This window comes from Ferrimicrobium sp. (genome assembly GCF_027319265.1).
Lineage (GTDB): Bacteria > Actinomycetota > Acidimicrobiia > Acidimicrobiales > Acidimicrobiaceae > Ferrimicrobium.
Genome location: NZ_DAHVNP010000031.1, coordinates 57,672 through 288,357, shown reverse-complemented (window position 1 = coordinate 288,357; position 230,686 = coordinate 57,672). Strand labels below are relative to the sequence as shown.

The 230,686-nt window shown below is 57.5% G+C and carries 194 protein-coding genes, 3 tRNA genes and 1 pseudogene (1 of these 198 running past the window's edge); 110 read left to right on the top strand and 88 right to left on the bottom strand.

Features of this window, described 5'->3' with window-relative positions:
• Together thrS and M7439_RS05575 are read left to right on the top strand one after the other, a co-directional pair.
• Positions 1–486 carry the final stretch of a threonine--tRNA ligase gene (gene thrS / locus M7439_RS05580; RefSeq protein WP_298346486.1) on the top strand. Its footprint begins 1,443 nt before the window's first position, so only the last 486 of its 1,929 coding nucleotides appear in the window; its start codon lies off the left edge, out of view; it ends in the stop codon at positions 484–486.
• Positions 486–974: an HIT domain-containing protein gene (locus tag M7439_RS05575; RefSeq protein ID WP_298346484.1), complete on the top strand. Its 489-nt coding sequence runs from the start codon at positions 486–488 to the stop codon at positions 972–974. The genes thrS and M7439_RS05575 overlap by 1 nt, the downstream gene beginning before the upstream one ends.
• Positions 975–981: 7 nt before the next feature.
• On the opposite strand, the gene M7439_RS05570 is transcribed toward M7439_RS05575, so the two are convergent.
• Positions 982–2,985, bottom strand: a complete 2,004-nt coding sequence (locus M7439_RS05570) for an elongation factor G (protein WP_298346483.1) — start codon at positions 2,983–2,985, stop codon at positions 982–984.
• Positions 2,986–3,160: 175 nt separating this feature from the next.
• Here M7439_RS05570 and M7439_RS05565 point away from each other — a divergent pair, with 175 nt between their 5' ends.
• The 16 genes from M7439_RS05565 to M7439_RS05490 all read left to right on the top strand — a co-directional run bounded on the left by M7439_RS05565 (position 3,161) and on the right by M7439_RS05490 (position 16,251).
• Positions 3,161–3,901: a CDP-alcohol phosphatidyltransferase family protein gene (locus tag M7439_RS05565; protein ID WP_298346482.1), complete on the top strand. Its 741-nt coding sequence runs from the start codon at positions 3,161–3,163 to the stop codon at positions 3,899–3,901.
• A gap of 17 nt (positions 3,902–3,918) precedes the next feature.
• On the top strand, positions 3,919–4,794 hold the full coding sequence (locus tag M7439_RS05560) for a lysophospholipid acyltransferase family protein (protein WP_298442625.1): 876 nt from the start codon (positions 3,919–3,921) through the stop codon (positions 4,792–4,794).
• Complete coding sequence (locus M7439_RS05555) at positions 4,791–5,885, top strand: glycosyltransferase family 4 protein (RefSeq protein WP_298346479.1); 1,095 nt, start codon at positions 4,791–4,793, stop codon at positions 5,883–5,885. Before M7439_RS05560 ends, M7439_RS05555 begins: the two co-directional genes overlap by 4 nt.
• Before the next feature lie 154 nt (positions 5,886–6,039).
• The gene (locus tag M7439_RS05550; RefSeq protein WP_298346477.1) at positions 6,040–6,837 is read left to right on the top strand and encodes a hypothetical protein; all 798 of its coding nucleotides are present in this window, start codon (positions 6,040–6,042) and stop codon (positions 6,835–6,837) included.
• 57 nt (positions 6,838–6,894) lie between these two features.
• Positions 6,895–7,782 carry a pyridoxal 5'-phosphate synthase lyase subunit PdxS gene (pdxS, locus tag M7439_RS05545; RefSeq protein ID WP_366525180.1) on the top strand — a complete coding sequence of 296 codons (888 nt, stop codon included), beginning with the start codon at positions 6,895–6,897 and terminating at the stop codon, positions 7,780–7,782.
• Between the two features lie 12 nt (positions 7,783–7,794).
• Positions 7,795–8,388 carry a pyridoxal 5'-phosphate synthase glutaminase subunit PdxT gene (pdxT, locus tag M7439_RS05540; RefSeq protein ID WP_298346475.1) on the top strand — a complete coding sequence of 198 codons (594 nt, stop codon included), beginning with the start codon at positions 7,795–7,797 and terminating at the stop codon, positions 8,386–8,388.
• Between the two features lie 55 nt (positions 8,389–8,443).
• Positions 8,444–9,193, top strand: coding sequence for a YebC/PmpR family DNA-binding transcriptional regulator (locus tag M7439_RS05535; protein WP_298346473.1), 750 nt, complete (start codon positions 8,444–8,446; stop codon positions 9,191–9,193).
• Positions 9,194–9,652, top strand: coding sequence for a peroxiredoxin (locus tag M7439_RS05530; protein WP_298346471.1), 459 nt, complete (start codon positions 9,194–9,196; stop codon positions 9,650–9,652).
• A gap of 160 nt (positions 9,653–9,812) precedes the next feature.
• Positions 9,813–10,295, top strand: coding sequence for a crossover junction endodeoxyribonuclease RuvC (gene ruvC, locus M7439_RS05525; RefSeq protein WP_298346469.1), 483 nt, complete (start codon positions 9,813–9,815; stop codon positions 10,293–10,295).
• Entirely contained in the window at positions 10,292–10,855 is a 564-nt protein-coding gene (gene ruvA, locus M7439_RS05520) for a Holliday junction branch migration protein RuvA (RefSeq protein ID WP_298346467.1), read from the top strand. The genes ruvC and ruvA overlap by 4 nt, the downstream gene beginning before the upstream one ends.
• On the top strand, positions 10,828–11,898 hold the full coding sequence (ruvB, locus tag M7439_RS05515; protein WP_298346465.1) for a Holliday junction branch migration DNA helicase RuvB: 1,071 nt from the start codon (positions 10,828–10,830) through the stop codon (positions 11,896–11,898). The genes ruvA and ruvB overlap by 28 nt, the downstream gene beginning before the upstream one ends.
• A gap of 735 nt (positions 11,899–12,633) precedes the next feature.
• Positions 12,634–13,395 (top strand): FAD-binding oxidoreductase, encoded by a 762-nt coding sequence (locus M7439_RS05510; RefSeq protein WP_308464407.1) that lies wholly within the window; start codon positions 12,634–12,636, stop codon positions 13,393–13,395.
• Complete coding sequence (locus tag M7439_RS05505; protein ID WP_298335275.1) at positions 13,395–13,649, top strand: DUF4031 domain-containing protein; 255 nt, start codon at positions 13,395–13,397, stop codon at positions 13,647–13,649. Before M7439_RS05510 ends, M7439_RS05505 begins: the two co-directional genes overlap by 1 nt.
• 2 nt (positions 13,650–13,651) lie before the next feature.
• Complete coding sequence (locus M7439_RS05500; protein WP_298346459.1) at positions 13,652–14,644, top strand: epoxyqueuosine reductase; 993 nt, start codon at positions 13,652–13,654, stop codon at positions 14,642–14,644.
• Positions 14,629–15,756, top strand: coding sequence for a glycosyltransferase family 4 protein (locus M7439_RS05495; RefSeq protein WP_298442621.1), 1,128 nt, complete (start codon positions 14,629–14,631; stop codon positions 15,754–15,756). Before M7439_RS05500 ends, M7439_RS05495 begins: the two co-directional genes overlap by 16 nt.
• A gap of 24 nt (positions 15,757–15,780) precedes the next feature.
• On the top strand, positions 15,781–16,251 hold the full coding sequence (locus M7439_RS05490; RefSeq protein WP_298346455.1) for an SRPBCC family protein: 471 nt from the start codon (positions 15,781–15,783) through the stop codon (positions 16,249–16,251).
• A gap of 222 nt (positions 16,252–16,473) precedes the next feature.
• Here M7439_RS05490 and M7439_RS05485 read toward each other — a convergent pair whose 3' ends face one another.
• Positions 16,474–17,859: an aminotransferase class I/II-fold pyridoxal phosphate-dependent enzyme gene (locus M7439_RS05485; protein WP_298346453.1), complete on the bottom strand. Its 1,386-nt coding sequence runs from the start codon at positions 17,857–17,859 to the stop codon at positions 16,474–16,476.
• Positions 17,860–17,970: 111 nt separating this feature from the next.
• Here M7439_RS05485 and M7439_RS05480 point away from each other — a divergent pair, with 111 nt between their 5' ends.
• Together M7439_RS05480 and M7439_RS05475 are read left to right on the top strand one after the other, a co-directional pair.
• Positions 17,971–19,257 (top strand): aspartate aminotransferase family protein, encoded by a 1,287-nt coding sequence (locus tag M7439_RS05480; protein ID WP_298346451.1) that lies wholly within the window; start codon positions 17,971–17,973, stop codon positions 19,255–19,257.
• Positions 19,254–20,747, top strand: a complete 1,494-nt coding sequence (locus M7439_RS05475; protein WP_298346449.1) for a CoA-acylating methylmalonate-semialdehyde dehydrogenase — start codon at positions 19,254–19,256, stop codon at positions 20,745–20,747. Before M7439_RS05480 ends, M7439_RS05475 begins: the two co-directional genes overlap by 4 nt.
• 312 nt (positions 20,748–21,059) lie before the next feature.
• Here the strand turns inward: M7439_RS05475 and M7439_RS05470 are convergent, their stop codons facing one another.
• Both M7439_RS05470 and M7439_RS05465 read right to left on the bottom strand, forming a co-directional pair.
• The gene (locus M7439_RS05470) at positions 21,060–21,743 is read right to left on the bottom strand and encodes an HAD-IA family hydrolase (protein WP_298346447.1); all 684 of its coding nucleotides are present in this window, start codon (positions 21,741–21,743) and stop codon (positions 21,060–21,062) included.
• The gene (locus M7439_RS05465; protein ID WP_298346445.1) at positions 21,740–22,156 is read right to left on the bottom strand and encodes an FAD-dependent oxidoreductase; all 417 of its coding nucleotides are present in this window, start codon (positions 22,154–22,156) and stop codon (positions 21,740–21,742) included. Before M7439_RS05465 ends, M7439_RS05470 begins: the two co-directional genes overlap by 4 nt.
• 157 nt (positions 22,157–22,313) lie before the next feature.
• Here M7439_RS05465 and M7439_RS05460 point away from each other — a divergent pair, with 157 nt between their 5' ends.
• The 19 genes from M7439_RS05460 (at position 22,314) to M7439_RS05370 (ending at position 44,562) form a co-directional block, all read left to right on the top strand.
• Positions 22,314–23,444: an ABC transporter substrate-binding protein gene (locus tag M7439_RS05460; protein WP_298346604.1), complete on the top strand. Its 1,131-nt coding sequence runs from the start codon at positions 22,314–22,316 to the stop codon at positions 23,442–23,444.
• Complete coding sequence (locus tag M7439_RS05455) at positions 23,444–24,349, top strand: ABC transporter permease subunit (RefSeq protein ID WP_298346443.1); 906 nt, start codon at positions 23,444–23,446, stop codon at positions 24,347–24,349. Before M7439_RS05460 ends, M7439_RS05455 begins: the two co-directional genes overlap by 1 nt.
• Positions 24,337–25,167: an ABC transporter permease gene (locus M7439_RS05450; RefSeq protein WP_298346441.1), complete on the top strand. Its 831-nt coding sequence runs from the start codon at positions 24,337–24,339 to the stop codon at positions 25,165–25,167. The genes M7439_RS05455 and M7439_RS05450 overlap by 13 nt, the downstream gene beginning before the upstream one ends.
• Positions 25,154–26,239, top strand: coding sequence for an ABC transporter ATP-binding protein (locus M7439_RS05445; protein ID WP_298346439.1), 1,086 nt, complete (start codon positions 25,154–25,156; stop codon positions 26,237–26,239). Before M7439_RS05450 ends, M7439_RS05445 begins: the two co-directional genes overlap by 14 nt.
• Positions 26,240–26,245: 6 nt before the next feature.
• Positions 26,246–26,773 carry a hypothetical protein gene (locus tag M7439_RS05440; protein ID WP_298346437.1) on the top strand — a complete coding sequence of 176 codons (528 nt, stop codon included), beginning with the start codon at positions 26,246–26,248 and terminating at the stop codon, positions 26,771–26,773.
• Positions 26,774–26,884: 111 nt separating this feature from the next.
• Positions 26,885–27,946 (top strand): tRNA preQ1(34) S-adenosylmethionine ribosyltransferase-isomerase QueA, encoded by a 1,062-nt coding sequence (gene queA, locus M7439_RS05435; protein ID WP_298346436.1) that lies wholly within the window; start codon positions 26,885–26,887, stop codon positions 27,944–27,946.
• A complete protein-coding gene (gene tgt, locus M7439_RS05430; RefSeq protein ID WP_298346434.1) occupies positions 27,939–29,063 on the top strand; it encodes a tRNA guanosine(34) transglycosylase Tgt in 1,125 nt (374 codons plus the stop codon). Before queA ends, tgt begins: the two co-directional genes overlap by 8 nt.
• A 59-nt stretch (positions 29,064–29,122) precedes the next feature.
• Positions 29,123–30,622, top strand: coding sequence for a protein translocase subunit SecD (gene secD, locus M7439_RS05425; protein WP_298346432.1), 1,500 nt, complete (start codon positions 29,123–29,125; stop codon positions 30,620–30,622).
• Positions 30,623–30,627: 5 nt separating this feature from the next.
• Positions 30,628–31,713 carry a protein translocase subunit SecF gene (gene secF, locus M7439_RS05420; protein WP_298346431.1) on the top strand — a complete coding sequence of 362 codons (1,086 nt, stop codon included), beginning with the start codon at positions 30,628–30,630 and terminating at the stop codon, positions 31,711–31,713.
• 5 nt (positions 31,714–31,718) lie between these two features.
• Complete coding sequence (locus M7439_RS05415; protein ID WP_298346429.1) at positions 31,719–33,914, top strand: bifunctional (p)ppGpp synthetase/guanosine-3',5'-bis(diphosphate) 3'-pyrophosphohydrolase; 2,196 nt, start codon at positions 31,719–31,721, stop codon at positions 33,912–33,914.
• 107 nt (positions 33,915–34,021) lie between these two features.
• Positions 34,022–34,375: a DUF948 domain-containing protein gene (locus M7439_RS05410; RefSeq protein WP_298346427.1), complete on the top strand. Its 354-nt coding sequence runs from the start codon at positions 34,022–34,024 to the stop codon at positions 34,373–34,375.
• Complete coding sequence (locus M7439_RS05405) at positions 34,372–34,623, top strand: hypothetical protein (protein ID WP_308464406.1); 252 nt, start codon at positions 34,372–34,374, stop codon at positions 34,621–34,623. The genes M7439_RS05410 and M7439_RS05405 overlap by 4 nt, the downstream gene beginning before the upstream one ends.
• On the top strand, positions 34,613–37,180 hold the full coding sequence (gene alaS, locus M7439_RS05400) for an alanine--tRNA ligase (protein ID WP_298346425.1): 2,568 nt from the start codon (positions 34,613–34,615) through the stop codon (positions 37,178–37,180). The genes M7439_RS05405 and alaS overlap by 11 nt, the downstream gene beginning before the upstream one ends.
• A complete protein-coding gene (gene ruvX, locus M7439_RS05395) occupies positions 37,177–37,581 on the top strand; it encodes a Holliday junction resolvase RuvX (RefSeq protein WP_298346424.1) in 405 nt (134 codons plus the stop codon). Before alaS ends, ruvX begins: the two co-directional genes overlap by 4 nt.
• A 23-nt stretch (positions 37,582–37,604) precedes the next feature.
• Entirely contained in the window at positions 37,605–38,612 is a 1,008-nt protein-coding gene (gene mltG / locus M7439_RS05390; protein WP_298346423.1) for an endolytic transglycosylase MltG, read from the top strand.
• Positions 38,609–39,469, top strand: a complete 861-nt coding sequence (aroE, locus tag M7439_RS05385; protein ID WP_298346422.1) for a shikimate dehydrogenase — start codon at positions 38,609–38,611, stop codon at positions 39,467–39,469. The genes mltG and aroE overlap by 4 nt, the downstream gene beginning before the upstream one ends.
• A gap of 1,056 nt (positions 39,470–40,525) precedes the next feature.
• The gene (locus M7439_RS05380) at positions 40,526–42,232 is read left to right on the top strand and encodes a GspE/PulE family protein (protein WP_298346420.1); all 1,707 of its coding nucleotides are present in this window, start codon (positions 40,526–40,528) and stop codon (positions 42,230–42,232) included.
• Positions 42,233–42,263: 31 nt separating this feature from the next.
• Positions 42,264–43,361 carry a type IV pilus twitching motility protein PilT gene (locus M7439_RS05375; protein ID WP_298346418.1) on the top strand — a complete coding sequence of 366 codons (1,098 nt, stop codon included), beginning with the start codon at positions 42,264–42,266 and terminating at the stop codon, positions 43,359–43,361.
• Positions 43,345–44,562: a type II secretion system F family protein gene (locus M7439_RS05370; protein WP_298346416.1), complete on the top strand. Its 1,218-nt coding sequence runs from the start codon at positions 43,345–43,347 to the stop codon at positions 44,560–44,562. Before M7439_RS05375 ends, M7439_RS05370 begins: the two co-directional genes overlap by 17 nt.
• Before the next feature lie 31 nt (positions 44,563–44,593).
• Here M7439_RS05370 and M7439_RS05365 read toward each other — a convergent pair whose 3' ends face one another.
• Positions 44,594–45,865: an MFS transporter gene (locus tag M7439_RS05365; RefSeq protein WP_298346414.1), complete on the bottom strand. Its 1,272-nt coding sequence runs from the start codon at positions 45,863–45,865 to the stop codon at positions 44,594–44,596.
• A 197-nt stretch (positions 45,866–46,062) separates the two neighbouring features.
• Between M7439_RS05365 and M7439_RS05360 the strand changes: the two genes are divergently transcribed.
• Both M7439_RS05360 and M7439_RS05355 read left to right on the top strand, forming a co-directional pair.
• Complete coding sequence (locus tag M7439_RS05360) at positions 46,063–47,403, top strand: rhodanese-like domain-containing protein (protein ID WP_298346412.1); 1,341 nt, start codon at positions 46,063–46,065, stop codon at positions 47,401–47,403.
• 431 nt (positions 47,404–47,834) lie between these two features.
• Positions 47,835–48,728, top strand: a complete 894-nt coding sequence (locus tag M7439_RS05355) for a hypothetical protein (protein WP_298346410.1) — start codon at positions 47,835–47,837, stop codon at positions 48,726–48,728.
• 196 nt (positions 48,729–48,924) lie between these two features.
• Here the strand turns inward: M7439_RS05355 and M7439_RS05350 are convergent, their stop codons facing one another.
• Positions 48,925–49,437 carry a GtrA family protein gene (locus M7439_RS05350; protein ID WP_298346408.1) on the bottom strand — a complete coding sequence of 171 codons (513 nt, stop codon included), beginning with the start codon at positions 49,435–49,437 and terminating at the stop codon, positions 48,925–48,927.
• Positions 49,438–49,731: 294 nt separating this feature from the next.
• Here M7439_RS05350 and M7439_RS05345 point away from each other — a divergent pair, with 294 nt between their 5' ends.
• Positions 49,732–50,664, top strand: a complete 933-nt coding sequence (locus M7439_RS05345; protein WP_298346406.1) for an NAD(P)-dependent oxidoreductase — start codon at positions 49,732–49,734, stop codon at positions 50,662–50,664.
• Between the two features lie 218 nt (positions 50,665–50,882).
• Here the strand turns inward: M7439_RS05345 and M7439_RS05340 are convergent, their stop codons facing one another.
• The 6 genes and pseudogenes from M7439_RS05340 to M7439_RS05320 form a co-directional block, all read right to left on the bottom strand.
• Positions 50,883–51,722 (bottom strand): hypothetical protein, encoded by an 840-nt coding sequence (locus tag M7439_RS05340; protein WP_298346404.1) that lies wholly within the window; start codon positions 51,720–51,722, stop codon positions 50,883–50,885.
• Positions 51,723–51,739: 17 nt separating this feature from the next.
• A complete protein-coding gene (locus tag M7439_RS05335; protein ID WP_298346402.1) occupies positions 51,740–54,643 on the bottom strand; it encodes a molybdopterin-dependent oxidoreductase in 2,904 nt (967 codons plus the stop codon).
• A 60-nt stretch (positions 54,644–54,703) separates the two neighbouring features.
• Positions 54,704–56,104, bottom strand: coding sequence for a 4Fe-4S dicluster domain-containing protein (locus M7439_RS05330; RefSeq protein ID WP_366525182.1), 1,401 nt, complete (start codon positions 56,102–56,104; stop codon positions 54,704–54,706).
• A 42-nt stretch (positions 56,105–56,146) separates the two neighbouring features.
• A pseudogene (locus M7439_RS13030) lies at positions 56,147–56,239 on the bottom strand (4Fe-4S binding protein); the annotation flags it as partial.
• 235 nt (positions 56,240–56,474) lie between these two features.
• Complete coding sequence (locus M7439_RS05325; RefSeq protein WP_308464405.1) at positions 56,475–59,108, bottom strand: hypothetical protein; 2,634 nt, start codon at positions 59,106–59,108, stop codon at positions 56,475–56,477.
• Positions 59,105–59,908: a glycosyltransferase family 2 protein gene (locus tag M7439_RS05320; RefSeq protein WP_308464404.1), complete on the bottom strand. Its 804-nt coding sequence runs from the start codon at positions 59,906–59,908 to the stop codon at positions 59,105–59,107. The genes M7439_RS05325 and M7439_RS05320 overlap by 4 nt, the downstream gene beginning before the upstream one ends.
• A gap of 413 nt (positions 59,909–60,321) precedes the next feature.
• On the opposite strand from M7439_RS05320, the gene M7439_RS05315 reads away from it, so the two are divergent.
• From M7439_RS05315 to M7439_RS05305, 3 genes are all read left to right on the top strand, one after another.
• A complete protein-coding gene (locus M7439_RS05315) occupies positions 60,322–63,072 on the top strand; it encodes a vitamin B12-dependent ribonucleotide reductase (protein ID WP_298346395.1) in 2,751 nt (916 codons plus the stop codon).
• A 1,043-nt stretch (positions 63,073–64,115) separates the two neighbouring features.
• Positions 64,116–65,486, top strand: a complete 1,371-nt coding sequence (locus M7439_RS05310) for a dihydrolipoyl dehydrogenase (RefSeq protein WP_298346393.1) — start codon at positions 64,116–64,118, stop codon at positions 65,484–65,486.
• Between the two features lie 479 nt (positions 65,487–65,965).
• Complete coding sequence (locus tag M7439_RS05305; protein ID WP_298346391.1) at positions 65,966–67,297, top strand: hypothetical protein; 1,332 nt, start codon at positions 65,966–65,968, stop codon at positions 67,295–67,297.
• Positions 67,298–68,123: 826 nt separating this feature from the next.
• Here M7439_RS05305 and M7439_RS05300 read toward each other — a convergent pair.
• The 3 genes from M7439_RS05300 to M7439_RS05290 all read right to left on the bottom strand — a co-directional run bounded on the left by M7439_RS05300 (position 68,124) and on the right by M7439_RS05290 (position 72,162).
• Positions 68,124–68,654, bottom strand: a complete 531-nt coding sequence (locus tag M7439_RS05300; RefSeq protein ID WP_298346389.1) for a hypothetical protein — start codon at positions 68,652–68,654, stop codon at positions 68,124–68,126.
• A 455-nt stretch (positions 68,655–69,109) separates the two neighbouring features.
• Positions 69,110–70,042, bottom strand: a complete 933-nt coding sequence (locus M7439_RS05295; RefSeq protein WP_308464403.1) for a hypothetical protein — start codon at positions 70,040–70,042, stop codon at positions 69,110–69,112.
• Between the two features lie 1,481 nt (positions 70,043–71,523).
• Positions 71,524–72,162: a hypothetical protein gene (locus tag M7439_RS05290; RefSeq protein ID WP_298346386.1), complete on the bottom strand. Its 639-nt coding sequence runs from the start codon at positions 72,160–72,162 to the stop codon at positions 71,524–71,526.
• A 1,110-nt stretch (positions 72,163–73,272) separates the two neighbouring features.
• On the opposite strand from M7439_RS05290, the gene M7439_RS05285 reads away from it, so the two are divergent.
• The 5 genes from M7439_RS05285 (at position 73,273) to M7439_RS05265 (ending at position 80,087) form a co-directional block, all read left to right on the top strand.
• On the top strand, positions 73,273–75,114 hold the full coding sequence (locus M7439_RS05285) for a hypothetical protein (RefSeq protein WP_308464402.1): 1,842 nt from the start codon (positions 73,273–73,275) through the stop codon (positions 75,112–75,114).
• A gap of 776 nt (positions 75,115–75,890) precedes the next feature.
• Positions 75,891–76,121: a hypothetical protein gene (locus M7439_RS05280; protein WP_298346382.1), complete on the top strand. Its 231-nt coding sequence runs from the start codon at positions 75,891–75,893 to the stop codon at positions 76,119–76,121.
• A gap of 6 nt (positions 76,122–76,127) precedes the next feature.
• The gene (locus M7439_RS05275) at positions 76,128–76,742 is read left to right on the top strand and encodes a hypothetical protein (protein WP_308464401.1); all 615 of its coding nucleotides are present in this window, start codon (positions 76,128–76,130) and stop codon (positions 76,740–76,742) included.
• A 1,597-nt stretch (positions 76,743–78,339) separates the two neighbouring features.
• The gene (locus tag M7439_RS05270) at positions 78,340–79,086 is read left to right on the top strand and encodes a hypothetical protein (RefSeq protein WP_298346378.1); all 747 of its coding nucleotides are present in this window, start codon (positions 78,340–78,342) and stop codon (positions 79,084–79,086) included.
• A 224-nt stretch (positions 79,087–79,310) separates the two neighbouring features.
• On the top strand, positions 79,311–80,087 hold the full coding sequence (locus M7439_RS05265) for a hypothetical protein (protein ID WP_298346376.1): 777 nt from the start codon (positions 79,311–79,313) through the stop codon (positions 80,085–80,087).
• 67 nt (positions 80,088–80,154) lie between these two features.
• On the opposite strand, the gene M7439_RS05260 is transcribed toward M7439_RS05265, so the two are convergent.
• Both M7439_RS05260 and M7439_RS05255 read right to left on the bottom strand, forming a co-directional pair.
• Positions 80,155–80,331 carry a hypothetical protein gene (locus tag M7439_RS05260; RefSeq protein ID WP_298346374.1) on the bottom strand — a complete coding sequence of 59 codons (177 nt, stop codon included), beginning with the start codon at positions 80,329–80,331 and terminating at the stop codon, positions 80,155–80,157.
• 115 nt (positions 80,332–80,446) lie between these two features.
• A complete protein-coding gene (locus M7439_RS05255) occupies positions 80,447–81,184 on the bottom strand; it encodes a TIGR02206 family membrane protein (RefSeq protein WP_298346372.1) in 738 nt (245 codons plus the stop codon).
• A gap of 777 nt (positions 81,185–81,961) precedes the next feature.
• Here M7439_RS05255 and M7439_RS05250 point away from each other — a divergent pair.
• From M7439_RS05250 to M7439_RS05220, 7 genes are all read left to right on the top strand, one after another.
• The gene (locus tag M7439_RS05250; RefSeq protein WP_298346370.1) at positions 81,962–82,606 is read left to right on the top strand and encodes a DUF4232 domain-containing protein; all 645 of its coding nucleotides are present in this window, start codon (positions 81,962–81,964) and stop codon (positions 82,604–82,606) included.
• Between the two features lie 123 nt (positions 82,607–82,729).
• Positions 82,730–82,936 (top strand): hypothetical protein, encoded by a 207-nt coding sequence (locus tag M7439_RS05245; RefSeq protein ID WP_298346368.1) that lies wholly within the window; start codon positions 82,730–82,732, stop codon positions 82,934–82,936.
• Complete coding sequence (locus M7439_RS05240; RefSeq protein WP_298346366.1) at positions 82,933–83,832, top strand: DUF4129 domain-containing protein; 900 nt, start codon at positions 82,933–82,935, stop codon at positions 83,830–83,832. Before M7439_RS05245 ends, M7439_RS05240 begins: the two co-directional genes overlap by 4 nt.
• Entirely contained in the window at positions 83,825–84,280 is a 456-nt protein-coding gene (locus tag M7439_RS05235) for a hypothetical protein (RefSeq protein ID WP_298346364.1), read from the top strand. Before M7439_RS05240 ends, M7439_RS05235 begins: the two co-directional genes overlap by 8 nt.
• Positions 84,277–85,242, top strand: coding sequence for an AAA family ATPase (locus tag M7439_RS05230; protein ID WP_366525222.1), 966 nt, complete (start codon positions 84,277–84,279; stop codon positions 85,240–85,242). The genes M7439_RS05235 and M7439_RS05230 overlap by 4 nt, the downstream gene beginning before the upstream one ends.
• Entirely contained in the window at positions 85,242–86,420 is a 1,179-nt protein-coding gene (locus tag M7439_RS05225; RefSeq protein WP_298346358.1) for a DUF58 domain-containing protein, read from the top strand. Before M7439_RS05230 ends, M7439_RS05225 begins: the two co-directional genes overlap by 1 nt.
• A complete protein-coding gene (locus tag M7439_RS05220; RefSeq protein WP_298346356.1) occupies positions 86,410–86,913 on the top strand; it encodes a hypothetical protein in 504 nt (167 codons plus the stop codon). Before M7439_RS05225 ends, M7439_RS05220 begins: the two co-directional genes overlap by 11 nt.
• A 53-nt stretch (positions 86,914–86,966) precedes the next feature.
• Here the strand turns inward: M7439_RS05220 and pyk are convergent, their stop codons facing one another.
• The 3 genes from pyk to M7439_RS05205 form a co-directional block, all read right to left on the bottom strand.
• Entirely contained in the window at positions 86,967–88,442 is a 1,476-nt protein-coding gene (gene pyk / locus M7439_RS05215; protein WP_298346354.1) for a pyruvate kinase, read from the bottom strand.
• Between the two features lie 148 nt (positions 88,443–88,590).
• Complete coding sequence (locus M7439_RS05210) at positions 88,591–89,121, bottom strand: hypothetical protein (RefSeq protein WP_298346351.1); 531 nt, start codon at positions 89,119–89,121, stop codon at positions 88,591–88,593.
• Positions 89,122–89,200: 79 nt separating this feature from the next.
• Positions 89,201–90,109, bottom strand: coding sequence for a DMT family transporter (locus M7439_RS05205; RefSeq protein WP_298346349.1), 909 nt, complete (start codon positions 90,107–90,109; stop codon positions 89,201–89,203).
• A 44-nt stretch (positions 90,110–90,153) separates the two neighbouring features.
• Between M7439_RS05205 and M7439_RS05200 the strand changes: the two genes are divergently transcribed.
• Positions 90,154–90,648 (top strand): phosphate-starvation-inducible PsiE family protein, encoded by a 495-nt coding sequence (locus M7439_RS05200; RefSeq protein ID WP_298346347.1) that lies wholly within the window; start codon positions 90,154–90,156, stop codon positions 90,646–90,648.
• Here the strand turns inward: M7439_RS05200 and gcvPB are convergent.
• The 4 genes from gcvPB to M7439_RS05180 all read right to left on the bottom strand — a co-directional run bounded on the left by gcvPB (position 90,623) and on the right by M7439_RS05180 (position 95,100).
• A complete protein-coding gene (gene gcvPB / locus M7439_RS05195; RefSeq protein ID WP_298346346.1) occupies positions 90,623–92,140 on the bottom strand; it encodes an aminomethyl-transferring glycine dehydrogenase subunit GcvPB in 1,518 nt (505 codons plus the stop codon). The genes M7439_RS05200 and gcvPB overlap by 26 nt on opposite strands.
• The gene (gcvPA, locus tag M7439_RS05190; protein ID WP_298346344.1) at positions 92,137–93,474 is read right to left on the bottom strand and encodes an aminomethyl-transferring glycine dehydrogenase subunit GcvPA; all 1,338 of its coding nucleotides are present in this window, start codon (positions 93,472–93,474) and stop codon (positions 92,137–92,139) included. The genes gcvPB and gcvPA overlap by 4 nt, the downstream gene beginning before the upstream one ends.
• A 115-nt stretch (positions 93,475–93,589) precedes the next feature.
• Positions 93,590–94,633 (bottom strand): glycine cleavage system aminomethyltransferase GcvT, encoded by a 1,044-nt coding sequence (gcvT, locus tag M7439_RS05185; protein ID WP_298346342.1) that lies wholly within the window; start codon positions 94,631–94,633, stop codon positions 93,590–93,592.
• A gap of 29 nt (positions 94,634–94,662) precedes the next feature.
• Complete coding sequence (locus tag M7439_RS05180) at positions 94,663–95,100, bottom strand: hypothetical protein (protein WP_298346340.1); 438 nt, start codon at positions 95,098–95,100, stop codon at positions 94,663–94,665.
• A gap of 108 nt (positions 95,101–95,208) precedes the next feature.
• Between M7439_RS05180 and M7439_RS05175 the strand changes: the two genes are divergently transcribed.
• From M7439_RS05175 to M7439_RS05155, 5 genes are all read left to right on the top strand, one after another.
• Positions 95,209–95,769: a CDP-alcohol phosphatidyltransferase family protein gene (locus M7439_RS05175; RefSeq protein ID WP_298346338.1), complete on the top strand. Its 561-nt coding sequence runs from the start codon at positions 95,209–95,211 to the stop codon at positions 95,767–95,769.
• A 39-nt stretch (positions 95,770–95,808) separates the two neighbouring features.
• Positions 95,809–98,325: a sugar phosphate nucleotidyltransferase gene (locus M7439_RS05170; protein ID WP_298346336.1), complete on the top strand. Its 2,517-nt coding sequence runs from the start codon at positions 95,809–95,811 to the stop codon at positions 98,323–98,325.
• A 102-nt stretch (positions 98,326–98,427) separates the two neighbouring features.
• Complete coding sequence (gene gcvH, locus M7439_RS05165; protein ID WP_298346334.1) at positions 98,428–98,808, top strand: glycine cleavage system protein GcvH; 381 nt, start codon at positions 98,428–98,430, stop codon at positions 98,806–98,808.
• 3 nt (positions 98,809–98,811) lie between these two features.
• Positions 98,812–99,291: an FHA domain-containing protein gene (locus tag M7439_RS05160; protein ID WP_298346332.1), complete on the top strand. Its 480-nt coding sequence runs from the start codon at positions 98,812–98,814 to the stop codon at positions 99,289–99,291.
• A 20-nt stretch (positions 99,292–99,311) separates the two neighbouring features.
• Positions 99,312–100,046 carry a MerR family transcriptional regulator gene (locus tag M7439_RS05155; protein ID WP_298346330.1) on the top strand — a complete coding sequence of 245 codons (735 nt, stop codon included), beginning with the start codon at positions 99,312–99,314 and terminating at the stop codon, positions 100,044–100,046.
• Here M7439_RS05155 and M7439_RS05150 read toward each other — a convergent pair.
• From M7439_RS05150 to M7439_RS05140, 3 genes are all read right to left on the bottom strand, one after another.
• The gene (locus tag M7439_RS05150; protein WP_298346327.1) at positions 100,034–100,228 is read right to left on the bottom strand and encodes a hypothetical protein; all 195 of its coding nucleotides are present in this window, start codon (positions 100,226–100,228) and stop codon (positions 100,034–100,036) included. The two genes, M7439_RS05155 and M7439_RS05150, sit on opposite strands and share 13 nt — an antisense overlap.
• Before the next feature lie 152 nt (positions 100,229–100,380).
• Positions 100,381–100,887, bottom strand: a complete 507-nt coding sequence (locus M7439_RS05145; RefSeq protein WP_298346325.1) for a bifunctional nuclease family protein — start codon at positions 100,885–100,887, stop codon at positions 100,381–100,383.
• Positions 100,888–101,023: 136 nt separating this feature from the next.
• Positions 101,024–101,776, bottom strand: coding sequence for a cytochrome c biogenesis CcdA family protein (locus M7439_RS05140; protein ID WP_298346323.1), 753 nt, complete (start codon positions 101,774–101,776; stop codon positions 101,024–101,026).
• A 167-nt stretch (positions 101,777–101,943) separates the two neighbouring features.
• On the opposite strand from M7439_RS05140, the gene M7439_RS05135 reads away from it, so the two are divergent.
• Positions 101,944–103,014 (top strand): cytochrome c oxidase assembly protein, encoded by a 1,071-nt coding sequence (locus M7439_RS05135; protein ID WP_298346321.1) that lies wholly within the window; start codon positions 101,944–101,946, stop codon positions 103,012–103,014.
• A 65-nt stretch (positions 103,015–103,079) separates the two neighbouring features.
• Here M7439_RS05135 and M7439_RS05130 read toward each other — a convergent pair whose 3' ends face one another.
• From M7439_RS05130 to M7439_RS05105, 6 genes are read right to left on the bottom strand one after another with little or no spacing between them, the layout of a single operon-like run.
• A complete protein-coding gene (locus M7439_RS05130) occupies positions 103,080–104,012 on the bottom strand; it encodes a tyrosine recombinase (protein ID WP_374045746.1) in 933 nt (310 codons plus the stop codon).
• A complete protein-coding gene (locus tag M7439_RS05125; RefSeq protein ID WP_298346317.1) occupies positions 103,978–104,571 on the bottom strand; it encodes an NUDIX hydrolase in 594 nt (197 codons plus the stop codon). The genes M7439_RS05130 and M7439_RS05125 overlap by 35 nt, the downstream gene beginning before the upstream one ends.
• Position 104,572: 1 nt before the next feature.
• Positions 104,573–106,180, bottom strand: a complete 1,608-nt coding sequence (locus tag M7439_RS05120; protein ID WP_298346315.1) for a CTP synthase — start codon at positions 106,178–106,180, stop codon at positions 104,573–104,575.
• A 17-nt stretch (positions 106,181–106,197) separates the two neighbouring features.
• Positions 106,198–107,781 carry a DNA repair protein RecN gene (locus tag M7439_RS05115; protein ID WP_298346313.1) on the bottom strand — a complete coding sequence of 528 codons (1,584 nt, stop codon included), beginning with the start codon at positions 107,779–107,781 and terminating at the stop codon, positions 106,198–106,200.
• Positions 107,774–108,649 (bottom strand): NAD(+)/NADH kinase, encoded by an 876-nt coding sequence (locus M7439_RS05110; RefSeq protein ID WP_298346311.1) that lies wholly within the window; start codon positions 108,647–108,649, stop codon positions 107,774–107,776. Before M7439_RS05110 ends, M7439_RS05115 begins: the two co-directional genes overlap by 8 nt.
• A 12-nt stretch (positions 108,650–108,661) precedes the next feature.
• Positions 108,662–109,453, bottom strand: coding sequence for a TlyA family RNA methyltransferase (locus tag M7439_RS05105; protein ID WP_298346309.1), 792 nt, complete (start codon positions 109,451–109,453; stop codon positions 108,662–108,664).
• 137 nt (positions 109,454–109,590) lie between these two features.
• On the opposite strand from M7439_RS05105, the gene M7439_RS05100 reads away from it, so the two are divergent.
• Together M7439_RS05100 and M7439_RS05095 are read left to right on the top strand one after the other, a co-directional pair.
• Entirely contained in the window at positions 109,591–110,373 is a 783-nt protein-coding gene (locus M7439_RS05100; protein ID WP_298346307.1) for an enoyl-CoA hydratase-related protein, read from the top strand.
• Positions 110,374–110,822: 449 nt separating this feature from the next.
• Positions 110,823–111,440 carry a phosphatase PAP2 family protein gene (locus M7439_RS05095; RefSeq protein WP_298346305.1) on the top strand — a complete coding sequence of 206 codons (618 nt, stop codon included), beginning with the start codon at positions 110,823–110,825 and terminating at the stop codon, positions 111,438–111,440.
• A 29-nt stretch (positions 111,441–111,469) separates the two neighbouring features.
• Here M7439_RS05095 and M7439_RS05090 read toward each other — a convergent pair whose 3' ends face one another.
• Positions 111,470–112,648: an MFS transporter gene (locus M7439_RS05090; RefSeq protein ID WP_298346303.1), complete on the bottom strand. Its 1,179-nt coding sequence runs from the start codon at positions 112,646–112,648 to the stop codon at positions 111,470–111,472.
• 234 nt (positions 112,649–112,882) lie between these two features.
• Between M7439_RS05090 and M7439_RS05085 the strand changes: the two genes are divergently transcribed.
• The 4 genes from M7439_RS05085 (at position 112,883) to M7439_RS05070 (ending at position 118,428) form a co-directional block, all read left to right on the top strand.
• On the top strand, positions 112,883–114,760 hold the full coding sequence (locus tag M7439_RS05085) for an ABC transporter substrate-binding protein (protein ID WP_298349334.1): 1,878 nt from the start codon (positions 112,883–112,885) through the stop codon (positions 114,758–114,760).
• A 104-nt stretch (positions 114,761–114,864) separates the two neighbouring features.
• Positions 114,865–115,809, top strand: a complete 945-nt coding sequence (locus tag M7439_RS05080; RefSeq protein WP_298346298.1) for an ABC transporter permease — start codon at positions 114,865–114,867, stop codon at positions 115,807–115,809.
• 17 nt (positions 115,810–115,826) lie between these two features.
• A complete protein-coding gene (locus M7439_RS05075; protein ID WP_298346296.1) occupies positions 115,827–116,777 on the top strand; it encodes an ABC transporter permease in 951 nt (316 codons plus the stop codon).
• Positions 116,778–116,835: 58 nt separating this feature from the next.
• Positions 116,836–118,428 (top strand): LCP family protein, encoded by a 1,593-nt coding sequence (locus tag M7439_RS05070; protein ID WP_298346294.1) that lies wholly within the window; start codon positions 116,836–116,838, stop codon positions 118,426–118,428.
• A gap of 857 nt (positions 118,429–119,285) precedes the next feature.
• Here the strand turns inward: M7439_RS05070 and M7439_RS05065 are convergent.
• Positions 119,286–121,325 carry an ABC transporter ATP-binding protein gene (locus M7439_RS05065; RefSeq protein WP_298346292.1) on the bottom strand — a complete coding sequence of 680 codons (2,040 nt, stop codon included), beginning with the start codon at positions 121,323–121,325 and terminating at the stop codon, positions 119,286–119,288.
• A 133-nt stretch (positions 121,326–121,458) separates the two neighbouring features.
• On the opposite strand from M7439_RS05065, the gene M7439_RS05060 reads away from it, so the two are divergent.
• Positions 121,459–121,546, top strand: a tRNA-Leu gene (locus tag M7439_RS05060).
• A gap of 285 nt (positions 121,547–121,831) precedes the next feature.
• Here M7439_RS05060 and M7439_RS05055 read toward each other — a convergent pair.
• From M7439_RS05055 to M7439_RS05045, 3 genes are all read right to left on the bottom strand, one after another.
• Positions 121,832–122,761 carry a DUF4268 domain-containing protein gene (locus M7439_RS05055; RefSeq protein WP_298346289.1) on the bottom strand — a complete coding sequence of 310 codons (930 nt, stop codon included), beginning with the start codon at positions 122,759–122,761 and terminating at the stop codon, positions 121,832–121,834.
• A 366-nt stretch (positions 122,762–123,127) separates the two neighbouring features.
• Positions 123,128–124,645, bottom strand: coding sequence for a histidine ammonia-lyase (gene hutH, locus M7439_RS05050; RefSeq protein WP_298346288.1), 1,518 nt, complete (start codon positions 124,643–124,645; stop codon positions 123,128–123,130).
• Between the two features lie 169 nt (positions 124,646–124,814).
• Positions 124,815–125,345: a GNAT family N-acetyltransferase gene (locus tag M7439_RS05045; RefSeq protein ID WP_298346286.1), complete on the bottom strand. Its 531-nt coding sequence runs from the start codon at positions 125,343–125,345 to the stop codon at positions 124,815–124,817.
• A gap of 63 nt (positions 125,346–125,408) precedes the next feature.
• Here M7439_RS05045 and M7439_RS05040 point away from each other — a divergent pair, with 63 nt between their 5' ends.
• A complete protein-coding gene (locus M7439_RS05040) occupies positions 125,409–126,140 on the top strand; it encodes a peptidase E (protein WP_298346284.1) in 732 nt (243 codons plus the stop codon).
• A gap of 78 nt (positions 126,141–126,218) precedes the next feature.
• Here M7439_RS05040 and tal read toward each other — a convergent pair whose 3' ends face one another.
• The 6 genes from tal to ppk1 are packed head-to-tail and all read right to left on the bottom strand — an operon-like array spanning position 126,219 to position 135,339.
• Positions 126,219–127,295: a transaldolase gene (tal, locus tag M7439_RS05035; protein WP_298346282.1), complete on the bottom strand. Its 1,077-nt coding sequence runs from the start codon at positions 127,293–127,295 to the stop codon at positions 126,219–126,221.
• Positions 127,295–129,280, bottom strand: a complete 1,986-nt coding sequence (gene tkt, locus M7439_RS05030; protein WP_298346280.1) for a transketolase — start codon at positions 129,278–129,280, stop codon at positions 127,295–127,297. The genes tal and tkt overlap by 1 nt, the downstream gene beginning before the upstream one ends.
• Positions 129,277–130,932, bottom strand: coding sequence for a glucose-6-phosphate isomerase (gene pgi / locus M7439_RS05025; RefSeq protein ID WP_298346279.1), 1,656 nt, complete (start codon positions 130,930–130,932; stop codon positions 129,277–129,279). The genes tkt and pgi overlap by 4 nt, the downstream gene beginning before the upstream one ends.
• Before the next feature lie 30 nt (positions 130,933–130,962).
• On the bottom strand, positions 130,963–132,504 hold the full coding sequence (locus M7439_RS05020) for a Ppx/GppA phosphatase family protein (protein ID WP_298346277.1): 1,542 nt from the start codon (positions 132,502–132,504) through the stop codon (positions 130,963–130,965).
• A 14-nt stretch (positions 132,505–132,518) separates the two neighbouring features.
• Positions 132,519–133,250, bottom strand: coding sequence for a CYTH domain-containing protein (locus M7439_RS05015; RefSeq protein ID WP_298346275.1), 732 nt, complete (start codon positions 133,248–133,250; stop codon positions 132,519–132,521).
• A complete protein-coding gene (gene ppk1 / locus M7439_RS05010; protein WP_298346273.1) occupies positions 133,243–135,339 on the bottom strand; it encodes a polyphosphate kinase 1 in 2,097 nt (698 codons plus the stop codon). Before ppk1 ends, M7439_RS05015 begins: the two co-directional genes overlap by 8 nt.
• A gap of 44 nt (positions 135,340–135,383) precedes the next feature.
• On the opposite strand from ppk1, the gene M7439_RS05005 reads away from it, so the two are divergent.
• From M7439_RS05005 to nadC, 6 genes are all read left to right on the top strand, one after another.
• Positions 135,384–136,700 (top strand): FtsW/RodA/SpoVE family cell cycle protein, encoded by a 1,317-nt coding sequence (locus tag M7439_RS05005; protein ID WP_298346271.1) that lies wholly within the window; start codon positions 135,384–135,386, stop codon positions 136,698–136,700.
• Positions 136,701–136,921: 221 nt separating this feature from the next.
• The gene (locus M7439_RS05000; RefSeq protein WP_298346269.1) at positions 136,922–140,890 is read left to right on the top strand and encodes a diguanylate cyclase domain-containing protein; all 3,969 of its coding nucleotides are present in this window, start codon (positions 136,922–136,924) and stop codon (positions 140,888–140,890) included.
• 42 nt (positions 140,891–140,932) lie between these two features.
• On the top strand, positions 140,933–141,628 hold the full coding sequence (locus tag M7439_RS04995; RefSeq protein WP_298346267.1) for a hypothetical protein: 696 nt from the start codon (positions 140,933–140,935) through the stop codon (positions 141,626–141,628).
• A gap of 35 nt (positions 141,629–141,663) precedes the next feature.
• On the top strand, positions 141,664–142,653 hold the full coding sequence (nadA, locus tag M7439_RS04990; RefSeq protein ID WP_298346265.1) for a quinolinate synthase NadA: 990 nt from the start codon (positions 141,664–141,666) through the stop codon (positions 142,651–142,653).
• A complete protein-coding gene (locus M7439_RS04985; protein WP_308464400.1) occupies positions 142,653–144,173 on the top strand; it encodes an FAD-binding protein in 1,521 nt (506 codons plus the stop codon). Before nadA ends, M7439_RS04985 begins: the two co-directional genes overlap by 1 nt.
• Complete coding sequence (gene nadC / locus M7439_RS04980) at positions 144,167–145,108, top strand: carboxylating nicotinate-nucleotide diphosphorylase (RefSeq protein WP_298346261.1); 942 nt, start codon at positions 144,167–144,169, stop codon at positions 145,106–145,108. The genes M7439_RS04985 and nadC overlap by 7 nt, the downstream gene beginning before the upstream one ends.
• Here the strand turns inward: nadC and M7439_RS04975 are convergent.
• From M7439_RS04975 to M7439_RS04965, 3 genes are read right to left on the bottom strand one after another with little or no spacing between them, the layout of a single operon-like run.
• Positions 145,071–145,634: a bifunctional nuclease family protein gene (locus M7439_RS04975; protein WP_298346259.1), complete on the bottom strand. Its 564-nt coding sequence runs from the start codon at positions 145,632–145,634 to the stop codon at positions 145,071–145,073. The two genes, nadC and M7439_RS04975, sit on opposite strands and share 38 nt — an antisense overlap.
• A complete protein-coding gene (gene rodA / locus M7439_RS04970; protein ID WP_298346257.1) occupies positions 145,615–146,760 on the bottom strand; it encodes a rod shape-determining protein RodA in 1,146 nt (381 codons plus the stop codon). The genes M7439_RS04975 and rodA overlap by 20 nt, the downstream gene beginning before the upstream one ends.
• Positions 146,757–147,197: a hypothetical protein gene (locus M7439_RS04965; RefSeq protein WP_298346255.1), complete on the bottom strand. Its 441-nt coding sequence runs from the start codon at positions 147,195–147,197 to the stop codon at positions 146,757–146,759. Before M7439_RS04965 ends, rodA begins: the two co-directional genes overlap by 4 nt.
• 26 nt (positions 147,198–147,223) lie before the next feature.
• Here M7439_RS04965 and M7439_RS04960 point away from each other — a divergent pair, with 26 nt between their 5' ends.
• Positions 147,224–148,393, top strand: a complete 1,170-nt coding sequence (locus M7439_RS04960) for a PspA/IM30 family protein (RefSeq protein WP_298346253.1) — start codon at positions 147,224–147,226, stop codon at positions 148,391–148,393.
• 125 nt (positions 148,394–148,518) lie between these two features.
• Here M7439_RS04960 and uvrB read toward each other — a convergent pair whose 3' ends face one another.
• On the bottom strand, positions 148,519–150,501 hold the full coding sequence (gene uvrB, locus M7439_RS04955) for an excinuclease ABC subunit UvrB (RefSeq protein ID WP_298346250.1): 1,983 nt from the start codon (positions 150,499–150,501) through the stop codon (positions 148,519–148,521).
• A gap of 274 nt (positions 150,502–150,775) precedes the next feature.
• On the opposite strand from uvrB, the gene M7439_RS04950 reads away from it, so the two are divergent.
• From M7439_RS04950 to M7439_RS04935, 4 genes are all read left to right on the top strand, one after another.
• A complete protein-coding gene (locus M7439_RS04950; RefSeq protein ID WP_298346249.1) occupies positions 150,776–151,522 on the top strand; it encodes a dienelactone hydrolase family protein in 747 nt (248 codons plus the stop codon).
• 5 nt (positions 151,523–151,527) lie between these two features.
• Positions 151,528–151,797 (top strand): DUF6295 family protein, encoded by a 270-nt coding sequence (locus M7439_RS04945; protein ID WP_298346247.1) that lies wholly within the window; start codon positions 151,528–151,530, stop codon positions 151,795–151,797.
• A 159-nt stretch (positions 151,798–151,956) separates the two neighbouring features.
• Positions 151,957–152,817 carry a choice-of-anchor A family protein gene (locus M7439_RS04940; protein WP_298346245.1) on the top strand — a complete coding sequence of 287 codons (861 nt, stop codon included), beginning with the start codon at positions 151,957–151,959 and terminating at the stop codon, positions 152,815–152,817.
• 643 nt (positions 152,818–153,460) lie between these two features.
• Positions 153,461–155,428: a M13 family metallopeptidase gene (locus tag M7439_RS04935; RefSeq protein ID WP_298346243.1), complete on the top strand. Its 1,968-nt coding sequence runs from the start codon at positions 153,461–153,463 to the stop codon at positions 155,426–155,428.
• A 44-nt stretch (positions 155,429–155,472) separates the two neighbouring features.
• Here M7439_RS04935 and M7439_RS04930 read toward each other — a convergent pair whose 3' ends face one another.
• The 5 genes from M7439_RS04930 to M7439_RS04910 all read right to left on the bottom strand — a co-directional run bounded on the left by M7439_RS04930 (position 155,473) and on the right by M7439_RS04910 (position 161,607).
• Positions 155,473–156,297, bottom strand: coding sequence for an HDOD domain-containing protein (locus M7439_RS04930; RefSeq protein WP_298346241.1), 825 nt, complete (start codon positions 156,295–156,297; stop codon positions 155,473–155,475).
• Positions 156,298–156,335: 38 nt separating this feature from the next.
• Positions 156,336–156,956 (bottom strand): dephospho-CoA kinase, encoded by a 621-nt coding sequence (gene coaE / locus M7439_RS04925; protein WP_298346239.1) that lies wholly within the window; start codon positions 156,954–156,956, stop codon positions 156,336–156,338.
• Between the two features lie 16 nt (positions 156,957–156,972).
• The gene (gene rpsA / locus M7439_RS04920; protein ID WP_298346237.1) at positions 156,973–158,220 is read right to left on the bottom strand and encodes a 30S ribosomal protein S1; all 1,248 of its coding nucleotides are present in this window, start codon (positions 158,218–158,220) and stop codon (positions 156,973–156,975) included.
• 146 nt (positions 158,221–158,366) lie between these two features.
• The gene (polA, locus tag M7439_RS04915; protein WP_298346235.1) at positions 158,367–161,030 is read right to left on the bottom strand and encodes a DNA polymerase I; all 2,664 of its coding nucleotides are present in this window, start codon (positions 161,028–161,030) and stop codon (positions 158,367–158,369) included.
• A complete protein-coding gene (locus tag M7439_RS04910) occupies positions 161,005–161,607 on the bottom strand; it encodes an ANTAR domain-containing response regulator (RefSeq protein WP_298346233.1) in 603 nt (200 codons plus the stop codon). Before M7439_RS04910 ends, polA begins: the two co-directional genes overlap by 26 nt.
• 115 nt (positions 161,608–161,722) lie before the next feature.
• Here M7439_RS04910 and M7439_RS04905 point away from each other — a divergent pair, with 115 nt between their 5' ends.
• Positions 161,723–162,382 (top strand): MBL fold metallo-hydrolase, encoded by a 660-nt coding sequence (locus M7439_RS04905; RefSeq protein ID WP_298346231.1) that lies wholly within the window; start codon positions 161,723–161,725, stop codon positions 162,380–162,382.
• Between the two features lie 279 nt (positions 162,383–162,661).
• Here the strand turns inward: M7439_RS04905 and M7439_RS04900 are convergent.
• Positions 162,662–162,747 (bottom strand) — tRNA-Leu (locus M7439_RS04900).
• A gap of 124 nt (positions 162,748–162,871) precedes the next feature.
• On the opposite strand from M7439_RS04900, the gene fabD reads away from it, so the two are divergent.
• The 6 genes from fabD (at position 162,872) to M7439_RS04870 (ending at position 168,960) form a co-directional block, all read left to right on the top strand.
• Complete coding sequence (gene fabD, locus M7439_RS04895) at positions 162,872–164,077, top strand: ACP S-malonyltransferase (RefSeq protein ID WP_298346229.1); 1,206 nt, start codon at positions 162,872–162,874, stop codon at positions 164,075–164,077.
• A 48-nt stretch (positions 164,078–164,125) separates the two neighbouring features.
• On the top strand, positions 164,126–165,049 hold the full coding sequence (locus M7439_RS04890) for a beta-ketoacyl-ACP synthase III (RefSeq protein WP_298346227.1): 924 nt from the start codon (positions 164,126–164,128) through the stop codon (positions 165,047–165,049).
• Complete coding sequence (fabG, locus tag M7439_RS04885; RefSeq protein ID WP_298346225.1) at positions 165,046–165,756, top strand: 3-oxoacyl-ACP reductase FabG; 711 nt, start codon at positions 165,046–165,048, stop codon at positions 165,754–165,756. Before M7439_RS04890 ends, fabG begins: the two co-directional genes overlap by 4 nt.
• Positions 165,757–165,831: 75 nt before the next feature.
• A complete protein-coding gene (acpP, locus tag M7439_RS04880; RefSeq protein WP_298339511.1) occupies positions 165,832–166,074 on the top strand; it encodes an acyl carrier protein in 243 nt (80 codons plus the stop codon).
• On the top strand, positions 166,071–167,273 hold the full coding sequence (locus tag M7439_RS04875; protein WP_298346210.1) for a beta-ketoacyl synthase: 1,203 nt from the start codon (positions 166,071–166,073) through the stop codon (positions 167,271–167,273). Before acpP ends, M7439_RS04875 begins: the two co-directional genes overlap by 4 nt.
• Before the next feature lie 58 nt (positions 167,274–167,331).
• The gene (locus M7439_RS04870; protein ID WP_298346208.1) at positions 167,332–168,960 is read left to right on the top strand and encodes an AarF/ABC1/UbiB kinase family protein; all 1,629 of its coding nucleotides are present in this window, start codon (positions 167,332–167,334) and stop codon (positions 168,958–168,960) included.
• 87 nt (positions 168,961–169,047) lie between these two features.
• Here M7439_RS04870 and gnd read toward each other — a convergent pair whose 3' ends face one another.
• From gnd to M7439_RS04835, 7 genes are all read right to left on the bottom strand, one after another.
• Positions 169,048–170,061 (bottom strand): phosphogluconate dehydrogenase (NAD(+)-dependent, decarboxylating), encoded by a 1,014-nt coding sequence (gene gnd, locus M7439_RS04865; protein ID WP_298346206.1) that lies wholly within the window; start codon positions 170,059–170,061, stop codon positions 169,048–169,050.
• A 141-nt stretch (positions 170,062–170,202) separates the two neighbouring features.
• Positions 170,203–171,393: a CaiB/BaiF CoA transferase family protein gene (locus M7439_RS04860; protein ID WP_374045747.1), complete on the bottom strand. Its 1,191-nt coding sequence runs from the start codon at positions 171,391–171,393 to the stop codon at positions 170,203–170,205.
• A gap of 171 nt (positions 171,394–171,564) precedes the next feature.
• Positions 171,565–171,960 (bottom strand): lipopolysaccharide assembly LapA domain-containing protein, encoded by a 396-nt coding sequence (locus M7439_RS04855; protein ID WP_298346202.1) that lies wholly within the window; start codon positions 171,958–171,960, stop codon positions 171,565–171,567.
• A gap of 863 nt (positions 171,961–172,823) precedes the next feature.
• A complete protein-coding gene (trpA, locus tag M7439_RS04850) occupies positions 172,824–173,597 on the bottom strand; it encodes a tryptophan synthase subunit alpha (protein WP_298346198.1) in 774 nt (257 codons plus the stop codon).
• Positions 173,590–174,774 (bottom strand): tryptophan synthase subunit beta, encoded by a 1,185-nt coding sequence (gene trpB, locus M7439_RS04845; protein ID WP_298346196.1) that lies wholly within the window; start codon positions 174,772–174,774, stop codon positions 173,590–173,592. Before trpB ends, trpA begins: the two co-directional genes overlap by 8 nt.
• Positions 174,771–175,433, bottom strand: a complete 663-nt coding sequence (locus M7439_RS04840; protein ID WP_298346194.1) for a phosphoribosylanthranilate isomerase — start codon at positions 175,431–175,433, stop codon at positions 174,771–174,773. Before M7439_RS04840 ends, trpB begins: the two co-directional genes overlap by 4 nt.
• Complete coding sequence (locus M7439_RS04835) at positions 175,423–176,208, bottom strand: indole-3-glycerol phosphate synthase TrpC (protein ID WP_298346192.1); 786 nt, start codon at positions 176,206–176,208, stop codon at positions 175,423–175,425. The genes M7439_RS04840 and M7439_RS04835 overlap by 11 nt, the downstream gene beginning before the upstream one ends.
• Positions 176,209–176,547: 339 nt before the next feature.
• Between M7439_RS04835 and M7439_RS04830 the strand changes: the two genes are divergently transcribed.
• From M7439_RS04830 to M7439_RS04820, 3 genes are all read left to right on the top strand, one after another.
• The gene (locus tag M7439_RS04830) at positions 176,548–178,320 is read left to right on the top strand and encodes an MFS transporter (RefSeq protein WP_366525221.1); all 1,773 of its coding nucleotides are present in this window, start codon (positions 176,548–176,550) and stop codon (positions 178,318–178,320) included.
• Between the two features lie 102 nt (positions 178,321–178,422).
• Positions 178,423–179,094 (top strand): response regulator transcription factor, encoded by a 672-nt coding sequence (locus M7439_RS04825; RefSeq protein ID WP_298346188.1) that lies wholly within the window; start codon positions 178,423–178,425, stop codon positions 179,092–179,094.
• The gene (locus M7439_RS04820) at positions 179,045–180,547 is read left to right on the top strand and encodes a sensor histidine kinase KdpD (protein WP_298346186.1); all 1,503 of its coding nucleotides are present in this window, start codon (positions 179,045–179,047) and stop codon (positions 180,545–180,547) included. The genes M7439_RS04825 and M7439_RS04820 overlap by 50 nt, the downstream gene beginning before the upstream one ends.
• Here M7439_RS04820 and M7439_RS04815 read toward each other — a convergent pair.
• Entirely contained in the window at positions 180,475–184,737 is a 4,263-nt protein-coding gene (locus tag M7439_RS04815; protein ID WP_298349330.1) for an EAL domain-containing protein, read from the bottom strand. The genes M7439_RS04820 and M7439_RS04815 overlap by 73 nt on opposite strands.
• A gap of 216 nt (positions 184,738–184,953) precedes the next feature.
• Here M7439_RS04815 and M7439_RS04810 point away from each other — a divergent pair, with 216 nt between their 5' ends.
• Entirely contained in the window at positions 184,954–185,808 is an 855-nt protein-coding gene (locus M7439_RS04810) for a hypothetical protein (protein WP_298346182.1), read from the top strand.
• Positions 185,809–185,832: 24 nt separating this feature from the next.
• Here the strand turns inward: M7439_RS04810 and M7439_RS04805 are convergent, their stop codons facing one another.
• The 12 genes from M7439_RS04805 to M7439_RS04750 all read right to left on the bottom strand — a co-directional run bounded on the left by M7439_RS04805 (position 185,833) and on the right by M7439_RS04750 (position 197,135).
• A complete protein-coding gene (locus tag M7439_RS04805; protein WP_298346180.1) occupies positions 185,833–187,353 on the bottom strand; it encodes an anthranilate synthase component I family protein in 1,521 nt (506 codons plus the stop codon).
• A complete protein-coding gene (gene hisI / locus M7439_RS04800; RefSeq protein ID WP_298346178.1) occupies positions 187,350–187,715 on the bottom strand; it encodes a phosphoribosyl-AMP cyclohydrolase in 366 nt (121 codons plus the stop codon). Before hisI ends, M7439_RS04805 begins: the two co-directional genes overlap by 4 nt.
• Before the next feature lie 166 nt (positions 187,716–187,881).
• Positions 187,882–188,211, bottom strand: a complete 330-nt coding sequence (locus M7439_RS04795) for a co-chaperone GroES (protein ID WP_298338618.1) — start codon at positions 188,209–188,211, stop codon at positions 187,882–187,884.
• Entirely contained in the window at positions 188,208–188,978 is a 771-nt protein-coding gene (hisF, locus tag M7439_RS04790) for an imidazole glycerol phosphate synthase subunit HisF (protein WP_298346176.1), read from the bottom strand. Before hisF ends, M7439_RS04795 begins: the two co-directional genes overlap by 4 nt.
• Complete coding sequence (locus M7439_RS04785; protein ID WP_298346174.1) at positions 188,966–189,718, bottom strand: 1-(5-phosphoribosyl)-5-[(5-phosphoribosylamino)methylideneamino] imidazole-4-carboxamide isomerase; 753 nt, start codon at positions 189,716–189,718, stop codon at positions 188,966–188,968. Before M7439_RS04785 ends, hisF begins: the two co-directional genes overlap by 13 nt.
• Positions 189,719–189,720: 2 nt before the next feature.
• Positions 189,721–190,386 carry an imidazole glycerol phosphate synthase subunit HisH gene (gene hisH / locus M7439_RS04780; protein ID WP_298346172.1) on the bottom strand — a complete coding sequence of 222 codons (666 nt, stop codon included), beginning with the start codon at positions 190,384–190,386 and terminating at the stop codon, positions 189,721–189,723.
• 39 nt (positions 190,387–190,425) lie between these two features.
• Positions 190,426–191,016 (bottom strand): imidazoleglycerol-phosphate dehydratase, encoded by a 591-nt coding sequence (locus tag M7439_RS04775; RefSeq protein ID WP_298346170.1) that lies wholly within the window; start codon positions 191,014–191,016, stop codon positions 190,426–190,428.
• Positions 191,013–192,050, bottom strand: a complete 1,038-nt coding sequence (locus M7439_RS04770) for an aminotransferase class I/II-fold pyridoxal phosphate-dependent enzyme (protein ID WP_308464399.1) — start codon at positions 192,048–192,050, stop codon at positions 191,013–191,015. Before M7439_RS04770 ends, M7439_RS04775 begins: the two co-directional genes overlap by 4 nt.
• Complete coding sequence (hisD, locus tag M7439_RS04765) at positions 192,047–193,348, bottom strand: histidinol dehydrogenase (protein ID WP_298346166.1); 1,302 nt, start codon at positions 193,346–193,348, stop codon at positions 192,047–192,049. Before hisD ends, M7439_RS04770 begins: the two co-directional genes overlap by 4 nt.
• 197 nt (positions 193,349–193,545) lie before the next feature.
• A complete protein-coding gene (locus M7439_RS04760; RefSeq protein ID WP_298346164.1) occupies positions 193,546–194,205 on the bottom strand; it encodes a pyridoxamine 5'-phosphate oxidase family protein in 660 nt (219 codons plus the stop codon).
• A gap of 34 nt (positions 194,206–194,239) precedes the next feature.
• Positions 194,240–196,072: a hypothetical protein gene (locus M7439_RS04755; protein ID WP_298346162.1), complete on the bottom strand. Its 1,833-nt coding sequence runs from the start codon at positions 196,070–196,072 to the stop codon at positions 194,240–194,242.
• Between the two features lie 76 nt (positions 196,073–196,148).
• Entirely contained in the window at positions 196,149–197,135 is a 987-nt protein-coding gene (locus M7439_RS04750) for a phosphotransferase enzyme family protein (protein WP_298346160.1), read from the bottom strand.
• A gap of 411 nt (positions 197,136–197,546) precedes the next feature.
• Here M7439_RS04750 and M7439_RS04745 point away from each other — a divergent pair, with 411 nt between their 5' ends.
• Positions 197,547–198,818: an MFS transporter gene (locus tag M7439_RS04745; RefSeq protein ID WP_298346158.1), complete on the top strand. Its 1,272-nt coding sequence runs from the start codon at positions 197,547–197,549 to the stop codon at positions 198,816–198,818.
• Here the strand turns inward: M7439_RS04745 and M7439_RS04740 are convergent.
• Positions 198,805–200,013, bottom strand: a complete 1,209-nt coding sequence (locus M7439_RS04740; RefSeq protein ID WP_298346156.1) for an alpha-hydroxy acid oxidase — start codon at positions 200,011–200,013, stop codon at positions 198,805–198,807. The two genes, M7439_RS04745 and M7439_RS04740, sit on opposite strands and share 14 nt — an antisense overlap.
• A gap of 76 nt (positions 200,014–200,089) precedes the next feature.
• Positions 200,090–200,557 (bottom strand): DinB family protein, encoded by a 468-nt coding sequence (locus M7439_RS04735; RefSeq protein ID WP_298346154.1) that lies wholly within the window; start codon positions 200,555–200,557, stop codon positions 200,090–200,092.
• Between the two features lie 306 nt (positions 200,558–200,863).
• Between M7439_RS04735 and M7439_RS04730 the strand changes: the two genes are divergently transcribed.
• Positions 200,864–201,865: an MDR family oxidoreductase gene (locus tag M7439_RS04730; protein WP_298346152.1), complete on the top strand. Its 1,002-nt coding sequence runs from the start codon at positions 200,864–200,866 to the stop codon at positions 201,863–201,865.
• Here the strand turns inward: M7439_RS04730 and M7439_RS04725 are convergent.
• A complete protein-coding gene (locus M7439_RS04725; protein WP_298346150.1) occupies positions 201,848–202,852 on the bottom strand; it encodes a GGDEF domain-containing protein in 1,005 nt (334 codons plus the stop codon). The two genes, M7439_RS04730 and M7439_RS04725, sit on opposite strands and share 18 nt — an antisense overlap.
• A gap of 74 nt (positions 202,853–202,926) precedes the next feature.
• Between M7439_RS04725 and M7439_RS04720 the strand changes: the two genes are divergently transcribed.
• Together M7439_RS04720 and M7439_RS04715 are read left to right on the top strand one after the other, a co-directional pair.
• Positions 202,927–203,334 (top strand): EamA family transporter, encoded by a 408-nt coding sequence (locus M7439_RS04720; RefSeq protein WP_298346148.1) that lies wholly within the window; start codon positions 202,927–202,929, stop codon positions 203,332–203,334.
• A 29-nt stretch (positions 203,335–203,363) separates the two neighbouring features.
• Positions 203,364–204,137 (top strand): ABC transporter ATP-binding protein, encoded by a 774-nt coding sequence (locus M7439_RS04715; protein ID WP_298346146.1) that lies wholly within the window; start codon positions 203,364–203,366, stop codon positions 204,135–204,137.
• Between the two features lie 99 nt (positions 204,138–204,236).
• On the opposite strand, the gene M7439_RS04710 is transcribed toward M7439_RS04715, so the two are convergent.
• Positions 204,237–204,755 (bottom strand): gamma carbonic anhydrase family protein, encoded by a 519-nt coding sequence (locus M7439_RS04710; RefSeq protein WP_298338571.1) that lies wholly within the window; start codon positions 204,753–204,755, stop codon positions 204,237–204,239.
• Between the two features lie 114 nt (positions 204,756–204,869).
• On the opposite strand from M7439_RS04710, the gene M7439_RS04705 reads away from it, so the two are divergent.
• Complete coding sequence (locus M7439_RS04705) at positions 204,870–205,754, top strand: hypothetical protein (protein WP_298346144.1); 885 nt, start codon at positions 204,870–204,872, stop codon at positions 205,752–205,754.
• A gap of 544 nt (positions 205,755–206,298) precedes the next feature.
• Here the strand turns inward: M7439_RS04705 and M7439_RS04700 are convergent.
• The gene (locus M7439_RS04700) at positions 206,299–207,003 is read right to left on the bottom strand and encodes a response regulator (protein WP_298346142.1); all 705 of its coding nucleotides are present in this window, start codon (positions 207,001–207,003) and stop codon (positions 206,299–206,301) included.
• On the bottom strand, positions 206,981–208,540 hold the full coding sequence (locus M7439_RS04695; protein WP_298346140.1) for a sensor histidine kinase: 1,560 nt from the start codon (positions 208,538–208,540) through the stop codon (positions 206,981–206,983). Before M7439_RS04695 ends, M7439_RS04700 begins: the two co-directional genes overlap by 23 nt.
• A 443-nt stretch (positions 208,541–208,983) precedes the next feature.
• Here M7439_RS04695 and M7439_RS04690 point away from each other — a divergent pair, with 443 nt between their 5' ends.
• The 5 genes from M7439_RS04690 to M7439_RS04670 are packed head-to-tail and all read left to right on the top strand — an operon-like array spanning position 208,984 to position 213,833.
• Complete coding sequence (locus M7439_RS04690) at positions 208,984–209,934, top strand: branched-chain amino acid ABC transporter permease (protein ID WP_298346138.1); 951 nt, start codon at positions 208,984–208,986, stop codon at positions 209,932–209,934.
• Positions 209,935–209,942: 8 nt separating this feature from the next.
• Positions 209,943–210,959 carry a branched-chain amino acid ABC transporter permease gene (locus M7439_RS04685; RefSeq protein ID WP_298346136.1) on the top strand — a complete coding sequence of 339 codons (1,017 nt, stop codon included), beginning with the start codon at positions 209,943–209,945 and terminating at the stop codon, positions 210,957–210,959.
• Positions 210,956–211,762: an ABC transporter ATP-binding protein gene (locus tag M7439_RS04680; protein ID WP_298442405.1), complete on the top strand. Its 807-nt coding sequence runs from the start codon at positions 210,956–210,958 to the stop codon at positions 211,760–211,762. The genes M7439_RS04685 and M7439_RS04680 overlap by 4 nt, the downstream gene beginning before the upstream one ends.
• A complete protein-coding gene (locus tag M7439_RS04675) occupies positions 211,743–212,462 on the top strand; it encodes an ABC transporter ATP-binding protein (protein ID WP_298346132.1) in 720 nt (239 codons plus the stop codon). The genes M7439_RS04680 and M7439_RS04675 overlap by 20 nt, the downstream gene beginning before the upstream one ends.
• A gap of 54 nt (positions 212,463–212,516) precedes the next feature.
• Positions 212,517–213,833: an ABC transporter substrate-binding protein gene (locus tag M7439_RS04670; RefSeq protein WP_298346131.1), complete on the top strand. Its 1,317-nt coding sequence runs from the start codon at positions 212,517–212,519 to the stop codon at positions 213,831–213,833.
• A gap of 981 nt (positions 213,834–214,814) precedes the next feature.
• Here M7439_RS04670 and M7439_RS04665 read toward each other — a convergent pair.
• From M7439_RS04665 to M7439_RS04655, 3 genes are read right to left on the bottom strand one after another with little or no spacing between them, the layout of a single operon-like run.
• Positions 214,815–216,764: an acetoacetate--CoA ligase gene (locus M7439_RS04665; protein WP_298346129.1), complete on the bottom strand. Its 1,950-nt coding sequence runs from the start codon at positions 216,762–216,764 to the stop codon at positions 214,815–214,817.
• Positions 216,761–216,985 carry a hypothetical protein gene (locus M7439_RS04660; protein WP_298346127.1) on the bottom strand — a complete coding sequence of 75 codons (225 nt, stop codon included), beginning with the start codon at positions 216,983–216,985 and terminating at the stop codon, positions 216,761–216,763. The genes M7439_RS04665 and M7439_RS04660 overlap by 4 nt, the downstream gene beginning before the upstream one ends.
• Before the next feature lie 5 nt (positions 216,986–216,990).
• A complete protein-coding gene (locus tag M7439_RS04655) occupies positions 216,991–218,658 on the bottom strand; it encodes a long-chain fatty acid--CoA ligase (protein WP_298346125.1) in 1,668 nt (555 codons plus the stop codon).
• Between the two features lie 255 nt (positions 218,659–218,913).
• Here M7439_RS04655 and M7439_RS04650 point away from each other — a divergent pair, with 255 nt between their 5' ends.
• Entirely contained in the window at positions 218,914–220,860 is a 1,947-nt protein-coding gene (locus tag M7439_RS04650; protein ID WP_298346123.1) for a GGDEF domain-containing phosphodiesterase, read from the top strand.
• On the opposite strand, the gene M7439_RS04645 is transcribed toward M7439_RS04650, so the two are convergent.
• Both M7439_RS04645 and M7439_RS04640 read right to left on the bottom strand, forming a co-directional pair.
• Entirely contained in the window at positions 220,822–221,841 is a 1,020-nt protein-coding gene (locus tag M7439_RS04645) for a prephenate dehydrogenase/arogenate dehydrogenase family protein (RefSeq protein WP_298346121.1), read from the bottom strand. The two genes, M7439_RS04650 and M7439_RS04645, sit on opposite strands and share 39 nt — an antisense overlap.
• A 10-nt stretch (positions 221,842–221,851) precedes the next feature.
• Complete coding sequence (locus M7439_RS04640; protein ID WP_298346600.1) at positions 221,852–222,763, bottom strand: prephenate dehydratase domain-containing protein; 912 nt, start codon at positions 222,761–222,763, stop codon at positions 221,852–221,854.
• An 858-nt stretch (positions 222,764–223,621) separates the two neighbouring features.
• Here M7439_RS04640 and M7439_RS04635 point away from each other — a divergent pair.
• Positions 223,622–224,164 carry a pyridoxamine 5'-phosphate oxidase family protein gene (locus tag M7439_RS04635; protein WP_298346119.1) on the top strand — a complete coding sequence of 181 codons (543 nt, stop codon included), beginning with the start codon at positions 223,622–223,624 and terminating at the stop codon, positions 224,162–224,164.
• 111 nt (positions 224,165–224,275) lie between these two features.
• On the opposite strand, the gene M7439_RS04630 is transcribed toward M7439_RS04635, so the two are convergent.
• Positions 224,276–225,499: a geranylgeranyl reductase family protein gene (locus M7439_RS04630; protein ID WP_298346117.1), complete on the bottom strand. Its 1,224-nt coding sequence runs from the start codon at positions 225,497–225,499 to the stop codon at positions 224,276–224,278.
• The gene (locus tag M7439_RS04625; protein ID WP_298346115.1) at positions 225,496–226,005 is read right to left on the bottom strand and encodes a hypothetical protein; all 510 of its coding nucleotides are present in this window, start codon (positions 226,003–226,005) and stop codon (positions 225,496–225,498) included. The genes M7439_RS04630 and M7439_RS04625 overlap by 4 nt, the downstream gene beginning before the upstream one ends.
• Before the next feature lie 82 nt (positions 226,006–226,087).
• Between M7439_RS04625 and M7439_RS04620 the strand changes: the two genes are divergently transcribed.
• Positions 226,088–226,161: transfer RNA gene (locus M7439_RS04620), tRNA-Cys, on the top strand.
• Positions 226,162–226,250: 89 nt separating this feature from the next.
• Here the strand turns inward: M7439_RS04620 and M7439_RS04615 are convergent.
• Positions 226,251–227,447 (bottom strand): YbfB/YjiJ family MFS transporter, encoded by a 1,197-nt coding sequence (locus M7439_RS04615; protein ID WP_298346113.1) that lies wholly within the window; start codon positions 227,445–227,447, stop codon positions 226,251–226,253.
• 65 nt (positions 227,448–227,512) lie between these two features.
• Between M7439_RS04615 and M7439_RS04610 the strand changes: the two genes are divergently transcribed.
• The 3 genes from M7439_RS04610 (at position 227,513) to M7439_RS04600 (ending at position 230,408) form a co-directional block, all read left to right on the top strand.
• Complete coding sequence (locus tag M7439_RS04610) at positions 227,513–227,716, top strand: heavy-metal-associated domain-containing protein (RefSeq protein WP_298346111.1); 204 nt, start codon at positions 227,513–227,515, stop codon at positions 227,714–227,716.
• On the top strand, positions 227,697–229,862 hold the full coding sequence (locus tag M7439_RS04605; RefSeq protein WP_298346109.1) for a cation-translocating P-type ATPase: 2,166 nt from the start codon (positions 227,697–227,699) through the stop codon (positions 229,860–229,862). Before M7439_RS04610 ends, M7439_RS04605 begins: the two co-directional genes overlap by 20 nt.
• A 117-nt stretch (positions 229,863–229,979) precedes the next feature.
• Positions 229,980–230,408, top strand: a complete 429-nt coding sequence (locus tag M7439_RS04600; protein WP_298346107.1) for a PucC family protein — start codon at positions 229,980–229,982, stop codon at positions 230,406–230,408.
• The last annotated feature ends 278 nt before the right edge of the window (positions 230,409–230,686 follow it).

Below are 230,686 nucleotides of genomic sequence, written 5' to 3'. Positions count from 1 at the left end.
TCGACGCTCCAGATCGATCTCCAGGAGCCGCAACGGTTCGCGTTGGAGTTTCAAGATACCAGTAATCAGAAACTGCGTCCCTATATGATTCATCGGGCGCTGTTTGGATCGGTGGAGCGGTTCTTTGCCATCTTGACAGAACACTATGCAGGAGCATTGCCAGGCTGGCTGCTAGAGGAGCAGATTCGTATCCTGCCGGTCACCGAGGAGGCACAGGATTGGGCACACACTGTGGCCCAAACCTGTAAAACCAACGGGTTGCGGGTCGTTGTCGGTTCTGCAGGCGAGCCCTTGGGTGGTCGAATTCGCAAGGCGAAGATGGATAAGGTTCCCTATATCCTCGTCGTCGGCAACAACGATGTGAGCGCTGAGACCGTTGGCGTGAACCGCCGAGGGGATACCAAGGAGCAGCGTGGTATTGCACTCGACGTGTTCATCGCCGAGGCGGTGCAGGCCCTTCAGGAACCTACTCTCGACGCCTTCTGATGGAACATCTCTTTGCCGGTTGGCGCGCACAATTTGTCGCAGGAGAGGATCGCCCGGTCGGATGCGTGTTCTGCACGATCGGTGCCGAACCAGACCGTGATGATGTGCACTATGTGATTGCTCGCGGGGATAGCTGTTTTGTAGTGCTCAACCTCTATCCATACACTTCCGGACATCTCATGGTGGTACCCAATGCACATGTGGGGGATCTTGCAGGCCTCAATGGTGTGTTAGCCGAGGAGATGTTGGTCTTCATCCGGGCAGCCCATGATGCACTACGTGCGGCCTATCACCCGGAAGGTATCAATGTTGGCATGAACCTAGGCAGAGCCGCTGGGGCAGGAATTGCTGAGCACGTCCACGTACACCTTGTACCTCGCTGGTCGGGTGATGCGAATTTTATGTCGACTCTGGCGGAGACCCGAGTTCTGCCAGAGACGCTTTCGGACTCACTAATGAAACTGCGCACGCATTGGCCCGCGCGCTAACGGTTGGTTAGGTCGCTGAGACGGTGAGCTTGGTCGCGATATGGTCTGGCACGGCATCGTAGTGATGGGCTTGCCCCACGAATGAACCAAGGCCATTTGTCATCGCTCGCAGATCGGGGGCGAAGGAGACGAGCTCTGCGGCTGGTACGTCGGCTTCTATGCTCACCCAGGCGCTATCTGGTGTAGTGGTGTGGAGAATTTTGCCGCGTTTGGAACTGAGATAACCAAGGACATCGCCTTGATGTGTTACAGGCGTGGTGACGCAAAGGCGAGTGATCGGCTCAAGTAACTGTGATTGGGCTTGGTTAAGGGCCTCTCGTAGGGCGAGGGATCCGGCCATCTTAAAGCTCATCTCGGATGAGTCGACACTGTGATATTTGCCATCGATAAGGCGTACGCGTATGTCGGTGATCGGATATCCCATGAGCCCACCAGCCTCCATTGCCTCAAGAATACCTTTCTCGACCGCGGGAATGAAGTTACGTGGAATGGCACCACCGACAATCTCATCCACGAACTCAAAACCGCTATCACGAGACAGGGGTTCGACGATGATGGTCGCGACGCCAAATTGGCCATGGCCTCCAGTCTGTTTCTTGTAACGACCCTCCGCCTGCGCGGGTGCACGGAACGTTTCACGATACTGGGTGATCGGTTCGTGGGTCTCTATTTTGAACTGCCCACGTCGTTGGATACGTTCAACCGTGATGGCGAGATGGTTGGTCCCAAAACCCTGCACAAGAAGGCGATGGGTTCCCGGTTCACGGTCGATCGTGATACCTGGATCATCACCGGCAATTTTGAAAAGGTTAGCCGCCAGTCGTTCCTCGTCTTGTGGGGCCTCGGTCGTAATCGCGACCGTGAACCCTGGTACCGGTGCGGGATGGAGGGTCGGTTGATCGGAGGGCTGTACTCCTCGGGTCAAGAGTGTTCCGACAGGAGCGGCGAGCTTGGGAACGACGACAAGGTCGCCGGGATCGATCGTGGGTACTTGATGCAGTTCCGATGGGGTGGGCACGAGGAGTTGATGCAGCCGCTCTTCATGTCCATCAGCCGACGTGAGCACATCATCTGGGTGCAACGCGGCTCCGAGATTCTTTAGCACGCTCAAGCGCCCGAGATATTGATCCTGGATTGCCGAGACAACAAGCACCGACCATCCGGGGTGAGGATGCAACGTCGGTGGGGGCACAAGACTAACGAGTGCGTCCACGAGGTGATGCATACCCACATCCCCCGTTGCGGAGCCGCAGAGCAGGGGACTGAGGTGGAGGGCTCGCACACTCATCGAGAGGGCACGAGCGAGTTCATCGATCGGCAATTCTTCGCCGGAGAGATAGCGTTCCATAATTGCATCGTCCTCCTGGACGATTTCATCGAGCAAGGTATCGCGAGCCGTTCGCTCCTGGTCGACGAGGTCCGCAGGAATGCCGATCTCGGATTCGGTAGTTCCGTGTTCGAGAAAGCCACGATTGGCAATGAGATCGATGACTCCACCGAGGCCATTGCCCTCGGGCAACGGAAGCTCGATGGGGTCGATGTGTTCGCCGAGCGTCTCGTGTAAGAGGCTGACCGTCTTGGCAAAGGCCTCAGGATCGCGGTCACACTTGTTGATGAAGAGCAGACGTGGCAATTGACGGGTGTTCAGCAGGTTCCAGAGGAGGAGCAATTCAGGGTTGGTTACCGTCTGTGCATCGATCACCACGAGCGCGGCATCGGCAGCTTCCATGGCGAGTGCGGTGGTGGCGAAGAATTCGGAGCTGCCAGGGGTGTCGATAAGGTTGATCTTGACGTTCTCGTACTCGGTAGCGATCGTACTTGAGTCTATCGAGTAACCGTGGTTGATCTCCTCTGGCGTGCGATCGGAGACGGTAGTACCATCCTCGATCCGTCCCTTGTGAGATAATGATCCAGTTCGAAATAGTATCGCTTCTACCAAGCTCGTCTTGCCGGCACCTGGGGGGCCAACGCAGACGATGGTGCGGATTTGTTCAGTTGGGTAGGCCTTCACTGGCAGTGCCTCCTTTTGCGTTGGGACGACGCAAACGTCGTTGTACCCACAGTAGCAGAGCATATGATGGCGTGTGGGGAAGCCAAAAACATCCGTGTATTGCCCCACGGACGCTTATGGGCAGCTAGGATAGATAAAAAGCTCACTGGGCGTGGCCCACGGAGGTGTAGCTCAAGTGTTTGATGGTAATTTTAGAGCTTCGGTTGATCGCCGTACTGCTCCTGTTGGTCGTTCACTGTCGCGTCTCGGTGTCAGTCCTGACCTCCTTACGGTGATAGGCATCGTCTTCTCGATCGGAGCCGGAGTCGCGGTTGGATTTGGGGAGCTCTATCTAGGATTTGGGTTGCTCCTGCTCGGCGCGATACCGGATTTGCTTGACGGGCCGGTGGCCAAGGCCGCGCAGACCTCCTCGAGCCGCGGTGCCTTTTTCGATTCCTTTGCTGATCGCATCAGTGATCTCGCCATTCTTGGTGGATTGAGTATCTATTTTCTCGGCGTGCACGATGAACTCTTCGCGGTGCTCTCCTTCTTTGGTTATGGGTTTGCCTCGTTGATCTCGTATCAACGGGCCAAGGCCGAGTCGCTGGGTTTGAGCGGCAAGGGCGGGATTATGGAACGTGCAGAGCGCGTTGTCCTTCTGCTCTTCGCCCTGTTGATCCATCCCTTGTTGCGTATTGCACTCCTCGTCCTCCTCGTCGGGTCGGTGGTCACCGTGGTGCAGCGTTTCGTCTCGATTTGGCGCCAGGCTTCGCGTCGACCTGATCGTGTTGCGGCACTGGCACGGATAACAAATCTTCGGCGCGTCAATCGACGTCGGCGTATCCGGTCTCGAGCGAGCCTCCAACGCTTTTTGCCTGGCGCTACTGGGCGTGCCAGCTTCTCTCGGCGACACTCCGCAGGTCGCAAGCGGGCTTGATTTCGCGAGTACGCCTTATGCGCACGGCGGTCGTGGTGCTCAATCGCGTTCCACGGGTCCTTGATCCAGTCGTTTGGACGATCGCTGGAGCGACAAGTTATGTGAGCAACCGCCAGCGGCGCGCGATCGTTCGAGGCAATCAGCGTCTTGCGTTGAGCGCCCGCACTGGGTCGCAGGTAATCGCTCGATCGCGACTCGAGCTGTCTACCTATCGTGCCTACTATTTTTATGCTCGCTACTGGGTCGAGGTCTTGCGCGTACAATCCCTCGCCCCAGAGGACATCGTGTTAGCGGTCGATCCGGTGCGGGCAGAGGACTTCGTGGCACGGCGCATGGCGTCACAGCCCACGATAGCGGTGCTTGCCCATGTTGGTAACTGGGAGTGGGGCGGTGCTTGGGTGTCGTTGGCTTGCAATGGCGTCACCGCCGTCGCTGAGGCGCTCGATGATGCTGAAATGACCGATTGGTTCCTCACTGCACGGAGGCGACTTGGCATGGAGATCGTGCTGACCGGTGGCGACGTTGTCCGTACGCTTTTGAAGGCGTTACGGCAGGGAAAGCTGGTGGCACTGGTCGTCGATCGTGATGTCAGTGGCACGGGTGAGATGGTTGACTTTCTCGGCACACGTGTGCCCCTCTCGAGCGGTCCTGGAGTCCTAAGTGTCATGAGTGGCGCGCCGATCTACCCAGTAGGAACCTATCAGCGGCGTGGCCGGCAAGAGGTGCGGTTCTACCCACCGATTGTTCCACCACAGGAGGGGACGAGAGCTGAACGTGTCAGCGCAGTGATGCATCAGGTGGCCAAGGCTCTGGAGGTCATCGTGACCGAAGAGCCCGGTCAGTGGCACAACTTTCAAAAATACGAGCTTCCAGCCACTCGGGAGTTTGATTGAAGGTCGTTGAGATCTCTCCTTACGATCTTGGTTCGGTGGGTGGTGTGCAGGCACAGGTGAGCGGCCTCGCGCAAGCCCTTCGGTCACTCCAGTGTGAGGTGGAGATCATCGCACCGGGAGATGCGGAAGGCGTCAGGGCTTCGCTGGGGCCGGTGTCGCGTTGGCGCGCCAACGGTTCTGTTGCGCCGATTACTCTCTTCCCGCGTATGAGCCAGATCTCTGGGGTTCTGGAGTGGGCCGACGTGATCCATCTTCATGAACCCTTCGCACCAATGGGTGGGGTCGCCGTCCTTCGCTGGGCCTACACCCATGATGCCCTCGATCGTCTCTGGGTGACCTTCCATCGAGATGGAGTCTCTCAGGGTTACCGCCGCTGGGCGCAGTGGTGGGCCTACCTCTTACCACGATCGGATCATCAGATTGCGGTTTCGCCGTTTGCTGCGCGCACCGCCGAGATCGTTGCCGGTGTTGACCCATACCAGATCCCCAATGGTGTCACACTCGATAACAGCCTCACTCGCACCCAAGAGGAGCGCAAGCCAAGTGACGGGAGCGCCGTTCGGTGCGCTGAGGCGGGATACCGCGTACTGTTTGTAGGACGCCATGAGGAACGAAAGGGTCTCGAAGTCGCTCTCCAAGCACTCACCTCGCTCGACTTGACGGTGCGCCTGATCGTGGTCGGTAGTGGTCCGCTCACGGAGGCCTTACAGGCGCGGTATCCCGACAGGAGAGTTGATTGGTTGGGCAGGGTCGACCAGACCACACTCATGACGCTTTATCGGAGTGTCGATGTGGTGGTGGCGCCCTCTTTAGCGGGTGAATCCTTTGGAGTCGTGCTGTTAGAGGCGATGGCAAACGGTGCTGTGGTGGTCGCGAGCGATATTCCGGCTTACCGATGGCTCAGTTGCCAGGGATCCTCAGCGGTGCTTGTTCCTCCCCGGGATGCTGATGCACTCGCCATGGCACTACGTAACGTGTTGACGGACCCCGCACTCAGGGGCAATTTGCGCGAGCGCGCGTTCGAACAGGTACGCTCCTTCTCATTCGATACCCTCGCTGAGCGGTACCTGCAGTTGTTTGTCGCTCCATGATCGATGCGATCAAGGTGATGGAGAACCGAACGCGGGCGCGGCGCTACGGCTGGACACTTTTGGGGCATCACCATTGGTGAGCTGGTAGATTGATAGAGGAACGTACAACTGCGACGTAACGATAACGAGTTGAGATCGTGAGGTAGAAGTGGCAATGAGTTCGGATTCTATGAGCATTTGGGGCTATGACACGCCAAATGTTCGTTCGGCGCGGGTGAGACAGGTGATTGTCCGACTTGTCGCGGCCTGGTTAGTGGCGGGTGGGATCGCTGTCATTGTACTGACGCTCGCGTTTGGGCTGACGGGGATCCTCCCCGTAGCGGTGACGATTGTGGCCGGTGTGATCATCGGACTCCTGATCACGGCCGTAGCTACGGTCATTGGGCCGGCTCGTCTTGGTCGACGATTACCGTGGGTTGAGCCGGAGGCAGCGGATCGCAGGCGGATCGACACCCTCCTCTCAGGCCTGGGGTTCCAGCTTGGGATTCCGGTCTGCCGTGTTGCAGTCGTTGCCTATCCAATGGTCAATGCCGCGGTGCTTGGGCGTAAGGAACCAGTCGTCGTCATCACGACTGGTGCACTTCGTGAACTGGAGACCATCGAGTTGGAGGCGTTGCTCGCCCGCCAACTTGGAGAGCTCCGACTTGGATTGGTTGGCCTGAATTCGCTAGTGGCCTACTGGGATCAGGTGTTTCATCGCGCTGGGCGCCAACTCAGCGATTGGCAACGGGCCGAGGCGGTGCTACTGGATCGACTTGGCGTTTCAGTTACACGCTATCCACCTGCCATGGCAGCGGTGCTGGAGAAAGCACTCGCGAGTCGGTCGGTGCCAGCGACGAGCCTCCCGGCATGGCTGTGGCTCTGTCCGGTTGGCGTCGAGGACCTTGAGTCGGACCTCGCACTTCGTGAGCAACTGCTGCTCGATGAGGTCTGGACGATAGGTGCATCTTAGCGGTTTTGTAATGGAACGTACTAGGCTGTGTACTAGGACGTAATTGAGGAGGCGACGGTGGCTGAGTTGACAGAGGGTACTGCCAGGGTGAAGCGTGGGCTCGCGGAGATGTTGCGCGGTGGCGTCATCATGGACGTCGTCAACGCCGAACAGGCGAAGATTGCTGAGGATGCCGGCGCGGTTGCAGTAATGGCACTCGAACGGGTTCCCGCTGACATTCGTCGTGATGGTGGTGTTGCGCGTATGAGCGATCCAGCATTAATTCGCGAGATCCAAGATACCGTCACGATTCCTGTGATGGCAAAGGTGCGGATCGGCCACTTTGCTGAAGCACAGATGCTAGAGGCGATGGAGGTCGACTATATCGACGAGAGTGAGGTACTCACCCCCGCAGATGAAAGCTATCATGTCGATAAGTGGGCCTTTCAAGTGCCGTTTGTTTGTGGTGCGACAAACCTCGGTGAGGCGTTACGGCGTATCGCAGAGGGGGCGGCTCTTATCCGCTCAAAGGGTGAGGCTGGTACCGGCAACGTGGTGGAGGCCGTCCGCCATCTGCGCTCGATCACCTCGGATCTTCGTGCCATCGCGACAGCATCGGAGCAGGAACTCTTTGGTTGGGCGAAGAAGCTCTCCGCACCCTATGAGCTTGTCGCCGAGATTCATGCCAACGGCGGTCACCTCCCCGTACCCCTGTTTTGTGCTGGAGGAATCGCAACACCAGCCGATGCGAGTTTGGTGATGCAACTAGGGGCTGAGGCGAATTTCGTTGGATCGGGTATCTTCAAGAGCGGTGACCCGGCAAAGCGGGCACGAGCGATCGTTGAGGCAACCACGCATTTCCAAGATCCAAAGGTGTTGATTCGCGTCTCCGAGCATCTTGGTGAGGCGATGGTTGGTATCGAGATGGACGCTCTTGACCAGCACATGGCTGACCGAGGTTGGTAGGAGGGTCGGTCTTTGCTGCGGATCGGAGTGATTGCCCTCCAGGGTGATTTCCGCGAGCACCTTGCTATGGTCGCCATGCTGGGTTGGCAAGGTGTAGCCGTCAAGGAACCGAGTCAGTTGCTCGGGCTCGATGGATTGGTATTTCCCGGTGGCGAGTCCACCACGCAGTGCATCCTGAGTGAAGCGAGTGGTCTGCGTCAGCCGCTCACAGCAGAGGTGCAGTCTGGGCTTCCGGTCTTGGGCACCTGCGCAGGTTTGATCATGTTGGCCCGAACCATCATCGGTGGGCGCCAAGATCAGTGGAGCTATGGAGCCCTCGACGTGACGGTGCTTCGTAACGGTTTTGGTCGGCAGGTACGTTCGTTCGAGGCCGATCTCGCCGTTTCTGGGCTTGACACTCCCATGCGTGCAATCTTTATCCGAGCGCCAGTCATCACCGAGATGGGTGAAAAGGTTGAGACCCTCGCCGCAGTGGAGTATCGATTCGTCGACGGTACGAGTCGGGAGGTCCCGGTTGTGGTCGCTAGCGGATCCATCGTTGCAACCTCGTTTCATCCAGAGGTATCGCAGGATCCACGTTTACACGAGTTGGCCTTCACCCGTTAGGCCCAGCGACGGTTGGGTGGTATCGTGAGTACGTTGGAACGAAGAGAGGTAATACATGTCGGGTCACTCCAAGTGGGCGACGATCAAGCACAAAAAGGGCGCACAGGATAAGGCGCGCGGAAAACTCTTTGCTAAGTTGATTCGTCAAATTGAGGTAGCCGCACGAGAGGGTGGTGGCGATCTGAGCGCGAACGCCAATCTCCGCGGCATGGTCCAAAAGGCTCGTGACAACTCTGTCCCCGCAGCGACCATCGATCGCGCCATTAAACGAGGGACGGGCGAGCTCGAAGGGGTCCGATATGAGGCGATTACCTACGAGGGCTACGGTCCAGGTGGTATCGCAGTGATGGTGGAGTGTCTCAGCGACAACCGTAATCGTACCGGTGCCGACGTTCGATCAGCCTTCTCGAAGTCCGGTGGTTCCTTGGCGGAACCGGGAGCGGTCAATTGGCAGTTTTCGCGTAAAGCGGTGATGCACGTCGATGGTGCTGCCCCGGAGGAAGAGTTGATGCTCGCTGTCCTCGCTGGCGGTGGTGAGGATCTGACCCGTATCGAAGATGAATGGCAGATTACCGGGCCCCCGGCGTCACTGGTTGAGTTGAAGGCGGCGATCGAGGAGGCGGGATGTACGATCCATTCGGCCGAAGTAGAGTTGGTGCCGCAGTCGACGATTGCCATCGATGACGCTGGTGACGCGAGGAAGGTGCTCCGGCTCATCGATGCCCTTGAGGATCTCGATGATGTGCAGAATGTGATTGCAAACTTCGATATCCCAGATGAATTTTTTGAGGAGCTTGAGGACTAAGTGCCCGAGTTGCAGCTGGGCGATCTTGCTCCAGAGTTCAATCTGATCGGTACGGGTGACCGATGGTATGCACTGGAAGGGTTCTTAGGTCATCCGGTGGTGCTCGCGTTTTATCCTGATGACTTTTCGCCTGTCTGTACCACGCAGCTACGTGCCTACTCGGCTAATATCGACGATTTTACCCAACTTGGTGCGGTGATGCTGGGTATCTCCCCACAGACGTTGAGCTCGCATGAATCCTTCAAGGACCGGCTCGGAATCCGTTTCCCACTCCTGTCCGACCGTGAGCGCACGGTGGCCAAGGCGTATGGGGTGTTGGGTCCGCTTGGGTTCTATCGTCGTTCTGTCTTTGTCCTCGATCGCGAGCTCCACATTGTCTATCGTCATGTTTCACGAGCGGGTCTCACGTTCCGGAGCTCTGACGAGCTGCTACAGGCGGTGCAAAAGGCGGTTGCCTAGCGGGGTTGGCGCTATTTCGGGCCGCCAGGGAACGGATGGGCGATCATATGTATTAGTTTGGAGGAATGCACAGTGGAATCGCCGCACGGAGGGCTTTGGGCATTGCCTTGGCCGCTCTGCCAGTAGGGTCCATGCCGCATGCCTCCGCGGGATGGTTCTGGTGACGGTGGTGCTCGGTATCGACCCAGGGCTCAAACGGGTTGGGTACTCCGTTCTCGAACAGACGCAAACGGGGATCGGTCTTCGTTGCGCTGGCTTAATTACCACTGACCCAGAGGTCGCTCTTGGGGATCGGCTATCGGATATCTTTGGTTCGGTGGATGAGTTGATCCGCGAGTACCAACCGAATCAACTGGTGCTCGAGCGAATTCTTTTTGCCAAGAACGTGACTTCGGCATTACTCGTTGCACAGGCGGTTGGGGTGATCAAGCTAGCCGGTGCCCAGCATGGCCTTGAAGCGAGTGAGATCGGTGCGAACCAGGTGAAGCTCTCGCTCTCCGGCGATGGACACGCCTCTAAGGCGCAGATGAAGAAGATGGTGGTGCTGTTGTTAGGTCTGCAGCGAGCACCGGAACCAGCCGATGTCTCGGATGCGATCGCGATCGCCTATGCTCATCTCTCTGGCAATTGGAGTCGCGGTTGATTGGTTTTTTAGCCGGTACAGTACAGGGAATAGAACCACCGATGGCGGTGGTACGGGTTGGTGGTATCGGTTACGAAGTGGCGCTCTCTTCGGCACAACTCGCCCGGCTTGCGCTTGGCAGTGAGGTCGAGCTCTCCATCCGGACGATTGTACGCGCGGATGCCATCATGCTCTACGGGTTCGCAGATGTGCTTGAACGATCGCTCTTTGATGAGCTCCTCAAGGTGCAAGGAGTTGGTCCGAGTGTGGCACTCGGACTCCTTTCGGCGCTAGGCGTGCAGGGATGTTATGAGGCGGTTGCCGCCGAGGACCTCGCTCGTTTGAAGAGCGCACCAGGAGTAGGGGAGAAGACAGCGCGCCGCATCATCGTTGATCTAGGGGCTGCGGCACGACGATCAGGAGTACCTTTGTCGGCGCTTGCTGCTCGCTCTGAGGTACGCGAAGCCTTGCTCAGTTTGGGTTTTCGTGCGAGTGAATGCGAGCCCGTCCTCGTCCGGATTCCCGCTACCTTTGGTCTTGAGGATGCATTGAAATGGGCACTGAAGGAGCTACAACGTTGAGCCCGCGCAGAGAGGTACTTGGAGATGACTTGCGTAGTGAGGTCAGTGTCGAGAAGAATCTCATCGATACCTATGATGCTCATGTCGACTCTGCGCTCCGACCCTCGCTGCTTGAGGAGTTCATCGGTCAGAGCGAACTAAAGTCGCAATTGCGAGTCGTCCTCCAGGCTGCTGATTCACGGGGTGAACCACCGGACCATCTCCTCTTTGCAGGCCCCCCTGGCCTCGGGAAGACGTCACTGGCTTTCATTGTGGCTGAGGAGCTCGGTCGTGGCATTAGAGTGACCTCCGGGCCAGCGCTTGGACGCGTTGGCGATCTAGCCGCGCTGCTATCCGATCTCAAAGCCGGTGACGTGCTCTTCATCGACGAGATTCATCGCTTGCCGCGACCGGTGGAAGAGCTTCTCTATATCGCCATGGAGGACTTTCGATTGGATGTAGTCATTGGGAAAGGGCCAGGTGCGCGTACTCTACGCTTGGAGATTCCGAGGTTTACGCTTGTGGGGGCGACCACCCGATCTGGGATGGTGTCGGGACCGCTGCGCGATCGTTTCGGTTACTCCTACCGGCTTGACTATTACTCTGACCCAGAATTGCGTCAGATCGTACAGCGTTCCGCCAAGCTGATGCACATGCAACTCGCCACCAGTGCAGCGGATGAGATCGCGTCACGTTCTCGAGGTACGCCGCGACTGGCGAACCGACATCTGCGACGGGTACGCGACTATGCCGAAGTAGAAGGCGCCGAAGTGGTGACTCATGAGTTGGCCGCCGATGCTCTTGAACTCTTTGGCGTCGATAGGCTCGGGCTTGATAAGGTGGACCTTGAGATTCTCCGTGTACTCTGTGAACGCTTCGAAGGCCGGCCGGTTGGTGTGAGCTCTATCGCCGTGAGTGTCCATGAGGATGCCGGAACCTTGGAAGAGGTCTATGAGCCGTTTCTGATCCAGAGAGGACTGCTGCTACGCACGCAACGGGGGAGGTTGGCCACCGAACGCGCCTATCGCCACCTTGGATTGACCGTCCCAACCGAACAACCATGAAGATTCAAGTCGTGAGCTACGGTTGGGAAAACGACTCCCGATACCGGACATGGGCGTATCGAGTGATTGAGAGTTGCGACGTCGTATTGCCCGCTAGCGTGTCCTTGAGAGGGAACGGCTCTCGAGAGGGCAAAGCGCAGGGTGCACAGGGTTTGGTTTCGTGATGGACGAAGCGAAATGTGGCCCAAAGCGATGCGACCCGCAGGCTCACGTGAGCAGTCGTGGATGCGATTCATGGGGCGATAGGTTGACCTGGGGTGCCCGCCGCACCCCATGGCCCCGTGCGCTGCACTGCGTATACGAGTTCGACGGCACCAATCCTAGGGAGCGGGCGCAGCTGGTTGCGTTCCCCTGATCCTGGGCTCCAGCAGCATTCCTCTGCGTGGGTGGAATCAGCATCATGTGCGTGATGTTGACGATAGGCGGAATAGCAAACCGATCTAGGGTACTGGAATTCGGGTTCGCGCCTTTGGCTGGTAGCCTGAAGTAGAAGTTTGCATGAGGAGAAGGCATGAGAAGGTATCGGTGCACAAATTGCGGCAATGTGACGCGGTTTGATGTGACCTCAATGGTTCGTAGTCGATGTTTTTATCATTACAGCGTTGCGGGTGACCTGGAGATTGAGGAACCTGAAGAGATCTCCCGAGTGGTCGAGGAGGTGTCATGTCGATGGTGTGCGACCCCAAAATTTGTCGAGATCATCACTGAGGGGGCTGAGCACAGCGTTAGCGAGGCATGATGAGTGAGTTGAGTCAGCCAGGCCGCCCACGCCGCCCGGCCCCGATTTGGCAGGCTGGTGAGGTCGTTGAGGTGGTCGTTGAGACACCAGAGACCAGCAGCTTGCGTATCCAGTTGCCGCAACCAGAGCCTTTTCTTCCAGGACAGTACTATAACATCCGCATTCCCGTCGTTGGACGACCGCGTCCTATCCAGCGCGCTTACTCCGTTGGATCCAGCCCACATCCGCGTTTTGATGTGATCGAGGTCGGTGTCAAGGAGATGGAAGGGGGCTTGGTCTCGCCGGTCCTTGTCCGGGAGTGTCCAGTGGGTTCCATTCTTGAGGTGCGCGGGCCGTATGGTGCCTTCACCTGGACCGAAGAGGAGGGTGGCCCCGTTCTCTTGATCGGCGCTGGCTCCGGTGTGGTACCCCTCATGGCCATGATCCGTTATCAAGTCTCCAAGGGGACGACCGTTCCAATGCATCTCGTCTTTAGCTCCAAATCGGCTGAGTATGTCATCTATCGCGATGAACTCTCCACCTTGGCGCATCAGTATGACTGGCTCCAGGTAACGCACACGTTCACTCGTGAAACGGACAACCCATTGGCTCGCTACCATCGACGTATCGACAAAGAGATGGTGGAGGAGGTCTTTGTGGAGACGGCTCCCAAGCTCGCGTATCTGTGTGGCCCGCCGGAGATGGTCGATGACTGTGAACGCTCGCTCCTGGAGTTAGGTCTTGAACCGGATGTGATCAAGACAGAGAAGTACGATTAATGCTGCTGATCGATCGACCAATCTTTCATCGAGATGGGCGTCGATTTGCTCATCTGATCAGTGACCTGTCCTTAGACGAGCTTCATCGGGGCGCTCGTCGGTTGGGTCTCGATCGTAGTTTCCATCGCGACCATTATGACATTCCCGAGGAGTATGTGGCGGCCGTGTTGGCGGCAGGAGTCCGCCAGGTCGACCCACGTGAGATTGTGCGGGCGCTACGTCGGGCCGGGCTGCGTGTGCCTCGCACCCGGTAACCATGCCAACAGAGATCGAGCGTCAACTTGAGGAGTTGTTGACGGAGCGGGGGGTTGTGGCGGCCGGATCTGGCCCGACGACTATCCTGCATTTTGATGCACATCAGGCCCGCCTCCGCATCGCCGCGGGCGAGGCCGACCAGGACCATTTCACCTTCCGGAACCCCCAACGGGCGGCGACGTTACAGAGCACCTTCCCATGGAGTCGGGGATATGTGTCTGTTGCGATTCCTTACCGCACGACCCTTGAGGACGAGGCGGTGGTCGCTGGTTACGCCCAGCAACACAGTTATCGTCACCTACATGCGACGTTGGCAGCTGCGGTGAGCAGCCTGCGAGCGTCAGGACTGCGCGCAACATCGTTGTACGATGCAAACCAAGCCTTCGATAAGGCGCTGGCCCGTCGGGCCGGCATCGGACTGGTGGGACGCCATTCCCTCGTGATGGTGCCCAAGGTGGGAGCGCGCGTGGTCCTCGGATCGATCTTCACCGAGGAGGTGCTCAAGGTCCAGATCGGACGCCGTTTTGGAGTCGACCCCTGCCGCGGGTGTCGCCGCTGCGTGGATGCCTGCCCAACGGGTGCGATTCGCTTGCCCGGGGTCGTAGTGGCTTCTCGTTGTATCGCCAATATTCTCCAACAAGAGACCTGGTCCTTTGATGATCGTCGGGAGGTCGGGACGCGCGTCTACGGGTGTGATAGCTGCATCGATGCGTGCCCAATCGGCTGGCGCCGTCGCGAGCCAGCCGATCTTGCACCCCTTGTCCGCTGGCTACGCGAGGGAGACCATGAACTCCTCGCCGAACTAGGGCATTGGTACATCCCTCGACGTGATGCATTTTATGTCCGTCGCAATGTCGCCAACGCGTTGAGGAACCGAGGATCCCTCACCTATGACGAGCGACGTGCCCTTGCCCGGCTCTGCACCGCACGCGATCAACGACACCGGACAGAGGGGTTGCGTTCCTTGCTTGGAGTACGGTGGGTACGACGATGACCCGTCACGTGTTGATTACCAATGATTTCTTGCCCAAGGTAGGTGGGATCCAGGCGTATCTTGGCGAGATCTATCGAAGGCTTGACCCGGAGTCGTTCTTGGTGATCACCACGACGGTTCCGGGAGCTTCGGAGTTCGATCGGAACTTTGGTGCACCCGTGGTGCGCCTCGGGAAGCGTCTTTTGCCGATACCATCGACGATTCTCGCGCTGCGACAGCTGCTAGCGAGCTTTCATCCTGAGTTGGTGGTCTACGATCCAATCTTCCCAATTGGCGCCGTTGGCGAGGCGCTCGGGCATCCGTACGCACTCATTGCGCATGGTGCCGAGGTTCGCGTTCCCGCCTATCTGCCGCTCGTACGTGCACAGCTCCAGCGCACCATACGTGGCGCCCGTGGAGTGATCGCGGCGGGAGGTTATCCTGCGGATGAGGTGCGCCAACTTGTTCCCGGCACCAACGTCTTCGTCGTCCCCCCTGGCATTGATGCGAGTCGTTACTGTCCTCCAGAGGAAGATGACCGTTCCAGACTGCGCCGTCAGTGGATGGCTAACCCTGAGCATCGACTTATTCTTTTCGTCTCACGCCTGGTTCCTCGCAAAGGTGCCGATACCCTCCTGCGCGCCGCGGCCGAGCTCGATTCGAGGACCGGCACGGAGATCCATATCGTTGGCGATGGGCGTGATCGGGCCCGTCTCATGCGGCTCGCCGCCGCGGTCTCCAGCTCGGTGGTCTTCCATGGTCGCCTCACAGAGGAGGCCAAAATTGAGCTGTATCAGGCGGCCGATCTTTTCGTCTTCCCGGCCCGAGACCGATGGTTTGGCATCGAGCGAGAGGGGTTTGGCATCGTCATCCTTGAGGCGCAGGCGTGCGGAACGCCCGCCATCGTCGGTGCCTCTGGCGGAACCGGTGAGGCGCTCGCTCCGATGAGTGGGCATCTCTTGGGGGCGGCAGGGCCGGATGAGTTGGCTCGGTTGCTGCGTGAGCTGCTCGAGGATCCGGCGCATCTCAAGTCGTACCGCCGCGAGACAAGCGCATACATTCGAACGCATTTTGACTATGATCAGCTAAGTAAGGCATATGCGGTGTCACTGCAGGCCTTGGCCAGTGGGTAGAGTCAATGGGTAGAGGAGGAAGCGATGGATATCACATCGGACTCAAAGGAGATCCCTGCGAGCGTTGACGCCTGTTTTCAGGCCGTTGTTGAGGTTGAAAGCTATCCAACTTGGGCCTCTGATGTACGGAGCGTGCAGGTCGTTGAACATGATGCCGTTGGACGGCCACTGAGGGTTGCCTTCCGTACTGGTGCCTTCGGACGCAGTGCCTCCTATACCCTGCTCTATGACTACAGCGATGCACCGCACTCCATCAGTTGGAGTCAGGTGGCGGGGGATATCACCTCAAAGATGGACGGTCGCTACACTTTTGATCGCGGCGCGAACGAGACGACGCAGGTTACCTACGAACTCTCCGCGGAGCTCATCGTCCCGCTTCCGTCTTTTGTGAAGCGCAGGGCTGAGGTGAAGATCATTCGAACCGCCCTTGATGATCTTGCAGAGCGAGTGCAGTCACACGCGAACGACGAACTCGCTGACGGGACCCATAGCTAAAGCATCCCACCGCGGAGCTATCTCCGGGTGATCCTTTGGAGCCGGCCCGTCGGTGAAATTTCCTGACTGGATGACTGGATCGACGTGGGGACGCCGTCGGCGTTACACTCTTGAGTCACGTCGTTTGGGGTCCTCTGACCGATTGTGGCCATGATCGAAGACGGTGGGCCGACTCGCTCATTTGACGATAGCGTTACTGTGTGGTGAGGGATGGTTCCTTTACTATCGGTAGGAACTTGTCCGGGGCATCTGGGCGATGGCGGAGGCAACTGTTTTGAGTGCGAGGTTGAACTCCGTGGTTGGTTCGCTCAAGGTGAAGCGGAACTGGTGGGCGGTGGTTGGGGTGGTGGCGTAGAAGTTCGTTCCCGGTGCCACCCGGATGTGCTCATGGGTGAGTTGGAGCAGTGCATGTAGGGAATCGGCGGTGTCTACCCAGACATTGATGCCGGATCCGGTCGCCTTCATTTGGAAAAGGTCTGCTACCGCTGCTCGCCGCTCGCTATAGGCGAACTGGGCCGCCAACGTGAGGTCTTGAATTTGGGGATCAGTGAGCATTTGGTTCAAGGTCGCCTGCAGCAGCTTGGAGGACCAGGACGGCCCGAGGGTGCGTCTGCGGTTGAGGTCGGTGATCAGATCTGGGTTGGCGAACACAGCGGCAAGGCGGAGGTCTGGACCATGAGATTTCGAGAAACTCAAGATGTAGACGATTCGGCTGCCGAGCACTTCAGCCATCGTCCAGAGCGGCTCGCCACTCACTAGACCAGAGTGATCGTCCTCGAGCACCATCACCTCAGGGTATTGACCAAGAATCTCTGCGATCTCGGCGGCCCGTTGTTTGGAGAGCGAGGAGCCCGTTGGATTCTGCGATCGGGGCTGGAGCAAAACCGCACCGACACCACCCTTAGCCAGTTCTGCGCGCAGACCAGCGGCAGTGATGCCTTGATCATCGATAGCAACCGGCCGGATCTCAAGGCCATGGCTCTCCACGAGATCGTAGAGGGCGGGGAAGTTGGGTTCCTCGAGAATAACGGCCCGATGGCAGGAGGGGCCGATCGCCAAGACGCGATCGATGGCATCGAGAGCACCGTCGACGATGGTGAGGTCGAAGTCGGACTCAGTGAGGCGACTGGGGACCAATTGGGCGAGGGTCTCGACCAACGGTGGATAGACCGGTGGGTCGAGGTAGGAGGATATCGCAGAGCTACCCAGGTGGACGAGGGATGCAACTGGACTTGGGAGCAGGCGCGGATCGGGGACACCTGAGGCAAAGTCCAGAGCATAGCTCTGGGAGTCCTCATAGAAGTGCCACCGAGCGGCTGCGGGTGTGAATCGCGTTGTCTCGGTCACAAAGCTGCCTCGACGTCCATGGGAACTCAAGAGACCGAGCTGTGCAAGGTGTGACCAGGATGCGGCCACGGTCGTTGGCGAGACGCCGAGATGGTCAGCAAGCTGTCGTATTGACGGTAAACGATCTCCCGACCGGAGCCTTCCGTCACGTGTGAGCTGGATAAACGCCTCGGTGAGACCTCGCATACCATTGCGACTAATGGAAGCGCCGAGCATCTGGCAGATCTCTTCGGTGGTATGGAAGTTGGACCTCTCAATCATCGAACGCTAGTTTAGCAGATCACAAAGAATGTTTGGTACATTAAACCCTCTATGGGTCATACAATGTTCGCTAATATAGGAGATGTTAGCCGTAATCGTAGGAGGGATAACGTGGCCGATAGTCTTTTGCAACGCCATCGAGCGGTGCTACCAACATGGATTTCACTCTATTATGACGAACCGATCCAACTTGTACATGGCGAGGGTCGCTATGTCTTCGACGCGGATGGGCGTCGCTATCTCGATTTCTTTGGCGGAATTCTGACCACCATGGTAGGTCACGCAGTCCCCGAAGTCGTTGATGCGATTGCCGAGCAAGCGGGCCGGATCATTCATAGTTCAACGCTGTACCTGATCGAACCAATGGTCGAGCTCGCTGAGCGCCTGGCGGGTCAGTCAGGGATCCCCGATGCCAAAGTGTTCTTCACTACGTCGGGGACCGAGGCCAATGATGCGGCGTTGTTGCTCGCCTCTTCCTATCGTCGGTCGAACCAAGTGATTGCGATCAAGAATAGCTATCACGGGAGATCTTTTACGCAGATCTCGGTGACCGGCAACCGCAACTGGTCGCCGTCTTCGTTCTCGCCATTGGCGGTGAGCTGGTTGCAGGGTGGGTCACGCTTGCGCGGTCCGCTAGCAGGCCTCACCGATGCCGAATACCTTGCGCGTGGTAAGGCGGATCTCGAGGATGTTTTGATGACAACAACCAGTGGGGATGTTGCGGCCATTATCGCCGAGCCGATCCAGGGGGTTGGTGGCTTCTGTCTGCCTCCTGATGGCTATTTCGGTGAACTCCAAAAGATCCTGGCTCCGCATGGCATTCTCTACATCTCCGATGAGGTTCAGACTGGCTTCGGTCGTACGGGTGAGCATTTCTGGGGTTATGAAGCACAGGGTGTGCAACCAGATATGATCACCTTCGCGAAGGGTGTCGGCAACGGTATGGCACTGGCAGGCGTCATCGCTCGCGGGGAGATTATGGACTCGCTCGGTGCGAGTTCGATCTCGACTTTTGGCGGTTCACCGGTGGCTGCGAGTGCGGGAGTGGCGACCTTTGACTATTTGATGCGCCATCAGCTACAACAGAATGCGCTGCAACGAGGCGCCGAACTCCGGCAAGGACTTGAGGAAGCAGCAGCCGGTAACCCCTCCATCGGGGAGATTCGGGGCAAGGGTTTGATGCTTGGTGTCGAATTCGTTGAAGGACCCAACTTGGATCCGGCACCGAAGTTGGCCAATGAGGCGCTTGAGCATGCCAAACGGCGTGGACTCTTGATCGGCAAGGGCGGTCTCTTTGGCAACGTCTTGCGCATCGCTCCTCCACTGTCGGTAACCCAGGAGGAGATGAACGAAGCCATTGCGATCTTCAAAGAGGTGCTAGGGGGTACGCAGGTATGACGCGGGAATTGATTGGTCACTTTATCGATGGCAAGGAGATCTTCGAGGGCGATGGGCGTGGTCCGGTCTATAACCCGGCCCTCGGACGACCGGTTCGCGAAGTACTCTTCGCCGATGAGGCTGTCGTCGATCGAGCAGTTGCAGCAGCAAAAGCCGCTCAGGTCGCTTGGGGTGAGGAGTCGCTGGCGCGTCGCCAGCGGGTCATGTTCGACTACCGGAGTCTTCTGCTGGCGCATCGTAACGAAATCGTTGCGTTGATCAGCGAGGAACATGGCAAGGTCCTTGGTGACGCTGGCGGGGAGTTCGCCCGCGGCGTGGAGGTGGTCGAGTTTGTCACCGGTCTACCCCAGTTACTCAAGGGACAGTACAACGATTCGGTCTCGCGTGGGGTCGATGCCATGTCAGTGAGATATCCCATCGGTGTGGCTGCAGGGATTACCCCGTTCAATTTTCCAGCGATGGTTCCGATGTGGATGTTTCCGGTAGCACTCGCCGCTGGCAATGGCTTTGTATTAAAACCTTCAGAGAAGGACCCTTCTACCGCCCTGCGCCTCGCCGAACTCTTCGTCGAGGCTGGTGGACCCCCGGGGCTCTTTAATGTTGTCAATGGGGATCAGCGTGCCGTCGGTCGTCTTCTTGAGCACCCCGACGTCAAGGCGATCTCGTTTGTCGGGTCGACCCCTATTGCGCGTTCGATCTATGAGCGTGCTGCTCACGCGGGCAAACGAGTACAGGCTCTTGGCGGGGCGAAGAACCACATGGTGGTGTTGCCCGATGCCGATATTGATACGGTCGCTGAGGCGGCGGTCTCGGCGGCCTATGGCAGCGCGGGCGAGCGATGCATGGCCATTTCGGTGATGGTGCTCGTCGGAGACGATGGTGAGGCGCATCTATCGGCGATCAAGGACCGGATGCAACGCCTCACGGTTGGTTCCTACCTTGACCCCAAATCCGAGATGGGTCCACTCATCACCGGTATCCACCGTGATCGGGTTGCACGCCTTGTCGGCGAGGCAGAGGCAAAGGGTGCCAAGATTCTGGTCGACGGTCGCCAGCATCCCCTTATCAAGGAGGCAGGATTCTTTTTTGGTCCAACGCTTATCGATGGTGTGCGCGTAGACATGGAGGCGTATCAAGAGGAGATCTTTGGTCCCGTCCTTCTCGTATTGCGCGCCCCAAACCTCGAGGCAGCGATTGCGTTGGTCAACGAGAACCCGTACGCGAACGGGGCCGCCATCTTCACTGGCAGCGGTGGTGCCGCTCGAACCTTCATCCGTCATATCGACGCCGGCATGGTTGGTGTCAATGTGCCGATACCGGTTCCGGTGGCCTATCACTCCTTCGGCGGCTCGAAGTTTTCACTCTTTGGAGACACCCATGTGCATGGGGAGGAGGGGATCCGGTTCTACACGCGCGCGAAAGCTGTCACTATGCGATGGCCGGGAGAGGACAGGATTGCCACAGGCATGCATTTCGTGACGAACTCCTGAGGGAGAGGGTTGTAGGCGGGAGCATCGCTTCGCTGTCGTTGCCTCGTCTCCATCGAGGTGGCGATACTCCCGGTTGGTGCTGGCAAGTAGGTCGATGGATGGGCGCGTGCACCATCAACGGACGGCGCCAAGTCGTCCGGCGAGGGTGCTGTTGCACGCGGGAGACGAGTGGTGAGGGATGCAGACGTGTGGTGCACGTTGGGTTAACTGGTCTAGTCGCCATCTCCTGAAGGAGCAAGCGTCAACATCTGTCGCACGGTTGAGCGATGTCTCCCACATGGCTGAACGATGGGTGAGACATCGTCAACGTCGTTAGGCGAGGACAACGGCGAGTTCGGTGATGCTCGATAGTACCCTGTCTGCGCCAGCGTGAAGAAGTGCTTGTTCGGAAAAGCCTCCGGTTAAGACGCCGATGACGCCACCGAGTCCCGCGTTCTTGCCAGACTGAACATCCATGATAGTGTCACCGACGTACACGACATTGGTCATACTTGTCACCCGGGCAGCCAGCGAGGCCGCCAATAGCTTGTCCGGGTGTGGCCGACCACGTAGCTGTTCGGTAGGACATAGGGCACCATCGATCAGCGAATACCAATCGAGTTTGTGGATCAAGAGCTCCTGGGTACTGGCGGAGAACCCAGTGGTCAAGAAGACGTGTACGCCTCGGTCGCGGAGCCGTTGGAAGAGCTCGGTTGCGCCGGGCATCTCCTCGACTCCAAGGACCTCAACTGCCTCTTGGTAGTAACGTTCAAATGCTCGCGTCGCTTGGAGTGCCTTGGCCTCATCGTGAAGCAGCGCGGTGAAGACTTCGATCTTGGACTGTCCCATCGTCTTGACGACGAAGTCGCGTTCCTGGTCGGTAGGCTGACGTTGGGCGATCTCTACGATAGCACGATCGAACACCTCGAGTACACGGCCAGCGTCCCTCACGGTAGTGCCGGCCATGTCGAGACAAACGAGTTCCACGTCGGCTAGTTCAAACCCTACAGCGTTCATTGGAGAACCTCCTCCACCACCTCATAGGCGGCCTGTGGTGCTATCGTCATGCCACGACCTCCAAGGCCGGTCACCCATGTTGCATTCGCTCTTGGTCTCTCGGCGAAGAAGATCGCCTCGTCCGCTGGTCGTAATCGTGAGTAGACACCTTGCCAACGTTGGCTGGTGGGTGCGAGTTCCTGACCGGGCAGAACCTTGGCCCGTTGTAAAAGGTGGGTTTCGATGGCGGCTTCGAGAAAGGGAGAACCGTACTCTTCGTGGGTGTCGCCAATCGTCAGTGAACCATCATCACGTTGTGCGAGGAGGAGTTGGGCACCATGAACGGCGGCGATGGGCTCCTGTGGGGCTAGGAGAGGTTGCAATGATGCAAAGGCTGGATAGTAGCGAAAGGAGTCGGTCTCCTCGCTCTCCATCGAGGCCCAAGGTGGGTGGTAAGAAAGGTTTGGTTGTCGTTCACCAAGTGTTGGTACAACCGAGACTCGGTGTTCTCTTCGCTCTCGTAGGTTGTGAGGCAATGAGCAATCATATGCAGAGCAATCATATGCAAAAAAGGAGTCAGCGTTGAAGGCAATGAAGGTTGGAGTAGCGATGGTAGGCGCGGCAGCGGTGCTGCTTGGCGCTTGTGGGAGCGCATCGAGTGCGAGCACCAGCGCAACCACGTCAAGCAAGGCAGTGGATTATGCGACCTGTTCCTCGCTCGCTGCTTGCGGTGGGATGGCGAATCTTGTCAAGGCGGCTAAGGCCGAGGGTGCGCTGACCGTTACGGCACTGCCAAGCGATTGGGCCAACTATGGCCAGATCATGACGGATTTCCAGAAGAAGTATGGCATCAAAATTACTGACGTGAGCCCAGAAGCCTCGTCTGCTACCGAGATCGATGGTTTGTCTACGTTGAAGGGTTCCTCGCGGTCTGCCGACGTGGTTGATGTGGGAATTCCCTTTGCCGTCACAGGTGCAAAGAAAGGCCTCTTCGCCAACTACGAGGTCCAAGACTGGAGTCAGATCCCCGCTGGCTGCAAGTCAGACTCTGGCCAGTGGTACTGCGACTATGGCGGCTATATCTCCATTGGTTACAATGCTGCCCTCACCAAGACACCGGTGACGAGCTTTGCCAGTCTGACCAATCCTGCCTTCCATGGTGGGGTCGCACTCGATGGAGATCCAGAGGATGCCGGAGCTGCTTTCTCGGGCGTGATTGCAGCAGCCCTTGGCAATGGCGGGTCCTACAGCAACATCATGCCAGGTATCAAGTACTTCGAGCATCTCAAGGCGATCGGCAACTTCATTCCCGTCCAATCTTCGGCAGCCACAATTGGTTCCGGAGAGGTCAAGGTCAACATCGATTGGGACTATCTGAACGTCGCCTACGAGAATGCGCTCAAAGGTAAGATCGACTGGAAGGTCGTCATTCCCAAGGGTGTGCACTACGCCTCCTACTATGCCCAGGCGATCGCTAAGTATGCTCCGCATCCTGCAGCCGCTCGCCTCTGGGAGGAGTACCTGTACTCGAACACGGGCCAGAACCTCTGGTTGAAGGGTTACACCGATCCAATCCGACTGAGTTCGATGATCAAGGACGGGACCGTTAACAAGACCTACCTTGCCGCCGTGCCTCCGGTGAGCGGCACGCCTGTCTTCCCGAGCCAAGCACAGCTCAATGCTGCACAGACCGTCATCCTTGCTAATTGGCCAAAGGTCTGATGGTCTCCACGCTTACCCGCAATCGGGAGGAGAGTTCCCCCAGCTCTCCTCCCGCGACCCGACCGCGGCGTCAATTGCGACGCTACGGCGGTGTCGTTCCGTATCTCTTGTTTCTAGCCATCTTCTTGATTATCCCAGCGGTGTCAGTGTTGGTGGGTGCCTTTGAGTCGGATGGTGGCAAGCCGACACTGGCAAATCTGCGCCTGGCATTTTCGGGTCCTTACCTGCACTCCTATGTCGCCTCCTTCGAACTCTCCATCGGCAGCACCGTGATCGCGGTCGTTATTGGGTTCGTAGCGGCGTTGGCGGTTGCTGCGACACGGGGACGACCGCGTGCGTTGGTCCAGTCGAGTTCCAGTGTGCTTGCGAATACCGGGGGCGTCCCCCTCGCCTTCGCCTTCATCGCCACGCTTGGCAATTTTGGGATCGTTACCAAGATCCTTTCTGGCATGGGTATCAATCTGTACGCCCATGGTTTCTCACTGTATTCGGTTGTTGGCCTCATTATTGTCTATCAATACTTCCTGATTCCGGTCATGATCCTGGTGATGCTGGGGCCGATCCAAAACATCAGATCAGCCTGGGTCGAGGCGGCGCGTTCGTTGGGGGCCTCCAAGGTGCGCTTCTGGTGGTCGGTTGGTCTGCCGATTCTCCTACCAGCCATTCTGTCGGGTACTGTGGTGATCTTCGCTGATGCCTTTGCAGCCTACGCGACCGCTGAGGCGTTGACATCGGGAACGTTACCGCTCGTGCCTATTCAGATCGGTAGTCTCATCTCGGGAAATGTGGCCGCCGGCCAAGGGAACCTCGGCAATGCACTTGGGCTCGGCATGATCATCGTGGTCGCACTCGCCGCTACCGTCTACGTTCTCAGCCAGAGGAGGGCTTCACGTTGGTTACGGTAACACCCGGAGGCGATGGGCTTCATCTTCGACAAGCCGGTATCGGACGTGTCTTCCGTGCCGCTGTGTTGATCTTCGTCGGTGCGTTCTTCTTGATTCCGATTCTCGCGTCGGCACGGTACTCGGTCCTCGGGGTCCACAACCACCTCACCCTTTCGGCGTACCGGTCACTTTTTGATGATCCGAACTTCCGCTCATCGCTCTGGTTGTCCTTCCAAGTGGCCATTGCGACCGTGATCCTCACGGGACTGTTGGTCATTCCCACCTCCATCTGGGTGACCGTGCGTATACCCAAGCTGCGAGGCCTACTCGATGCGCTCAGCATTGTCCCACTCGGCGTACCTTCTGTCGTCGTCGTTCTGGGGCTGTTGGGAGCGTATCACAGTATCTTGAACCTGATTCTCACCTCTCCGTTTATTTTGGCACCGATCTATGTGATGCTTGCGCTCCCCTATAGCTATCGGACCTTCGATACAGCTGTGCGTTCGCTTGATGTCAACACCCTTGTTGAGGCTTCGCAGTCGTTGGGTGCAAGCTGGACTCGCACTCTGGTGGGGGTGTTGTTGCCGAACCTTCGCGCGGGGATGGTAGGCGCGCTAATCCTGGCTGGCGCCTACGCATTGGGTGAATTCGTAGTGGCTTCTCTCCTCAGTTTCAACACCTTTCCCGTCTATATCGTCCAGATCGGTCTCACGGCTGCAGCTGAGGCGGTTGCGGTCTCTCTGGTCGCGCTATTGGTGGCATTTGTACCACTCTCACTGGTCACTATCTTCGGTGGTGGCCGTACCAAGAAAACAAGGAGGATGCGTGTCACAAGGTGAACTTCGGCTTGAGGGGTTAGAGAAGTACTACGGTACGATGCATGCGCTCGATGGCTTCTCTCTGCGGATACAAGCTGGTGAGCTGGTCGTCCTGTTGGGGCCCTCGGGATGCGGCAAGACGACAGCGCTTCGATCGGTGGCCGGACTCGAACGCTTGGATGGAGGCCGGGTGTTCGTGGATGATCAGGATATCACCCTTCAGCCGACCGCAAAACGCAACATGGGCATCGTCTTTCAGCAGTACAGCCTCTTCCCACATCTGACGGCGGCGCAGAACATCGAATTCGGCCTCAAGATTCGCCATGTGGGCGCGGCCAAACGCCGTGAGCGCTCTCGTGAACTGCTCGATCTGGTGGGTCTTGGGGATCTTGGTGACCGCTTTGCCCACCAGCTCTCTGGCGGACAACAGCAGCGGGTTGCCCTTGCCCGTGCGCTCGCGATCGAGCCCGCCGTCCTTTTGCTCGATGAGCCACTATCGGCACTCGATGCCAAGGTGCGGGTCAGTCTACGTGAGGAGATCCGTAGAGTGCAAAAGGAGGTGGGAATCGCCACCATCTTCGTGACCCACGATCAAGAGGAGGCACTCGCCATCGCGGATCGGATCGGGGTAATGAACCGTGGCATTCTGGAGCAATTAGGGACGCCAGCGGAGATCTATGCCGCGCCGGCTACAGAGTTCGTCGCCGAGTTCGTCGGGAAGGTGAATCGGATCCACGGCACCGTCACACGTGAATCGACGGTGCTTACCCCAGGGTTTGGCGCCTTCTCGATTGGCGGTCCGCTCACAGTCGGTGGGGAAGTCGCCGTCCTGGTTCGGCCTGAGCAATTGGGGATTCGAGTGACCGGGGATGGTGAGTGTCGCTTAGTGGAGATGTCGTTTTTGGGTTCGAGTTTCGCCGCCCATGTCCAGGGGATCGACGGAACCAAGGTGGTGGTGGCCGTCTCGCCAGAGGAATCGATCGCCCTGAGTGTCGGCGATCGCGTCGAGATCTTCCAGCGTGGCCCAACCCTGTTGGTGCTACCAGAGGACAGGGTAGGCGGACCGGTTCCCGAGTTCGCTGAGTCGGACTAGGTTCCGATGGGAAGCGCGCGTTCGGTGCTCGAGCTCCTCGGCGAACCAAGACTGCTAGGTACTTTTGGTGAGGAGCTTCCCCTCATCGATCATCTCTGCCAGACAGCAGAGGTGCTCTGGCATGACAGCGACGACTCCGAGCTGGCGGTTGCAGGCCTTCTCCACGATCTTGGTTGGTCATCTGGATCGACGGAGGCAGAGCACGCAAGCGATGGTTTGCGGCTGGCACTTGCATTGGGCTTTTCAGAACGTGTTGGTCAACTCATCGGACTGCACGTGACGGCGAAACGTTATCTGGTGAGGACGGATTCGCGTTATTGGGGACGCCTCTCCAGGGAGTCACGCGCCACCCTCGTCGAGCAGGGAGGCGAGTTGGGCGTTGATGAAGTAGGACCCTTTGAGGCGAGCCCCTACTTCGATGACGCGATCCGACTTCGGTTGGCTGACGACATGGCCAAAGATCCCTCGCGACCCAGGGCGCAACTGGAGAGCTTCTATCCGATCATCGCGGAGGCGCTCGAAAGCGCCCAATGACGCTTGGCGCTGATCGTAAGCTTTCGTTTGCTAAGCTACTTAGGGTCGGCGCGCGGGATTCTTCGGAGCGTACGAGTTCAGATTGGTGGGTTGAGAGAGGTCGTTGCGCGCATGACAGGCGAGGATTGGTCGATTATCGATGCCTACGATTACGACCTCCCTCCAGAACGGATCGCGAGGGTACCGGCAGAGCCGCGAAGCTCTGCCAAGTTGCTGGTGGGTCTTGGAGTGCCACCACAGGTAGCAACGGTCGCTGACCTGGGGTCCTACCTCTCAGCGGGCGATGTAGTAGTCGTTAATGACTCCAAAGTCATTCCTGCACGGTTCCATGTGCAACGTGCGACCGGCGGTGCTGTGGAGGTGTTATTGCTATCTCCGCAGGGGGCGACCTTTGAGGCGCTGATACGACCCAACGCACGAGTCCATGATGGTGAACTTCTCTACTATGAAGCCAGTCCCGTCTTTAGAGTTCTTGAGGGTACGACGGAGGAGTCTGGCCTGCGAACACGACGGCTTGAGGTCCTTGGCGATGCGATCTTGGCCCATGGGGAGATTCCCCTTCCCCCCTACCTTGCGGGTGTAGAGATTGACCCTGAGCGATATCAGACGGTCTATGCGAATCGGCCAGGTTCGGTGGCGGCCCCGACTGCAGGACTGCACTTTGATCTGCAACTGCTTGAGGATCTCACAAGACGCGGCATTGAAGTGGTGAGGGTGGAGCTCGAGGTGGGACTTGGCACCTTTGCGCCGGTGAAGGACCGTGAGCTTGCCAAGCACACGATGCATGCCGAGCGCTATCGTGTCACAGCGGATGCCTATGACCGGATTCGTTCTGCACGAAGAGTCGTCGCGGTTGGAACCACAGTGGTACGAACGTTGGAGACTATCGCCCATGGGGGAGCGTTGTGCGGCTCCTCTCAGCTGTTTATTGTCCCTGGCTTTGAGTTCCAAAGCGTTGATCTTATCCTCACGAACTTTCATGTTCCGAGGTCGACCTTGGTGGCACTGGTGGCGGCAGCCGTAGGTTCTTCCTGGCGAACGCTCTACGAATACGCGCTTGCCAATGATTTCCGGTTTCTCTCCCTCGGGGATGCCATGTTGATTCCCACTGGTCGTGGAGCCAGTACTCGTCCCCCGGGAACCGGTACCCCCGCTCAGGAGATTGATGAGTAACCTCTTGGTAACCCACACTGATGGGTCTGCACGGAGCGGGCAGTTGCACCTCCGATCTGCTACTGTTGAGACCCCCTTGTTCATACCCGTCGCGACGCGTGGGATCGTGCGTTACGTCCCGAGTGAACTCGTCGCCGACCTCGGCTTTCAGGTGCTGCTCTCTAATACCTATCATCTCATGCTGCGACCAGGAGCGGAGCTTATCGCAACGATGGGTGGGTTGAATGCCTTCACCGGGTTTCGTGGCGCATCGCTGACGGACTCTGGAGGTTTTCAGATCATGTCACTCGGAGCGAAGATCACCGACGAAGGGGCACGCTTCCGCAACGTCTATGACGGCTCCTGGGTGACGCTGACGCCCGAGGATGCCATGACCACCCAGGAGCAGATCGGGGCCGACATCGCGATGGCGCTCGACGTGTGCACGCAACTCCCTAGTCCCGAAGCGGTGCTCAGGCAGAATCTTATGCTCACCGGTCAGTGGGCGGAGCGCTCCCGCGCGGCCCACACCGACGACACGCAGCAGCTCTTTGGCATCGTGCAAGGCGGTGTCGATAGTGAACTGCGCAAGCAAAGTACGGCGACGATCACGGCTATCGGTTTTGATGGCTACGCGATTGGCGGTCTTGCCGTTGGAGAGTCCAGAGAGAATACGCTAGAGGCGGTCCGCACGGTGGTGGAGGGGTTACCGGCGGAACGACCGCGCTACCTTATGGGCGTCGGCGATCCGTACCTGCTGGCACACGCGACGGCGCTCGGTGTCGATATGTTCGATTGTGTGGCTCCGACGCGGATCGCACGACACGGAACGGCACTCACCAACCAGGGTCCCTTGCGCGTGAAGGGACTCGCAAACCGTGGGGTTGATGAACCGCTTGAACTAGACTGCAATTGTCGGGTGTGCCAAAGAGTATCCCGTGGCCTGTTGCATCACTTGGCCCATGTGGACACGGAGAGTGCGGGCACGCTGTTATCCCTACACAACCTGGCCTTCCAGTTTCGGTTGATCACGAGGCTCAGACGATCCATCAGGGAGGGCACGATCAAAGCACTGCTCGTCGATATCGATAAGGTTTGGGGCACCCCAGTCATAAGAAGTGGTAGCCATGCCGACTAACTTTATAGAGCCAGAGGTGGCTATGATCATGTGTTTGGTTGCAGAGATAAAGGTGGCGAATGCGTAAAGGGCGTTGGATCCGTTCGGTCCTCATTAGCACGGTGGTGGCGCTCGCCGCTTTTGCGGCGGTGATCTCTGCCCACTATCATCCTGTCCTTGGCCTTGACCTCCAGGGTGGCGCGTCAGTCGTCTATAAGCCTGCGAGGAAAGTCAACACAGCGACGCTCAATGAGACGATCTCCATTATCCAGGATCGAGTGAATGCACTCGGAGTGGGGGAGCCATCCATTGGTCAGCAAGGTAGCGACATCGTCGTGGACCTGCCTGGAATCAAGGATCCAAAGACAGCACTCAGTTACATCGGTCAGACAGCGATTCTGCAGTTTCGTCCGGTTTTGTGCACCGCACCGCTCTACACTAAGCCCCCAACGAGCCTTCATCTCAAAAAGTCACAGCTGACTCCCACGTGCCCAACGGCTACCTCTAAAACGGCTTCGACTCTGCAATACGTTCCCTCCACGAGTCCATTGAAGGCAACCAGTGCCTCGACAGCGCTGCTGCCGGAGTATCAGGGCAACACGAAGACGGTGATTGCGCGCTATGTCGTTGGACCAACGCTCATGACTGGCAACGCGATCAAGAGTGTCTTTGCGGCGCCGGTAGCCCAGAGTGCCTCCAACCAGTGGGCGATTAATTTCACCTTGACATCCAAGGGAGCGCCCCTCTTCAACCAGATTGCCAAGACCTACTACCATCAGCTCCTCGCCGTGGTGTTGGACGGAACCGTGCAGTCGGCTCCGCAGATCAACTCCACCAACTTCAATGGGCAGGGACAGATCACCGGCAATTATACCCAGGCCTCTGCAACCGATCTCGCCACTATCTTGCACTATGGAGCCCTTCCGGTGCAGCTTGTGCAGCAGACAGTCCAGACGATCTCACCGACGTTGGGCGCCGCCTCGTTACGCGCAGGGTTAATTGCTGGCATCGCTGGTCTCGTCCTGGTCATGCTCTACACGATCTTTTACTACCGACTCCTCGGCTTGGTAGTCGTTGGTGGGCTCGCTACCACTTTCGCCGCACTCTGGGCGATTATCGGCTACCTGGGGCACAGCGTACAGCTGACGCTCAATCTGGCTGGAGTGACAGGTATTATCGTCTCGATTGGCGTCATCGTGGACTCCTACATCGTCTTCTTTGAGCGACTCAAGGATGAGGCTCGCAACGGCCGGAGTTTGCGGGCGTCGGTGGATACCGGCTTTACCAAAGCGTTCCGCACGATCATCGCTGCCGACCTCGTCTCTTTTATCGGAGCAGCGCTACTCTATTACTTTAGCATCGGCGATGTGCGGGGATTTGCCTTCTTCCTGGGGCTATCGACGATCCTCGATGTGGCTTCAGCGTGGTTCTTCACCCGGCCGTTGGTGCTATGGATTGGGAATTCGATCTCGCCGAAGCACTATCGATGGCTTGGCGTCCCGGTGGTCCAGGTAACTCGAGAATCGACCGTCGGCAGCGGAGTGATTAAGCCGAGCCGTGTCGCGGCGAAGGGAGTATGAGCGAGATGGTAAGGGAAGGATCGGATACCTCGGACTCGATTGAGAGTGAGGGTTTTAAAGCCAAGACGATTGACGCGAGTGAGGCGTCGTGGTGGCGGCGTCTGGGCGCCGGCGCCACCCATTACCCATTTGTGCAACGGTCCCGCTATTACTTTGTGATCTCCTTTCTTGTGATCGTCGCTGGGGCGGCAGCGCTGTCGGCCAGGGGTCTCAACTTCGGGATCAGTTTCAAGGGAGGCGTGAGTTGGCAGGTGCCTTCAGCGACCCTCACGGTAGCCCAAGCCAGCAAGATCGTGGCACGAGCTGGTGTCACCCAGGCGACCGTGGTAACCCTTGGTTCGCATTCCGCCCGTACCGTCGAGGTACAGGCTGGTCTCACCAAACTCTCGGGTGCTGCGAGGACAGCAAAGGAGAACCAGGTCGCCGCCCTCCTGGCGGCCAAGGCCCATCTCCCCTCCTCGGCGGTCGCGATCGAGTTTGTGGGTCCAACCTGGGGAGGACAGATCACCAACGCTGCGGTCAAGGCCTTGATCGCGTTCTTCGTCGGCATTATCCTCTACATCTCCATTCGGTTTGAGTGGAAGATGGCTGCCGCCGCCTTTGTTGCGGTGGTGCATGACCTTTTGGTGACGATTGGGATCTATGCGTTGAGTGGTTTCCAGGTCACTCCTTCGACGGTGATCGCCGTACTCACGATCCTTGGCTATTCGCTCTACGATACCATTGTGGTCTTTGATCGTATTAAGGAAAACGTGGGTGGACTCGTCGACCCGGGGAAGATGAATTACTCGAATGCGGTCGATCTTTCGGTGAATCAGACGTTGGCCCGATCGTTGAACACGTCGTTGGTTGCCGTCATCCCTATCCTGTCCGTGTTGGTCTTGGGAGCGTACGTGCTTGGGGCCACCACACTGAAGAATTTCGGTCTCGCACTGGTGGTGGGTCTCACGAGTGGGGCCTACTCTTCACTGTTCATCGCCGCACCGTTGTTGGCACGTTTCAAGGAGCGTGAGCGGCGCTATCGCCAGATCAGAGCTCGTCTTGAGCGTCGTAACGCTCCCGTCGAGGCTGAAGGCTTACCGGCATCGTAGCGAAGATGTTGGCCGATCGTGATCTGCAATCACTCATCGATGCAATGGCACTTGACCCATCGAGTGAGGCGGGTGCGACCATCGAACGGGCGTTGGAGTTTGCGCGTGTGGCGCATGGCTCCCAGCGGCGGCGATCCGGCGAACCCTATGTGACCCATCCCATCGGGGTGGCGACGATCACGGCTGCACTTGGAGGCGACATGACCGCAGTGGTGGCCGCGTTGCTCCACGATACGGTCGAGGATACCTCGGTGACGTTGGCTCAGATCAGTGCAGAGTTCTCACCCACGGTTGCTGAGGTCGTCGATGGTCTCACCAAACTTGATCGTATCAGCTTTGACTCGCGTGAGGCCCAGCAGGCGGCGACGATGCGCAAAATGCTGATCGCGATGGCGAAAGATGCACGGGTCCTGGTCATCAAACTCGCTGATCGGCTCCACAATATGCGCACCATTGCTGCACTGCCAGTGGAGAAGCAACGCCGTATCGCGCAAGAGACGATGGATATCTATGCACCCCTCGCGAATCGACTCGGTATCGAGGATATGAAGTGGCAGCTCGAGGATCTTGCGTTCGCCACCTTGCATCCACGACGCTACGCCGAGATCGATCACATGATCGAGACGAGGGCGCCTGAACGAGAGCGTTACCTCGCCCAGGTTATCGAGGAGTTGGGGAAGCGACTTCAGGTGGTTGGCATCGATGCAGAGGTGACGGGTCGACCAAAACACCTCTGGTCGATCTATGAAAAGATGATCATCAAGGATAAGGACTTCGACTCGATCTACGACATCATCGGGGTCAGAATTGTCACGGACAACGATCGGGACTGTTGGGCTGCCCTCGGTGTCGTGCATTCATTGTGGGCACCCATCCCTGGCCGCTTCAAGGACTACATCAACGCGCCGAAGTTCAACCTCTACCAATCCCTCCATACCACCGTGCTGCTCGACAAGGGGAATCCGCTTGAGGTTCAGGTCAGGACGCGCGAGATGCACCGGCGGGCCGAGTTCGGCATCGCTGCGCACTGGGGTTACAAGGAGGGTTCGAACTCCACGAATGCTGCCTGGGTTGATCGCATTATGGAGCTGCAGGAGGAGCTACCTGACCCGCTGGAGTTTCTTGAACACCTCAAGTCGGATCTTGAGATGGATGAGGTCTATGTGTTTACCCCCAAGGGCAAGGTTGTCACCCTCCCGGTCGGCGCAACCCCTCTTGACTTTGCCTACTCGATTCATACTGAGGTTGGGCATCGTTGCATCGGTGCGAAGGTAAACGGTCGACTGGTCCCGCTGGAGTCGACGTTGCGCTCTGGGGATACAGTAGAGATCGTTAGCTCTCGGTCGAGTTCCGCTGCGCCTTCGCGTGACTGGCTCTCCATTGTGGTTACCCCGAGGGCGAAGGCGAAGATTCGTCAGTGGTTTTCCAGAGAACGGCGCGAAGAGTCCGTTGAGATCGGTCGTGACGAACTGACCAAGGCCTTTCGTCGGGAGAATCTGGCGGTCAATACCCATCTTTCGCAGGCTGGGCTCGCCAAGTTGGCCAAGATGAACGGCCTCCATGATGGTGAGGGACTACTGGTAGCCATTGGAGAAGGACACGTCTCGGCACGAGCGGTAGCGCAGCGCGTCCAACGCAATGAGCTTGAGACTGACGGCTACGCTCCCACCGTGTCGCACCAGCGCCCTCGGCATCTGTCAAAGGGTCCCATGGTCTTCGTCGAGGGCATGGAGGATGTGCTTGTTCGCATATCGCGTTGCTGCAACCCGATTCCCGGTGACGAGATTGTAGGTTTCATCACGCAGGGACGTGGGGTGGGGATTCACCGTGCCGACTGTCCAAACGTTCTTGACCTTCTGAAGCGAGCTGGTGAGCGTCGTGTCGACGTTGAGTGGGCCCATGACAGCGGTGCGAGTTATCAGATGGCCATTGAAGTATTGGCCTTGGATCGAGCACGATTGCTCGCTGACGTTTCGAAGGTGTTAAGTGAGCACCACGTCAATATCACCATGAGCTCATCGCGGACGGGTGGCGACCACGTCTCTCGCATGCGCTTCGAATTTGAGTTGGTTGACCCAGGCCATCTCTCATCGGTGCTTGGGGCCATCCGCCAACTCGATGGGGTTTTCAATGCGTATCGAATGCTGCCCGGTGGCTCACGCCGGGCAACCGATGCTGTTCAGGATGGTTCGCGTTCATGAGTAGGTTCCAGTACCTCGACGATAGCCCTTCTGGAGGCATCCGCATGGTTCCCCTGGTTCATGATGGTCGATAGACTGAGCGCAAACCCAGCCCTGGAGGTCGCGCGTTGGTTTCTTTGATAGCATCGATCGCCTCAATCGTCTTGCTGGTCATCTGTCTGATTCTCGTGGCACAGGTCCGTACCTTGCGCTCCCAGATGGACGCCTTTGCCAGCGAATGGCGCCAGGAGATGATTGACCTTATTCGTTACGCCAGTACGCTGGCTCACGACGCCACGACAACAGCGAGTGAAACGAAGGAACTCCTTGAGGAACGTGCGAGTGATGTGCAAGCGATCGATCGCATGACGAAAACCGTCGTGCATACCATCGGTTACCCGTTTATCTCGATGGGGCGACTCCGTCTTGCCATTCGGCGTGGTCGCAAAGTGTTTCGAGACCGAAGGGAGGGCTACAGTTGATGCGACGTGGTCGATGGTTCTTACTAGGGATTGGTGTGGGAGTGATGGGTACGCGCCGCTTGCGGGCACTGGCGCGACCGATGTTGGAGCGTTCCCTCGAGCGGACGACACGTCATGCGGTGGCGCGTATGCGGGGTGACCTGCGTACGGCGCTTCGCGAAGCGGCTGCGGCCTACCGCGGTGAGCCCAGTCGCGATGGCAAGACTCGTGTGCTCGAAGGAGAGGTAAGGGAGATTCATGGACTCTAATGAGCTACGACGCGCGTTTCGAGACTTTTTTGTCGAACGTGGCCACACTCCGGTACCATCAGCCAGCCTGATCCCCTTTGATCGGACGGTGTTGTTTACGGTGGCGGGGATGGTCCCGTTTAAGCGGTACTTCTTGGGCGAGGAGCCAGCTCCGTATCCGCGAGCGACAAGTATCCAAAAGTGTATGCGCGCTGGCGGAAAGCACAACGATCTCGATCAGATCGGCCAGACACTGCGCCACCTCACCTTCTTTGAGATGTTGGGAAACTTCTCCTTTGGGGACTACTTCAAAGAACAGGCGATTCCCTACGCCTGGGAGCTCGTGACCAATGTCCTTGGTTTGGAACCCGATCGGCTATGGGTTACGGTGCATACCAGTGATGATGAGGCCGCAGCGATCTGGCGTGACGCCATCGGGGTTGATCCGGCTCGCATCCAGAGGCTGGAGGAGGATAACTGGTGGCAGATGGGGGACACGGGTCCCTGTGGCCCGTGCTCGGAGATTTACTACGACAAAGGAAGCGAGTATGGCGCCGACGGTGGGCCAGCGTATGGATCGGATGAGCGGTTCCTAGAGATCTGGAATCTCGTTTTTATGCAGTTTGACCAGCAGTCTGATGGTGACCTTGTGCCACTGCCTAAGCCGTGCATCGATACGGGAGCTGGCCTCGAGCGCATTGTCCCGATTCTCCAAGGTCGACCTTCGGTCTTTGAGACCGACCTTGTCTATCCCATTCTCCAAGAGGCAGAGTCGCTCACCGGTAGGACCTATGGTGTTGAGCACCGACAGGATGTTGGACTGCGCATCATTGCAGACCACTCCCGTGCGATGACCTTTCTCCTCGCTGATGGGGTGGTTCCCACCAATGAGGGTAGAGGGTATGTACTGCGAAGAATTATTCGCCGGTTGGTTCTGCGTTCGCAGCTACTTGGTGCACGCCATGAGGTAGTTGAGCGTTTGGTCAACGGAGTGATTGCGACCATGGGGGAGGCCTACCCGGAGCTGATTGACCGGCGAGAGCGGATTCTCGAACTAGGCATTCGGGAGGAGGCGAGGTTCGAACAGACGCTCACGATTGGTGCGCCTATTTTGGAGACGGCGATCACCAGTGGCAAGGTCACTGGTGACGTCGCTTTTCGTCTCCATGATACCTTTGGAGTTCCGATCGAACTGACGACCGAGATAGCGGCCGACCGCGGTGTCGATGTTGATCTTGATGGGTTCCACAATGCCATGGCCCAACAGCGCCATCGCTCGCGTCAGGCCGGCCTTGGTGATGAGGCGACGAGCGAACAGGCGACGGGTGCGCTATGGGTACTCGAAACACTCGGCAAAACTGAGTTCCTTGGCTACGAGGTCGAAGAGGCGGTTGGCGAGATCCAGTTTGTGGAGCAAGAGCCAGCGGGTCTCGCGCTATATTTGGATCGAACCCCCTTCTACCCTGAGGGTGGTGGGCAGGTGGGCGACACGGGTTGGATCAGCGCCGAGGGTTTCCGGGCCAAGGTTGTCAATACCGATCAGCCAGTACAGGGCGTGGTTCGTCACTGGATTGAGGTCGTGGAGGGCGAGCCCGTGGTGGGTACCTCGCTCGAACTCGTGGTCGATCGAGGGAGGCGTGCGCGAATCCGAGCAAACCATACCGCTACCCATCTGTTGCAGTGGGCGCTCCGCGAGGTACTTGGCGAGCACGTGGCGCAACAGGGGTCATTGGTTGCACCAGAGCGGTTGCGCTTTGACTTCACCCATTGGTCAGCGCTCACGGTCGAGGAGATTGAGCGAGTTGAGCAGCTCATTATGGAGCAGGTGGTGACTGCCGCTACGGTGGTTACGGAGATCAAAGACAAAGAAGCAGCCGTCAACGAAGGCGCCATCGCCTTTTTTGGTGATCAATATCAAGACGTGGTTCGCGTGGTCCACGCAGGCACGCACTCGGTGGAACTTTGTGGTGGCACGCACGTCGGTTCGCTGGGTGAGATTGGACTCTTCAAGGTTGTATCGGAGGGCTCCATCGGTGCGAATACGCGAAGGATCGAGGCGGTCACCCAGCTGGCGGCGCTCGATGCAGTGCATAGGCTTGAACGCCAACTCGATACGATCGAGAAGATTCTGCCTGGAGGTCGTGAGGCACTCGCAGAGCGAGTCGAGAACTTAGCCATGCGGCATAGAGAGCTTGAGACCCAGCTTGCAACGATGCGCCAAGAGGAGTTGCGCTCGCTCGTTCGCAACATCTGGGCGCAACACCCTTCTCGAGCGCTGATAGAACGACTTGATGGCCTCTCCGCCCAGGAGTTGCGTTTTGTCGCCCTTGAACTGCGCAATCGCACCGAGGCCGAGGTGGTCGTCTTAGCCAGTGTGCTCGACGCCAAGGTGGCGTTGGTGGCGACGGTGGCCGACCCGACGGTGCTCAATGCGAGCGAGGTACTTGCGCCGCTTGCTCAGGCCGTCGGTGGCCGCGTCGGTCCTCAGCGTGAACTTGCGCTCTCAGGTGGTCGTCAGGTCGATCAGCTGGATCAAGCCCTTGAGGAGCTCCGCAAAGGGTTCGATTCCCAACGATGAGAGTTGCCGGTTTTGATCCTGGTCTTCGGCGGATCGGGGTTGCATTGAGTGTCGATGGAGCTGGTTTTCCATTGGCGGTGATTTCGCGCGTCGCTGGTTGGCAAGATCATATCCGCAATATTGTTGCCGAGTATAATGTCGAGATGGCTGTCGTCGGTGTGCCACTCTCCCTCGCAGGTGCAGAGACCGAAAGCACCCGAATGGCCCGGCGTTTCATCGAGGAACTGCAGCCATTGTTCGGAACTCCTATTGTCGAGGTAGACGAACGCTTCTCGAGCCGCGGTGTGGAACGAGCATTAGGAGAGGCTGGGGTCTCTACCCGCGACCAACGTGGTCGCGTCGACGATCTCGCTGCCGCTGACATTCTCCAGCGCTATCTTGATGGGCTCCGTGATGCTTAGGGTAGCCATGCAGGGAGTGCGTCATGTCTAGGCTCCGGCAGTTACTCCTGGCGGGCATCATCGTCGTCGTGATCGCGATCAGTGTGGTGGGGATTAGCTACTACCTCGAATCACGACCCGGCCCGCAGGGACATTCAGTGGCAGTGGTGGTTGCTCCAGGTGAGTCTGTGAACGCGATCTTTGATCAGCTCGGGGATGCAAGGGTGGTGCGTTCGCCGCTGCTCTTCAAGACCTATGCAGAGATCAAAGGAGTAGGCGTGATCGACGCTGGTGTCTACTTTTTGCGCACGAATGAGGGGTACGCCAAAACGTTAGACCTCCTGACCGGCGGTCCTTCCTCGCTAAAGATTACCGTATTGCCAGGCATGACCGTGAACGCTATAGCGGCGGAGTTACGAGGCCTACCGGGGGAAGGCCTCTCGGGCGCGAGTTTCCTGCGCCAGGCCAGCGATCTGCATGCGTTCCATTCGCCATTTCTTGCGACAGCCACAAGCTTGGAGGGGTTACTCTATCCGGATACCTACTTTGTCGATCCGCTTGGGACGCCGAAGGAGCTTATCCAGCAGATGTTGGATCGGTCGACCCAGGAGTACGAGGCGGCTGGACTCTCATCTACAGGAAGATACCATTCGCTCACGGCGAATCAGGTGATCGTGGCGGCCTCGATTGCAGAGCGGGAGGCTAACACACCGGCCGGGTACGCCAAGGTAGCTCGGGTTATCCTCAATCGTCTTGCCGCTGGCATGCCGCTCGAGATGGACTCGACGGTTCGCTTTGCGACCGCCAACTATTCGAACCCTATCACCGGCGCACAGCTACAAGATGCGTCGGCCTATAACACCTACACCCATGTAGGTCTGCCTCCTGGACCGATTGGAGCAGTCGATGCTGCTGGCATCTCCAGCGTTCTGCATCCAGCGCGGGGGTCGTGGCTGTACTTCGTCGCCCTTCGGGGGCACCGACATCTGTCGTTTTATGATACCTTTGCACAACAGCAGGCGGCGATCGCGCGTTACGGAGAGCAGTCGTGAGTACAGCGCTCAGCCAGCCGAGTGTGCCATTGGCCTGCGTGCTCGGTGATCCGATCGCCCAGAGTCTGTCGCCTCGACTTCACCTCGCTGCTCTTGCCCGGAGCGGACTCGCTGGTAACTACCTTGCCTTTCGGACCCCATCTTCTCAACTCGAGGATACCCTGCGAGCGCTGCAGGTGCTTGGGTTCCAAGGTGCAAACCTTACAGCACCACTCAAGGTAGAGGTGCTGCCGCTCCTCGATCGGATGACCGATGAGGTACGCACGATCGGCGCAGCCAATACCGTCCTGTTTTCCCAGGGCTCTGTGATCGGTTACAATACCGATGCACCTGGGCTCTTGGAGGCGTTGCGGACGATTGTGGGTTTCGAGCCATCGGGGCAACGAGTGCTGATCTTGGGGGCTGGCGGTGCTGCGCGAGCCGCCGTCTTCGCGATGCTCACCGCCGGAGCCGTCGAGGTTTGGGTCGCGAATCGTAACCCCGTTCGGGCACGGCTGTTGGTGGAATCCTTTACGGGTCCGGTAGGTATCTGCGAGGATACGCGAGAGCTGTCGGTCGACCTCGTTATCAATGGAACGATCGTCGGTATGAAGGGTGCGGGAGCGGAGGGACAGGCTCCGATCGACCTTACTGAGCTCAAAGGGTGCCAATTCGTCTATGACATGGTCTATGAGCCAACGACGACACCTCTCATGCAAGCGGCTCGACGCCTGGGAATCAGCGCTTTTGATGGACGGTCAATGCTAGCTGCCCAGGCGAGGATTGCTTTTGCACTCTTCTATGGTGGTCGACCCGACCTTCAGGTGTTCATGGACGCCCTGGGTCACCACAATAGCGATCGAGACCCACATGGCTGATCAGCGGAGATCAACTGGACACCATGGCTGATAACTAGCCATCGAAGTAGCGCAGTTGTGGAGTACCAGAGGATTGGAGCACCTTCCCACGAAACTTCGATCCGATAGGCCAGCGAACGGATAGACGATCGATCGATTCGTAGGCACGACTGTGAAGATTCGCCACTCAAGTTCGAAGTTCCAGTAAAGGTTCGCGTCAAGGCTTCTTTCAATGGAAAGGGTGTTAACGGTCACAAAAGCCTGCATACTCAGCTGGAACTTCTTCAACTAGCACAAGAGAGATCGCCCAGACACGTCAGCGTAGCGCCGGCTAGCACCACCGAGGCAACCCAGCTGAAGTGGTGTTCGGGAGGACGGGAAGCATCTGGTGACGCTCGCGATTGGCTCCTTGTCAACGCGCCTGCGTTCGAGCTTGGCAAGGATTGTCCAATTTATGGGGATCCGCATCAGTGATCTCAACCAGGATGGCAATACGACGTATGCTTCCACACGCGTGACGATACCGATGATGAGGTTATCTGCCGGGTCCGGTGTGGTGACGAGGCCAACGCCTGTCCACTCGACCCCGGCTACCGCGACGGGCAAGACCGGTCCTCCCGTCCCCCCGGCATCATCAACACGACTGCTATCAAGCGGAGGCGGCATAGCAGGGAGCGCTGTGTCGAGTCTCGCTGTCGATGGTTGGCGGAGACGTCGGGCCAGCTCAGCCAGTTCGAGCATCCCGGGGGTTTCGTTGTGATCGATGGCCATAGTACACAGTTGTCGAAGCCAAGAATGGAGTTCGGCGCGGTTGGGGATGTATGCGGTACCCGCTGCGGATGGGTGAAACCTTGAGTGGGGTCCACGATGGTGGAGGGCACGATCAAGTACTGATGCGAGGCATGATGGTCGTGTGAGTGAGAACATGCTCATGGTGGCTTCCAACGTGTAAGGGTGCCAAGCCATGGGATGGAGCCCCGCTTGGGCCGAGACAGCCAAGTGCAGGTACTGTGGGAAGGGTACTGGTCGGAGTAGCCCAGACTTGGGTTGCGCTGGTTTTCGGCCGATGCCATGGATATGAGCGAGCCCGAGGCACAGCGTACCTTCACGATCCCTGAACTCTCTTCGCTTGCTCGCGGTCTCGTGAATGCAGGGCTTGTAGCCGAGGATACACTTCGACAGCTCTTGGGAACCAAAGACGAGCAGCGATCGTTGATCAGAGCCTTGGTGGAAGGTCGACTGGTCGATGAGGTTGCGCTATGCCATTTTCTCTCTGAACGCTATGGTGTCGAGGAGCTCGATCTAAACGGTCTCACCTTCGATCCAGATGTCGTCGCACTGTTGCCTTCTCGAGCGGCGCGCCGCTATCTTGCTCTCCCCATTCGTGAGGAGTCTAGCTCGATCATGGTCGCCATGGTTGATCCGACCGACGTAGTCGCCAAGGATGATCTCAAGACCGTCTTGCGGCGGGATCTTCATCTGGTGGTGGTGACCTATTCGCAGCTGCTCGCCACCATTGAGCGTTCCCAACTGAATCTAAAAGAGCAGTTCGATCTCTCCGAGCAGGCTGAAGAGAGGAAGGAGGCTGTCAAGTCTGATGTTGCGGACGTCGTAGAAGATGGTCCCATCGTCTCGCTCGTGAATCAGATGGTCTCTCAAGCAGTCCTCGACCGCGCATCAGACATCCACGTTGAACCGATCAATGGGGCCATCCGGATCCGATTCCGTATCGATGGGGTACTGCACGAAGTAGGCCGGCTGAACGTCAACGTTCATGCCAAACTCATGACGCGAATCAAGATTCTCGCGGGTCTTGACATCTCCGAGCGGCGCCGACCACAGGATGGACGTTTTAGCGTAGGCATTGAGGGCCAGAAGGTTGATCTTCGGGTGGCGACCCTTCCGACCTATCTCGGCGAGAAGGTCGTCATCCGTGTACTTGACACCGGTACTGCTCGGCTCGACCTCGAAGATCTTGGATTCCTCCCTGATGTTCGACGGCTCTATGATCGGCTGACCGACCAGCCTTGGGGCACGATCCTGATCACTGGTCCCACTGGTTCAGGCAAGTCGACCACGTTGTACGCAACGCTCAACCGACTGAACCGGGTGGAGACCAATATCATCACAGTCGAGGATCCGGTAGAGTACCAGTTGAGCGGCATCGCACAAATGCAGGTCAACCCTGCTGCAGGCGTCACCTTTTCGTCGGCTCTTCGGTCCATTCTCCGGGCCGACCCCGACATCATCTTGGTGGGGGAGGTGCGTGACCGTGAGACGGCAGAGATTGCGATCGAGTCGGCGCTCACTGGCCACCTTGTCCTCACCTCACTGCACACCAACGATGCACTCTCCACGCCAACCAGGCTTTTTGAGATGGGGGTGGAACCCTATCTCGTCGCATCTGCGCTCACCGCGGTGGTAGGGCAGCGTCTCGCAAGACGGCTCTGTCTCAACTGTCGTATCCCCTCCTCGATCACACGTGAAGGCTTACGAGAACTTGGCTTCATCGTCCCAGCGAAGGACGAGGCCTTCACGCTCTATCGGGCCGATACCAAAGGATGCGTACGTTGTTCTCGAACCGGTTACTACGGGCGAGTCGCTTTGCATGAGTTGTTGGAGATTACGGAGCCACTTGGGCGAGCGATCGCTGCACGTGCACCGATGGAGGAGCTGCACCGGATCGCTGCGGCCCAGGGGTTCATCACCCTGCGCCAAGCCGGTTTGGTTCAAGTATTGCAAGGAGTTACTTCGATAGAAGAGATATTGAGAGTATTGATTTGATGAATACCAATGCAAGAAAGGGCGCCTCCAGGTGTTAGAGACCCAAGACAAGTTATCGATCGATGCCCTGCTCAGGGAGCTGGTCGCGGCCCGAGGAAGTGACCTTCACCTCTCGGTCGGGGCGCACCCCCTTATCCGCGTCTACGGCGCTTTACGTGAGGTTGAGGGTACACCTGAACTTGACCCTGAGACGATCCGTGATGGTGTCTATGCAATCCTGACCCAAGCACAGCGTGAGCGCTTTGAAGAATCATGGGAGCTCGATCTCGCTTACTCGTTACGGGGTCTGGGTCGATTTCGCCTGAACCTCTTCCGACAACGCTCGAGTATCGGTGCGGTGTTCCGGGTGATCCCACACCAGATACCGCCCCTCGAGACGCTTGAGCTGCCACCCGTCGTCAAAACGTTCGCCGAGATCCCTAAGGGTTTAGTGTTAGTTACCGGACCTACTGGTTCGGGTAAGTCGACGACACTTGCTGCCATCGTTGACCTCATCAACCGGACCCAGCGACGGCACATCGTCACGATTGAGGATCCCATTGAATTCCTCCACACCCACCGGAGTTCCATCGTCAATCAACGCGAGGTTGGTACTGATACCAAAGCCTTCGCCACGGCCCTCCGTCAGGTCTTGCGACAGGATCCCGATGTCATCATGGTGGGTGAGATGCGGGACTTTGAGACTATTGCTGCGGCGATCACCGCAGCTGAGACGGGCCACCTTGTCTTTGCCACGCTGCACACCCAGGATGCTCCCCAGGCGATCGATCGTATGATCGACGTCTTTCCCTCCTTCCAACAGGCGCAAATTCGGGTCCAGCTCGCTTCCTCACTGCAGGCGATCCTCACCCAACAGCTCATACCCCGCTGTGACCAGCCTGGTCGTGCGGTCGCAGTAGAGGTACTTGTTGCAACCTCAGCGGTACGCAACGTCGTACGCGAAGCCAAGAGCCATCAGCTCTATTCGATCATGCAGTCGAGCGCACAGATGGGGATGCAGACGATGGACTCTGCGCTCCTTCGGTTGGTTAAGCTTGGTCAGATTTCACGAGAGGCAGCACTGCTCGCGACCACGAATCAGCGGGAACTCTATGAAGCGATGGGGGGAATCGGTGCTCGAAACCTATGAATATCGTGCCCGCGACACACAGGGCAACGTCAAGCAGGGGGCCATCGACGCCGATAGTCGTGAGGCGGTGCTCCGTCATCTTCGCGATCTAGGGTTGTTGCCGGTCTCGGTCAACGCGAAACGGGTGCCAGTGCTCAAGCGCGATGTCAATCTCGGCTTCTCACGTCGCGTCAAGCTCGCAGAGGTGGCGGTCTTCGCGCGCCAGTTCGCCACCATGATTGAGTCAGGTATCACGATCGTTCGCGCCCTGTCGATTCTCCAAGCGCAGACGGATAATCCCACGTTGCGAGATGCGGTAACGTCGATTCGTCAGGAGATCACGGCTGGGAAGTCGTTCTCTGAGGCGGTTGAAGGGTTCCCGAAGGTGTTTGACACCCTGTTTGTGGCGATGATCCGTGCTGGTGAGGTCTCTGGAACCCTTGATCAGGTCCTCTCAAGGGCCGCCGAGACGCTCGAGACTCGAGTGGAACTCCAGCGCAAAATCAAATCCGCGCTGACCTATCCCGCAGCCGTCGTGGTGCTGGTCGTAGTGATCCTTACCGCGATGCTGGTGTATGTGGTACCAACCTTCCAGAGTATCTTCACGTCCCTTGGGAGTCAATTACCCTTACCCACCCGGATCTTGATGTTCGTTTCGCATCTGGCCGTCACCTTTTTCCCGCTGCTGATCATCTTTTATGTCGGAGTTGTCGTCGGTTTTGTTCGATTGCGTCGGACCAAGCGTGGCAAGGCCATGATGGACAGGTTGGTGCTTAAACTTCCGGTCTTTGGTGTGTTGATTCAAAAATATGCCGTCGCACGGTTCGCCTCGACGCTGTCAACGCTGATACGCAGTGGGGTGACGCTCGTTCCTTCGCTAGAGATTGCGAGTGGGGTCGCGAACAACTCTCTCGTGTCTGCTGCGGCGCTTGACACGAAGCGTGGGGTCTCCCAGGGAGAAGGAATCGCGGAACGACTCGGGACCCACCCGATCTTCCCTCCCATGGTGGCACAGATGATTGCGGTGGGGGAGGAGTCGGGTTCGCTCGACACCATGCTCGAAAAGATCGCTCGATTCTATTCCCAAGAGGTATCGGCGATGACCGAATCCCTCTCATCGCTGCTCGAACCCCTTCTTATCGTGGTGCTTGGAACCGTGGTCGGGGGAATGGTCATCGCCCTCTATCTGCCGATGCTTGATATCATCAAATTGCTCAAGTAGTCTGCTTTCGCTAGCGCCCTTCCAAAGCACCTCATGTGACGTTGTCTCCGTTGTCAGGGAGTACTTGTTCCAACGGGGCACGCCCTAGTTGGCGCACTGATGGGACGCAGAGGACCAAGATGGCGGAGAGCACAAGGTAACCAGCACCAAGGAGAAACACACCCTCGACGGTGATGAGTCGGGAGAGTGGAACGACGATAGCGAGTCCGAGCGGCAGGAATGCCACTGAGGCGAGAAAATCGAAGCTGGCAACCTTCGAGATCACGTCCGCTGGCACATGTGTCTGGAAGCTATATGACCAGAGTGCGCCAAAGAGTTCGAGACCAGCACCCCCGAGGATAGCAGCCGCGCTTGTCAACCAAACATTCGCGTGGAGCGCTAACAGCACCATCACCGGCGTCAGTCCAACCATGGCAATGGTACCTGTTCGAACGGGAAATCGTGGATGGTATCGGAATGCAACCAGCCCACCGATCACGCCACCCACGCCCACGCCAGCCCAGATCAGCGCCCAACTGGTCGCGCCGTGGTAGTAATGCTCTGCCAACACCGGACCAAGAACCATCAAGGGGGCCCAAATCACCACATGCCAGAGAGCAAACTGTAAATCCACTGACCAGATCCAGCTCCGAGAGCGAAAAGCCCCCCAGCCACTGCGCAACTCGCTGAGCAATGAAGCCGGGGCCTCGCCCGTGCTTGCCCCTGCGGGCAGCTTGATAAAGATGGCACCACCGATGAGTGGGAGGATACCGGCCACGACCAAGGCCCAAGGAGCAGAGATCGCTGCTACCAAGACCGCGGCGAGGAAGGGGCCAGCAATCGCACCGATGTTCCGGTAGATGCTGCGCACTGCGCTCGCCTGTTGTCGCTGTTGGACCGGGATGACCTGTTGTGCCCAGCCCTCAAAAGCAGGGACAAAGAGGGCGTCGGCGAAGCCAATCAACACAGCGGCAAGAAGGTAGTAGGGTAGCTGGCGGACGGAGAGGACCGCGAGGATTCCCGAGGCAAGCATGCTGAGGCCAAAAAAGACATCGGAGAGCACCAAGAGCGATTTGCGAGGTACGCGGTCGGCGAGTACGCCAGCAAAGAGAATCGCAATGACCATGGTCAGTGTCTCCGCGCCGAGGATCAGGCCGAGGTCAGTTGCCGAGTGGAGGAGTTGAAGAATCGTAAAACTCAAGGCGACCGGCAGCATGCCATTGGCCATCGACACGAAGCTGCGCGCAGCGGTCAGTCGTTGGATGACTGGGTCGCGTAGAATCTCGCCCGTTGTGGAGCGCTGGTGGTCATGGGGATCTGGCATCGCCTAACCATTCTAGGTCTGCATAGCGGTATCATCCTCGTACTATCCCTATAAGAACGAGCATGTCCTTCGGCATCGAACCAAGCATGTCGTGAATCAGATTTCATACGTACTGCACGGAGTTTCGAATCGTGATAGAATGAATGATACCGTGTAGGGTATTTATGCGGGTGTGTGTTGAGAGGGGAAGCGTTCCTATGGACATTACGGTCGTTGCTACACCTGAACTTGGTGATCGGTCATACGTGGTCTCGGAGGGGACAACTGCGTTTGTCGTTGATCCACAACGCGATATCGATCGCATTATCAGCTCGTGTGCGCAAAGAGGACTTATCATCGCAGGAATCGGTGACACCCACATGCACAACGACTACGTAAGTGGTGGTTTTGCGCTCGCGAGCGAACTGGGGGTTCCGTATCTTGTTCACGCGGATGACCCAGTTGCCTTTGATCGCGTACCAGTGCGGGATGGGGATATTTTCGAGTTCGGCCCATTGACGGTTAGCGTTCTTCATACCCCTGGCCATACCCCCACCCATATCTCTTTCCGCATCACCTCGACGCAAGATCCAGTCGGCGCGGTGATGAGTGGTGGGTCCATGCTCTATGGCAGCGTTGGTCGAACCGATTTGATCTCAGAGGAGCTGACGGAGCCTTTGACACATGCACAGTATCAAAGCGTGCACCGGCTTGCTGACGAGTTGCCGAGTGCGACACAGTTAATGCCCACCCATGGTTTCGGGTCCTTCTGCTCAGCCGTCTCTGTCCAGGAGGTCTCCGATGGCACTGTCGGTGGGGAGCGGCGTGTCAATATCGTCTTCCAGTATCCATCCGAAGACGACTTTGTTGCCATGTTGGTTGGGAGTTATGACCCCTATCCCGCCTACTACCGACATATGGGGCCAGCAAATCTTGCTGGCGCATCAGCGCTTCGTCCGAAGACGCCCCGCATGCTGACAGGCGCCGAGGCGGCGAAGTTACGTGATGAGGGCGCCATTGCGGTCGATATTCGTCCTCGACGTGATCATTTCGACAACCATCCCATTGGAGCGCAGCTCATGGAGTATGGCACGCTATTTTCTACCTACCTCGGGTGGACGATCCCCAGCGATTCCAAGATCATCCTGGTCACCGATGGGTCATCTGATCCACTCGCCGCCGTTACCTCCTTAGGTTTCATCGGAATTGAGAACATTCTTGGACAGGTGGAGGCGAAGGAGTTCAGTGCGGTAGTAGGGGAGCGCTCGATCCCGGCGATCGATTTTGCCGAGTATTTTTCGACTACGATCTCCACGCCTCATCAGCTACTCGATGTTCGTAATCCATCGGAGCATCGGCAGAATCGTCTGCCAGGTGCGAAACAGATTCCGATCTACGAAGTGGCGGATCGGCTTCATGAGATCGATCCCACTACCACGGTCGTCGTCCACTGTGCTGCTGGTTATCGTGCCTCCGCTGCAGGTTCCATGTTGGCAGCAAGGGGTTTCGAGGTTGTCGTCATCGACGATGACTTAGCAAATGGCCTGTCGCTCATCTAAGCAGTTGACCAGGGGCGCTTGACCGCATCGCTGATCACCGTGACACGGTGGTACAGGGAGTAGCAGTGTCATTGACACTGAATTGGGAGTTGCCGCTGGGGCCATATCCTTCGGCCTAGCTTGGTAGTCGTGTTGCAAAACTGTGCACATGGCTGGATGGGCTCGTAGAGCTCCTCGCAACAGGACTTTGGCTGCGCGTATCGAAGCGATCGTTTGAGCTTCGCGTCCCTAGAGGAGCTTCAGGGCGAGCGTCTCCGGAAGCAATGATAGGGAGAGAGAAGCACTGGTGTGCACACTAGCGTCGTGCGCAGGGGTGAGGCTAACTCGCTGTGACGGATGCGTGAACAACAGGAATTCTCGTTGGCCCGTTGTGTAGAGGATCCAGAGAGAACGGAGATGGTTCGCCCTTTAACAGAGCTAAGGTCATACGAATGGCATCAGCGAACCCTGTTCGGCATCCTTATATCGTCGAGGCGTGTGACCTCTATCAGCTTCCGCTTCGTTCCGGTGACCCAACCCTGAGATTACGGCGGCCATCGAGTCCCCAGGAGTGGAGGCTGTTCTTTGACGCACACCCTGATGCGGTAGTAGCCATCGCCCTTGACGCAACCCCTGGCGGACCACTTCGAGATCCTGGCCGGGCGCTTCAGTCAATAATGGGTGGCCCTGCCATCGGCCTCACATTGGCCGCCCCCGACCTGTATCACTTTTGGCACGAAGGGAATCAAGGCTATGTCATTGACATGCCGTCGATGCTTGCAGCACAGTATCCACGTAATGTAGGGGTTGTCATCGGCGAGGGCACCTTGGTGGTGGGTGGGCCTAACACGGATGCAACGCCGGCAAGGGGTGTGGTCCATGGTTGGGGGAGTTCAACTCTTTGGACATTGGAGTCACTGTTGGGATCGGTGACCGAGATCGTCGGGGCCTCGGTGCACCCACTCGACGGATGTTTGAGTGCGGTCTCGGCGGGACGGCGAGTGTTGGTGGGGGTATCGGCGACTACCGATGCTCAGGTGCTCCTTGCAGCAGCCATCTTTGACTGCGCAGCCACTATTTTTCGTGCCGACAATGCGACAAGGTATGTGGTGACGGGTTGGACGTCCGCTACGCGCGCTATTGCTGCCGATCTCGCGGTTCTTTGCGGCGATTCGGTACTCTTTGTCGATCCCGTTTCTGTTCTTTCCCGTGGAGGATTGCCACTGGATTTGGGGTTGGGCGAGGAGGTGATGAGCCCAGCGGGGCCACAGCGCCTATTGCGGAGGACCTATGCGGACTGGGTGAAACTGGGCGCACGGATTCGCGCCGCGACGGAATCGAGATAGAACCGTAAGTAGCGAGCAGATGAATCCTCAAACAGAGGGTCGAGGTGATCGGCCGCGATCAGACCAAGAGGGGTAAGACAGGGCGGTAGGTGTGTTGTGATTGGCCGTTCGTGACACCGCGTCCAGCCGCACAAGGTGTACCCGAGCGGCTGACTGGTCGTAGCAGACGACACACTTGTGGAACCGAGGAGTTTACCTACGGCGTGGACTCGGCAAGGGGTGCACTACGGAAAAGCCACTTGTGCATGAAGGTGAACTTGCCAAACCATAAGAGCACGAAGGAGAGGAGATAGGACCCTTGCACGACGATGTCAGTGGCAAGTCGTGAAGTCCCTAGAAAGCCGGCATGTGAGTGAGAAAAGTCTACGAACCATGTAGAAAAGATCAGTCCCGTTACGGCCATGAGAATATAGGGAAGAACCTCTCGCCGAAAGGAGGTTGGACTCTTTTTCCCCCACGCCCAGTAGCGATTGATGAAATACGATGGTATCGCACCGATAAGCGTCGCCGTGATCGCTGAGTCACGTGCGTTCTCAAGACGCAGTACCGAAAAGACGAAAAACAGTACCAGCTGTGAAAAGACTGCAGTGATGACGGAGCCAGTCGCATAGCGCCAAAAACGAGACCACAGAGCCCGTATCCTACGGTACTGTTCCTCGCTGATGACGAGAGTAGCGAGCCGTTGTGCAACGATTTCTATGGTATCCACTTACCCCCAGCATAGCACCACTGGCAACACGATGCGTGCATGACTGAGACGGGTAGCGACCCGAAAACCCTGGTCAAATGTTACCATTTGGTTAGGGGAGAGCTGGGGCATGGTCCGTGCGCTGCTCGCGGCCGGGTAAGCTTGATATATTGATTAACGAATATGTAGTTGGTTGTCGTGAGCGGGTGTTGGGTCTGAATGACCGCCGGGAACTCGCCAAAAAGCGAGTCGTCGTGGCGACTTCTGCCTCAGCCCCTGCCGTGTGGTGTCGTCGGAAATAGGATAGGTGTATCGTTGGAACAGAGTAGCGCTAGGCGTCGCGTAGTGGTCACCGGGGGTTCCGGATTTATCGGTACACATCTCGTGAAGACCTTGCAGCGCGAGAACTCCCAGGTCGCTATCGTCGATCGGAATCAGCCGCGCGTAGATGGGGTCGACCATTTTGTTCGCGGTGCCATCGAAGATCCGTCGACATGGGACGCATTGGGGCGAGTGCTGCCGGATGGCGCTGATACGTTGGTGCACTTGGCAGCGAGGACCTCGGTCCTCGAATCGATCAAGGACCCAGCCGATGTGTTTGCCTCGAACCTCGTTGGCTTTCACCATGCGCTCGAGTTTTGCCGACTGCACGGGATACCGCGTGTAATCCTCGCCTCAACCAATGCGGTGGTTGGGATGAGTGGCGGAACGGATCTGATCACCGAGCTCTCACCACTTGCACCGCTCACCCCTTATGGTGCGAGCAAGGCAGCCGACGAGATGCTTGGTTCCGCCTACAGCGAATGTTATGGTGTTCGAGTGGTGGCTGTCCGCTTGACAAACGTTTACGGACCAGATATGTGGCGCAAGGATAGCATCGTACCTCGGCTCTTTCGCTATGCCCAGGGTATGGGTGACTTCGCCATCTATGGCGATGGCACACAGTTTCGAGATTTTGTCTACGTAGAAGACGTGGTCCGGGCCTTCCTGTCGTTAGCTGAGAGTGCGTTCGCTGGGCCAGTCTCCTTCGGATCTGGGGAGAGTGTCTCGGTCAATGAACTCGTCGCGCTCGTCGGTGAAGTGGTAGGCAAAGAACTACACCCTGATCGTGTGCCAGCAAAAGCAGGCGAGATGCCAGGAGTGAGCGTCTCACTTGAGCGTGCGCGTACCGCAGGACTCAAGGCCGATGTCAATCTTCAAGAGGGTTTAGGACGAGCATGGCGTGATTTTCTTACGAGTATTGACTAACAGAACATCGTCTGCAACCAAACGATAGCCGTGACCTCAGAATCGCAACGGTGTACCGAAATGACGAACAGTTGGTCATGTTCGCTCCTGGGGCAAGCATGGTGGCCAACACCATAGTTTCAGCGCTAGCGAGTGCTACCCTTTGTGTCGAAGAATGAACGCTCCAGACCGAAGAGCCGCACTGCTTGCCGATTGGCAGCCAATTGAGTGGGATCGGGTCAGTGGGGAGTCCCAGCATCAACGGCCTGCTTGAGCAAGGCGTTCACCACCACATGAGTCTGAGTAAGGCGCTCGCCCCACCACTGATCAATGGGGGAACTCCGATGTCGATACCATAGCAACTGAGCCTCAACGGTCTCCAGCACCGCCGCCAACGTCGTCTCAGGGGAGGCATCGAGCAATGACTCAAAGCTAAAGCGTCTTCCGCCAGGACGCATTCCTAGTTCACGTTGATGGGTGATCCTAATGAGTTGCGATCTCGGGAGGATCAGTCCAGAGGCTACTGGTGACAATAAGAAATCTACCAAATCCTTACGTTCATCAGTCGCCGGCGGCGGTGGGGCATGCCGCAAAAGATACGGTAGGGCGCTAGCGGGCGGAGCCTCTTCCTGCCACGTTTGGTGAACCTCACCGAGTAAGGAACCAATTCGACGGAGGCCAGGAGGTGCGAAGGTCGCTGCGGCTCGCGCATAGGTACTGAGCCAGGGACCCATCGCCTCGTAGAAGATCGCGTTAGCACGCTCCCAGCTCTCTTCATGAACCAGGAGTGCGAGTAAGCGTAAGAGAAATGCGAGCGAGTCGGGCTGGGCAGGCTGCAGTTCGGGCCGTAGATAGGCCGCAAGAAGGCCGCGTAAGAAATCGACAGGCGCTCCACCAAGGACAGGGCCAATCGTTAGGTAGTAGCTAGCAAAGGGAGGTAGATCGAAGTCAAAGAGCTCAGTGAAGCCGTCCCTCGTCCACTCTAGGTCAAGGATCTCCAGGATCGCTGGGTGAGGGTCAGGATTCTCGATCACCTCAGCGAGAGCCTCAAGAATTTCGCCACTTCTCCGTAGTGTCATGGTCATACTAGTGGTGGTCAGACCGGTGTGGGAAGCTCGAAGGCTTCCACGCTTGGCTTCAGTGGGCGTAGAAGCCAACGAGGTCGCCGAGTCCCATCTGGCGACACGTCCCGCGCCGACTGCGTGAGCTGCATCCAGCGTTCAAAGATCGCTCGTGAACGCGAAGTATCAACATGCACTTCACCATGAAGGTCATTTGGTTCAGCTTTCGTGACCGTTACCACCTGATGCCAGCAGTGCATGCCAGATATCGGATCAGGATGCACGCCGAAGGTGAGGTTCTGGTGGACCCCGATATCGGTCCACCAAATCCGAGCCGTGTCAGGATCGCTCGACTCATAGGGCTCAGCACCTCCGTGCGGGTGCATTCCCCACTGGGTCCCTTCCTTGGAGAGACTCACCGAGCGCATCATGGCGGATGAACCGAGATCGCCGATTCGCCAACGCCCCATGTGGTGTGAACAGGCAACCACGCCAGGTCGGATGCCTTCGGTGACCCAGGCTTTTGCAACAAAGTAGCCGAGGTCGGTATTCACCCGGACCAGGTCGCCGTCGTGGAGCGAGAGGTGCGAGGCATCGATTGGATTGATCCAAACTGGATTGGTGTGCGCAATCTCATCGAGCCACTTTGAGTTTGCAGAGCGCGTATGAATCTGCACTGGCAACCTGAACGTCGAGATCAGAGGGAACTGGTCTTGCGTGAGGCGATCCGGATGGACATGACTCTTGATGTAGGTGGGAGTCGCATACTCTCGCCAACCCCAATCCGCCAACGTAGTCGAGTAGAACTCAAGGCGACCCGAAGGGGTCGGAAAGCCGCGGCGCACGACTCCATCGACGATGACCCCAACGGGGCGCCGACCATCGTCATCAGGGGCGGGGTCTCCTGTTGGGACGACGTTTGCGCTCATCGGTTTGGGAGTCTTTGTGTAGACGCGACCAAGCGACGTCACCGCTAGATCTTCAAGCTCCTTCGCGGGTACCTCCTCGGCAAAGACTTGACCCACTCCGTTACGGATCTCGAACGCACCGTAGCGCTGCATATAGCCCAATGGACTCAACTCCTCGGCTGCTGCCTTCTCGGGTAGGCCGGGCACAGAGTTCTCGAACATCCAGCTGTAGTACTCCTCGACACTGAGTTTTGCTCCTGGATGGCGCCGTGACTCAAAGTATTGACGTATTCCAAGCGATCCATCGGGGTCGATGCGCCACGAGAGTTCGATGTAGAACTCGTTCTCCTCCCAAACCTCGCCTGGATTCACTTCGCGGGTATCATAGACGCGTCCACCGAGGCGCTCTCGCGCGACTTTGAGCACCGGTTGCCGGAACCCGATCCACTGTCCATCGTATTGTTCATAGGAAAAGGTGTCGTGCCGTTCCGATGCATGCCCCATCGGCAGGATGTAGTCAGCAAAGAACGAGGTCTCATTCCATGTCGGCGTCAGTGCCACATAGCAACCGATTTTGCGCTCGTCAAGGAGCATCTCAATCCAAGAGAAGCCATCGGGATTAGTCCACACGGGGTTGTAGACGCGGGTCATATATACCTCAAGTCGTCGCCCCGTTCGCTCCATGAGGTGTGGCAAAAGGTAGGAGAGTTCATTCATCGCCAGGGGGAAGTCCAATGGCCATGAGAGCTCATTCCAGACGTTGGGATGGCCGGGCGTATGGATGGGCCGAGGGACGTACTTGTTCCAGGCATTTAGATTGGTGCCTCCTGGAGTTGCCACCGCCCCGAGCAGCGCATTGAGCAGAAAGGTGGTACGTGAAACTTGCCAACCGCCGAGGTTCCCTGCCGCGGCGGAACGCCAGTTGTGACTCGAGAGCGCCGTTCCGGAGGTGCCAATGATCTCGGCCGCTTCCCGAAGGGTTTCGATGTCGACACGCGTCTCGGCAGCGGCGAACTCCAGTGTGTAGTCGGCGTAGAGTGACTTGAGGTGCGCCTCAAAGTTCTCAAAAGTCTGTGGTTCGTCCGGTGCTTCAATTGAGAGGTACTCTTGCCAGTTCCACCATGACCGCACGAAGTCCCGGTTATAGAGATCGTGCTGAATGAGATAGTTGGCAAACGCGAGATTCATCGCCGCCTCCGTGCCTGGCCAGGGAGAGATCCAGAGGTCAGCATGGGTAGCGGTATTGGAGAGTCGGGTGTCCACCACGATCAGCTTTGCACCACGTTGGCGAGCCTCGGTGATGCGCTGGGCGTGTGGGTTGAAGTAATGGCCTGTCTCAAGGTGGGAGCTGATCAGATAGATGACCTTTGCGTTGGCAAAGTCCGCACTGGGGCGATCGATTCCGCTCCAATAGTGGTAACCGGCACGCCCTCCCGAGGAACAGACGTTCGTGTGCGAGTTGTGACCATCGACCCCCCAGGCAGCCAGAACGCGCTCGGTGTAGCCGTCCTCACCTGGACGTCCAAGATGGATCATGATCTCGTTTTGGCGCTCCTCGAGGATGGCCGTACGCAAGCGATTGGCGATATCGCGTAGCGCTTCATCCCAAGGAACGCGCTCGAATCGCCCCTGACCTCGAGGTCCAACTCGCTTCAACGGATAGAGAATCCGATCAGGGTCAGTCACTTGATTGATGGTGGCCGGGCCCTTGGCACAGTTACGGCCTCGTGATCCTGGGTGCTCAGGATTGCCTTCAAACTTGCGAACCTGCAAAGTGCTCCGGTCGACATACGCAAGCAGCCCACAGGCAGACTCACAATTGAAACAGGTCGTGGGGATCAACATCGAATGGCGCTCGACGCGCTTTGGCCATTGGCGGGAATCTAATTCGACCCAATCATCCCAGCGCTCTTTAGGCGGGAAGCTCGCGAGGTCGGTCCGCGAGGGTCCTTGATAGAACGTCTCGCCAGCGGCATCGATCGCCTCGCGTTTGGCTCGAAGACGATCGCTTAGCTTGTTGAGTTCACTCATTGCTACTCCTTAGATTCATGAAGGGGATGGTCATCGGTACCGTAGAGCTGTTTTGTCGCATCACGCGAGCGGAACGGCTTGCCCAGCCTGCACGAAAGCGTGTTCGAGTGGCAAGATGCACAGGAGCGCAGCAACACCGAGATCCATGCCTACAACCGGGGTGGCGATCGCAAGCAGATTTAGGAGGATGCCGACAAGAAAAAACCATCGGAACCGGCCGCGGGTCATCTCGTAGGAGGCGAGGTGAGCTTTGGCCGTTGGATGGGTGATGGTGGCCTCACCGATCACCATCGCAAGGTTGATGACCGCGAGGGCGCTCACAATGCGATCGAGATAGGCGACGTGCAAAGGATTGGCCGCCGCTACCCCAAACAGCGCGATGACAGCACCGACCAGAAGGGCTTGTACCACCAAGTGGGGCGGCAGGAGTGGATTCTGCCAGAGATCACGCGCTTTTGCCTGCGCGAAGAGGAAGGCGGTATAAAGGGCGGCGAGGCAGGCGAGGGGAATTCCTGGGATTGCCAGCAGCTCCTCGAAGGTCCTCGCGCGGAAGATGGCGGCGACGAGGTCGAGCGTGACGATACCACCAAACAACATGAGCCCCCAAGCCCCCCGCACAAGCCAACTCTGGAGTCGGCCCTTCAGGAAGATCAGATGAAAGCGCTCGGGATGCTTGAGGTCGATGATGAGGAGCACGCCGGTAATACCGAGGAACACCAGTGAGGTGATCGGTCCTACAAATCGTACCACTGGTGAAGACCAGGGTAGACGGTGGAGGAGCGCCAGCAGAATCGGAACGAGATAGGCGCCGGCCGAGATTCCCTTCGTCCAGGTGTACAGGCTCACCTTCCATCCCCAAGGTGCCGAGTGAGCCACGTCATAGGCGAGCTTAGCCTCGGCAGAGAGGTTGGAGTCATGAAATTCAGCTGGGTGGCCAGATACGGTCGTGTTTGGTCCGCGCTGTATCTCGGACCACATAAAGGTATCCCCGCCAGGACGGGTGGCAGCGATCGGGTCGAGCGTTGCTTGGTGTGCTCCTTTGTAATAGACCTTGGGACGTGTGCCCTTGTCCGGAGAGCGAACCGCCACGCTTTGGCGATGAATGATTTTCGTCACCGGGGAGCTGGGATCATCGAGACGCCCGATCAGAATCGCCTCTGTGGGACAGACGACGACGCAGGCTGGTTCGAGACCCACCTCGAGTCGATGAGCGCAGAAGTTGCATTTCTCAGCGGAATGATCTTCAGGATTAATGAAGATGGCATCATAGGGGCACGCGGCCATGCACGCTTTACAGCCGATGCAGATTGACTTATCGAAATCGACGATACCATCGGGGCGCTGATACATGGCGCCGGTTGGACAGGCGGTTACGCAGGGTGGATTGTCGCACTGGTTGCACCGCGTGACCTGAAAGTTGCGGCGAACATGAGGGAACACCCCGACTTCAACGGCTTTCACATAGGTTCTCGTAACCCCAAGCGGTACCTCATTCTCCGCTTTGCACGCGGTGGTACACGCATGACAACCGATGCATTTGCTCTGATCGAGCACCTTGACCCATGTCTCGGTTCGTTTTGTAGCGTCTGTTAGCAACTGCTCCCCTTTGCACAGTGATGCCCAACTGGCATGTTGCTATCCTATTCCCGTCGTGACGTGGTACCGGGTCATTGTCTTTGGCGGGTCTTAGGCGTTAGCGAGGTTGCGGTTGGTTGCCCTAGCAGCTTGTGAACTGGTGAAATGTCAGATAATGGATACGCCGCAGCTATTGCCCGTTGGTAGGCCGCTCTTTGGCTCACGTCAGTATTGGCAATTCAGGGTATTTGCAAACTTATATCGTTCGCCGCCGATCGAACCAAGCAAAGCTCAAGAGCCCCGCGATCCCCAACGCAGAGAGCGCACCGAGCACGAGTGCGTCAACGATTCTCGGCGCTCGATAGCGCAACGTCAACCGTGATGTCCCCGCCGGTACGTCGAGGACGATCAGACCATGGTCGTCATGAACAGCGACCCTGGCGCCAGTGCTTGTGCGTGCTTGCCAGCCAGGCGCATAGGCCAGTGTTGAGCGAACGACACTTGGTATTCGCGCCGCAAGGTGCGCAGTAAGCGTACCATCGATGTGTTGCGCTTGAGAAAGTATTGTCACCGAAGCATTCGATCGAAGGTAGCCACTAGTGGGGTGTCTACTGACAAAGTCGATTGAGCTGTATTTGCCTTGGAAGGTGCGCCATCGAGACGGATCAAGATGATTAACCAGTGGTCCGGCCACCTCAAGGTCCGTCGAGGCCGTTGTGATGACGACGTCGAAGGGTTGCGTTCGTGTCAGATGAGGGTGAGGCGTGACCACAAGGGAGGCGAGTAGACCAGAGGAGAAGGAAGCTGGTAGGTTGATGGTAGCCCACCCATTAGAGCCGACCATCGCGTTGGGATCGACATAGGTTTGACCGTTGACGGTGGTTGCTCTTACCGCTAGCGAGGATACACCGGGTCCCGGCCGAAGCAGGACAGAGCGAGCTGTCCGAATATTCCCAACAAAGAAGGCGCTCGATTTGCCGGCCTGGAGCAAGGGGCGGGCACCATGTTTGCGAAGTGTGCTAGCAGCTAGCGTGCGAATCGGTACATGAAAATAGCGCCGAGCGGTGATCAGTAGATCCATATTGAGGTCCTGGCGGTAGAGGGATAGCAAGGCCGGGTCGAGGGTGGACTGGGTCTTGGTGTGGGTGAGATTGTTGTAGGTAGCGAGCGAGAGTGAGGCGTAACCCTGAATCGAGTTTGTGTGGGTAAAGACATTACGGTCGAGTTGCTCGTCGGCCACGATCGTCCGATCGTAAAGGTAAAGATTTGGATCGTAGAGTCCATAACGTTCTGATCCATGAAGTAGTTGGCTTGCCGCAGGAGCGGCGGGGTTCCCCAAGGGCTCATAGAAGGCTGGCAGCACCACGAATTGGATCGACATCCCGAGCATCTCGAAGGTGAGTGCGCCGATAAGGATCTGTCGGATCCGGCGAGTCGAGCGGGGAGTGGTGTTGCCATCGGGAGGTGAGGGTTGCCGAGGTGGCCTTCGTACGAGGAGTGCCCCGAGAATCGCCAGCATGATGGCGACCTCGATGAGGACATAGATCCGAATCTCCAAGAGGGCAACGTGCGTTGGCGCAGCGTTGGCAGCAACCATTTTGTAGAAGGAAGAGGGCGCCAGTACGATATCGCCGCCGACGACCACGGTGATCAGGCCGAGCAACGATAGAAGATAGGTAACTGACCGTGACAACGGCCGCAGCTTGCCGTTGTTCCAGTAGAACTGAGCACCAGCAGCGGCGATGAGAACAGCCGCGAGGTCGACATCGATGATGTAACGGGATGCAAGGCGCTGGAGATTGAAGAGCGGTAGATGATAGATAATGGTCGCAACGGGTGTCTCAGAGCCAAGGGCGAGCAACGCTGCGACGATCATCAGTGTGACCAGGAAGGATTTCGCCCAGGGTTTGATGGTGGGTAGATGTCGGGTAGCGATACCGATAATGGTAAAGACCAGGCCGACCGCAGTGATCGCAATGGTGATCTCAGAGGGGTTGTAGTTGCCGAAGTAGTTAGGAAGGTAGCCGCCGCTATAGCCGCCATAGGCAAAGGGAAAGAGGATAAGCGGCAGAAAGCGATAGGCAAAAGGACCAAAGCCAGCGTATTCGGCTGGGAGATGTGCCCGATTCGAGATGGCGGTGTAGGCCAATCCGGTGTACCACTGTGGCGCCGATAGTCCGAGTGCGAGTACTGCAGCAGCGGCCGTCAACCCGATGGCACTGACCCTCAGGGTGCGATAGGCGAGTCGCACCACAAACAGAACGCCGAGGGCCACGACACTCGCGAGCATCGCCTCGGGCGCGCCCGCAAAGACAGCACACGCGAAGGCAACGGCGAGGCCAGCGGCGTTGGCGATCTGCCCGGGACGCGTTGGCGCATCGAGTAGGCGCACGAGAAACAGGAGGGCGACAAGAGAGGCAAGGTCACCCTCGATCATGTCGATGTGAACCACCTGCGCCGTGAACGCACCTGTGCCGACAAAGACGATTCCGGCGGCGACTGCAAACCAGCGACTGATCCCGATGGTTTCGGCGATCTTGACGGTGACGATTTCGGCGAGGAACCAGCACAACATCAGGGTCAAGGTCATGGCGACGGTGGCAGGAAGCAGCACGAACAAGATCATCAATGGGTAGAGGGCGCCTGCATTGAAGCCAGCGAGTAGCGGGGTGCCATCCCAATTGAATGGATCCCAAGTTGGAAGGTGCCCAGCGCGGTAGTCCTGACCGACTAGCCATCGAAAGGAGATGTTCTGGGTGGCATTATCGCCGAGGATGGGGGGGTGGCCGAGCAGGGCTGGAATCACAATCACCAGAATGGGGAGGAGTGCAAGCGCCATCCAATTCCGGTAAGTGAGGCGGTTCCTTCGGCTCGCCTCTGATGATGTCACGATGGCGCTATCCAGCGCTCACGAAGGTAGGTGCGCAGTGCTGCTCGGCCGTAATACCAACCATAGAGCAGATTTGTCGCCTTCTTGGACTGACCTGCCAGCCTTTTCACCATGTCGACTGGAAATTCCTGGATACGAGCTCCAGCAAAGGCTGCCGAGATGAGAAGCTCCGATGATTGATACTGTGGTTGATCCAGGCGGAGTTTGCCGGCCAGGGTTGCGGTGAAGAGGCGCAGGCCGGAGGAGGTGTCGGTCACCGACACGCGGGCCATGCGCGATATCAGCGTAGCGAAGACCTTGACCCCCAGGTCTCGCACGGGATCCCCGACGATGGTGGAGCCGAGGACACGTGATCCTTGGACGAAATCGGCCCGACCGGATGTGAGGTAGTCGAGGCCAGACACGAGCCCCTCGGGTGACCACTGCCCGTCAGCATCGATCACACCGATGTAGGTCGCACCGAGGCGGAGTGCGGCAAGGTACCCAAGACGGAGTGCGGCTCCTTGGCCTCTATTGATGGGGGTCTCACAACAAAGCGCCCCATTGGCGAGCGCCACAGCACGGGTTTGATCGGTCGAGCCGTCGGAAACGACGATGACAGTTGGGGCGACGCCATCGAGCCGATCTGGCATCGCTGCAAGGACTGCGGGGAGGGCCTCTGCCTCGTTATAGGCGGGGATCACCACCACCACATGAACGTCGTCAATGTCAACATCCGACAGGAATGCCGTCAGTGTGCGGCGGTCGATCGGGTCAAGGGGATCGCGAGCGTCGATCGCGAGCGGTCGAGTCACGCGCATCGTGGTTTCGAACTCCTTACCTCATCGTAGGGCCATCGTAGTGTACAGCCATAGTACCGTATAGCCATCGTACCGTACACCGATACTCGCGTAGGTCGATCGTGTTGGCCGTAGCATAACGATCACTGTTGCTGGCACACCCATGCTACCAATGGTGACCGGGTCACCAAACCCCCCACTGTAGTGGCGATAGGAGAGATTACTCCTCTGTCACAGCCTCGGCCTAGCGTCAACGTTGGAGTTCCTGTGACCGAGAAGCAATTCCTTCCTTGAAATTCGAGAATTTCGTGATTTCTCTCACAGTGACCAAGCCAACTGGTATAGTGGGTGGTGCGCTAGATGTAGTGTTGTTGGTTTGTTGAAGACGCTACTTGTGGGGGCTGCAGAGTGTTTCTGCGCTGGAAGGAGAAAATATGAAGAGGCAGTTAAAGGGCTTGGAACGGCATTTCACAACCCAGGGGATGAGTCCGTTTGACTCGGTCGTGTGGGATCGACGAGACGCCAAAATCTCGAATTACCGCACGGGTGAGGTGGCCTTCGAGCAGCGAGGGGTCGAAGTGCCGAGCACATGGAGCATGAATGCCACCAATATTCTCTCCCAGAAGTATTTTCGCGGAGCCCTCGATTCAGCTGATCGAGAAGGGTCCTTGAAGACGGTGGCCAATCGGATCGTGGATACCTTGGCACGGTGGGGAGAGAAGGACGGCTACTTCGCTGATGCTGAAGAGGCATCGACGTTCGCCGATGAACTCAAGTACCTTCTGATCCATCAGAGGGCAGCCTTCAATTCGCCGGTGTGGTTCAACATTGGCGTTCAAGGGGTACCACAGCAAGGGTCAGCTTGTTTCATCCTCTCGGTAGATGACACGATGGATGCCATCTTGAATTGGTACCGCGAAGAGGGTGTGATCTTTAAGGGCGGGTCTGGCTCAGGCGTGAACCTCTCACGGATTCGTTCCTCACTCGAGCACCTCAATGGTGGCGGAACCGCGTCAGGACCGGTATCGTTCATGCGTGGCGCAGATGCCTCCGCTGGAACCATCAAGTCTGGCGGCAAGACGCGTCGTGCGGCCAAGATGGTCATTTTAGATGTTGACCACCCGGATGTCGAGGAGTTCATCTGGACAAAGGCGATCGAGGAACGCAAGGCCCGCACCCTTGAGGCTGCCGGCTTCGACATGGGGGTCGATGGGAAAGATGCCTTCTCGGTGCAGTACCAGAACGCCAACAACTCAGTCCGAGTGAGTGACGAATTCATGCAGGCCGTGCTCGAGGGTCGTGACTGGGAGTTGCGAGCGGTGACCACCGGAGAAGTACTCAAGCGCTTGCCGGCACGGGACTTAATGCGCCAAATCGCTCAGGCCGCATGGGAGTGTGCCGATCCCGGTGTTCAGTACGACTCCACCATTAACCGTTGGCATACGACGCCGAATGCTGGCCCTATTAACGGATCCAATCCGTGCAGCGAGTACATGCATCTTGATAACTCATCATGTAATCTCGCCTCGATCAATCTTTTGAAGTATCTCAACGAGGATGGAACCTTCGATGTCGATGGGTTTAGCCATGCCGTCTCGCTGTTGATTGTTGCTCAGGACATTCTTGTGGGCAACGCAGATTATCCGACCGAGAAGATTGCCCAAACATCGAGGGCCTATCGACAGCTTGGCATCGGTTACGCCAACCTCGGAGCGTTGTTGATGGCGCTTGGATTGCCCTACGACTCGGAGCCAGGGCGCGCCTACGGCGCGGCCATCACCGCCATCATGACCGGTGTGGCCTATGACACTTCAGCACGTCTTGCCGCAAGAGTCGGTGCTTTTGATGGTTACGCTGCTGACCGCGAGGGCATGCTCAGGGTTATCGCGATGCATCACGAGCATGTGTCAAAGATCAACTCCTACTTTGTCCCACCGGAGTTGTTCTCGGCGGCTCAGGAGATATGGCAGGAGACTGAAACCCTCGCCCAAGAGCAGGGGGTACGGAACGCGCAGGTCTCCTTGCTCGCACCAACTGGCACCATCGGTCTGCTAATGGACTGCGATACCACTGGTATCGAGCCGGATCTCGGTCTTGTGAAATTTAAGACATTGGTCGGGGGTGGAACGATGACCTTTGTCAACCAAACCGTCCCTCGGGCCTTGCGATCGCTCGGCTACGACCAGGTAGCGATCGACTCGATCGTCGCCTACATCGATGAACACAAGACGATTCTCGGAGCACCACAACTCCGCCAGGAACATCTGCCGGTCTTCGCCTGTGCGATGGGGGATAATGTCATCAGTTACCGTGGTCACATCGCGATGATGTCCGCCGTCCAGCCCTTCTTGTCCGGAGCGATCTCGAAGACCGTCAACCTGCCAGAATCGGCGACGGTTGAGGATATTGAAGAGGCGTATATCGAAAGCTGGAGGTTGGGTCTGAAGGCCGTTGCGATCTATCGCGATAACTGCAAGGTTGGTCAACCTCTCCAGACAATGCGTAAAGAAGAGAAACCCATCGTAACGGCTGAGGTTGACGAACTGCGGCGTGAACTGGCTGCGTTGGGGTCACAGTCCAAACGCGAGAGATTGCCACGACATCGACAGTCGAGGACGTACGCATTTCAGGTAGCCGATGCAGAGGGTTACGCTACGGTTGGTGAATATCCGGACGGACGACCTGGTGAGGTGTTTATCAAGGTCTCCAAACAGGGATCGACGCTTGCTGGCGTCATGGACGCGTTTTCGATTGCGGTGAGCTTGGGCCTCCAGCATGGGGTCCCTATGGAGACGTTTGTCCGCAAATACGTCAATATGCGATTCGAGCCGGCCGGTATCACTGATGATCAGGACATCCGTATCGCCTCGAGCCTTGTCGATTACATCTTCCGTCGCCTTGCTATCGACTATCTTGACACCGAGACTCGCGAAGACTTGGGGATCCATACGACTGGAGAGCGGGCACACAACTTGTTATTCCCCGCCGATGAGCAGGAGATAGCCTCAACAAGGGAGATCGACGAAAGCTATGAAGCCTCCGAGAAGCCGCTGCCTCCCCTTGACGATGCGGTGTCGTTCACGCAGTCGGATGCTCCCTACTGTTACTCATGCGGTAACGTGATGCAGCGTTCTGGTTCCTGTTTCGTCTGCTCAAGCTGTGGGACAACCTCGGGTTGTAGCTGATTTTTAGGGCTCTTGGAGTGTCTCCTTGGTACCGTTAGTTTGTTGGTGCCAAGGAGACTGAGTACAGCGGTGGAAAGACTGGGAATCAAGGATATCTCCCTCGAAGGCTAGCCAAGAGGGGGTCCTTCCTCTCAGCGCAACCCTCGTCCACAGGGATCGAGGAATGAGATGGCTGCTGCGGATCTGTAAAGGTTGTCGCGCTTGACGCAAGCTTGTCGGTGTGAGATGATTCGTTGAGCTGTCGATCATTGGTGATCAAGTTACTTTACCGTTGATCCTCGGTGAGGGAGCGTTCCATGAAGCAGCGCTAGGGCAGTTGGTAAGGCGTACTCTCCTCTCCTTCTCCGAAGCGCTGCAGGTAGATTGACCTAGTTTTCGTGCAAGATGCCAGGGCTAAGGAACTGAGGGCAGGTAGGAGTCTCCACTGGAGCCGAGGTGTATCACTCCATCTGAGAAGTAGTGGACCGGGCACGAGGAGGCCTTCCGGTCGCCTCGGCGTGCTGTTGAACCTCATGACCAGACGAGTGATCCCCTGCAAATGTTTTTTGTTGGCTTTGGGATTGCTCTCATGAGGTCAGCCGGGGTCAATAGGTGGCGCACAGCCGGGGATGTTATTGATCATGTGCCAATTGTTCTCGAAGAGGAATCGCTGTTTGTGTAGGTTAAGCAGAGTTTCGTGAACTCATTGTTGCGATGGCTCGTCGTCGCAAACGTTCCACGAGCAGCCTACCTTGCTTGCAGACGTCCACCGGTGCCCTTCATCGGGGGCAACGTCAGTGGCAGCGATACTTAGGGAGCCAAATGCAAACTCTACCATTGGAGGTGCTGGACTCGTGACGGTCCCAAACCATGGGGTAGGCACACGCGGCAACGTAGGAGATGACGTACTCGGCATAGCAGTCCGCGTGATCTTTTCGACAAGCCTTGATGGTCTCCTTACCCTTTCACCTAGTCAAAGGTCCCAATTAGGTGCCTAGATGGGGGCCGGATGGTCGCCCTCGTCTACCTTTGTTCCTAGACCTATCGGATTGGAGTCAAACAAGATGACTGACTATGACTATGACCTTGTCACCATTGGAGCCGGAGGCGGTGCCTATCCTGCGGCATTCCAGCTTGCTCGCACGGGCCAGCGTGTCCTCATGATCGACCCCAAAGGTGTCATGAGCGGCAATTGTCTGGCTGAAGGCTGCGTTCCTTCAAAGACCATTCGTGAGGCTGCAGAGTTGTATCGCGGTATGCGTGCGATGCCATATTTCCCATCAGAAGTTCCTCCTGACTATCGGTCACTGATCACTTTCAAGGACGCTGTGCAACAACTTCGCTACCAACAGCATGATCAAGAACTTGCACGGTTTGGAGACCGTCTTCGTTTGATCGACGGTATCGCGACCGTCCTGGACCCTCATAGCGTGGCGTATGAGACCAAATCTGAGGTCAAGACCGTGACGGCCAAGTATCTTCTCCTTGCTTCCGGATCAGACATCTCGATACCGCCGATCCGAGGAATCGAGCACTGTGTCACGAGCCGAGACCTGTTCGCCGTCTCGCCCACCGTTGCCACATTACCCAGAACGCTTGCCGTCATAGGAGGCGGGTATATCGGCTTAGAGGTCGCCACAATGTGGCATGCCCTTGGCGTCGATGTGACCGTGTTCGAGGCTGCCGATCAACTTTTACCAGGTATGGATCCCGACTTCGCCAAGCTGGTCGCTGACGGGTTAGCCAAGGGTATTGGGGTGGAACTCGGCGCTGAGGTCATCGAGGTCGATGATCATCATCGAGTAACCTACTCCCAGCAGTCAACATCGGCGTTCTTTGATGCAGATATGGTCTTGCTGGCCACGGGACGGCATCCAGTGTACCCACCTGGCGTCCAGGAACTTGGGTTGCTTGATGAACGGGGGCGGCTGGTCGTTGGGCCTGGTGGCACGACCAAGATGCCATCAATCTTTGCTGCTGGAGATGTGACCGGAACCCAGATGCTATTTCACGCCGCTACACGCGAGTCGTTGGCTGTGGCACACAACATCCTCGCAGGACGAGTTGTAGATCGGGCCGATCCCCAAACGATTCCTGCCACCATCTTCACCTTCCCTGAAGCGGCCCGGGTAGGAATGACACGAGCTGAACTAACCACCCGCAATATCGACACAGTAGAGGTGGCTGCGCCCTTTGATCATGAGGCACGCACCCAGATCCTGAATGAACCCTACGGCGAAGTCAGACTCTTTGGGGACGCTCGCTCGGGTCGCTTGCTCGGCGCCTGGGTAGTGGGGAAGGAGGCAGGTCAGCTCATCGGTGAACTCGCAATGGCGATTAGGCTCGGGGCGACAATCGCGGACATCGCTTCAGTTGCGGATCAACATCCCTTAGCCCACGAAGCGATCTCACGAGCAGCTCGTACTCTTGTCTAAGTTCCTCTGTTGGCCTCGCTAATCCTCGGGAGCTATTAATCGTGCTACATAGTGATGTTAAGCTCGGAGGAGGAATTGGCAAATGCGCATTCCGTAGTGCCACTGAGGTTGTCAAGTGTTCGTCGACGGCTGCTCTGGTGCAAATGTCGAGCAAGGTCCATGCAGCAGGGCATTCGCTCATACGGTCCCGAGTTCGTTTTGCCGTCGGCCTGCGTATCGGTGTGCACGAGCTGGTCTGCGCCTACCCCGACGCCACTCCTTCTTTGTTGGCAGTGGGCGAGGGTGTATGGTGAACGTACGCTCTATCGTGAACGACCTGAACCTTCAAGTAGAGCTTCACTGCTGGTTGAGTATGGGTTACTTTATGCCGATGATCACAAAAAGGGTTGCGGCTTGTGCGTTGCTGTGTTAGTCTGTGCAAAGGCTATTTCGGTCTTGTCCCACCGTGGACCATTGCCGAGTAACTGGAGGGTTTGTAGATGAGAAACCGGCTTAGGCGTAGTGCCTGGCAGGCGATTGGTGGAGCGGCAGTGGCCGTTGTACTGATCTCGGCGTCGAGCTCCTCGGAGGTGCATCCCCAGCTCACGAGCTCTGTTCAGTCAATGAAGCAAGAAGCAAACTCATTGACGCAGAGAATCGCCGCATTGAATGCACAGGTTCAGTCGATCAGCTCGCACTATGCGGCAGTTGAGGGCCAGATCCGACAGCTACAGGCGAAGGAGAGCACTGTCGAGACAGCGATCGTACAAAAGCAGCTTGAGCTAAAGAAACTTCATGGTGAAATCGTCACCGAGGCGGTTTCGTTGTTTGCTCAGGCTGGTACCGACTCTCAGGTCTTAAGCGTCCTACAGGATAACCCCAACGCTTCTGCAGTCGCACAAGAGGACATCTCGACAGCATCATCTACTCAGGAGCAGGCGGTCAATGCCTACGAAGCCGTACAACAACAACTGTCGAATCAGCAGTCGCAACTAAAGGCCGATCAATCGCAACAGGCATCCTTGCTTAATCTTCTCAGTGCGCAGGAGGCTAAGGCCCAATCAGCACAGCAACAGGCCTCGACAGAGTTATCGAGTGTGAACTCCCAGATTCAGCAGATGGTGGCGGCGCAACTCGCCGCAGAGGAGCAGGCCCGCCAGGCACAGATCGAGCAACAGCAGATCGCCGCTGAGCAGGCTGCGGCGGCCCAAGCGGCTGCGGCGGCTCAAGCGGCTGCGGCGGCTCAAGCGGCACAACAGGCAGCAGCTGGTCAGGCACAGGGTGCGGGTTCCCAGCAACAGAGTCAGCCCCCGGTGAGTCAAGCTCCTTCTCCGGCTGCGGTTGCACCGAGCGGCTATGCTAATCCGATACGATCCATCAGCGATCTCCAAGTCTGGCGGATCGATCAAGGCGTCGACTTTAACGGTTATGGGCCGATCTATGCTCTCGGCGATGGGGTAGTGCTTTCAACCTTCAACGGAGGTTGGCCGGGAGGTACGTTCATTACGTACCGACTGACCAATGGACCAGCTGCAGGACTGGTGGTCTACGCAGCTGAAGATATCAACCCTGATGTCAGTGTTGGCCAAGCGGTCACGCCCAACACCGTGATCGGAACGCTCTACAACGGTCCTGATGGTATTGAGACTGGATGGGCTGATGGGGGAGCGCTCGGGGAGACGATGGCGATGAGCTACGGTCAGTTCTACGGTTCAAACTCGACCGCATTTGGCGCCAATTTCTCGCAACTCTTGTCGTCACTGGGTGCCCCCGGCGGAGTTCTGCAAAACAGTCCGACGGGATCGGTTCCAGGCAATTGGCCGCAATGGTAGCTGTGTTGCGACACGCTAGTGTATCCTCGCATCTTTCATCGTAGCGCAAGTCCTAAAGAGCAGCTTCTCCGTCAAGGTTGAGGGATAATCCGACTCTGCAATCACCCCTCCCTTGCTTCCTGATGGGATCTTCGGAAGTAAGCGGTGATTCTGGTCCAAAGTCGCCTGGAAGTCGGTAAGTTGTTGATCGTTCCGGAGGTGGTTGACTGGAGTGGAGCCAGTTCGGTCAACCGTCTGCAAGCGTCATCCCAAGAGGCCTAGGATCCACAACCGACGATCACCAGCAGTGGCCAAGGAATCCGGCTGCTGCTACCAACAGGCATCTCGTACTCGGCTGAGGACCTCCGCCGTTGAGGCCGGTCCCGCCGGGTCGACCTCGGGCACGTTACCAACCATTAGGTGCGCAATCGTGCAGGACAAATGTCCAGTCTCAATACAGTTGGCACTTTCACAACGTTCCTACTAGGGATAATGCCATCTCCAGTGAGATCTCTGGAAGCGAATTCTCATTATAGTTGGCGCTATGAGAACAATAATCGTGCATATTATCGTTCATTCTGGCCATTTCGGGCAGGACTAACGGGAATACGTGTCTTCCTGCCGGAAGCCCTTCGGTGCCCGCAGTGAGCAACTGTTTTCTGACAGCCTTGTTGGAGCGCTGGCATCCACGTCTGAGGACTTGGCTACACAACTTTGATCCGACCATCTTCGCGTTCTGATCATCAGACCAGTGTCCGTCATTGCGAAGTCGCAAAGCTCGCGCCGTGTTCAGGCAAAGTTACCAACTCACGCTGAGCGTTCAGCTTGGAGCTTGCGCTTTCCATAATCAGGCGTTCCGTCTGGCTCGTTCAGCTTCGGCGGAGAGCATGAGTGATAAATGCGAAAGAGTTGTTCGCATAAGATCAATCGCGAAGGCAGCGTCAAGATGATCGACTGGGAATGAGCCTATAGCAGGGCCGGACTCAGAAACGTGTCGGCCTAGATGGAGGTAACTTCCAAGTTGCTTAAGGAGATCATCTACCGCCCTTCTCTTTCCGACATCCGCGATACTGTCGCAAATTGCTTGCTTCGCACCAGGTAGCGCGTCAAGGGCACCTCGCAGGTGACTGAAGGTCGCCGCGTCATCCCCGCTGGCATAGGAGCCCTCTGCGTTCTGTAAGTGATAGACGGCCTTATCCCATTCTTGGGCCAGTTCACGATCTGAACGGGGAAGCGCAAGTTCTAGGAATCGATACTCCTCGCTTCGTGTCGCTGACAGCACTCGCTGATACCACTCGGTGCGTTCGATGGTAATGGTCCCATTTCCGTGATCGAACAGAAATTCCCTTACTTCACCCGGTTGTGGATCGTCTCCCATTCGAAGATCGTTCTGCCTATCGGTAACGGGCTTCAACTGGTATTGCCCCACGCCCCGGAGGCGTGCGCTTATCTGCACCGTTGACTGACTGGAGGACAGTCCTTGTGTGATGTGTCGGAGTAGCTGCTGGGACGTGACAATCTCGAAGGATACTTGACAACAGGACAGCAATGAAGGGATCTAAGAAGGTCTAGAATGCGCCGAGAATGGATATTATGTCAAGTAGGACGTGTGGTGAGCCGGATATATGCTCGCGGAGGGTCTTGACATCTCGCCTGCAATCTAACAACAGACCTCATTCCCAACGCCCTCGTGTCAATAATCCACCTTCGAACAGGTCGAGTCAGAGGTGTCGGGGTGGTATCTGGTAAAGGCAGTTGACGCTCTGATCACAAGGTGCCACTGTTCTGCCTCCGTTAACTGTCACCACCAGAATGAACTGCTTGCTCACGTTGCTACCATGACTCCTCGTACAGCGTCGCTATGTGAACCAGCCCATGACCTGCCTTCCAAAAGTATGACCGCCTACCAATGCTCAACACTGCTTCGTTGCCGGATGGTGAGACGGCCAGATAGGTCTGGAGACTCGGAGCGACGACAGAGGCGACCTGGATCGCCTTGTGCTGATGCATACGCACGAGTATGAACCTCTGTGTTGCACATCCACCATAAAAACAGTTTGCGTCATGGGGTCCGATAGATGCGATATAGAAGAGCTCGCCATTCTGGGTAAAGGCAGGTGATGTCTGAGCGCATTCTGAGTCGCCCTTGGGACACGGCAAGACGTTCGCTGGACTCGCCTCCGGTGTGGCGCTCGCCCATTCATAGAGGTAGATCTTCTCACGTGATTGACTCAAAGGGACTGCTATCGCACCCTGTTGGAGCGCAAGTTCCGATCCGTTGGCCGTTACGGCCATGGATTCGACGAAAGTATGGTAGTTCTTCACTTGCGTCTGGCCGGTCTTCACATTCATCTTGTGCAGCGCATACGGAGGTCTGCCGTCACAACCCACGCTTGAAGAGAGCCAGAGTGCCCAGTGTCGGTTCCGGGTCATGGTAAAAGAGTTGATGTTGATCAGTTGGCCCTGGACAATCGGATGGCTCTTGCCATCGATCAGCTTTTTCTCAATGTCAGATTCGCAGGTCTCGTTACCTGGTGTTGAAGTGGTGAAGTATACTGAACTTCCGTTGGGGCTGAGAAAAGGGAAATGTCCAAACGGGGGTGCGGTAAGTTTCTTTAGCGGTCGCCCTGATTGGGGACTGTAGATAGATATTCCACCTAGTGATGGTCCAACCCCGACCAGTAATCCACCACCTGCGGCATTCGGGGCTGTTGCGCCAGGTCTGGTCGTGTGAGCATTGATCCTACCGAAGATAACTACTCCCATGACGAGAACAACTACTAGTACAGCAGCTGATATTACCGACACTTTAGCCTTTCTCATCATCCCCAGGAGACCTCCACAACCATAATTCTGACCAAAACATGCTCCATACTGACCTCCATGGTGAGACTACAAACAAATCTATAAGGCAGCGTGAAGCACCAGAACCTCACTATTTTGCAACTTGGGCCAGTTACCGTTCCGCTTTAATACAGCACAGTTCACGGTTCCCTTCCGGCTTCCCTGTTGAGCATCAAGCACGAACTGCGTCCTACTCGGACAACACCACCATCCAGTCGACATATTGCGTCACAAGCCATCCACCCAGCCTAGGCAGTCCAGGTCTTCGCCGCGCATCGCGCACCTAGTCAGGGAACTGTGCGAGCACGTCTCAATTAAAACCCAGTGCTCAACTTCCGCCATCTGAGGCATGCTCGACCTGTTCATCGCCGCCAGCAGCTCGCACTAACGAGGCAGCACCTCATTTCGCCAGGATAGCAGGTCCTATGAACCTACCCATGTCGAACTAGTTACAAGTATCGCTTTCGCCGCTTACGATTTGAGAACCATAGACTTGGTCATAGTCAGCTGATCCCGAAATCCACTGCCACGCCACAGCACATGGATAACTCTGGCTGCAACCTGCGAAGAAGTCCGCCGTATAGCCAAGGGGTGAACCCCAGCCACACGCACAATTGCCTGAAGAGTATGATCCATAGGTTGTCTCCGCAGTCCACTCATATGTCGCTCCAAGACTGCCCGACATGAAGGTAGACCAGAAGTAAGGGGAAGAATACACACCAGCATAGATTTCCCGTTGAGTACCCTTGATGGAGATGAGCTTCTGATGCACCTCGTTCCAGAATCCGTTGAAGACGTCTCGATTTAGTGAAGTAGCCTCCGAATTCCAGGTGTACTGCGAGTTCTCAAGATCTGCATAAATTATCGGGTTGGACGGTAAGTTGATTCCACTTTGACCATAAAATGAACCCCAGTTTTCTACCGCAGCATTACCTTGAGACTCACCCCAGAATGTTGCTTCAGTAGCCGTACCGTTGTATGAAGGACCTGACTGAGGTTGTGCAATAAAATAAGAGTTCTGGCTTCCGACGCCGTGTCCTGATATCTAATTCGTATTAGCCGCATTCTAATCTGAAGCAACGTTGAAAGCGCTACTCACTTGGTTGAGCTGGCCTATATACGAGCCATACGCCCCACCACAGTTCGGCATCGTGTACTCGACTCCCGTCCCCTGAGGGGGTGGCCCGGAGCCGTCTGAGCCATACCAATATCCTGTTGGCATATCACCAGCATACGCCACAGTGCCGGTAAGCGCGATGACCATCGTAACGGCCGACACTAAGAGAGCTACTGTCCCGCCTATCCGTCGGGGAAATCGTTCAATCACTGGAGCCTACTTTCATTGATCTCTTGCCGCTGAACCACACTGTAGAAACCTGGGGTCCGGATGGTATATGGGGCACCTACGGCGCGTTAATAAAGGCCGCGGTGTACTTGAGCGGGAGATCTCCTTGACTAGTGCGGGTATATGGAGCACCGACGAGATTACTCGCCTCACTCCAGGTGAGGAACGGGGAGAACGCCATTGCAGTGCATGACGAAAAGGGAGCTCCAGTTGGATCAATTAGCGGCTTTGACGTCCCTGCTTTAGCAGGCATGTGAACCTGTACCGGGGACCCATTTCCCAGTGAGACGGCGATGCTACCTCCGACGGGTGTAGAAATACAAGCGGGATCTCCTGGTTGCTGATTGACACCGACGGTACCGAAAAGGATGTCTACTGCCGTACCACCTGGTGCGAGGGTGATGGGAGCAGGGCTGAGAGGGATCCCAAATGACGATGTCGCGGGAGCTAAAGAGGACCCATAGGCCAAGAAGTCGCTCGATCCCTTTGTCCCCGCCGGACCGGGTAGCAGCGGCATCGTCGCTGGGGTGCCGTCCGCATTTGCCAGATTCAGAGACGAAGGATACACCGGCAGCGAACATGCCTGCCCTGACCTATTGATGAGATTGAAGCCACTCATCTGGTTGTCAAATCCCGGCAAACTTGTCCAGTACTGCGTCTCAAGCTGGCTCGACGTACAAAGTGGAGAGCTTACCATCGCACTTCTGGTCGCGCCTCCACGCTGCGATGGCTCCCACGGTGGACCCCCCGTGTTCTTGGAGGTCGGTATTGACTTGAGTGGAACAAGGTGCGGTGCAGATCTCCTCGTCAATGTGAAGCTCCCGGTTGCAGCAAAGATCAAGGCAAGAGACGCAACTACCATGATGAGTTTCTTGTGCGTTATGCGCGTCACGCCCTCCCACGTCGGGGTTGTGAGTTATCATTGATAATGACCCCGCTAACACCGACATCTTAATCATCATCACGACACGTGTCAGGTGGTTCGAGATGTGTTTTGAATGATTTCAGTGAATCAGTTACTTCTTTGGCCGGTTCCATGATCCAAAGAACCCATCTGTCTTGCTTCACAATACCCGTTGCAGTTACCACTGAAGCTCCCTGACAAACAGACTCTGCTTTCCTCCCGAGTTGCTGGACCTTGACTCACCACAAGCGTGCGATGGCGGGCGAAGGTACTACGATGATGAACTCACATCAGCCGCCTTCCGGACTCTCTTCAGCTCTAAATCAGCAGGACAGGGCGTCCCGAGAAGATCATATTGATTGAGACAGGCCAGAGTGTGCCACGAGCAACGGCGATAATGCAATCGTCATCGATCGGCGCACTGTGGAAGCGGATCGACGATGGATCGTGAAAAGGGTCCGGCGTTGTAAAGGACCACCGAATCACAAACGCATCGGAATAAGAGCACAGAGGATCACAGCACGCGCATGAAGCCGTCAAACTGTCCATCATAGCGAACGACTCACTAGCTGAGAATCCTGAGAGTAATCACGACAACCAACTGATGAACTTACCAGTATTTTGTTAGGGTTACTCTGATCAGTCTCAACTGGCGGAAGGGGTGTCGGCTTGGCTTTGTGGATGCAGGGACGGCGGTGGGTGATCGTACTTACCGCTCTTGGGTTGGTACTCGCTGCTTGTGGTTCGACGACGTCACCGCACGCGGCTACGACTCATCAGCACTCCGCCGCGCGTCAGCAATCGACGAGTACGACCACTCCAACACGTTCTGGGCGGGAGCCTACTGCTGTTCCCACCAGCGCGTCGCAAGCAGGATGTACTCTCGGTACGCTGACGGCGACGATGAGTGGGCGCCTTGCAAAGTCCTGCTACCGCATCCCCAACCTCCCCTCGGGGACTTACTATCTCGGTATCGAGGCAGTCCCTATGCCGCGAGGAACGGCGGCGGAAAAAGGGGGCTTCACGGTGCCCTCCGGTCATAGCGAGCCAGCGGTAGATCTCACGGTATCGCCTCCATCAGTTAAACCTGGGGCGACAGTAACTGTTTCTGGTCGTGTCAGCACGCCACTTTCCCCAGAGCCAGGCCATGCCAATCTATGTTTCGATGGTTGTGTGGATGGGTTGCACTACGATGGCGTTCCAGTGCATTGGCTCTCCTCAACCGAGTTTCAAACCTCCTTCGTTACGCCAGGCGCTCCTTGGCTTGAACACTATCCGCTGCGGGTCGTTTCGCCGAAGGCTGGTAACTATCGTGTGGGGATTCAATGTCTCAAGATATTGCAAGCCTGTGGGCTGGGCCACGCTGAGGGATCGACGACCCTCACCTTCGCACACTCCGTCAAGACGGTTCTGCCGCAGATCGTCCTCCCGGCCGACAAGGTTCTCCCCGGCGAAATGATTCCGGTGGAGGGCACCTCGGTACTCACCACCATCATCGGCAACAACCAACCCTTTGTCGATCAGTTTGACATCGTCGATCGACTTCCCAGCAAGACACTTGGCGCAGGGGTGTATGAGCTGCCTCGCACGCGGTCTGGCACCGGCACCGCGTTACTCCTTAGCCCCGTGAAGTTGCGGATGATCACCCCGTTGACGTACCAGTCCATCAGTCTCAAAGGTCCTACAGCTATCCAGACGAGCGCTGATCCCCCAATTGTTACCGAACGAGGAACTAACGGGGTCGCGCTCACCTGTAGCTATAACCCGCAAAGTCAGGCGAACGCGATCAGGATGCTGTCCAATGGAAAGGTCAGTACCGTGGACACCAAGGGTGTTGTTGTGCTTTTGGAGAACAAGGGAGTGCCGACCTCCGTCGCGAGCAATGAGTCCTGTGCTGGTCTTGCAGCTTTGCGCACCTCCAGCGGAGAAACCGTGATAGCGGCCTCCTACGCTATCGATATCCCCAGCCAGTCTCCCGCCTTCTCCTATCTTCCCGTCATCTCGACCAATGAGGGCACGACGTGGACCATCATTCCCTCGCCTACTGGAATCAGCGATACGAGCTTCGCCGGCCTTCGAGCCACACAATCCGGCATCCGCGCCTACTTCAGCGTTCCACATCATGGCGTGATCGCCGAACGTACCCTGAACGGAACTAGCTGGCAACAGGGTGGATTGCGCTGTCCGCGGTCTGGACCTTGCGTTCGCTTCTCCCCCATTACAAACTTGACGAACTGCGCAATGAACGGATCGCAAGAAGCGATCCTCGTCTCGGGGGATCAGGGGAAGAGCTTCAAGGAACCAGGTTGGCCAAGCGTGGTGAATGCTTGTGGACTCAACGAACTTTTCTCAGTTCATGGAGCGGAGTACCTGCTCGATGATTCCAGTTATTACCCACTGCGTCGCAGCACTGATGGTGGTGCCAATTGGCAGGTGGTGAGTAGCGTTCCGCCCCCACCAGGAGTGGAGTCTTCAAGCGTCTCTCCGCTTGAGCAAACCAGTTGGGGTGCGACTGCGCTCATCCTCCCGGGGTCAGGGGATCTCTTAAGTCTGGGACAGGGCACCAAGAGCGCCCTGCTCGCCCCTCATGCGCACCAGTGGTGCACAATACCTACCAGCATCATTCCAAAGAATATGGGTGGGGCGATCACGGGAAAGCACAGTCTCTATTTTGTCACATACTCCAGCTCCGAGACCTCTACCTTCAAAGACATCCCTTTGACGGCATTACGTTGCAGCAGCTAAAGCCTAGATCTGGAGTCCATTGTCGCGTTAGTGTGGTTCCACTGGCGCGCGGTTTCGTCTTCCAGGACTAATGACCTGGCGACAGAGGGCTCTGATGGCTATGGATTGCGTAGAGAAAGTCCTGCCTGAGAAGATTTCCGGTGTGCACCAAGTGTCCGCTCATGGAGCATGAACCAGAATTGATCTGGGCTTGATGGACCGCCTGATAGCAGGGACCACCTCAACTACCCCGTTGCTCCGAAGTGCGCTTCGGTGGTAGCCTGTCTGACTCCGAGCATTGGGCTCGCAACGTAGCTACGCCGCGGTCTCGGCCCTGGCCCGCGCGTCAGATCACTGAGCGATACGAGGTCAATGGAGCGGCAGATGGCGATCGCACGATCGCTGTGGGTTCGGGAATGATGGCTGGCCGCTGCCATCCGACCTTGGACTCATAACGACGGGTGCGCACGATGACAATGCTCTGGCTAAAGAGTTTGAATGGCCTGTACACGACGGAAGTCGTCCGAGCGATTGGTCTCCCGACGAGATCGCTGTTGAATGGGAGACCCGCAAGTGGGTGGATTAGCCCGATGATAAAAAGGCTACACTTGTCGATTGCCAATCATGGCCGCCAGTTGAATACGACGCTCGTGGAAGGGCTGAGTGTCCAGCCTCACTTGGTGGATGGGCCTTGAATTCGGTGCAGTTCGCGACTACTATTGAGTTATTGAAGATGAAGCAATTCACGGTCAACGGTAATACCTAAAGCAGACAGCATGATTTTTGGGTGGTGACAAATGGGCAAGAACGCAGGTCGCGATGCACGTCGGTTGCGCTCGCGCGTAGTGATGCTGACTGTCGGCGCCTGCATAGGTGTTGGGGCGCTGGCTGCTTATGTCAGTATCGAAGGCGGGGCTCGACAACAAGCAGTTGCCCATAGTCACCGGGTATCGAGCGACGTTTCGCCATCACAGCCAACCTCACCGGTTCCGGGCGGTGCGGTCGCAGCGGTAGTCCAGCAGGCCTAGGCGAAGTTGCCATCACAATCAGCCGATGCCGCCCTAATAGCCGCCCAGGGCATCGCCGTCAGCGACGGGAGATATACAGAATCTGCATCAGGTATCGGTCAAATGATGCATGGCTTCGAAGTGAACGATCTGGTTAGTCGTGTATCGCCGTCGATGAGCATGTCGACGATTGAGACGACTGTCGTTACGTCAATCGAACAGTCTTCAAGGTCCTACTCATTGCAGGCCGTTGCTAGTGCAACGCTGGATGTGATGCTCTTACAATACGCGGCGAAGACGAATCAAATGGTACCGTATTCCACTGCGCTCCAACAGGCGCAGAAAAACTACCATGGGTACTTGGTAGCGGGTTCACCACCGCCGTCGCTGCCCAGTGGTCAAACTGCGAAACAGAGTTTTATCTCTCCGGAAGCCGTCCATCTTCTCCGCGATGCGCTTACAACCACAGAGATGAGAAAGAAGATTGCCGGAGACCAGTACGCACCTGGGGGTTCTATCCATAATCAACGTGCTGCTCTGGCTGCTTGGATGACAAAACATCTTGACAGCCTGCACCCGGTTGTAGTAAACAGTCCCGTTCCCATTGTACAACTACCGAATGACCTCCCTTCGCCGATGTAGAGGGTTCGCAGGACAATCAATGATTGCCTGTGGCATCAGGTTCTCACGGCGCAAGGCTGCCGTCGTGGAGTACCGAAGTAGCCCTAATTCCAGCTCTCCCTCCTCGAAGTGCACATCCATTGGTCCCAGGTAGCTCATCGACGTCGTTCACTGGCGACGACAATCGTTACTCGTGTTCACGGCGTACCGAATACGACAGGCCTTCCAAGAAGTAGGCGAATTCTATCCCTAGCACCATCTGGAGTGATCCACATCCCCTACCGCTGCGTCACGCTACCGAGAATAAAGACCCTGCAAGGTGGAGCTACTGCTTCGATGTGTAGGCGTGGAAATTACTCACGATACGGGACACGGTTCTGCCTTTGGATAGATCGCGATGATCCGGCCAAACCGACCCCTCGTGCTGGTCGATCACCACAACAATGACGAGGGTTTGACCTCCCACCAGGCCTCTGTTCTATCGGGAAGGCACGACGGGCAAAGGAGGTCTCCCCTAACGCACTATGCAGACCCTCTCCACCTTATCCATGCTAGAAGGGTTGGGATTAGCGAACCGGAAGACTACAATTACGTAGCAATTGTCTTGATATACTTCATGGCCTCCTACATCCACAAGCAGAGAATTCCCAGCTATGAGCACGCCTGACGCACACTTTCACTCGTCAACGAGCACTCTCAGACTGAGCCTCCCCAAGCGCCTGCTAGAAACTAAATTTTTGGAACTACCGGATGATGGTGTGCAAGCGTCGCGATGATCTAGTACGTTCGTAGTTGGACGTGGAGGCATTGCCAACAAGGTCGGCTGCCATAACCAGAGATGGGTGGCAGAGGATACGAAGGGTAGAAAAGAACGTGTACCAGGAGCACTCACCAAGTATCGTGAAGGGTCAGGCAGTCCAACATCGCTCCATACTCGTTTCGGTATCCATCACCATATTGGCACTTGTACTGTGTTCCTGTGGGACAAAGCCGGTAGCCACCAAGAACACCGTGAATTTACCGTTGCTGCCGGCCGTACCTAGTAGTGCGATGCGAACAGTAAGAGATGCTGGGCACGGAGATGCCTCGGAGATGTGGAACCGTCTAGGAGCAATCCGAAAGCCAGTCGTCATTGAATGGGAATGCGAGGGCCCAGGGGGAATCCGATTTGAGACTGCTGGAAAGATGCTAACCTCTCAGCCTGAGTGCGGTAAACGGGCCAAAACATTCTTCTCGACGGAGGTACCAGTGGATCTGCTCAGTGGACAAAAGCTGGAATGGACGGCTAGCAAGAAAACTGAATGGCGGGTTGTGATCTATGAAACGTGAAGAGGATCCACGAACTGTACACAAGATATCATCGAGGTTGTCCTTGGCTGATCAAACTCGGATGCCAACTGATTATCTTCGTTCCCACATCGGGTCTCTAGGCAACAATGGGCCTCAAATACTCTTGCACCGAGCAGGTCCTGCGTCTTGTGAAAATATGGTGACATCTACACCATTCCTTAGGCAATCTATACCGGTACTGAGGATGGTATGTAGCATCGACTTCATAGCCGCAACCGGTGCGCGGAGGAAGCGGACCTTGCCAGTCTAGCGCAGAAAATGAGGAACAATGGTCGAGCACTACCAGAGGGGGGAACCGCGAGTCCCAGACGATATCCGTCACGAACTCATGGAGATGTCACTCGTTGGACGAGAACTCACGCTCTCGTATGATCTCGAGATCGACCGTCTGGCCCTCGATTCGATGCTGGTGGAGTTCATGGCCTGGCGAGCTCGGCAGCGCGCGTCGCAGCCGCTCACCAAGGAGCAAGTTATCCTAGGTGTTCTTGCACCAGTACGCCTGGGCATAGCCTCCGCCCACTGGCTGTTGACTCGACAAAAGCAGAAGCCTCTCACTCGTGCCCAGCAGTTCGACGCTTTCCATTCAATCCAGATCCGTACCTCGTGGGAAGGAATCGTTCGCGCCGAGGATAGTGATGGGGACATGGTTCAGTTTCCCATTCACGGTCAACGTCCAAGTGATACGATTGGGGGACTTCTATACGATTTGGCGAGTTTCGTCGTGCTACCAAAGGCGAGGAAGTTAGGGCTCGGGTTGCCATTCTCGTGCGCAATGAGATCCGACGAGGATGTAACGTTGGCCCTCATCTTCGAGGCCGACGCCTTCGATCTGGATACGGTGGCCCAACAGCCCCCGGTGCCCTACTGTCGCTGGGCCGATATAGCCATGGTTCCGTACGCAACACGAGTGCAAGCCGATTTCGATACCGGAAGGAGGGTACTCAGACGGCACCGCGTTTTCGATGCTTCGGGAGGGCAACTGATCGACCTTCGGCTCTGTCGTGACCAAACGTGATCGGTTATCGCCTGCTAGGAGCGCTACAGTGACCCAACAAGCCGGTGTAACGGCTCCACCGTTGAAGAACCGGAAGCCACCAGGGAGCATATCGTCAGCCCCAATTGGATGGAGGTAGCTACTGCCGCAGACCCACCACCGCGTCCTGGGGCATCAATGGCCTATGATCACAGGAGTTAGCCTGTGATTCTCATAGAGTCTCATGGACCACAAAGGAGCGCACCATGACCAACAGCCAGTCCCGAGCCGCAGGCAGGGGCGTGTCGGTTCGCGCACAGGAAATCCTCGAATTCGCTGCATCATTATCGGACGGCGGAGGATATCAAAACACTACTGTCATCCACGTGCTGCAGGCGATGCTCGCCGTTGGAAGATCGCCGATTCGCGACACCCTCAACCGTGTTGGGATAACCGGCGAGCTTCTCGATCGTTTCCTCACCGAAGATCGAGGCCTGCTAGAAACCTTGTTGGCGAACGAGCACGATTTCTATCCCGGGTGGGACGAGATCGTGACCTATTCCTTTGGTGCCAGTGCGTCGCATCGCTTTGCGATGGCGCAGCTAGTCGATGACGTAGACCTACTCTACGGGTTCGCTCTTATGTCACGGATGGCAGGACTTGCTGATCTTATCCGTCAGGCTCATGGACACCCCTGTATGTTCACTATCCGCGTGATCCACGACTGCAAGAGGATGAGTAAGGATGGAAACATTGCAGCGACAGTTGATCCTACTTCTAAGATTCATCTTCTTCTCACCGATGTTCGTGATCGCTCAGCCCTTTTCGCGGCCCGGAATGCTCCTGGCCCCTACTTGTACACCCTAGCGTTGTGGATAGCGTTTGCTGGAACACTACGTTATTATTACCACAATCCATGGGTGTTCGCCTCGATTATTAGCCTGCCAGTCGCTTATATACTAGGTGCGAGTATCGCCAAGGTTCTCCTCTTTGTGAGGAAACATATCTCCCTCCGGAGCGATGAGCCCTATGTATTTCAGTAACAACATTGCCAGAGGGACGGCCGCCCTTTTCCCCGTCTGAGGAACGAGCAATCGGCCCATGTCCATCCTAGAACTGTCGACCGACGATACTGATACTTTGTTGGGCTATCGACCCACCAGAATGGACCGGCTTGGCGGTAACGACAAGAATGATAATGGGCAACGTCACCACAAGGATGGCAACCACCAACGCAATTGCAATTGCGCGACCACTCCAGGTTCTTGTAGGCTCACTTGGCTGCACCCCACCTCCGTAACACCCCCAGTGTAGCGCGTGCTCCAACTCATGACTAACCAAATCGATCAGCACAACCTGATTATCACGATATAGCTTCGGGGCTCCGTTTTGCGAGGCGCGGCTATCTCGGGCCCTCTCGGACAGAGGCTGGGCTGACCGTCATTTTCTGCGTTGGAACACCGGCCTCTTCTCTGCGCATCCACCAGAAGGGGAGATTGAGAACGAGGAAGAAGACAACAGCAACGAGCCCTGCAACGACGATGTACCAAGGCCACGGTCCGAAGAGGTTGAGAATACTCCAAGAGTGTGGCGTCCTTCGCAGGAACATGTAGTTGCCACCGGTGAGCCAATCGATCAATCCGGTACCAGCGGTGAAGAGTAGCGTAACCCCATAGACCTTGACGATAGCGAAGCGTCGAGGGTAGATCTTGAGTCCAACGACTAGGTAGATAGCAGCTGCAACCACGGCGAGATGACCAAAGGTGTACTGAAAGACCAGTAAGTGAGAGAGGGTGCGTGGTAGATCGGGCGTGATCAATGCCTGGACCACACCCGCTAGTGCCCAGAAATAGGTGACCTCAACCAGGAGCGGAGTGCGCCACCAGCAGGCAGCTGCCGCAACAAAGACCGCAAAATCACAGAGGTAGAGGGGAAGCCCGTAGCTCGCATGCCAAGGTCCATCGGTGAAGATTGTATAAAACCACAACGCACCTTTTGCCAGGAGAAGGATGGCGAGTACTCGGGAGATTATGATTCCTTTGCCGCCAGGATCGGTGCGCGCAACACGACAGGTGGCGACGGTCACAATGATGGCAAGGCCAATTCCACCAAGGTAGCAATCCAACGTGTCTGGCGTCATCTCCACCCAACTTCACGGTGCTCTAGTAGCAATTCTATCCGTGAACAAACGGTGGTACGGTGCGCCAGGACCGGGCTCGCTTCAGATGGGTAATATCGCGGCTAGGATTGCATGGCTGTTACCGCCCTTTCGGTGTGATCGAGGTGGTGCTCATGGGAGCCATAAGCAAGAACGACGGTATCGCACGCTCGCCATCGCCTGCAAGCGATAGCCAGCGCCTATGCACCTTATCCGATCTTGGCAATGCGATGGATCACAACAACTTTGCGTGCAGTGCAACGGTTGCGAGACCGGTCAAGTCGCGGCCATCCGCGACAGTAGCCAGTGGCCAGTGCTCGGACAGGCCCACTGGACCCGGACCCACGCATCCGATAACAGCGATCCTTAAGACCCGCCCGACCGTTACTGGTGCAACGGTCACTGGTACGGCAAGACTCCCAGGCGATCGCTTTGACTGGCCTTTCCCGCCCATGCCGTGGCCGTAGCCTTCACCAACGCACCGTGACACCACCGCTTGCCCGACGACGTTGCCTTCCAGGTCTGCTCTCAGCTGGGTACAACACGTGATGACGATAGATCTTCGTAGAAGTTTCCATTCCCACTAGTCTGGTAGATGCCGGAGACAAGCAGCTAGGTGTCGGCGGAAGTGGCGGGAAATGCCTAGCATGGAGTTAGGTTTTAGGCGGCGCGATCCGATCCAATGACAAGAAACCCTAGGGTGGTTCGGATGTCAAGAAACCTCGGACGTGCCCTGTTGGCCAAGCGAGAGGAGTCGATATGAAGAGAACCTGGGGATTAAGGACCGGCCTACGACGCCCAACGCTTATCGGTGCCACTGTTGTCTTGACCGCTGGCCTCACGCTATCAGCCTGCGGCTCCTCATCGAAGCCGACATCGACTTCACAAAGTGCAACGAGTAAAACGAACTCCTCAAAGGCCAGCAACAAAACGACGAAGTCAACCGATACCTCGACCGCGGATCGAGGAGGACGTTGTCGGTCAGCCAATCTGGTGGCGCATATGGTATCCGTAGAGGGTGCTGCGGGCAGCACCATTCGTACCTATACCCTGGTGAATACGGGCAACAACACCTGCACCTTGTACGGCTATCCTGGGCTTCAGCTTCTCGGTACAGGCGGCGCCAAGTTGACGACCCGAGTGGTTCGAACTCCAGCGAGCGAAAAGACGGTGAAGCTTGCCCATGATGCAAAGGTCGCATTCATGATGCAGTTCGCCAATGCAACTGGGTACGGTAACGAGTCTTGTCCGACCTCATCCGCGCTAGAGATCACCCCACCCAATGATTATCACTACCTCACGCTTACCGGTCCGGCAGGGACCATACAAGCCTTTGGCGGCACCGTACAGGCTCTCAAATGTGGCACCATTCAAGTACAACCAGTGGCGGCAGAACCTTCGTAGGATCGATGACGGCCGACCTATGCTGGGATATGCGGTCGTGCCTTCGATCGGTCATCAATGGATCGTCGCTGGGTAACGTGATATCGTTACCATAGGTCGTTTCGTGCTTACGAGGGAGAATCAATGTCTGACGCGAATGAGTTGCGGTCCTTAACCTCGACCTATCAGGAACTAGCCGCGCGGGTGGAGAAGATCGAGCGCCAGCTGCTTGCCCACAAGCAGGAGTCTCCCGCGCAACCATTGCGCCAGGTTGGGGCGCACTCGCGAGCCATCCTCCGAGAGCTCGAAGAGGCAGTACGACGTCTCGAGCGCCATGAGGGAGGCCAATGACCTCATCCAAAGCACTTGGAAGGCGATGGGTCGCACTTGTTGTCGCCGCGATACTCATTGTTGGTACGGGCGTCGAGGGCCTCACTGCTGGCAAGGCTGTGCACACAGGAGTCGATCACCGCGTCCTGCTGACCGCTCTCGTGCGTGCACTCATCAGTGCACTGATGGTTCTCTTCGTCGTCGGTGTGGGTCTGCTGGTCTTCGCGGCCTTGCGCCGAAACGCAGGACAAGGCACCCGCTGGTTCACCAGTCAACAGAGTCCCTTCACCTTCCCGCTGTGGTTGCGGATACTCATCGCCACTGGCGCAATCTTCTTCTTAGCCTTTCTCGGGTTCCTGTTCTATGCGCTCGCCCCGCGACGCAAGCATCGACAAGCATCGATCGAACGGCCCAGGGTGAGTGCAGGTCTCCATGCGAAGGGACCCGTACCGGTGCCCACTCACTTCAACTACCTGCTTCCCATCGTTATCGGTCTCCTCATCTTGGTCGTGTTGAGTGCTGCTGGACTCCTGCGACAACGCGCACGACGCCGTAGCTATGCTGGTCGTGAACACGCATTGACCCGCCAACCCGGTACCGGTGGACAACTTCGCCCAATCCAAGAGCTCGAAACCATCGAAGATCCCCGTGATCAGATCCTTGCCTGCTGGGGGTATGCGGAGTCTCGCCTCGCACAGATCGGCTTTACGCGCTTGCGCTATGAAACATCCATCGAATTTGTACGCAGGCTAGCGCCAAGCCTCCCATTTCCTCCGCTAGAGCTGCAAACACTGGCCAACCTGTTTGTGGAGGCGCGTTACTCGAATCATCGCGTCAGCCAGCGGGATGGACAACTCGCTTACACGCTCATCACGCTTTTCGACGCCGCTTGTACGAGATCCACGACCTATGCGTAATCCAACCATCCTTGGTGTACTCGCTATCATCACCCTGGGGGCCGCTCTTGCCTTTTTCCATATCATCTCCACCCTGGTGGCGATCCAGGCCGTGCTCATCACGAGCAGCGTACTGCTTATTCTTGCCTCGCTGCCCCTCGAGGCCCGTGCCTGGTGGAGCTTGGGAAGCAGTCGGTCGCGGAACTTTGATCGCGCACTTGACCCTGACCCCATCGACATTTTGCTCGCCACCTATACCGTTGACACAGCCGCGGCACAGAACTTGATCGCGATCTTGAATGACCTTCTCTTCGCAGCCGAACGTAGGTCAACCAGTAGCGAAATCACTAACCTGAGAACATCTCTCTCGGCGACAGGGAGTTCACAGGTCGACCGATCCCGTGCGCTCGATGACGATCTGCTACAGCGTGCGCTTTCACTACTGGAGGATAGTTGGAACCAGCAATAACGAGATATCACGCTACCATACGAGACATTATCAATGAGATGAATCATGCTATTCATGGAAAAGATAGTGTAGTGGAGCTGGTCGTTGCATCGGTGTTTGCCGGGGGCCATGTACTTTTAGAGGACGTGCCAGGCGTGGCGAAGACACTACTTGCGCGTAGCCTGGCGGGGACATTGGGTCTTGGTTTCGCACGCATTCAATTCACCCCAGATCTCCTGCCAAGTGATATCATTGGTCTGACTATTTGGGATGCTAAGAACCAGGAAATGCAGTTTCGGAAGGGACCAATATTTACCAATATATTGCTTGCTGACGAACTCAATCGTGCCTCGCCAAAGACCCAGTCAGCACTGCTCGAGGCGATGGCAGAGTCGCAAGTCACCGTCGATGGCGTCACCTACCCGCTACCGGACCCTTTTATCGTGATCGCGACTCAGAACCCAATCGAGTTCGAAGGAACATACCCACTGCCAGAGGCCCAGGTCGATCGCTTCCTCGCCGCTACCACAATCGGCTATCCCAGCCAGACCGATGAGGAGCAGATCGTGAACGATCACCTGCTAACCGGGCTGGCAAACACGTCGGTGCGACAGATCTTCGATAGCGAACAGCTGCAAGAGGTTCGAGGAACACTGCCTAAGGTTTTTGTCTCGAACGCGATCGTCGCCTACATCGTCGCGCTCACGCGCTACACGCGTGATCGTTCGTCAGTCTCGTTAGGCGCGAGCCCACGAGGGGCCATCGCACTCGCCTTGCTCGCTCGAGCATCGGCTGCGGTAGCTGGTCGAGATTTTGTCACTCCAGAGGATGTGAAGGCCATGGCGCTGCCCGCACTGGGCCATCGCATTCGACTAAGTCCCGAGGCGTGGATACGTGGCGTACGCCGAGAGAGCATCGTCAACGAAGCGGTGCAGGCGGTGCCGGCACCTGTCGCCCTCAACGAGGGTAGCAACCCACATTAATGCAGCGTCGCTACACAGCTCGATTTGCACTGTTGTTGCTCGCTACGTGGGTAACCCTTATCTTCGCAGTGATTGATGGCCCTGCCATCATCGTCATCGGTGCACCCCTCATGCTCCTGGTTGCCATCGGTTTATTGTGGCCGAGGACACCCTTCGGTGCTGTCAAACTCGAGGCTGGTGACTCTGCGATGTGTTTCGAGGGAGATGCGATGACGTTCCGGATCAACCTCGAGGCGCTTCGATCACAGCGCTATCGGATCGAGCTGCGCAGCGGAGATCTTCTTTTGGGCGACGCTGAAGTCGCGTCTGAGTCGGCGATGATCACCGTCATCTTCCCCTGTTTTGGAAGCCATCACCTCGAGGCGAGTACCCTCGTGAGGGAGGGACCATTCGGACTCTTTGAGGATGTGGTGCACCCCGAGGTACCTGGTCCTATCAAAGTCTTTCCCGCTATCGAGGAGATCAGTCCGCTCTCTCGAGCCGTGGATGCACAGTTCGCCGTTGGCCGTCATCGCTCGAACAAGAAGACGCACGCCGGTCTCGAGTTTGTCGATGTTCGCCAGGCAGGTCCTGGCGACGTTCTGGCCGACGTCAACTGGAAGGCAACAGCCCGGACCGGCACGGTGTGGCTAAACCAGCGCAGCAGCGAGCTCCCGCTTGATCTCGTTATTTTCCTCGACACGTTTTCACCCGTGCAGTTAGCCAACCTCACCAAAGTAGCGTCCAACCTGGCCCGGGTGCATCTACGTAACTACGATCGCGTGGGTCTTGTCGTCTTTGGTGGAACCATCGGTTGGATTCCTCCGGCCTCCGGTCGTTATCAGGAACGGTTGATCGCTGAGCGGCTCTTGCAGGTTCGTCCGTACGCGACTGCTGCTGACAAACGCATCGATCTCCTGCCACAAAACGCAATCCCTCGGTCAGCGGCGGTCGTAGTCCTCAGCACGCTCCAAGATCGTCGAATGGTACAGGCAGTACGCGACCTGCGTTTTGCAGGGCATCCGCTGACGCTCGTCGGGCCCGTAGGATCGCAGACCACCGATGGCGACGACGCCGAACGACTAGGTGGCTTGATTCGCCGCCAGCTCCTCGAGGATATCACGCGGCTTGGTGTCAGCGTGGTGGACTTGGAGAACCCAACCCTCTCCCCCACTCCAGGACCCTCGCATGTCGACTAGTTCGACGAGATACAGTGGTCTAGCCCTCATCGTCCTTGGGGTTGCGTTAGCCCTTGTCGTCGTGGCTCAGCGATCCACCGCGACGTGGTTCATCGGTGCAGTGACCATCCTGACAGCGGTGATCGGCACGACCCGGGGGAAGGAGGGTACCTCGCTCTTGGTCGCCACCGGCCTAGTTGGCCCAATTGCGATGGTAGCCATCAGTCCGCCTCGCACGACAGCACACCTCCTCCTCCTGGTGCCCCTCGGCGTCTTCGACCTCATTGGCTTTCTTCTGGCTAGCTCACCGGAGCCCTTGCGTTCCACGTTGGGTCCCCTTGAGTGGAGCTTCCTTCTCGGCGCCAGCATCGTCTCCGCTCTCGTCGTGGTCGTCGCCTTGGTCACCCCGCTTACGAATCTTGTGGGTCACCTGATCTCAGGTATTCTCATCCTGGCAGTCCTTGTCATCCTGTACCGACTGGTTCCGGAGGCGAGACAGCACCCACCGCGCTGAGGTGCGCCTGACAAGTTCTCAGTGGCGACGTTCACTCAATCGGGGACGGTTGATTAGTCATCTTGATAGCGATCGGTAATCGAGAGGAAACCCTCACCTACGATCTGGACCTTGATCAAGTTGGTCGTGCCGCGAACACCAAAGGGAATGCCGGCGACCAGCGCGCAGAGATCTCCGGATACGCACAGGTGGAGGTCGATGGCATTCTCAATCGCCTCCTGGATCATGACCTCCGTGCTTGGGGAACGGGGAATCACGACAGGAATCACACCGTAGCTGAGCGTCAAGGATCGCGCAGCGAAGCTATCCGGAGTTGCCCCCAGGATCGGTACGCTTGGGCGATACCGGGAGATCGTCCGAGCGGAGTGGCCAGACTCCGTCACCGCGATCACCACCTTGAGCAGCAGATGCCGGCTCAGATCAGCGGCAGCGGAGCCAATCGCGTCGGCGGTTGAGTGGATCGTCCTGGTGGGATGCGTGAGCAGCGTGAGGCTTTGGTCCGATACAATCCCCTCGGTGGCGCGGGCAATCCGGTCCATCTGCCCTACCGCATCGACAGGATAGGATCCAACCGCCGTCTCGGCGGAGAGCATGATCGCATCGGTTCCGTCGAGGATCGCATTGGCCACATCAGAGGCCTCAGCCCTCGTCGGGGTTGGAGCGCTAATCATCGACTCAAGCATCTGTGTGGCGGTGATCACCATCTTGCCGCGAGCGTTGGCCATGTGGATGATGCGCTTCTGCTCGATCGGCACCTCCTCGACCGGGATCTCAACGCCTAGATCACCTCTCGCCACCATGACCGCGTCGGCAACATCGATAATATCGCCGATATGTCCAAGGGCATCACGACGTTCGATCTTGGCGACCAGTCGTGGCGTGTTTTGGGTCGTAGCGTGTGATCGGATAAATTCACGAGCCAGCGTGAGATCTTGGGGGCCTCCCACAAATGATAACGCAAGAAAGTCGATAGCATGCTCGAGGAGAAAACTGGCATCGGCAAAGTCCTTGTCGGTCATCGCAGGTATTGAGAGGTGCGAGTCGGGCAGGTTTACGCCTTTACGCATCGCGAGTGAGCCACCCTGGGTCACGAGTACGGAGACCCCTTCGTCGGAGATACCCTCGATGACACCACGAACTGCCCCGTCCGCAAAGGCGATGCTTTCGCCCACTGCGACCTCGCCCAAGACCCCGAGCGACGTAATGGTAAGTTTTTGGGGGACCTCCTCGGGTTCCCCCTCCGAAAGGATAAATTGATCCCCAGGCTTTACGAGATGAAGACGCGCTGGCAACCCAGTGATCCGCAACTTCGGTCCGCAGAGGTCGCCGAGAATCCCGATGATCTGGCCAGTTCGTTTGGCCGCCTCGCGAACGTTCTCGATGGTAATGGTATGCTCGGCGTAGGTCCCATGGGACATGTTGACGCGGGCCACATTCATCCCGGCTTCGATAAGTGCTACAAGACTCTCAACATCTTGAGAGGCGGGTCCGATACTGCAGACGATCTTCGTCCGCCGAGGTGCGTTCATCAAGGCTCCAGTCGCATTTGCCTATCACCCTACTGCGCCTCTGGTCATAACGCGATGGGATACGCGTTCAATTCCTTGAATGAGCCTCAACAACCAGCCGCCGGTTTGCGACCCAGACCAGCCATGGCGCCAGAGAAGCTCTCCCCGATCACGGAATCTCGTCGTCGGGGACCTGATTCTTGAGTGAACGAGCCAGCCGCAACAAAAAGCCACGAATGCTCGAGTCTGCCAGTCGATGAAAGACCGCTTGATCCATGAGCTGGCCAGGTCTCCCGAGCGGCGCGCGATAGGTGCCCTCGAGCCAGAGCTGGCTCATCTCAGCCTCCATGCGTGAGATCCCTAGCATACCCTCAAAGGTCGGGAGCAGACGCGATCCCGAGACGGGTGCCCACGTGATGGGGAAGATCACGCTGTCTCTCGAACGTGACGGTGCGGCAAGGGTCACCACCACGGAGGCACCAAAAATCCTCGCAGCTCGCAGCCCCATACGGGCCTGCACGGGGCTCTGGCTGAGGCGTGTTCCAGTGATCAACTCTCCAAGCCAGCTGTTGGGGTGTTGGGTCAGCTGCAGCGCTGCCATCTCCCAGTTCATATCGAGATCAACAAAATCTCGAACAAAACGGACTGGAGACTCGTCACCACTGAACGCAGCGTCGCGATCTGCATACTCAACCATCATGGACCTTCATCTTGTCCTTTATCGTAGGGAGAAGCACCGTCAAAGACCAACACCCACGCGCAGGTGTGACTTAAGTCCCTTAGGTAGAGGACTCTTGGGGGTACGTCGCCCCGCCTGGAGGAGTGATAGAGACAAGAACCATGGCCACTACGACGATTATACCGCCGATCCAGACGGCCAAACCCTCCCGTTGATGGAGTGCGATGAGGGCAACGAGGGCGGCGAAGACGGGCTCAAGGGAGTAGATCACCGATATCTCAATCGAGTTGAGCCAGCGCAAGGACCAGGTTTGGGCCATAAATCCGAGCGCTGAGGCACCAACACCGTTGATCGCGACGGTTGCCCAAGCCTCCTGGGACGCGTGCAGCGGCAACAGCCCCCCTCCTCCAGGTGCCATCGCCACCAAGGCGGCTAAGGCGGTGACGGTCGCCATCTGGAAAAGGGTAAAGCGGATGACAGCCGCTGTGGTGATACGGTAGTATTCAACGGCGACGAGTTGGAGGGCGAAGAAGAGCGCACAGGCCAGGAGGAGCGCAATGCCAAGGAGGCCCTCGTGTCCTTGGGGTCTTGCGAGTAGGTAGAGGCCGACCGCCGCGATCAGTGTTGCACCGAACTGGCGGCGGGTAAGACCCCGATGCAATACCAGCAGGATCAGCGGCACCAGTACAACCGAGAGACCAGTCAGAAAGCCCGCTAACGATGCTGAAAGAAAGCGTTGCCCCTCCGTCTGTGTTAGGTAGCCACCAAACAGCAGAGACCCGGTGAGCAGCCCGCCCAAGAGTTCAGCGCGGTTCACGCCTTGCCAAAACGACCGACGGAGGCCAAAGCCCAACAGCAGGAAGAGGGAGGCTACCAAAAAGCGGAGGAACGTCAGCGTCGCCGCCCCCATCGAGTGGAGCGCGACTTGGTTGAGCGAGAAGGTCACACCCCACAGCGCGGTGACCGATACGAGGCCGAGGCGAGCTCGTCGGTGACGGGAATCGATCATCGCCGACCTAGGATCGCCAGTGGAGCAGATATGCTACCCTGCACATGAGTAACTCCCCCCTCAAATCATCGAAGCTGGCGAACTATATCTCTGGAACCGAGACGGTGTTTTATCTCATCGTAGCGTTGTTCCTAGCCCTCATGGCCGCGGCTGTTCTCTACCAAGCGGCCCATAGCTTCATTGACATCAATCTCGACGCCGACGTCACACGATCGCTCGTTGCCACGCTTAATGAGATCCTGTTTGTCATCATCCTACTAGAACTCATGAGTACCGTCTACAACCACCTCAAGCACGGTGGCTTTCAACTCCGACCCTTCCTCATCATCGGGATCGTCTCCTCTGTGCGGCGCATCCTGGTGCTCGGCGCCGAACTCTCGACGATCAATCACGCGTTAAATGCGCCAGAGTTTCACTCGGCCGTGACCGAACTCCTCGTCGAGACACTCGTCGTGTTGGCACTCACGGTGGCCCTCTATCTTCACGCACTCACCAAGCGTAAGCAGGCAGCTCCTACAGACGCCGCTGATCCTCAGTAAGGATGGGCTTTCTCGCCGCAAGCGCCTCATCGAGACGGCGAACCGGGGTGTTGCGCGGCATCGCGAAGATCGCCTCTGCATCCTTGTAGGAGGTCGCGACGATCTCTTCCAAGGCCAACGCCAACGCCTCAAGCGTCTGCGGGGACTCGGTCTCGGTTGGCTCGATCATCAGTGCTTCGTGCACCACAAGGGGGAAATACACGGTGGGCGAATGGAAACCACTGTCGAGAAGCGCCTTGGCCACATCCAGCGCGCGTACACCCGTCTTGGCCTTGAGGGCCTCCGCCGACACGACGAACTCATGCATGCAGGGTTGCTCGTAGGCAACTGCAAAAGAATCGGCTATCCGGGCACGCAGCCAGTTCGCGTTCAGAACTGCCAGCTCTGACATGGTCCGCATACCATCGCTGCCGAGGTACTTCATGAAGGCCAGAGCACGCGCGAGCACCACCGCGTTCCCGTAGAAGGCATGCACCCGTCCAATCGAGCGCTCCGGGGTCACCCACGAGTACGAGGAACCACCATCGAGCGAGCGCGGGAGCGGACCAGGGAGAAATTGTGCAAGATGCTCGACAACCGCGACCGGCCCAGCTCCTGGGCCCCCACCTCCGTGGGGTGTTGCAAAGGTTTTGTGGAGATTGGAGTGGACGATGTCAAACCCCATATCACCGGGACGTGCGACACCGACAATCGCATTGAGGTTCGCTCCGTCGTAGTAGGCAAGGCCATCCACCGAGTGGATCACCGCGAGTATCTCGCGGATCTCCTCCTCAAAAAGACCGAGGGTATTGGGATTCGTGAGCATGATGCCGGCGGTATCAGCATCGACAAGATCGCGCAGCTTCGCCAAGTCCACCAGTCCATTGGCGCCACTTGGAACGGTGACAGCTTCAAATCCGGCGAGCGATACCGAGGCAGGATTAGTTCCGTGTGCAGAGTCCGGAATAACCACCTTCCGCGGTGAGCGGCCGCGTGACGCGTGGTAGGCACGCATGATCAACAGTCCAGTCAGTTCACCGCTAGCTCCCGCCGGCGGTTGCAGCGTTGCTTGAGCCATACCGGTAATTTCACACACATAGCGTTCGAGCTCATGAAAGAGTCGCAGCCAACCCTGAATGGCCTCTGGTGGTGTGGCTGGGTGGACGTTAGCAAGTCCGTCGATGCTAGCTACCTGATCTGCAAACTTTGGGTTGTACTTCATCGTGCACGAACCCAAAGGATACGCACCAAGGTCGACCGAGTAGTTTCTGCTCGCAAGGCGTGTGTAGTGAGCAACGAGGTCTCGCTCAGACACCTCCGGCAGCTCGACTGGCTCATCGCGAATCCATGCCGCAATCGGCGCAAGATCCATCGCTGGGACCTCAGTGTCACGGAGGGAGAAGGCGCGGCGTGTCGGAACCGAAAGTTCAAAGATCGTTGGCTCCTCAGCATCGCCAACGAGTGGCGCTGAACGAGCCCGTCCACCTGGGGCACTGGTCGAAGCGAATCTCATCGCAGCTCCTTCGCAATCGTATCAACAAAACTATCGATCTCTACCCGTCGGCGTGCCTCAGTGACGGCAATGACCAGTCGATCATCAAACCCTGGAGGTACGACCCCAGCGAGAAAACCATGGGTAAGGAGTCGATGCTGCAACTCGGTAGCACTGATCGGGGTACGCACCGTGAACTCACGAACAAAATGGGTGGTGCTCGGCGCCAGACCGATCTCTTCGAGCCGCTCCGCAAGGTAGTGGGCGCCATCGTAGTTCCGGCGAGCGAGGAGTCCAAACCCTTGTTTGCCAAGCCACGCCATGTGGATGGCGGCTTGGATAGCCATGAGTGTTTGATTGGTGCAGACATTCGATGTCGCCTTCTCACGACGAATATCCTGCTCACGGGTTCGAAGTGTCGTCACAAATGCCCGTCGTCCCTCCTGATCGAGGGTCTCGCCAACGAGCCGCCCTGGCATCAATCGGACATATTCGCTCTTCGCAGCGAAGAGGCCTAGATACGGACCACCAAAGGACAGCGGTATGCCAAGCGATTGGCCCTCCCCCACCACGATGTCCGCACCAAACTCCCCAGGAGAGCGAAGGAGTCCGAGCGCAATGGGGTCAGCGACCACGATCAGCAGCGCCCCGCGTCGATCGGCCAATGCCCGCGCGGCCTTGAGGTCTTCGATGGCGCCGAAGTAGTTAGGGTAGCCAACGATCACCGCTCCAGCCTTGGAGCCATCTGCCCCATCTTCTGTGAACGGAAACGACGTGGCGTCACCGGCGCCGAGTTCGATCGTCTCGAGTGACAGACGGGTACCGGCGCCAAAGGTGGCGAGCGCCTCGCGATAGGCGGGGTTCACGCCGGCCGAGACAAGGATGCGTCGCTCCTTGGTGAAGCCGACTGCCATATTCACCGCCTCAACCAGACTGGCTGCCCCGTCATAGAGGGATGCATTGGCGATCGGCAAACCAAAAAGACGCGCGATGATCGTCTGAAACTCAAAAAGAGCCTGGAGAACACCCTGAGCCACCTCCGGTTGATACGGAGTGTAGGCAGTGACAAAGGCGGATTGGGTGCCGAGGTGGCGTGCGGCGGCGGAGAGATCATGGTCGTAGGCACCACCTCCCGCAAAGTTCACTAGGACGGTGCGCACGGCGGCGTTCTCGGCACCATACTGGGCGAATTGTTCAAGGACTTCGATCTCCGACTGATCCTTGGCAAGTGCAAGGGGCTCGGTCCGCAACAGTGCAGCAGGTATCGAGGAGTAGAGTTCTTGGAGGGAGCTCATCCCCAGATCTGCCAACATCTGTTGGATCTCTTCATCGGTGTGCGGCGCGAAAGATGGCAACCGATCCTCCTTCTCCATTCAATCAGTATGGCCTATAGGACCCTGACAACCGGTGACCCACAACGCCGCTATCCACTCTAGTGCGCCCGTCTGGATGCTGCTTGCGCCCTGCTTCTTACCGAGGGAGGTCAACGAAGGGGTAGGTGCATCGCTGGAGTGCAATGGTGGAGGCACCACGCCGCAGGTGCAGCGCGTCTGGGGCATCAGCGTCGAGGAAGGCCAGTCCGATGCCTTCCTTGAGCAGCGGTGAAAATCCACCACTTGAGACCCATCCGACCTCGACATCGCCAGCGTAGACACGCTCCCCGGTGCGCAACGGAGCGCGCGAACCCGAACGCAATCCAGCGAGGAGGGGGGAGACTCCTCGACGTCGCTGTTCGAGCAAGGCTCCTTTGCCAGGGAAATCACCTTTATCGAACTTCACCACCCAATCGAGCCGCGCATTCAAGGGGGTGAGACCATTGCCGAGCTCGTGACCATGGAGTGGTAACCCTGCTTCAAGTCGAAGGGTATCGCGTGACCCAAGCCCACACGGGGAGACGCCCGCCTCGACGAGTGCGAGAAAACACTCCTCGGCAACGGCGTTAGGGAGGAATAGCTCTACCCCATCGCCTCCGGTATACCCCGTTCCCGCGATGAGAACCGAAGCACCCCGGTAGGTCCCAGCGACGATACGGTTCTTGGCCGGCAGCTCTTCGACGGCTAACACACCGCGGACATACCCGCGTGCCAAAGGTCCTTGGACGGCGAGAATCGTCCTGTCGTGGGTGATGTCATCTCCACCGATACTGGCTAGCACATTCGCCGTGTTGGCCGCATTGGGCATCACCTGAAAGCGATCATCGTCGAGCCACCAGACGATGATATCATCCAAGACAGAGCCATCGTCATCGAGCAGGTGGGTATATTGTGCGCGGCGAGGCCCTATCCGACTGAGGTCATTGGTCAGCGCGGCTTGAAGGCGCCCAAAGGCGTCAGTACCGACGACCTCGACGGTGCCTAGATGGCTGACATCAAAGACCCCAGCGTCCTCACGCACCGCGAGGTGTTCCGCCAATGTGCCCCCTGGATAGGCTAGCGGCATTTCGTAGCCACCAAATTGCGTCATTTTTGCGCCAAGCCCGAGGTGGGTGGCGTGGAGAGCAGTGGTCTTCGTCACTTCTCACATGCTAACCGTCAGACCCGCCATCACCCCACATTCTTCTTTGGCACCATCGAGAGTTCGACTTCTTCAGTGGTATAGGAGCGAGACAGGCGGAGTCGGTTGCCCAGGTGATCGAGTTCAACGCGAATGCAGGCCTGCTGCGTGCACCAGTTCTCTAGCCGTTCGAAGACCCCAGCGTCCGAGCCAAACGCGACAAAGGTGCCTTGTGCCTTAGCTACGTCCTGGGCGGCATGCAGATACGGTTGGTACCCGATGAGGACTGATTCCTCCGCACGCATCACGTTGGTGATGAGCACCTCGGGCTCATAGGCCATCGTCTGCGAGAGATGATTCGCGTTAAACTCTGCCGCACGCCTTGCTCGTATCGAATTCATGAATCGAGTATGTCGCCGCCAACCGACTAGAAACGCCACGATTCCCATCAAAACGATGGTCGATGGGAAGACAACGAGTGAAAGCATGGATCCCTGTGGCACACCTCTATTGTACTGTAGGCTGTTTGACTAAACGGAGAATTCCCACAATCGACGGCGAGGTCTATGCTAAGAGCCGTGAACAAGCATCGGCTATTGGCCATCACACGCACGGCGATCCCTTCGCTCATCACGGCACTTCGCGTACTCCTCCTGCTTCCTGTGTGGATTCTGCTCTCACACGGGCGACACGACATCGCCGCCGCAATCCTGCTCGCGGTGATGGGCATCACTGACTTTCTCGATGGCTACGTCGCGCGTCGTACTGGTGCGGTGACGACCTTTGGCAAGATCTTTGATCCACTTTCGGACCGCGTCGTCCTCATCGTGGTGGCCATCGCTGCGCTCTTGGACCACCTCGTTCCGACCTGGCTTCTCGTCATTGTGCTTCTACGGGAGATACTTGTTGGGATCACAGTCCTTGCTGACCTGCTCATCCACCGTCATCGCAACGACGTGGTCTGGATCGGCAAGGCGGGCACCTTTGGCTTGCTGCTAGGATTTCCTTTGGTAGTTCTTGGTGACGGCCTGCACCAGCCGATCGTGAAGGAGACAGCAGTCGCCCTGATGACCTTGGCAGTGGTGCTGCTCTACGTTGCACTGGTGTTCTACGCCCTAAACTTTGCGAGAACAGCTCATCCGGAGGAACTGCCCTAGCAAGACCGTACAGGATCGTCGGTCACATAGGAGGTTTGCATGCAGGCAGTCATTATCGCGGGAGGAGAAGGGACCCGACTACGGCCGCTCACGAGCACGACACCAAAGCCGATGTTGCCAATCGCCAACAAACCAATGATCGGGCATGTCGTGGAGCTACTGGCAGCGCATGGCGTTACCGATATCATTGTGACGGTCGCATATCTTGGCAACGCCATCCGTAACTACCTTGGTGATGGCGCCGAATTTGGTGTGTCAGTGCGCTACCTACAAGAGGAGACACCCCTTGGTACCGCAGGCGCGGTAGCCCACGCCAGGCATCTTGTGCGTGGCACTTTTCTCGTCCTCAGCGGGGATGTTCTCACCGATATCAATCTGAGCGAGGCGATCGCGTTTCACCAACACCGCAACGCCAAGGCGACTATGGTGCTCACCTCCGTAGACGCACCAACCGAGTTTGGTATCGTGGCGACCGATACCACCGGAAAGGTCGAACAACTGATTGAAAAGCCGACCTGGGGTGAGGTCTTCACCGATACCGTCAACACCGGCATCTATGTGCTAGAGCCCGAGGTTTTAGACACTATCCCGACAGATCGACCCGTTGACTTCTCGAGCGAGGTGTTCCCTGGCCTCCTCGCTGACGGTGAGGCTCTCTACGGCTACGTGTCCGAAGGGTATTGGGCCGACGTTGGCACCTTCGGAGGGTTTTTCCAGACAGGACGCGACGTCCTCGACGGTCGTAGCCAGACGCACTTGGAGGGTTTTAGCTTTCAGGGCGGCGTCATGATCGGCAAGGATTGCGAAGTGCATCCGACTGCCAAGATTGAAGGGCCCGCACTGATCGGCAACTACGTCTATCTCGGGCCTGGCGTTGAGGTTCGTCCCTACACGATCCTCGGGGACAATGCGCGCATTGAGACGGGCTCCGTGCTCTCTGGAAGTGTGGTTTTTGACCATGTCTTTGTCGGCGAGGCGTCTCGCATCAGGGCCGCCATTCTCGGTCGAGGCGCGGAGATCCGTTCCCGCTCCGTCGTCAACGATGGAGTGATCATCGCCGATGGGGTCTACGTCGGCCGCGAAGCTGTCTTAGCCCCCGACATCAAGATCTACCCAGCCAAGAAGATTGAACCGCTCTCTACCGTCACCAACTCGATCGTTTGGGAAGCGGGTTCACCCCGCACTGTCTTTGGCCCACTAGGCATCGCCGGGCTGGCCAACATCGACATTACCCCAGAGCTCGCGTGCCGTATCGCGATGGCCTATGGTTCCATGCTGCCCTTGCACTCCGTCGTGATGGCCGCACGGGATACCTCGCGATCCGCCCGCGCGATCAAACGCGCCATGATGGTCGGCTTTAACTCGGTGGGGATGGATGTTGAGGACTTAGAGGTCTCGACGCTCCCGGTTCTGCGGCACCTGGTTGCTCGCTCCGACAGCCGGGCCGGCGTTCGCGTCGCCCTCGACCCCCAGGACCCACAGGCGATCCTCATCCATCTGGTCAATGAAGTTGGGTGTGACCTTCCCTCGGGTGATCGTCGCAAGATCGAGCGTGCGCTGGAGCGGGAGGACTTCCGACGTGTCTCAGGTTCAGAGGTCGGTGACCTGCGTGCCTACCCGCGCTCCTTTGAGAGCTGGAAGGCTGAGCTCAACGCGCAGCTCCCCATGACGCGCATCCGTAACCTGGGTGCAAAAGTCGTGATCGATTTCTCCTTTGGAAGCGGCAATCTCTCGCTTCCTCAGGTGCTCAGTTCACTGGGCATGGATGTCCTCGCCGTCAACTCCTATCCATCGACGATTCGATCAATCACCCATGATGCCCACGCTCAACTCCAGTCCCTCGCCCGCCTCGTCGTCGCATCCTCGGCACAGCTGGGCCTCCTAGTCGACGCTGGGGCGGAGCGTATCACCGTCATCGATGACGAAGGGGTCACGCTCAGCGATGCTGAACTCGCGGCACTCTTGACCAAACTGGTCATCCAAAGTGATGGGATCCAGGAGGTGGTGGCGCCTGTCAACATGCCAAGCACGTTGGAGAAGTTAGCCAATGATGCAGCTATCACCTTTACCTGGGCCGGACTGGACTTAAACGATATCAGTCGTCGCGTGCGCGCAAGCGGAGTCCCAGCGCTCGGCGTGGGCGGGCAAGGACTTTTCCTGTTCTCCAATCTCACCTCGGTTCCCGATGCGGCCGTGAGCCTCGCCTATTTGCTCTCAGGGCTCGAGCATGTCCGCCAGCCGCTGTCGAGGCTGCGCAGGGGCATCCAGGTGCCAAAGGTCCACGTGGATGAGATTTCAGTGAGCTATGCGCAGATGGGCTACACCATGCGGGAGTTGCGAACGCGGGCTGAGTCTGACTCCAACGAACAACTGATCGTGATTGACGGAATACGCGTCGGTGACGGTGATCGGTTTTGGCTCATCGCGCCAGACCAACAAGAGCCCCTCTTGAAGGTCTGGGTCTCTGACGACGACGATGCTGCTGCGAATGCCATGATCGCCAAGCTTCATGAACAGGTGCGCACCATCCGTGATAGTGCTCCTCACCTGTCATAGATCTCATCGTGCCCCTACGTGAAGGCGCACAATGATGATGATTCTCAGTTTTTTTCGCTGCGAGTCAGCACCGACGCCGATTAGCCGTTAGCCTTGGCAACTATGAACTTTCCAGAACATCTTCAATACACCGCCGAGCACGAGTGGGTCCTGAGTGATGGCGGTACCGCAACGATGGGGATCACCGACTACGCCCAGGATGCCCTCGGTGATGTCGTCTTCGTAGGACTTCCGGAACTAGGAAGATCCGTCGCCGTCGGCGATTCGATCGCTGAAGTCGAGTCAACAAAGTCCGTCTCCGATATCTTTGCACCGGTCGCAGGTGTCATCGCCGAGGTTAACGAAGAACTCAACACCCGCCCTGAGCTACTCAACAGCGACCCCTATGGGGAGGGTTGGATCTGCCGGATCACCGTCACTGCCGGCACAACCGAACAACTGCTCGATCTCGAGGCCTACCGCAAACTGCTCCACAGCGAGTAGAACATGTCAACCTGCCCGCAGTGCCTTGAAGTGAATCCACCATCAGCTCATTTTTGTGCTGCCTGCGGTGCGCGGCTGCTTGAGCGCCCCGAGGAGACTACTGGGTCACTCGATGTCATCGATCCATCCGTGCTCGTTCAAGAGGAGGGGACGGAGAGCATGGAGCCTGCCCCTACGGGCGGCTACGGGTATCTGATGATCCAGATTGGACAGGAGGCAGGTTCATGGTTTCAGTTGGATCGCAAGATCATGAGTATCGGCCGACATCCTGATAGTGATATCTTCTTGAACGATGTGACCGTCTCCCGACGCCACGCGGAGGTGGAACTGCGTGATGAGGGGTACTACATCAAAGATGCTGGTTCGCTCAACGGGACCTATGTGGACCGAGAGCGGGTGGAGGAGGAGAAATTGTGCCCGGGCAACGAGATACAGATCGGCAAGTTCCGCCTGTTATTCCTGCAGCAGGGTCAGGGAAGCTGACAACGCCGCGCTGGGAGGTTTTGCGAGGGGAATCAGCAAAAGAATTTTCCATCAAAGAGGTGCTCACGCTCCTCCAACAGGAGTTCCCCGAGGTGACGATCTCCAAGATTCGTTTTCTCGAGAGCCAAGGGTTGATCGCACCCGAGCGCAATGCCGCCGGGTACCGAAAGTTTTACCAGCCAGACATAGAACGGCTCTGCGAGGTCCTGCGGCTCCAAAAATCGACCTACATGCCGCTTCGCAAAATCAAGGAACATCTCGATGCGGACACGCGCGTCGACCTATTTTCCCAGGAGACCGAAGAACCGTCGACCCCGGAGGTCGCTCACAGCGACGATGCCCCGCTCTCCACTAGTCGACCAGAGCTGTTTCCCATCGATGAACTCGCCCGCCTTACTGGGGCTCCAGCCACTGCCATCGATGAGATGATTCGTAACGGGCTCATCGCCGGCGTTACCGTCGCTGGTCAACGTCACTTCGCCCCTATCGAGATAGAGATCGCCCGAACTATTCACTCCTTTGCCAAGTTCGGACTTGAACCGCGACACCTACGACACTATCGCACCTCTACCGATCGCGAGGTGGGGCTCATCGAACAGCTCCTCATGCCGCTCGTTCGTCAACGGAGCCCAGAGGGTCGACGGCGAGCTGGTGAGGAGCTAGAAGAGCTTGTTGAACTCAGCTCGGGTCTACGTGGCCTGCTGCTCGAGAATGCGCTGGTCAGCCTCAAAAGGTTGACGGATCAATCGTCATGAGTCGTGCCTTCATCATAGAGCTCATCCTCGTCACGGAGTGGGCGACGAAAGAGGGCTAAGCCAAAGACAATCATGAAGAAAGTACCCCCAATGGTTGCCGCCACGCCGAGCGAAGTGGATACGAAGTAGGCACCGACGATGCAAACAATGAGCACGCCAACGACGATGAGCGCCACCTTCACTGGATAGGACCTCCTTGTTTTCCTCTGTAGCGTAGTTAAAAAAGCGACAAGGAGAGGTGAATCCCTCGATTTGCAATCGCAGCAAGGCGACATTATACGGATGAACGTTGGCCGGTATCGTGGCCTGCTAACGTACCGACGTAGCGGGTTACCTACTCGGAAAAATCCTCCGGTCGTATCGACTTGAGGAAGTCACGAAATTCGCCGACGATCTCCTCCTGTACGACTTCGGGTCCGGAGTCGGCTTGCTGGGTATCATCAAAAACCGTCCCCTCGGAGTTCATGACCGCATCATCCACAAAGATGGCGGCCCCACTACGTATCGCCAGCGCCACCGAATCTGAGGGACGAGCACTCACACGGTGTTCGATGCCGTTGGCAATGAGCGTGATCTCGGCGTAGTAGGTCCCGTTACGAACCTCGGTGACCACAACCTGGGAGATTCTGGCATCGAGCACGTCAAGTAAGGTGCACGCGAGATCGTGGGTCAATGGACGGGGCGGATCAACGTTGGCGATGGCGAGATCTATCGCATTTGCCTCAGGGACACCAATGAAGATTGGCACTACACGGTACGGGGCAGTCAGCTCTTGCAACAACAGCACCGGCGAGTTCGAGCGAAGATCCACCTTGACACCTGCAACCTCGACCTCTACCATGTTGGCTATTCTAGTCGTGACCGTCATCATGCCGTGGTTCCTCCCCCTGGCATGTCGGCGCTTTATAGATCAACTCCAAGTATCTGCTCCAGGGCTTGGCCATGACTGCGTCATCCAGCCGTACACCCACTGGTGCCTAGCCAAGACGGTTGAGCGACGAGAGCCCAACGGCTGAAGCGAGCGACTGGAGGTGACTGGTGATCCACGAGAACTCATTGAGCGCCATAACGACGCCAAACACCAACAGCACGACGGCAGAGCCAATCGTGAGAATGCGAGTGTGTTGTTTGAGAAACTTGAGCGCCCCGACAGCTCTGGAGAAGACAAGCCCAGTCACTAGAAACGGAACCGCCAATCCCGCCGAATACGCGAGCAGCAAGATAGCACCCTTGATCAGTAATGCTTGGGTCGCTGCGATCGCCAAGACTGAGCCAAGGATGGGCCCGATACAGGGTGTCCAACCAAAGGCAAACGCCATTCCTGCCACCGGTGCAGCGAACTTGCCGTAGCGCTGCAATGAGGGATGAAAACGGCGTTCCATAGCGAGTTGCGGGGCCGACAGAAACTGGGTTACCAACAAGAAGAGCGCCATGACGATAAGGACGACCCCTCCGATGCGTTCGATGGCGACATGATCGCGAGCGAGTTCCTGACCGAGCGCCGATGCGGTGAGTCCAAGGGCGGTGAAGACGACGGTGAAGCCGGCCGCGAACAAGAGCGTCGAGGTGGTGACCTTACGGAGCTGTAAGACGCTGCCTGAGGCGATCTCTTGTGCATCGAGTCCCGACACCACGGACAGGTAGGCAGGGACAAGGGGGAGCACGCATGGAGACAGGAACGAGATCACTCCGCCGCCGAAGGCGATCACGTAGCTCCCATCAATTCCCACATCCACAGTATAGGGGAAGAGGCGTACCCGCTGGGAACGCCTCTCTCAGGTCGCAAACGGGTGCGTCATCATTCCGCCGCCACCTCCGATCTCTAGCATGACAATTCGGGGGGCAACGTGTTGGAGTACGAGGGGTGAATGCTCTAGCATAAGAACGAGGAGGTGTGGTGGATACTTTTCACTATCTAGGGTTGTTGACCGCGTGGTCGCTCAGCCCGTTCTCGATCGCCGTGTTATTTTTCCTCATTGCGCTAACGTCGTGGTATCTCGATAGCGTCATCAAAGTGCGGGCAAAGGGTCGAAAGTGGTCGAATGCTCGTGTGGGAGCCTTCGTCGGCGGCGCCTTTGCCATCGAGTACGCCCTTGGCGGACCGGTTTCGGTCTACGTGATGCATTATTTTACTGCCCACATCGCCCAGCACCTTCTCTTGATGATCGTGGCACCGGGTCTGCTCTCACTCGCCGCTCCCGTCACGTTGGCACTACAGACCTCAAAGAAGCATACCCGTCGACTCATCGACGGGTTCTTGCACTCGCGCTTTCTCCAGTTCCTCACCTTCCCTCTCGTGGTTTTTGTCCTGTATTACGGGGTCATGTGGTGGTTCTTCACCTCAACCGCCGTCGGCTTCGCAATGGCTCACATGTGGCTAATGGACATCTTGAACATCATGTTTTTTGCTGGTGGAGTCCTCTTCTGGTGGCCAATCATCGGCAAGGACACCATTTTGCACTGGCGCCTTGGCTTTGGTGGGAGAATCTTCTCGCTTGCGATTGGGATACCATTTGAGACGTTTCTTGGCATCACCATCAGTTCAAACAAGGTCTCCCTCGCGCCGACGATCTACTCCCTCGGCAACTGGCACGCCGGAGGGCAGGTTCTCTGGGGGGCGGGTGAAGCCATGACCACGATAGGTCTTGCGATCGTGATTGGAAGCTGGATCGCCTCCGAGGATCGCGCGCACCGAAGGATGGATGCGAGCAGCGACGCGTTCCCTCTGTCGACACGGGGCGAAGGCATGCCCAAAGAGTACTACTGGGCACAACAGACCCTTTCGCGTACTCCGGTCGATTCCCCCATGCATCAAGAGGCGCTAACGGTCCTCAAACAGATTGAACGTGAACAACTCAAGCAACGACAGAAGACCACGGCCCCTGCAGACCAGGACGTGTCCCTGGAAAACGTACAGGGTATGCAGGCGAACCAGGCAATCGCGCCGACCAATAGCTCCTTGGACTGAGTACGAACGCCTCGTTGATCGGTGGCATCATGTGGCAAAGCCAGCCTTTCGCTATCACGTGTTCCCTATAACGTGGCCCGGGGATGATACGCGTGGTAAACCTTGGTGAGATGGGCAATGGAGACTTTGGTATAGATCTCTGTCGTCGCAACAGAGGCGTGCCCCAGCAGCTCCTGCACCACCCGTAGATCAGCGCCAGCCTCGACGAGGTGCGTCGCACACGAATGGCGCAGGGTGTGTGGCGAGAACTTGTAATCGAGGCCTACCGCTTGCGCACGTTGCTTGAGTGCAAACCAAGCACCTTGGCGAGTGAGGCGAGCCCCGCGACGATTGACAAACACCGCTGCTTCATCGCGATGAGGCCCGAGGAGTTGGCGCCGATATAGCTCAAGATAACGGGTGAGCTGGCGCGCGGCAATCGGTGGTATCGGCACCAGCCTCTCCTTGGCACCCTTTCCGGAGACCGTGAGCCAAAAGGACTCCTCTCGCAGGTCCCCAATGTTGAGTCCGATGAGTTCCGAGATGCGCATGCCAGAGGCGTACAACACCTCGAGCATAGCCCGATCCCTCGATCCAAGCGCGTCCTCAACCCCAACGCTCTCGAGCAGCATCTCGGTCTCAGCGATCGAGAGCGCCTTTGGCAACGATGGTATCGTGTTGTGGAGGCGAATACCCTCCGTTGGATCCCGAGTGAGGTACTCGGAGGTGATCAGATGGCTATAGAGCCCTCGAATGGCCGAAGCAGCCCTCGCAGCGCTGCGAGCGGATGTCGCCTGTTGGTAGGCGGCCAGAAAATCGTCAATATCTCGTTGGGTCGCCTCCAGCAGCGATGTATTGGTCGCGGCGAGATGACGGAGTAACCGCGCCAGATCAGCGCGATATGCCACCACCGTGAGTTCACTGCGTTCCCCCATGACGGCGAGAAATACCAAAAACTCATCGACGAGTGGAGCACCTAGTAGCTCAGTGAAGGCGTCCACGAACCTCGGGCGAGTCAATATACGACGACAGCTCCTCCCGGTGCGACATGAGATGCAACTTAGCCAAGGCAATACCGACGATCGACTTACCATCGGTGAATCCGCTGAGAGCTGAGAAGTCCTCAATGGCGCCGATGGGAACTACGCGCACCTCCATGTCTTCCTCCTCCACCGATTGCGGTGCTTGCGGTGCCTCCGACAGCCCAACGGCCAGCACCACATGGGTCATCTCATCCGTAAATCCGGGAGAGTTGAGAAAGGAACCAATCATCGACAGGTGCTGCGCCTTTAGTCCACACTCTTCCTGGAGTTCTCGCTCGGCCGTGACCAGAATGCCCTCATCGGGAACGTCGCGCTTGCCAGCAGGCAACTCGATAAGATACTCCTCGACAGATGGGCGAAACTGGCGAACCACGACGACGTGCGTGCCATCGACGATTGGGACGATGACGACGGCTCCTGGATGTGCAATGATCGTGCGCCGATACTCAGCACCACCACTGAGAAATGATTTTTCCACCATGGTGAGAAAGCCGTTGGTTGCTACGGTCTGCTCGCCGGTCTTGGCAAACGCCATCTCAATGATCCTTAGCGAACTCGAGTGCAGCACCAATCAGGCCGACGAAGAGTGGGTGTGGACGATTCGGACGTGATTGAAATTCAGGATGCGCTTGGGTCCCAACCCAAAATGGATGACCCGGCATCTCAATAAATTCGACCAGACGTCCATCCGGAGAAAAGCCAGAGAGATTAATCCCCGCACTCAATAGTCGACCATGAAATCGCTGATTCACCTCGAAGCGGTGTCGATGCCGCTCGTAGACCACCTCGGAGTTGTACAGTTCATGCACTAACGTACCAGGCTCAAGGCGAGCTGGATACGTACCCAATCGCATGGTGCCACCGAGATCGGTGAGCTCCCGTTGGTCGTCCATGAGATCAATCACCGGATACGTGGTACCACTATCAAACTCAGTCGAGTGAGCATCAGGCATTGCACCAAGATGTCGCGCCACCTCCACTACCATCACTTGGAGACCCAGGCAGATCCCGAGACACGGAATCCTACGCTCCCTGGTGACCATAGCGGCGGTGATTTTTCCTTCGATTCCTCGTGGGCCAAAGCCACCAGGGATCACCACGCCATCCACCCCATCAAAGAACGAATCTGCCATCATTGGAGTCACCTCTTCCGCTGAGATCCACTCCACAAGCACTTTGGCATCGTGACGAAGACCACCGTGTCGAAGCGCTTCAACGACGGAGAGGTAGGCATCTGCGTGATCGACATATTTCCCAATAATGCCGATCCGCACATCCCGAAGCGGCGCAGATGATCGGTGCGCAAGATCTGACCACTCCGAAAGCTCCGGTTCCGCTAACCCATCAAGGTGAAGCAGTTCCACGATATAGTCATCGAGCTCCTGGTCATGAAGGACCAGCGGAACCGCCAGCAGGTTATCGGTATCGATCGCCGTGACGACCCCCCGGACCGGCACATCGCAAAACATCGAGATTTTCTGCCGCACGCCTGCCGACATCGGACGGTCCGACCGACACACGATGATATCTGGTTGAATTCCTCGGGAACGGAGTTCTGCCACCGAGTGCTGCGTCGGTTTCGTCTTCTCCTCTTGAGAGGGGCCGATGTGGGGAACCAACGTAAGATGGACAAAGCATGCGTGATCGCGTCCGATCTCGTTGCGTAGCTGACGGATCGCCTCAAGAAAGGGAAGAATCTCGATATCCCCAACGGTACCGCCGATCTCGGTGATCACCACATCGACATCGTCGGTTGCAAGGGCTTGGATCCGCGTCTTGATCTCATCGGTGATGTGGGGAATCACCTGGACGGTCTTGCCTAAATAATCGCCATGGCGTTCTCGTTCGATGACTGTCTTATAGATCGCTCCCGTCGTCACCGACGATCCACGACGGAGTTGAATATCGACAAAGCGTTCATAGTGTCCGAGATCTAAGTCTGTCTCTGCACCATCAGCGGTCACAAACACCTCGCCGTGCTCGAAGGGGTTCATGGTGCCGGGATCAACGTTGATGTAAGGATCAAGCTTTTGCATCGTGACACGAAGGCCGCGAGCCTTGAGTAGACGACCGATCGACGATGCCGTAATGCCCTTACCCAGCGAACTCGCAACACCGCCAGTGACAAAAATATGCTTAGTCAACCCCGCTCCCTTCCGGTTCAGTATACGTGAGATTCTCCCGAAAAGCGTGCGATCAGGTCGGTTGCGTGGTCGAGCGCCTGCGGTGAACTGGCATGACCAGAGAGCATGCGGGCGATCTCCTCTACCCGTTGTGGGCCACGTACAACGTGGAGTGAGGTCATCACTCGATCGGCGGTGGTCGACTTTGTGACCACGATATGTTGGCTCGCCGCCGCCGCGATCTGGGCAAGATGGGTCACCACCAGCACCTGGTGGTCCTCAGCCATCGATCGCAGTACCTGGGCGATACGTAGACCGGTCGCACCACCGATGCCAGCGTCAATCTCATCAAAGACCAGTGTTGGCGTTGATGCCCCCGCTATCTGCGCGATAGCAAGCATCAGACGCGAGAGTTCTCCACCCGAGGCGACTTTGCCAAGTGGCATCAGGGGAATGCCAGGGTTAGCGGTGAACAGAAAGGTCGGAAGGATTCCATCGGGATCGTCAAAGTGGATCGCAAATTGGGCACTCCCGAGCGCGACCTCAGTAAGTAGCTCCTCTACCTGGCGCGTTAACTCCCTTGCAGCCTGTTGACGTAGGGTCCGTAGCTGCGTGAGCGCCTCATCGATCTGTGGTGTGAGAGCTGCCAGCTCGGCAACGATTGCCGCCTCAGACTGCGTGGAATCTTCGAGGTGAGCATACTCCGTCGTGAGCTCCGATTCGACTCGAAGGACCTCCGTCAGCGTTGAACCAAAGCGGCGTTTCATAGCCACGAGGACACCAAGACGTTCCTCAAGCTCCGCGAGCGTGATCGGATCCTCTATCTCCCCCTCCAGGGCGTTGCGACTTTCGTGAGCAAGGTCGTCGATCTCGTCCAAGAACGCATCGAGGCGGCTGCCGATCGTTGGCATCAGCTCCTTGGCCTGACCATGCAAAGCCGCAAGCTGGTCGCTCAAACCCCCATCCCCAACGAGGAGATCATGCAGGGCCGAGAGCAGCTGCTGTCGGTCACGCGTTGAAGCAAGACGCGCAATCTCTGCCTCAACTTTGGCGTCCTCCTCGGGATCCTCAAGCTTGGCATCGCGTAGGAGACCCAGTTCAAACGCAAGAAATTCGAGGCGGCGCAGACGCTCACCACCACGCTCCCGGACCTCCGCAAGCTCGGCTTCGAGTCTGGATGAGCGAGCTCGAAGCTCTCGTAGTTTCGTGTCATCGATGGCACCAAAACGATCAAGGATACGAAGTTGGGCCAGTGGTTGGGTTAAGGTTGCTGCGAGATGTTGTCCGAAGATCTCGACTTCGTGTGCTGTGCGCTCGCTCAACTCCCCAAGCGTCACCGCCTCGCGATCGATACGGACTCGATTTCTCCCCGCCATTGTCAGCTCACGCCGCAACAGAACCTGTCCCTCATGCTCGGTCAGCTGAGCAGCAATACGCGCGCTTTCACCATAGGGGCCGATCAGCTCGGGAGAGCCACGCGCCCCCAACAAGAGTCCAAGTGCGGTGGTGAGCAAGGTTTTGCCCGCTCCGGTCTCGCCAGTGATGACGACGAGTCCCGCTTCGAACTCAAGTTCCGCGTACTCAATCACCCCCAGATTCTCGACCACCAGGGAGTCAAGCATCTGAGATACTTTCGGAGTGATTTAATCGAAACTTCCGCTTCACAATGTCGTAGAAGGGTACATCAACGACGCGAATGAGTTGTACCGGCGCAGGATGGGCATAGATCGAAACAGCACCGAGCGGCGCAAGCGAGTGTACGACCTGGCCATCGACCATCACCGATGCATTGGGGCCTCGCGCGAGATGGAAATCAATACGCTGATCACTATCGAGTACGAGCGAACGATCAAAGAGCATGTGGGGCGAGAGCGGTGTAAGAATGATGGCGCGCAGGCTCGGTGCGATGATGGGTCCTCGGGCGGATAAGTTATAGGCGGTCGAACCAGTGGGCGTCGCAATGATGAGACCATCCGCCTCGTAGCGTAAGAACAGTTTGCCGCCAAGAAGGACATCCCCGCGGATGACGTGACCGGAGACCTCCCGCTCAACGACCACCTCGTTGAAGGAGATGACTTGACGAAGCTGCTCATCAACTTTAAATTCAGCACAGAGTGCTAGGCGTTCCTCGACCGTGAACTCTCCCGAGATGATCGACGCCAACGCGTCAATCATCTCGCTCGGCTCAACCTCGGTAAGGTAGCCGAGCTGGCCAAGGTTGATTCCGAGCGCGGGCACACCTTGCCGATGTGCACAGGCCATGGCACGCAACATGGTGCCATCCCCACCGATGCTGACCACCGCATCAACACGCGGTTCGGATGTTGTCCACGGCTCTGGCTCCGTTCGGTCGACCTCGAGGTGTGCAGTATCGGTCGCCAAGAGTTGGATGCTCTCGCAACCATGGGTCGCTAGATAGCTCTTGGCCTCAAGAAAAAGGCTGCTACTTTGAGCATGGGCGGGGTGGAGCACAAATCCCAGAGTCATCATCTCCACGAGAGCCTAGTTCCTCGCCAGTGCATCAGCGATAAGGTCTTCGACCGCCGGCATCGACGACGGGGCGGGAGTCGCTACGTACGCGAAGTACTCCTGGTTGCCCTTCGACCCCTTTCTCCTGGACCGTACTAACTGGGTGACGACCAAGCCGTGCTCGCCAAGATCCACTAGCATCCCCCGCAATACCTCAGCGTGAATCGCAAGGTCAGTGACCACACCCTTGGCCTTAGAGGCGATCCGTCGGTCTACCTCGAACTGTGGTTTGATCAGGATAAGCAGTTCGGTACCGGGACTCGACAGGGAGCAAAGCGCATCGATGATGTGACGGATGGATATGAAGGACACATCGACCGTGATGAGCTCAGGAGCGGTCGCCAGCGGCCAAGCAAAACTGCGAATATCCGTCTGTTCATAACTCGCAACCCTCGTATCCCGCTGCAGCTGTGCATCGAGTTGTGCAGTACCCACATCGACAGCCACCACCGACGCCGCACCGGTGTCGAGTAGTGCCTTCACAAAGCCCCCAGTCGACGAACCCACATCAAGACACACCTTGTTGGCCGTGACTACCCCACAATCCTCCAGGGCTCCAGCGAGCTTGTCGTACCCACGAGGATGCCAGTCGGTCGATCCAAGGACCTCAATGGCGTCGGAGGTGGCTACAAGTCGTGAAGCCTTGGTCGCCAAGGAGCCATTCACGAGGATCTGCCCATCACCGATCAGGAGGTCGGCCTGTGCGCGCGAACGCACGAGGCCCCGACGCTGCAGGACGATATCAAGGCGTTGTCGGATTACCACCAGCACCTCTCATCACGTATTCCCACCCGTCGTCTTAGCGTCATCTCTCTTCACCTGGAGTGTATCGGACCACACCATGGTCGCAATCCTTGCCCCACACGAATCGACCGTATAGAATGCGTCCCAAAGGGGGTCCGATGACAAACAAACCACGTCAACATGTTACCGTCCAACCTGAGGGTGATTTTCTGGTCATCACGATGAATCGACCATCAAAGCGCAACGCTCTCTCGCTTGCTCACATGGAAGAGCTCACGGAGGCTTTTGAGGAGGCACAGGCCTCCGACGTTCGCGGCGTGGTGTTGGCTGGGAATGGACCAGTCTTCTCTGCCGGTCATGACTTCTCTGAGATGGCGGGTCAAGATTATGCCTACATGCACCGGTTGTTAGAGGCCTGTACTCGGTTGATGCTCACCATTATCGGCACACCACAGCCGGTGGTGGCACGCGTCCACGGACTTGCCACGGCGGCGGGTGCGCAACTGGTGGCTACCTGTGACCTTGCGGTTGCATCGTCGAATGCAGGCTTTGCAGCACCTGGCGGCAAGGGTGGCTGGTTCTGTCACACCCCTATGGTGGCAATCGGTCACACCATTGGCCGTAAACGGGCAACCGAGATGGCCTTAACGGGTGACACAATCGATGCCCCTACCGCTCTATCGTGGGGTCTGATCAACCGTGTCGTGGAACCTGATGAGCTCGACCAGGCCACCTTTGACCTACTCGATCGTGCGAGCAGAGGCTCTCGGTACTCGAAGGCTCTTGGGAAAAGTACCCTCTATCGACAGCTGGACCTTCCTGTCGTCGATGCGTATTCAGTCGCCATCGCCGCGATGGCAGGTGCGTCCCAGACGCACGATGCGCAGGAGGGTATGACGGCTTTTCTTGAAAAGCGTCCCCCAAAATGGACCGACGCGTAGTCCAACCGGTGAAACACTCGCAATGGTTGCACCATCGCATGGCCAATGCACGAAGCAGCATCCCTTCCAGCTCTTGCCTTGCCAACCTCGCAATGGTTGCACCATCGCATGGCCAATGCACGCCTCTCTATCGATGGTGCAGGGCAGGCGAACCACGCTGGCGAGTGAAGCGCTGACCGATACACCATCGCTGGCGAGCGCTCGCCAATGACAACTGGTGGGCCAGTGCACTGCGGCATCAATGACTGGTTGCAGTCGAGGAGGATGCCGGTTGCTCTGGATTTCACCATCGCCGAGATCCGTGGCTGCGCTCGAGCCATTTTGTGTCATCAAACGTGATTAGTGTGGCCGGCCATGGGTTCGCCGACATCGGAGGTTCCTCATCCAAGGTGTGTCACCGTCAGAGCCGGTAGGCGAGATCGGAGTCCCACGCTGATTATCGTGTTAGCGTGATCGCATCCACTCCCAACTCGCACGACCCCTATCGGGCCTTCGTCAACACCGATCAACATGTTATCGACACCTTCGCGCGGCTCCATGGAAGGTGGCCACGTCTCGATCGGATGGCTACGTATTTAGCGGCCAATGCTCCCGAGATCTACGCCCTTGGCTTCATCGCCGCCTGGTATGGGCTCAAACCTGCCAATATCGAGACGCGAACGATGATCATCCGCTCGGTCCTCACCGGTGCCGCGAGCGTCATGGGTACGCGCCTCATCGCACAACTAGCCCCAAGAACTCGTCCCTTTGCATCGCCCAACCCGGCGATCTCAAGCCTGGTTGACCATCGTCCCTCTCACTCGTTCCCTTCGACTCACTCAGCAGGATCGGTAGGTTTTGTCGCGGGGCTCGGAGCTCATCCAACTGCATTAGCATGCCTGTTTCGCCCACTCACGCTTGGTGTGCTGGGCTCACGAATCTACTCCGGGCTCCACTGGCCGAGCGATGTCGCTGCTGGTGCACTTGTGGGCGCTGGTTGCGCAGCAGCGCTGCGGGCCCCGACCCATCGACGCTGGCAGCGGTGGCTCACCCAAGAGATCGCCAATCTCACACCATGGCTCGGCTGACTGGCCATAGTTCAAGGGATCGGCTACCATCACTCTTCGCGGGTCGCAATCTCTTGGATGAGGAGAGAGCGCCCTACCATGACGGCGACGGCCGCAACGATCACCATACCGGCAGCGAATCGCCAAGCAACCGCATAACCAAAGTGGTCAACGATAATGCCAAAGACCAGCGGGCCAAAGACTGAACCCGCGAAGGCGCCGGCTTGCGTGATGCCGGTCGCATGGCCGGTTGCATGGGGGTGTGTGCGTGCGACGGCATAGTTGAAGACCCCATTCCAACCCCATCCAGCAGCGTAGGCCAGGACGGCGGCAAAGACCACCAATGGCCGCAATCCAAAGGAGAGGAGAAGATAACCGAGGGCACCAAGTGAGAGCATGGCTGCCACTACCACAAAATGATTACCACTACGGCGATCAGCCAAGTAGCCGGATACGATACGGGTAAAGAGTGATGCCAGGCTACCCAAAGAAGCTAGATAGCCTGCCGTACCCACCGCCACTCCGATTCGAGCCGTCGAGCTGATGAAGAAGGCACCCAGTCCATTCGCCGCACCTGCACCAAGTCCGATACCGACGGCCAAGAAGATCAACGGCTTCAGCACCACGGTCGTCTTAGCAGCCCTTCCATGAAGTTGGGTGCGTATCCCTTGCGTTCTCGGGAGTAACGCTGTCACCGTCAAGGCGACGATCGCGGCCCCAAGGTAGGCGTACCTCCAACCATAGGTGAGCGCGACGAGGGGTACCGAGATGCCAGCGAGCAGCGTTGAGACGGGGATCGCCGCTTGTTTGACTCCAAAGGCGAAGCCTTGTCTCGTTAGATGCACGCGACTGGTGAGATAGAGGTTGACCGCAGGCTGCATCGCTCCATTGGCGATACCAGCCAGGACGAGAGCGACAAGGATCACGGCGAATGAATTCCCCACGCCAGCGATCACTGCCAAGGCGGCCGTAGCGGCGATCCCAGTCACCCGCATGATACGCTCTGCCCCGATCGCTGCGACTCGAGGGGCTATCAGTAGTGAGCTCGGAACGGCCGCTGCAAAGAAAGCTGCTACCAGCAACCCCAGGTCAGTCGAACTCAACCCCAGATGCTGTCGAATCACCACCGCTAACGCCCCCGTTAAGAAGACAGGTAGCGTGGTGATGGTGGTTGCAGCGATGCAGAGGACCAGTATGAGCGCACTCGAACGATCCTCATCGGTACCCAAACTTCATCCAATCTGATAATAACCTTAAGATTTCCTTAAGGCTATGTTCTTCTAGATTATACAGTGCTGCGCAAAGTCCCTGGCCGCCTGCATATTCATCGATCAACAACCCTCGAACTCGAAAAGTTTTGTGTGAAATGTCAAAGAACTCCCCAAAGGGGTGGCGCATTCCATGCAGAAATAGCGTAACATAACTTCGACCCCTGCGCGTAGGAGTGCAAGGGAGCGAGATATATGGGAGGAATTGGGGAACCAATGAAGAAAACGTCAAGGCGGAAGACCGCCGCAATCATCGGAACCACCGCTGCAGCTGCAATGCTGCTTGCGGCTTGTGGTTCGAGTTCAACGAGTACAAAGTCCACCTCGAGCACCACGTCTACCGCGACAAAGGTCAAGGGTGGAGTTGCCTACTTCGCGGAGGGTCCAGGGGCAAATCCGAACTATATCTTCCCGCTCACCCCGAGCACTGACTTCTCTGTCGATAACCTTTCACAGTTCCAGGCGCTCATGTACCGCCCGCTGTACTTCTTTGGAGTTGGGAACAAGGCCGAGCTCAACACCAGTCTGTCATTGGCCAACACTCCGGTCTATTCGAACAATGACAAAACGGTCACCATCACCCTGAAGAAGTACAAGTGGTCAGACGGTGAGTCCGTGACCTCGCGCGATGTGATCTTCTGGATGAACCTCCTAAAGGCAAACAAGACCGATTGGGCGGCCTACGTACCTGGCGACTTCCCTGATAACGTCGTATCCTACTCAGCTCCAAATGCCTCGACAGTGGTGTTTCAGCTGAATAAGTCCTATAGCCCAACGTGGTTTACCTACAACGAGCTCTCGCAGATCACTCCGTTGCCAATGGCATGGGATCGTACCTCGCTCAACCAACCGGCGCCGAGCCCGACGGCGGCCAACTTGCCCGATACCACCACAAGTGGTGCCCAGGCGGTCTACAAGTTCTTGAGCGGCCAAGCCGGTGACCTCTCCACGTATGCCACGAGCCCCATCTGGTCCGTCGTTGACGGCCCATGGAAGCTCCAGAGCTTTACCACTGCTGGCAAGGCTGTCTTTGTGCCAAACACCGACTACTCGGGTCCGGTCAAGCCGAGCCTGTCAGAGTTCGTTGAGCTGCCATTCATCTCTAGTTCATCGGAGTTCAACGTCCTTCGTGCCGGTAACAACGCCATCACCTATGGTTATCTGCCGGTCACCGACCTCTCGCAGAAGTCCTACGTTGAGTCTCTCGGCTACAAGGTGGAGCCATGGATTGATCTTGGCTTTGACTACTGGGTAGAGAACTACAACAACCCGACCTATGGACCACTCTTCAAGCAGCTCTATTTCCGCCAGGCGCTCCAGCATTTGGTTGATCAGCCTGCGTGGATTTCGACCTTCCTGAAGGGCTATGCGGTTCCGAGCTATTCGCCAGTCCCGCTCGCACCTGCCAACCCCTTCGCAGATGCGAACTCGAAGTCGAATCCATACCCCTACTCGGTCTCTGCCGCCAAGAACCTCTTGACCTCCCATGGTTTTAAGATGGTCAATGGCGTGATGACCTGTGAGAGTCCTGGCTCAGCGGCTACCGACTGTGGTGCTGGTGTCTCGAAGGGCTTGGCCCTGAACCTCAACCTGCAGTACGCCTCTGGCAACACTGCGACTGAGCAGGAGATGGCTGCCTATGCGTCTGCCGCAAAGCAGGCGGGAATCACCATCAACCTGACATCGGCGACCTTCGATACGGTGATCACCAACGCCGCTCCTTGTACTTCTTCTCAGGCCTCGTGTAAGTGGGAGATGGAGAACTGGGCCGGCGGCTGGGAGTACAGCCCGGATAACTATCCATCCGGTGGCGAGCTCTTCGGCAGTGGGTCAGGCTCGAACTTCGGCAGTTATTCCAGCAATACTGCGAACACGTTGATCGCCGCTACCCACACGTCCTCTGATCCACAGGCCGCCCTTGATGCATATCAAAACTATATGGTCAAGCAGCTTCCTGTTATCTACCAGCCATCGCCCGACTACTCCATCTCACTGGTGTCGAGCAAGCTCGGTGGCGTGACCCAGAACCCGTACCTGAATCTCACACCTGAGAACTGGTACTTTACTAAGTAATAATCGCGCCATGCCAATGACGGCCCTGTCCAATAGCTGCTACGCTACAGGTCAGGGTCGTCATTGTGCTGGACACATCTACTGCTGCTGCTAGAGGGGAAGCCATGGTTGGTTACACCATTCGCCGAATTATTCAGTCGCTCATTGTAGTGCTCGGCGTCTTAGTTATTATGTTCATCCTGCAGACACTACTTCCAGACCCTGCCCGCGCGATCGTCGGTTTCCATGCATCGCAGGCGCAGGTTCATGCCTTCATCATCCAGAACTACCTGAACAAACCCTTCTACTTTCAGCTCTGGCACTACCTCTATCAAGTGGTGTGGCAACACACCTTGGGTCAGTCCTACAAGCTCAACGAGTCCGTCGGCTCGATCCTCAACCGCGACGCACCAAAATCCCTACTCCTGGTTGGAGTCGCACTGTTGATCTCGATCGTGGTCGCGGTACCGATTGGCATCTTTCAGGCAGTTCGCCGCAACAAGTTCGCGGACCAAGGCATTACTGGTATCTCCTTTGTCCTCTATGCAATGCCAACCTTCTTTCTTGGTGAGCTACTGATTTTCGGCTTTTCCGAGTACCTCCACCTGCTCCCCGCCGAGGCGCCGCAGGGATCAACAGTTGGGCAGATCTTAAGTCAACCAATGGCCCTAATCCTTCCAATAGCCACCTTGGCGCTGGTCAACTTCGCTGGCTACTCGCGTTTCATGCGCTCCTCCGCCATTGAGTCACTTGCCCAAGACTTCATCAGGACCGCACGCGCCAAGGGCCTCTCCGAACGGGTAGTGCTCTTCAAGCACATGTTACGCAATTCACTCATCCCTATCGTGACGTTGATTGGCCTGACGCTCCCCGCCGTCTTGACTGCTGGTCTGGTGACCGAGATCACCTTCAACTATCCGGGAATCGGCTCTGATTACATCAACGCTCTCACCAGTCAGGACTACCCCACTGCCCTCGGCATCACACTGGTAGTGGCGATCGCTACCGTAGTTGGAAACCTACTCGCCGACATCGCCTACGCGGCGCTCGATCCCCGCGTACGCTACTAGGAAGGAAGCTTCGCATCATGTCGATCACCGAAGATCTCAATCCCGAAGTTGAACGAGAGTTTGCCGCTCCCTTCGCTGGCACCAATCTCCCCTCGACACCCGATGGTGGGGAAGTCTCGGGCTCGGGCTCGGCGTGGCGCCTCCTGGTACGTTCGTTTTTCGACAACAAACTCGGCATACTGGGAGTAGGACTGCTCGTTCTCCTCATCCTCTTCAGTTTCGCAGGGCCTATCTTCTATCACTCCGACACAACGGTTGCGACCTACAGTATCAACCTTCCACCAGGTCCCGGTCACCCACTTGGCACCGATCCGAGCGGACGCGACGTCCTTGGGCGATTGATGACGGGTGGTCAAGATAGCCTGATTATCGGTATTATCTCGGCCCTTATTGCAACGGTCATCGGGACCCTGTGGGGAGCCATCTCGGGTTTCCTCGGTGGCTTTGTCGACACGATCATGATGCGCATCGTTGATGTCCTCCTCGCCGTACCAACGATCTTCATCCTCCTCTACCTCGAGACGATCTATCACCCGACGGTTTTGCTGTTGATCATCACCATCTCGATCGTCTCGTGGCTTACCGCAGCACGGTTGGTGCGCGGTGAGACGCTAAGCCTTCGCACACGTGAGTACGTACGTGCCGTGCGGATCATGGGTGGGGGCCGCCTCCGCACGATCACCCGCCATATCATCCCGAACACCATCGGTGTCGTCGTCGTGCAGGCTACCTTCACCGTGGCAAACTCGATTCTTATCTTGGCGACCCTCGGGTTTCTCGGCTTTGGTCTCGCACCGCCAGCAGCTGACTGGGGTTCGATGCTCTCCGGTGGTGTCAGTTACATCTATGACGGCTACTGGTGGCTCATCTATCCTGCCGGCCTTTTGATCGTCCTCACCGTCCTCGCCTTCAACTTCATTGGTGACGCATTACGCGACGCGCTTGAGGTTCGCCTGCAGCGCCGTTAAGGGGAGCTGAGATTCTGACTGCGCCGAAGGCACTGACGCCAACTAACCTATTCGAATCGTGACTCATCAACACCAAAAAAAGATCGTCAAGTCCTCCAAACTACGTCGCAGGCGTCGCCTGGTCACAGGACTAGTCGGTTTTCTCGTCTTGATCCTGATCCTAGGGGTGAGTGGCTACGTCTATGTGCACTACCGCTACGATCAGATAGGCCGCGTCCACGTCGATGGACTCACCACCCAAGCCCCGAGCGGCAAGCCCGAGAATATTCTCCTGGTGGGAGACAATAGCCGCTGCACGTTGAAGAAGTATTCGAGTTTCTATCAGAAACAGAACAACCATTTCGGCACGTGTTCCCAGGTCGGTGGCGGACGCAGCGACGTCACCATGGTACTACACCTCGACCCAGCGAAGCATTCAGCCTATCTACTCTCCATACCGCGGGACCTTTGGATGCCCATGCCCGGTGGCACTGGGTTGCAGCTACGGGTCGATGATTCGCTGAACTCCGCCGAGGACACCTACCTCAACCGGAAGTTTGGCCCAACGATGCTCGTCAAAGCGATCCAACAGGATCTCGGCATTCCTATCAGCCACTACGTAGAACTCAACTTCTATACCTTTGAAAAGGTGGTGAACACCCTCGGCGGCATCACTATTGACTTCCCGACCAAGTTGAAGGACTACTATTCGGGACTCAACATCACGCAACCCGGATGTCAGCACCTCAACGGCACCCAGGCGTTAGCGCTTGTTCGCGCGAGGCATCTGTACTACTACGACCCGACGACGGGAACGTGGAAGTACGATGGAACCGGTGATCTTGGTCGCATTCAACGGACGCATATCTTTCTGAGAGTTCTCGCCTCTCAAATTAAGACATCGGCGTTATCCAATCCCTTGAACGCTAACGCGTTGTTGGGCTCCATTCTCCCAGCACTGAAGCTCGACCAAGGCTTCACCCTCAGCGACCTCGTCTCACTAGCCTTGACCTACTCACACGTAAATCCCGGCGCTATTCCTACGGTCACCCTGCCGGTGATCATTCCCAATGGCACCTTCCATGATCTTGCCAACCCCAGTAACTATCAGGCTCCTGGATCGATCGTCCTGCCCTACCAACCCAATGATCTCACGCAAATCTCCAAGTTCCTAGGCACAAGTGCGGTGGACTACCAGGCGGTATCCCCAGGTTCCGTGACGGTTTCGGTCCTGAACGGGTCTGGCGTTACGAATGAGGCCGCGCAAACGGCCTCCGGCTTACGAGCTCTTGGCTACAAGATCGATTCTATCGGTAACGCCACCTACGCCGGAACCGACTCCGAAGCGGTGGTGCGGTATCGACCTGGTGACCTGGCGATGGGAGAGAAGGTCCTCTCTTCATTGACCGGTCAAGCGATTATGGCCGAAGGGCCAAGTTCACAGTCCGCTGATGTCGTCCTCACCACAGGCTCCACCGTTGCCGTCGACCCACCACCAAGTACAGCGAGCTCTTCCTCCTCTAGCACCGGTAACAGCTCATCATCGTCGAGTGCAACCAGCAGCGGGTCCTCCAGCAATGTTCAAAGCGTGACCCAGCTCGCTAACACCAATCTTTGGAGCGCCTCTGAACCGATCAGTTGGTGGGATCCGAAGGCGTGCCCTTCGAAGTAACGAGTTGAACTTGCTACTGTCTTGACACAGTATTTGCCACAGTTGGTTGCTCCAAATGACGACATCCCACCGCCATCCACGACGGGATAATCGGACGTACTATCGCGGCTAAGATTAACAGACGATGAAGGTCGACCCAAGCTACTTGAATACTTTTTCCGCGCCGTAGCACGAATAGCTGCTTGCCATCGCAGTACGGCCCGAGTAGCAAGAAAGTACGATGCTATTGCCCCACCGCTGCAATCCGCTGCATTCCAACTCCCACACAGCATTACCCCACCAACATAGACATTTATTGTTGGTACTATGAGGTTCTTCTACCCAGCCCGCTTCCATCACGTTGCGACCATGATGTTGCCCACATCACAACGAGAAGCTACGCCTGGCCTGCAAACATTTGCCACCATCGGCTAGCCTTTGCCAATTCGGTCACTGGACAGTAGCAGCAATGAGCTGGCTTCCCCCGGACGCATAGAAGCTCATTCCCGTGTGCTACCACGGGTAGTCGTGCATAGCAGCGCACTCTCCCGCAGCCATCAGGCCGCCCTGCCTACGTCGGGGCGTGGCTTACAGCGAAGAGGGTCTTGCCTTCCTCATAGGACAACACCTACCGACCCGGTGCACGCCCGGCGCACCAACGACCATCCATCATTGATAACGCTAGCCACGCTAATCCAGCGAAATGGCTCATTATCCCCTGTAGGCGACCCACCAAGCTCGGGCACATAACTGACCGGGCTCGGCTTACGCGATCTATCAATCTCGGTAGCGCCATCTCCCTCAGAATCAGTGGTAGCGAATGCGTTCACCAACCAATCGAGACGTTCACCTCATGGCGCTGCAATCATGACTAATGCCTAGCCAGCAGCCTCAGTTTCGGCAAATCGCGGCGGGCGTGCCATCGGATAGAAGCAGGCCGCGTAGTGCTCTTGTCCATATTGGGTGTAATCCGGCTGCTCCTCTGCGCATCGATCCTGGGCAAAAGCACAGCGGGTGCGGAAGCGACACCCGGAGGGTGGAGTAATTGCGGAGGGGATTTCGCCACGGACGGTGCCATGTTCCTTAGCTAGCTCAACCTCCGGGTTCGCCTCTGGCACGGCGTCGAGGAGCATATGAGTATAGGGATGTTTGGCCCGCTGAAAGATGTCCGCCTCTGTTCCAAGCTCCACAAGCTTGCCAAGGTACATCACGGCGATTCGGTCGGCCATGAATCGAACAACGGAGAGATCGTGAGAGATAATGATGTAGGTAAGATCATGCTCTGCCTGGAGATCCTTCATGAGGTTCAGCACCTGCGAACGAATCGAGACGTCCAGTGCCGATACTGGCTCATCTGCCACGATGACCTCTGGCTGCAGCGCCAAGGCCCGAGCAAGACCGATACGTTGTCGCTGACCACCGGAGAACTCATGTGGATATCGGTCAGCGGCCGACGGCGAGAGTCCGACCTCGCGGAGCAGCCGTGCGACCGTCGCATCGCGCTCACGTTGGCTACCAAGACGATGGATGGTTAGCGGCTCAGAGAGGATATCCTTTACCCGCATTCGCGGGTCGAGCGAGGCGTAAGGATCTTGGAACATAAGCTGAAGATCCCGACGGACCGACTTCAAATAGCGACCGTGATCCTTGATAATCGAGCGACCTTTGAAGCGAATATCTCCAGCAGTGACATCCTCTAGGCCGACGATCATCGAACCCGTCGTCGTCTTGCCGCAACCGGACTCACCGACGATTCCAAATGTCTCGCCGCGATAGACCGAGAATGTCACATCGGTCACCGCCTTGACGGTACCAATATGGCGCTGGACAAGGGCACCCTTTGTCACAGGGTACTCCTTCACGACGTGATCGAGTTCGATAATGGCCTCGCGATCCGTCTTTGAGCTCGCCTGATCGCGTTTGATCACATTCACCGGAATACGATCGGGTGCAGAGACCGGGTAAAAGCAGCTGAACGGGTGTGAGTAACCATCCGGAGTCTCGAAGGGTGGCTCCTCAACTCGGCATCGATCTTGGACATAGCGACAGCGTGGCGCAAATCTACAACCAACTAAATCAGTACTGAGATCTGGCGGTAACCCTGGGATCGAGTAGAGACGCTCGGGGATCGAACCCTCTAGGGGTGGGATTGACGCCAAAAGAGCCTCAGTATAGGGGTGATAAGGGTTCTGAAACAGATCCTTGGAGGAAGCGAACTCGGCGACCTCGCCCGCATACATCACCACCACATCATCAGCACGTCCAGCGATCACACCCATATCGTGGGTGACGAGTATCATCGCCATCGAAAGACGTTCCTTCAGATCCTCAAGAAGTTCAAGAATCTGGGCCTGAATGGTGACATCAAGTGCCGTCGTTGGTTCGTCAAGGATAAGCAACTTTGGATCACAGGTGAGGGCCATCGCGATCATCACACGCTGACGGAGTCCTCCCGAGAGTTGGTGAGGAAAGTAGGTGAGCCGCTCCTTTGGGTTTGGCATACCGACCATGTTGAGCACCTCAATCGCCCTCGCCTCAGCGTCGGTCTTGTTCATGCCGAGATGAAGTCGCGCCGTCTCGCCGATCTGGTCACCAATCGTCAGTACCGGATTTAAGGACGTCATTGGGTCCTGGAAGACCATCGCGATCTCGTTGCCACGATATTTGCGCATCTGGCTTTGCGAGAGCTTCGTGAGATCGACACCATTAAACAGGATCTCGCCATGAGGAATGTAACCACCAGTTGGCAGCAGTCCCAAAATTGACATTCCAGTCATCGTTTTGCCTGAGCCGGACTCCCCTACCAGCCCGACCGTCTCACCGACATTGACATCGAAGCTTACGCCATCGACCGCCCGGACTTCACCCTTGCGCAGCCGAATGTGCGTATGTAGATCTTTGATTTCCAAGAGTGGCACGTGCGTTCCCCTTACCTCGGTGGCCCTCTAGTATGTTATCCGGTCCCCGCATAGTAGCACTACCTTCTCTAACAGAAAACTTCAGCGATGCGTGGGTCCGCAGGTGCGATGGTTGGTAGTATGAATCTCTCACGTCGGAGTGGCGGAATAGGTAGACGCGCTAGGTTGAGGGCCTAGTGACCGATAAGGTCGTGCGGGTTCAAGTCCCGCCTCCGACACCAGCGCTTGTCATTGGTGTCTCATCGCGAGCAGGTCCGTTTCGCGCGGGGTCGACAGCGTCACAACACCGATCCGGCTCTACCGTGGGTGTGGCTCTCCTGTGGGTGTGGCGTTCCTAGAGTGCCAAGCCGTCAGAGCGCTCATTAGCGCGCTGAACAGAGACCTCTTCAGCCGATGTGTCCAAAGATGTGCGCAAGCAAAGGCCCAACCTGCGAGTTCCCGGCCAGACCAACAAGCGACTCGGGACCAGGATCGTCGCCGCCATGGCGATCGAGCAGCAAGACCGGCTATAAGTTATGCAGGTACTTCTTGAAGACGCCACGAAGCCGTCCCATCACATCCATAAGCTGGATTTGGATCTCATCCCAATCGCTCTCCGGGGCGTCATAGCCTCCCGTGATCATCGAGGCGATCCGATAGTGTCCCGAACCGAGCGACTCCCAAACGAGCGCATCAGGATACAGGGCGGCTTCGATCGCGTCACGCTGCTTGAGCAGAACCTGATAGATCACGAGCGCCTCGCGTTGCCGCTCCCCTACCCCTACAATTCGTACCTCCGCACCGCATTCAGTCGCATCGGCCACAAAATTGTAGGTCACCCCGGCGAGCCTGGTCAACCGATGCGTCACCGAGGTCATGCCCCGCATCGGGGACACCATCACTGGAGCATTTGCTTGAGCGCTCAAACGATCAAAGAACGATAATCGCAAGTCACTGCGCTCCGTCATACGGCGCCGTTCGGACTCCGCTGAACGCACCAAAGGTGACGGACCAACCACACGGGTAACCAGATAGGTAATCGTCCCTTCAACACCCTTAAAACAGTGCATCTGCAACAGAAAGAACTTTGCGACACCGCTGCGGTTTAACCAATTCACGGCAGCCACGTGTTCAGCTGCGATCTCTTCGACGATCCATACGGCCATCTGGGCCTGCAGGGCACTGACGTAGGTGACCAATCGTCCAAGTCCTGTGCTGCCAGCACGGCCAAGTGCCACCTCGAGAACGCAAAGACCTCCACCTGGATCCTCTGCGAGCAAGTCAGGGGTAATGGCCGCACCCCTACGGCCTCGAGTAACCGTAGATAACTCCAGATCGAGCGCATCATTGATCACACTAGGGTGTTCGAGTAACCAAGTGACCAGCTCCTGGGAGCCACCAGTCCATACCTCGCGTGTGGGTACTCGTACTGGTCTTCCTATGACCTGCTGAGCCATTGCCACCCTCCTTGGTAAGGTTGCTCCAGTTCCATGCTGGCACCCCAATTAACTCCCCCATTCTATCGGGTGCAACAGTCCCAAACGGGTTTTCTTTGATCTTTCTACACGGTTTAGTGATCCTACCGACAACAGCCGCGCCCACGCTATCGACAGGTCATCTCCCACCATTTTCTACGCGGCGTTACAATCACATACAGTGCTTCTAGTACTACTTATTGCGTTATTTCCACTTGTTTTACTGTACATAATGGCAGCACGCACCTCTGCTGACTCGTACGCGGATCCGTCTGAGCAAGGTCGCGCGCCAACGAACTCACACAACTAATGCGGCCCTACGCCATGTGTGAGGCGTTCATCTAGGGTCTACAGATTCAGTAGGGTAACAGGGCAGAATGTAGCGATCTCCCCGCTCTCAACGAGTTCGAGTGCCGCCTGGATGTCGGGTGCCATGAAGTGATCAACATCGTAGTGTGGCACGACTTGGCGTAGGCAGTCCATGACGTTGCGAAGTGTGGGGCTGGTGGTCACTGGTGCCCGCAGCTCGATACCCTGGACAGCCGCCAACAGTTCAATCCCAATAATGGTGGCTACATTATGCGCTAACGGCGTTAACCGACGCGCTGCGAAGGTCGCCATAGAGACGTGATCCTCCTGGTTTGCTGAGGTAGGTAGTGAGTCTACCGATGCTGGATGGGCGATGCTTTTGTTCTCAGAAGCCAGTGAAGCCGCCGTCACATGGGCAATCATAAAGCCAGAGTTGACACCACCGTTGCGGACAAGAAACGGTGGCAGGCCACTCAAGGTTGCATCGATCAAAAGGGCGATTCTCCGCTCTGCGAGGCCCCCGACTTCGCTCGCCGCGACGGCCAAGAAGTCGCAAGCCATCGCTACCGGTTCGGCATGGAAGTTTCCCCCCGAGAGCACCTCATTCGTCTCAGTGAAGACGAGAGGGTTGTCAGAGACTCCATTTGCCTCGACCATGAGTCGTTCGCCTGTCCATTGCAGGACGTCAAAGACACTTCCCATCACCTGGGGTTGGCATCGTAAACTATAGGGATCTTGGACCTTTTCGCAGTCCTGATGCCACTGCGTGATTCCTGATCCTGCCAGTAGCCTACGATAGGCCCCAGCCGCTATCTTCTGTCCCGTATGGCCACGGACCTCCTGGATCCTCGGATCAAACGGTACGACCGAACCCGCAGCTGCATCAACGCTGAGCGCTCCGGTCACCACGGCAGCCTTGGTTACTCGGTCGATGGCGAAGAGTCCCTCAAGTGCCAAGGCGGTAGATACCTGGGTACCGTTGAGCAAGGCAAGGCCTTCCTTCGGACGGAGCACCACTGGCTCCCGGCCAAGCGTCGCTAATCCCTCCCGGGCCAGCATCGTCTGGCCGTGACAACGCACCTCTCCGACCCCGATAAGAGCGGTAGCGAGATGGGCTAACGGAGCTAGATCGCCCGATGCGCCCACCGATCCCTGCGATGGAATCACCGGGAGGATATCGTTGACCAGAAAATCAATCAGCGCCTCCATGAGTTCACGTGAGACGCCTGAGTACCCCTGTGCGAGGCTTGCAATCTTGAGCAGGAGGACCATGCGTACAACCGTGGCCGGGAGAGGATCTCCAACACCAACCGCATGCGAGAGCACCAGATTACGTTGCAACAGTTCTAGCTCAGCAGGGGGGATCTGTGTATTTGCCAAACGTCCAAAGCCAGTATTGATGCCGTAGGCTGGGGCACTCGCCGAAGCGATCTCGGTTACCGTGGTGGCAGCAGCAGCGATACGCTCCCACGTAGGCGCCGCCAGCTCAAGGCTGTCAATGCCCTCCCGGACAGTTTGCAGCTGAACTAAGGTCAACGCTCCAGGCTCGATTCTCATGGCACTCCTTCGTGGTCAGTGGGTCTCAGGGGCGATGATCACCACCCCATCAAACTATCGCAGGTTGATCAGACCACGCCACTCGTGGGCCCATGGAGGCTCTATCACCGATGGTCACTCCCTACCCCAAAAAGGAGTCAGGTGCAGGCGATCACACCACGGGCCACTGTCATGTGGCCCAAGAAGAGAGTCCTGACGGGTCATCGAGTAACGCTCGACGGTAACAGATCAGCTCGACCCCGGGAAAGTTCACGTCGCGCTCTGGTAGCCGAAGAAACCCCTGGCGCTCATAGAGAAGCTGCGCGGCGTGCATTCGCGTATCCGTATGAAGCACTGCAGCGACCTTATGCGCAGCTCGTGCACGCCTAAGACACTCCTCGACTAGGGCTCGACCAACTCCTTGCCGATGGACTTCGGGCGTCACACCAAGCATGCGGATACCCGCCTCGCCAGCGCGCAATCCTTCCGCCAACGGAGAGCTCTCCTCGAGCACTAGCGAGACACAACCTACCACCTGCCCATCCAAGAGGGCGACGAGTACCACAGCGTTATCCATGCGCCCCTTGACGTGAGCTACTTCATCGATGTACTCGCCCGCAATGCCGGGCGGATAGATCTGCTGATATGCGTGCCGTAACACGAGACCTGCTCGATCAACCTCGGCTTCCCCGATGGGCCGAACCTCAAGTATCTCTGCCATGGCACCACCTTAGGGCCTTTAGGTGGCGAAGACACTGCCTACCACACTGCCTACAATGGAGCGATGACCCAAGAACGCACGCCCACGATACTCGCGACCTCAGGCGGATTGATCCGCGGACAACGCACTGAGGTAGCCTTTGGACCCCTCCTCCATCATGCGATCGAATTGAGTGGGGCGACCCGACCAAGCCTTGTCTATGTTGGCACCGCTATGGGGGATGGGAGTGCACAAGGACTCCGCATGATCGAAGCAGGACAGGCGGCTGGGATTCCGGTTCGTCTGCTCAAACTCTTCCCGATGCCCAATGTCGATGATTTTGACGACTACCTTCTCAGTCACGATGTCGTCTGGGTTGGCGGTGGCAGTGTCGCTAATCTTCTCGCTCTCTGGCGCCTTCATGGGCTCGATAGCGCCCTCACGCGGGCTTGGCAGGCCGGAGTCGTGCTTGGCGGGGTCTCTGCCGGCTCTCTCTGCTGGCACCAGGGAGGAACGACCGACTCCTTCTCCCCGGAACTCACCCCGGTGACCAATGGTCTGGCACTCCTCCCGTACTCGAACGGTGTCCACTACGACTCCGAACCGCGACGGCGGCCACTCTTCCAAGAGCTCATTGCAGCCGGAACACTCGCTGACGGCTATGCGACCGAGGACGGCACCGGTCTTGTCTTCAGGGGGACGACCTTAGTCGAAGCGGTAACCGAGATCAAGGACAAGAGAGCCTACTCGGTCCGACGTAGCGGCGAGGGAGTCCAGGAGGAATCGCTACCAACTCGTCTGCTCGCGAACGGGTGAACGGGAGGTGGAACGCGCTTGCAACGCACCCCGAACAAACGTTGACCACCAAACCCGGAAAGCACTTTAGTGTTTGACCTAATGTTTGAGTTTGCGCCCGACTGAGTCCAACAGTGCATTCCAGTCGTCGGTAAAGCTCTTAGCCCCCTGGACCTGCAACTCCCTCGCCAACTCCTCTAAATCCAAGCCTGCACTTGTGAGACGGCCAAACAGCTCCTGTGATTGTGCCAGGGCGTTGTCTCCTAAGACTGAGGCAACTTTGCCATGATCGTCGAATGCAAGCAGCGTCGCCTCCGGGATGGTGTTGATCGTCCCCGGAGCCGCAAGTGCCGAGACATAGAAGGTATCAGGATACGCAGGATCCTTCGTCGAGGTGGATGCCCAGAGTACCTTTTGCATGCGATCCGCGCCATTGCAAAGCTTTTGGCAACGCTCTGTCGCCAGTATCTGGAGATGAGCAGCCCAGATACCCTGCATGACCGCCAGCCCCGTCTGCTGGACAAGCTCAGGCGGCAGCTTTGGATTGGCTGCCGAGTCCCACCGAGAGACAAAAACTGATGCGACCGAGGGCACATCAAGGCTGAGGCCCGCTCGCTGCCGCAGCTCAAGGCCATCAAGAAAGGCAGTCGCGGCTGCAACATAGTGCTCTACCCCAAAGAGGAGGGTAACGTTCACTCCGATGCCATCGGCGATCAGATCACGAATGGCCTGCGCACCCGCCTCCGTTCCTGGAACCTTGATCAACACGTTCTCGGTGTCAAAACGACTCCGGAGACGCCGTGCCCACGAGATCGTCTCTGGCATGGAGTTGGCATACTCAGGGGGGACTTCAATCGATACGAAACCATCCCGACCCCCACTGCGTTCCCAGACCCCGTGGAGAAGTTTCGCAGCATCGGTGAGGTCGACGATAGCAAGCTCGTAGACCATCTCTTCTGCATCGAGGACGCCCTCCGACTCAAAGTGATGGAGCGCCTTGTCATAGTCGTCGGAGTGGCCGATCGCATGCGCAAGAATCGATGGGTTTGATGTGAGGCCCGTCACCCCAATATCCGTGATGTAATGGGCTAAGGTCCCAGAATCGAGCAACTTCCTCGATATCGAGTCGAGCCAGACGCTCTGACCCAGAGCCGCTAACGAACGTACACCTTGCATTATTTACCTCCAAGTATTTCCTGGACCGAATCGGACACCTGACTCGGGGTGAAGCCAAAGGCTTCCAAGACCTCATCTTTGGGTCCAGAGCCTCCGAAGCGATTCATACCAATGACTGCGTCAACAAACTCGTACCAACCGAAAGCCGATGCCGCCTCGACGGCGATCCGTGGAGCAGCACCGAGCAGCGCGTCACGGTCCGCTACGGTACGCTCTCGCAACAACTCAAGGGAGGGCACTGATACGACCCCTGCATCAACACCGCTCTCATGGAGTAACTCGGCTGCGCTCAGTGCAAGACTTACCTCCGAACCAGTGGCTACCAATGTCACGTCCGCACCCCCTCGTAACCGATGGCCCGCCAAGGATGTCGTGTCAATCGTCTTGGTTCCAGAGAGCACTGGCAGGCCCTGCCGGGAGAGGACAAGCGCGGTTGGGCCGTCATCCCTGCCGAGCGCAAACGCGACACTCGCCGCCGTCTCCCGAGCATCGGCAGGCCGGAGCACAACAATGCCGGGCATGGCGCGAAGCCCTGCCAACTGCTCGACCGGCTGATGCGTTGTCCCATCCTCACCAAGAGCGATGGAGTCATGGGTAAAGATGAAGAGGGTGTGGAGCTCCATGATTGAGGAGAGGCGTAGGGCTGGCTTCAGGTAGTCGGAGAAGACAAAGAAGGTACTCGCAAAGGGAAGGAATCCACCATGAGCGGCAATCCCATTGGTGATGGCAGCCATCGCATGTTCGCGAACACCGAAATAGATATCCCTCCCCTCATAGGTTGGCCAAGTGACTTGGGTATCGAGTCGAGTCTCAGTGGAACTCTCGACGTCCGCAGCCCCACCGACAATCTCAGGGGTAACCGATGCGGCAGAACGCAGTGCCTGCCCGAGCGCGACGCGAGTGGAGATTGCGGCCCCGTCATCAAACGAGGGCCACTCGAATGGGACTTTACCCAGTTCGCCATTAAGAACACGACGCTCGAACTCTGACCACCGATGTGGGTCGAGAGCTGCGGCGTCTTCACACAGCTGAGTCCAGGCGCTATATCCAGAGTCTCGATCCGGTCGCCATCGCGCATAGGCCTCATCAGGAACCACGAAGGGGGGGTGTACCCACTGCAGTTGTTCGCGTGTCGACAACAACGCTTCGGCGCCGAGGGCGGCACCATGGGAGCGATGATCATCATGGAAAGGACTTCCTATCCCGATATGGGAGTTCATGATCACCAAGGTGGGCTGACCACGGGTTTGCATCGCCATCCGCAGCGTCGCATCCACTTGCGCAAAATTATCAACGTCAGTGATACGCAGAATCCGGAACCCATAGGCCAAATAACGCGCAGCCACCTCCTCGTTGAAGGAGAGCTCGCTTGGTCCATCGAGTGTGACGGCGTTGGAGTCATAGAGGATCGTCAGCTTCTCAAGGCGCAGATGGCCAGCGAGTGAAGAGGCCTCCGACACGATACCCTCCATCATATCGCCATCGCCGCAGAGCACCCAGGTCCGGTGATTCACCACCGGGGCTTGAGCCACGTTGAACTGCTCGGCCGCCATGCGCTCGGCGAGGGCCAGCCCCACCGCGTTGGCAACACCCTGGCCGAGTGGACCAGTGGTGACCTCTACGCCTGGGGTCATCCCCCGCTCGGGATGGCCTGGGCAACGCGAAGGGTAGCGGCGAAACTGCTGTAAATCCTCCAGGGTGAGATCATAACCATTGAGATGCAACGCGCCATAGAGCAGCATCGAGGCATGGCCACCGGACAAGACAAACCGATCCCGGTCCGCCCAATCCGGCTGTGCTGGATCGTGACGGAGAAATTGCGTAAAGAGTCGATAGATGACAGGTGCCATTGCGAGCGGAGTACCTGGGTGGCCGGAGTTCGCGCGTTCCACCGCGTCAACGGCGAGGAAGCGCAATGCGTTCGATGCAACGTCGAAGATATCCGGCGAACGCAATCCTCCAAAATCCTGCTTGTGATCGGTCATGTAGGTCGTCCTCTCATATGTCGGTAGCGTGCAACTAAATCGGCCGTCGATACGTCCAAGGTGTCGAGCGCTGGCGCGCTAGCGGAGGTGAGGATTGGAGCGAGCTCCGAAGCGAGCTCCTTACCGAGCTCGACACCCCACTGGTCGAAGGAGTCGATTCCCCAGATCACTCCCTGCGTAAAAACACTGTGTTCGTAGAGGGCGATCAGCGCACCGAGAACCTCTGGCGTCAGCCGTTGTGCCAATATCGTGGTGGTTGGGCGATTTCCAGGCATGCGCTTCGGGGGGCGTAGTTGCGCTGGCACTCCTCGTTTCTCCAGCTCAGCATCGTCGCGTCCGAATGCGAGCGCCCTTGTCTGCGCAATGCCATTCGCAAAAAGCAGATCCTGCTGGGCATCAGGACCGCCAAGTGGTTCTGCAAAGAGAATAAAATCTGCAGGAATCAGCACCGTTCCCTGGTGGAGAAGCTGATAAAAGGCATGTTGTCCGTCGGTACCTGGTTCGCCCCAGTACACCGCACCCGTGTCATAATCAACCGTTGCCCCGTCGATGCGAACCGACTTGCCATTGGACTCCATCGTGAGCTGCTGAAGATAGGCTGGGAACCTCGATAGTCGTTGGCTATACGGGAGGATCGCCTGCGATTGCGCACCCAGGAAGTTTCGATACCAAACCGCTAACAACCCAAGCAACACTGGACCGTTTTCTGACAACGGAGTCTCTCTGAGATGTCGATCGATACTCGCGAATCCACGAAGAAACGACCGAAAACGTTCTGGACCAATCGCGAGCATGATGGTTAACCCCACCGCCGAATCGACAGAGTAGCGTCCACCGATAAAGTCCCAGAATCCGAACATATTCTCGGTGTCGATACCAAACTCGGTAACGAGTTCATCGTTCGTGGAGACCGCCACAAAATGCTTGGCAACGGCATCCTCATGATCACCCAGCGCTTGTAGGATCCACTGACGTGCAGCCTTTGCGTTCGTCAAGGTCTCAAGGGTTCCAAAGGTCTTCGAAACGACGACAAACAACGTCGTCGCAGGGTCACAACGCTGGAAGACCTCTTCAATGGCGATTGGATCGATGTTGGAGACGAAGTACATCTCGCGACTCTTATCGCTGAAGTCATAGAGTGCCTTCGTGACCATCGCGGGACCCAAATCCGAGCCACCGATGCCAATGTTTACGATGGCCGAGAAGGGTTTTCCCGTGCAACCCACCCGTTGGTTGGCGCGTACGCTTCGCGCAAACTGCTCCATCCGCGTGAGCACCTTCTCGACCTCAACCTCGACCTCGATACCATCGATGGGCCCCGACAATGTCGCCCCGTTGCGCAAGGCGGTGTGGAGTACGGCACGATCCTCGGAGACGTTGATATGCTCACCGGTGAGCATGGCGGTAATCGCCTCAGGCAAGAATCTCGCCTTTGCCAGGTTCTCAAGAAGGGAGAGTGTCTCCCGTTGGATGAGGTGTTTTGAGAGATCGATATGTAACGGCCTCACCTCGAATGTGCTCCATCCGAGCCGGTCGGAATCCTCGGCGAAGAGGCGCCCGAGATTGGTCTGCTGCAGCTGTTTGGCATGTGCTGCTAGGGCTTTCCACTCGGGAAGTTGATTAGGCGAAACTCCTACTACCGGATACGGCACAGTCTCCTCCGATCCATTCTCTCTACCATCCTAGACATGATGGGTGGATCCGTCGACCTCAGAGATGGTCACGAGAAGTTGACGTGCGAACTTTCCTTCAAAGAGTCGACACTTCCGGCGTAGTGCATACCGCTCCGCGCTGAGATCACTATCGGCATGCAGATCGAGCTCGACAGCGGTCGTACTGATATTGCACTCGAGATCTGTGACCAACTGTTGATGTGATCGGTCGAGCGCATCAGCGAGGCGCAGGAGTGCAGCACTGAACTGGATCTCGTCCAAGTCCGAGGGATCAAGATCCGAAGGCGCCTCGACCTCCCCTTTGGTGTGCGAACCGATAATCGCTCCAATTACTGCGATCTCTCGCCGGCTAAATCCCCGGGGAGGTGACGCCTTGACGAGATATTGTCCATGTCGGTCGTGTTGATCACGATTGATAAAGGCGCCGATGTCGTGGAGTTGGGACGCGACCCCAAGGCGTTCGCGTGCCTCAAGGGTCAGGCCATGTAGTGGTGAGAGCTCATCGAACAATTGAAGCGCAAACCTGGCTACGAAAGCGGCGTGCCGACCATCCACTCGATAGCGCAGCATGAGCTCTCGTACCGAATCAGCCCTCAGTTCTGCAGAATTGATCGCAAAAGCAAAGTGCTCTTGGCTCTGAGCTTCGTGCAATACGATACCTTCGCGTAATGCCCAGGAGCAGAGCCACACTTCATCGAGTGCCGTGACACGGAGCACCTGAGCTAGGATGATCGCGCCATAGCCCACCGTCGCCGCTCGACGCTCGTCCACTCCTTTTAACGTCGATCGTTCACTCTCGGGCGTGGACAAAATCAACTCTACCGCGTGTTCAAGAGCAGAGCGAGTAACGGCTCTCGCTAACAGTCCATCGTCGCGGTCGTCGTGGTCGTGATCGAGTGACAACGCCAGTCGTCCGATAGCGTTCATCGTTCCACTGGTCAAGATGAGACGTGTGGGGAGATAACCGATCATGGTCGCCAGTGGTTCCCCGAGCTCTCGCGCCACGTAGTCCTCAATCGCATCACTACGCTCATCTGGAAACTTTGCGCGAAGGCGACCAACGCCAAGTCGCAAGCTCCTCGCAGCGATCAGCTGGCGTTGATCTCCAAGCATGAGCTCGAGACTACCCCCACCAAGATCCGCGCCAAGAACTGGCCGCGAACCGAGATGACACGCAGCGCGAATCGCATCAAAGATGAGTGTCGCCTCCTCATGGCCACTGATGACCTGCACCTTGACTCCAGTGCGCGCCCAGATAGCATCGTTCAACTGCTGGGCATTTTCGGCATCCCGAAAGGAGGCTGTCGCCTTTGCGACGATCACTTGAGCACCAAAACTCTCGCTGATAGCGTGGAACTGTGCAACGGTTCGAACCGCTGCGCTGATCGCTTCATCACTGAAACTACCGTCACGATAGACATGCTCACCCAGTCGAAGCATCTCACGCTCCTTGGCAACGGACTCGAGGGTTAGATCTGGACGGACACGGAAAACGGCCAGATGGAAGGAGTTGGATCCCAAATCCATGGCAGCGACGATCACTCCATTCATCTCCCTATGAGGGCTCAGCATTCGTCGTGCTCCGCACTGCGTGCTGCCCATGGTGCAAGCTGGGTATCGACCGCATCGAGCAACCGTACCAATCGACCCCCAAGATCTGGCCCTTGTGGCTTGGGGGAGGTGCTCCCCAAAGGCCGTTGGTTCTCACCCATCAGTGCGGTGGCAAGTTTCGATTGAGAGCTCGGAGGTACTGCTGGGAACCGGCCTGCAAACTCGTCTGCCAGCCAGTCAAGCACACTGCGCTCTTGCGCCTCTACCTCGAGTTCGATAAATGCATACGGTTGTGGAGCCTCGACCATCACTTCGTCAAGGCAGACCTCAAGTTCAACCCCCGACAGGTCCATCACCCATCGTTCACGGAGTGTCCTGAATCGAGCGGTCTCAACCAGATCGCCAACGACCCCAATACAACGGAGTGCCACCACAAGTGCCGGCGGGATCACATCCCAGGCCCCATCCATCTCATACTCCGCTGCCTCGCTGACTCCACGTCGGTCAGGCAATGCACCAACCTTGATGGTCCATCGTGCTTGGGTGTGCCCTTGACTCCCCCGAGCACGCAGACCGATCTGGCTGAGCGCCAACGCATGATCAACGCTGTCGAGATACCGCGATGTAAGCTCCTGGGGATCGCCATGGGAGAGTTCTTGACCTCCAAGAGCGACGATCGCCCTCACCATCTCCAAACCCACCTCGTGATCTTGGGGGCGGCGCTTGAGCTCGCGTTCGCTAGCCATGGATCACCGTCTCCTCGGCACGAGTGCCGTTGAGGATCAGCTGGGAGGAGATCCCATGAACGGGGGGTAGTCGTCGCCAACCCCCTTGTGCATCGAGGGTCCAGGCATTGGTATCATCCTGCCACTCGAGGGAGAGCATCGATATGACGCGCCGACGCAGTGCGGAGTCCTCCAACGGGAACAGGAGTTCGACACGTCGATCAAGGTTGCGCTGCATGAGGTCGCTCGAACCCACCAGCACCTCAGAACGCACATCCTCAGGGTCTCCAAAGACGAAGACGCGCGAATGTTCCAAAAATTCGCCCACGATGGAGCGGATGACGATATTGTCGGATAGCCCTGGCTCCCCCGGCTTCAGCGCGCAGATGCCCCGCACGAGCCCCCGGATCTCCACGCCGGCCTGCGAAGCTCGGTAGAGGGCCTCAATCACACCCGGATCGACGAGTCCGTTGACCTTAAAACTGATGAAGCCCTTATCTCCTCGGGCCGTCTCTCGCTCGATCAATTCAGTGATGCGCGCCCGCAAGGCCATCGGGGCTAAAACAAGCTTCTCGAGATGTGAAGGCCGTGAGAACCCAGTGAGATAGTTGAAGACCTCCCCGAGGTCGTGCCCTATCTCCTCATCAACGGTGAAGAGCCCGAGATCCTCGTAACTTCTCGCCGTCTTGGCGTTGTAGTTTCCCGTGCCAAGATGGCAATAGCGCATCAAGGCACCATTCTCCCGTCGGATGACCATGATCGCTTTGCAGTGCGTCTTGAGCCCGACGACCCCATAGACGACGTGAACACCAGCGTCCTCGAGCTTGCGTGCCCAGCCGATGTTGGCTAATTCGTCAAAGCGTGCCTTGACCTCCACGATCACTACGACCTGTTTGCCACTCTCGGCTGCATCGATCAACGATCCCACGATCGCCGAATCTCCGGAGGTTCGGTACAAGGTCTGCTTGATCGCCAAAACATCTGGATCCATGGCGGCCGCGGCTACGAAGGCTTCGACCGTAGACGAGAAACTATCGTAAGGATGATGCACGAGTACGTCATTACCTTTGAGCGCTGCAAAAAGGTCCGTCGGCTCCCCGTCAAGATGGGAGAAGGGTGGCGGGGTACGACCCGCGGCCCTAGGCCCACGCTCTCCTTCGAGACCGAGGTCATAGATCTCGAAGAGGCAACGCATATCGAGGGGCAATCTGGTGGAGTAGACATCGTCGCGGTGTAGCTCCAGTTCGTCGATGAGGAGTGACTGGATTGCCGGCGATGCATCGGCTGCCACCTCAAGACGAACAGCGCGTCCAAACCGTCGACGACGCAACTCGGTCTCGACAAGGGCCAGCAGATCGTCAGCTTCACCCTCCTCAAGGACAAGGTCAGTGTTGCGAGTCACGCGAAACAGCGCACTCTCACCTATCTCCATCCCCGGAAACAGCAGTCCTGCAAAGGTCTGGATCAGGTCTTCGATGAGGACGAAGGATCCACTACCTACCGGATAGAGTCGTGGAAAGTTCGTCGGCACCTTGATCCGTGCAAACCTCTCCTCACGGTCGGCGGAGTCGCGGACTGCAACCGCCAAGTTAAGCGAGAGGTTCGAGATGTAGGGGAAGGGATGGGAGGGGTCAACCGAAAGCGGGGTCAGCACTGGGTAAAGCTCTGCCTCAAAGTTTCGGCGCAGACGTTCTTTGGTTGATCCAGGGAGCGACCGCACCCGTTCGATCTGCACCCCTAGCTCGGCCAGGCGAGGTACGAGCCGCTCCTCATAGCTCTGTTCGGCGCCCTCAAGGAGCGGAATGAGCCGGGTCCGGATGGCACGCAACTGTTCGCGGGCCGTTAAACCATCGGTCGAACGGATCGTAAAGGGGGAGACGAGCTGATCCTTCAGCCCAGCCACACGAACCTGGAAAAACTCATCGAGGCCAGATCCAAAGATAGCGAAAAACTTCGCCCGTGCCAAGGCACCAAGATGTTCATCCGCTGCGAGCTCAAGTACCCTTGCGCCAAACTCGAGCCAGGAAAGTTCTCGATTGAAGTACCGCGCTGCCACCTGACCAGTACGACCTGACTCAGGTTCATAGGGGACCTCAAAGGATTGGGACATCTTACTCCTCACGTTCGCGCAGCCGCCAGGCTATAGTCTAAAGCGTGAAAACAAATGAGCAGGTGGGGGTCCGTACACGCGGTTATGAGCGGCGCCGCCGCGAGCTCGAACTCGTTATTGTCGCTGACCTGATCACCATCTTTGCTTGGGTGCTTGGCTACTTCGGCCTCCATCCCAATGGGCATATCACCCTCGCCCAGCCCTGGCTCGCGATCGTCGTCTTAGCACCTCTTGGCGCCCACGTCACTAATCGCTACTTCGCCTCCAACGCTGATACCATCCTCTTGCCAATCGCAGCGCTCCTCAATGGTCTTGGGTTTGTAATGATCGGGGTACTCGATACCCAGGAAGCCCACCTGCAGGCCATCTGGACCTTGTTATCAGTATTGGCCTACGTGGGTACCATCGTGTTGGTTCGCAACCCTGACTCGCTCGACCGCTACCGCTATCTGCTCGCTATCGCGGGTATTGGTCTTCTGTTTAGTCCCATCATTCCCGGGATTGGTGAAGACATCGGAGGTGAACGGCTTTGGGTTCACTTCGGTAGCCTCAGTTTTCAGCCAGTCGAGATCGGCAAGCTCCTCCTCGCCATCTTCCTCTCATCACTCATCGTCGAGAAGAAAGACCTTCTCGCTCGGCTCCGCGGGGGTGGTCTCCGCCGTTTTGGACCCCTCGCACTCACCTTCGGTATTGCACTCGCGATCATGGCGGCGGAGAAGGATGTCGGCTTCGCGCTGCTCATCTTCGTCACCTTCGTCCTGGTCATGTGGATCGGCACGGGTAACCGAATCTACCTCCTTTTTGGGGCCATCACCTTCGTCTTTGGACTCGTCGTGGGCGGTGCACTCTTGCCACAGGTGCACCAGCGGATCACGGTTTGGCTCGATCCCTGGAAATACGCCGCAACGACCGGCTATCAGCTGATTCAGGCTCAATACGCCTTTGGGATCGGCGGACTCAGCGGGACCGGTCTCGGATTAAGCCACCCTACCGTACCAGTAGCCACCTCTGACTTCATCTTTGCCGCCTTTGGCCAGGAACTCGGCCTCCTTGGCACCAGCGCGATCATCATCTCGTTCCTCCTTCTGACCGGCGCTGGAATCCGCATAGCCCTACGAGCAAACGGCGAATTCAGCTCCCTTCTGGCGATGACGTTGACGGTGATACTCGCCCTCCAGACCTTCTTCATCCTGGCTGGCGTGATCCGCGTACTACCGCTCACCGGCATGACCCTTCCTTTCCTAGCCTACGGAGGATCATCGCTCTTGGCGAATTATATCCTTCTTGGAGTGTTGATGCGGATATCCCATCGCTCCAACCAACACGCCGATCCACGAGAGGCACAGTCGAGCCACCCATGAACCTCAACCGTAGATCTCAGGGCGACCACCGATTCTCGTCTCCCGCTGGCGCGCTCAACGACCGAGCCTGACTCGTGCGCAAGATGAAACCGAAGATTACCTCTCGCCTCGATCAAGTATCTCAATGGTAGTACGATAAGAAAACATGCGAACCTGCTGCCAGGGTGACGAGTGGAGCGTCCCGCTCCGCCGAACCCGCCACCATAGGCTCCTCTAAACCGATGGACACCGAACTTGTGATCGTCACTGTGTTAGCGATCATGCTCGTCACAGGCATTGGCTATCGTCTGCAACACAGCGCCAATGGGCACCATCTCCAACGCAACAACCAGCTCCAACAGCTCCTGGCGCAGGCGAGCCAGCTGATCAATGACAGCCCTGATGAGGCCCAATTTCTCCAAAAGGTCTGTGAGCTCATCTGCCAGATGCCTCCCGTACGCCTCGCATGGATCGGGCGTCCAGACGGTGACGGCACGGTTCGTCCGGTCGCCAGCTGTGGTGATGTCGCCTATCTCAGTGAGGTTCAGGTCTCTGTCCGTCAGGATTGCCCAGCAGGCCAAGGACCCGTAGGCCGTGCTTGGAGAAGTGGCACCGCTACCTATGACGATCATGCACTACGGAATCCGGACTATGAACCATGGCGTCGCGCGGCAAACACCCACCAACTCGTTGGCGTCCACGCACTCCCCATCCGGTGCCAAGGCGAACTTGACGCCATCCTGGTCGTCTATTTTGGACGCAAACCTATCCTCAATCACGAGGAACGACTGCTCCTCGAACGTCTCGCCACTGACCTCGCCACCGGCATCACCAAGATTCGCGAGCACCAATATAACCATCGATTGGCGGCCGCGCTCGCGCAGATCTCAGAAGCTGTCTTTATCGTCGACCTGGACGGCCGCATTCAGTGGTTCAACGACGGGTTGGCGGATTTATTTGTCATGAGCCGTGAGGAGATCGATGGCTCACATCCAACAATTCTCCTCGGGGATCCGCACTTTGATCAACTGCTTGAGCAATCCAGGCATCTCGCAGAGGATGAGGAGCTGCCGGACTGGGAGATTCTCCAAAAGACCGCCGCAGGTGTCAGTCGTTGGGTGCATGTCTCGGCCACACCCCTAGTCGACGATCTGCACACGATCTCTGGGGTTGTGGTAGTCGAGATCGACCTCACCGACGAGCGAGCGGCGATCGACGCAGAGCGTCGTCTGCTCGCCATCCTCGACGACACCTCCGACGGCGTCGGCATTACCGACCGCAACGGAAGACTCATCTATCTCAACAACGGCGGTCGACAATTGGTCGGGTTGAGCGCTGACACACCAGCGGAGGGGCGGCATTTCTTCGAACTGATCGGTGACGCCGTCGGACAGGAGCACTTTAGCACCGCCGTGCAACGGGCTGCAGAGCTTGGACGTTGGGAGGGTGAGCTCAGCATCAAACGACCTGACGGAGTACAAGTCCCCCTCTCGATGGTGCTGATGGTCCATCGAAACACGGCAGGTCACGTTCAGTACATCTCGGCCATCGCGAGAAATATGGTTGACCAGAAGTTGCGTGAGAGTGAGTTGAGCTATCTCGCCGATCATGATGCCCTCACCGGTCTCCCCAATCGTCGCGTACTCAATGCGAGCCTTGATGCCGCGATTGTGCTAGCGCAACAGACGGGGCGCCATTTCGCGGTTGGCGTGATCGACCTCGATGACTTCAAGCCAGTCAATGACCGTCTCGGACATCATGCTGGTGATGAACTGCTCGTCGGAATCGCAAAACGTCTCCGGCACCTCCTCCGCGAAGGCGACACCATCATCAGGTTGGGAGGAGACGAGTTTCTCGTGATTCTGAACGCACTCGACCCCTCCCAGGGTAGGAACGATCTCGAAATCGTCCTAGAACGCATACACGAAGCCGTCGTCACCCCTTTTGTGCTTGGCCAAGACCATCACGTCACGGTGGACATGAGCATTGGTATCGCCACTTTTCCTGACACCTCAACCGAACCTGATGCGCTGATGCGCGAAGCCGATGCCGCACTGTATATCGCCAAACAACGCAAACGTCATCGCAGCCGCTGGTGGAGGCTCGCGTCCGATCCTGAGATTGAAGCTGAAGGCCCCCAACCAGTCGCACTAGCCCCCTCTGCCTATGGAGTTGAGGCAGAAGTCATGCTCGCAGAACTCATCTCCAAGACTCCGGAGTTGGTGACCAATGCCGTCGCGGCCTTCTATGGAGCGGTGGAGGCATCGCCCCTGGGTGCGAGCATCCTCGCTCACTTGAGCGAGAGTGAGTACCGCGCACTCAAGCGCCACCAGGCCGCTCATCTCGAATCGCTGCTCGACGGTACGCTCGAGAAACGCGCTCTCGAGCACCAGGCAGAACAGGTTGGTACTGCCCACGCCCTCGCTGGACTACTCGCTGCGGACCTGGTCGACTCCGTCAATAGCTATCGATGCGCACTCACCGAACAGATCAGCCGTTTGCCCATCAATCCTCGTGTGATCAAGGACATTGTTGGGGTCATCAATCGCAGAGTCGACGATGACATTGCTGCGCAGTTACGCGCGTTGTCCGCCACAACCGATACCTACTTTAGTATTTTTGCCCACCCACTCCCAGGAGTCGACGGACTATGGATCGACAGCATCCAATCAGAGCTCGACATGATCGGACAGCTGCCCGGGATCGCCGCCATCGGTCTCGCTCGCCAGGGCGGTGGCGATAGCCTCTTGATCGAGGCGTACGCAGGTCGTGGAGGACAACGACTCGCCGAGCAGATGAACAGCCCTGGAGCACGGGTCGCTATCGACCCTCACCATCGCAATGGTCAGATGCTGTGCTCACGGGCCTGGCGTGACGCGCGCATCCTGGTAACCGATCGTATCGCCGACGACACCATCTACGGTTCCTGGCCTTTGGACGAGGGTATCGCACTCCGTTCCGCAGTTGCGATCCCCATTCAGAATGTCGAAGGTCGACCCGTTGCGCTCCTGCTGTTGACCGGTCAGTATCCAGGGCAGTTTTCATCGGCGTGGATGGAACGCTTCAACAAGAATGTCAAGCAGCGATGGGAGAACCTGTTATATCGAATCGCAACCCCGGACAATGTGCTAGCAAGACAACAGGCTGTCGGCTATCGAGGCTTGTTGCTGTCTGGCGGTTTGCGGATGTTCGTTCAGCCCATCGTCGATCTCAAAACAGACCAGCTTGCCAAGGTCGAAGGACTCGCTCGTCTGGTAGAACCCGATGGCAACGTCATAGAGCCCGACAGATTTCTCAGTATTCTCGGTGCGGGTGAACGCTATCACCTGTTCCGGATGGGCCTCGAGCTCCTCTTGGCGGCTGATCGAGAGTGGAGAGCCTCTGGATTACTGATCGATCTCACGATCAATGTTGATGCCACCACACTGAACTACCCCGAACTCCCCTCGTGGCTCGCTACGACGCTCATGAAGTGGGATTTCCCTCCTCATCGACTCGTCCTTGAACTCCTCGAAACCGACCGCCAGCACCTCATGCCTGACTCTGTGCGTCTCGGTGAGCTCCTAGAGCTTGGCGTCCAACTCGCGATCGACGACATGGGATCTGGTTACTCCAACTGGCTACGGCTCGTGGAGATTCCGGCCACCCTGATCAAAATCGATCATCACTTCACGGCAAGGATGGAGACACACCCCACACGTGTACTCAACCTCCTTGGAACCCTCATCCTCACCGCCACCGACGCTTGCCAAAACGTCGTCGTTGAGGGTATCGAAAGCCCCGTCCTTGCCGAAGTCGCGGCCCGCCTTGGGGCTGGGTTTGGCCAGGGATATGGTATCGCCAAACCGATGCCCACCGACCAGCTCATCTCCTGGTCCCGCTCCTACCACCACGAACATTCCAACCACGAACTACGCTCCCTGCTCGGAGCTATGGCCTACCACTGGTCATTTGTCCATAGTCCAATGCACTACAACAGAGGGCCGCTTGCTAACTGCCTACTCACGAGCTACTTTGTAGCTCACGATCTCGACACCAGTGAAGGCGCTGATCTGCACCGGGCGTTGCATGCTCATTCGACACCCCCAGCCGATCTGGTCAATGCCTTGACCCGCTGGTTTGAAAGGGTATGCACCCCCAATAGCAGCGACTACAACATCGCACCCCGGTCCACGTCATCACAGAGCGATGACTGGGCTTGGATTATCTAATGGAACCTGACCCCAACAACGCGATCGAGTAACGTTTGTGCCATGAACCCATGTCATGTTCACCCGCCGATCTCGATCGCCGTGGTGCCCTTCTTGCTCTCTCACGAACAACCATACGTACTGCTCAACCGATCCTGCGCAAGGCTCTCACTGCTACGCGTTGGCGTTGGCGAGCTCGATGTAACACTCACGCACTACGCCGAGCGGTTTCTTCGGCGAACACTGGGCCTGACCATCTCACCCCTCACCCAATGCGGCGCGGACCAAGATCTCAGCCAACACCCTCCGGCGATCGACATCTGCTATTACGGCTTTACCACTAGTCAATTCATCAACGGGGACGACCTGATCTGGACACCCTTATATCACCTCCTACCTCAAGAGGACCATCGCAACGGCCAGGCGGACCTGGACGAACCCTCCCGCGGAATCAACGACCAACACGATGCCGCCAACGGGCAGCTCTCGCAATACGATCTAGGCCTCCTCGCCACGGCCCTGGCGACGATTCGTCACTCCCTGGATCGACGACCCGTGATCGAGGAGATTGAACCGGCCGCCTTCACCCTCTCCTATCTGCAACATCGCACGGAGATGCTGCTCGGTGTGCGACTCCACACCCAAAATTTTCGTCGAAAACTACTCGACTCCGGATACCTCGAATCGATCGACATCGCGGTCAACCAGACACTGGGAAGACCCGCTCTACTCTATCGGGTTCGCAAGTCCCAAAGGTAGCGATCCGTACGACAGTCGATAGACTAATACTCATCATGAGCATAATTGCACCGCCAGTGGATATGACAGGATACCGGGAGCAGCTTGCTCGGCTGGTCGAGGAACAAAACGCCGTCATTCTCGCACACAACTACCAGCCCGCATGGGTCAAGGAACTCGCGGACTTCACCGGCGACTCCCTCTACCTTTCGCAGCGAGCGCGTGATACTGATGCCACCACCATCATCTTCGCTGGGGTGCGCTTCATGGCCGAGACTGCCAAAATCCTCTCACCAGAGAGACGTGTCTTCTTGCCTGCCGAGGATGCCGAATGTTCCCTCGCTGACTCGATCACCACCGCAGAACTCATCGAGTGGAAGAGCCGCTACCCAGAGGCCATCGTCGTGGCCTACGTCAATACTTCGGCTGCCGTCAAGGCCCTCGCCGACGTCTGCTGCACCTCTGCCAACGCCGTTGAGATAGTTGAGTCCATCCCTCCGGATCGCGAGGTACTCTTCTTGCCGGATCAGTTTCTTGGTGCCTACGTACAACGGATCACTGGCCACCCGGGAATGCATATCTGGATGGGAGAATGCCATGTCCACGCAGACATCTCCCCTCAACATTTGGCCGACAAGATGGCGCAGAATCCTCTCGCCACCCTGATGATCCATCCGGAGTGTGGCTGCACCACGCCCGCGCTCTACCAACTCGCCGACGCCAGTGGCGGACCCACTTCCCAGCGGATACGTATCCTCTCTACCAACCAGATGATCGAGGAGGCCAAGCGTTCGACGGCGGCCCATGTCCTTGTCGCTACCGAGATCGGCATCATGTCCGACCTCATCAGCGCCAACCCCGCGGTGCGCTTTGAGGCCGTGAATCCTCGTGCACGGTGCCCGTACATGAACCGTGTCACCCCCGAACGCCTGGTCGAGACGCTGCGCGATCACGTCGGCGAGGTCCACGTCGACCAAGAGATCGCCGCCAAGGCACGATTAGCCGTTGAACGCATGGTCGATCCGGAGTTACGCGCATGGGGTTGATGATGCAGATGACGCCGAGTCACGACCTCTCCTTCGACGTCGTGGTGGTCGGTGCCGGTATCGCTGGCCTCACCGTGGCGCTATCGTTACCATCAACGTTGCGCATCGCCATCGTCAGCCGAAGCTTTACCATGACCTCCAGTCACTGGGCAAAGGGGGGCATGGCCGCAGCCCGTGGAGCCGACGACGAACCCGCCGAACATCTTCGCGATACCATCGTGGCGGGCGGAGAGTTGAATGACCCCGAACGCGTTGCCCTACTCGTCGGCGAGGCGCCGAACGCTATCGAGTTTCTTCAGCATCAAGGTGTCGTCTTTGAGGCACTGCCTGAACGCGAAGCCGGCCACGGACGGCCAAGAATCTGGCACGCCGATGGTGATGCGACCGGTGCCGCCATCATGAGCGCCCTCGGGGCACGCCAACGGGCCGCTGATAACGTGACACCGATCGATGGCACGATGGTCGAACTCCTCAATGATGATAGCGGCGTGATCGGTATCATGATCAGCCACCGGAACGCCTTGACACTCCTCCGTGCACCTCGCATCGTGTTAGCCTCTGGCGGCGCTACCGGCCTTTGGGGGGATCACACCTCTCCCAACGCCAACCTTGGTACCGGAATTGTGAGTGCCTATCGTGTGGGGGCGATCGCCACAGATCTCGAATTCACCCAGTTCCATCCGACCGCCATCGCGCTATCGGAATCTCCACTCTCGCTAGCGACAGAGGCGCTCCGCGGAGCGGGGGCCTGGATCGTCGATGAGGAGGGTAAGCGTTTTCTCTTTGCGAGCGATCCCGCCGGAGAGCTCGCCACCAGAGACAAGGTTGCTCGTGCCATGTATCGCCATGGCGGTCAGGCCTACCTCGATGCCCGGCCAATCGGAGGGGAGATATTAGAGAAGCGGTTCCCGACTTTTGTGCGTGAGGCCCGACAACGGGGCCACGATCCGATCGTCACAGGCCCAGTGCCGATACGGCCAGCGGCACATTACACCATTGGTGGGGTGGTGACTGACACATGGGGTGAGACCAGTATTCCCGGGTTATATGCGATCGGTGAATGCGCCAGCAGCGGGATCCATGGCGCGAATCGCCTCGCATCGAACTCTTTGCTCGAGGGGGTGGTTTTTGGTCGACGCGCGGCTCGCCACCTTGTCGACGCTCCCAACTCCGCAGCTCCAACCCACTTCCCACGCTCCACCAACCTACCAACCACGGCGCCATCACGCATTGCTCTGGCTCGCATCGTCGACGACGCCCTCGGCATCGAACGCGACGCGGTGGCGCTCGAGACTGCCCTCGAGGCGCTCACCGACGTGGCGACTTGTGAGATGGATCCCTTCAGTGCCCATGAACTCACTCTGGCATCGCACCTCGTCTCGATGATGCTCATCGCCGCCAAAGAGCGCCACGGCACCGTCGGTGCACACACACGTGCCGATGAACAAGCTGAGGATCCTCATTACCGCCTCACCTTCGCCATCGGGTCCACTCCTCGTCGAGAGGCTCGGGTATGGTGATGTTATCCCCGGGCCCTATCGTCGATCTGGCCCTCATCGATCTAGCCCTCGACGAGGATCTCGTTGAGCCCGTCACCGCCGCCGAGGAGACCCACCCTCTCCCCGGGGCCGATGGTGTCGCACCGACGCGGCAACTACGCCCGTGTTCAACCGCAGGAGATCTCACCGGCTCACTCGTAGCTCATCAGGTAGTAGCGCTGACACTGCGCGCCCGGGCCCATGGGGTTTTTGTTGGTCAAACGGTGGCCCCGGTGGTACTAGGCCGGGTGGCAGAACGCTTAGGCACCGCAGCACCGACCTATGATCCAATCGTCACCGATGGGACAATGGTGGAACCCGGTGCGACACTCGCCTGGCTGCGTGGTGATCTTCGGACGGTCTTGGCAGCAGAACGGACGATGCTCAACCTCCTCTGCCATCTTTCGGGGGTGGCGAGCACCACGCGGAGCTACGTCGAAGCCGTCGTGGGGACGAAGGCGGTCATACGTGACACCCGTAAGACGACTCCGGGATTACGGAGCTTGGAGAAGTATGCGGTTCGTTGCGGGGGTGGCAGCAACCATCGCCTCGGTCTCTGGGACGGTATTCTCATCAAAGACAACCATCTCGCCTTCGCGCCCATGGAGGAGCTCGTGACCCGCGCCCGGCTATCGCACCCGGATCGACCACTCGAAGTCGAGGTCGATAACCTCACCCAACTGCACCAGGCCCTCGACCTTGCCGTCGATCTCATTCTTCTCGACAATATGGAACTTGGAATGATCGCCGAGGCGGTACAGATCAGTCGAGGCCGTTGTCGACTCGAGGTCTCCGGTGGCGTGGGACTGGATCGCCTACGAGCGATCGCCGAAACCGGGGTGGATTATATTGCGGTCGGTGCACTCACCCACTCCACACCTATTCTTGATCTTGGTCTCGACTATCCCGACGCGTAGGTGCAGAGGCATCAGACAACGGGGTTGCATCCAGCGCGTCCCTCCCCTCCCCTGGTGCGGTGCCATCTGCGTCCCCAGCCTCTACCTCGGATCTCTCTCCAACGAGCGCGGGTGACACAAGGATGGGTGCTGGCACCGGTTGGAGGAGCGCCAACATGATCGCATCGGATGGCCGAGCACTGAACAGGCGCGTGCGTCCGTCCTGGCTTGAGAGTGCCAAGATCGCATGCACATTGCCATCGATGACGGATTCAAGCGCTACGTAACTGACACCCATCCCATACGAGGCCAGGATGTCCTGCATGAGCTCGGTCGTCATCGGTCTCGGTGCTCGTTCCTTGGCGACAATCAGGGAAAGCTGACGAGCCTGTTCGATCGAGATAGGGATCTCAAACGCCACGAGCGAGGTATCATCCGGGAGTAGTGTGATACGCGCAAAAGGCTCTGGAAGGTCGACGCCCACACGCACCATCCGGCAGGGCACGAAGCCGGCGAGATTGAAGCTGTCAGGATTTAGTACGGGCACGCTGGGCCCCTACATTCAGTGCCAGACCCACCATCGCGAGAAAGGCGAGCATCGCCGAACCGCCGTAGCTGATCAACGGCAATGGAATACCTGTAATGGGCATGATCCCTATGGTCATACCCACGTTTTGGAAGACCGAGTAACCGATCCAAGCCAACCCACCGGCCACGATCAACGTCCCCGTGATGTCCTTTGCCCAGCGCATTGCGCTCCACATTCGCCATATCAGTATCGCGTACCCTGCCAAGAGAGCGGCGCATCCAACGAAACCAAGTTGTTCTCCAATTGCGGTAAAAATGAAATCGGTCTGCTGTTCAGGCACAAAGGCCAGAGTGGTCTGCGACCCCTTAAACAAGCCAACTCCAAAGATATGTCCGGAGCCAATGGCAATCTTGGATTGGGCGAGGTTATATCCGAAGGTCGATGCGTCTGCCTTCGGGTTAAGAAAGGATAACAAGCGGTGCAGCTGATAACTCTTGAGGAAACCCACATGAAGGACTGCAATCACTCCAACGACACCCACCACCACGAGCGCGAGCAGATAACGCGCTGGGACACCCGCCATCACCAGCATCAGCGCCGTGATGATGCCGATGACGATCCCCGTTCCAAGATCAGGCTGTTTGATCACCAACACCATCGGGATACCTCCCATCAGGAGGATAGTGATCACCGCCCGGAGATCGATGGGATCATCTCGATTGGCGACGTAGGCGGCGACTCCGAATATGACTCCGATCGGCGCGAACTCTGAGGGCTGTATCTGAATCGGACCGAGTTGGAACCATCGCTGCGATCCGAGTTGTGAGGTGCCGATCGGCGATAGCACAGCAAGCAGCCCGAGAAGACTAGCGCCGTAAATGAGATAGGCCAGATGCGCAATCCGTTGATAGTCGATCAACGCGAGGACCACCATCACCACCGCACCGAGCAGAAAGTAAATCGCCTGGCGTTCAAAGTAGTAATGGCCGGAGATGCCCGCATGCACGAGTTGTTCCTTGGTGGCGGAGTAGATCATGATGACGCCAAAGGCTCCAATCCCTAGCGCCACGATCGCTAACAACAGATCGATCCGGCTCAATTCGCGCCAGAGACTCGTCTTGCGACGGACAGCCATCTGGGTCATGACAGACCCAGAAGCCTTTCGAGGGCAGATCGGGCCATGACGCTCTGTCCTGCCTCTGCTTGAAAGCGCACCAGCGCGGTGGCGATCCAGTCGGATAGCTTGAGTGTCTCAGTGCGGATTCGCACGCCGCCCACCACATGATCTACTCGACTCGATTGGACCTTGCCGTCCTTGTCACGTTCTATGATAAATCGTTCAGCACCAACATCGAAGTAGTCGGTACGTTGCTTACGCTTCGTCTCGGTGTGAAGCCGATCCTTGAACAGCTCTAATACCCGCTCTAGACCCACCGTCTCTAACGCCTGTGCCTCCGCAGCCAGCTTGAACAAGTCTGAGGAATCTACCAGACCGTCAGCCGCATCGCCAAAGGCGTCACCTGATTCTTGACCATTCTCTGCTACCATGATAGGTAATAGAGTAATAGCTCTAACCATCATCACTTTAGGGTTAAGGAGATCCTTTCATGAGCATGTTCAAGCGCGTCTCTCAGGTCTTCCAACAGAAGTCAAATGCACTCCTTGATAAGGTTGAGGACCCAACGCAGGCCATCGACCTCAGCTACGAGAAGATGCAGGAGAATCTCCAGCAAGTTCGCAGGTCGATCGCCGATGTTCTCACCTCGCAAAAGCGCCTCGAGGCACAACGAGCACAACTGCAGGCCCAATACGACAAACTGCAGGGTCAAGCACGGCAGGCTCTTCAGCAAGGACAGGAGGATGTCGCGAAGATGGCCCTGCAACGAGCTACCGCCATCCAACCCCAGATCGACTCTCTCACCCCGCAGATCAACCAACTCGCCCAGCAAGAGAGTGCGCTAGAGGAGACCGGTCGAACGCTGAACTCCAAGATCGAGGCCTTTCGCGCACAGCGTGACACCATGAAGGCCCAATACACCGCCGCCAAGGCATCTTCCTCGGCGTTGGAGAACCTTACCGGACTCTCAGATCAGATGACAGACGTCAACATGATGATGGATCGCGCCCAAGATAAGATCTCACAGATGCAATCACGGGCTGCAGCCGTCGGCGAACTAGCGAACTCCGGCGTGCTCGACTCCCCGTCACTCGGCGGCCACGGCGATGATATCGAAGCAGCGCTCGCTCAGAAGTCCTCGGCAAACGACGTGGATCTACAACTTGCCGCAATGAAGGCAGAGCTCAACGGTCCAGCCCAGCCAGCGAGTCTTGCAGCGCCGACGAATTCGAACGATACTAAGGAGCTCCATGCATCGGACACAACTACCACCGACGCAGCAGCTAGCCCAGCACCGGTGGCCGGTGACTCGTTTGTGGTTCGGGTACTGGGCCAGAACCGTTTCCGCATTCCCAACTCCATTCGACCAGCCCTCGATGGGCTCGACGCAGCGCTAGAGATGGCGGTTGACAAGAACGACGCTGAATCATTTGCACAACTGGTCAAGCAGCTTGGGCTTCTCGTCTCAACCAACGGCATAGCTCTGGATGAGACGGACGCCACCAAGGCCGACATCGTCTTGCCAAGTCCAGATATGACTCTCGACGAAGCGAAGAAACTCTTCTTTGATGCGCCAGCTGCAACACAAGACGCAACGGCTCCGACTACCGGCACTGCCACCAATGAGGTGGGTGCCGCTGCTGAGACGACGGAGAGCTAACCCCGCCCTTTGTACTCCGCGACTCGTCGAACCGCGCCAGATTGGTGAGGCAATCGGCGGATCAGGACCGCCCTTGGGTGCCTATCTGCCTGCTCCGCCCTGTTCTCGATGAGCACTGTCCCCTATCAGAGCAGTCGGCTGAGTTCCTTGATGTCATCGCGCAGTTTTGCAGCCTCCTCAAAACGGAGCTCAGTGGCGCATGCCTCCATCTCAACGCTCAGCGCGCTGATGACCTCCTGGAGCTGTTCAGGGGCCAAGTGAGCGTAGCGTTCGCCCACCTTTGACCGTCGCAGTTTGGGGACCCGTGATGGGGAGTTTTCGTCACCCATGAGGTCTCCGAGGCGCGCTGTTACCGTTGTTGGAGTAATCCCACGAATCTCGTTGTAGTGCTCCTGTACTGCTCGCCTTCGCGCGGTCTCGGAGATGGCATACTCCATAGACCGCGTCACCTTGTCCCCGTAGAGCAAGACCGTACCATGACTATTACGTGCAGCACGCCCGATCGTCTGTACCAGCGAGGTTTCGGAGCGCAGAAACCCTTCCTTGTCCGCATCAAGGATGGCCACCAGTGAGACCTCCGGGAGATCGAGACCCTCCCGCAATAAGTTGATGCCTACAAGCACGTCAAACTCCCCAAGGCGAAGATCACGGATTAGCTCAATACGATCCAGCGTCTCAACATTAGAGTGCAAGTAACGTACGCGCACCCCGAGTCCCTCGAAATAATCCGTCAGGTCCTCGGCCATCTTCTTTGTCAACGTCGTCACCAAGACACGCTCGTTCACCTCAACCCTACGATGGATCTCTCTGAGGAGATCGTCAATCTGCCCTTTGGTAGGACGCACCTCTACAACGGGATCGAGCAGTCCTGTTGGTCGTACAATCTGTTCGACCACCGAAGACGATTGGGAGATCTCATAGGGCGCGGGTGTCGCAGAAAGGAAGATGGCCTGGTTGATGCGCTCATAGAACTCGTCAAAACGTAGTGGACGATTGTCCATCGCCGATGGTAGGCGAAATCCATGTTCCACGAGGGTCTCCTTGCGCGAGCGATCACCGGCGTACTGACCACGGAGTTGGGGCACGGTGACATGGCTCTCATCGATGATAAGCAGATAGTCCTGGGGGAAGTAATCTAACAGCGTGTAGGGAGGCTGTCCAGCTTTGCGACCATCGAGATGGCGAGAATAGTTCTCGATTCCCGAGCAGAATCCGACTTCACCGAGCATCTCGAGATCGAACTCGGTTCGCATCTTGAGACGCTGTGCCTCAAGGAGTTTGCCTTGGTTTTCAAAGTATCCAAGCTGGTCACGGAGCTCATCCTCAATGCCGTTCATGGCCACTTTGAGACGTTCTGGACTCGCGAGGTAGTGGGTGGCAGGGAAAATCACGAACTCGTCCAGATCCTTGACTAATTCGCCGGTCAGGAGGTCAACCTTTGAGATCCTCTCAATCTCGTCGCCAAAGAACTCGATCCTCATGGCGTACTCCTCGTACGCTGGATGCACCTCAACCGTATCCCCGCGTAATCGAAACTTACCTCGCGATACCTCGACGTCATTGCGCTCATACTGCATCGCCACCAGTGATCGCGCCATCGTCTGTAGAGAGATAGTCTTGCCACACTGGAGCGGAAGAATCTGGCCCTGGTACTCCTCCGGCGACCCGAGGCCGTAGATACACGAGACCGATGCGACAACGACGACGTCCCGTCTCGTCAGCAAAGCCGACGTGGCGGCGTGACGCAGACGATCGATCTCATCGTTAATTGACGAATCCTTCTCGATGTAGGTATCTGTCGTTGGGAGATACGCTTCCGGCTGGTAGTAGTCATAGTACGAGACGAAGTACTCCACCCGATTATGGGGGAAAAAGCCACGAAACTCATTGGCGAGCTGCGCTGCAAGCGACTTGTTGGGCGCGATGATCAGTGTTGGACGTTGAACTGCTTCAATGGTCCACGCGATGGTCGCACTCTTGCCCGAGCCAGTGATGCCAAGGAGAGTCTGGAACCGCTCGCCATCGGCAACTCCCTTGGCAAGCTCTGCGATAGCCTTCGGTTGATCCCCAGCCGGTTCATAGTTTGAGACCACCTGAAATTCTGGCACACACCCAGCCTAGGCGCGTCATAGCTCAAACGTTCACACACAACTATGTGCCATCCATCTCCTTCTCTGACTCGACCCACGTCGCCATCTGGTCCAGCGTGCCGCAAGTAGCCAGCCCTACCACACCCTTTCCAAGGACCGGCACTACTGGTGGATCCTGCGTTATCTGACGCCTTGGGCACCACCAGCGGTTAAGGTAATCGGTAGTTGCACATCGCAACTACCGACCCACAACGCTCATCCGAATGAGCATGCGACCCGACTTGGAGGTTCCATGACAGATCATGCCGTACTTGGAGAAGAGATCGCCTTCCAGGGTGCCAATGGTGACTGGATTGAAGGATTCTACGCTCGTCCACTCGGACGGACCGCGAGAGGTTCCGTGGTGGTCATCCACCATATGCCTGGCTACGATGAGGCGACGAAGGAGATCGCGCTGCGTTTTGCTCGTCACGGTTATGGGGCACTGATGCCAAATCTCTACTTTCGCGAGGCACCCACGGCCGCACCAGATGATGCCGCTGCCATCGCACGTGCACAGGGCGGGGTGCCCGATGCACGTCTCCTTGGGGATGTAGGAGGTGCACGAGAGTACCTTCTCCATCAACCCGCCGCCAATGGCAAGAGTGCCGTCATCGGCTACTGTTCCGGAGGCCGTCAAGCATTTCTGGCTGGTTGCGAACTCCCCTTCGATGCCGTGGTGGACTGTTACGGTGCGTTCGTCGTCAATCAACCTCCAAGCGAATCACCTATGAAGGTCAGTGCTGTCATCGATCGTGCAAGCAAGCTTTCAGGTCCTGTGCTCGGACTCTTTGGCAACGATGACTCCTATCCTGGCCCCGAGGAGGTCAACGCGCTGGATGCGGAGCTGACCAAGCTCAACAAGCCACACGAATTCCATCGTTACGACGGTGCAGGTCATGCGTTTTTCAACACCGCAGCACCCTCTTACCGACCCGAGGCGGCCAAGGACGCATGGGGGCATATCTTCCGCTTCTTCGACACCTACCTGGGGGCGTAACAGCTATGTGCACGTACACCACAGCCACGCTCGACCTCGTCGGAAACGCAAAAAGTGGCTCCGCATGGGAACGGGTCAAGACCGTCTCGGTCTATCTCGACCATCCCGTTGCCTTCCCTGCAACCCACTCACTCAACATCGATCTCTTTGCCGACCAGGATAGCCCCAAACGCAGTGCTGCCCTCGAACTCTCTCCGCGCTCAGCGAAAGAACTCGCCGAGGCTATTCTCACGATGCTTGCACAAGCGCCAGAGGGTCTGCTTGGCGAGGGTTGAACCACCACTGTGAGTGTCGACAGTGCCCGAGCGTGGCTGTTATCGGCTGTTGCGTAGAATTTCTTAACGTTTCCGCGTGAATACCTTATGTTTCGTCTAAACTTCCTTGAGTCGTTATAGTAGATGCACCGGTGGTGCTTGGATCCAAGGATGGTATAGATGATTCGATCGTTGCTCGCCGTGCCACTCATTGCCATGGCGGGCCTCGCCACGAGCCAGGCCCCAGGTGCGGCGCGGCCCACGAGTTCCGCACAACTAACCGCAGCCAGCGCCCCTAGCTTTGGTACCCGACAGCCCTTCGCCTGGGGCACCTTCGTCGCCTCTACGGCCTCCATTGATGGTACGGTCACCGGCACAGTCGCATTTTCGCACACCACTCAGAGGGCAACGTCACGCCCCTTGGAGGCCAAAATGGTGTGCACTAGCGACTCCTGCGGTGCCACACCTCTGGCTTTCGGGCTCGTGGAACAAATCCTGCGCTTGGATGCAAATCGGTGGGCGCAGCTCACACCGAATACCACGATCCACTCAGTGCCCAATGGTATACGGATCGCAGGCACCAATGGCACCCTCGATATCGTGGATCTCTCTACCCTCCCCGCGAAGCCATTTACGGTCTTCATCGACGCCCCTCGCACCGCGACCGTGTTGCTCAACCTCTCTCAACGTGCCGCGCAGACCATCGATGAACTGCACACAACGGTGCTCGCAGGTCCGTCAATCGCAAAGGTCCTCTGGAATTTTGCCCAAGCGAGCGTTGTCCGACTACCCAAAACGTCCTTTCTTGGAAGTGTGCTGGCACCAGTGGCGACGACAATCGGACCAACTGTCATGCGCGGAGACATCCTGACCCAGAACCTCACCATGGGCACACCGACCCCCATGACCATCCATGATTCCCAAGCAGGGTTTGATGGTCTCTTGCCACAGTACCCTGTCACCGACCTCCAGAAAGTCCCCTCAGCGAGGTATGATAGCCACTCTGTCGCCCAGGGCCCACTTCGCATCACTGCACCGTAGGTCTGGAGTGATCCACCTCAGATGAACCACCGCGAACGTTACGGTCGCCATCAAATATCCTCTGTGACCTCAACGCCGAAGAGGACGTTCGGCTCCGAGGGTCTCGTAGATGTTCTGATCGGTCTTGGCCGCAGATTCTGAACCTCTCTAGGCCCACCAGCCCCGAAGTGGGACGCAGCGGCTCATTTGTTACCTGCAGTTCGCTCCCCCTCCCCACCTGCATGTTCCCGGTCCCGGATACAGTTGCGCGAAGCCAGCGGAGCTGGGGCGCGTAGCCGATCACCATGCGTCCCAAGTCAAGGGTCGATATCAACATATCGGTGCCGTTATCACCTTACCATCAACCCACGACGTCCCACAGAGGCGACATCGCGGCGCGCCATGACCTACATTCGGCCCTCACGCACCGTTACGTCAGTGCGTCGATCCCAAGTGTGTCACCCCAATGACACCAAGCGGCTACTTCGGTCGTGAGCATCTCAGCGGTCGCTACAGCAAGAATAGCCCACACCAGGCGCTTCAAGAACACCCACCACAACCAACACGTAACGAAGGAACATCATCTACCGGTGTTTGCCCCGTCGGCATCACTGCCATCGCACAGCCAGCTCGATCGCCATAAGTCCGTCTCTAGGATGAGTATATGAATCACTATGCAGGCATACCCTTTGCGGACCTCAGTTCGGCTATACGACCACAAGAGGATCTCTTCCGCCATGTCAATGAGCACTGGCTTGAGACGACCCCAATCCCACCCGACAAGGCAACCTATGGCACCTTCGTCATGCTCGCTGAACAGGCAGAACTTAGTGTCCGCTCCATCCTTGAGGAGGCGTCCGCCGCCTCGACGGAAACGGAGGCACGCAAGCTGGGCGATCTCTATGCCAGCTTTATGGACGTTGAGGCTATCGAACGCAATGGCAGAGAACCGATCGAGCCCCTGTTAGCGCAGATCGATGCCGTCAATGACCTCAAGGGCTTTCTGGAGCTCCTCGGACGGACTCAGCGCGAAGGGCTCGCGAGTGCCTTCCATCTCTTCGTCGATAGCGACCCTGGCGATCCCAGTCGTTATCTCGTCTTCATCGAACAGGGCGGGTTATCACTCCCTGATGAGCGCTACTATCGAGAACCACACTTTGGGCCAATCCACGATGAACTCGTAGCCCACATCGCCCGCATGTTCGACCTCGCCAACCGAACCGATGCGACCGCCCGGGCTCAGCGCATTGTGGCCCTAGAGGACGCACTCGCCGAACACCACTGGGACAACGTCGCCTGCCGTGACTCCGTCAAGACCTACAATCTTGTGCACTTCGACGACCTCAAGGCCACTATCGCCGCTATCTCTCCCACCTTCAACCTCGACACCTGGGCCGTTGGTCTTGACGCCCCCCAGAAGGCACTCGAGGAGGTCGTCCTACGCCAGCCCAGCTTTCTCGAGGGACTGGCAGGCCTCTTGAAGGAGGATCATCTCGAAGCATGGAAGGACTGGCTCGCTTGGCGCGTGATCCACGCCTCAGCACCGTACCTTCCCGAGGCATTTGTCCAGGAAAACTTCTCGTTCTATGGGAAAATGCTCACCGGTGCTGACCAACTGCGGGATCGTTGGAAGAGAGGGGTGGCCTTTGTAGAGGGTGGTATGGGAGAGGCGGTTGGCAAGATCTATGTCGAACGTCACTTTGACCTACGGGCCAAAGAGCAGATGGATCAGCTCGTCGCCAACCTTCTCGCTGCGTACCGGGATCGGATCACCAATCTCGATTGGATGACTCCCGAGACCAAGCGTCGCGCGCTTGATAAACTCGACGCCTTTCGGCCCAAGATTGGCTATCCCACCAAGTGGAAGGATTACTCATCTCTCACCGTCGGAGCCACCAACCTCTGGGATAATATCCGTAGCATCGCGCAGTGGCACTTCGATCGCGAGCTCCGCAAAATTGGCCAACCCGTTGATCGAGACGAATGGTTTATGACACCACAAACCGTGAATGCCTACTATAACCCCGGCTTCAACGAGATCGTCTTCCCTGCAGCGATCTTACAGTACCCCTTCTTCGACGCCGACCGTGATGCCGCAGCAAACTACGGAGCGATCGGAGCGGTGATCGGGCACGAAATCGGGCATGGGTTCGACGATGAAGGTTCTCGCTACGATGGGGATGGCCGCCTTCAGGATTGGTGGACCACACAGGATCGCGAAGCCTTCGAACAACGAACCCGCTCGCTTATTGCCCAGTACGACGCCCTAACCCCGCAACAGTTACCAGGGCATTCGGTCAACGGATCGCTCACCATTGGCGAGAACATCGGAGACCTCGGAGGACTCGGCATCGCCTGGGTTGCCTATCAACTCTCCTTGGCTGGCCAAGAACCCGCGGTCATCGAGGGGCTGACTGGAGCACAGCGCTTCTTCTACGCGTGGGCGCTCGGTTGGCGTGATAAGCGCAGGGATGAGGAGATGCTGCGACGTTTGGCAACTGACCCCCATTCACCAAACGAATTTCGTTGCAATCAAGTCGTGCGCAATATCGATGCATTCCACGAGGCCTTTGCAACAAAACCCTCCGATCCGATGTGGCTTGCACCGACCGAGCGAGTGCGTATCTGGTAGCGCAGCAGCTCGACAGCTACCGTCGTACTCAAGGCCTCTAACTGCTAGAACAGGTCCGCAATCATGGCGGCCGATCGTGCCTGTATGTTGGCTATGACGCCCGCTAGCCGCGCATCGTCGACGTAGTGTGGTAAGAGCACCATTGGAGTCTCACGGATCTGGTCTAGGCTCAACCCGCAGGTGATGAGGTGTGCGATCCGGTCCCCATCGACCAGCGCAGCATGGGTTCGCGAGAGAGAACCCTTCGGGGTGTGGTGTTGTGCAACCGCCTGGACCAGATCAGGATGAAAGTTCCAACTCTCTAGCATGTCGGCGCCGATCGCTGCGTGATGGAGGCCATAGCGCTTACGTTCAACTGCCAGCATCGTCAACTCACCATCGGCCGTCAACGGCATCGCTCTCCTATTCGCTAGCAACTCATGAAAGGTCGAATCAAGACTTGCGATGACCGCCTCGCCGATATCATGTAAGAGCGCGAGTGAGAATGCCTGCTGCTGATCAGCACCGATCATCCGGGCGACCTCCGCTGCTCCGACGGCTGAGGTGATCGAATGCTCCCAGTCTTGAGGTGTGATCGTCCCTGTGCCCTCTACGAAGGAGGTGAGCGCCAACGACTTCACGGCGTCAAAGCCGAGAATCGCGATGGCTGCATGGAGCTCCCTGACCCGACCTCCCGTCCCGTAGTAGGCGGAGTTCGCCATCCGCATGATGCGCTGGACGAGCACGGGGTCAGCGCTAAGAACCGTAGCAACCTCTCGTGCTCCAACATCATCACGCTCAACAAGCGCCAGGAGCCGCGTCGCCACCGCATGGGACGCCTCAAGAACTTCAATCCTTTGATTGATATCCTCCGCAGAAATAAGATCCAACCCGCACCTCCTGGATGAGTTCCAGTATCGGCGCGCCGCTAGGAGTTCTTGACTTCTTCGATAATCTTGGCAACCTGGGAGGCAAGGCCATCGAAGGAGCCATCATTGACCACCCTCCAACGCGCAAACCTCTCACGATCCTCATCGCTTGCCTGGACCTCCAGACGAGCGACGGCATCGTGTGGGTCCATCCCTCGCTGGTTCACGAGTCGCTCCAAGGCGAGCTCCTTGGGTATCACGACTACCAGCACATCATCGATTTCGTACTCTTTGATCGTGCGCTCCTCAAGCAGGGGAATCTCAAGGACAACCACATCGGCACCTTGCTCTCGATAGTGCTTGACCAGTTCGCCCATCCGGGAACGGATGAGCGGATGCGTGAGCCCATTTAACCGCCGCCGCTCCAGGTCATCGCCGAATACGCGTTCCGCAAGTCTCTGCCGATCGAGCGCCCCATCTTCCGTGAGAATGTCAGAGCCAAAGGCCTCGACCAGCGAACGTAAACCCGGAGTACCAGGGGCTACCACCTCGCGCGCGACTACATCAGCACTGATGGTAGGAATACCGGCACGCGCAAAAAACCCGAGCACCGCAGTCTTGCCAGAACCGATCGTTCCGGTGACCGCGATGACTCGGGTTCGATGGGTCTGACCCGCCACGTTGCGAGCCGGTCGATTACTCGGTGTCTTCGTTGGTCTCGACGGCCCCGTCGTCGCCTTCGGCTGGGCCGATGAAGTTACCCTCTTCGTCGTATCCATATTCTGCAAACGCATCACGATACTCCGGAGCGAGTTCACCCCCCTCAAGCGCTTGGCGAATCGAGAGACTGATGCGACGGCGCTGTGGATCCAAATCGATGATCTTCACCCACAACTCTTCACCAACGGTGACTACCTGCTCAGGCAGATCCACATGGTGGAGTGCCATCTCTGAGATATGCACCAGGCCCTCAATGCCGGTGGCAACTTGCACGAAGCAGCCAAACGGAACCAGCTTCGTCACACGACCGTAGACGAGTTCGCCGACCTTATGAGCGGCCGCAAACTCCTGCCAGGGATCGCGCTGTGTTGCCTTCAACGAGAGTGAGATCCGCTCGGTGTCTTGATCGACCTCAAGGACCAGGACCTGGACCTCGTCGCCGACGGATACCACTGATGAGGGATGATCCACATGATTCCATGAGAGTTCGGAGACATGGACCAAGCCGTCCATCCCACCAAGATCAACAAATACGCCAAAGTGAACGATAGAAGAGACGACGCCCTTCTTCACCTCTCCAGGCCGAATGCTGGTAAGGAATTCCTCTCGCTGCTCGCGTTGATTCTCCTCAAGGAAGGCGCGGCGCGACAGCACGACGTTGTTCCGATTGCGGTCGAGCTCGATAATCTTTGCCTCGATGTCCTGCCCAATCATGGGAGTGAGATCGCGGACGCGCCGCAGATCCACCAATGAGGCGGGAAGAAAACCACGAAGACCGATGTCCACGATCAGCCCGCCCTTGACGAGTTCGATGATCTCACCTCGGACTACCCCATCGCGAGCCTTGATCGCCTCGATCTCCTTCCACGCCTTCTCGAACTGTGCGCGCTTCTTGGAGAGAACGAGGCGTCCCTCCTTATCCTCTTTTTGCAGGACCAGCGCCTCGATCTTATCGCCGGGGCTCACGACCTCGCTTGGGGCGACATCCTTACGGATCGACAGCTCACGAAGCGGAATAACCCCCTCCGACTTGTACCCGATGTCCAAAAGGACCTCGTCCTTGTCGACTTTGACGACGGTGCCGATGACCACATCCCCCTCGTCGAAGTCGACAACACTCTTTGCGATGGCATCCTCAAGACCCATCTCGCCAAGATCGTCTACCACAATGGTATCTGCGGCCGCATCGGCTACGCCTTCTGCTGCCACGTCCGCTTCGCTCATGAACTTCCTTACCCGAATATTTCAAAAATTGAACCAATACAATTAGAGTCTTCACGACTCTCAGATAATGATAGCCCAATTCTGTTCGTCCCGGCTCCGACGGAATAAATTCCTCCCGCTGTTCTCCAAGAGTTAACCCAAGCGGTCTACCGCCTGGCCTCCGCCCAATTCGCACCGATGCCAACGTTTACGACCAACGGTACCGCAAGGTCCATCACACCGGTGAGTGTCGACTCAACCACATCAGCGACACCTTTGGCATCCGCACTCGGTGCCTCAACAACAACTTCGTCATGGATTTGGAGCACCAATCGGGCCTCAGTCCCTGCAAGTCGCTGGTCGAGTGCCACCAATGCCATCTTGAAAATATCCGCTGCAAGACCCTGGGTCGGTGCATTCATCGCCTGACGCTCTGCACCTTGACGAAGTGCTCGATTACCAGAGCGCAACTCTGGTAAGTACCTGCGGCGGCCGAGCAGCGTCGTCGTGTATCCCCGTTCCCGAGCCTCTTGGATGACACGCTCCCGGTACTCCTTCAACCCTGGAAAGGCACTAAAGAACGCCGAAAGAATCGCCTCCGCCTCCTCATTCGCGATCCCGAGTCGCGTGGCCAACCCATAGGTCTCCATCCCATAGGAGAGGCCATAGGCCACCATTTTGGCGACCGCACGTTGTTCATAACTGACCTGGTCTGGCTGGACTCCATAGATCGAGGCTGCAACCATCGCATGCACATCGCCGCTGCCGCGCAATGCCTCGATAAGGCGCGGATCACCGCTGAGATGCGCGAGAATTCGTAGCTCAATTTGCGAGTAATCTGCGGCGACCAGAAGCGAACCGGTAGGAGCAACAAAGACCCTACGGAACTGACGTCCCTCCTCAGAACGAACCGGGATATTCTGGAGGTTCGGATGCTCCGAAGAGATCCGACCGGTCCTCGCCACCGTTTGGTTGAAGGTCGCGTGAATCCTGCCATCCTTGGCGACCTCAGCTTTGAGCCCCTCATAAAACGTGGAATGAAGCTTATCCAACTCCCGGAATCGCAGCACCAGGCCAACCAGTGGGTGTTGATCCCGGAGGCCCTCCAAAACTCGCGCATCGGTCGAGTAGCCCGTCTTGGTCTTTTTGCCCGTCGGCAAACCCAACTGATCGAAGAGCATCGTCCCAAGCTGCTTCGGAGAATTGGGATTAAAGGACGGACCCGTGAGTGCATGGATAGCGGTGAGGGTCGATTCCGCGTCAGAGGCAAGAGCTGCGCCGATCTCTTCGAGCACTCCTCGATCAACTGCAACGCCCGCAATCTCCATGCGCGTCAACACCTTGACCAGCGGTAGCTCGATCTCTTTCGCCAAACGAACGACGTCCTCGGCCTCGATACGTGCGAGCATGAGGGAGAGTAGTTGCGGGATAGCTCCGAGTTCTTGGCGCAACCTACCCTCCAACAGATTGCCGTCAAAGAGACCCTGTGGTTCCTCTTCTGTCCAGCTCACCTGGAGCAGCTCGGCCACTGCGTGTAGATCGGTGCGTCGCTCTGAGGCATCGAGAACGTAGGCGAGCACTCCTAGATCATAAAGTTCACCAGGATCGAGCTCCTTTTGGCAGGTGAGACTCAATGACCGCAGCAGCTCCTTGAGGCCGATGCCGGCTAAGGAGACGCCGGCGAGCCCAACGGCCTCAAGTGAGCCTCCAGGTCGACATGGCGTCGAAGTAAGCCAGACAGCGGTCGTCCCATCCTCAACACTGGCACCAACGCCAAGGATCGTCGGTGACGACCTCCCGGTTTCACCATCGAATCGTGCCGTTACGGCGAGTAGTTCTGGCTCCTTGGCCAAGAGTGCCCCCAACGAGGCGGCAGCCTCCGTCGTGGTTACCAGATCCCGATGATCGTCCTCGCTCACTCGATGTCCGACGAGTTCGCTCAGCTTCTCGTACGCGGAACGCAACCCAAACGAGCCAACAAAGAGTCGCTCTGCGCCAGCATGATCGATCTGCGTAGGCATGCGCAACTCATCGAGCGATACCTCAATCGGCACTCTTCGGTCAAGTGCCGCCAGTTGCCGAAACAGGGGTAGCTCCGGGGCCGACTCCTCCAAAGCCAACCGTTGACGGGCCGGCAACTCCGCTGCGTTGGCAAGGATGCCATCAAGATTGTCATATTGATGAAGAAGAAGGGCAGCCGTCTTGGGACCGATACCACGAACCCCTGGAAGATTATCGGATTTGTCGCCTCGCAAAACCGCGAAGTCGCAGTACTGCCGGGCAGTGACCCCATACTTCTCTATCATGGCGGCCTCATCCATCGTTCCCAGGTTCGAAACCCCTTGCTTCGTTAGATGGACGCGTACGAGGGGATCTGCAACCAGCTGGAGAATATCTCGATCTCCAGTAACGATATCTACCCGGAACTGTTGCTCCTCGGCGACGCGGGTCAGCGTTGCAATCACATCATCCGCCTCATACCCCGGCATCTCGATCGTCCGAATCTCCAGTGCCCGTAAAAGACCCCGAACCGCATCCAACTGGAATCGGAGTTCATCTGGAGTGGTTGCTCTTCCCCCTTTATAGTCAGCAAACAGCTCATCGCGGAAGGTTGGCGAGGGATGATCAAGTGCCACCGCTATGTGGGTCGGTTGAAATTGACTCACTGCCGAGATAACCATGCGAAAAAAACCAAAGAGTGCGTTGGTGGGGCCGCTCGGCCCCTGCATCGGAGGAATCGCAAAGAACGCTCGAAACATCAAGGAATAGCCATCGATCGCAAGAAGCCTTCGAGGGCTATTGCTATCACTGTCCAGGTTTAAGGTCTCCATCGATCACCCTCTCCGCCACGTCCTTGACTCTGCCACGGGTATCCATCGCGGTCTTCTGCAAGAATCGGAATGCCTCGGACTCGGAAAGCTGATACTCATCCATCAGCCGGGCCTTGGCGCGATCCATGATCACCCGCGTCTCCAACTTCTCTTCGAGTCTGCGGCGCTCATCATGAATACGCTCAAGCTCCCCCTCCACCAGCATCTTCTCGTCGAAGCGAGCGAGAGCAAGTTCGATGGCGGGCACGAGATCATTGGCTTGGAATGGCTTCACGAGGTAGGCCATCACGCCAGCTTCTCGAGCCTGCTCCACCAGAGATCGTTGCGAGAAGGCGGTGAGGATGATCACGGCACAGAGGTGCTCAGCATTGATGGCTTCAGCAACGGTTAGCCCATCCATGCCGGGCATTTTGACGTCCAAAACCGCGGCGGCCGGGCGCATGGTACGAACCGCTTCAAGCGCTTCATCACCGCGCCCAACATCGGCTACGACATCGTAACCCTCGGCAATAAGCATCTCTTTGAGGTCACGTCGAATGATGGCCTCATCCTCTGCAATGATGATTCGCTGTGTCATGTCGTTCCTCACTGCCTCCCGAACCAATCCGCTACTACTACATTTGTGTTCCCTAGTAAGCTAGGCGCTAACCACCAGAACGGGTGCCATTTGCACTGCCACGAAGGGAGCATCGATGATCATCGGCCGATCACTATGGGTCGCGGCCACCAACACGTGGATCATCTCAGCCGATAACAAGGAGTGTGTGATCATCGACTGTCCACCTAACCCCGATGCAATCGTGGACCTTATCACGCAACACCAGCTGATCCCAAAGGCGATCATCGCTACGCACGGTCATGTCGATCATACCGGAGGCATCCGCACTGTCTCCACCCAGTACCCGGATTCGCGTGTCTATCGGCATCCTGGAGATGCACACTATCTACGCGACCCTCTCCAGGCGAGCGGCATGCTCCGAGAAGCGCTGAGAGCAACAGGGCTCGACCTGCGTGAACCTGAGCTGATTGAAGATTTCAGCGAAGGGGATCATGTCAAGGGGTCGGGGATGGATTTTGTCGCTATCGACACTCCAGGACACACACCTGGGTCGATCTGCATCATGGCGACGCTGCCCGAAGGCAAGGTGCTCTTCACCGGAGATCATCTCTTCAAGGGTTCGATTGGTCGCACGGACCTGCCTGGGGGTTCCTCTGAACTCCTCATGGAATCGATGAGAACAAAGATCCTTCCTCTCCCCGACGAATTACCGGTTTTCCCTGGTCATGGAGAAACCACGACCATTGGTCATGAACGCCAGGTAAATCCCTATCTGGTCAATCTAGCCACGTGAGGTTGTCATCGACCAAGGAGTAGCCACGGCACGACGATGCCAGCTTGTCCACGCTCTTGGAGAAGCACCTCCTCGCGGTTCGCGATGTTGGTTACTCGCTTGATCAGCTAGCCCAGAGATCGGGCCGAAAGCCGGTCGCACACTGGGCTGTCTCGTCTCTTCGGGCTCGTATATTCGGGCCAGTAACTTCGAACGCTAGGTATCGGCATCAATAAGGCAGCACGAACGCTGCTGTTGGGGCCTTGTCCCGGTCACCCACGAGGCCGATCGCTCGACCGATGGTACCCGGGGCGGGATTCGAACCCGCACGCCCTTGCGAGCAGAGGCTTTTGAGGCCTCCGTGTCTACCATTCCACCACCCGGGCTACTAGAGGAATCAGCATAATGTGCGACGCAGGTGTAACCAATCAGGCCTCGCCGACATCAAAGTACTTAACAGGAAAACGCCGGAATGGCTCGACAGGTTGACTATGGAGGTGAGATGCAGCAATGATTGCCTTTGTCTTTCCAGGACAGGGATCACAGCAACCTGGGATGGGTGCACCCTGGGCCGACCATCCCTCCTTCGAATTGGTCGAAGAGGCAAGCAACGTTCTCGACCGCGATCTGACCCACCTCCTAACCGACGCTGATTCGGAGATGCTCCAGATCACCCGCAATACCCAGATCTCCACCTTTTTGCTCTCCATGGTGGCACTCGACGCGGTAGAGCGTCTCGGCGTCGCCCCCCAGGTCTGCGCGGGACACTCCCTTGGGGAGTATGCAGCACTGGTAGCAGCCGGCGGCCTCGCCTTCGACGCAGGGCTTCGCCTCGTTCAAGAACGAGGCGAAGCGATGGCGATCGCTGCAGAGGCGCAACCTGGGGCCATGATCGCCTTGCTTGGCGCAGATCTCGACGTTGCCAGGGCGATTTGCGAAAGCATTCCGGGCGACCTGTGGGTGGCCAACCACAACTCCGCATCACAGATCGTCCTCTCAGGCACCCACGATACCGTTGCCCAAGTCGAGGCGCGCGCAAAGGAGTTTGGAGTCAAGCGAGTAACGCGCCTGAAAGTGGGTGGCGCCTTTCATTCTCCCTACATGGAGGCAGCACGTGAACGCCTGTTCAAAGCCATCGAAGCAACCAAATTCTACGATCTTGAGGTTCCCGTCATTGCAAACGTCGATGCCCGAGAGCACGTAGAGGCTGCAGACTGGCCAGCTCTGCTCGCAGACCAACTGACACACTCCGTGCGTTGGGAGGAGACGATCCAATACCTGCGGGAACTCAAACCACGGTTGGTGCTCGAGGTTGGACCGGGAGGGGTGTTGACCAATCTAATGAAACGCACCGCACCTGAACTCTCTGTACTATCGATCGCGACACCGGCAGATCTAGAAAAGTTGCTCGCATTGGTCGCTTCCCAGGGACCAATGGACGACTGGGCAACCTCGCACCAAGGCGAGCGGCTGTATGGCACTGAACGCCTCGTTGTCGCACCGTCGACTGGTATCTTTGAGCCGGAGAGTGCTAATTGTGTCGTCGGGGACGCTATTTTCGTGGGGCAACTCCTTGGCACGATAGGTGATGCCGAGCTGCGCTCGCCTTTTGCGGGGACCCTTCAAGGAATGATTGCATTATCAGGAGAGCGTGTTACCACAGGACAGCCGATCGCCTGGCTCACGGTCTCTGACCAATCGCTAGCCGACAAGTAGGCGATGCTCAATGATCATCCGACAACTATCGCATAAAGAAAGGTCACCATGGGAGCTCGCATAACTGGTTTCGGGGCAGCCCTGCCAGAACGAATAGTCACGAACGCGGATTTTGAAAAGTACCTCGACACCTCTGACGAGTGGATCGCATCGCGGACTGGGATACACGAACGCCGTTTTGGTGGCACCACCACCTCGTTGGCGATCGAGGCAGGACGAAACGCTATCTCTTCCGCCGGCATCACGCCCGCAGATATCGACTTCGTCATTCTCTCCACCACCACCCCCGATCAGACCGTGCCAGCCACCTCCGCTGAGGTCACCTTTCAACTCGGAACCACCGGTGGCGGTATGGACATCAATGCAGCCTGCGCTGGCTATGTCTACGCTCTTGTCACCGCCCGCGGTCTCATTGAGATGGGTTATCACCGCATCCTGGTCATTGGCGCCGACACGCTGTCAAAGATTACCGACCAGAATGACCGATCAACTGCGGTGCTCTTCGCAGATGGTGCCGGGGCAGTCGTACTCGAGGCGAGTGACGAGGAGACCTTTCTCGGCTGGGACCTCGGCGTCGACGGCTCAGCTCGGCCAATCCTCTACTGCGACCACGGTGGGTACATGTATATGGAAGGCCAGGAGGTCTTCAAACGAGCTGTACGTGCGATGCTCGATTCGGCACAACGAGCTCTCAAGCAGGCCGGTGTTACCGGCGACGAGGTTAGTCTTCTCGTCCCCCATCAAGCCAATCTCCGCATCATTCAGGCCGCAAATAACCGTCTTGGGATCCCTCTCGATCGGACCGCCCTCGTCCTTGACAAGACCGGCAACACCTCATCAGGATCCATCCCCTTGGCATTGGCAGATGCAGCGAGTGCTGGGCGCATCTCTAAGGGCGACCTCGTCCTTTTCACTGGTTTTGGTGCCGGTATGACCTGGGCAAGCGCCCTCGTACGGTGGGATCTTCCATGAGTCACGTCCTCATTACGGGTGCCGCCACTGGCATTGGTCTTGCCAGTGCCCAACGTCTCCTTGCCGATGGACACCAAGTCACTGCTACCTATCATGGAACCCCGTTGCCTCCCGAACTCGCTGCCTGCTCTCGCGTCTCCCTTGACATCACCGATGCCGACTCGATCCAGACTGCGCTCAAGGAGGCAGAGACGAAGGCTGGACCGATTGAAGTACTTGTTGCAAATGCGGGCTCAACGCATGACACGCTTCTCGTACGCATGGATGACGAGAAATTTGAAGAGATGCTTACCACGAACCTCACCTCGGCCTTTCGGCTGACCAAAGCCGTACTCCCCTCGATGATGAGAGCTCGTCGAGGTCGATTGATCTTCATCTCCTCCATCGTTGCGCTCACGGGAGGACCCGGACAAACCAACTACGCAGCGTCAAAGGCCGGTCTCATCGGCTTCGCGCGTTCCCTCGTCCGGGAACTCGGCTCCCGTAACATCACAGCAAACGTCATTCTTCCAGGCGCTATCGCCACCAAATTACTCCATGACGCTGGCGACAATCGACGCCAGCAGATCGAGGCCCAAATCCCCCTAGGGAGAGTGGGCCGCCCCGACGAAGTCGGAGCAGTCGTACAGTTTCTAGCCTCAGAAGGGGCTAGTTACATCAACGGTGCGTTAATCGCCGTTGATGGTGGGTTGGGAATGGGTGTCTAAGACCATCTCCAACATCATTCCTTGTTCGCAGGACATTGCGACAGGGATTACCTCATAAGAAAGGAAAATAGCAACATGGATCGACAAGAGGCATTTGGGAAGTTCACGGAGTGCACCGTCAAAGTTCTCGGCGTCAACAAGGATCAGGTCGTCGAGTCGGCGAGCTTCGCCGATGATCTTGATGCCGACTCCTTGGACCTCGTTGAACTCATCATGGCACTCGAAGACGAGTTCTCCGTGACGGTACCGGAGTCCGAACTCGAAGGCGTGGATACGGTGGGTAAGGCGTTCGATCTCGTCTATGGGAAGCTCGGATGAGGATCAGTTACGGAGATAATCCTATCTTTGCCACCCACCGCGTAGCGGTGACCGGCCTTGGGGTTGTTTCTGGTCTGGGGCTCGATCTCGCTAGCTATTGGCAGGGGCTGCTTACACCGCCGCCCCCTGGAATACGGCGAGCCGAAGGATTTGATCCGACCAAGTGGCTGAGCGCCAAGGAGATTCGACGCCACGACCGTTACAACCAGATGGGTGTTGCCGCCGCGGACATGGCACTGAGCGATGCTGGTAACCCTACCTATCCAGTCGATCGAGTCGCTGTTTGGATGGGTACCGGTGTTGGCGGACTCGAAAGTCTCGAGAATCAGGTCATCATCGGACATGATCGGGGATACTCACGAGTCTCTCCGTTCCTGGTACCGTTGATGATGGCCAACTCAAATGCGGCCTCAATATCGATGCGCTTTGGCTTTCAGGGACCGTGTGAAACATCAGTCACCGCATGTGCAGCCTCCAATCATGCCATCGCTAACGCTGCTCACCTCATTGCCACCGGCCGTGTGGACATGGCGATAACCGGAGGAGCTGAGGCCGCGATCACCAAGACTGCCGCGGCTGGCTTTGTCAATATGACGGCGACCTCCAAAGTCGACATATCTCGGCCCTTCGACCGAGATCGTGACGGCTTTGTCATGGGCGAGGGTGCGGGTGTGCTTGTGTTAGAGGAGTACGACAAGGCTGTCGCTCGAGGTGCCAGAATCTATGCGACCATCGACGGCATCGCCTCGACTGCTGACGCCTACCACATCACGCAACCCGCGCCGGGCGGTGCCGGAGCCTATAAGGCCATGCTGCTCGCGATCGAGGATGCAGGCATCACCGTCAATGACATCGCTCACATCAATGCTCACGGCACCTCAACTCCGATGAATGACCTCGCAGAGGCGACCGCAATTCGATCGCTCTTTGGAGCACTCAACCCACCGGTGACCTCCGTAAAGGGTGCTCTCGGGCATGCCCTTGGAGCAGCCGGCGGCCTTGAGGCGATCGCTGTCGCACTCACCTTCGCCCATCGACTCATCCCACCAACGGCGAACACCGTTGACCTGGATCCAGAGATCGATCTCGATGTGGTGCTAAAGGACCCGCGAGCCTTGCCAAATGGTCATATTCTCTCAAACTCCTTCGGGTTCGGCGGCCACAATGCCTGTATCGTGTTCGGGCCACCGCCAGCCTAGGCATCGGAAGTTGCGATCCTTTTCGGAGTAGGCATCCCATGGCGGGTAGGATAGACCCATGCCAATTGACAAACCCATTGCTCCCGAGTCGACAGCGAATCATGACTATGATGATGCCGCTGTCGGCTCCTTTTCGGAGGCTCAGCCATGGGTAGTCGACCCCGACCGCTTGGAGTGGTTAAACTCCACGGTTAAGCTACGGGCTCGCACCAGAGCGCAGGTGCCAGTCCTGCTACGCCACCGTCGTATCCCTCCCGCGAGGAGGGTGCTTGGGACTGGCTTCTCGTTAGGTGTCGCCTTGCTCGGTTGGCGCATCTTCGATCGGCGTCGCGGTAAAGTTGCTTCACGCCAGGGGTTGTCCCGGAGACTCAGACGTTCCTTCGAGCATCTCGGCCCCACTTATATCAAGTTAGGCCAGATCATCTCGTCGGGAGAGGGTATATTCCCAGTTGAACTCGTCGACGAGTTTCGGCTCCTGCGTGACCACGTACCTGCCGAAGACTTTGCTATCGTGCAGCGAACGATTGAGGCAGACCTCGGTGGCCCTCTTGAGAACTTCTTTGCAGACTTTGACAAACGACCTGTGGCCGCGGCCTCGATCGCTCAGGTCTACTTTGCAACGCTGCTAACCGGCGAACCGGTGGCGGTGAAGGTACAACGCTCACAGGTGAGCGATCTTGTCCGCCGTGATCTCGCCGCGATGAGTTGGATTACTCCACACCTAATCGGAAGGATCCCCGTTGCAGCGCTCGCAAACCCCCCGGCGCTTGTCGAACTGTTCGCGGAGACGATCGTTGAGGAACTCGATTTCCGTCTTGAGGCGGCGAATATGCTCGACATCGCCGGTGTGCTCGCCGCCACCGACCAGCGAAGCATCATCGTACCTCGACCCCATCCGAATCTCGTCACCCGACGAGTCCTCGTTATGGAGAGGCTCACGGGCTTTAAATGGGATGATGCCGTCGGAATGCACAGAGCCGGCATTGATACCACAGCGGTGGTTCGGGCTGCCCTGGTATCCTTCCTGGAGGGTGCCATGCTTCACGGAGTCTTTCACGGCGACCTCCACGGAGGTAACCTGCTCGTCGGCGACGATGGCAAGGTTATCCTACTCGACTATGGGATCACCGGTAGACTCTCGGAGGCAAAGCGGCTTGGCTTTCTCCGACTCCTGATGGGTGGGTCGATGAATGACCTACCGACCCAGATACAGGCCCTTATTGACCTTGGGGCGCTCCCGCTCGACACCGACATCCGCGGTGTCATTGACGATCTTGGACTTGAAGAGCCCACTAAAGACCCCACGCAGATGCGGCCAGAGGAGATCCTCGCCGAGATTCAGGAACTGACCAAAGCCCTCCTCGGCTACGGAGCCCGTTTGCCCAAGGAACTGATGCTCTTTGTCAAGAACATGATCTTTGTCGATGCATCCCTCGCAACCCTTGCACCAGAGATCGACCTTTTTGCGGAGATCACCTATCTGGCGTCCTACTTCATGACCCGCTATGGCGCACAGATCTCCGCCGACATTGGTATGGAAGTCTCACCAAACGCTATCGATCTTGGCGGGCTCAAAGCAAGCCTTGGAGTCGATGGCGAGATGGAGCATCTGAGTTACCGAGAACTCAAGGAACGGCGAGAACTCATCCGCAAACGTATGGAGCAAGCGCAGCGCCACGGCAAATAAAGAGCTAGGCGGGGCGCTTGACAAACGAGCACTAGGCGGAGCGCCTGGGCAAATGCGTGCTAGCCGGAGCGCCTGGGCAAATGCGTGCTAGGCGCTGGGCAACTCGTCGTGACCGCCGAATTCCTTTCGCAAGGCGGACAGAACCTTATCTGCGAAGGCACCTGAACCCTGGGAGGAGAAGCGCGAAAAGAGCGATGCGGCGATCGTTGGTGCAGGAACTCCCTCATCAATAGCTGCGTTCACTGTCCAGCGCCCCTCGCCCGAATCCGAAACTCTCCCTTTGAAGGTGTCGAGGGTAGGATCACGTCGCAACGCATCTGCAGCCAGATCGAGCAACCAGGAGGCAACTACGCTCCCCCGACGCCACAGCTCTGCCACCTCGGCCACAGGGATGTCATACTGATACGCGGTCGGGTCATGGAGCGGAGCCACTTCGGCGCTGGCATCTTGGGCTCGTGTCCCGATATCAGCACCTTGCAGAATCGCGAGACCCTCAGCCAGCGAGGCCATCATCCCGTACTCAATTCCGTTGTGAACCATCTTCACAAAATGACCAGCACCGTGATCACCACAGTAGAGGTAACCGAGCTCCGCTTGGCGGATCTTGCTCGTAGAATCGGTTCGAGGTGCCGACTCGACACCAGGCGCCAACACCGCGAAGATCTTCTCAATTCGTTCGAAAATCGCCTTTTCGCCACCGACCATCAGGCAATAACCGCGTTCGCGTCCCCAAACACCACCGCTTGTGCCTGCATCCATGTGGTGGATACCATGTTCCGCCAACTTCGCCGCATGCGTTTGGTCGTCGCGGTAAAACCCATTACCACCGTCAATGACGACGTCATCGCGATCAAGGACCTCGATCAACTGGTCGAGCACCCGTTCAGTGACGCCCGCAGGAACCATCAACCACACTGCTCGTGGCGTTACCAGGCCCTCGACGAACTCTTTAAGGCTCCCAGCGCAGGACAGCCCTTCCTTCTCGGCTGCCTTACGTGCCTCAGCCGAAGCATCGTAGCCCAGAACCTGGACATCCCCTGCCTGCAACCTGAGACCCATATTCATCCCCATGCGGCCTAACCCGATGATTCCTAGCTGCACTGTGAACTCCTCCTTCGCGCGACTATCGCTAGCCTAGCCTAAAGGTCTTGAACATTTCCCAGGTTGGCGTTCTAGTGGTCACCAAACAATGTTTCCCCAACAAAGATCGCCCATATCGATCGCGTCCTACCCTCGTGTTGGTTAATCAAGTTCGGCTTCGTCACGCAACCAAGCACGGACCGCATCACCGTCAGCCCCAAGCGCTGGTGGGGGATGTCGATAACTCGGCGGCGTTGCGGAGAAGGTGATCGGGTTGCGAATCATTTCAAGGCGGTTCTCCTCCTCCCCGACCAAAACTGTCGGCTCAAGGCCAACCTGTTTGGCGAACGCAATGCCTTGATCGACAGAATTGATCGGAGCGCATGGAACGCCAGCCGCCATCAAAAGGGCGAACCACTCGTCAGAGGTTTTGGTGCGGATCCGGTCCTGAAGAAGCGGGCCAAGAAGGTCCCGATTGGCGGTACGCAATTCGTTGTGACAGAACCTTGGGTCATCGGCGAGTTGGGGCACTCCGAGTGCGGCGGTCAAGGAGCGGAACTGTCCGTCATTTGCGGCGATCACGATCAACTCGCCATCTTCGGTTGTAAAGGGATCGTACGGGTAGAGGCTGGGATGTGCGTTACCCATTCGGAATGGAACCACCCCGCCCATGGTAACGGCCGCGGTGTGGTTAGCGAGACCCGACAGCGCGGAGGTCAGGAGGCTGACCTCAACGTGTTGGCCAAGGCCGGAGCTCGCCCGTTCGTAGAGCGCCGCTAAAATGCCCATCGCAAGGTGCAGTCCAGCGATGATATCGATCACCGAGATGCCGGCTCGATAGGCCGGTCCATCCCGCTCGCCTGTCAGACTCATAAGTCCTGACATCGCCTGGATCATCAGGTCGTAGCCCATCATCTCAGAGCCCGGTGGCCTCGTCCCAAAACCCGAGATCGAAGCAAAGACAAGCCCCGGATTCCGTTGCGACATGGTCTCATAATCAAGTCCAAAACGAGCAATCTGTCCCGGCTTAAAGTTCTCAAGCAACACGTCAGAACGTTCGGCGAGTCGCTGCGCAAGCCCCCTATCCTCCTCATCGGCCAAATTGAGGACAATCGAGCGTTTATTTCTGTTGATACCCAGGTAGTAGGTCGAGATATCACCTCGCACTGGTGGCTTCCAGGTGCGGGTATCATCCCCAGATGGGGACTCGACTTTGATCACTGTAGCACCGAGGTCACCAAGCAGCATGGTAGCATAGGGGCCGGCGAGAATCCGCGAAAAATCAGCGACTAAGAGCCCCGTCAAAGGGCCATCCTTCTCACTGGAACGAGCACCCTCTAGCTCCACGGTAATACCCCTTTCTTGAACAAACTCTTCGCATCCTAGCAATATCCTTCGCCCGTGCCCGATGCTTCAACGCCAGCGGGCTGGGCCCAATCGCTACCGGTCAATGGCGGATTTCGCCTACCCAAGAACCTCGCCAGTCGCTCATCATCTCGCCAGGACCATCGATCCCTATTGCGATCAACTTACTTTTCGGTTGCGACCCATGCTCCGTCGTAACTGGAGGACTCGCGCCAACCCGAGGAGAAAGACAAACAGGCCACCGAGAATAACCCCAAACAAGATGGCGACGCCAACCGGCATACGAATGGTGGAACCTGGAAAGTGAATAGCTATGGAGACAAGATTCTGCAGGATAAAGACAAGAATCGCGATCAGTACTACCAGTCCAAAGAACGAACCAATCCACACCCGGGAGGTTCTCGTCGAATGCGGTCGCTCCACCAAATGCCGCTGTTTCCCCTCACTGGCTGGTTCGGTGTCCGCCACTTGGGGAGTGGAGACGTCACTTTCGCGCGCTTGATCATCTGGGAGCCTGTCCACGTTGGGTTCGATGGCATCGCCTTCTTGTTCCATGCTCCAGATCCTAGTACACGGCCCGAATCCAGCGTCCCATCGCCTCTATCAACGTGTCTGGGAGCAGCGGATGCGCGAAGACGTTGCCAGTTGGCGCGCTGCTCATCATTGAGCGAAAACGTCAAGCTCATCGTGGGACTATGCGCCTGCCATCTGATCAGCCACGAGACGGGAATGCTCGAAAATCAATCGAACGTCGGAACTCCAAACATCCGCGAGGGGTAGCGCACGACCCAATACCTTGGGTGAGGTCGTCACCTTTTGGGCTGTCTTGTTCTCCACCGCTTCATCGTAGGCTACTATTCCAGCATCTCTGGCTTGGCATCCTCATCGATCTACTATCCAAGCTACGCACACTGATACTGCAGCCCAGAGAGTCGCTGGCTGTTGGTATCCGAGTAGAAGGACGTATGCAGCGCGCGAAGGAGTATCAGCATCAATCCCCGTTAGAGATCAGACGGTGAAGGTGTGACGGTGGTGGAACAGTGCATGCCTGCGACGTGAACGTCGCCATCAATATCGAACGTAGCGGCTTGGCACCCTGACGCCGCCCGACGGCGAGTTCGGCGGAAAGTAACGGTTGCGCGGCAGAAAGCTCTGGCCCGATACTGCATTTCCAGTTGAGTGGATAGCGAAACAAACTTCGATGAAGCAGCAGGTGAACTACCAACCTACGTGCGTAGTCGTGGGTACGATTCATTGACCGATCTTGCGCGCTTGGGTCCTCAAAGACGCCGCGATTTCGCTTGCCGTTCACCCAGTGCATCCGCAAATCCTCATCGCACGGTTCTGCCAGGGCCATGGTACTGCCGACTCACCGACGATGGAGTGACACCAGGTTTGCTCACGTGAGCCAACCACGCCTAGGTCTCGTCGAGGGACTCTCGTATGCTCTGAACAAAATCAGACAGCTCGTGTGGTGACTGACCCTCGAGTACTCGCCGTAAGAGCGCAGAGCCGACTACCACCCCATCAGCGCCGGCTTCGACGACCGCCGCCGCCTGCTCGCCGTTCGATATACCGATTCCTATGAGTAACGGCAGCTCGGTGCGAGGACGGATACGCGTTGCCAAGGCAGTCGCGGTCTCCGCCAGCTCGGCCCGCTCGCCGGTCACACTCATGCTTCCTACGCCATAGACAAAACCCTCCGCAACCGCAAGAATTTCATCGACCCGCTGGAGTGAGGTCACCGGGGAGATGAGCTGGACAGTCTCGAGACCTTGAGTTTTGGCACTCGCTCTCCAACTCTCACCTTCCTCCAGGGGAAGATCCGGAATAATCACTCCATCCACACCTGCCTGACGCAGCTCAGTAACTGCACGCTCAATACCCATGTGATGGAAGATGTTGTAATACGTCATCACCACAATAGGGACTGAAAAGGATCGTGTTCGCAACTCGCTCAGCACTGAAAGCGGTGTGACCCCACGTGCGAGGGCGAGCTCCCCAGCGCGTTGGATGACAGGACCATCCATGCTTGGGTCGGAGAATGGAATCCCAATCTCCACCGCATCAGCTCCACTCGCGATCACGAGATCAACCAACGAGAGCCAATCAGGATCGCTACCTGCCATCACATACGGAACGAGAAGCCGTCGGCGGCTCAACCGAAGCTGTTGCAGGGTCCTTTCAAGCACGCTGATCGCCTTCCAGGAACCCAAGACGCTCCGCGATCGTCTCCATGTCCTTGTCTCCGCGCCCCGAGAGGGTCACCACGATCGAGCTCCCAGCGAGCTCTGGCTGATGCTCGACGAGCCAGGCGATCGCATGGGCGGATTCAAGCGCGCAGACGATCCCCTCAGTCCGGGCCAACAACTGGACCGCATCCAAGACCTGATCGTCGTTGACCTGATCATAACGCGCACGACCTATCGCCGACAGATGTGCGTGTTCGGGGCCAACACCGGGGTAATCAAGGCCAGCCGATATCGATGAGGCCTCGTTGACCTGACCAAACTCATCCTGAAGAAAGAACGACTGCATGCCATGCACGATGCCTCCGATGCCACGCCCTATCGCTGCTCCACCCTCTGGCTCAACACCCACCAACCGTGCCGTGGTATCGACAAAGCCAGCAAAAGTCCCAGCCGCGTTCGAACCCCCGCCGACGCAGGCGACGACCCAGTCCGGGGTGGATCCTGTAGCTGCGTGATACTGGGTCCGAGCCTCATCACCGATGACTCGCTGGAACTCTCGGACCATCCACGGATACGGGTGGGGACCCATCACACTCCCAATGCAATAATGCGTATCGCTCAGTGCCGCCACCCAGCTGCGCATGGCCTCATTCACGGCATCCTTCAAGGTGCGCGAGCCAGAGGTGACTGCCTCAACCTCCGCACCTAGCAAACGCATGCGGAACACGTTGAGCGATTGACGAGCAACATCAACTTCTCCCATGTACACCTTCGCCTCAAGGCCAAACAACGCAGCGGCTGTCGCAGTCGCCACCCCATGTTGACCCGCACCCGTCTCCGCGATCAAGCGGGTCTTTCCCATCCGACGCGCGAGCAACGCCTGGCCGATCACGTTATTGATCTTGTGGGATCCCGTATGAGCGAGATCCTCACGTTTTAACCAGACCTCCGCACCCAGATACTCAGAGAGTCGTTCAGCGAGGTAGAGGCGGGTTGGTCGCCCGGCATAACTCTCTAGTATCGCCGTGTATTCCGCGCGGAAAAGGGGGTCACTCCAGGCCTCGCGGAAGGAAGATTCCAGTTCAATCACCGCCGGCATCAACGACTCAGGCACGAACCGCCCACCAAAATCGCCGAACCTACCTGTCGCATCCGGACTATCCATCATACTCGTCATCTGCTCTCTCCTTCTTCCTCACTCAGTACGGCAACTCCGGTGCGCGCAGCGCTGCGGACCGCACGCACAAACGCACACACCTGGGTCGGATCCTTGTGGCCCGGACTACTCTCTACCCCGCTCGACACATCCACACCATAGGGATTGACCAGCGAGATCGCTTCTGCCACGTTGTCTGCATTGAGACCACCGGCGAGTACGAGTCGCTCCACCGGGGACATCTCCAGCAGCGACACCCAATTGAACCGTTCGCCTGAGCCTGGCCGTGGCCCGTCAACGAGCGTTGCCCACGGCCGGTAGCCCTGCAGTCCTCCGCCCTGTAGCTCCTCGCTTGTGATCGCCTTGATCACATAGGGCAGGTGTTGCCTCAGGTAAGCGACCTCGTCCGGCGCCTCGTGGCCGTGGAGCTGTACACCCACTAAACCAAGGGAGTGCGCTACCGCAAGCACTTCGTCCGGAGGGGTATCGACGAAGACACCAAAAGTGAGCACTCGCGATGGCAGATGTGCCAGCACCGGAGCGGCGCCCTCCACCGTTACCTGCCGAACAGATTCAGCAAAGACAAAGCCGAGTGCATCCGCTCCGCAGTTGAGCGCCACGAGTGCATCGGTGACATTGGTGATGCCACAGACCTTCACAAAAACATGCTCAGCCTGCACAGAGAGCCTTCACGCCAGCACGGCGATCCCGAGAGCGCATCAGCATCTCACCCACCAGGACTGCATCGTAACCACCCACAGCCAAGGCGTGCGCGTCCTCAGGACTCCTGACCCCTGACTCCGCCACCACCGGGAATTGGTGTCCCAACTGTTCACGGTAGGCCAGTGCCCGACTGGAATCGACGACGAAGGTCACCAGATCCCTCTGGTTGATCCCAAGGGCACCATGAAACTGAAGGGCCGCTAAATCAAGACCAGCTAACTCGCGAGGATCATGCACCTCGAGCAGCAGTTCTAACCCGATCAGCGAACTCCAACGGATCAACTGAACGAGCCTCTCCTGATCCATCGCTGCGGCGATCAGGAGTGCCGCTGCGGCACCATAGAGACGTGCATCACAGAGGTCGCGTTCACTAAGCAAAAAGTCCTTGCGCAAAACGGGGATGGTAACCGTATCCACTACCGCCGCAAGATCATCCATACTTCCGCCAAAATGGGGAGTATCGGTCAGAACAGAGATCGCGGCAGCACCTCCCTCTTGATACTCTGCAGCGATCACCGCTGGATGTACCTCCTCCTCGGACATAGACCCGCGAACTGGAGAACGACGTTTGACCTCAGCAATGACACCAAAGGACGGTGATCGAAGTGCTTCCTCAAAACTAGGAGCGGGTGCCATAGCCTCACAGGCTCGACGAAGCCCCTCGAGATCGCGCCCATCGCTGGCGCAGCGCTCCCTGTGTACCGCCAAAATAGCATCGAGATAGGTTGCCACCGCTACCAGGCTACCCGCCCACCGAACCAGCAAAGTCCCCAGATCACTGCACTTTCTTCGAGATAGTTGTACTATGCAAGTGCTTACCGACTACACTGGAACAGTACTCGTCAGTGAGCAAGATCAGCGATACGTTGGTTTTGTTCCTCGAACGGACTAGCTCGTCATCTGGTCGACGGGCTCTAGGACAAGGCGAACAAGACATGATTGGAGTAGTGAGCGATGCTTGGGAGCAAGACCCCTTCAAATAAGCAGTCGGTGCGCGAACGGTCGTTCAAAATAACCGAACACCCGCGCTATAAATGGATCGTCCTCTCCAACACCACGCTCGGCATCTTGATGGCAACCATCAACTCCTCAATCGTGCTGATCTCCCTACCAGAGATCTTCAACGGCATCAAGCTCAATCCGCTTGCACCACAGAACACCTCCTATTTTCTTTGGGTATTGATGGGCTACCTCGTGGTGACAGCGGTCATGGTCGTAAGCTTTGGACGCCTTGGCGACATGTATGGACGCGCACGCATGTACAACATGGGATTTGCCACCTTCACGATCTTTTCTATCCTTCTCTCAATCACCTGGATGCACGGAGGTGGGGGTGCGATGTGGTTGATCGTGATGCGCCTTGGACAGGGCTTAGGCGGAGCGCTCCTCTTCGCCAACTCAGCCGCCCTCCTCACCGATGCCTTCCCCTCAAACCAGCGTGGTCTAGCCCTTGGAATCAACAATGTCGCCGCGATCGCTGGTTCGTTTCTCGGGCTCATTATGGGTGGCCTCTTGGCCCCAATCTCATGGAGGGCCGTCTTTCTTGTCTCGGTTCCCTTCGGTCTGATCGGCACGGTTTGGGCCTATATTATGCTCCATGACCTTGGCAAGCAGATCAAGGCAAAGATCGACGTGCTCGGTAACCTTGTCTTTGCGATCGGCCTCATCTCGATCCTGGTTGGCATCACCTACGGCCTCCAACCCTACGGTGGGCACACGATGGGGTGGACCAATCCGGGTGTACTCGCCGCCCTCATCGGAGGCGTCCTAACGCTGGTCAGTTTCGTCGCGATCGAACTCAAACGACCAGCACCCATGATGAACGTACGTCTGTTCAAGCTACGCCCCTACAGCGCCGGGAACCTCGCTAGCCTCCTCGCCTCACTTGGCCGAGGTGGGATGATGTTTATCCTGATCATCTGGCTACAAGGCATCTGGCTACCCCAACACGGCTACTCATACTCATCGACCCCACTCTGGGCTGGCATCTACCTCGTACCCCTCACCATCGGATTCCTCGCCGCTGGCCCAATCTCTGGGTATCTCTCTGATCGCTTTGGTGCACGCCCCTTCGCTACCGGAGGTATGGTAATCGCCGCGCTCTCCTTCATCTTGCTCATCTACTTGCCAGTGAATTTTGCTTACCCCGTCTTTGCCGGACTTCTGCTCCTCAACGGACTTGCCATGGGTCTCTTCGCCTCGCCGAACCGCGCTGGGATCATGAACAGCCTGCCCGTCAACGAACGCGGTGTCGGTGCCGGTATGGCCGCCACCTTTCAGAACTCAGCCATGGTCCTCTCCATCGGCGTCTTCTTCACCCTGATGATCTTTGGACTTCAGGCCTATCTCCCGCATGCCCTCGTCACCGGGCTCACCCATCAGCACGTTCCATTGCATATCGCAGAGGGCATCTCGACCTTGCCACCAGTCAGCCTGCTCTTTGCAGCCTTCCTCGGCTATAATCCGATCGCAAAACTGATCGGTTCCTCGGTGCTTGGTAAACTTCCTGCCGCAAATGCCCACTATCTAACGGGACGCTTCTACTTCCCTCACTTGATCTCGCGGCCCTTCGGGCACGGGCTCACGGAGGCGTTTATTTTCGCAGCGATCGCCTGTCTTGTCGCAGCCGTGGCCTCCTGGCTACGTGGCGGCAAGTACACCGCCAGCGACATCGACCCCAGCTCACCCTCCGACGAGGAGTTCGAACGCGAGCTTGGGGAACTTGGACCAATCGAACCTCCATCCGAGGCCAATGTTGTGCAGCAAGTCTCTGGCACGGCTGCGACTGGTTCGTCTATTTCCACAACGAGTCGAGCCCAACAGATCGACTCCTCCAAAGCTTGACTGGCGGGGCAAACCCAATCCTTGTCCAAAGGCCGTGATCGGGCCACTTGAGGCTCACCATTGACGCGCCTCCGTGGTCCTAAGGTCACTAGGCTCAACACCGTGCAACCGGCCGTTCTCATCGTTGAGGATGATCCCTCTATTGCGGAGCTTTTGCGGGCCTACCTGGAGCGTGCCCACTTCGTTCCAGTGGTAGCTGTCACTGGGGAATCGGCCCTCAGGCTCTTTGATACCGAGGCTCCTGCCGCTGTCATTCTCGACCTCAACCTACCCGGCGCTCTCGACGGGCTCGATGTCTGTCACACCCTACGCAAACATTCAACCGTCCCGATCGTCATACTTTCGGCCAGGGATCAGGAGCTTGATCGGATCTTTGGACTTGAGATCGGCGCTGATGACTACGTCACAAAGCCCTTCTCCCCCCGAGAACTCATCGCCAGGCTAAACGCAATCTTGCGGCGCACCCAAGCGACGCCACCTGCAGGGGCCGTCATCGAAATCCTTGGTCCGATCACCTGGGACCAGCAGCGCCGCGCAACAACGTTAGCGGGAAAACCAGTTCCCTTAACCAATAGAGAGTTCGATCTCTTAGGTTTTCTCATCACCCATCGGGGTGTAGCACTCTCAAGACGCCAGCTTCTCGATGGTGTCTGGGGGCCCGAGTGGTACGGAGACGACCGTACCGTTGACGTCCATATTCGTCAGCTACGTCGCAAATTTGGCGATGCACTTCCCATCAGCACCGTCTGGGGGGTCGGCTATCGCCTGGCCTAAGTCTTCTAACAGTATCCGTGCGACGGTCCGCTTTGGCCTACTTGCGACCGCCGTGGTCACAGTGCTGATCGGCGGCCTAGGGACCTTGGCCATCAGTCGCGAGGTCTCGGTCCACCAAACACAGGCATTCTTACTACGTACCGCGAGCGCACTCGCCATCTTGTTCGAGCGCGCGAACCATCGATTCGTCCACCCGTTTCTTGCCACAGCTGGCGTCGGTCGACTGCACCTTGTCCCGTTGAGCCGCTCCAATCGGCCGCTCGTGGCGCTGCCACACCCGATCACACCGTCGACGATCAACTTTGCATCGCTCGTGTCCGGCCATTACCAGTCGGGCGTCATCGGCAACGAGGTCTATCTCGCCTACCCTGTCACCACTCCGTTCTCGTTTCACAGCCACCCCTTGACCACCACTTTGCACTCCTTTGCTCTCATTTTGACCCACCCTCTGCCCTCCATCGAGGGTCCGGTCATCTTTGTTGTAGGCGCAGTCCTCATCACCGCAATCGTCGCCGTCTCGATCTCTGATCACTACACGGCACACATCTCGCGAACACTCGATCTTCTCGTGACACGATCACGTCGAATCGCCTCCGGTCATCTCGATGACGAAGCACCCCTCGAGAAACCACGTGAATCAGAGCTCGCCAACCTCGACGACGCCATCTCTTCTATGATCACCTCCTTGAAGGCCGCCAATGAGGTTGAATCGACCTACATCCTCGCCATCTCTCACGACTTGCGTACACCCTTGACCTCGATCAGAGGCTTCGCCGAGGCGATCATCGACGAAGCAGTTGTCTCCCCAGTGGAGGCAGCACGCACCATCGAGCGCGAAGCCCAGCGAATCGAACGCCTCATCAACGACCTGATCGCCCTTGCGCGCCTACGCGCGAGCAACTACACCCTCGAACCACAACAGATTGACCTTAATGCCCTGTTAGAGCACCTCGTCGAGGCGGTGGGCCCTCGTGCACAACGCAGCGCCGTCTCCCTTAACGCGCACCCGATGTCACAGCCCGCAATCGTTCAGGTGGACCCAGAGCGACTGCTCCAACTGTTGGGTAATCTTCTCGATAACGCACTCAAGTACGCTATCCATGAGGTTGAGGTTCGGCTTGAGTCAACCCCACATGCGATCAATGTGACGATCACCGACGATGGACGTGGGCTGTCACCAGATCTACGTGAGAAGCTCTTTCACCATCAACTGAACCCAACACCCGGCAGAGACGGTACCGTCGGCAGCGGCCTCGGACTTCTCATCGTCGGCCGCTTGGCGGGCCACATGGGGCTCAATGTGCGCGTCGATTCACCCGTTGTCCTCGACAGAGGGACGCGCTTTGTGATCACCATCCCTCGCGTCACCACCACCAAGTCTCAGCCAACGGTTACTCCGTCAGATGCCATTCGCTCACTCCCTGTATCATCGCCAGAGAGCAAGGCTCGCTGACGGCGATCCAACTCCTCGAGCAGATCATGATAGGTCGAGGAGGCGATCAATCCCTCTGCGTGAAGTCGGCGATGCAGCACAACAACGGGTGACTTCACACCATAAGTCCGTCCCAGATAGGCCTCGACAGGGCAATCTCCCCATGTCTGCATGACGTGATCACCATGGCGATGTACCTCGCGCCAGATATAGGCAATCGCGCCAAGAGTGGAACTCACCTGCACCCCGACCGTCGAGCCATTGTCCGACCAGCCCTGGCGATCACCGAGTTGTTGTACCCACGGCCCGAACTCCACCGAGGGCATCGGTCGCGCGATCGCGAATCCTTGGGCATAATCCGCCCGCAGAATCGCTGCGACCTCGAGAAGCTCGAATCGCTCGATCCCTTCGAGTACAACGGTCCGTCGAGCTTCATGTCCTGCCTGGATCACGCTATCGACGATGGCAAGCGTCGAGAGTGGGCGACTCCAGAGGCGCTGCACAATGGATCGATCGAGTTTGATCTGCGAAAGAGGGAGATCGACAAGTCGACCGAGGTTCGAGTAGCCTGCCCCCAAATCATCGATGGCGAATCCGAAACCTTCCGCGGCAAGTTCTTTGACGACCTCCGAAACCTCCTCAGTGAGGTGATCACTCTCGAGAAGTTCGAGCATCAGCCAGGAGAGATCCCCATCACAACCCATGCGCGCAGCCGCGAGCTCCTCCCGCAGACGCGCATCACCGAGAACATCGGCAGGGACATTGATGGAGACTCCCATGGTCAGTCCATTCGCACCCCAGCGTTGATGCCATTCGATGGCTCGCCTGAGTGAATCCACAAAGAGTCGAGTGAGCTCCACTGGCCCAAGGGCCGGCAAAAACTCGCCTGGTAGAGCCAGAGCTTCACCACCGACCTTAAGACGGGCTAGGAGCTCAGCGCGTGTCACCGTCCCAGTGGTGAGATCGAGGAGGGGCTGCAGATGTTCGCGGAGTCCTCCCTGGCTGAGCGCCTTACGATATCGCTGAACCTTCTCTCCGGTCAGGCCCGCATGGTGACCGTGCAAACGCGTCCATCCCGTCTCCAAGGTGTGTTGGAGTCCCGCGAGGAACTCGTCAGGCGTTCTGCCCTCAAATTGGTTGGTGTAACTGCCAAAAATCGTGCAGAGCCCGACCGCCTCGACTCCCGCCATGATCGGCACGATGGCCAAGGAACGGAACCGAAATCGTTTGACAAGCGCACGCCATGGTCGATACTGCTCTGCCACCAGCGCATCACGAACCCGAACAATAGTGTTGGTCTCCCATGCATAGACACCATCACCAGGTCCCTGTCGTAGCGACAGGTCAAAGATAGCCGGTGCCTCGCGGGTCTCGCTGAGCCAAGCCCTGACCTCGGCAGTGAGATCGCCTCCGAGATACCCCAACCCGTCCACCACCTGGGAACGCGAAAGACTAAAGACGGCTCCTCGCACACCAGGCAGCCCGACTACTCCATCCAACGTCGCCTCAAGAAACGCATCCCAGCTCCCATGTTGTTGCTGCAACGGCGCTCCCATGGCTCCCATCAGGTAGGTCCCACGCACCTGGGCCATCGCTACGCGTTCATATTCAACAACCCAATCAAAACGACGCCTGATCAGCTCCACCACAAGGCGACGTTCCCGACCGGCGATCATTGGCCCCACACGGTCGTCCAGGATTGCCGATGTGACAATCGAACTGCTCAAGGAGAGTAGTTCGCGATCGGCATTTGCTATCTCAAGCTCAGCACCCGCAGCCTCCACCGCAGTCTGCAGCGAAGCTGGCACGGCGTTGACGTCAAGAGCGCTCTTTAGCAGACGGCAGTGCAGTCGTACCCAGTCATTGTTCTCCGCATCGAGAGGAAGTGATTGGCTCGGGTCGAGGCGCTCACGTAGCCGCATCTCGATCACCTCCATCAGCGTCGCAAAGACTCCCGAGCAACGTTCTAGCGCTCGGGTGCTTGCAGCTGACCAAGGGTCATATTCGGTGGACTCTGAAACCTCGAGTTCGGACCGCGACAGCCACCACCGGTTATCTTTCACGTCCGAGGTCTTCACGTCCGAGGTCTTTACATGATAGAGCGCTCGATCAGCCTCCCGCAAGAGTTGATCGAGGACTACCGCGTCCGTCGGGTACTGAGCGATACCCATGCTCGCATGTACGAGGATCGAAAGATCGTCATCAATAGCAAAGGGGGCGTCCAATGCTTGTCTGACTGCTTCGACGGATTGCGCCAAGGTAGCACTACTCAAACAGAAGATCAGCACAAACTCATCACCACCGAAGCGACCGACACTGTGGGCTGCCCCAAGGTTCTCCTGCAGTCGATGTCCGATGCCAGCCAGGAGTTCATCACCAAAGGCATGGCCCCAGGTGTCATTGACCAGCTTAAAGTTATCCACGTCAAGGATCGCGAGCGCAAAGCCAGCGTTCGACTCCGGATCACCAGCAATGATCGCCGCTGCCTTGGCCTCAATCGCAGCCCGCGACAGCGTACCCGTCAAGGAATCGTGCTCCAGCTGGAACTGCAGCGACTCCGTTGACTCATGAGCTTCCGTAGCATCACGCAACAGAACGACTGCGCTACGAGTAAGTGACCCATCTACATGGTCTGCGACGATGGCAACCGTCAAGGAAGCCCAAAAGGTCGATTGATCGGATAACCGACGCAATGGCACCTCGCGATGGAGTTTTTGGCCCGGACTCGTCGCTACTTGTGCCAGCAACTCAGCGACCTCTTGGCCCACCTCTCCAGCGACCAACTCAGGCAAACGTACAGGGATCGCATACTCTGGCCCGACTCCCAACAACGAATACCAACAACGGTTCGCCCACCGTAACAGACCATCACTTCCAAAGATGGCCACGCCGACATCGATGGTCTTCACGGCAGCAGCCATGTCATCGCGCTGTGCCATCACACTCGCTCGCTCAATAGCAACGTCGAGGATATCGAGATTGATTCTTTGGATCTGGGCCTCTGTAGCTCGACTGGGACTCATGACCACGAGGTCACCAATCGTCGACGCTCCTACACCAAAGCCCCAACGATAGAGGCGCTGGTGCGTCGGACTGCTGCCTCCAATCCATGCACGACCGTCACTCGGCACAGAGGAGGTCTTGGTAGTCGAACGCAACCAGGATGGGGCCGTGGCTGTACCGGCCGCACCGAGGCCCCATACTGCGGCGTCCTCCGGCTTTACGTCAACGATCACCCACTGGGCCTCCGTGAACTCCTGTAAAACAGTGCACACGTCCTGGAACAACGGCCCGAGCTCCTTATGGGTCAATACAAGCTCCGAGAGCCGACGGTGCAACTCCGCCAACCTCATGCTCTCTCTACTCGTCACCTGGCTTGCTTTGGCAGCGTAGATCAACTCCACAGCGACGAATCCGAGGCCCACCAACACCAACCATGCCAACGCAATCACTACCAGTGGTCCTGTTGTCGCCCGACGAATCTCCCCACTGAGGGCCTTCGAGGAGATGCCTGCCACGAATTTGACGTCGGGAAGCACCGATTGGACCGACGAGAAGACGACATAGGCCGATGGCACTACCTTCATCTGTACGTTATGGGCAGTGATCGCCAACGTCGGCGACCCACGCTGTAGCAGATAGATACTTTGCGCATCTGCTCTCGCTAGTGGACTCTCCAACACTAACTCGCCAACGACCGATCCCCCGGCGTGAGCGTTCGCTTGGCCAATCTGGAGGTCGATGAGCAGATGGAGGCGACCCCCCACAACCCTGAGTCGACCTGTCTTCATCGCAGCATCGCCAGGCAATCTCTCGGTCATTGACCCCAACCTTTGGTCTTCCAGCTCGCCATAGGACCAGACGACACGGTGATAGTCACTGATCAACGCCAATCCAGCGAGCTCCTTCGACGACTGAGCAAACCGAGTAAAGATCATGCTCAACTCGCCAGGAGTTACTGCATTGGATGGAGAATGAAAGGCGACAAGACCGACAAATTGCATCTGTGCCGCTACGGCATCAACGTCACGCGTGAGGTGAGCAGAGGCATCATCGGCTGCTCCTACGGCTGCCGCCCTGCTGCGTTCGGTCACCGTCTGCCTGACAGTTGTATAGGACCATGAAGCAGCGACGATTGCACCAACCGACACCAGGAGGAGCACCATGGCATAGGCCCAGCGACGCCAATGACCCAGTACGACGGTAGACAACCTTCTCACCAGCTGGCCAAAGCCCAACAACCTCCGCCAGGACGATACATCGCTGGTATAGGGCGGACGATTTTATCGATCGCACTCATTGAGGCTATCGGTAGTCTTGGATCCACCGTCTCACTCAAAGGATCAGCCACCTCATACCTATCGGCACCATGGCGGTCATCTTGACCTCCGATCCCTCCAACGCAACGGTGTAGGCTGATCTCTACGATGACTACCCCTTCACTTCGGCACCGACTCGCCCCTATCACACCTGACCCGCCCCAAACCATCGCCGTACCCTTGGCGTCACTCCAGGTCACCGGTCCGGATGCTCATCGCTTTTTGCAGGGTCAACTGACCAACGATCTGACATGTCTTGACAAGACCATGCCCTTCCTCGCCGCCGTCTGTGCGCCTGATGGAAAGCTCATCACCATCGTGAGTCTACAAGAGATGCAAAACGATACCTTGCGTCTCATCACCTATCGTGAACACCTCAGCCGACTCCGCGTTCGTCTCACCCAGTTTCGCATACGCATCAAAGCAGACATTGCCGAGGAAGACCTGGCCTGGGCGGCCACTCTCAGCTCCGAAGAGACTCCACTCTGGCCGCTTGACACCACATTGACCACTCTTGGACCCGATGACGACACCGGCGCGCTGGCGCACTTCTCGGACCTGCGACTCTCGCGGCTCGCGATCCATCTGCCCACCGACGCCCCCGAAGAACTCCTTGTGGCTAGCGTACCCGGACTTGTCACCTCGGCGGTAAGTTTTACCAAGGGCTGCTATGTGGGACAGGAACTCGTCGCTCGTACGGACGCACGAGGCGCAAAACCTCCGGTCTCCTTATTCGTACGGCGCTACATGCCGAGCTCCCTGGAGGCGATCGCTGCACTGCCTGCGCCGCCGTTGCCGCTCGTCGATGCGTCGGGTGACCACGCCGGCGAGATCCGTGCCCTCCTGCTCGAGGATACTACAGTCGTCATCAGTGGTTGGGTCAAAAGAAGGTTCAGTCAACAGAGTGGACTGATGATCGACGCACGACCCTCGATGGCAATCCCGACTGCGCTGATCACCTAAACGATCGCAGAGGAGACACCCGCTCTATCGTCGCCCATCATCTGGTGATCTGGTCTCCGGTACCCGCAATTCGCGGGCGAGTAGAACCGCTCTCGCGACGGCAGCGGCCTTTGCCACCGTCTCTGCCGCCTCGTTGCGAGCTACTGAATCAGCGACGATGCCAGCACCTGCCTGTAGGTGGCACATCCCCGAAGGGTCAACCACTGCTGTCCGAATAGCAATCGCAAAATCAAGGTTGCCGTGAGCGCTGAAGTACCCGACCACCCCCCCATAGACGCCACGTCGCGTCCTCTCGAGTTCATCGATAATCTGCATGGCGCGCACCTTGGGAGCCCCACTCAACGTGCCTGCCGGAAGTGTCGCCTTCAGGAGGTCAACGTGGCTCACACCCGGCCGTAGCCTCCCAACAACCTCGCTGGTGAGATGGATCACCCTTGCGAACAACTCTGGCATCATAAGATTGACAACCTGGACCGAACCGAACTCAGCGACCTTACCAACATCATTCCTCGCTAGGTCCACCAACATGATATGTTCGGCTCGTTCCTTTGGGTCGGCCTGGAGTTCAGCGATCAACCGGCTGTCATCCTCCTCGCTCGCTCCTCTTGGCCGGGTACCCGCTATCGGCCGGACCATGACCGATCCGTTTCGATCCGCCGTAACCAGCGCCTCCGGCGAAGAACCTACGACGGTGATCTCATTGGACTGCAGCAGATACATATACGGGCTTGGATTCGTCACACGCAGGGCCCGATAAAGCGATATTGCGTCGGTCTGCAACGGAAAGTCAAATCGTCGCGAGAGCACCACTTGAAAGATGTCGCCAGCGAGAATGTACTCCTTGGCGCGCTCGACCATCGCTTCGTAGGCCTCGGTCGAGTGGTCGTCGAGAAGATCACCCTCGACACCCTTGCCGACCCCCACACGACCCGGCGTCAGGCGAGAACGAATCCGACAGAACTCAGTAACGAGTCGTGACAGATCGGCACAGGCTGATCGATACTGCTCATAGTCGCCGCCACCGGGTTCGATCAAGACATTCACCACCACCGTCACCGTCTGCGCCCAGTGATCAAAGACCACCAGCTCGCCGATGAGCGAGAGCAGGACATCGGGCAGACCAAGATCATCCTCGACCGTCTCAGTAATCGTGGGCTCAATCTCGCGTACGACGTCGTAACCAAGGTAACCCAGGAGTCCCCCAGCAAAAGGGATCGGATCCATCGGCTGCATCACCAACAAGCTGGTAAGCCGGTTCAGGTAATCAAAGATACCTTCAGTCGCCAGCGGGGGGACGGGCAACCGCCCGTCGATTTCGATCGTACCTCCTCGCATCAGGATGCGACCAATAGGCGCGCGTCCCACGAAGGAAAAGCGGGACCAGCGACCGATCTGGTCAACGGACTCGAAGATCACCCCGTCTCCATCGGGCCCCACCAATGCATCGAAGGCAGCCACAGGGGTGATGGTATCCACCATCAGCGTCTCTGTCAGTGCCACCAAAGAGTACCGCTTTGCAGCCTCCTGGAACTCCTCGAAGGTCATGGCTGACCAACCCGGTGTGCCAGTAAGCGGGAAAAGCAGCTATAGGTACCGGTATGACAGGCTCCTTGGCCATGTTGGTGAACCCGGATCAACAAGGTATCGGCATCGCAGTCAACGCTGATGGAGAGTACCTCCTGGATGTTGCCAGAGGTGGCACCCTTGTGCCAGTACTCCTGGCGCGAACGTGAATAGAACCAGGTCTCGCCGTCACGCAACATACGGCGAAGCGCCTCTTGGTCAACCCAGGCAAGCATCAGCACCTGCCCCTCTTCGTCAACGACAATAGCTGGCATCAGGCCCCGGCTATCGAAGATCAGCTCTGGTATGAGTTCCTCGTCTCCCTCGATACTCACATCGCTCACCACTCTCTCCATCTCTCATCAGGTGGCTACGGCACACGCTCCGACCACTTCAACTTCTTCTCAGACAGGTGCCCGCCATCGCTCAGGACACCTACGGTTATCTCTCGTTCGGCGATCAAACGACACCGTCCAAACGGGTCAAACAGCCACCACCAGAACATCATCGCTAGAGATAGAGGCCAGTGCCCGAATCGATCCGATCGGAGGCAACGGCGTGGATATCGCGTTCCCGGAGGATCAGATAGGTCTCCGCCTGGATCTCGACCTCAAACCGATCCTCAGGTGAGAACAGAACGAGATCACCCTGTTTGATGGTCCGCACTGCCGGTCCGATGGCCACCACCTCTGTCCAGGTCAAGCGCTTTGCCACCTGGGCCGTCGCCGGAATAAGGATACCCGAACGTGCAGTGCGTTCGCCTTCAGTGGTTGGAACTTGCACGAGCAGGCGATCAGCAAGCATCGTGATCGCCTGCTTCTTTGGCCCCAGTTCACTCATCGTCTCTCCTCATCCTCTCTCCGAACGACCACTCCCGCGCTCGCGAGATACTCCTTGACCTGACCTATGGTAAACGTACCAAAATGAAAGACACTAGCGGCTAACAACCCTTGGACGCCGAGCTCGGCTCCCACCACGAAGTCGTCGAGACTTCCCACACCGCCGGAGGCGATCACCGGGACATCGGTCTCAGCGAGCACCTTGTTATAGAGCACCCGATCGTAGCCCGCCATTTGGCCATCTTGATCCATCGAGGTTACCAGCAGTTCGCCAGCCCCCTCTCGTTGCACCCGTTCAAGCCAGGCTGAAAGTTCAAGACCGGTTGGACGTGTGCCACCATGGGTTACCACCTCGTAGCCGTGCTCACTACGGCGTACATCGATGGCGACCACGACGCATTGGTCCCCGTAGACATCGGCGATCTCACGTATGAGGTGTGGTTCGCGGACTGCCGCCGAGTTGACCGATACCTTATCAGCTCCAACCCGTAGGAGGCTGCTGGCGACGCCCAGCGAGTCAACTCCGCCGCCAACGGTAAAGGGAATCAGCGTCTGCTCGGCCACCCGTGCAGCGAGTTCGACCATCGTCGTACGCGCAGAAGTCGTCGCAGAGATGTCAAGAAATACCAGCTCATCAGCGCCTTCTTTGCTGTAGTGCTCGCCCATCGCTACCGGATCACCGGCGTCACGCAAGTCGAGAAATGAGACGCCTTTCACCACCCTACCACGGGCGACGTCCAGGCATGGAATAATTCTCACCTGCTGCATGCGATCAGCCCTTCCGGGACCGACAGGGCCCCACGATAGAGCGCGGTGCCAACGATGGCGCCTTCGATCCGTCCCCTAGCCGGTGCGATAGATGCCAAAGCCTCAAGATCGCGGGCATCACGAATACCACCAGAGGCGATCAGGTCGATCGGGTAATCGACGACGAGCTGACGATAACGCTCCAGGTCTGGTCCGCTCGCCATCCCATCTCTCGACACCGGAGTAATCAGCTGCGTAATGAAACCCTGTTGGGAGAAGTCATCAACGGCCTCCTCCAGACGGAATGCACTCGTGCGTCGCCATGCATCCATGACCACAAATGCCTCGCCATCGTGCATACGAAAGTCGAGCGACAGCACCAGTTTGGGACGCCACTCCTCCTCCAGGTCAAGCACCCAACCCTTCGTCTCAAGGGCTGAGGTCCCGATGATCACACGATCAACTCCTAGCGCGAAAAGCTCGCTAACTGCTCGCTTATCGCGCACACCACCACCCAGTTCCACCATCACCTTGTATTCTCGTGCCTGTGATAGGCATCGGTCGATGATCTGACGGTTACTTCGGTCCTTGGGGTCTCTGGCAGCATTGAGGTCGACAAGATGTAGTGCTTTGGCACCTTGGGCCAACAGGCGACCAACCACCGCCTCGGCGTCTCCAAAAACGGTCACCGCGGCGTAATCGCCCTGTAGTAAGCGCACCGCCTGTCCATCCAGAATATCGACTGCGGGCAAAAATCTCATCGCTACTCCACCTCCAGTCCGAGTGCAGCACCTAAAATGCGCAAGCCGACTCGGCTTGACTTCTCAGGATGGAACTGCAGTCCAAGCAGTGAACCGCGGGCAACACCAGCCACATAGCGCTCGCCATACTCCTCCCAAGCAATCGCGTGCTCACTCTCTCTGACGGCATACGAATGCACGAAGTACGTCCAGACCTCGCTCGTGAAGGAGGCGAAGAGCGGATGGACAGGCAGCTCGAAGCTAAGCCGATTCCACTGCATCTCCGGGAGTCGTAGCCCTGGTTGCATGCGCTCAACACGCCCCGGGAGGATACCCAGGCCAGACTCCCCCGACTCATCGGAGCCATCAAAGAGTAGTTGCATTCCCACGCAGATACCGAGCAACCATCGACCCTCGTCGACCCGATCCCGGATAGCCTGCTCAAAACCGGCCCCGCGAAGTCGAAGCGCACATGCCCCAAAGTGTCCAACACCCGGCAGGATGGCATGGTCGTAGCCCTCCAGCCTCCTCGGATCATCGATAAGGATGGGTTGGTGCCCAAGCTGGCGCAGCGCATTGGAGAGGGATCCAAGATTCCCAATGCCGTAATCGATGATGGCGATCTTCATGGATGTTGCATCGGTATCGCGCTCCGGCATCGCCCTCGTCACAAGGGGGGGCTGCGCCATCAGCGAGCACCCCGACCTGCCGGGGCCAAGCGCTGGCGCTCAGCCATCGAGGAGGCCCTTTGAGCTGGCCACCGCTGTCGAGGTTACCCGCACCGCATCGCGCACGGCCCTGGCAAACCCCTTAAACGCAGCTTCAAGTTGATGGTGGGTATTCCCATCACGGACCGAGTGTACGTGCAACGTGCAACCTCCATGTCGAGCAAACGCTGCAAAGAACTCCTCCGCATGTTCCACATAAAAGGCTGGGGTGCCAAGGGCCAACGAGCGGTTTCCACCCAGTTCAACCACGGCCCTACCTCGACCTGAGAGGTCAATGGCGACCTGGACGAGCGACTCATCAAGGGGGATGAGGCGGTCCGCAAAGCGTTCGATGCCAATACGATCGCCGAGCGCCTCCCGAAAGGCGCTACCCAGCGCGATACCAGTATCTTCGACCAGGTGATGCGCGTCGACCATCCAATCCCCTGTGGCCTCTACGGAGAGGCCGAGAGCGCCGTGGACGCCAAGCTGACTTAACATGTGCGAGAAGAAGGGGACCGGTGTCGAGATCGACACGGAGCCACCATCGAGATCAAGCGCAACCGCGATCTGCGTCTCCTGTGAGCTACGTTCAAAAGTTGCTGTTCTCATCGGAGCACCTCCTCAAGTGTTGACAGAAATCGTGCGTTCTCCTCGGGGGTACCTATGGTAATACGCAAGGCGTTCCCTACCCCAGGCCACTGACTTGCATCGCGCACCAGGATAGAACGCGCTACCAGACGGTTCCATATCTCATGCGCATCATGGATGCCCATGTCCACGAGGACAAAATTGGTGGCCGATGGGTAGGGAGCCAGCCCGAATGCTGCGAGTCGGCTCACCATCGCGTCGCGTTCAGTAACGACAAGACTCACCATGGCTTGCAGCTCGCGCTGCCAATCAAGGGCACTGACTGCGACCAGCTGGGACAGAGATGACAAGTGGTAGGGCAAGACAATCCCATAGAGCGCTGCAATGACCGTTGGATCAGCGACGACATACCCTAGCCGTAGGCCCGCCAGGGACAGGGCCTTCGAGAAGGTGCGTACCACTGCGACGTTCTCACCGTGCCACTCAGGAATCTGCCGTTGATCAAAGTCATGGTAGGCACGATCCACGATGAAGAGCTGGTGCGGACGCAACGGAGGGAGGGAGCGAAGCTCGGCGGGTTCGACCATCCCGGTGGGATTGTTTGGATCACAGACCACCACAAGAGAGGCGTCGGAGGCGATCAACTCCTCCGTCAACTGACCAGAATCACTTCGTTGCCCAGGGATCAGCTCCGTTCGGGTCGCACCGGCGATCTGTGCGTACATTCCATAGGTCGGCTGGGCCACCCAGGCGGTGCGTCCCGGACCACCATAGGCCAGAAAGATCGTCTGTAGCACTTCGTTGGATCCATTCCCCACAAAGATAGCCTCCGGATCGACCCCATGGAACTCGCCTAGGCGCTGGCGGAGCTCAGATGCCTGCCGGTCGGGGTAGCGATGAAGAGATGATCGGCGAATCCGCGCCGCGACATCCAGAAGAAATCCTTCAGGAGGGGCAAGTGGGGATTCATTTGTATTGAGTTTGACCTCGACGTCAAGCTGAGGCGAATGATAGCTGGTGGCCAGAACCTGTGGCTGCGATGGTGATAACATCATGGCCTCCGTCGGATCGAGATGGATTCAGCGTGAGCAGTGAGCCCCTCGACCCTTGCGATCTCCTCGACCGCCCAACCCAGCTCCTCCACCGCATTGGGGCCAATGACCACCGTATGCTGTCGCCGATAGAAGTCCTCTAGCCCGAGCCCACTGGCAAAACGTGCGGTCCCATAGGTTGGTAACACATGCGACGGTCCAGCGACGTAGTCCCCAAAGGCAGCTGTCGCATCCACGCCGACAAAGATAACCCCCGCATTCTTGACGAGCCCCGCATCACTCTCCCCGTCTTGATAGAGCAATTCAAGATGTTCGGGGGCTATCAGGTTTGCGAGCTCGATCGCCTGCTCGCGATCACGGACGAGCGCAGCATAGCCATGGGTCGCCAGCGTCGATCGTATCGCATCCAAACGCGATGCTGATCGCACATAGGTCGCCAAAGCCGCATCAACGGCATGGAGGTACTCTTCATCCCAGGTCACCAGCCAGGCAAGTCCATGGGGGCCATGTTCCGCCTGCACCGCTAAGTCGATCGCTGCATAGCGTGGATCGACCGAGGAGTCAGCGATAACGAGCACCTCAGACGGCCCAGCAAAGGAAGAGCCGACACCCACATCGAGGGCAACCTGAGATTTTGCAAGCGCCACGTAGAGATTTCCAGGACCAACGATGGTGTCAACCCGACCGACACTCTCCGTCCCGTAGGCGAGGGCGGCGATAGCCTGAGCGCCTCCAATCGGATAGACAGTCTCGACCCCAGCCACAAAGCAAGCAGCGAGCGTCGGCTCATCAATACCTCCCCCAGGCAATGGTGGTGTAGCAACCACCACACGCTCGACGCCGGCGACACTGGCTACCGTGGCGGTATGCAAGACCGTTGAAGGGTAACGGGCGGTACCTCCAGGCACATAGCAACCTGCAGACACCACCGGAACATTGCGTCGAATCACGGTGATACCATCAGAGCTGACCCGTGACGAAGTTGGAACCTCTGCCTCATACACCTGTTGAATGCGTCGGTGCGCTACGGTCAGCGCACGGCTCAGCTCAGGCGTAATCGAATGATATGCCGCCTCCATCTCCTCGCGATAGAGGGCGAGTGCCCCCAGAGCAACCCCATCGAGTTCCTTAGTAAAGAGACGAAGGGCCTCATCACCATGAGATCGTACCCCATCAATGATTTCGCGCACCCGCCCCACCATCTCTGCAGCGGGCGCTGCGGGTCGCGGGATATCGGTGGTCTGCAATGCCCCCTGAATCGAGCGTAGATCTACCACCTTCAGTTCATCCTCGAAACCCATCGCTACATTCCTTTCCACGTCTTGCTCTTCCTCATCATCAACAAGAGGAGAGGTCGACCTCTCCTTCCCATCATGTTGTGCCACCTAGGTACCGTTGGCTTGGACCGACCGATGCACTCGACGAGTACAGAGCCCCAACCATCACCCAGACACCCTACCCAGCCAACCGCATCCTTGGCCAACCCTACGAAGAACCGTTACGATCTGGTGTAATCGGTGCGCAGACCGTGCTGGGCGAGCCTGCGCACCGAGGTCGGAACCTCGACTCCGACAGCCAGGTCTGGTGCCCCTTGAATGTGTCCGACGCCCGGCTGGGTCAACACGACTCCCGCCCACGTGGCGGTAGCGATGTCCTCTGGGGCATCGTCTGGCCAACCATCAGAGATCTTCAATGACCACTCATGAATCGGCATCGAAAGGATCATCGTCTGTGCAATCTCTCGCGCAGTAGGCGGCCGTACCTCGGCGCTTCTTCCCGGTAGCAACTTCTCCGTCACTATCTCCAATGCCCACGCCTTGTGCTCATCATCCACAAGCTCGGGTCTCCCAAAGATCACTGCCGACTGATAACGAATACTCGATTCGAAACTGCAGCGTGCCACGATCATCCCATCGACTTGCGTGACCGCCACCGCAACCTCGTCGCCCCGTTTGGCTCGACGCATCCATCCGGAGGCAACCGATCCGTGCATGAGCAACCGATCATCGGCTCGAGCGATGGCCGTCGGCAATACGAGCGGCCCACGTTCCGTCTGAAGCGCAACGTGAGCAATGATTTGTGCGTCGACCAATCGGTAGAGAGCGGCGCTGTCCTTCGAAGCCCAATGCCGTTCTCTGGTAAGCTCCGTCCGTTCCATTGGGCAAGCTTAGCAGCGCCAACCATCGTCGTCTTCAGCGCCCTTGTACTGCTCCAAGTTGCTTCTCTCGCATGCGGCACTCACCGCCTGGTGTGCGAGAGAGACGATCACGAAGTCGCTCCCAACCAGCCATCGATGTCGCCGAGACACCTCCTACCACAAAGTTCGTCCCCTTTGGCGCGAAGCCAGCGAACTGGTTATTGGCCATACTCAGAGAACGACCGTCATCACCTCGCAAATCGACCTGAAGGAGACTAGTCGCGGCTTGAGCACTGCCGACAATCTCGTTGCCACAGATGGTGACATCCCGGAAAATACCACCCACGGCGATGACCGTCGCCTGCGCGGGCCTACCAGCGTCAAAATGGAGCGACTGATTCACCAACTGATTGTTGGCAACAAAAACTCCGTCAATCATCGACTGATGGCCAAAGGCATCCACATAGAGCGCATCAAAGGCATGTCCTGCATCCACAGGGGAACCCATGGCAGAGCCCAGCGGAGGGCCATAACTTGGAACGGAGTCGCTTGTTCCGGCCGTATCGATCACCGTATTACCCGTTACCCAAAGCTCCGACGTTGACCGATAGGCATTTTCAGTGTCGAGGCTAATGCCCTGGTTGGTATCGATAACGCGATTGTCTCGCACCCAAAGCTCACGAGCGCCATCATCATAGATTCCTGCCGCATTCGCAGTACCAATACAGCGACCATCCCGCCAGCTACCCGCAGCCGCATTGGTGGTGGTATCGATATCTGCAATCTGGTTACCCTGAACGAGACCCAGCATCGGTTGCGAGGTATGACTGTACCAACCTTCGATGTCGATACCAATATTGTCCCCGTTCGTCACCCGATTACCCGCAAGCACAAAACGGTGTACGTCTCCATTGATGACGAGATTCTCGCTATCGCCTGTTCGCGTATCGCTGATACGGTTCGCGGCAACCACTACTTGCGAAAGCGCCTCACGCCGCCCGGTCCCGTAATCCTCAACCACAATTCCCAGCGCATTGACTGCGGGGTTGGCACAATCACGTCGGTTCCGCATCGACCGATCAGCTCGATTCACCACGGCGGAGACTGCATCATCGACGATCATGATGTCGCGACATCCCACGCGGATGCATGGCGACGGTGGCGAACCATATCCCTGGGCGGCTACCTCAACGTCGATACCCACTGGCGTGACGATAGAGGAGTCAGCGCTAGCGTCGCGAATGTCAAGCCCCATCACCCGTACCCCGCTCGACCCAAGGACCGCGATCGCCGGATTGAGAGCATCAAAACCCACCGCTGGCGCAACGCTTGCCGTCACATCTCCAAGCATCACTTCGGCATGTTGTCCCGGGGCTGACTCGAGCGTGAGTAGCGTAGGGTCGATCTTGTTGACAACACGGATCTGGCGTCGGAAGATTCCGGCCAGACAGATGGTGGATGCTCGGTGAATGGTGTTGGCAAGGCGAGCGATCAGCGCGTTGAGCTCTGCGCTCGAGCCTGTGACCTCATAGTCGCAAGCAGAAGGAGTCTCAGCGGCGACGAGCCAGTGGCTCTGCTGATTCACCTCACTCACCCAACGATCGGGACTCTTGGCATCGGGTGCCGCCGATGACGTGGCCACGATTCCTGCGCCGGTAGAGTCATGAATCCACGAGCTAGGTCCGCGACCAAGGAGGAGGGCTCCCCCAACAACGACCATAATGGCAATGCCGACGCGCTGAGCTCTCATCGTTGCTCTTGCAGCCAATCGCGCCATCTCAACACGGCTCCTTCCCACTCCAACAAAGGAACCCATGAACACGATCGCGGCACTCCTGCCGATGAGGGCAAGACAGACACGTGCCAAGCTCGCTGACCGGATCCTCATCGAACGTCACCACGACACTCCTTTGTAACAGTGATGGATTTTGCAACAGTGATGGACCATCAACGGCACGCGTCGATCAAGTCGCCAAGAGACGTTCAATGTCATAGGGGTCTCGGAGGTAGCGATCAGCCAAATCAGCAGTATCGACTCCGAATCGGTATCGATCGACTCCCGGAACCGAGACATGCGGATGCCCTAGGAGCCAGGCGGTCAACAGTAATCTTCGGTAGATCACCAACGTCGGTATCAGCGCCAGCGACTCTGGGCTAAGAGCGCGAACCTGAGCGTAGCCACCCAACCAACCGCGTAAGAACCGCGACGCGTCTGGTGAGGTTTCGTAGAAGGAGAGACTGGCCACCGCCTCGTAGACGTACCATCCAAATCCGCAGTCGTCAAAATCGATGATACCCGTCAATACACCCTCATGGACGAGGAGATTCGCCGCGCGAAGATCGGCATGGAGCAGGCCATATGCTGATTCCGCGCGAGTAGCGGTACTCATTTGGGTCTCTACTTCACCCTGAGCAGCAGCGACGATCTCATAACCGCGCGGCTCGTGAGCGAACGCTGGCTGCCATGACCCCCACCGCGGCTTCGCTCCGGTGAGTGCGTCGACGTCCCAGCTCCAACGCGTCCGTTGTGTCCGGTCCAGGTCCTCCCCGGAGCGATGCAACAAGGCGGCCATCTCACCAATACGAGACGCCTGTGCAACGATATCGCTCTGGGTTGCCATCTCACCAGGAAGAAAGGTAAAGACCACATAGAGACCATCGCAGCGGCGCAGCACCTCTTCACCACGATGGGTGGGTACTACTCCTGGTATCTCGATCGGCAAGGCCTCCTTCGCCAGCTGCATCAACCTCAGCTCAGCCCCGATGCTCCTCATATCCTCGTACCCGTCGCGATACCGGCGTACGGCAAACATTCCTCCTGGACCATTCACCAACCAAGTGGTGTTCTCCGATCGCTCCACGCGCACGACATCGGCGCCCACCAGGCACGGCCAGGCGAGTGTCAGCTCATCGATGGGCAACCCCATCTCAACGCCTGACACCTTGTCCACGATCATGCTCCTCACCCTATCCGGATCCCTCTTGCCCTCGCGAACACCACGCATAGATCAACGTTGAGTCGAATCCATGGAAACAGCCGCGTTCCTCTGGGAAATCACGCCTCCAACCGCGCTCGAAGGGCATCGCAACGCTAGTATCAATACTATGGTTCTTTAACTGCGCCGCTGCTATCTCACCAGTTCGATCTCCCCCAGTTCGATCTCCCCAGTTCGATCTCGTGGGGCAAGGACGTCACCCACCGCCTGGGACCTGCTCTCGCCGGACCTGCAGTTTGACCAGATGCCATGTGTGCGCAGACACGGATCGCAGTTGGTCCCATCCAGATCTCTCTACTCTTACGAGCCGCTCCTACCACCAAGACCGGAATCGGTCGCTGACACCAAACCTGACAGAGGAAAACAATGCATTCACGTAGATCAATGATCGCTCGGGTCTCTGCGGTCGTCGTGACCTCGGGCCCGTTGTCCGCGGCGGGCGGTGCGGTCTGGCCTTACCTCATCCTCTATCTCCACTTCTCGCGCCACCTTTCTACCCCGCTCGCCGGTACCATCGTCGCCACAGAGGGTATTGCTACCCTGGCCGGGGCGCTCGTCGGTGGGATCCTTGTCGACCGTTTTGGTGCACGCAACACGGCAGCTCTCGGGACGGCCGTGGAGATTCTTGGCTATTTCCTGGTCTTTGCCGCTCGCACCCCTCCACTGTTCTTTGTCGCCTCACTGGTCTTTGGGTTCTCGAATGTCCGCTACTCCGCACGCAATGTCGCGACCTCAAACGCACTTCCCACCGACCTGCCGGCAACAAAGTTCTTCTCCTACGACTTCATGGCGTCCAATGCTGGCTTTGCGATTGGGACGCTGAGCGGTGGTCTTCTCATCGATCTCCACCGACCATCGACCTTCCTCGACCTCCTCGTCGTTGGCATGGCCTGCGGTGCTCTTGCAGGCGCGGCTTTTCTCTTATTACCCAATGATCGACATGTGAGTGAACATCCGGTGGAACCCAGCTACCGAGAGGCGCTCACCGACCCACGGTTGCGTCTCTTCCTCGTCTTCGCAATCTTTCTCTCCTTCACCAGCTATGCTTCCTTCGATACTGGCATACCTGCACTGATCGGCATCGCGCTACACAAGTCACCCCAGGTCATTGCCATTGGCTTTGTCATCAACCCGATCCTCATCGTTGTGCTCCAACGACCCGTCTATTCCTTGGTGAGCAGGATGGGGTTTCGTCGAACTCTTCAGCTCACGGCGGTTGTCTTTGGGATCGCCTGGTTGGTCCCTCTCGCCACCGCGTACCGACACACGACGACCTTCGTGCTCATCGACCTCGCAATCTTTGCCGCCATCTTCGGCTTTGGCGAGATGTGCTATTCGCCGATCCGAACCCCGGTCCTCCTTGCACTCGCGCCAAAGCGCCTCCGTGGGCGCTACTTCGGGTTGAGTCAGTTTTCACGAGCGCTCGCCAACGTCATCGGTCCAGTGACTGCAACCGAAGCGGTCGGCCATGGTTTGGCCTACCTCTGGCTCGGCGGTCTCTGTGCCATCGGGTCCCTCAACGCATCGATTGGCAACCGACTTGGGCGTCAAATGGAACACCAGGTGGCCCCGAGCCCCGACGCGACTACTTCCTACAAGGATGACCAGATAACCGGGGATGGCCCTACGGCAGAGTGACAAAGCTAGGGTCGAGTTCGTTCACGGACCGCACCCCCAGCAGCTGCATCGTGCGTCGTACCTCACTGGCGAGGATTTCAATGCAACGATCCACCCCAGCCTCACCGCCGGCCATCAGACCATAGAGGTACGCGCGACCGACAAGCACGGCCTTCGCACCGAGAGCGAGGGCAGCCACGATATCAGCCCCACTCATCACACCTCCGTCGATTAAAATCTCCGTATCAGACCCGACCGCGTCGACGACCGATCTGAGCAACCGCAGCGGAACCGTCGCGCGATCGAGCTGTCTGCCACCGTGATTCGAGAGCACGATCGCATCGACCCCGATACCCACGAGACGCTGCGCATCCTCAAGTCGTTGTACACCCTTAACGATCAACTTGCCACGCCAATGGTCTCGAAGGAAGGAGAGATCCTCAATGGTCGCCGATGGATCAAACATCTTGTTAATCAATGACCCAACCGTTCCTCCATATGCGTGCATGCTGGCGAACTCTAACGGAGGCGTCGTGATGAGATCGAACCACCAGGCTGGGTGCAACGCACCGTCGAGAAAGGTCTTTGCGCTAATCTGCGGGGGGATCGTCAGTCCGTTGTAGGCATCACGCAGCCGATTGCCAGCTACCGGAACGTCGACCGTGAGTACGAGCGCCTCATAACCGTGGGCCTCGGCACGGCGCAAAAAATCTAGACCCGCATCTCGATCACGCCAAAGATAGAGCTGGAACCACCTGCGCACGCTTGGTGCAGCGTAGGCCACATCTTCGATCGATGTGGTGCCCATCGTCGAGAGGGCGTAGGCGATACCTGCCCGCTCCGCCGCACGGGCGACCGCTGGTTCCCCCTCCGCACGCATCATCCGTGTAAAACCAGTGGGTGCCAGCGCGAAGGGTAGCGCACTCGTACCCCCAAGGAGTTCGATCGTGGTATCCACCTCACCCACATCACGCAAGATCCGCGGATGGAACGTAAGTGAACGGAACAGCTCCCGAGAGCGAGCCAGCGTCACCTCACCGTCGGCAGCGCCATCGGTATAGTCAAAGACAGCTCTTGGTGTACGCAACCGTGCTAACGTGCGAAGATCGCCAATTGTCTGGGCGCGCTCCACCCTCGCACGCCAAAAGTCAAGTCGAGGAGTTCGCGGTACCAGCAATGCTTTGAGTGCCGCCACATCAGGTCGTTGACGCTTCATTCTCTCTCCTTCGTTCAAACGGACAGCGAAACTCGATCCCTACTCCTCAGCGGCATCACAACACTCCTCAGCGGCATCACAACGACTCCAGCTGGCTGGCATGCTCATGGAGATGGTCGATGCCAAACTCGGTCACGATCTCTTCGACCGTCATCGCCCCAAATTTTGGATGTATCCCCTTTTTGCGCAACTGCTCCGGACTCAACAATCGGCACAGATCGCTCGTCGCTTCGGCCCGGAGATTGATCTCACTCCGAAGCTCATCCACCGCCAGTGTGGCACTTTGTTCTATTCTGGCAATCCGTTCTGGCGAACGTTTCAGCCTGCCAAAGGGTTCCTCCGGTTCGCCTGCGAGCACATGTAGGACCTCTGCCAACCAATACTCCAGCATCTCAGAGACGTGAGCGAGTATATGGACAAGGTCCCATTGTTCACCGGTTTCAGGATCCGGCTCAGTCAGTCCATCCTCCTGGGCGGTGTCCATCGCCTCACGAAAATGCGCAAATGCCGCATGGAATCGTGCGTCAAGTGTTCCCTCGAGCATGCCATCTCCTCCCCTCGTCGCAACCAGTTCGTAGCGAATCCAAACTGTTCTTCACTGTTACACGCTCCCACCATCGGAGTCAACGCATCCCTCAAGCAATGCATACCCTTTGGCTATTGCTCCTCACTGAAACGACGACATCGCCGCAATGAACGGGCCAATGCGATGCCCGGAAAATCTCCAAGTAGCTGCAACGACTCGCCAGCGCACTATGACATCAAGGCTAGCACAGCGGTTCGCATCGATCCAATGAGTAGCTGGACTAAGTTACCTATGAGCACTCATCTACCGCAAAGGAGCCTAGCAATGGAAACGATCCGCGCACTCGTGGTCCGGGAGTCCACACCACTACCAACGGTTGCGGTCGAGACACTCCCAACATCCACCTTGTACCAACGGCCGCTCAGGGTACGGGTCGCCTACTCGACTCTCAACTACAAAGATGGCATGGTCATGAGGGGACAGGGCAGACTCGTTCGCACCTACCCACATGTTCCCGGTGTCGATCTCGTTGGCCAAGTCCTATCGGACGCGACCGGCACCTATGCTCCGGGAGACTGGATCATCGCGACAGGCTTCCGCATCGGCGAACTCTATTGGGGAGGGTATGCCGAGGAGGCGTTTCTCGAGCCCGCTTGGGCGGTACGACTCCCCTCCTCGATGACACCACGACAAGCGATGGGCATTGGCACCGCTGGCCTTACCGCCATGCTCGCCATCATGGCACTCGAGCACCTTAGCATCTTGCCTGGCTCACAAGCCCCATTGCTTGTCACCGGCGCAGCGGGAGGTGTTGGCTCCATCGCCATCGCCATTGCGAGTCGCCTCGGGTACATTGTCGCCGGCTCCACTGGGCGTGACACGGAGACTGACTACCTTACACATCTTGGCGCATCGATCGTCATCCCTCGCAGCGATCTCGACAGCGGACCTGAACGTCCGCTAGAGTCAGAACACTGGCTCGGTTGCATCGACTCGGTCGGCGGTCAGACCCTAGCACGCGTCCTTGCCCAGACAAAGAGCAACGGTGCCATCGCGTCGGTCGGTCTTGCTGGAGGGTCAAGCTTCACCGCATCGGTCATGCCATTCCTCCTCCGCGGTGTCTCGATCGCCGGCATTGACTCAGTCAACGCTCCGCTGTCCGCACGTGAGATCGCTTGGGGACGCCTCGCTGATCTGCTTGACCCAGCGCTCCTAGAAGAGATGATCACCGAGATCAACCTCGAACAGCTACCGACCTATGCTGAAAAAATACTCGCAGGACAAGTTCGCGGGCGCGTGGTCGTGGCATTAGACACGAGTCTGTAGTCGTCCCTCAAGTGCTGTAAGGTCGATCGTCAACTTCTCTTGAGTTCCCATCGCCTCTTTACGCTGCGCCTTATCGGCGTACATCGCTTGATCGGCCTGCGAAAGCAGCGCAGCCAGGGACATCTTCTCACCCTCAAGCGCCGCAACTCCGATAGAGACCGGTAGTCGACGTGCATCGAAGAGGCGACGGAGCCGACGTGCGAGCTCCTCGGCGTTGATACGATCTGTCTGTGGTGCAAGGAGGGCGAACTCATCGCCACCAAGGCGACCGACGACATCCATCGCCCGTAGATTATCTCGGAGCGTTCGTGCAAACTTGATCAGGTAATCATCACCGGCCTCATGGCCATAGAGATCATTGACCGATTTGAGACCATCGAGATCAAAGAGCAAGATCGCCATCGGTGCCGGATTCCGCGAAAGTCGACTGGCCTCCCGCTGCAACACCTCAAGGAAGCCGCGCCGATTCAACAACTGCGTCAGAGGGTCGTTCGATGCCTGCTCTCCTAAGATAGCGAGCTGATCTGCCAGCGAACGAACCTGACGCTCGTAGTCGATGCCCATGGCGATCGTGAGCTCGATCATCCGGCAGAGCGCAATAAGCGTTGGACGTGGACAGCGCAGTTCGCGATTCGAAAAGACCACGGTGGCAAGATTCTCATCCCTTGTCGCCTCAAAAGGTACTAGATACAGTGAGGCTAACGGTGAAAACCCGATGTAGTCCGAGAAGATGCGGCCTGGCCCTGTGGGCTCAATTGGCACGGCCGCCGACAGATCAACGGCGTTCTCGAATTCGATGACATCACCTTCGCGCAAAATCCGGGGAACGACGCGAACCCTCTCGATCATGTACTTTGACTCGAGCCGCCTTGCCACCATCACGCCCATCGCACCGGCGGCCGTCATGAGCTGCTCGAGCAGGCCCATGAGCGCACTCTCACCACTGTTGCCCAGAACACCTATATTGAGTGAATTCGATCGCTGCATTACACCAACCCCTCATGAGCTTCATCGGCCACTCACTGGCTAGCCTTAAAAACTAATCTTGCCTAAGGAGGGATGTGTCTCGCGTCGAGCTGAGCGCTGTCGCGTTAGCACTTGGTGCTGCTATCGCGTGGGGAGCGTGGGGATTTCTCTCCGATCGTGCCTCGATCCGCGCTGCCCCGTTGACGCTCTGGGTGACAGTGGTGCTCGTCGAAGCGATAGCTGTCGTGCCAGTCGCCTTCTTCATACGACCCGCCTTCTCCTGGCTCACTATCGCTGCGGGTCTGGCCGGTACCGTCGGCTATGCCCTCTTTTTTCTTGCGTTACGAAGAGGTTCCAATGCTGCACCGCTTATCGCCATCACCGCCCTCTACCCAGCGATCACCCTCCTACTACAGGTCGCCCTTACCAAAGTCGCGCTCCATCCTCGCCAGCTCATAGGCCTGGCGCTCGCTATCATCGCCATAGCCTTGATAGCGCTATGACCAACTGCGATCAACCTTCCATCATCCACATGCAACACGCCCACCTGGTACGAGGTGAGGCCAGCATCTTTCGCGACCTATCCCTCACCCTCGATAGCGGACAACGTCTAGCCATCTTAGGGCCGAACGGCATCGGGAAAACTTCGCTCGCGATGGTGCTTGCCGGGAGGCTCCGATTGAGCCGAGGCGCGCTTCACCTCCTGGGGGTTAACGTGCACGAGACCGATATCAGAGCCTTACGTCCAAGGATTGGATACTTCTCGGACGAGCTGACCTCACGGCTCGCCCCAGACATGACGGCCGAAGAGGTGGTTGCCCTTGGTCGGTTCTCCGGTCTACGCCGTGAATGGTTTGTGCTCGATGACCATGACCGGCTCGAAGCCAGACACCTCCTCGAACTTGTCGGTCTTGACGACTACGCGCAACGACCACTCGACTCGCTCTCCTCGGGTCAACGCCAGCGAGTTCTCCTGGCGCGTTCCTTTTGCGGCACGCCACGTTTAACCGTGCTCGATGAACCGACCTCTCACCTCGATCTCGTCGCCCGCGAACAGATGATCGAAGCGCTTGAACGCATCCTCGACCAACATCACCACAACGGTGCGCTCGTCATGGTGGCGCATCATCTCGAGGATCTACCGATCTCGATCACTCATACGCTGGTGATGAGTGAGCATGGGTACTGGTTTGGCCCCGCAGATGAAGTGCTTACCTCGGCAACACTCACCAAAGCCTTCCATCATCCCATTGAGGTGCATCAACTCGCAGGTCGTCGTATCGCTACCGCACTCCGACAGCCATGACGCTCGCGGGCCACCGATAGCACGACGCGAGCAGACGGTGACACCAACCAGACCCCCAGTGCGATCACGGAACTGCGTTGTGGCAAGCGCGATCGAGTGCTACTCCAAACGAATCAACTCATTTCGATAGCGCCGTGCATTAGCGACATAGAGCGCGACGGCCTCAGCAAAGGCTCCTTCAGGGACGCGATCCGGAACGATCGTCGCTGGGACCCCTAACGCCATAGCAAATGAGGGAACATCGGTATCATTCGTTACCATTGCATTTGCTCCAACCAACGCATGCTCATGGATCCGGACGCGGTGCAGGACGACTGAGGAGGAACCAATCAGACAGTGGTCCTCGACGACGCAACCCTCAAGATGCACGAGATGCCCCACGACACATTCGGCGCCAACCACGGTCGGGAGCTCTGCGGTGGCATGGATAACGGTTCCGTCCTGCACGGACGTCTGGGCACCTATCTCGATGCGGCCGTAGTCGCCTCGCAACACCGCATGTGGCCAGACCGACGCTTCTTCACCAATCACCACCGAACCAATGATGACGGCGTCGGGGTGGACGAACGCCGAAGCGGCGATCCGTGGAATCTGGCTACCAAGACTATAAATAGGCATAGACCTAGGTTAGCTACACCACTCGATCCCCACTGCTACCCGTTCACGACCACAAGAGAACGCTGCGATACCTATCATTGGCCTAAGCCCAACCATGGCTACTAGCCTAAGCATATGGATCGCAATGAACGCTACGCAAGCTCGCTGAAAGTTTGGGCTCAGCTCGAGACATTTCACGACCTCACCTACTTCGCTAAAGAGTGTCGCGAGAGCTATAAGACGCTCGGCGTTGCCGACTCATGGGCCCGTTACTTCGGGGGACGTGCCGCGCCGATGGGTCAGGTCGAACCCGGAGTGGTTACCGCCGCGTTCTATAGTTTTTCGCATCACAATGTCGAAGCTGCCATCCCATCGGTGTGGAAGATTGCCACCCCGGAACAGTTCATCGCCGCTCGATTCCAGGGCATCCTCGCTACCTGGGATCGCATCATGGGATCATCAACGCTCGCTCCCAGCGCAGAGGTTCTCGCACGCGCCACTCGAATCGCAACCAAGATCTCTCGGCATGGCGAACGCGATGGACACCCTCTCTATGCCGCCAACCTATCCGTGCAACCACCAGATGATCCGAGGTCACAACTCTTCCATGCGGCCACCCTCATCCGCGAGTACCGAGGAGATTGCCACAATAGCCTCCTCGCCGTCAATCAAATCAACGGTTGTGAGGCACATATCCTCATGGTGGCGATCGGGGCCGAGCAGCGCTCCACTGCACAGACATCAAGAGGTTACACCGATGCCGAATGGACCCATGGCATCGAGAACCTCACGCATCGTGGTCTCATTGCCAAAGATGAAACCATCACACCGGAGGGGCGATCCTTCCGTAGCGATCTCGAGCGACGAACAAATCTGTTGATGGCTCCGCTCTTTGATGTGGTCTCCGATGGGGAACTAGCCGAGCTCCAAGCACTGGCCGCTCCCATCGAGATGGCGATACACGACTCAGGATCTCTACCCACCTTCCAGCGAGTTCACGAGTTGCTCGCCTCCTCCTAACGCCGTCACAACTCCCAGAATGGGGCCATAGCGATCGCTAGGCGAGGAACCCGCTGCCTGCGAGCATCTCGCCGTTCTCGAAACCTCAAGGAGGCTCCTCATCCGCAGCAGACGCTGCCTCCTTCAGCGATCGTGCGGTTGTCACAAGGCGCCAGTAGCTTTCGTGGGCCTCGAAGTGTTCGTGGGCCAATACTTGACGACGACTACAGGAGGCAAGGGACTTCCACAGACCAAGAGTACGACGCCTCTGTTGCGGCCGACCGCACCGCACCGCACCGTAAGGACAATGAACTGACGACCCATTTGAACGCGGTGCCACCGCTCAACAGACACGCATCCTATCAAACAACCCAGCCAACTCCGCTTGTCACGCCATCGCTTGCCCACTTCCCCAACTCGTGCGTTGGTCGATCCGAGGACAGTGGTACTGCCGGATGCGCGCATGGTGACAGGCACTCGACTGGCGCCGCCCAATCCGCTCATCAGCTGGCCCCTTACTGGCTGCACCCCAGGCAGATCGGCCGCAGGCTTTATGTCAGCACACTCATGATGGCCATTCATAGAGGTGCTCAGGGCGTCCCGATCCATAGCGAAATTCAAGACGAACTCGCCCGATGCGCGCGAGATAGGTGAGATAGCGGTGTGCAGTGGGACGACTCACTCCCGTACGGCTTGCGACATCCTCTGCGGTGAGTGGTTCACCCGCGCTACGCAAGATCTCAATGATCCTGCCAAGCGTCTGGGGAGAATGTCCCTTTGGAAGCTGCCGACTGTTGGTTGCTCGTAGCATGGCATAGATCGTATCGACCTCTTCTTGATCTGCCTCATGGAGCGTTTCGAGCCTCTTTTTCATCGAGGCATACGTCGTGAGGCGCTCGATCAGCACGTGGGTACTAAATGGTTTCACGAGATAATAGACGGCCCCTCGACGGACCGCCTCCTCGACGCTTCCAGCGTCGCGTGCAGCGGTCACGACAATCACATCCACCGTGTCTTGCGCTGAGCCAGTAAGACGACGCAGCACCTCTAACCCTGGTATGTCTGGGAGATAGAGGTCGAGTAGGACAAGATCGGGCGCGTTGTCGCGGACCGCCTGAAGCACCTCGGCTCCTGAATGTGCTTCGGCAACCACCTCGAAACCGCTCACACCCTCCACCACCGCACGGTGAAGCGAGGCTACGCGAAAGTCATCATCGGCGACTACGACCCGGAACATGGGTGAGACATCAGGTCTTTGAGGAATGGTCATGTGAAGCAGCCTCCTTCAATTCGAGTTCAAAGATCCCTGGCAGCGTCACCCGAAAACAAGCCCCGACGTCTTGCGATACCTCAATCTTGCCATGATAACGCTCAACCAGCTGGCGCACCATCGCAAGGCCCAAGCCACGCCGCAATCCTTTACCGATGGTCTTCGTGGTGAAGCCATCGACAAAGATCGTCTCCCGTTCGGCCACGGGCACTCCCGGACCAGAGTCAGTGACCTCCACTATCAGCTCCGTCTCGCTGCGTAGTAGGCGCACCGCCACCCAGGCGTGGGGGTATCCTTGCGTCGCCTCAATCGCGTTATCGAGAAGGTTGCCGATCACCGTTACCAGGTCACTCGCGCAAGTGAGGGCCGCCGGAAGTAGGACCGCACCCCCTAGCCGGAACTCCACGTTGCGTTCGGCCGCCACGGCACCCTTAGCTAGCAAAAGGGCCACAATGATGGGATTGGCAATCTCGTCGGTCAACCGACTCATGAGTTGCGTATCCCGAAGAGTGAGATCGGTAGCGAATTCGACCGCCTCACGCGTAGCTCCCATTTCGATGAGTCCCACCACCGTATGCATACGATTCGAAAAATCGTGGGCTTGAGCGCGGAGGGCATCGGTCAACCCCAGCATGCCATCAAGTTCTCGCATCAGCGCCTCCGATTCCGTGCGATCGTTGATTGTGACAACATAGCCAAGGGGTGTTCCGTGCGCCTCCACATATCTCCGATTGATGACCAAAATTCGGTCTTTGTGCACAACAATCGTGTCCCGCCCAGTTATCTCGCCGAGGATAGCAGCCTGAAGGCGGCCGTCTGGGATGAGCACGCGTGCCGGTCGCCCCAGATGGCGTGCAGGCAGTTTCAGTAAGTCAATGGCGCCAGAGTTTGCGAATTGGAACCGCCCTTCATCATCGAGTCCGATAACGCCTTCGCGAATTCCATGGAACATCGCCTCCTGTTCCTGGATGAGTTCCTTAAGCTCATCCAGCTCAAGCCCGAAGGTCTGCTTCCGAATCCAACGCCCGACACCCCAGCTGAGCAGCAAGCCGACCATCATGGCAACAATAAGTGCCTCAAAAACCCGCACGGTTACCGCGATCGCTTCACTCTGTGATGTTCGGTAGCGGAGTTCGATTACCACCCTGTCTCGATCCTGTGGGCCGGCGAGGGGCGCAATGGCGATAACCGTCACTTCGCTACCCACGTCTCGGGTCTGCACGGAGGTGGTAGTGGTCGAAGGAAGGGGAAGTAGCTCACCTCTCGCAAATCCTCCCGCACCATCGATGACAACTCCATTGGCGTTCAAAAGGGCCACCCCAGACGCTCGCAGACTGCTCATGACTGACCGCAACTCCGGTGAATGATTCGAAAGTTCAACGAGCGATGGGTTGGTGGCGAGTGCTTGCACCGCTAGGCGACCCGCGTTGGCGTACTGGGTAGCGTCTGGTCGAATGGATCCGTGAAACCAGATGACCCCAGTCAGGATGACGGCCACCAGAATGGTGGCCTGTATCAGGGCAAGGCGTTTCTTCATCGTCATACGACTTCGCCGGTAACTGTTCACACCGAATCCCCCCTGTACCAATGCCTAGACAGCGGTCACTCTACGCGCAGACTGGTGTCACCGACCATCAACAGCACCACCATAGTACCTGAGACTACCCATGGCCTTTTCTTAGGCTGAATGCGGTGGCCAGACAGAGCAGATCACCGACAAAAGGGTCAATGCCTGACCATGGAGTGTCGCATTCACCAGAACGCCACCCGTCGCGGCAGCATCTCGCGGTGGGGCTGGGCCTACTTGGCACGTTCCGGGATGAACCAGGTAAGCATCTCTCTCTTTGCACCCAAACCGAAGGAGTTGGTGCCGTTGAGGAGCAACGCACCAACACGTGACTTGCACTACCACGTCGACTTGAACCTGTGGCCACTCGTCCTGTGAACACAATGAACACAATGCTCCTCAACGAGATCTAGGTGATCTTTGTGTACGCAACAGCAATTTTCGCCCTTAGGGGAATAGAACAGTACCTGTTACGCAGAGGGGGGAAGGTGCATCTGTTCTTACTGACCTTGGGTTTTGGAATCGTGACCGCTGCTGTGCTCGCGCTCGCATCGGTCGGTCTCAGTCTTCAGTTTGGGGTCACGAACTACGTCAACTTCGCGTACGGAGCATACCTCGCGGTTGGCATGTACATGACCTACACGTGCATAACCGCCTTTCACCTCCCCTTCTTGCTCGGGGCAGTGGTTGGCATCCTCACCGCGGGTATCGTCGCCGTGGTGGTTGACATTCTGATCCTCGAACGTTTTGTGAAACGTGGCACATCAGGCTTTTTCTTACTGATCGTCACCTTCGGGCTGCAGTTGATTCTGCTCAATCTCGCGCAAGCGATCTGGGGGGTGGGATTTGACCGCTACCCGATTGCACAAGGAGCGCCGCTGACGATTGGGCCGTTCAGTGTGACCGTGGCACAACTAGAGGTGGTCGGCGTCGCTATTGTCGCCCTCATCGCGGTGCACCTACTCTTGACCAAATCACGCCTCGGCAAGGCCATGCGCGCAATGTCGGACAACAAGATGCTGGCACAAGCCAGCGGTATCGACATCAACGCAACCACGTTGTGGACTTGGTTTTTTACCGGCTGTCTCGCCGGACTGGGAGGTATTGCCTTAGCACTCAATACCGTAGAGTTTCAGGTGTTCACCGGTAATAGCTTCTTGTTCGTGATCTTTGCAGCGGTCATCCTGGGCGGTATCGGAAAAATCTATGGTGCCATGCTAGGTGCGCTCATCATTGGACTCGTGGTGGGCCTTTCTAGCCTTGTGATCTCGTCGGCATACAACGTCGACGTCGCATTCGCAGCCTTAGTGATCGTGCTACTCATCCGCCCGCAAGGGATCTTCGCAATAGCTGGAAAGGCATAGGTCGAATAATGGTAATACTCATTGGTTATCTTGCAACCCTTGGTGTCTACTTTTGCATCTACAATATCTTCGCTATTGGATTGAACATACAGTTCGGGTATGCAGGCATTCTCGACTTTACCGTTATCACCTTCATGGCAGTCGGAGCATACATGGCGGGGGTAGGGTCGCTGGGCCGGGCACAACCTGGAACCGAGATCTACTACATACTTGGGCTCTCGCTTCCTTGGCCTCTCGCCCTACTCCTGGGTGCGGTCAGTGCGGGAATACTTGGCTATCTGATCGGACTTATTGCTCTTCGACGATTACGCTCCGATTATCTGGCGATTGTCACATTGGCAGCTGGTTCCATCATCTACGGTCTTGTCGGCAACAACACCAAACTCTTCGATGGTTACGAGGGGCTTGTCGGAGTTCCACAACCCTTCAATGGGGTCCTCAACCTCAGTCCCAATACCTATGACTTGCTATTTATGTTGTTTGCAGCAGTCATTATGTTACTCCTATGGTTTATCGCAAATCGACTCTATAAATCACCACTTGGTAGGGCAATGCGTGCCACTCGCGAAGACCTCGACGTGGCCGAGGCCTTCGGTAAGAACACCTATCGCATTCGAATGATGGCGATGGTCATTGGCGCAATCTTCGTCGGTATTGGGGGTGTACTGACCATTTGGTTCATCACCGCTCTGGCTCCTGCTGGGTGGGGAACGAGCGAAACATTTGTGATCTGGGCGGCACTCATCGTGGGCGGAATGGGTAACAACAAGGGAGCGGTCATCGGTTCGTTCCTGGTAGCGGTCCTGTTCAACGAGGCGACGAGGTTCCTTCCCAGTATCAATGGGTTTCCCAGTCTGATCCCAGAGATCAGAAACATCTGCATTGGGGCTCTCGTGATCTTGACCTTGCGGTTCCGCCCCCAAGGAGTGTTCCCAGAGCGAAAGGCCAAGTTTTACGAGTTGCCATTAACTGGCCAAACACGAGCGATCACGCCTGAGGTTGCGGTTACGGGAGCTGAGGAATGATGACAGAACGGGTCCAACAACCTATCCTCTCAGTGGTCGGGCTCGAGAAGGCCTTCGGTGGAGTTCAGGCGGTGCAAGGTGCCGAGTTTGAAGTGCTAGAGGGTTCCATTACCGCACTCATCGGCCCCAACGGTGCAGGCAAATCAACCGTGGTCAACCTCATCGCGGGAGCGTTGCGTCCAGATGCCGGCAAGATTCGCTTTCGGAATAACGACATCACCGGATACAAGCCACATCAGGTTGCGAGGAACGGTCTGATTCGGACCTTTCAGATATCGCGCGAATACCCTGCGATGACCGTCCTCGAAAATCTCATGGTGTCGCCGCTCACACAAACGGGTGAACATCTCTTCTCAGCGCTGTTTCGCCGCAAGCGGTACCAGGGCCAGGAACGCGAGTTCGTTGAGAAGGCGTTACACATTCTCGACGAATTTGGCCTCTATGAGATGCGTAACGAGTACGCACGCAATCTCAGTGGTGGACAGAAACGTCTGCTAGAACTCGCCCGTGCGGTGATGGCCGAACCTAAGATGCTCATTCTCGATGAACCGATGGCGGGCATCAACCCTGCCTTGATCTCGCGTATCGGTGAGCACATGCTTCGTCTGAAAGAGGAGAGCGGCTACACGTTCCTTATGGTTGAGCACAACCTTGATGTGGTCGAGCGCATCTGTGATCATGTCGTCGTGCTGGCCGTCGGCCGCACGTTAGCCCAAGGAACTATGAGCGAGCTTCGCCAAGATGCGGAGGTCGTCTCGGCCTACTTGACAGGAGGGTCTGTTGGTGCAGGTACTAAAGGTTGATCGACTTACCGCGGGGTACGGGAAGATCCCGATCGTTCAAGAGGTATCTCTTGAGGTCGGAGTCGGACAGGTGGTCACGATCGTTGGACCCAATGGTGCGGGTAAATCGACATTTCTCAAAGCAGTATTTGGATTAATTCCGCGCATGGCTGGAACGATCCATCTCGATGGAGATGAAATTACCGGCGTTCCCACCCATCGACTGGCGCATGCCGGCGTGGCGTATGTGCCTCAAAATGAGAATGTCTTCCCATCGATGTCAGTTGAGGAGAATCTGGAACTCGGAAGTTTCGTGTCATCCAAGGGATTTCGTACACGGGTGAACGACATCTGGGAGATCTTCCCAGAGTTACGGCCAGCGAAGGGAAAGAAAGCTGGACTGTTGAGTGGCGGCCAGCGTAACATGCTCGGCATGGCGCGCGCGCTCATGGCGGAGCCAAAGGTGGTGTTGTTGGATGAACCGACAGCAGGCCTCTCCCCTGCAAATGTTGAGGTGGTATGGTCGCAGATCGCTACCATCAGTGAACTCGGTACCAGCGTGGTGGTGGTGGAACAGAACGTAGACAGGGCTCTCGACAGCTCCGATCACTGCTACATCATCGTCGCAGGTCGCAACCACGACCATGCAGCACCAGAAATTCTTCGAAAGTTGGATTTGGCCGGCATCTTTTTGGGCGCTTCTGCAGAACAGCAGGCCTAAGGCAAGTCTCTACCTCACAGAGGTACGAGTAAACAGAAAAGGGGGAAATCACTCATGTCGCGCAAGGAGTCAGTACGAGCAAAAAAGATCCGCAGAGGCAGGATCACAAAAACGAAGGTGGTCGGCACAGGCCTGCTCGCCCTCGGAGCCATGACTATGGCCGCGTGCGGCAGCACGGCAAGCTCGGCGAGCACCACCAGCAAGTCGAAAGGAATTAGCGGTACGATTCAAGCAGGCATCTTGCTACCCATGAGTGGGAAAGAGGCATTTGTCGGCCAGTGGTTCGATCACGGGGTTGAGGCTGGCCTGTATGCCGTGAACCATGGCGGCGGAGTTCTTGGCGCAAAGATCTCCGGGACATTAGCTGACACCGCCGGAGACCCCGTTGACGCGGTCACCGCCTTCCACACCCTGTTGCTGCACAACCCCTCGGTGATCTTTGGTCCATCGTCGCTCGAGATCGAAGGTGTTGTTCGCCAATTTGGTCCAGATCATGTCGTAGATTTCATGGAGGGTGGGACAACCCAGCTCGACTATATGCAGTATCCCTATGTCTACCGCGTCTTCCCGTCGGACTCAGAGCTACTCTCCGGCGAGGCGTATTATGCGTACCAGGGCAAGGGATGTCACCTTGCCGCAGAGGTGTATGACTCGGGACCTAACGCGCAAGCAGAGGTTGGACCGGTTACCAGGGCTTACGAGAAGCTCGGCGGCAAGATCGTGGCCAGCGAGACAATTGTCGCGGGTCAGAGTTCGTATCTGTCGACCGTTGCGAAGATGTTCTCCGGAGCACAGCGGCCGCAGTGCGTATTCTTTCATATGGATCCCCAGACCGCGAGCACATTCTTCGCCAATGTCAGCCAACTAGGACATCTGAATATACCGTTTATCACCGGCGATACCGGCGCATCAACCCAGATGGCACAGGCGATGGGACTCCAAAACGCCAGCAAGTGGTTGTCAGGTATGGCAGCTCCACCAGCTTATGCACAGTCGAACGCAGCCTTCCTGAACGCTTATCAAGCAGTATGGCACACCAACAAGCCGCTGCCCGCATCGCCAGCGATGTATGATGCAGTGGTCATTGCAGCACTCGCCATGGACGCAGCACACTCATCAAATCCTACGATTTGGCGCCCGTTTATTACGAAGGTATCAAACCCGCCAGGAACCAAGTGCTACACCTACACGAGTTGCGCAGCGCTCTTGAAAAAGGGCACAAAGATCAACTATCAAGGAGCTAGTGGTAATGAGGACTTCAATCAATATCATAATGTGTTTTCATCTTTTGAAGTGGTGAAGTTCACCTCATCTGGCAACCTAAAGACGGTCTTCAACGAGCCTGCATCGGCTCTGGCAAAACTCTATTGACACTAGTCCCTCGATTCGCAACGCATCGGCTCAGAGTGTGCGGGGACCCACCATACGAGCTATGCGATGGGATCGCCTCACGTGCACAGAATGCTCACTTTCTTACATTATCGCAGGGTGGGCAAGCGGCCGAGAGGATACAGAACAAGGAGCCCGTCCAGAAATCATAAGAAAGTACTGTCGCACAATTATCACCATCGAGCAGAGATAGAGAGTATCGAGAGGCAACCGGTAGGTCGTAAGATCTGGGTGCCTGAGCAGAGCTTGAGGTTTTCCAATGAAGGCTTCAAGCTCTGCTCGGCTTACTGGGCAGGACTCCTTCGGCAGGGCACACTGGGAACAGAACAGCTTGGAGAAATCGCCACACGAAACTGCAGGCCCCTAGATCGCAGGCGTAGTGAAGTGGTGGGGCCGACAGCTCGGCTCTCGCGACGCCAGCTATTCAGGATGCCAAAGACGCTCACCCACACCCGGGCCACCGCTCTGACATGCGAAGACCTAGGGCTTCGAACGGAACAAGTACGCGATCACTCTTCACTTTCACGGGAGAGGGAGGAACGCAAACCCTAGGATCGCTAGAGGCGCATTCTAGCAACTCAGTGTCGCGACCATCGCAAACACATCTCTGCCCAGAAAAGAATGATCGCGATGTTGACGAGGAGCCGCGCACACACTGATACTGAGACCTAGGGTATGGTTATGTAGGAGGGCTAAAACGACGATCACCACGATTATCGACACTGCGGTCCAGACCCAGCCGCCATGTTCCGCATGACTCCACCCCCACCTCTAAACCGCCGCCATTCCTGGGGGTTTATCCCGCGCCGCAAGGCGCGTTCGCAGCACCTCATGTTCTGAGCGCATGGGCTCATCCTGGGTGGCCGTATTCATCCAAGTCGAGTCAGAACGCCGGTGCATGCCTGAAGCTAGGGCGTTACCAACGGGCCACCCCACACAGCATTGCCCCATACGTAGCAAGCATCATGAACTTGCTAATCGGGCAAGCGCTTCGAACTCACCAAGAACCTGTGGATTGGCCACGGAATCACTTGAAGCGACCTCTGCGAGCTTCGCTCCAAGAAAGAGCCGCCGTATCGGGACCTCTAACTTCTTCCCATTCAGGGTCTTCGGGATATCCGAGACGATAAAGATACGATCGGGGACATGCCGGGGTGAAAGCTGTTCTCGCAGGGCAGTACGAACTCTCTGGCGTACATCATCTTCGGTGGCCTTCGGAGTAAGCACAAGAAAGAGTATGAGTTCACCAGTTCGATCGAGAGCCGACGTATCGATGACCAGGGATTCACGCACCCCTTGTATCGCCTCCACCACCCGGTAGAACTCGGCGGTGCCCATACGAACACCACCACGATTCAGTGTTGAATCGGAGCGACCGTAGATGATGCTGGAACCATCTGGGTAGAACGTAACCCAGTCGCCATGCCTCCAGACACCCGGAAATTGCGCAAAATACGCATCATGATAGCGACTCCGATCCTCATCGTTCCAGAACCCGATCGGCATCGAGGGCATGGGCTTCGTGATCACCAGTTCGCCCATCTGTCCCACCACCGGTGTCCCTGACTCCCCAAAGGCAGCGACGGCTACGCCGAGCGCTCGGGCCGCGATCAAGCCTGCTCTCGTCGGATGCATCGGAGAACTGCCGAGAAAGGCAGTACAGACGTCGGTGCCACCAGAGGCCGAGATGAGCTGGACTGAACCTGGAACATGTTCATACACCCAATCAAATCCATCAATAGTAAGTGGTGCCCCGGTCGAACCAATAGCTCGTAACGACGTACCACGAATGAGCAACCGTGGGTCTACCTCGCCAACCTGTGAGCTGCGAAGAAAGGGAGCCGAGACACCGAAGAAATCGATACCTGCCCGATCAATCAGGCGCCAAAGCTGACCGAGATCGGGGTAACCTGGGGAACCATCGTAGAGCACGATGGATGCACCGACCAAGAGACCACCCATCAAGAAATTCCACATCATCCAACCCGTGGAGGAGAACCAAAAGAAGGTGCTACCGTCAGTGATTCCGTTCTGGATCTCAAGGACCTTCTTGTGCTCGAGGACGATCCCACCATGCGAGTGAATGATTGCCTTCGGGACACCCGTCGTTCCCGACGAGTAAAGAACCCATAACGGGTGGTTGAAAGGAACTCGCGCAAAGGTAAGCGGCTGCTGGCCCTCGATCGCCTCATCAAAGGAGACCACTCTCCACGGCCCCGACGTCATGCCAGTCGAGGATCCAGCCACGATAACGGTACCGACGCTCGGCAGCTCATCAAGGATCGCCCGTAGCGTGGTGCTGCGATCGATGAGACGACCGCCGTAACGATACTCAGTCACTGCCAAGACAACCTTTGGCTCAATCTGACGAAAACGATCAACGACCGCACCGACGCCAAAGTCAGGCGACGTACAGGACCAAACAGCACCGATACTCGCGGTCGCAAAGAGTCCCACCACTGCCTCGTAGATATTGGGGAGATAACCCGCCACCCGATCCCCCACCTCCACACCGGCCGTTCGGAGCGACGCCGCCAACTGCGCGACCGCTCGCCAGAATTCGTGTGCCTCGACCCGTTCGAGCATTCCCGACTCGTCGGCTCTAATGATGCACGCTGGATCCTGAAAGCGGAGATAGGCCTCTTGCGCATAGTTGACAAAGCCGTCTGGAAAGAAGACGGCATCGGGAAGACTTCCTACCAGCTCGCGCTCGCCCAGATCACCGGCGAGACGACAAAAACGTGCGATCGAACGCCAGAACGGCCCAATTTTGGTGATGCTTGCCTCATAGAGTTCGTCATAGGCCGTCGAAGTGACCCCTAATCCGTGCCCCTCTGCCCGTAAATACGCACCAAGGGGGCCTGACAGGCCTCCATCCTTAGGCTCCCAAAGGATGTCGCCCACCTCGGTCATCGATCAATCTCCTCAATCGTTAAGTCCAGCTGACGCAGGATCTGTTGTGCCTTCAATAACGAACGTCGAACCTTGGCGAGTTCCTGTTGCACCTGTTTCACTTTGGCCGGGTCAAGACGTCGGTAACCCAACAACTGCGAGAAGCTCACATCATCAAGCTGAGATAACAGACCCTCGATGCCCTCCAACATATGCTCGCGGCGCTCATCGGAATCTGTCATGACTACTACTCCTCACTTTGGGTTCGTTTCACCTCATGGATCGCATAGTTGCCTGCTTGGTATCCCTCTCGCAACACCTTCTTGTGGAACTTACCCACCGACGTGCGCGGAATAGCCTCGACAAAGGAAAACCGCTCTGGCAACCACCACTTGACGATTCGGGTAGCGAGAAAATCGCGGAGCTCTCCGACCTCGAGATCCTCTCCCGGTTTTACCACCACGAAAGCGAGCGGGCGCTCAAACCAGCGATCGTCGGGGACGGCGATCACGGCAGCCTCTGCCACCTTCGGGTGGGCCATAATGGCATTCTCGAGTTCAATGGACGAGATCCACTCTCCACCGGACTTGATCACATCCTTGGTGCGATCAACAATCCTCACATAGCCCTCCCTGTCGACTGTGGCGATATCTCCGGTTCGAAGCCACCCGTCGTCGAAGTTCTCACCTCCTCGACCCCCCAAGTACCCTGCGGTAATCCACGGACCGCGCACCTCAATCTCCCCGAGCGCCTTGCCATCCCAGGGTTGGACCTGCTGCTGATCGTCCACAATACGCAACTCGACACCAGGAACGACCTTCCCCGCTGTCGCAAGGTAGTCAACAAGGCGCTCACGAGGAGTGCCTGAGGGCGGAATGGCCAGGGTACAGACCGGTGAAGTCTCCGTCATGCCCCACCCTGAAACCACAGGAATGTTGTAGTGCTCGAGGTAGGTTTCGATCAGCGATCGAGGCGTTGCCGATCCTCCGGAGGTCAACATCCGCAAACTCGAGACATCGGTAGGATGTGATTCAAGATAGTTCAACAGATCATTCCAGATCGTCGGCACCCCTGAGGAGAGCGTCGGATGGAAGCGTTCGATCATTGCCGCGAGCGGTTCTGCCTGTAGGAAACGTCCAGGCATAATCATGGTCGAACCGGTGAACCAGCAGGCATAGGGCGCCCCCCACGCTGCGGCGTGAAACATCGGTACCACGATGAGCGCTACATCACCCTTCGACTCCAGGATATTCCAGCTCCGCTGGCTATAGAGAGGTAACGCACTGATGGCGTGCAGGTACGTGGAACGATGCGAATACACCACGCCCTTTGGATTGCCGGTGGTCCCTGAGCTATAACAGATCATCGCGGCATCGGTCTCTACGACGTCGGGCCACTCTACCACCGGAGCCGCATCGCGCAGAAACTCTTCGTAATCGAGCACCTTACACCGTTTGGCTATCTGCTCCTTGATGGCAGCATCGGCGGTCGCACCCACCACAATGACCGTTGCAACGCTCGGGCAGGCCTCGAGCACCTGTGCCAACTGTGGCAACATCATTCCATCGGCGATGATGGCACGATCACCCGCATCATCGATGACATATCCGAGTTGATCGGGTGCGAGCCTGAGGTTCAGCGTATGGATCACTGCCCCCATGGCGGGGATACCGAGGTACGCCTCGAGGTGTTGTTGATGATTAAAACAGAAAGTCCCTACTCTGTCTGAAGGACTGATCCCGATCCCAGCTAAAGCACCGGCGAGTCGTGCAGCCCGCTCCGCAACCTCCGAAAAACAAGCGCGAACGCCATCGGTACCATCGTAGGTGATCACCTCTGCATCCGGAAAAGCTTGCGACCCATAACGAAGTATGCCTGCCACTGTCAGTGCACCCTGTTGCATCGTCGATTCCATGATCTTCCCTTTCGCCGTCCGAACTGTAGCCTATCAAAGTTCTACCATGGCTACCAGGCATCCCAGCGACGCCTCCCGCCTCATCGCAGTACCCCAACACAAAACATCGGCCAACTCCTCAACGAGGCCCCTCGTCGTCGGGTAGAATGGGCTTTGCCAACCAAGGTTAGCAACACAACAGGTAGGTAGGCTTAGCGAGGATCGCTCAAGTCGGCCCTTGGCCTAGGGATCGCTTACGAAGGATCGAGAGACGTCATGTATCATTCCTATCCAACTGAGCCGTGGTTGGGTGATCCAGCAACTGTTGAGGAGATTCTCTCGGAGATACTCAGCAATCTCGACGATCCGGAGCGGTTGCTCACCTCCGATGTGTTGGCACCGTTGCTGCTCGCTCTGACACCAACGCTTATGGACCCTAGCGCGAGCAGAAAGAGTGCAGAACTCACTGCTATCACGCTCCAGCGATTGGGCTACCCCCCGTCCACAACACTCACCCTCATCGACGCCCTTGCAGGGACGATCACGAGGGATCGACCGGACCTCAACCCCGACATGGTCACCCAACAACGCCAACGCCTTCAAGCAAGGGCAATGGATACATTGGACCGGCGTCACCGAGCAGAGCTGCGATCCGCACTCGCTCTCAGCCATCATGACGCCTTAACTGGACTGATCAATCGGCGCGGATTTATCGATGCCTTGACGGCAAGCCTGCTCCGAGCAGAGCGTTCCCATACCCAAGTAGCGCTCGCCCTCCTCGACGTCTATGCACTGACCTCCACCGACAAGAGCATCGAATCCGATCCTCGCGATCATGATCGCCTGCTGGTACAGCTGGCGAAACGACTCGGCTCCGTTACACGTTCAACGGACACAGTCGCTCGTCTTGGCGACACCACCTTCGCTCTCCTCGTCGAGGCCGCTCATGACCGCGAGGAGGTACTTGCGATCATCACACGAGAGCTTGGCACAATTGGTTCCTTACGGCCTGTTGTCGAGGATGAAGATCCTCCAGCGTGGTACGCAGGGCTCGCCATCTCATGGCGGGAAAATGCCGACCCAATGCTTTTGCTTAGCATTGCAGAAGGGGCACTCTCACAGGCCCTCGTCACTGGCACGGAGCCTGGCCTCCACCTGGTGACTATGCCAACGGATCACACCCAGCACGAGCCCAGCACTACGGCTGGCCTTCGCTCCACCATCTCCGTTGCAGGGGATAATCTTGAGGTGCGCTACCAGCCGATCGTTGATCTCGGCACTGGACGGATCACCCAGTACGAAGCCCTGGTGCGTCTGCGGGTCGCCTCTGGTCTCGTTGGTCCTGAGGACTTTATCGATACGCTCGTTCGCGAGGAACGGCGCAGGCTCTTTGAGGTCGTGCTCACCCAAGTGGCCGAAGACATCGAAAAGCACGGCGTCGAGACGCCAGTAGCGATCAATATTGAACCCGACCTCATCTCCGATGAGAACTACGCTCGCACGATCATTGCCATCTGGCGTCAACGTGGACTCTTACCTCATCAGCTGAGGATCGAGATCACCGAGAACCAGGATCTCGTCTCGCTCGCCTATGCTCCACTCGCTCTCCTGAAGAGCGCTGGCCATCACATCGCACTCGACGACTTTGGGACTGGATATGCGTCTCTTTCGCGTATCATGAGCTTTCCCTTTGATGAAATCAAGCTCGACCGGGCCTTCTCGGAGCCCATTGACCTACTCAACGTTGGCTTGCCCTTGATGACCGTGGCTATCGATCTGAGCCATCTGATGGAGGTCGAACTCGTCATCGAGGGCATTGAGGATCCACGGATGCTTCCCGTGCTCCATGCCCTCGGGGCACAACTCGGTCAGGGTTATGCACTGAGCCGTCCGTTGCCGATCACCGCGGTGCTCGCTCTTCCCAACCCACTCCCCATCGCTGCTATGCAATCGTACCCCGCCGTCGTCGCAGCGGTACAAGGCTTCCGCTGGGAACGTGCAATCCTCGCGCTCGCTGCCAGTGGGCACGAGGGGCCTCTGGCAGAGAAGGCGTGCCAAGTTGCAAGCAATCTTGGAGACCCCGATCTCATTGCGCTCCATCAGGCCCAGCACGAACTGGCCCAACAGGTGCTCGGTGCCAACGATAGTGCCATGGTAAAGGAATTTTGTCGACTCGGCATCGAACTACGACGTCGTATCTCTACTCGATTGGCCGTCGATTAGGCCGAGGACAAACCCACCCTCAACAGCGTTGAGCTCCACAAGCATGGCACCAACTGCTCCAAGGCGAAGGAGCTCACTCACCAGCATCGTCCGCGATACATGGAGCACGAAGTTCCTGCCACCAACCTCATCGAGAGAGCACGCCCCCTCATGGCCCGCGCGTGTCCACGCGAGCAGCCACTGTTCATCAACCAAATGGTCACGACAGTCCTCTAACTCTCGGACAAGAGCGTCGATGGCACCAGCTAACTGTGCACGGTTTGGGTAGAACATCTCTACAATCCGCATGGGATCGGTTCGAGCCACACGTACGCCATCACGTATCGAACCGGCTGCCAGCCTCCGCAGCAATTGACGATCCGGCACCTGGCCGACAAGGCGTCCGAGTGCTATCGCAGTGACATGGGGCAACGTCGAGATCATCGCGATAGCACGGTCGTGCTCCGCCAAAGCGATCGGTAGGACCCCGTTGCCCAACACCAGCGGAACCATCAATGCCCGAGCCAACGCCTCCGGTTCCTCTTGGCCGGACAGCACAACTGCCCAGTTGGCGCCCGCAAAAATCGTGGGGTCTGCGCTCTCGGCCCCATTCCCCTCCCTACCCGCCATCGGATGCAAACTCACATAGCGCAACGACGACGGAGGGTCCTCATGTGCCACCAATCCGCTCTTCACTGATGCGATATCACAGACGATTGGGCGGACGCCAAGCGAGATAGCCACGCCGTCGAGCTGATCGAGCGTCTCTTCGATCGACGGCGTCGGAACAGCAAGTACAATCAACTGACTCCGTCGAACAAGATCGTCGAGGGACTCGGCCGTCGTGATCGAAAACCTTTGCGCAACGGTATCCATCGACGCCGGATTCAGATCATAGCCAACCACGCCGACATTGCCAACGAGTGCTCCGGCGAGCGATGCGCCCATATGGCCTAGTCCGACGATACCTACCGGCGTAACCACCTCATTACCAATCCTCATGCACGCGTTCCTACGCCTCCGGACCGGAAGCCTCCTCATAGGAGAGTACTCCGCGAGGAAGCTGAGTCGAAGGAGTGACGACCTCTTTGGCTGTCCAACGCGGATAGCAGCCCATCAACTTGACTTGATGACCGGCCCGCAAGAGGGAACGCAGCAACGAACGCACCGGCTCCACGTTGGCATGTCCATCAGCCACAACGACAAAGCAATGGACATCTCGCTCACCCGCCAGCGGGCGCGATAGGATCGATGACATATTGACATCATGGTTTTTAAAGTGATTGGCGATCTCGCTCAGCGCGCCAACAGCGTCGAACCGGGGAACGATTGCGAGCATCGTCCGATCGGCACCCGTTGGAGCAGGTAAGGCATTCGCCACCAAGGCGTACCGGGTCCGCAACTCACTCACCTGTGCCACCTCAGTCGCCACGGCATTGAGTCCTGCCTGTGCACCGACACTCGGCGGCGCGAGCGCCATCAATCCTGGGTCTCGGGTGCTCACTACTTCATCACAGGCGGCCTTCGTGGAGACAGCATGCCGGACATGCAAGCCGCGATGACGAATGAAATCCGCACAGAGATCAAGGATCATCGAGTGAGAGATCACCGTATGAACCGATGCTTCCCCGTTGAGAGAGAATCCCCAGATCTCTTCGGCAAGAACAGCCTCGCCAATAATAAACGCATCTTCAGCATCAAAGATCAGTCGATCGAGGGTAAGCGTTAGTTCGCCCTCAGTTGAGTTCTCGATTGGAAGCACTCCGAGGAGGCCGGGTGTGGTGGATACCGTAAAGATAACCTGCTCCACTGAGGGCATGGGAAGCGGATCAAAATCGGTAAAACCAAAGAGCTCAATGACCCGATGATCAGAGCTGCCAAGCGGTCCTGCGAAACAGATCATCGGCCGTTCATGGTTCACCACCAACAAAATCCTCCTTCACACCCATCTCCTTCGCTCAAGCCTAGGACGACAACGCCCCTATCACCAACACTGACAGCCCCAACCGCCGAGGCTGTGTACCAATGCCTATCGGACGCCACCGAAGGTCAGCCACTGTTAACGACCTCAGTGACGGCCGCCACGAACCCATACCTCGTTCTTGTCGATAGTCGATCACACCACGCTTCCCTGCAATGTCGGGAATGATCACCTCCGCTGCCCATGCATGCGCGATCGATTCACCAACACGACATACGAGTGAATCCAATGGTTGAGATGGTGCAACAAGTCAGCGGTCACAACCAAGCATCATCACCGAATCGATGACCAAGTATTTCCTGGAGCTGCCAAGGGTATGGTGCGTCCGCTACCGGGGCAGTACCGCTGGTCAGCCGTCATCCCTGTCACTAAGCCGCACTCCCCGATTGTGAGCCCTCGAGAAGATTGGTGGCACGCCGAAAGAACGGTAATGGTGTTTGGCGACCCCTAACCACATGCGAACAGTAGCGGCTACTGCACCGTTCCGGCATGTCCAGTTTGGTTGTTCACGATCGCCTGCAACGTCGTTGGTCACGCGATCACGGTTGCCGCGAGACCCTAGCGATATGTACTCCTTCACACAGCGAAGGGGTCAAGACCAGGGATGGGGTGCACGCACGACGCAGTCACTGACGATGCCTTCGCAAACCTGATCGGAACACCCGCGACCAGGAACGAATCCGACCTTCGTTAGCCCGCATCGACGACGATATGAGTGACCTCGCCCACGATGCCTAGAATTAACGACGATTCTTGCGTTCTACGCTCAGCCTGGGAGAGTCCTTCGCTAGATTCAAGAAGATGACTACACATGTTGAGCTCACCACCGATGACATCAACTTCATCCACGGCCAGGAGCTCTTCTTCGTTGCGACCGCACCGCTCAGCGACCATGGCCACATCAACTGTTCGCCAAAGGGTCTGCGTGATACTCTCTATGTGCCCGATGCCCGACATATCGCGTATCTAGACTTGACTGGTTCCGGGGCAGAGACGATCGCCCATCTACGCGAGAACGGGCGGATAACGCTGATGTTCTGCTCCTTCGGTGGAGTACCGAACATCCTACGAATCTATGGCAGTGGACAACCACTCCTGCCGGGTGGATCACGGTATGATTCCTTGATCACAAAGTTTCCCGAACGAGAGGGTGCCCGTGCCATCATCTTGATCACCATTGCGAGCGTCACTAACTCCTGTGGTTATGGTGTACCGATGGCCGCCCAGATGCGCCAACGCGACCGGCTTGAAAACTGGCTTGCAGCCAAGGGCAGCGACGGTCTAAAGAACTACCGTAAGCGCCACAATGCCCGTAGTATCGATGGTCTACCGGCCATACCGTAACCTACGCAACATCTGGGCCACCAGCTCGCTTTGCTGGCTACGCCTGCGGCGCCCGGCCAAAGACGGTGACCGTTGGGCCGTGATACATCCCGTCGATAGCCTCGTTGCCTTCTAGTCTCGCCAGGATGGCCGTGCTGGTGTCAAGTTTGTCACCCCTTGACCCAGCCCCAGCGCCAGTCTGGCGGCACGAGCCCCTGGCTGACGACCCGAATACGCGGTCAAATCATTCCAGAAGATGCCCCAACCGCTGGCGAGACGCTCAGAGCGACGGCCGAGGCGAACCAGCGACTGCATCGCGACACGCGTGGCCTTGGGGTGCTCGAGTGCCACACGTTGGATCGTGTAACCGGTGGTCAAAAACTTGCGAAAATGCTGATCGATGGCGCGACGATAGGCCACATCGCCGTTGGCACCCCATCGGTCGATCACTGTCGCGCACAGCGACGCACTGGTAAGTGCCGCGGCGATCCCTTCGCCCTGGAGTGGGTTCACAAGGCCTGCTGCATCTCCCACGAGATAGACCCCCTCCGCAGCGACTCGTGTGCCAACGAGCCCCATCTTCAACCAGCCACCCATCTCCTGATGTGTCCCAACCGTGGTGATGATGTTGCGATCAACCAGATCCTGCTCATAGCGGTCTAAGAGCTCACGTGCCCCTTTTGCACGAGCCCGTTGTGCACCAACGCCGACCCCAATGCCAAGGTTCAGCTGATCGCTACCCTGATCAAAGACCCACCCGTACCCCGGAGTCACCATCTCTCGACCCTCGAGCAAAAGATCAACGCGATCCGTGAGTGTGGAACCCGATACATGTCGCCGTAAGGCAAATCCGAGGAGGACACGATCGAGATCAACCATCCCCATTGCTCGCGCAACAGCAGAGTTTGCCCCGTCAGCACCCACTACCACGTCGAACTCCTCGTCAACCCCATCAAGGTGAGCTCGCAAGCGGCTACCCCGCCGCTCAACAGCACCGACTACCCCCACGCGGCTCTCAGCCCCTTCCGAGATCGCCATGCGGTAAAGAATATCGTCAAAGTCCTTGCGTCGGATCGTCAAGCCGTAACCCCGATGACCCAACCCGGGCCGGGCTGGCATCAGCATCTCGTCGCCTTCGAACCCAAGCCACATCGACCCGATCCGATGCGCGTCCCCAGGGAGGCGCACCCCTACCTGCTCCAGCACGGAGAGAGCCAACGGACCAATCACATCCCCGCACGCCTTGTCCCTCGGAAAGGTCGACCGATCGATCAGAACGACCGTATGGCCACCCCTGGCCAGCAGGGTAGCTGTGAGCGATCCCGCAGGGCCTGCACCAACAACCAGCACCCTCATGAGAAGCTGATCTGAATGACGCGCAGTTGAAGGTCGCTGCCTACGCCCCGACTAGGAAAGGGGTCCTTGATACCCACCTCCCAGTAGAAGCCGTCGTTTCCCGCCTTGGACGCCAAGATGACATCCTGGCCCTTGGTAACGCTCGCGTTGTAGAGATGCCAACCGGCGTCCGGAAGTGCAGCCTTGAAGAAAGCGAGAATCTGACTCGGACTCATAGGAGACCGGTACAAAACGTACCCATCAAAATTCGTGCCCTGAGGGTTAAGATTCTTATAGGTCCTTGGCACCATCCCAACCGGCACCAATACTGTCTCAGCGATGTTCTTGGGAATCTCACCGTCAGGACCTAGCCGCTGCAGCTGTGGCAGCGCTGTCGTCGCAGAGCCCGGTATTGGAATTTGCGTTGGCTTCTGACCACCACTTGGAATCGCCGCCAACGTTCCAATGCTGACCACGGCGATAACCCCCACTCCGGCGCTCCAACCTATCACCTTACGTCTGTTCACGATCTATCTTGTTCCATTCTCACGGACTCAGCCAACTCGATCGGTTCAGATTGCTGTCCCGATTAGTCTCCTATAGGTTACTGGCGGTGTGGCCGAGTGGTTAGGCAGAGGCCTGCAAAGCCTTGCACAGCGGTTCGAATCCGCTCGCCGCCTCCAACATTTGGTGAGTCCGCTGACCGAGCGGCTCACCGCCCATCCGGTCGTCCACAGAGCCTTCAGTCACCGGTCGTTGCCGTCATCGCGTTTCACGCAGCACCTGTGCGTTGGAAGAGCGAGACCAACGCTGCCAACCCGATGAAGGCCCCACCAACGCCGATCGCCCCAGCAAGTCCAAAATGAGAATCGGCGATTTGACCGGTAACGAGGGGACCGAGGCTCTGTCCGACCGCAATCGCGACCGTTGCCACGCCCATCGCGCCCGTCTGTAACGATGGCGGTAGAACAACCCGCGTCACGACCCCAAAAGCGGTAGAACAACTCATGAGGGCAAGCCCAAAAAGAATGCCGGCAATTATCTCGACCCACAGTGCCGTAGAGACCAAATAGAGCACCGCCCCGAGCGCTCCCGACAGGTAGATCGACGCTGCCACAAGGCCAGGTCGGTGACCGGCGAGTGGCCGGAACCAGATGAATCCGCTGACGGCGGCGACCATACCAAAAAGCACATAGGAAAGCACCACCCTGGACGAAGGGAGTCCCTGATGACTCATAAAGGCGACCTGAAACGTCAAGAAAGCGAGGTACCCGAACCCAAACACCCCATAGGCGATGAGAGCCGGTAGCAACGGCCGGTAATGACCTAGATGGCGTTCACCTACAGAACGCACCGGCGGATCACCTACCTGTAACGATGCGAACGTAGCGCCAACCATAGCGAGCAAGGTGATGACCGCCAAAATCGACCAGTCGACCCGCCAGAGGGTCGCCGCACGCAGATGAATGGCGGGGATGATCGCGCCGCTCAAAGCGGTACCGAGACCCGCGCCTCCAAAGTAAACCCCGAGGACCACCGCCGCGCCCGACCTCGACAGACCTCGTGCAGCTTGCTGGGCGAGCGAAGAGCCAATGACAAAGATAACCGCTCCGCAGAGACCAGAGATGAGTCGCAGTGTCAAGAGCGGTACAAGGTGAGCACTCACTGGTGTCAATGCAAGTGCGACCACCATGCCAATGCCGCTAACGATAAAGGATCGCCGATTGCCAAAGCGATCCGAGATACGCGTCACAAGGAGCGCGCCTCCAAGGTAACCAACCGCATTGACCGTATTCATGGCACCAGCCGCGAAATAACTCCAATGCAACGCGGTGCGCATTGTCGGCAAGAGCAACGAATAGGCAAAACGCGCAAAACCCAGCGAGGTCGCTGCCGCCAACGATAGCCCCAGTGCCACGAGCATAACTTTTGCATCGATACGCCCAGATCCTACGACCGCGCCATCCACCACCACTCCTTACATCGGTTGACGTAGGCAAGGATAGACTGGAGACAAGAAAGATGAGGGTCACGATGTTACAATTCAGTGTTCCAACTGTCAGCTGTCATCACTGCCAAGTGGCGATCCAAGGCGAGGTGGGCAAGATCCCAGGAGTACAGTCGGTCACCGTTGATCTTGACACCAAGACGGTGACCATCGAGGGTGATGAGCTGCAAGTCGATGCGTTGATTGCCGCGATCGATGAGGCCGGCTACGATGCCGAACTCATCCAGTAAACAACTTGATCTCGAGCTCTTCGGCATGACCTGCACAAGCTGTGCCTCCCGTATCGAACGAAAGCTCAATCATCTCCCCGGAGCCACCGCCACCGTCAACTACGCCTTGGAAGAGGCAACCATCACCTTCGACCCCACCGCTCTTGACACCGACCGCATCTTGGCCGCGGTTCGCCAAGCCGGCTATGAAGCGATCGCAAAAGATCAGTCGACAGCCTCGCCAAAGCTCCAACACCAACGCTGGCCGCTCGCCATCAGCGCCGTACTAAGCGCCGTGCTCCTCGGTGCCGATCTATCGCTATGGTCGGTGTCTCGACCAGTTGCTCTGGTGCTAGCCCTTTTGGTAATCGTGCTCGTTGGTCGTGGTTTCCTTATCACCGCAGTACGCGATCTTCGACACTTAACCGGGGGGATGGACTCCCTCGTCTCCCTTGGCTTTGTCACCGCCTTTACCTGGTCAGCAGTGGTGACGATCGCGCATAAAACAGGTGAGCCGGTATTTTTCGATGCTGCAGCGATTGTGCCAACCGTCATCTACCTCGGCAGATGGATCGAGGAACGTGCCAAGGTGGTCGCACGGAGTGACCTCAATGATCTTCAGGCGAAAATCCTCGGTGATGTCACCGTGACCCGTCAGGGAGTTGCGCTGACGATACCAGCCAAAGAGATTCTTCGCGATGATCTGCTCACCATACGGCCGGGTCAAGTGGTGCCAACGGACATGACCGTTACCGCCGGCGAGTCCGCAGTCGATACCGCCATCATCACCGGAGAGTCGGACCTGACACTCGTCGCCCCGGGATCGAACCTCCTGGCCGGATCCATCAACCGTGATCAATTGCTAGAGGGTATCGCGACCACCAGTGCTCAACGTAGCTTCCTGTCGCAACTCACCCAACAGGTAGCACAGGCCCAGGCGAAGAAGGCAAATCTTGAACGCATCAGCGACCGTGTCTCTCGCGTCTTCGTGCCAGTCGTTATCCTCATTGCAATAGGCACCTTCTTCGCTTGGCTCACCCAAGGTTCCGCCGTCACGGCGCTGGTTGCGGGGATCGCCGTACTGGTAGTCGCATGTCCATGTTCACTGGGTCTTGCCACACCGATCGCCTTTCTGGTAGCCACCTCCCGAGCCGCGCGCAGCGGTATACTCATCCAGAGTCCAACCGTCCTGGAACAAGTACCGAAGATCGACACTATATTTCTCGACAAGACTGGCACACTCACCGATGCCACTCTCTCACTCGATGATCTCCCATCAGGGCTGACCGAAGAGGACAGGGTTTGCATCGCGACGGTCGCCCAATCCTCAACGCATCCCGTTGCCCGTGCACTCAGCGCCCTATCTACGATCAACGTACCCGTTGAGGCCGTACGGGAGTTGCCAGGTTCGGGTCTAGTTGGGACAGTAGACGGACACACCGTGACGATAGCGGCGCCACAATTCTTTCATTTGGAGACCACCGAAGCATCAAGAATGATCGCATGCCAAATTGATGACCGGCCACCACTCCTCTTTTCGCTACACGAGACCCTTCGAGAGGGAGCAAAAGGGTTAGTCGAGAGCCTTCACAACAGCGGCATCGAGATCATTATGCTGACCGGTGATCGGCTGAGCAACGCACAAGTCCTCGCTGCTACCCTTGGCATCACCGCAATCCGAGCTGACGTACGACCTGCGGATAAGGCTGCTGCGATCAGAGATGAACAGGCCCTCGGGAAGAGGGTTGCGATGGTTGGCGATGGCATCAATGATGCCGAAGCGCTCGCGCAGGCCGATCTCGGCATCGCCCTAGCGAGCGGCACCGACATCGCCAAAGCGAGCGCAGACATCACCATTCTCGGTGATGACATCACTAAGGTGCCTGGAGCAATCGCGCTAGCTCGCGCCACACTGCGCAACATTCATCAGAATTTTGCCTGGGCTTTTGGTTACAACGCTATTGCGATCACCCTCGCTGCCCTTGGGATCCTTAACCCGATGTTGGCAGCGGCACTCATGGCAAGTTCCTCGCTCATCGTTGTCATGAACGCGCTGCGCCTACGCAAGTGGCACCTCCAACAAATAGTCGCGCAACCCGCTGGTGCTTCGCCAAAACATTCACTCTCGCCACCGTCGGCCCACGTGCCATTACAGAACGGTTTTTGATTGGCACATAGGTCGTCGTGTCTGCCGAAGAACCGCCGCTGAGCCTCCACTCGTGTTACGGGAGTTTCGTCGAGACCGACTTGTTCCTTACGATCGAGACCACTAGACTAAAGTCGCATGAGTAAACGCCAGCTCGACCTCAAGCTTTTGTCCTTCACCTCGATCGTTGCGCTGCTCATTGAGTTCATTTTTGGCACCGCCAATGTATTGTATGTAACAATCACCCCTCATAACCCATGGGGTGCCTCGCACCCCATCGTGATCCTTTATCTTCATGTCATCATTGGCCTCGCTCTTCTCATCAATGGTGTTATGATGATCAACGCCTCCCTTGAACAACCTGCAGCCGGTGCCTTGGGTTACACGATCGTCGGCGTCCTTGGTATTGTCATTGCGATCGCCGCAGGACTTGGGTTTGTCAATGGTGGTGGCCGCTCGAACCTGCTCTCGCTAATCATGGCACTCGGGTTCACGCTTGCACTTTTTGCCTACGCATTTCTGCTCTATCATCTCAGCCGTTCATCCGCCACGAACAGCGAGCCTTGACGTTGGTCGGCCACATGACGTCCCGGTGCGATACCAGTAGTGCCACTCGATACCTTCGCATCCGGCGCGATTCCCTTTATTGACACATGAACGGACCGAGCGAGCATTCCTCGATCCGGTAGATGACGCGGACGATCGAAGAACTCACGGGAACGCGCTGTGCCCTTGGCTATACCAATGAACATCAGCAACGCCAACCGTACCAACGATCGCTTCGGGCGCAAAGATTTGACACTGTTCCAGGACGCCATCGCAGGCACACGGAATGCTGACTGGTC

What these genes read in the sequence shown, in the direction of transcription:
- M7439_RS05300 (WP_298346389.1), bottom strand. Translation starts at nt 68,654, where the DNA reads ATGGGAGACGATCCACAACCGGGTGAAGTAAGGGAATTTCTGTTCGAT.
- M7439_RS04685 (WP_298346136.1), top strand. Translation starts at nt 209,943, where the DNA reads ATGGTAATACTCATTGGTTATCTTGCAACCCTTGGTGTCTACTTTTGC.
- alaS (WP_298346425.1), top strand. Translation starts at nt 34,613, where the DNA reads ATGGACTCTAATGAGCTACGACGCGCGTTTCGAGACTTTTTTGTCGAA.
- M7439_RS04630 (WP_298346117.1), bottom strand. Translation starts at nt 225,499, where the DNA reads ATGAGGGTGCTGGTTGTTGGTGCAGGCCCTGCGGGATCGCTCACAGCT.
- M7439_RS04810 (WP_298346182.1), top strand. Translation starts at nt 184,954, where the DNA reads ATGACTACCCCTTCACTTCGGCACCGACTCGCCCCTATCACACCTGAC.
- M7439_RS05380 (WP_298346420.1), top strand. Translation starts at nt 40,526, where the DNA reads ATGAGCGAGCCCGAGGCACAGCGTACCTTCACGATCCCTGAACTCTCT.
- mltG (WP_298346423.1), top strand. Translation starts at nt 37,605, where the DNA reads ATGTCTAGGCTCCGGCAGTTACTCCTGGCGGGCATCATCGTCGTCGTG.
- ppk1 (WP_298346273.1), bottom strand. Translation starts at nt 135,339, where the DNA reads ATGTCCCAATCCTTTGAGGTCCCCTATGAACCTGAGTCAGGTCGTACT.
- M7439_RS05270 (WP_298346378.1), top strand. Translation starts at nt 78,340, where the DNA reads ATGGTCGAGCACTACCAGAGGGGGGAACCGCGAGTCCCAGACGATATC.
- M7439_RS05505 (WP_298335275.1), top strand. Translation starts at nt 13,395, where the DNA reads ATGCTGCTGATCGATCGACCAATCTTTCATCGAGATGGGCGTCGATTT.
- M7439_RS05305 (WP_298346391.1), top strand. Translation starts at nt 65,966, where the DNA reads ATGAGAAACCGGCTTAGGCGTAGTGCCTGGCAGGCGATTGGTGGAGCG.
- M7439_RS05320 (WP_308464404.1), bottom strand. Translation starts at nt 59,908, where the DNA reads ATGCGCGTGACTCGACCGCTCGCGATCGACGCTCGCGATCCCCTTGAC.
- M7439_RS04775 (WP_298346170.1), bottom strand. Translation starts at nt 191,016, where the DNA reads ATGAGAACAGCAACTTTTGAACGTAGCTCACAGGAGACGCAGATCGCG.
- M7439_RS04875 (WP_298346210.1), top strand. Translation starts at nt 166,071, where the DNA reads ATGAGGATCAGTTACGGAGATAATCCTATCTTTGCCACCCACCGCGTA.
- gcvH (WP_298346334.1), top strand. Translation starts at nt 98,428, where the DNA reads ATGAACTTTCCAGAACATCTTCAATACACCGCCGAGCACGAGTGGGTC.
- rpsA (WP_298346237.1), bottom strand. Translation starts at nt 158,220, where the DNA reads ATGAGCGAAGCGGACGTGGCAGCAGAAGGCGTAGCCGATGCGGCCGCA.
- M7439_RS05490 (WP_298346455.1), top strand. Translation starts at nt 15,781, where the DNA reads ATGGATATCACATCGGACTCAAAGGAGATCCCTGCGAGCGTTGACGCC.
- pyk (WP_298346354.1), bottom strand. Translation starts at nt 88,442, where the DNA reads ATGAACGCACCTCGGCGGACGAAGATCGTCTGCAGTATCGGACCCGCC.
- M7439_RS05180 (WP_298346340.1), bottom strand. Translation starts at nt 95,100, where the DNA reads ATGCTTTCACTCGTTGTCTTCCCATCGACCATCGTTTTGATGGGAATC.
- M7439_RS04665 (WP_298346129.1), bottom strand. Translation starts at nt 216,764, where the DNA reads ATGACCGAGGTGGGCGACATCCTTTGGGAGCCTAAGGATGGAGGCCTG.
- hutH (WP_298346288.1), bottom strand. Translation starts at nt 124,645, where the DNA reads ATGAGAATCGAGCCTGGAGCGTTGACCTTAGTTCAGCTGCAAACTGTC.
- M7439_RS04940 (WP_298346245.1), top strand. Translation starts at nt 151,957, where the DNA reads ATGATTCGATCGTTGCTCGCCGTGCCACTCATTGCCATGGCGGGCCTC.
- M7439_RS04960 (WP_298346253.1), top strand. Translation starts at nt 147,224, where the DNA reads ATGAGCATGTTCAAGCGCGTCTCTCAGGTCTTCCAACAGAAGTCAAAT.
- M7439_RS04995 (WP_298346267.1), top strand. Translation starts at nt 140,933, where the DNA reads ATGAACCCATGTCATGTTCACCCGCCGATCTCGATCGCCGTGGTGCCC.
- polA (WP_298346235.1), bottom strand. Translation starts at nt 161,030, where the DNA reads ATGGAGACCTTAAACCTGGACAGTGATAGCAATAGCCCTCGAAGGCTT.
- M7439_RS05365 (WP_298346414.1), bottom strand. Translation starts at nt 45,865, where the DNA reads ATGCCAGATCCCCATGACCACCAGCGCTCCACAACGGGCGAGATTCTA.
- ruvB (WP_298346465.1), top strand. Translation starts at nt 10,828, where the DNA reads ATGGGCACTGAAGGAGCTACAACGTTGAGCCCGCGCAGAGAGGTACTT.
- M7439_RS04805 (WP_298346180.1), bottom strand. Translation starts at nt 187,353, where the DNA reads ATGACCTTCGAGGAGTTCCAGGAGGCTGCAAAGCGGTACTCTTTGGTG.
- M7439_RS04700 (WP_298346142.1), bottom strand. Translation starts at nt 207,003, where the DNA reads ATGACCATTCCTCAAAGACCTGATGTCTCACCCATGTTCCGGGTCGTA.
- M7439_RS04725 (WP_298346150.1), bottom strand. Translation starts at nt 202,852, where the DNA reads ATGCAGCGATCGAATTCACTCAATATAGGTGTTCTGGGCAACAGTGGT.
- hisD (WP_298346166.1), bottom strand. Translation starts at nt 193,348, where the DNA reads ATGGGTTTCGAGGATGAACTGAAGGTGGTAGATCTACGCTCGATTCAG.
- M7439_RS05170 (WP_298346336.1), top strand. Translation starts at nt 95,809, where the DNA reads ATGCAGGCAGTCATTATCGCGGGAGGAGAAGGGACCCGACTACGGCCG.
- M7439_RS04695 (WP_298346140.1), bottom strand. Translation starts at nt 208,540, where the DNA reads ATGAAGAAACGCCTTGCCCTGATACAGGCCACCATTCTGGTGGCCGTC.
- M7439_RS04795 (WP_298338618.1), bottom strand. Translation starts at nt 188,211, where the DNA reads ATGAGTGAACTGGGGCCAAAGAAGCAGGCGATCACGATGCTTGCTGAT.
- M7439_RS05020 (WP_298346277.1), bottom strand. Translation starts at nt 132,504, where the DNA reads ATGAATGGAGTGATCGTCGCTGCCATGGATTTGGGATCCAACTCCTTC.
- M7439_RS05500 (WP_298346459.1), top strand. Translation starts at nt 13,652, where the DNA reads ATGCCAACAGAGATCGAGCGTCAACTTGAGGAGTTGTTGACGGAGCGG.
- acpP (WP_298339511.1), top strand. Translation starts at nt 165,832, where the DNA reads ATGGATCGACAAGAGGCATTTGGGAAGTTCACGGAGTGCACCGTCAAA.
- M7439_RS04730 (WP_298346152.1), top strand. Translation starts at nt 200,864, where the DNA reads ATGGAAACGATCCGCGCACTCGTGGTCCGGGAGTCCACACCACTACCA.
- M7439_RS05045 (WP_298346286.1), bottom strand. Translation starts at nt 125,345, where the DNA reads ATGGCAGAGATACTTGAGGTTCGGCCCATCGGGGAAGCCGAGGTTGAT.
- M7439_RS05220 (WP_298346356.1), top strand. Translation starts at nt 86,410, where the DNA reads ATGTCGACTAGTTCGACGAGATACAGTGGTCTAGCCCTCATCGTCCTT.
- M7439_RS05145 (WP_298346325.1), bottom strand. Translation starts at nt 100,887, where the DNA reads ATGGTAGAGGTCGAGGTTGCAGGTGTCAAGGTGGATCTTCGCTCGAAC.
- tgt (WP_298346434.1), top strand. Translation starts at nt 27,939, where the DNA reads ATGAGTAACCTCTTGGTAACCCACACTGATGGGTCTGCACGGAGCGGG.
- M7439_RS05240 (WP_298346366.1), top strand. Translation starts at nt 82,933, where the DNA reads ATGACCTCATCCAAAGCACTTGGAAGGCGATGGGTCGCACTTGTTGTC.
- M7439_RS04740 (WP_298346156.1), bottom strand. Translation starts at nt 200,013, where the DNA reads ATGAAGCGTCAACGACCTGATGTGGCGGCACTCAAAGCATTGCTGGTA.
- M7439_RS05265 (WP_298346376.1), top strand. Translation starts at nt 79,311, where the DNA reads ATGACCAACAGCCAGTCCCGAGCCGCAGGCAGGGGCGTGTCGGTTCGC.
- M7439_RS04950 (WP_298346249.1), top strand. Translation starts at nt 150,776, where the DNA reads ATGACAGATCATGCCGTACTTGGAGAAGAGATCGCCTTCCAGGGTGCC.
- queA (WP_298346436.1), top strand. Translation starts at nt 26,885, where the DNA reads ATGACAGGCGAGGATTGGTCGATTATCGATGCCTACGATTACGACCTC.
- M7439_RS05535 (WP_298346473.1), top strand. Translation starts at nt 8,444, where the DNA reads ATGTCGGGTCACTCCAAGTGGGCGACGATCAAGCACAAAAAGGGCGCA.
- M7439_RS04785 (WP_298346174.1), bottom strand. Translation starts at nt 189,718, where the DNA reads ATGAGATTTTTGCCCGCAGTCGATATTCTGGATGGACAGGCGGTGCGC.
- ruvX (WP_298346424.1), top strand. Translation starts at nt 37,177, where the DNA reads ATGAGAGTTGCCGGTTTTGATCCTGGTCTTCGGCGGATCGGGGTTGCA.
- M7439_RS05125 (WP_298346317.1), bottom strand. Translation starts at nt 104,571, where the DNA reads ATGGCGTTTGCCAAGACCGGCGAGCAGACCGTAGCAACCAACGGCTTT.
- trpB (WP_298346196.1), bottom strand. Translation starts at nt 174,774, where the DNA reads ATGACGAGTATGATGGATAGTCCGGATGCGACAGGTAGGTTCGGCGAT.
- M7439_RS05460 (WP_298346604.1), top strand. Translation starts at nt 22,314, where the DNA reads ATGAAGGTTGGAGTAGCGATGGTAGGCGCGGCAGCGGTGCTGCTTGGC.
- M7439_RS04830 (WP_366525221.1), top strand. Translation starts at nt 176,548, where the DNA reads ATGGCAACCATCAACTCCTCAATCGTGCTGATCTCCCTACCAGAGATC.
- M7439_RS04985 (WP_308464400.1), top strand. Translation starts at nt 142,653, where the DNA reads ATGATGCAGATGACGCCGAGTCACGACCTCTCCTTCGACGTCGTGGTG.
- rodA (WP_298346257.1), bottom strand. Translation starts at nt 146,760, where the DNA reads ATGACCCAGATGGCTGTCCGTCGCAAGACGAGTCTCTGGCGCGAATTG.
- M7439_RS04635 (WP_298346119.1), top strand. Translation starts at nt 223,622, where the DNA reads ATGACTACACATGTTGAGCTCACCACCGATGACATCAACTTCATCCAC.
- nadA (WP_298346265.1), top strand. Translation starts at nt 141,664, where the DNA reads ATGAGCATAATTGCACCGCCAGTGGATATGACAGGATACCGGGAGCAG.
- M7439_RS04735 (WP_298346154.1), bottom strand. Translation starts at nt 200,557, where the DNA reads ATGCTCGAGGGAACACTTGACGCACGATTCCATGCGGCATTTGCGCAT.
- M7439_RS04770 (WP_308464399.1), bottom strand. Translation starts at nt 192,050, where the DNA reads ATGATGTTATCACCATCGCAGCCACAGGTTCTGGCCACCAGCTATCAT.
- M7439_RS05560 (WP_298442625.1), top strand. Translation starts at nt 3,919, where the DNA reads ATGCGCACGGCGGTCGTGGTGCTCAATCGCGTTCCACGGGTCCTTGAT.
- M7439_RS05110 (WP_298346311.1), bottom strand. Translation starts at nt 108,649, where the DNA reads ATGATGACTCTGGGATTTGTGCTCCACCCCGCCCATGCTCAAAGTAGC.
- M7439_RS04670 (WP_298346131.1), top strand. Translation starts at nt 212,517, where the DNA reads ATGTCGCGCAAGGAGTCAGTACGAGCAAAAAAGATCCGCAGAGGCAGG.
- M7439_RS05235 (WP_298346364.1), top strand. Translation starts at nt 83,825, where the DNA reads ATGCGTAATCCAACCATCCTTGGTGTACTCGCTATCATCACCCTGGGG.
- M7439_RS05295 (WP_308464403.1), bottom strand. Translation starts at nt 70,042, where the DNA reads ATGGGAGTAGTTATCTTCGGTAGGATCAATGCTCACACGACCAGACCT.
- M7439_RS05075 (WP_298346296.1), top strand. Translation starts at nt 115,827, where the DNA reads ATGTCGATCACCGAAGATCTCAATCCCGAAGTTGAACGAGAGTTTGCC.
- gcvPB (WP_298346346.1), bottom strand. Translation starts at nt 92,140, where the DNA reads ATGAGATTCGCTTCGACCAGTGCCCCAGGTGGACGGGCTCGTTCAGCG.
- M7439_RS05225 (WP_298346358.1), top strand. Translation starts at nt 85,242, where the DNA reads ATGCAGCGTCGCTACACAGCTCGATTTGCACTGTTGTTGCTCGCTACG.
- M7439_RS05575 (WP_298346484.1), top strand. Translation starts at nt 486, where the DNA reads ATGGAACATCTCTTTGCCGGTTGGCGCGCACAATTTGTCGCAGGAGAG.
- M7439_RS05205 (WP_298346349.1), bottom strand. Translation starts at nt 90,109, where the DNA reads ATGATCGATTCCCGTCACCGACGAGCTCGCCTCGGCCTCGTATCGGTC.
- M7439_RS05285 (WP_308464402.1), top strand. Translation starts at nt 73,273, where the DNA reads ATGAGTGGGCGCCTTGCAAAGTCCTGCTACCGCATCCCCAACCTCCCC.
- M7439_RS05115 (WP_298346313.1), bottom strand. Translation starts at nt 107,781, where the DNA reads ATGCTTGACTCCCTGGTGGTCGAGAATCTGGGGGTGATTGAGTACGCG.
- M7439_RS05040 (WP_298346284.1), top strand. Translation starts at nt 125,409, where the DNA reads ATGACCCAAGAACGCACGCCCACGATACTCGCGACCTCAGGCGGATTG.
- M7439_RS05470 (WP_298346447.1), bottom strand. Translation starts at nt 21,743, where the DNA reads ATGAACGCTGTAGGGTTTGAACTAGCCGACGTGGAACTCGTTTGTCTC.
- M7439_RS05485 (WP_298346453.1), bottom strand. Translation starts at nt 17,859, where the DNA reads ATGATTGAGAGGTCCAACTTCCATACCACCGAAGAGATCTGCCAGATG.
- M7439_RS04650 (WP_298346123.1), top strand. Translation starts at nt 218,914, where the DNA reads ATGTATCATTCCTATCCAACTGAGCCGTGGTTGGGTGATCCAGCAACT.
- M7439_RS04655 (WP_298346125.1), bottom strand. Translation starts at nt 218,658, where the DNA reads ATGGAATCGACGATGCAACAGGGTGCACTGACAGTGGCAGGCATACTT.
- M7439_RS05100 (WP_298346307.1), top strand. Translation starts at nt 109,591, where the DNA reads ATGACAAACAAACCACGTCAACATGTTACCGTCCAACCTGAGGGTGAT.
- M7439_RS05355 (WP_298346410.1), top strand. Translation starts at nt 47,835, where the DNA reads ATGGCATCAGCGAACCCTGTTCGGCATCCTTATATCGTCGAGGCGTGT.
- M7439_RS05475 (WP_298346449.1), top strand. Translation starts at nt 19,254, where the DNA reads ATGACGCGGGAATTGATTGGTCACTTTATCGATGGCAAGGAGATCTTC.
- M7439_RS05245 (WP_298346368.1), top strand. Translation starts at nt 82,730, where the DNA reads ATGTCTGACGCGAATGAGTTGCGGTCCTTAACCTCGACCTATCAGGAA.
- M7439_RS05360 (WP_298346412.1), top strand. Translation starts at nt 46,063, where the DNA reads ATGGACATTACGGTCGTTGCTACACCTGAACTTGGTGATCGGTCATAC.
- M7439_RS04605 (WP_298346109.1), top strand. Translation starts at nt 227,697, where the DNA reads ATGCCGAACTCATCCAGTAAACAACTTGATCTCGAGCTCTTCGGCATG.
- M7439_RS04610 (WP_298346111.1), top strand. Translation starts at nt 227,513, where the DNA reads ATGTTACAATTCAGTGTTCCAACTGTCAGCTGTCATCACTGCCAAGTG.
- M7439_RS05255 (WP_298346372.1), bottom strand. Translation starts at nt 81,184, where the DNA reads ATGACGCCAGACACGTTGGATTGCTACCTTGGTGGAATTGGCCTTGCC.
- M7439_RS04870 (WP_298346208.1), top strand. Translation starts at nt 167,332, where the DNA reads ATGCCAATTGACAAACCCATTGCTCCCGAGTCGACAGCGAATCATGAC.
- M7439_RS05015 (WP_298346275.1), bottom strand. Translation starts at nt 133,250, where the DNA reads ATGGCTAGCGAACGCGAGCTCAAGCGCCGCCCCCAAGATCACGAGGTG.
- M7439_RS05290 (WP_298346386.1), bottom strand. Translation starts at nt 72,162, where the DNA reads ATGGTAAGCTCTCCACTTTGTACGTCGAGCCAGCTTGAGACGCAGTAC.
- M7439_RS04910 (WP_298346233.1), bottom strand. Translation starts at nt 161,607, where the DNA reads ATGACACAGCGAATCATCATTGCAGAGGATGAGGCCATCATTCGACGT.
- M7439_RS05080 (WP_298346298.1), top strand. Translation starts at nt 114,865, where the DNA reads ATGGTTGGTTACACCATTCGCCGAATTATTCAGTCGCTCATTGTAGTG.
- M7439_RS05415 (WP_298346429.1), top strand. Translation starts at nt 31,719, where the DNA reads ATGTTGGCCGATCGTGATCTGCAATCACTCATCGATGCAATGGCACTT.
- M7439_RS05340 (WP_298346404.1), bottom strand. Translation starts at nt 51,722, where the DNA reads ATGACACTACGGAGAAGTGGCGAAATTCTTGAGGCTCTCGCTGAGGTG.
- M7439_RS05510 (WP_308464407.1), top strand. Translation starts at nt 12,634, where the DNA reads ATGATGAGTGAGTTGAGTCAGCCAGGCCGCCCACGCCGCCCGGCCCCG.
- hisF (WP_298346176.1), bottom strand. Translation starts at nt 188,978, where the DNA reads ATGCAGCAGGTGAGAATTATTCCATGCCTGGACGTCGCCCGTGGTAGG.
- M7439_RS04705 (WP_298346144.1), top strand. Translation starts at nt 204,870, where the DNA reads ATGGATCGCAATGAACGCTACGCAAGCTCGCTGAAAGTTTGGGCTCAG.
- M7439_RS04755 (WP_298346162.1), bottom strand. Translation starts at nt 196,072, where the DNA reads ATGAGGATCCGGTCAGCGAGCTTGGCACGTGTCTGTCTTGCCCTCATC.
- M7439_RS05250 (WP_298346370.1), top strand. Translation starts at nt 81,962, where the DNA reads ATGAAGAGAACCTGGGGATTAAGGACCGGCCTACGACGCCCAACGCTT.
- M7439_RS04680 (WP_298442405.1), top strand. Translation starts at nt 210,956, where the DNA reads ATGATGACAGAACGGGTCCAACAACCTATCCTCTCAGTGGTCGGGCTC.
- fabG (WP_298346225.1), top strand. Translation starts at nt 165,046, where the DNA reads ATGAGTCACGTCCTCATTACGGGTGCCGCCACTGGCATTGGTCTTGCC.
- M7439_RS04890 (WP_298346227.1), top strand. Translation starts at nt 164,126, where the DNA reads ATGGGAGCTCGCATAACTGGTTTCGGGGCAGCCCTGCCAGAACGAATA.
- M7439_RS04945 (WP_298346247.1), top strand. Translation starts at nt 151,528, where the DNA reads ATGTGCACGTACACCACAGCCACGCTCGACCTCGTCGGAAACGCAAAA.
- M7439_RS05465 (WP_298346445.1), bottom strand. Translation starts at nt 22,156, where the DNA reads ATGGAGAGCGAGGAGACCGACTCCTTTCGCTACTATCCAGCCTTTGCA.
- M7439_RS05550 (WP_298346477.1), top strand. Translation starts at nt 6,040, where the DNA reads ATGAGTTCGGATTCTATGAGCATTTGGGGCTATGACACGCCAAATGTT.
- M7439_RS04760 (WP_298346164.1), bottom strand. Translation starts at nt 194,205, where the DNA reads ATGGAACGGACGGAGCTTACCAGAGAACGGCATTGGGCTTCGAAGGAC.
- secF (WP_298346431.1), top strand. Translation starts at nt 30,628, where the DNA reads ATGGTAAGGGAAGGATCGGATACCTCGGACTCGATTGAGAGTGAGGGT.
- M7439_RS04935 (WP_298346243.1), top strand. Translation starts at nt 153,461, where the DNA reads ATGAATCACTATGCAGGCATACCCTTTGCGGACCTCAGTTCGGCTATA.
- nadC (WP_298346261.1), top strand. Translation starts at nt 144,167, where the DNA reads ATGGTGATGTTATCCCCGGGCCCTATCGTCGATCTGGCCCTCATCGAT.
- M7439_RS05085 (WP_298349334.1), top strand. Translation starts at nt 112,883, where the DNA reads ATGGGAGGAATTGGGGAACCAATGAAGAAAACGTCAAGGCGGAAGACC.
- M7439_RS05200 (WP_298346347.1), top strand. Translation starts at nt 90,154, where the DNA reads ATGAGTAACTCCCCCCTCAAATCATCGAAGCTGGCGAACTATATCTCT.
- M7439_RS04715 (WP_298346146.1), top strand. Translation starts at nt 203,364, where the DNA reads ATGCAACACGCCCACCTGGTACGAGGTGAGGCCAGCATCTTTCGCGAC.
- M7439_RS04820 (WP_298346186.1), top strand. Translation starts at nt 179,045, where the DNA reads ATGCACTTCCCATCAGCACCGTCTGGGGGGTCGGCTATCGCCTGGCCT.
- fabD (WP_298346229.1), top strand. Translation starts at nt 162,872, where the DNA reads ATGATTGCCTTTGTCTTTCCAGGACAGGGATCACAGCAACCTGGGATG.
- M7439_RS04645 (WP_298346121.1), bottom strand. Translation starts at nt 221,841, where the DNA reads ATGAGGATTGGTAATGAGGTGGTTACGCCGGTAGGTATCGTCGGACTA.
- M7439_RS04905 (WP_298346231.1), top strand. Translation starts at nt 161,723, where the DNA reads ATGATCATCGGCCGATCACTATGGGTCGCGGCCACCAACACGTGGATC.
- M7439_RS05000 (WP_298346269.1), top strand. Translation starts at nt 136,922, where the DNA reads ATGGACACCGAACTTGTGATCGTCACTGTGTTAGCGATCATGCTCGTC.
- M7439_RS05315 (WP_298346395.1), top strand. Translation starts at nt 60,322, where the DNA reads ATGAAGAGGCAGTTAAAGGGCTTGGAACGGCATTTCACAACCCAGGGG.
- M7439_RS05455 (WP_298346443.1), top strand. Translation starts at nt 23,444, where the DNA reads ATGGTCTCCACGCTTACCCGCAATCGGGAGGAGAGTTCCCCCAGCTCT.
- tkt (WP_298346280.1), bottom strand. Translation starts at nt 129,280, where the DNA reads ATGACCGATCACAAGCAGGATTTTGGAGGATTGCGTTCGCCGGATATC.
- M7439_RS04855 (WP_298346202.1), bottom strand. Translation starts at nt 171,960, where the DNA reads ATGGAACAAGAAGGCGATGCCATCGAACCCAACGTGGACAGGCTCCCA.
- M7439_RS05210 (WP_298346351.1), bottom strand. Translation starts at nt 89,121, where the DNA reads ATGATGGTTGAGTATGCAGATCGCGACGCTGCGTTCAGTGGTGACGAG.
- secD (WP_298346432.1), top strand. Translation starts at nt 29,123, where the DNA reads ATGCGTAAAGGGCGTTGGATCCGTTCGGTCCTCATTAGCACGGTGGTG.
- M7439_RS04660 (WP_298346127.1), bottom strand. Translation starts at nt 216,985, where the DNA reads ATGACAGATTCCGATGAGCGCCGCGAGCATATGTTGGAGGGCATCGAG.
- M7439_RS04710 (WP_298338571.1), bottom strand. Translation starts at nt 204,755, where the DNA reads ATGCCTATTTATAGTCTTGGTAGCCAGATTCCACGGATCGCCGCTTCG.
- M7439_RS04600 (WP_298346107.1), top strand. Translation starts at nt 229,980, where the DNA reads ATGAGTAAACGCCAGCTCGACCTCAAGCTTTTGTCCTTCACCTCGATC.
- hisH (WP_298346172.1), bottom strand. Translation starts at nt 190,386, where the DNA reads ATGGCGCAGCCCCCCCTTGTGACGAGGGCGATGCCGGAGCGCGATACC.
- M7439_RS05335 (WP_298346402.1), bottom strand. Translation starts at nt 54,643, where the DNA reads ATGAGTGAACTCAACAAGCTAAGCGATCGTCTTCGAGCCAAACGCGAG.
- M7439_RS05440 (WP_298346437.1), top strand. Translation starts at nt 26,246, where the DNA reads ATGGGAAGCGCGCGTTCGGTGCTCGAGCTCCTCGGCGAACCAAGACTG.
- M7439_RS04745 (WP_298346158.1), top strand. Translation starts at nt 197,547, where the DNA reads ATGCATTCACGTAGATCAATGATCGCTCGGGTCTCTGCGGTCGTCGTG.
- M7439_RS04965 (WP_298346255.1), bottom strand. Translation starts at nt 147,197, where the DNA reads ATGATGGTTAGAGCTATTACTCTATTACCTATCATGGTAGCAGAGAAT.
- tal (WP_298346282.1), bottom strand. Translation starts at nt 127,295, where the DNA reads ATGCAAGGTGTACGTTCGTTAGCGGCTCTGGGTCAGAGCGTCTGGCTC.
- M7439_RS05310 (WP_298346393.1), top strand. Translation starts at nt 64,116, where the DNA reads ATGACTGACTATGACTATGACCTTGTCACCATTGGAGCCGGAGGCGGT.
- M7439_RS05280 (WP_298346382.1), top strand. Translation starts at nt 75,891, where the DNA reads ATGGGCAAGAACGCAGGTCGCGATGCACGTCGGTTGCGCTCGCGCGTA.
- M7439_RS05160 (WP_298346332.1), top strand. Translation starts at nt 98,812, where the DNA reads ATGTCAACCTGCCCGCAGTGCCTTGAAGTGAATCCACCATCAGCTCAT.
- M7439_RS05055 (WP_298346289.1), bottom strand. Translation starts at nt 122,761, where the DNA reads ATGGCTCAGCAGGTCATAGGAAGACCAGTACGAGTACCCACACGCGAG.